General features: G+C 30.6%; 147 protein-coding genes, 5 tRNA genes and 1 riboswitch (1 of these 153 only partly in view). Of the genes, 63 read left to right on the top strand and 89 right to left on the bottom strand.

Annotated features, from left to right (window positions below):
- The first annotated feature begins 254 nt into the window (after nt 1-254).
- The 5 genes from J9309_RS13575 to J9309_RS13555 all read left to right on the top strand — a co-directional run bounded on the left by J9309_RS13575 (nt 255) and on the right by J9309_RS13555 (nt 4,638).
- Nucleotides 255-518 (top strand): hypothetical protein, encoded by a 264-nt coding sequence (locus J9309_RS13575; protein ID WP_230476421.1) that lies wholly within the window; start codon nt 255-257, stop codon nt 516-518.
- A gap of 57 nt (nt 519-575) precedes the next feature.
- A complete protein-coding gene (locus J9309_RS13570; protein WP_230476420.1) occupies nt 576-986 on the top strand; it encodes an acyl-CoA thioesterase in 411 nt (136 codons plus the stop codon).
- A gap of 51 nt (nt 987-1,037) precedes the next feature.
- On the top strand, nt 1,038-1,568 hold the full coding sequence (locus J9309_RS13565) for an adenine phosphoribosyltransferase (RefSeq protein WP_230476419.1): 531 nt from the start codon (nt 1,038-1,040) through the stop codon (nt 1,566-1,568).
- A gap of 224 nt (nt 1,569-1,792) precedes the next feature.
- On the top strand, nt 1,793-3,955 hold the full coding sequence (locus J9309_RS13560; protein ID WP_230476418.1) for a S46 family peptidase: 2,163 nt from the start codon (nt 1,793-1,795) through the stop codon (nt 3,953-3,955).
- Nucleotides 3,956-4,077: 122 nt separating this feature from the next.
- Nucleotides 4,078-4,638 carry a biliverdin-producing heme oxygenase gene (locus J9309_RS13555; protein ID WP_230476417.1) on the top strand — a complete coding sequence of 187 codons (561 nt, stop codon included), beginning with the start codon at nt 4,078-4,080 and terminating at the stop codon, nt 4,636-4,638.
- Nucleotides 4,639-4,692: 54 nt separating this feature from the next.
- On the opposite strand, the gene J9309_RS13550 is transcribed toward J9309_RS13555, so the two are convergent.
- Nucleotides 4,693-5,355, bottom strand: a complete 663-nt coding sequence (locus J9309_RS13550; protein ID WP_230476416.1) for a hypothetical protein — start codon at nt 5,353-5,355, stop codon at nt 4,693-4,695.
- 395 nt (nt 5,356-5,750) lie between these two features.
- Here J9309_RS13550 and J9309_RS13545 point away from each other — a divergent pair, with 395 nt between their 5' ends.
- Nucleotides 5,751-6,200, top strand: coding sequence for a c-type cytochrome (locus tag J9309_RS13545; RefSeq protein ID WP_230476415.1), 450 nt, complete (start codon nt 5,751-5,753; stop codon nt 6,198-6,200).
- A gap of 138 nt (nt 6,201-6,338) precedes the next feature.
- Here J9309_RS13545 and aspS read toward each other — a convergent pair whose 3' ends face one another.
- On the bottom strand, nt 6,339-8,099 hold the full coding sequence (gene aspS / locus J9309_RS13540) for an aspartate--tRNA ligase (RefSeq protein ID WP_230476414.1): 1,761 nt from the start codon (nt 8,097-8,099) through the stop codon (nt 6,339-6,341).
- Nucleotides 8,100-8,225: 126 nt separating this feature from the next.
- Entirely contained in the window at nt 8,226-9,911 is a 1,686-nt protein-coding gene (locus J9309_RS13535; protein WP_230476413.1) for an amino acid permease, read from the bottom strand.
- Between the two features lie 136 nt (nt 9,912-10,047).
- On the opposite strand from J9309_RS13535, the gene J9309_RS13530 reads away from it, so the two are divergent.
- On the top strand, nt 10,048-11,079 hold the full coding sequence (locus J9309_RS13530; protein WP_230476412.1) for a M28 family metallopeptidase: 1,032 nt from the start codon (nt 10,048-10,050) through the stop codon (nt 11,077-11,079).
- A 58-nt stretch (nt 11,080-11,137) separates the two neighbouring features.
- On the opposite strand, the gene J9309_RS13525 is transcribed toward J9309_RS13530, so the two are convergent.
- Nucleotides 11,138-13,366: a T9SS type A sorting domain-containing protein gene (locus J9309_RS13525; protein ID WP_230476411.1), complete on the bottom strand. Its 2,229-nt coding sequence runs from the start codon at nt 13,364-13,366 to the stop codon at nt 11,138-11,140.
- Between the two features lie 86 nt (nt 13,367-13,452).
- On the opposite strand from J9309_RS13525, the gene J9309_RS13520 reads away from it, so the two are divergent.
- Complete coding sequence (locus tag J9309_RS13520) at nt 13,453-14,904, top strand: aminoacyl-histidine dipeptidase (protein WP_230476410.1); 1,452 nt, start codon at nt 13,453-13,455, stop codon at nt 14,902-14,904.
- Nucleotides 14,905-15,188: 284 nt separating this feature from the next.
- Here J9309_RS13520 and J9309_RS13515 read toward each other — a convergent pair whose 3' ends face one another.
- The 4 genes from J9309_RS13515 to J9309_RS13500 all read right to left on the bottom strand — a co-directional run bounded on the left by J9309_RS13515 (nt 15,189) and on the right by J9309_RS13500 (nt 18,640).
- Complete coding sequence (locus J9309_RS13515; protein ID WP_230476409.1) at nt 15,189-15,782, bottom strand: RNA polymerase sigma factor; 594 nt, start codon at nt 15,780-15,782, stop codon at nt 15,189-15,191.
- A gap of 195 nt (nt 15,783-15,977) precedes the next feature.
- A complete protein-coding gene (gap, locus tag J9309_RS13510; RefSeq protein ID WP_230476408.1) occupies nt 15,978-16,982 on the bottom strand; it encodes a type I glyceraldehyde-3-phosphate dehydrogenase in 1,005 nt (334 codons plus the stop codon).
- A 44-nt stretch (nt 16,983-17,026) separates the two neighbouring features.
- Nucleotides 17,027-18,013 (bottom strand): 6-phosphofructokinase, encoded by a 987-nt coding sequence (gene pfkA / locus J9309_RS13505; RefSeq protein ID WP_230476407.1) that lies wholly within the window; start codon nt 18,011-18,013, stop codon nt 17,027-17,029.
- A 60-nt stretch (nt 18,014-18,073) separates the two neighbouring features.
- On the bottom strand, nt 18,074-18,640 hold the full coding sequence (locus tag J9309_RS13500; protein ID WP_230476406.1) for a DUF4294 domain-containing protein: 567 nt from the start codon (nt 18,638-18,640) through the stop codon (nt 18,074-18,076).
- A gap of 135 nt (nt 18,641-18,775) precedes the next feature.
- Here J9309_RS13500 and J9309_RS13495 point away from each other — a divergent pair, with 135 nt between their 5' ends.
- From J9309_RS13495 to J9309_RS13480, 4 genes are all read left to right on the top strand, one after another.
- Complete coding sequence (locus J9309_RS13495; protein WP_230476405.1) at nt 18,776-19,867, top strand: M42 family metallopeptidase; 1,092 nt, start codon at nt 18,776-18,778, stop codon at nt 19,865-19,867.
- 133 nt (nt 19,868-20,000) lie between these two features.
- Nucleotides 20,001-20,621 carry an L-threonylcarbamoyladenylate synthase gene (locus J9309_RS13490; protein WP_230476404.1) on the top strand — a complete coding sequence of 207 codons (621 nt, stop codon included), beginning with the start codon at nt 20,001-20,003 and terminating at the stop codon, nt 20,619-20,621.
- Between the two features lie 24 nt (nt 20,622-20,645).
- Nucleotides 20,646-21,401: a peroxide stress protein YaaA gene (gene yaaA / locus J9309_RS13485; protein WP_230476403.1), complete on the top strand. Its 756-nt coding sequence runs from the start codon at nt 20,646-20,648 to the stop codon at nt 21,399-21,401.
- Between the two features lie 70 nt (nt 21,402-21,471).
- Nucleotides 21,472-23,769 (top strand): hypothetical protein, encoded by a 2,298-nt coding sequence (locus J9309_RS13480; RefSeq protein ID WP_230476402.1) that lies wholly within the window; start codon nt 21,472-21,474, stop codon nt 23,767-23,769.
- Here the strand turns inward: J9309_RS13480 and J9309_RS13475 are convergent.
- Entirely contained in the window at nt 23,766-24,956 is a 1,191-nt protein-coding gene (locus J9309_RS13475) for a Pycsar system effector family protein (RefSeq protein WP_317192136.1), read from the bottom strand. The two genes, J9309_RS13480 and J9309_RS13475, sit on opposite strands and share 4 nt — an antisense overlap.
- Before the next feature lie 24 nt (nt 24,957-24,980).
- Here J9309_RS13475 and J9309_RS13470 point away from each other — a divergent pair, with 24 nt between their 5' ends.
- Both J9309_RS13470 and J9309_RS13465 read left to right on the top strand, forming a co-directional pair.
- Nucleotides 24,981-28,697, top strand: a complete 3,717-nt coding sequence (locus J9309_RS13470) for a metallophosphoesterase (protein WP_230476401.1) — start codon at nt 24,981-24,983, stop codon at nt 28,695-28,697.
- A gap of 211 nt (nt 28,698-28,908) precedes the next feature.
- Nucleotides 28,909-33,813, top strand: a complete 4,905-nt coding sequence (locus tag J9309_RS13465; protein WP_230476400.1) for a T9SS type B sorting domain-containing protein — start codon at nt 28,909-28,911, stop codon at nt 33,811-33,813.
- A 114-nt stretch (nt 33,814-33,927) separates the two neighbouring features.
- On the opposite strand, the gene J9309_RS13460 is transcribed toward J9309_RS13465, so the two are convergent.
- Together J9309_RS13460 and J9309_RS13455 are read right to left on the bottom strand one after the other, a co-directional pair.
- Entirely contained in the window at nt 33,928-35,820 is a 1,893-nt protein-coding gene (locus J9309_RS13460) for an ABC-F family ATP-binding cassette domain-containing protein (protein ID WP_230476399.1), read from the bottom strand.
- Nucleotides 35,821-36,005: 185 nt separating this feature from the next.
- Nucleotides 36,006-36,698, bottom strand: coding sequence for a hypothetical protein (locus J9309_RS13455; protein ID WP_230476398.1), 693 nt, complete (start codon nt 36,696-36,698; stop codon nt 36,006-36,008).
- 96 nt (nt 36,699-36,794) lie between these two features.
- On the opposite strand from J9309_RS13455, the gene J9309_RS13450 reads away from it, so the two are divergent.
- Complete coding sequence (locus J9309_RS13450) at nt 36,795-37,598, top strand: hypothetical protein (RefSeq protein WP_230476397.1); 804 nt, start codon at nt 36,795-36,797, stop codon at nt 37,596-37,598.
- Nucleotides 37,599-37,631: 33 nt separating this feature from the next.
- Here the strand turns inward: J9309_RS13450 and J9309_RS13445 are convergent, their stop codons facing one another.
- The 6 genes from J9309_RS13445 to udk form a co-directional block, all read right to left on the bottom strand.
- Entirely contained in the window at nt 37,632-39,428 is a 1,797-nt protein-coding gene (locus J9309_RS13445; RefSeq protein WP_230476396.1) for an ABC transporter ATP-binding protein, read from the bottom strand.
- A gap of 36 nt (nt 39,429-39,464) precedes the next feature.
- Nucleotides 39,465-41,570, bottom strand: a complete 2,106-nt coding sequence (locus tag J9309_RS13440; protein ID WP_230476395.1) for an FUSC family protein — start codon at nt 41,568-41,570, stop codon at nt 39,465-39,467.
- 97 nt (nt 41,571-41,667) lie between these two features.
- On the bottom strand, nt 41,668-42,837 hold the full coding sequence (locus tag J9309_RS13435) for a class I SAM-dependent methyltransferase (protein ID WP_230476394.1): 1,170 nt from the start codon (nt 42,835-42,837) through the stop codon (nt 41,668-41,670).
- A 26-nt stretch (nt 42,838-42,863) separates the two neighbouring features.
- Nucleotides 42,864-44,141, bottom strand: coding sequence for a methylmalonyl-CoA mutase family protein (locus J9309_RS13430; RefSeq protein ID WP_230476393.1), 1,278 nt, complete (start codon nt 44,139-44,141; stop codon nt 42,864-42,866).
- Complete coding sequence (locus tag J9309_RS13425; RefSeq protein WP_230476392.1) at nt 44,134-44,511, bottom strand: FtsB family cell division protein; 378 nt, start codon at nt 44,509-44,511, stop codon at nt 44,134-44,136. Before J9309_RS13425 ends, J9309_RS13430 begins: the two co-directional genes overlap by 8 nt.
- A complete protein-coding gene (udk, locus tag J9309_RS13420; protein WP_394369285.1) occupies nt 44,508-45,164 on the bottom strand; it encodes a uridine kinase in 657 nt (218 codons plus the stop codon). The genes J9309_RS13425 and udk overlap by 4 nt, the downstream gene beginning before the upstream one ends.
- Nucleotides 45,165-45,488: 324 nt before the next feature.
- Here udk and J9309_RS13415 point away from each other — a divergent pair, with 324 nt between their 5' ends.
- Nucleotides 45,489-46,094 (top strand): DUF4126 domain-containing protein, encoded by a 606-nt coding sequence (locus J9309_RS13415; protein ID WP_230476391.1) that lies wholly within the window; start codon nt 45,489-45,491, stop codon nt 46,092-46,094.
- Here the strand turns inward: J9309_RS13415 and J9309_RS13410 are convergent.
- Together J9309_RS13410 and J9309_RS13405 are read right to left on the bottom strand one after the other, a co-directional pair.
- Nucleotides 46,091-46,954 carry an acyl-CoA thioesterase gene (locus J9309_RS13410; RefSeq protein ID WP_230476390.1) on the bottom strand — a complete coding sequence of 288 codons (864 nt, stop codon included), beginning with the start codon at nt 46,952-46,954 and terminating at the stop codon, nt 46,091-46,093. The genes J9309_RS13415 and J9309_RS13410 overlap by 4 nt on opposite strands.
- A gap of 3 nt (nt 46,955-46,957) precedes the next feature.
- On the bottom strand, nt 46,958-47,920 hold the full coding sequence (locus J9309_RS13405) for an NAD(P)H-dependent flavin oxidoreductase (protein WP_230476389.1): 963 nt from the start codon (nt 47,918-47,920) through the stop codon (nt 46,958-46,960).
- A 123-nt stretch (nt 47,921-48,043) separates the two neighbouring features.
- On the opposite strand from J9309_RS13405, the gene J9309_RS13400 reads away from it, so the two are divergent.
- From J9309_RS13400 to J9309_RS13390, 3 genes are all read left to right on the top strand, one after another.
- Nucleotides 48,044-49,450 carry an MATE family efflux transporter gene (locus tag J9309_RS13400; RefSeq protein ID WP_230476388.1) on the top strand — a complete coding sequence of 469 codons (1,407 nt, stop codon included), beginning with the start codon at nt 48,044-48,046 and terminating at the stop codon, nt 49,448-49,450.
- Nucleotides 49,451-49,461: 11 nt separating this feature from the next.
- Nucleotides 49,462-49,698 carry a hypothetical protein gene (locus J9309_RS13395; RefSeq protein ID WP_230476387.1) on the top strand — a complete coding sequence of 79 codons (237 nt, stop codon included), beginning with the start codon at nt 49,462-49,464 and terminating at the stop codon, nt 49,696-49,698.
- Between the two features lie 125 nt (nt 49,699-49,823).
- Nucleotides 49,824-51,599, top strand: coding sequence for an AMP-dependent synthetase/ligase (locus J9309_RS13390; RefSeq protein WP_230476386.1), 1,776 nt, complete (start codon nt 49,824-49,826; stop codon nt 51,597-51,599).
- A 49-nt stretch (nt 51,600-51,648) separates the two neighbouring features.
- Here the strand turns inward: J9309_RS13390 and J9309_RS13385 are convergent, their stop codons facing one another.
- Both J9309_RS13385 and J9309_RS13380 read right to left on the bottom strand, forming a co-directional pair.
- Nucleotides 51,649-52,215: a hypothetical protein gene (locus J9309_RS13385; protein ID WP_230476385.1), complete on the bottom strand. Its 567-nt coding sequence runs from the start codon at nt 52,213-52,215 to the stop codon at nt 51,649-51,651.
- 76 nt (nt 52,216-52,291) lie between these two features.
- Complete coding sequence (locus J9309_RS13380; RefSeq protein WP_230476384.1) at nt 52,292-52,987, bottom strand: zinc metallopeptidase; 696 nt, start codon at nt 52,985-52,987, stop codon at nt 52,292-52,294.
- Nucleotides 52,988-53,308: 321 nt separating this feature from the next.
- Between J9309_RS13380 and J9309_RS13375 the strand changes: the two genes are divergently transcribed.
- The 8 genes from J9309_RS13375 to J9309_RS13340 all read left to right on the top strand — a co-directional run bounded on the left by J9309_RS13375 (nt 53,309) and on the right by J9309_RS13340 (nt 60,417).
- On the top strand, nt 53,309-54,430 hold the full coding sequence (locus tag J9309_RS13375; RefSeq protein ID WP_230476383.1) for a GNAT family N-acetyltransferase: 1,122 nt from the start codon (nt 53,309-53,311) through the stop codon (nt 54,428-54,430).
- 2 nt (nt 54,431-54,432) lie between these two features.
- Complete coding sequence (locus J9309_RS13370; RefSeq protein ID WP_230476382.1) at nt 54,433-55,590, top strand: M14 family zinc carboxypeptidase; 1,158 nt, start codon at nt 54,433-54,435, stop codon at nt 55,588-55,590.
- Nucleotides 55,591-55,621: 31 nt separating this feature from the next.
- Nucleotides 55,622-56,179 carry a TlpA family protein disulfide reductase gene (locus J9309_RS13365; protein WP_230476381.1) on the top strand — a complete coding sequence of 186 codons (558 nt, stop codon included), beginning with the start codon at nt 55,622-55,624 and terminating at the stop codon, nt 56,177-56,179.
- A complete protein-coding gene (locus tag J9309_RS13360) occupies nt 56,176-56,787 on the top strand; it encodes a DUF4230 domain-containing protein (RefSeq protein ID WP_230476380.1) in 612 nt (203 codons plus the stop codon). Before J9309_RS13365 ends, J9309_RS13360 begins: the two co-directional genes overlap by 4 nt.
- 106 nt (nt 56,788-56,893) lie before the next feature.
- On the top strand, nt 56,894-57,922 hold the full coding sequence (lpxK, locus tag J9309_RS13355; RefSeq protein WP_230476379.1) for a tetraacyldisaccharide 4'-kinase: 1,029 nt from the start codon (nt 56,894-56,896) through the stop codon (nt 57,920-57,922).
- On the top strand, nt 57,906-58,718 hold the full coding sequence (locus J9309_RS13350; protein ID WP_230476378.1) for a purine-nucleoside phosphorylase: 813 nt from the start codon (nt 57,906-57,908) through the stop codon (nt 58,716-58,718). The genes lpxK and J9309_RS13350 overlap by 17 nt, the downstream gene beginning before the upstream one ends.
- A 69-nt stretch (nt 58,719-58,787) precedes the next feature.
- A complete protein-coding gene (locus tag J9309_RS13345; RefSeq protein WP_230476377.1) occupies nt 58,788-59,246 on the top strand; it encodes an SRPBCC family protein in 459 nt (152 codons plus the stop codon).
- A 76-nt stretch (nt 59,247-59,322) separates the two neighbouring features.
- Nucleotides 59,323-60,417 carry an alkene reductase gene (locus tag J9309_RS13340; RefSeq protein ID WP_230477879.1) on the top strand — a complete coding sequence of 365 codons (1,095 nt, stop codon included), beginning with the start codon at nt 59,323-59,325 and terminating at the stop codon, nt 60,415-60,417.
- Nucleotides 60,418-60,548: 131 nt separating this feature from the next.
- Here J9309_RS13340 and J9309_RS13335 read toward each other — a convergent pair whose 3' ends face one another.
- Nucleotides 60,549-60,989, bottom strand: coding sequence for a hypothetical protein (locus tag J9309_RS13335; protein ID WP_230476376.1), 441 nt, complete (start codon nt 60,987-60,989; stop codon nt 60,549-60,551).
- A 149-nt stretch (nt 60,990-61,138) separates the two neighbouring features.
- Nucleotides 61,139-62,080, bottom strand: a complete 942-nt coding sequence (locus tag J9309_RS13330; protein ID WP_230476375.1) for an MBL fold metallo-hydrolase — start codon at nt 62,078-62,080, stop codon at nt 61,139-61,141.
- Nucleotides 62,081-62,191: 111 nt separating this feature from the next.
- Here J9309_RS13330 and J9309_RS13325 point away from each other — a divergent pair, with 111 nt between their 5' ends.
- Nucleotides 62,192-65,071: a S9 family peptidase gene (locus J9309_RS13325; protein WP_230476374.1), complete on the top strand. Its 2,880-nt coding sequence runs from the start codon at nt 62,192-62,194 to the stop codon at nt 65,069-65,071.
- A gap of 62 nt (nt 65,072-65,133) precedes the next feature.
- On the opposite strand, the gene J9309_RS13320 is transcribed toward J9309_RS13325, so the two are convergent.
- The 3 genes from J9309_RS13320 to J9309_RS13310 all read right to left on the bottom strand — a co-directional run bounded on the left by J9309_RS13320 (nt 65,134) and on the right by J9309_RS13310 (nt 71,082).
- Nucleotides 65,134-66,273 carry an efflux RND transporter periplasmic adaptor subunit gene (locus tag J9309_RS13320; RefSeq protein ID WP_230476373.1) on the bottom strand — a complete coding sequence of 380 codons (1,140 nt, stop codon included), beginning with the start codon at nt 66,271-66,273 and terminating at the stop codon, nt 65,134-65,136.
- The gene (locus J9309_RS13315) at nt 66,273-70,601 is read right to left on the bottom strand and encodes a CusA/CzcA family heavy metal efflux RND transporter (RefSeq protein WP_230476372.1); all 4,329 of its coding nucleotides are present in this window, start codon (nt 70,599-70,601) and stop codon (nt 66,273-66,275) included. The genes J9309_RS13320 and J9309_RS13315 overlap by 1 nt, the downstream gene beginning before the upstream one ends.
- 100 nt (nt 70,602-70,701) lie before the next feature.
- Nucleotides 70,702-71,082 carry a hypothetical protein gene (locus tag J9309_RS13310; RefSeq protein WP_230476371.1) on the bottom strand — a complete coding sequence of 127 codons (381 nt, stop codon included), beginning with the start codon at nt 71,080-71,082 and terminating at the stop codon, nt 70,702-70,704.
- Between the two features lie 223 nt (nt 71,083-71,305).
- Nucleotides 71,306-71,489, top strand: a riboswitch (cobalamin riboswitch).
- 68 nt (nt 71,490-71,557) lie between these two features.
- Between J9309_RS13310 and J9309_RS13305 the strand changes: the two genes are divergently transcribed.
- From J9309_RS13305 to J9309_RS13280, 6 genes are all read left to right on the top strand, one after another.
- Complete coding sequence (locus tag J9309_RS13305; protein ID WP_230476370.1) at nt 71,558-72,658, top strand: T9SS type A sorting domain-containing protein; 1,101 nt, start codon at nt 71,558-71,560, stop codon at nt 72,656-72,658.
- Between the two features lie 320 nt (nt 72,659-72,978).
- A complete protein-coding gene (gene cobT / locus J9309_RS13300; RefSeq protein WP_230476369.1) occupies nt 72,979-74,004 on the top strand; it encodes a nicotinate-nucleotide--dimethylbenzimidazole phosphoribosyltransferase in 1,026 nt (341 codons plus the stop codon).
- Between the two features lie 2 nt (nt 74,005-74,006).
- Complete coding sequence (locus J9309_RS13295) at nt 74,007-74,798, top strand: adenosylcobinamide-GDP ribazoletransferase (RefSeq protein WP_230476368.1); 792 nt, start codon at nt 74,007-74,009, stop codon at nt 74,796-74,798.
- Complete coding sequence (gene cobC / locus J9309_RS13290; RefSeq protein ID WP_230476367.1) at nt 74,780-75,331, top strand: alpha-ribazole phosphatase family protein; 552 nt, start codon at nt 74,780-74,782, stop codon at nt 75,329-75,331. Before J9309_RS13295 ends, cobC begins: the two co-directional genes overlap by 19 nt.
- A 126-nt stretch (nt 75,332-75,457) precedes the next feature.
- On the top strand, nt 75,458-75,988 hold the full coding sequence (locus J9309_RS13285; RefSeq protein WP_230476366.1) for a YqiA/YcfP family alpha/beta fold hydrolase: 531 nt from the start codon (nt 75,458-75,460) through the stop codon (nt 75,986-75,988).
- Nucleotides 75,989-76,102: 114 nt separating this feature from the next.
- Nucleotides 76,103-77,338: a porin gene (locus J9309_RS13280; RefSeq protein ID WP_230476365.1), complete on the top strand. Its 1,236-nt coding sequence runs from the start codon at nt 76,103-76,105 to the stop codon at nt 77,336-77,338.
- 50 nt (nt 77,339-77,388) lie between these two features.
- On the opposite strand, the gene J9309_RS13275 is transcribed toward J9309_RS13280, so the two are convergent.
- From J9309_RS13275 to J9309_RS13230, 10 genes are all read right to left on the bottom strand, one after another.
- Complete coding sequence (locus tag J9309_RS13275; protein WP_230476364.1) at nt 77,389-78,435, bottom strand: acyltransferase family protein; 1,047 nt, start codon at nt 78,433-78,435, stop codon at nt 77,389-77,391.
- Entirely contained in the window at nt 78,435-79,040 is a 606-nt protein-coding gene (locus J9309_RS13270; RefSeq protein ID WP_230476363.1) for an IMPACT family protein, read from the bottom strand. The genes J9309_RS13275 and J9309_RS13270 overlap by 1 nt, the downstream gene beginning before the upstream one ends.
- Nucleotides 79,033-80,076, bottom strand: a complete 1,044-nt coding sequence (ribD, locus tag J9309_RS13265) for a bifunctional diaminohydroxyphosphoribosylaminopyrimidine deaminase/5-amino-6-(5-phosphoribosylamino)uracil reductase RibD (protein WP_230476362.1) — start codon at nt 80,074-80,076, stop codon at nt 79,033-79,035. Before ribD ends, J9309_RS13270 begins: the two co-directional genes overlap by 8 nt.
- Nucleotides 80,077-80,091: 15 nt before the next feature.
- Entirely contained in the window at nt 80,092-81,933 is a 1,842-nt protein-coding gene (locus J9309_RS13260) for a DUF349 domain-containing protein (protein ID WP_230476361.1), read from the bottom strand.
- Nucleotides 81,934-82,003: 70 nt separating this feature from the next.
- Nucleotides 82,004-82,738, bottom strand: a complete 735-nt coding sequence (locus J9309_RS13255) for a shikimate dehydrogenase family protein (protein ID WP_230476360.1) — start codon at nt 82,736-82,738, stop codon at nt 82,004-82,006.
- Nucleotide 82,739: 1 nt separating this feature from the next.
- The gene (locus tag J9309_RS13250) at nt 82,740-83,408 is read right to left on the bottom strand and encodes a DedA family protein (RefSeq protein ID WP_230476359.1); all 669 of its coding nucleotides are present in this window, start codon (nt 83,406-83,408) and stop codon (nt 82,740-82,742) included.
- A gap of 10 nt (nt 83,409-83,418) precedes the next feature.
- Nucleotides 83,419-84,732, bottom strand: a complete 1,314-nt coding sequence (gene murA, locus J9309_RS13245; protein ID WP_230476358.1) for a UDP-N-acetylglucosamine 1-carboxyvinyltransferase — start codon at nt 84,730-84,732, stop codon at nt 83,419-83,421.
- Between the two features lie 23 nt (nt 84,733-84,755).
- The gene (locus J9309_RS13240; protein ID WP_230476357.1) at nt 84,756-85,505 is read right to left on the bottom strand and encodes a DUF4290 domain-containing protein; all 750 of its coding nucleotides are present in this window, start codon (nt 85,503-85,505) and stop codon (nt 84,756-84,758) included.
- A 97-nt stretch (nt 85,506-85,602) separates the two neighbouring features.
- A complete protein-coding gene (locus tag J9309_RS13235; RefSeq protein ID WP_230476356.1) occupies nt 85,603-87,273 on the bottom strand; it encodes a PNGase F N-terminal domain-containing protein in 1,671 nt (556 codons plus the stop codon).
- 79 nt (nt 87,274-87,352) lie between these two features.
- Nucleotides 87,353-88,519: an acyl-CoA dehydrogenase family protein gene (locus J9309_RS13230; protein ID WP_230476355.1), complete on the bottom strand. Its 1,167-nt coding sequence runs from the start codon at nt 88,517-88,519 to the stop codon at nt 87,353-87,355.
- 136 nt (nt 88,520-88,655) lie between these two features.
- Here J9309_RS13230 and amaB point away from each other — a divergent pair, with 136 nt between their 5' ends.
- The 4 genes from amaB to J9309_RS13210 all read left to right on the top strand — a co-directional run bounded on the left by amaB (nt 88,656) and on the right by J9309_RS13210 (nt 93,210).
- Nucleotides 88,656-90,185, top strand: coding sequence for an L-piperidine-6-carboxylate dehydrogenase (gene amaB, locus J9309_RS13225; protein WP_230476354.1), 1,530 nt, complete (start codon nt 88,656-88,658; stop codon nt 90,183-90,185).
- A 10-nt stretch (nt 90,186-90,195) separates the two neighbouring features.
- Nucleotides 90,196-91,503: an L-lysine 6-transaminase gene (gene lat / locus J9309_RS13220; protein WP_230476353.1), complete on the top strand. Its 1,308-nt coding sequence runs from the start codon at nt 90,196-90,198 to the stop codon at nt 91,501-91,503.
- Nucleotides 91,504-91,623: 120 nt separating this feature from the next.
- Nucleotides 91,624-92,406 carry an HAD family hydrolase gene (locus J9309_RS13215; protein WP_230476352.1) on the top strand — a complete coding sequence of 261 codons (783 nt, stop codon included), beginning with the start codon at nt 91,624-91,626 and terminating at the stop codon, nt 92,404-92,406.
- A gap of 69 nt (nt 92,407-92,475) precedes the next feature.
- Nucleotides 92,476-93,210, top strand: a complete 735-nt coding sequence (locus J9309_RS13210; RefSeq protein WP_230476351.1) for a GLPGLI family protein — start codon at nt 92,476-92,478, stop codon at nt 93,208-93,210.
- A gap of 51 nt (nt 93,211-93,261) precedes the next feature.
- On the opposite strand, the gene J9309_RS13205 is transcribed toward J9309_RS13210, so the two are convergent.
- The 15 genes from J9309_RS13205 to J9309_RS13135 all read right to left on the bottom strand — a co-directional run bounded on the left by J9309_RS13205 (nt 93,262) and on the right by J9309_RS13135 (nt 104,304).
- The gene (locus J9309_RS13205) at nt 93,262-93,510 is read right to left on the bottom strand and encodes a DUF6952 family protein (protein WP_121934226.1); all 249 of its coding nucleotides are present in this window, start codon (nt 93,508-93,510) and stop codon (nt 93,262-93,264) included.
- The gene (locus J9309_RS13200; RefSeq protein ID WP_230476350.1) at nt 93,491-93,808 is read right to left on the bottom strand and encodes a thioredoxin family protein; all 318 of its coding nucleotides are present in this window, start codon (nt 93,806-93,808) and stop codon (nt 93,491-93,493) included. Before J9309_RS13200 ends, J9309_RS13205 begins: the two co-directional genes overlap by 20 nt.
- A 169-nt stretch (nt 93,809-93,977) precedes the next feature.
- Nucleotides 93,978-94,604: a peroxiredoxin gene (locus J9309_RS13195; RefSeq protein WP_230476349.1), complete on the bottom strand. Its 627-nt coding sequence runs from the start codon at nt 94,602-94,604 to the stop codon at nt 93,978-93,980.
- Between the two features lie 391 nt (nt 94,605-94,995).
- A complete protein-coding gene (locus J9309_RS13190) occupies nt 94,996-95,544 on the bottom strand; it encodes an NADPH-dependent FMN reductase (protein WP_230476348.1) in 549 nt (182 codons plus the stop codon).
- A 74-nt stretch (nt 95,545-95,618) separates the two neighbouring features.
- A complete protein-coding gene (locus J9309_RS13185; RefSeq protein WP_230476347.1) occupies nt 95,619-96,146 on the bottom strand; it encodes an NADPH-dependent FMN reductase in 528 nt (175 codons plus the stop codon).
- Between the two features lie 86 nt (nt 96,147-96,232).
- The gene (locus tag J9309_RS13180; protein WP_230476346.1) at nt 96,233-96,859 is read right to left on the bottom strand and encodes a hypothetical protein; all 627 of its coding nucleotides are present in this window, start codon (nt 96,857-96,859) and stop codon (nt 96,233-96,235) included.
- A complete protein-coding gene (locus J9309_RS13175) occupies nt 96,859-97,785 on the bottom strand; it encodes an SRPBCC family protein (protein WP_230476345.1) in 927 nt (308 codons plus the stop codon). The genes J9309_RS13180 and J9309_RS13175 overlap by 1 nt, the downstream gene beginning before the upstream one ends.
- A 136-nt stretch (nt 97,786-97,921) precedes the next feature.
- The gene (locus J9309_RS13170; protein ID WP_230476344.1) at nt 97,922-98,623 is read right to left on the bottom strand and encodes a formyltransferase family protein; all 702 of its coding nucleotides are present in this window, start codon (nt 98,621-98,623) and stop codon (nt 97,922-97,924) included.
- An 11-nt stretch (nt 98,624-98,634) separates the two neighbouring features.
- Nucleotides 98,635-99,492, bottom strand: coding sequence for a BadF/BadG/BcrA/BcrD ATPase family protein (locus J9309_RS13165; RefSeq protein ID WP_230476343.1), 858 nt, complete (start codon nt 99,490-99,492; stop codon nt 98,635-98,637).
- Nucleotides 99,493-99,588: 96 nt separating this feature from the next.
- Nucleotides 99,589-100,032: a DUF4625 domain-containing protein gene (locus tag J9309_RS13160; RefSeq protein ID WP_230476342.1), complete on the bottom strand. Its 444-nt coding sequence runs from the start codon at nt 100,030-100,032 to the stop codon at nt 99,589-99,591.
- 59 nt (nt 100,033-100,091) lie between these two features.
- Entirely contained in the window at nt 100,092-100,409 is a 318-nt protein-coding gene (locus tag J9309_RS13155) for a hypothetical protein (RefSeq protein ID WP_230476341.1), read from the bottom strand.
- A 2-nt stretch (nt 100,410-100,411) separates the two neighbouring features.
- A complete protein-coding gene (locus J9309_RS13150) occupies nt 100,412-102,796 on the bottom strand; it encodes a TonB-dependent receptor (RefSeq protein ID WP_230476340.1) in 2,385 nt (794 codons plus the stop codon).
- Nucleotides 102,797-102,838: 42 nt separating this feature from the next.
- Nucleotides 102,839-103,108 (bottom strand): hypothetical protein, encoded by a 270-nt coding sequence (locus tag J9309_RS13145; protein WP_230476339.1) that lies wholly within the window; start codon nt 103,106-103,108, stop codon nt 102,839-102,841.
- Nucleotides 103,109-103,171: 63 nt separating this feature from the next.
- Nucleotides 103,172-103,804, bottom strand: coding sequence for a hypothetical protein (locus tag J9309_RS13140; RefSeq protein ID WP_230476338.1), 633 nt, complete (start codon nt 103,802-103,804; stop codon nt 103,172-103,174).
- Nucleotides 103,804-104,304 carry an RNA polymerase sigma factor gene (locus J9309_RS13135; protein ID WP_230476337.1) on the bottom strand — a complete coding sequence of 167 codons (501 nt, stop codon included), beginning with the start codon at nt 104,302-104,304 and terminating at the stop codon, nt 103,804-103,806. Before J9309_RS13135 ends, J9309_RS13140 begins: the two co-directional genes overlap by 1 nt.
- Before the next feature lie 329 nt (nt 104,305-104,633).
- On the opposite strand from J9309_RS13135, the gene J9309_RS13130 reads away from it, so the two are divergent.
- From J9309_RS13130 to J9309_RS13120, 3 genes are all read left to right on the top strand, one after another.
- Complete coding sequence (locus tag J9309_RS13130) at nt 104,634-105,317, top strand: succinate dehydrogenase cytochrome b subunit (protein WP_230476336.1); 684 nt, start codon at nt 104,634-104,636, stop codon at nt 105,315-105,317.
- A 12-nt stretch (nt 105,318-105,329) separates the two neighbouring features.
- Nucleotides 105,330-107,342 carry a fumarate reductase/succinate dehydrogenase flavoprotein subunit gene (locus tag J9309_RS13125; protein WP_230476335.1) on the top strand — a complete coding sequence of 671 codons (2,013 nt, stop codon included), beginning with the start codon at nt 105,330-105,332 and terminating at the stop codon, nt 107,340-107,342.
- 62 nt (nt 107,343-107,404) lie between these two features.
- Nucleotides 107,405-108,181 (top strand): succinate dehydrogenase/fumarate reductase iron-sulfur subunit, encoded by a 777-nt coding sequence (locus tag J9309_RS13120; RefSeq protein WP_230476334.1) that lies wholly within the window; start codon nt 107,405-107,407, stop codon nt 108,179-108,181.
- Between the two features lie 1,054 nt (nt 108,182-109,235).
- On the opposite strand, the gene htpG is transcribed toward J9309_RS13120, so the two are convergent.
- Nucleotides 109,236-111,113: a molecular chaperone HtpG gene (htpG, locus tag J9309_RS13115; RefSeq protein ID WP_230476333.1), complete on the bottom strand. Its 1,878-nt coding sequence runs from the start codon at nt 111,111-111,113 to the stop codon at nt 109,236-109,238.
- Nucleotides 111,114-111,344: 231 nt separating this feature from the next.
- On the opposite strand from htpG, the gene J9309_RS13110 reads away from it, so the two are divergent.
- From J9309_RS13110 to J9309_RS13085, 6 genes are all read left to right on the top strand, one after another.
- Nucleotides 111,345-111,908, top strand: coding sequence for a hypothetical protein (locus J9309_RS13110; RefSeq protein ID WP_230476332.1), 564 nt, complete (start codon nt 111,345-111,347; stop codon nt 111,906-111,908).
- Between the two features lie 108 nt (nt 111,909-112,016).
- A complete protein-coding gene (locus J9309_RS13105) occupies nt 112,017-112,157 on the top strand; it encodes a hypothetical protein (RefSeq protein ID WP_230476331.1) in 141 nt (46 codons plus the stop codon).
- Nucleotides 112,158-112,169: 12 nt separating this feature from the next.
- Nucleotides 112,170-112,628 carry a leucine-rich repeat domain-containing protein gene (locus J9309_RS13100; protein ID WP_230476330.1) on the top strand — a complete coding sequence of 153 codons (459 nt, stop codon included), beginning with the start codon at nt 112,170-112,172 and terminating at the stop codon, nt 112,626-112,628.
- Between the two features lie 33 nt (nt 112,629-112,661).
- Nucleotides 112,662-112,997 carry a leucine-rich repeat domain-containing protein gene (locus tag J9309_RS13095; protein ID WP_449536174.1) on the top strand — a complete coding sequence of 112 codons (336 nt, stop codon included), beginning with the start codon at nt 112,662-112,664 and terminating at the stop codon, nt 112,995-112,997.
- A 47-nt stretch (nt 112,998-113,044) separates the two neighbouring features.
- Nucleotides 113,045-113,926, top strand: coding sequence for a DUF72 domain-containing protein (locus tag J9309_RS13090; RefSeq protein WP_230476328.1), 882 nt, complete (start codon nt 113,045-113,047; stop codon nt 113,924-113,926).
- Nucleotides 113,927-114,008: 82 nt separating this feature from the next.
- Nucleotides 114,009-115,475, top strand: coding sequence for a DUF6770 family protein (locus tag J9309_RS13085; protein WP_230476327.1), 1,467 nt, complete (start codon nt 114,009-114,011; stop codon nt 115,473-115,475).
- Nucleotides 115,476-115,488: 13 nt separating this feature from the next.
- Here the strand turns inward: J9309_RS13085 and J9309_RS13080 are convergent, their stop codons facing one another.
- Complete coding sequence (locus tag J9309_RS13080; RefSeq protein WP_230476326.1) at nt 115,489-116,757, bottom strand: M48 family metalloprotease; 1,269 nt, start codon at nt 116,755-116,757, stop codon at nt 115,489-115,491.
- A 138-nt stretch (nt 116,758-116,895) separates the two neighbouring features.
- Between J9309_RS13080 and J9309_RS13075 the strand changes: the two genes are divergently transcribed.
- Nucleotides 116,896-117,867, top strand: a complete 972-nt coding sequence (locus tag J9309_RS13075; RefSeq protein WP_230476325.1) for an N-acetylornithine carbamoyltransferase — start codon at nt 116,896-116,898, stop codon at nt 117,865-117,867.
- Between the two features lie 484 nt (nt 117,868-118,351).
- The gene (locus tag J9309_RS13070) at nt 118,352-119,146 is read left to right on the top strand and encodes an alpha/beta fold hydrolase (RefSeq protein WP_230476324.1); all 795 of its coding nucleotides are present in this window, start codon (nt 118,352-118,354) and stop codon (nt 119,144-119,146) included.
- A gap of 32 nt (nt 119,147-119,178) precedes the next feature.
- On the opposite strand, the gene J9309_RS13065 is transcribed toward J9309_RS13070, so the two are convergent.
- The 8 genes from J9309_RS13065 to J9309_RS13030 all read right to left on the bottom strand — a co-directional run bounded on the left by J9309_RS13065 (nt 119,179) and on the right by J9309_RS13030 (nt 125,809).
- Complete coding sequence (locus J9309_RS13065) at nt 119,179-120,150, bottom strand: EamA family transporter (RefSeq protein WP_230476323.1); 972 nt, start codon at nt 120,148-120,150, stop codon at nt 119,179-119,181.
- Nucleotides 120,151-120,245: 95 nt separating this feature from the next.
- Nucleotides 120,246-120,866, bottom strand: a complete 621-nt coding sequence (locus tag J9309_RS13060) for a deoxynucleoside kinase (RefSeq protein WP_230476322.1) — start codon at nt 120,864-120,866, stop codon at nt 120,246-120,248.
- 7 nt (nt 120,867-120,873) lie between these two features.
- The gene (locus tag J9309_RS13055) at nt 120,874-121,665 is read right to left on the bottom strand and encodes a hypothetical protein (protein WP_230476321.1); all 792 of its coding nucleotides are present in this window, start codon (nt 121,663-121,665) and stop codon (nt 120,874-120,876) included.
- A complete protein-coding gene (locus J9309_RS13050) occupies nt 121,640-122,413 on the bottom strand; it encodes a sulfite exporter TauE/SafE family protein (RefSeq protein ID WP_230476320.1) in 774 nt (257 codons plus the stop codon). Before J9309_RS13050 ends, J9309_RS13055 begins: the two co-directional genes overlap by 26 nt.
- An 81-nt stretch (nt 122,414-122,494) precedes the next feature.
- Entirely contained in the window at nt 122,495-123,811 is a 1,317-nt protein-coding gene (locus J9309_RS13045; RefSeq protein ID WP_230476319.1) for a YCF48-related protein, read from the bottom strand.
- Nucleotides 123,812-123,886: 75 nt separating this feature from the next.
- Nucleotides 123,887-124,294 (bottom strand): hypothetical protein, encoded by a 408-nt coding sequence (locus J9309_RS13040; RefSeq protein ID WP_230476318.1) that lies wholly within the window; start codon nt 124,292-124,294, stop codon nt 123,887-123,889.
- Between the two features lie 158 nt (nt 124,295-124,452).
- Nucleotides 124,453-125,295 (bottom strand): aldo/keto reductase, encoded by an 843-nt coding sequence (locus tag J9309_RS13035; protein WP_230476317.1) that lies wholly within the window; start codon nt 125,293-125,295, stop codon nt 124,453-124,455.
- A 58-nt stretch (nt 125,296-125,353) separates the two neighbouring features.
- Nucleotides 125,354-125,809 (bottom strand): DUF1569 domain-containing protein, encoded by a 456-nt coding sequence (locus J9309_RS13030; RefSeq protein WP_230476316.1) that lies wholly within the window; start codon nt 125,807-125,809, stop codon nt 125,354-125,356.
- Between the two features lie 321 nt (nt 125,810-126,130).
- On the opposite strand from J9309_RS13030, the gene J9309_RS13025 reads away from it, so the two are divergent.
- Complete coding sequence (locus tag J9309_RS13025) at nt 126,131-126,772, top strand: 2OG-Fe(II) oxygenase (RefSeq protein WP_230476315.1); 642 nt, start codon at nt 126,131-126,133, stop codon at nt 126,770-126,772.
- Nucleotides 126,773-126,811: 39 nt separating this feature from the next.
- On the opposite strand, the gene J9309_RS13020 is transcribed toward J9309_RS13025, so the two are convergent.
- Together J9309_RS13020 and J9309_RS13015 are read right to left on the bottom strand one after the other, a co-directional pair.
- The gene (locus J9309_RS13020) at nt 126,812-130,285 is read right to left on the bottom strand and encodes a pyruvate carboxylase (protein ID WP_230476314.1); all 3,474 of its coding nucleotides are present in this window, start codon (nt 130,283-130,285) and stop codon (nt 126,812-126,814) included.
- 229 nt (nt 130,286-130,514) lie between these two features.
- Nucleotides 130,515-130,823, bottom strand: coding sequence for a winged helix-turn-helix transcriptional regulator (locus J9309_RS13015; RefSeq protein ID WP_230476313.1), 309 nt, complete (start codon nt 130,821-130,823; stop codon nt 130,515-130,517).
- Between the two features lie 152 nt (nt 130,824-130,975).
- On the opposite strand from J9309_RS13015, the gene J9309_RS13010 reads away from it, so the two are divergent.
- The 5 genes from J9309_RS13010 to J9309_RS12990 are packed head-to-tail and all read left to right on the top strand — an operon-like array spanning nt 130,976 to nt 133,735.
- Nucleotides 130,976-131,224: a Rossmann-fold NAD(P)-binding domain-containing protein gene (locus J9309_RS13010; protein ID WP_230476312.1), complete on the top strand. Its 249-nt coding sequence runs from the start codon at nt 130,976-130,978 to the stop codon at nt 131,222-131,224.
- A 29-nt stretch (nt 131,225-131,253) separates the two neighbouring features.
- Nucleotides 131,254-131,841, top strand: a complete 588-nt coding sequence (locus J9309_RS13005) for a DUF1731 domain-containing protein (RefSeq protein WP_230476311.1) — start codon at nt 131,254-131,256, stop codon at nt 131,839-131,841.
- 12 nt (nt 131,842-131,853) lie between these two features.
- Nucleotides 131,854-132,726 carry a pirin family protein gene (locus tag J9309_RS13000; protein WP_230476310.1) on the top strand — a complete coding sequence of 291 codons (873 nt, stop codon included), beginning with the start codon at nt 131,854-131,856 and terminating at the stop codon, nt 132,724-132,726.
- A gap of 53 nt (nt 132,727-132,779) precedes the next feature.
- The gene (locus J9309_RS12995) at nt 132,780-133,292 is read left to right on the top strand and encodes a GNAT family N-acetyltransferase (protein WP_230476309.1); all 513 of its coding nucleotides are present in this window, start codon (nt 132,780-132,782) and stop codon (nt 133,290-133,292) included.
- Between the two features lie 23 nt (nt 133,293-133,315).
- Complete coding sequence (locus J9309_RS12990; RefSeq protein WP_230476308.1) at nt 133,316-133,735, top strand: OsmC family protein; 420 nt, start codon at nt 133,316-133,318, stop codon at nt 133,733-133,735.
- A gap of 49 nt (nt 133,736-133,784) precedes the next feature.
- Here J9309_RS12990 and J9309_RS12985 read toward each other — a convergent pair whose 3' ends face one another.
- The 12 genes from J9309_RS12985 to ccsA form a co-directional block, all read right to left on the bottom strand.
- A complete protein-coding gene (locus J9309_RS12985) occupies nt 133,785-135,425 on the bottom strand; it encodes a dipeptidyl-peptidase 3 family protein (RefSeq protein WP_230476307.1) in 1,641 nt (546 codons plus the stop codon).
- Nucleotides 135,426-135,487: 62 nt separating this feature from the next.
- The gene (gene tamL, locus J9309_RS12980; RefSeq protein ID WP_230476306.1) at nt 135,488-137,833 is read right to left on the bottom strand and encodes a translocation and assembly module lipoprotein TamL; all 2,346 of its coding nucleotides are present in this window, start codon (nt 137,831-137,833) and stop codon (nt 135,488-135,490) included.
- On the bottom strand, nt 137,830-143,064 hold the full coding sequence (locus J9309_RS12975) for a translocation/assembly module TamB domain-containing protein (RefSeq protein WP_394369303.1): 5,235 nt from the start codon (nt 143,062-143,064) through the stop codon (nt 137,830-137,832). The genes tamL and J9309_RS12975 overlap by 4 nt, the downstream gene beginning before the upstream one ends.
- A gap of 156 nt (nt 143,065-143,220) precedes the next feature.
- Nucleotides 143,221-143,296, bottom strand: a tRNA-His gene (locus tag J9309_RS12970).
- A 47-nt stretch (nt 143,297-143,343) separates the two neighbouring features.
- Nucleotides 143,344-143,419, bottom strand: a tRNA-His gene (locus tag J9309_RS12965).
- Between the two features lie 47 nt (nt 143,420-143,466).
- Nucleotides 143,467-143,542: transfer RNA gene (locus J9309_RS12960), tRNA-His, on the bottom strand.
- A 47-nt stretch (nt 143,543-143,589) separates the two neighbouring features.
- Nucleotides 143,590-143,665 (bottom strand) — tRNA-His (locus tag J9309_RS12955).
- Nucleotides 143,666-143,713: 48 nt separating this feature from the next.
- Nucleotides 143,714-143,789, bottom strand: a tRNA-His gene (locus J9309_RS12950).
- 117 nt (nt 143,790-143,906) lie between these two features.
- Complete coding sequence (gene bshB1 / locus J9309_RS12945) at nt 143,907-144,608, bottom strand: bacillithiol biosynthesis deacetylase BshB1 (RefSeq protein WP_230476304.1); 702 nt, start codon at nt 144,606-144,608, stop codon at nt 143,907-143,909.
- Nucleotides 144,609-144,611: 3 nt separating this feature from the next.
- Nucleotides 144,612-145,196 (bottom strand): glutathione peroxidase, encoded by a 585-nt coding sequence (locus J9309_RS12940; protein ID WP_230476303.1) that lies wholly within the window; start codon nt 145,194-145,196, stop codon nt 144,612-144,614.
- 112 nt (nt 145,197-145,308) lie between these two features.
- Entirely contained in the window at nt 145,309-145,473 is a 165-nt protein-coding gene (locus J9309_RS12935; protein ID WP_230476302.1) for a hypothetical protein, read from the bottom strand.
- A gap of 130 nt (nt 145,474-145,603) precedes the next feature.
- On the bottom strand, nt 145,604-148,891 hold the full coding sequence (gene ccsA, locus J9309_RS12930) for a cytochrome c biogenesis protein (RefSeq protein ID WP_230476301.1): 3,288 nt from the start codon (nt 148,889-148,891) through the stop codon (nt 145,604-145,606).
- Nucleotides 148,892-149,210: 319 nt separating this feature from the next.
- Between ccsA and J9309_RS12925 the strand changes: the two genes are divergently transcribed.
- On the top strand, nt 149,211-149,633 hold the full coding sequence (locus J9309_RS12925; protein WP_230476300.1) for a CC0125/CC1285 family lipoprotein: 423 nt from the start codon (nt 149,211-149,213) through the stop codon (nt 149,631-149,633).
- A gap of 55 nt (nt 149,634-149,688) precedes the next feature.
- Here J9309_RS12925 and J9309_RS12920 read toward each other — a convergent pair whose 3' ends face one another.
- Nucleotides 149,689-151,719, bottom strand: coding sequence for a M3 family metallopeptidase (locus tag J9309_RS12920; RefSeq protein ID WP_230476299.1), 2,031 nt, complete (start codon nt 151,717-151,719; stop codon nt 149,689-149,691).
- A 99-nt stretch (nt 151,720-151,818) separates the two neighbouring features.
- On the opposite strand from J9309_RS12920, the gene J9309_RS12915 reads away from it, so the two are divergent.
- The 4 genes from J9309_RS12915 to J9309_RS12900 all read left to right on the top strand — a co-directional run bounded on the left by J9309_RS12915 (nt 151,819) and on the right by J9309_RS12900 (nt 155,371).
- Entirely contained in the window at nt 151,819-152,436 is a 618-nt protein-coding gene (locus J9309_RS12915) for a methylated-DNA--[protein]-cysteine S-methyltransferase (RefSeq protein ID WP_230476298.1), read from the top strand.
- 1 nt (nt 152,437) lies between these two features.
- Entirely contained in the window at nt 152,438-153,364 is a 927-nt protein-coding gene (locus J9309_RS12910) for a 2-hydroxyacid dehydrogenase (RefSeq protein ID WP_230476297.1), read from the top strand.
- On the top strand, nt 153,365-154,258 hold the full coding sequence (locus tag J9309_RS12905) for a helix-turn-helix domain-containing protein (RefSeq protein WP_230476296.1): 894 nt from the start codon (nt 153,365-153,367) through the stop codon (nt 154,256-154,258).
- A gap of 120 nt (nt 154,259-154,378) precedes the next feature.
- Complete coding sequence (locus tag J9309_RS12900) at nt 154,379-155,371, top strand: beta-ketoacyl-ACP synthase III (RefSeq protein WP_230476295.1); 993 nt, start codon at nt 154,379-154,381, stop codon at nt 155,369-155,371.
- 274 nt (nt 155,372-155,645) lie between these two features.
- Here the strand turns inward: J9309_RS12900 and J9309_RS12895 are convergent, their stop codons facing one another.
- Complete coding sequence (locus tag J9309_RS12895) at nt 155,646-156,413, bottom strand: M15 family metallopeptidase (protein ID WP_230476294.1); 768 nt, start codon at nt 156,411-156,413, stop codon at nt 155,646-155,648.
- Between the two features lie 51 nt (nt 156,414-156,464).
- On the opposite strand from J9309_RS12895, the gene J9309_RS12890 reads away from it, so the two are divergent.
- Nucleotides 156,465-157,748, top strand: a complete 1,284-nt coding sequence (locus J9309_RS12890) for a hemolysin family protein (RefSeq protein ID WP_230476293.1) — start codon at nt 156,465-156,467, stop codon at nt 157,746-157,748.
- Between the two features lie 34 nt (nt 157,749-157,782).
- On the opposite strand, the gene J9309_RS12885 is transcribed toward J9309_RS12890, so the two are convergent.
- From J9309_RS12885 to pepT, 7 genes are all read right to left on the bottom strand, one after another.
- Entirely contained in the window at nt 157,783-159,039 is a 1,257-nt protein-coding gene (locus J9309_RS12885; RefSeq protein ID WP_230476292.1) for a hypothetical protein, read from the bottom strand.
- Nucleotides 159,039-159,485, bottom strand: coding sequence for a hypothetical protein (locus J9309_RS12880; RefSeq protein ID WP_230476291.1), 447 nt, complete (start codon nt 159,483-159,485; stop codon nt 159,039-159,041). Before J9309_RS12880 ends, J9309_RS12885 begins: the two co-directional genes overlap by 1 nt.
- 722 nt (nt 159,486-160,207) lie before the next feature.
- Nucleotides 160,208-160,702: a hypothetical protein gene (locus tag J9309_RS12875; protein ID WP_230476290.1), complete on the bottom strand. Its 495-nt coding sequence runs from the start codon at nt 160,700-160,702 to the stop codon at nt 160,208-160,210.
- Nucleotides 160,703-160,720: 18 nt separating this feature from the next.
- Nucleotides 160,721-161,101 carry a hypothetical protein gene (locus J9309_RS12870; protein WP_230476289.1) on the bottom strand — a complete coding sequence of 127 codons (381 nt, stop codon included), beginning with the start codon at nt 161,099-161,101 and terminating at the stop codon, nt 160,721-160,723.
- Nucleotides 161,102-161,117: 16 nt separating this feature from the next.
- The gene (locus J9309_RS12865) at nt 161,118-161,345 is read right to left on the bottom strand and encodes a hypothetical protein (protein WP_230476288.1); all 228 of its coding nucleotides are present in this window, start codon (nt 161,343-161,345) and stop codon (nt 161,118-161,120) included.
- Nucleotides 161,346-161,500: 155 nt separating this feature from the next.
- Nucleotides 161,501-162,172 (bottom strand): head GIN domain-containing protein, encoded by a 672-nt coding sequence (locus J9309_RS12860; RefSeq protein ID WP_230476287.1) that lies wholly within the window; start codon nt 162,170-162,172, stop codon nt 161,501-161,503.
- A gap of 91 nt (nt 162,173-162,263) precedes the next feature.
- Nucleotides 162,264-163,505, bottom strand: a complete 1,242-nt coding sequence (gene pepT, locus J9309_RS12855) for a peptidase T (RefSeq protein ID WP_230476286.1) — start codon at nt 163,503-163,505, stop codon at nt 162,264-162,266.
- Nucleotides 163,506-163,569: 64 nt separating this feature from the next.
- On the opposite strand from pepT, the gene J9309_RS12850 reads away from it, so the two are divergent.
- A complete protein-coding gene (locus tag J9309_RS12850) occupies nt 163,570-164,436 on the top strand; it encodes a beta/alpha barrel domain-containing protein (RefSeq protein ID WP_230476285.1) in 867 nt (288 codons plus the stop codon).
- 119 nt (nt 164,437-164,555) lie between these two features.
- Complete coding sequence (locus tag J9309_RS12845) at nt 164,556-165,917, top strand: peptidylprolyl isomerase (protein ID WP_230476284.1); 1,362 nt, start codon at nt 164,556-164,558, stop codon at nt 165,915-165,917.
- An 83-nt stretch (nt 165,918-166,000) separates the two neighbouring features.
- Here the strand turns inward: J9309_RS12845 and J9309_RS12840 are convergent, their stop codons facing one another.
- The 5 genes from J9309_RS12840 to porX all read right to left on the bottom strand — a co-directional run.
- A complete protein-coding gene (locus J9309_RS12840) occupies nt 166,001-166,537 on the bottom strand; it encodes a lipocalin family protein (protein WP_230476283.1) in 537 nt (178 codons plus the stop codon).
- 288 nt (nt 166,538-166,825) lie between these two features.
- Entirely contained in the window at nt 166,826-167,200 is a 375-nt protein-coding gene (locus tag J9309_RS12835) for a hypothetical protein (protein WP_230476282.1), read from the bottom strand.
- Entirely contained in the window at nt 167,197-168,402 is a 1,206-nt protein-coding gene (locus J9309_RS12830) for an alanine dehydrogenase (protein ID WP_230476281.1), read from the bottom strand. The genes J9309_RS12835 and J9309_RS12830 overlap by 4 nt, the downstream gene beginning before the upstream one ends.
- A gap of 13 nt (nt 168,403-168,415) precedes the next feature.
- Nucleotides 168,416-168,820 carry a tRNA (adenosine(37)-N6)-threonylcarbamoyltransferase complex ATPase subunit type 1 TsaE gene (gene tsaE, locus J9309_RS12825; protein ID WP_230476280.1) on the bottom strand — a complete coding sequence of 135 codons (405 nt, stop codon included), beginning with the start codon at nt 168,818-168,820 and terminating at the stop codon, nt 168,416-168,418.
- A gap of 1 nt (nt 168,821) precedes the next feature.
- Nucleotides 168,822-169,991, bottom strand: partial view of a T9SS response regulator signal transducer PorX gene (gene porX, locus J9309_RS12820; RefSeq protein WP_230476279.1) — the 3' portion only. The gene runs 384 nt beyond the window's last position; 1,170 of the gene's 1,554 nt are visible here — the last part of the coding sequence; the start codon falls outside the window, past its right edge; its stop codon occupies nt 168,822-168,824.

Below are 169,991 nucleotides of genomic sequence, written 5' to 3'. Positions count from 1 at the left end.
ACTTAAGTCCAAAAATTAATAATTTTAAAAGTTAAAGAGTTGAAACTCAGTAGGGTGAAAAACCAACCGATTGATTACAAAAATGTGAACAAATTTTTAATAAAAAAAACACTTTAGGTATTGATATATTAGAAAATAGTTTGTATTATTTTAATGTCAATAGACATAATAAGATAAATAATTATTGACATAAATTATTTATGCAAAATTATCAAATATTTGCTTGTGAAATTTACTTGAAATAAATTTGCAATATGACACTTACACAAGAACAATTAGACCTAGCAACAACTAAGATTGAATCTCATTTAAAAGATATTGGGATTTTAAATCAATTTACTCTGAAGCAAATCGTAGAATCGGATGAAAATAAAGCTATACGTATTTTTATTTACGAAATTGCAAATCCAACATTTTCTACATCTGTTTCTATTGTTTATGATTTTAATAAAGAATTAAATCAACAAGATTCTTCTCCATCATTTAGCTGGATGGATTATAAAAAAATTACTGAATAGACTATTTCTTTATTTATTAAACAGAAATAGTCTTTTTTATTATATTAAATCTTTACCATGAAAATATTTCGTGTTCAACACCGTGTGACTTATGCAAAGACTGATCAGATGGGAGTGGTGTACCATGGAAATTATGCCGAATTTTATGAAATAGGGCGAGCAGAAATGTTACGTGAAGCTGGATATCCATACGCAGCTTTAGAAAAGCAAGGAATTCAAATGCCAATTTTAGATTTACATTGTAAATTTATTGGAAGCGCATTGTATGATGAATTAATTACGATAGAAGCAATCGTTTACGAACGTTTAAATGGCGTTCGTATTAAAGTAGATTATAAAATTTACAACGAACAAGATAAATTAATTAACGAAGGTTATACCACTTTATGCTGTATTGATGCAGTAACAAAACGTCCTGTTAGAATTCCTAATGAAATGTGGGAAAGTTTAGGTTTTTATGAAGAATAATTTCAGACTTTTTTAATTAACTTTGGACTTTAACAAAACATAGTAAAAATTATGTCAACTCTTAAAGAGCGTATAGATAAAACTATCGCTAATGTAGCAGATTTTCCAAAACCAGGAATTCAATACAAAGACATTACACCCTTATTTTTAGATTCAGAATTATCGAATGAGATTGTTGATGCTTTTGTAGAAAAAGCAAAAGGTAAAATTGATGCAGTTTGTGGAATAGAAAGTAGAGGATTTTTGTACGGAATACAGATTGCACAAAAGTTAGGCGTACCGTTTATCTTAGTTCGTAAAGCTGGTAAATTACCGCCTCCAACAGTTTCTCAATCTTATGATTTAGAATATGGGCAAGCTACAATTGAAGTGAATGAAACTTATATCAAAGATGGTATGCGTATTTTAGTTCATGATGATGTTTTAGCTACTGGAGGAACTGCTGAAGCATGTGCTAAGTTGGTAGAAAAATGTGGAGGTAAAGTGACACAATTTTCTTTTATCGTGAATTTAGAATTTTTAAACGGTATAGATAAATTAATTCCTTTTACGGAAGATATCGTTGCTCTTACAGCTTACTAAATATTTAATAATTGAAACAAAAGGCTTATTCGACTGAATAAGCCTTTTTTTATTGTTCTTACTTAACATAAAATTTAAATTGAAGAGGAATTAAATGGTTGAAAGATTGGTAATAATTTATAGATTATTTATTCAAATCCGTAGAAAATGACTGAATTTAACCTGAATGTTAGGTGAAATATTTTATCTAATGTATTTTAGTAGCGAATTAAGTATAAGAAAAAATGAAAAAACTATTACTATCAACACTTGTTGCTGTATTGTTTTTCCCTATGAAGTTAAAAGCTGACGAGGGAATGTGGTTTTTAATGTTCATCGAACGTTTAAATCACCGTGATATGCAAAAACAAGGGTTACAATTAACAGCTGAAGAAATTTACAGCATTAATAATAATTCTTTAAAAGATGCGATTGTTCAATTTGGAGGTGGATGTACTGCCGAAATTATTTCTGACCAAGGTTTAGTTTTAACTAATCACCATTGTGGTTATGGAAATATTGCACAATTATCAACTCCAGAAAATGATCATTTAACAAACGGATTTTGGGCAAAAAATAAATCTGAAGAGTTAAAACCAGATAACTTAAAAGTTCGTTTCTTCGTTCGTATGGACGATGTATCAAAACGTATTTTAGGTACAGTAAATGATAAAATGTCTGAAGCTGATCGTGAAAAAGCGATCAATAAAGAAATTGCAAAAATTGAAAAAGAAAACAGCGAAAACGGAAAATATGTAGTTTCTGTTCGTTCATTTTTCCAAGGTAACGAATACTACTACTTCGTTTATCAAGATTATCAAGATGTTCGTTTAGTAGGTACGCCTCCAGATATGATTGGTCGTTTCGGTGGAGATACTGATAACTGGGAATGGCCTCGTCACACAGGAGATTTCGCAATGTTCCGTGTTTACGCAGATAAAAATGGAAATCCTGCAGATTATTCAACATCTAATGTTCCATTAAAACCAAAGCATCATTTACCTATTTCTTTAAAAGGATATAAGTTAAATGATTTTGCGATGATTTTAGGTTACCCAGGTCGTACAAATCGTTGGATGCCAGCTCAAGGTGTTGCTCAAAACATTGATTATGCTTACCCAGCTTGGGTAGAGGCTTCTAAAGTTGGTATGGACCAAATTAAAAAGCATCAAAATTTAAATCAAAAAGTAAATATTGATTACGCTTCTAAATTTGCTGGTTTAGCAAATTATTGGAAAAATCGTGACGGAATGATTGTCGCTTTAAAAGAGCATCAAACAGTTGCGAAAAAAGCTAAATTAGAAGCTAAATTTAATAAATGGGCAAATAAAAAAGCTAATAAAGCTGAATATGGAGATGTAATCAAAAACTTAAATGATTACTACGCTAAAACTAATTTAGATGCTCGTCACAATAATTATTTAGCAATTTTAATGCGTTCAGCTGCTTTAGCAACTGCTCCTTATCGTTTAGGTAAATCAATTGAAAATTACGCGGCTGCGAATGAAGCAAAACGCGCTGAAATGTTGCCTCAAATTGAAGCGATGATTGAAGCAATCTATGGTAAAATGAATTTACCATTAGAAAAAGATGTATTAGCTACTCAATTAAATTTATATGCATCTAAAGGTGCTGAAGCTGGTTTAGCTACACATGTTGCTGAGTTAGCAAAATCAAACGGAAACAACTTTAATGCTTATGTAGAGCAAGCAGTTTCTCGTTCTTTCTTTGCTGATGCTGCACAGGTTAAAAACTTTTTAATTTCTCCTGATGTTGAAGTTTTAAAGAAAGATCCCTTATATGTTTTATCTTCTTCTTTAGTAGAGCGTCAAGCTTTAAAAACAGACGAACAAAAACAATTAGATGAGGTTTACGCTAAAAATTTCCGTTTATTAGTAAAAGGATTACGTGAGTCTAAAATCGGAGATATTTTATATCCAGATGCAAACTCAACGTTACGTTTAACTTACGGTTCTATTCAAGCTTTACCAAAAAGTTTAAATCCAAATCGTCAACCTGATGCTCCTGCAAATTACTACACGACAATGGAAGGTTTAGTTGCGAAGCAAAAAACAGGAGATCCTGAATTTGATAATCCATCACGTTTATTAGAATTAGCTGCTGCTAAAGATTATGGACGTTATGCTGATGAAAATGGTTATATGCCAATTAACTTCTTATCAAATAACGATATTACAGGTGGTAATTCTGGTTCGCCAGTTTTAAATGGTAAAGGTGAATTAATTGGTTTAGCTTTCGATGGAAATATCGAAGCAATGGCTGGTGACGTTATCTTTGATCCTAAATTACAACGTACAATTTCTGTTGATATTCGTTACGTTTTATGGGTAGTTGATAAATACGCTGGTGCGACTAATATTATCGATGAATTAACGATTGTAGAATAATACAATTCTTTTTTATAAATAGAAAACCTTCAGTTTTACTGAAGGTTTTTTTTATGAAATTATTTGAGATTAGAATTTAATTAATGAAGTATATTTAATGCTTTAAAAATATGAATTGAATTATGATGGTTACTGATATATTAAAAAAAGAAACGAAACAATTTCACGATGAGATTGAACAAAAGTTAGAATCAAATAAATTATTTGATGGAACTTTTACTCAAACTAATTACTATAAAATGCTATTGGTTAATCATCAATTTATCAAAGCATACGAAAACGAGATTTTTTCATATTTAAATGACGCTGATAAAGATTTATTAAACAGAATCAATTTTAATAAATTAGATTTAATTGAAAAAGATTTACAAGAATTACAATTGACTCCGAATGAAGTAGGAGTTATTAATCAGTTAAGTAATCGTGCAGAAGCTCTTGGGGCTTTATACGTGATAGAAGGTTCTATGCTGGGCGGTATGGTGATTGCTAAACAATTGAAGAGATACCCTGAACTTGAAACTGCAAGTTTTAATTATTTTGGACATTATGGCCAAGATATTGGACCAATTTGGAAAGAATTTATCAATTATATGAATAATCAATTAATAGATGAAAATGAACAAAATAATGCCTTGCAAGGTGCAATTAAAGCATATCAATATTTAATTGCGAAAGCAAGTTAGTATATTGATTCAATAAAAAAAGCCAACTCTTTTAGAGTTGGCTTTTTTTATTAATTATAATATTGGTTTCCAAATGTCTTTTGAAATTTTTTGATTAGGAGTAGAAGCTTCAATCATCATAAAAATTACCTCATTCTCATCTTTATTTTGCATTTCAACTAATTTTCTAATTGCAAAACCTGTAGGCTCTGCTAAAGAAGTTACATCCAATCTCCATTGCGATTGATCATAAGAAAAACCTAAATATAAAGCAATGTTTTTATTATCCTGTAAAAACTGACCATATGCAATATCTCCATTTATTTCAATATCACCAATTCCCATTTTTTCAACACGATTGTTGTTGATGATATCATTTTCTAAAGCATAAATTAATAAATCTTTGCCGTTCATTTTTATTAATTGATCTTTCGGAACGCGATGTTTTACCGTTAAAACCATTAAACGATCTAAAATATCTAATTGATTTAATTGTGCTTCATCTGCACGTAAACTCGTATTTAAGATTTCATCATAATAACTAAAAGAGCTTTTATCTAATTGTAATATTGCAGATTTTACATCGTTTTTTACAATTGCATTCTTATATGTAGTAAATACGTTTACGATTTCTTTTTTAGCCTTTTCAACGTCGATTTTTGGTTCCTCAGTTTCTTGAGCAAACACAGAAATTGTCGTAGCAAATAAGAATAATGTAGTTGATATAAATTTTTTCATTCTAAGTTTTAATAATAGATATATAACAGATAATTTTATGAAATAGTATCGAATGTTTTAAACATTCATTAATTAAAAATAAATGTCGGTTTTTTAATTTAATTTCAGGTAAATATATATCTTCTTTCAATTTCATTTACCATAAATGTGCAATTATTTTATTTTCTGGAATTGATAAATCTTTAAGTTAATTTCGAAATTGAATTTTCTGTTTAAAATTGCTGAAAATTGAAAATTTATAATCCTATATGATATTCAATATCCATTGATTTTGATCGATTATTACATTTTTTGGGTTAAAAACTTATCTTTATTTAAAACAATTTCAAATTTTGATTAAAATTAATATTATATCGAAATTTAGTTTAACTTGTGAGCTATAATAAAACATAAACGTGAAAAAGATAGGATTTTTAGCAGTAGTTCTAGTAGTAGTTGCAAGTTGTGCTTCTGTAACAAAAGGTAAAATTGACCAAGGTAAAAACGTTGGAAAGGTTGAATCTCAATGGGCAAACTTGAAAGTATTACCCCAAGATATTTCTGAAGATGAATTAAAAGGTTTAATGCGTGAATATAATGCTGCTTTAGGAGTTAAATGTAACCATTGTCATGCGCCGAATGCAGAGGGGAAAATGGATTTTGCATCGGATGCAAAAAAGGAAAAAGATTACGCACGTCATATGATTACAATGACAGGAGAAATTAATAAAAAACATTTTGATTACGATCCTGCAGATAAACAAAAAGTTACATGTTTTACTTGTCACCAAGGAAATATAACACCAAAAAAATCTTCTGCAGAAGTTTTACCAAAATCTCCAGTGACTCCAAGTTCAGTGAAATAATTTTTTAAGCTATATAAATCCATTCAATTTGAGTGGATTTTTTTATGTTTTTCCACTACGAAAATCTCAATTTATCATAGATTTAAAATAAAAAAGCCACTCTATTGAGTGGCTTTTCCTGTGAATTATATTTTAGATTTATTCTTTTCCTGTAAAAGTAGAAGCAATAAATAATTCTTGTTTTTGTGCATCATCGATAGGAGATGGAGCATCAATCATCACATCACGACCTGAATTGTTTTTAGGGAATGCGATGTAATCACGAATCGTTTCAGAACCATCTAAAATTGATACAAAACGGTCAAATCCGAAAGCTAAACCTCCGTGAGGTGGCGCTCCATATTTGAAAGCGTTCATTAAGAATCCAAACTGAGCTTCTGCTTGTTCTGGCGTGAATCCTAATAATTCGAACATTCTAGCCTGAATTTCTTTATCGAAAATACGAATAGATCCTCCACCGATTTCGTTTCCATTTAAAACTAAATCATAAGCATTTGCACGAACTTCACCTGGATTTGTTGCAATTAATTCCATATCTTCTGGTTTAGGAGAAGTGAATGGATGGTGCATTGCATGATATCTTTCAGATTCTTCATCCCATTCTAATAATGGGAAATCTACAACCCATAACGGAGCAAAAACTTCAGGATTACGTAAACCTAAACGTTCTGCAATTTCCATACGTAAAGCAGATAATTGTGCACGAACTTTGTTTGTGTTACCTGACATCACTAACATTAAGTCACCTGGTTTTGCGTTCATACGCTCAGCCCAAGCTGCTAAATCTTCTTGAGAATAGAATTTATCTACAGATGATTTAAAAGTTCCGTCTTCGTTGTAACGAGCCCAAACTAAACCAGTAGCACCGATTTGTGGACGTTGTACCCATTCGATTAATTTATCGATGTCTTTACGCGTGTAAGAATTACATCCTTCAGCAGCAATACCAACGATTAATTCTTGCTCGTCGAAGATTTTGAAATCTTTACCTTTTGCTAAATCTGTAATTTCTCCGAATTCCATTCCGAAACGGATATCTGGTTTATCATTTCCGTAACGACGCATTGCATCAGCAAATGTAATACGAGGGAATTGATCAAATTCTAAACCTTTAAACGTTAATAATAAGTGTTTTGCTAACCCTTCAAAAACGTTCATAATATCTTCTTGTTCAACAAACGACATTTCACAGTCGATTTGTGTAAACTCTGGTTGACGGTCTGCACGTAAATCTTCGTCACGGAAACATTTTACAATTTGGAAGTAGCGGTCTAAACCACCTACCATTAATAATTGTTTGAAAGTTTGTGGCGATTGTGGTAACGCGTAAAATTCTCCTGGATTCATACGAGATGGAACCACGAAATCACGCGCACCTTCTGGTGTAGATTTAATTAAAACTGGCGTTTCAACTTCTACGAAATCTTGTGCATCTAAATATTTACGTACTTCTTGAGCAACTTTTGAACGGAAGATTAATTTATCTTTAACAGGGTTACGACGAATATCTAAGTAACGATATTTCATACGGATATCTTCACCACCATCTGTATTATCATCGATTGTAAATGGAGGTAAAGCAGATTCATTTAAAATGGTAATGTTTTCCGCTAAAATTTCGATATTTCCTGTAGGAATGTTAGGGTTTTTAGAAGCTCTTTCGATAACTGTACCAGTTACTTGAATTACGAACTCACGTCCTAAAGAACGAGCAGTTTCAAATAATTCTTTCGAAGAACGTTCTTCATCTAAGATAATTTGCGTGATTCCGTAACGGTCACGTAAATCAATCCACATCATAAAACCTTTATCACGTAACGTTGAAACCCATCCGCTTAACGTAACTTTTTCATTAATGTTGGCTTGTGTTAATTCTCCACAAGTATGTGATCTAAACATCTGTCGTAAAATTTATAGTGCAAATGTAAAGTTTTGACGTGAAATAAAGAAGTTTATCTACTATTTTGAATGGATTAAATGAATAAAAAAAGCGATTCAAATATTGAATCGCTTTTATAAAATATATTAAGAATTTTGTTGTCTTAATTTACTGTGTTTATGACCGTACATAAAATAAATTCCAAGTCCGATAGCTAACCAAATCACGAAAATAATCCAGTTACTTGCGCCTAATTCGCTCATTAAATATAAGTTAATCATAATTCCGATTACAGGTAATAAAGAAAAATTATGTTTAAAACTTAAAATACTCATGACTAAGAATACAATCCAGAATATAACGACTAATGATTTGTGCGCGATTAAATCCATAGATCCTAATGTTTTCCATTGTTCTAATGAATCCTGACCGTAAATAAAAGTTAATACGATTCCAGCAATAAATGCTAATGGAACAATAAATTTACCGTTGATATATGGTACTTTAAATTTTGATTTCTCAGATAATCCTGTTTTATCCATGTATAAAACTCCACCGCAAACTACGATAAATGCGAAGAAAGTTCCTACAGATGTTAAATCGACAAAGAAGTCCATTTTTAAGAATAATGCGGGAATTGCAACAACAAATCCTGTTACGATAGTTGCATAAGAAGGCGTTTTATATTTTGGGTGAACAGTTGCAAATTTTTTAGGAATTAAACCATCACGAGACATCGTCATCCAAATACGAGGTTGAGCTAATTGGAAAACTAATAATGCACTGGTAATAGCTACTACTGAAGTAACAGAAATGATTCCGGCCATATGATCAAAACCTACATATTGGAAAACGTAAGCCAAAGGATCTTTTACATTTAACTCAGAATAATTAACCATACCCGTTAAAACCAGCGTAATAGAAACGTAAAGTACAGCACAAATGATTAGACAAGCGATCATTGCTCGAGGTAAATCACGTTGTGGATTTTTACATTCTTCTGCAGTTGTTGAGATCGAATCGAAACCAATGAACGCAAAAAATACAGCAGCAACACCACTCATAACGCCACCTAAACCATTTGGTGCAAAAGGAGTCCAATTATCAGGTTTTACGAAGAAAGCACCACCAACAATAACAGCCAAAATAATTCCTATTTTAACAATAACCATAAAGTTACTTGCTCTTTTAGATTCTTTAATTCCAATATAAACAAGCATAGTTACTAATACAGTGATTATTCCTGCTGGTAAATCAAAAATTATAGGAAATCCACCAATATTTGGAGCAGTATTGTAGGCTTCTAATGCAATTTTCTCAACATTAGATAATTTATCTATACCCAAATCTAAAGATTTCTGATAAGCTTCTGTTGCGTATTGTGGAGCCATTGTTAACCATTTTGGTATAATTATACCAAAACCTTCGCACATGGAAACAAAATATTGAGACCAAGAAATTGCGACAACCATATTAGAAACTGCATATTCTAGCACTAAAGCCCAACCAATTATCCAAGCAAATAATTCTCCGAAAGCGACATACGCATACGTGTATGCAGAGCCGGAAACAGGAACTGTACTTGCAAATTGTGCATAAGATAATGCTGTGAAAACACAGGCGAAAGCAACAAAAACGAATAATAATGATATCGCAGGTCCACCATTAAAAGCAGCTAATCCAATTGTACTGAAAATACCAGCACCAACGATTGCAGCGATACCAAGGCTTACCAAATCAGTAACACCTAATGTTTTATGTAACGAAGAGTTGTTTTTTTCTGAATCAGCCAAAATATTTTCAACTGATTTTTTTCTAAATAATTGAGACATAAGTTATGTTAAAACTGGACAAATATATAAACAAGAAAAATAAAAAAAATGTATAAATATGGTTTATTTATTTACCTTTTTAGACTTTTATTAAGATTTCTTTATATTTTTATCCAAAGAATATTAATTAGAACGCATGAAACAATTTTTAATTGCATTAGCAACAGTAGCTTTGTTTACAGGAACTTCTTGTACGACACAAAATTGGACTACTGAAAAATACGAAAAGGTATTACCTAAGTTTGTAGATAAGGTTTCTGAAGCTGAGTTGAAAAAACAGCTTTATATTATTGCAGGACCAGAAATGGAAGGGCGTAATGCAGGAACAGAAGGTGAGGTGAGAGCAGGAAACTATATCTCTAATTATTATAAAGAATTAGGAATTAACGGACCTAAAGGTAATTATTTTCAGATTATTCCACCCGCAACATTTAAACGTGTAGCAGGAGAAATGCGAAATGTTATGGGATTCATCGAAGGTTCGGAGAAACCTGAAGAAATTGTTGTTATTTCAGCACACTATGACCATGATGGTATTAAAGATGGAAAATTATATCCAGGTGCTGATGATGATGGTTCTGGTACTGTAGCAGTAATGGAAATCGGTCGTGTTTTTCGTGAAGCTGAAAAGAAAGGTATTAGACCAAAACGTTCTATTTTATTATTACACGTTTCTGGAGAAGAAAAAGGTTTATTAGGTTCAAAATACTATTCAGATAATCCAATATTTCCTTTAGCAAACACAATTGCGAATGTAAATATTGATATGATTGGTCGTGTAGACAAAGAACACAATGAAGAAACAAGAGATTTCGTATACGTTATCGGTTCTGAGATGTTATCTTCAGATTTACACAAAGCCGTTTTAGCTGCTAATGAAGGTATAGGAATTAATTTAGACATGCGTTATAATACGCCAGATGATCCAAACCGTTTCTATTACCGTTCAGATCACTACAATTTTGCTAAACATGGTATTCCATCTGTTTTCTTCTTTAACGGAGTGCATGATGATTATCACCGTCCAACAGATACGCCAGATAAAATCGAATATGATTTATTAACACGTAGAACGAAGTTAGCTTTCAATACAATTTGGAAATTAGCAAACGCTGAAAATAGACCAGTAGTAGATAAGGAATCTCCGATGCCTACAACAGGAAGATAATATAAATATAAAAGCCCTTCATTTCAGAAGGGCTTTTTTTATGTTGTTAGAATTTGAACTATTTTACGATTATTTTTTTCGTGATAGTTTTTCCATTTTCTGTTTTAATGTAGATTACAAAGTTTCCTTTACCGTATTGTTTTAAATTCACTTTTTGATTTCCAGTTCCACTACCTTGTTTAACTTTTTGTCCTAAAGCTGAATAAATTTCATACGTGTATTTACCTAAATTTGCATTTACTTCTAAATTGATAATATTATCAGTTGGATTTGGATAAATAGCAACTTCATTAGTAGTTAAATTACTTAAACCTAAAGTTCCACTAACTCTAAAGTTTACGACAACTTCATCCGAGAATTCTGCTCCAGACGAAATCACTTCTCCCGTAGGCAATGTTAATGCATAAGATCCATTACCATAATCACAACAAATACCATCACCAAAACTATCTTCTAAAACAAATCTGTAACAATCTTCAGCTAAGTTTTCGAAATCGATTGTGTATGTAGTATTATTAGTTAAATTTTCACCTGACTGAACGATTTGATTTTGAGAATTATATAAATACCAAGCATTCTCATTTGCATAATTATCAGTAGTTAAATTTAAAGTTACTTTATTCGTTTGTAAAGTTTCTAACACAGAAAAATTAGCTGTTGAAATATTATTATAAACATTTTGATCTCCATCAACTAATAATTCAGATTGAAAAGTATGATCACCAGCTTCAAAAGTTCTGTTTTCTAAATAAACCGTAGTCGTTTGTCCACTATTTAAAGGAGTATCAAAAGAAATTACCGATTCAGTCTCATCATTAAATTTGTATTTTAATTGATAATTTTGAATGATTTCTGTACCTGAATTTTTAATTTCAATAGACGGAGAAATATTTCCGTCACAATCAGCAACAGCAGTTATTGAATTTATTTTAATATCATTTTGAAGTAATTCTTTAACAAAATGATCAGTTGTCATTTCTTGAGAATTTCTAGGATCTAACCAATCTTTTAAACGAGTATTTGGAGATCCACCACCTTCCCACGAAGTATCAATACGTCCATATATATCATATTGATTATTTGGCGAAGTTCCACTACAAGCTGCATAACCACCATAAAGCTGTCCAATGATTCGACCATTATGATCAAATAATCCTGAACCTGAAGATCCACCTTCGGTAACACCTAAATCCCATGCAGGAATTTCCCAAGCAGCAATACCACTTCTATTTTTTTTCAGAGGAGATGAATAGTATTGAGCTATTTTCATAATATCTCCATCAGGATGATGTAAACCAGTTGCATTATTCGGAATATTTCCTGATCTGTCCCATCCAGACCAAACCAATTCCCAATCGACTGGAATTTCACTAGTTAATTCTAGTAACATCATATCAGTTCCTGCATTTCGTGCTTTAATTTCAGCACCACTTAAACTGAAAATTCTCGGACCATCTCCACTTGGAGCAGAAGTTGCACAATCAGGATTTTCACTGATCCATTTAAATCTAAATGTCCAAGCTGGTGTAGATGAAGTATAACAGTGATTAGCAGTTAAAAAATATGGAGTTCCATCTAACGCCGTGTTGTTTACTAAAGTTCCTGTACACCACTCCGTAGTACCACTTAAAATAAGAGCCACCGATTTTTTTTGTTGTTCCCAATCATCACCTGCGGCACAATTTACATCTACGTTACAATTCCCTGAAGTGTTTAATCCTTTAATAGGATTTTGAATATTGTTTACCGTACGATAGCCATGTACAACTTCTGCAATTTCAAAAGTTGATAAACCAGCTTCATTAGCAGGTTCGTAAAATTCAATTGTGATTGAAGAACCATCTATTGGCCAAGTTGCAACTTGTTTTTCTTTCGTGTTTTCGTTAGAAGTATAGTAACCTAAAAATTGTCCTTCTTCATTATGTAAATAAAGTTTTGCGTTTTTAGATAATCTATAGTTTTTTAATAAAAAGTTTAATGTTTTGGCATGATCTGAAGTTATTTTTAACCTCCAAATTCTATCTCCATTAGGTAGATTTACCCATTTTCCGTGTGTAGTTGGACTATAATTAACTATAAAATTTTTACCAAATCTAAACGGTTTAGTAATTTTTTGGTCATTGATTTCATCTTCAGCTTTTAACGCTTCAATATCAAATTGAGGCATTTCTATAACTGGAATATTATTGTTTAATCGATGAGTTTGACTAAATATTTCACCTTGTTCGGTAATCTGAGCAAATGATAATGAACTAAATAAAATAAGAGGTAGAAATAATTTCTTCATAAAAATCAGTGTTAATTGTAAATTATTTATCAATTTACTTATAATAATTAATTCTTTCTTAATTTTGGGATAAATATTTATTTATAATGTCTGATATATTAGCATTGGAACCTAAAGCGTTATGGAAAAATTTCGCAGCATTAAATGCAGTTCCAAGACCTTCTAAGAAAGAAGAAAAAGTACGTGAATTTATTATCAAATTTGGTGAAGATTTAGGATTAAAAGTTGAAACTGATGAAGTTGGAAACGTACTTATTAAAAAAGCAGCATACCCAGGTATGGAAGATCGCAAAACTATTGTGATGCAATCTCACTTGGATATGGTTTGTCAAAAAAATAATGATGTAGAATTCGATTTCGATACTCAAGGAATTGAAATGTACATTGAAGATTACAAATTTGTTACTGCAAATGGAACAACTTTAGGTGCAGATAACGGGATTGGTGTTGCAACTATCATGGCAATATTAGAATCTAAAAATATTCCTCATCCAGCAATTGAAGCATTCTTTACGATTGACGAAGAAACAGGAATGACAGGTGCTTTAGGCTTGAAAGCTGGTTTCTTATCAGGATCAATTTTATTGAATTTAGATACTGAAGAGGATGATGAATTAGATATCGGATGTGCTGGTGGTATTGATGTTACTGCTAAGAAAACATATGTTGCAGAAGCAGTTGAGGGAACATCTTTTAAATTAGATTTAAAAGGTTTACAAGGTGGTCACTCAGGAATTCAAATCCATGAAGGTTTAGGAAATTCAAATAAGTTAATTGCACGTATTTTAACAGTTGCAATAGCTAATGGCGCACAAATTGCACACATGGAAGGTGGTAGTTTACGAAACGCAATTCCTCGCGAATCTTGGGTTAAATTTGTAATGCCTAGTTCTAACGTTGATACTTTTAAAAATGCTTATGAAACTTTAAGAGCTGAAATTTTAGAAGAATATGCTACGATTGAGCCAAATATGGTGATTACTTTAGAGGAAACTGATGCGTTAAATTCTGCGATGTCTTTCGTTGATTCTAAAATATTTGTTCAGTCTATTATGGCGGCTTTCAATGGAGTTTACAGAATGAGTCCTGATGTTGAAGGGCTTGTAGAAACTTCAAATAATGTTGCTAGAGTAGAGGTGATAGAAGGAAATGTGAAAGTTTTATGCTTAACAAGATCTTCGGTAGAATCTAATAAAATGGCTTTAGCTGAAACGTTAAAAGCTGGTTTTGAATTAGCTGGTTTTGAGGTAACTTTTTCAGGTGCATATCCAGGTTGGAAAGCAAATCCAAATTCTGAGATATTAGAAATCATGAAAGAAATTTACGTGAAACAAAACGGTGAACAACCAAAGGTTGTTGCTTGTCATGCAGGGTTAGAATGTGGAATTATCGGAACAAATTATCCTGGATTGGATATGATTTCATTTGGACCAAACATTTCAGGTGCTCACTCTCCAGACGAAAAAGTAGAAATTATTTCAGTGCAAAAATATTGGAAATATTTATTAGAAGTTTTAGAAAATATTCCATCTAATTGAATAGATTATGGTTGTTCTAATTCCAAAAATATTTAGAATAGGATGAATCATTAACATAAAAAAATCCGAAGCTTTTGCTTCGGATTTTTTTGTTAAAAACAATATGTTTAATTTAAAAATACAAGAAACTTATCTTTAAACAAGTTTGATTGTAAAGTATTTATACTTTTTGAGTATAATAAGATTTTATCTATAGTTGATTGTCTAGGTTCTAAAATTGGTTTACCTTCTTTCATTTTAATCAATCATTTTTTTTAAAAACGCTAAATGATTTGAATTATTATTTAGTCAACTGTTAAAATAATATTATTGTTTTCTATAACTTTTCTTAAATTGATTAATGCGTAACGCATTCTTCCTAATGCAGTGTTGATGCTAACGTCAGTTTCTTCTGCGATTTCTTTAAAGCTTAAATCTTTAAAAATTCTTAATTCTAAGACTTCTCTTTGATCATCAGGTAATTGATTTACTAATTTTTTTAAATCACAATCAATTTGATCTTTTATAATTTTTGTTTCTGAACATTCGTCCATTACTCCAATATAATCAAAGATATTATAGTCTTCATTGTAGCTAGAAGATTCGTGTATAACGTTAAAACGTTTATTTAATCTGAAATAGTCAATTGTAAGGTTGTGAGCAATTCGCATAACCCAAGGTAAAAATTTACCTTCGTCGTTGTATTTGCCACCTTTCAAAGTTAAAATTACTTTTACGAAAGTGTCTTGGAAGATATCTTCAGTAACCTCTCTGTCTAATACTTTAGAGTAAATAAAACTATAAATTCTACCTTTATATTTCTCTATTAACGTTTGTAACGCTTCTTCGTTCCCATTTTGGTACGAAGAAATAAGTAGAGAATCGTCCTCGTAATTCATAAGAGTTTAATTATGTCGTTGTGTTATTTTTAATAAAAAGTAGAATGTTTAACCTATAGGCGGATGTTTTATTTTGTTACTGAATCAAATATAGAATTATTTATTAAAGAAAATAAAATTTTAACATAAAAAAATACTAAAAAAGCTCTTCTAGTGAAGAGCTTTGAATAAAATTTATGATTATTTATCAATTAATTAAATTTTAGATGAATGTTCTAATAAATCAACAACCTTATTAGAATATCCCATTTCGTTATCGTACCAAGCTACTAACTTCACGAAAGTAGGCGATAACATGATACCTGCTCCAGCATCAAAAATACATGTACGAATGTCTCCGACAAAATCTTGAGAAACAACAGCGTCTTCAGTGTAACCAACAATTCCTTTTAAAGAACCATTAGCAGCATCTTTCATAACTTTTTTAATCTCGTCGTAGTTCGTTTCTTTTTCTAAACGAACAGTTAAATCGACAACTGAAACATCAACCGTAGGAATACGGAATGACATACCTGTTAATTTTCCATTTAATTCAGGAATTACTTTTCCAACCGCTTTTGCTGCACCTGTAGAAGAAGGAATGATATTATTCATTGCGCTACGACCACCTCTCCAATCTTTACTTGATGGACCATCAACTGTTTTTTGAGTTGCAGTAGTTGCATGCACAGTTGTCATTAAACCTTCTGCAATTCCGAAGTTTTCATGAATAACTTTTGCTAATGGAGCTAAACAGTTTGTTGTACAAGATGCGTTAGATATAATTGTATCTTCAGCAGTTAATTTATCTTCATTCACACCCATAACGAACATTGGTGTATCGTCTTTAGATGGTCCTGTTAAAATCACCTTTTTAGCACCAGCTTCGATATGTTTTCCTGCAGTTTCTTTTGTCATGAAAATTCCTGTTGCTTCAATAATATATTCAGCACCAACTTCATTCCATTTTAAATTAGCAGGATCTTTTTCTGAAGTAATACGGATTTTTTGACCGTTTACAATTAGTGTATTTCCTTCAACAGAAATTTCTCCTTTAAAAGCACCATGTACAGAATCATACTTTAACATATATGCTAAATAATCAGCATCTACCAAGTCATTGATTCCTACAACTTCAAAATTTTCTCTTTCTGATAACACACGGAAAACTAATCTTCCGATACGTCCGAATCCGTTGATTCCAACTTTAATTTTTGACATAATTTAATATATTTTTTCCCTTTTTTAAAATTAATAATTTTGAATTAAATCGAAAGTATATTAGATACTTTAATTAATTCTTCGTCAATCTCGTTGTGTTTTTTAATTGCTTCTTCAATAGGAGTAAAGACAACTTTGTTTGAACGAATTCCAGCCATTAAATTTGTTTTATTTTCCAATAAACCTTCAACAGCTGCTATTCCTAATCGAGATGCTAATACACGATCTTGACAAGATGGAGATCCACCACGTTGTATATGTCCTAAAACTGTCACGCGAATGTCATATTCAGGATGTCTTTTCTGAACTTGTTTTGCAATTTCAAAAACGCTACCTAATTGTTCTCCTTCAGCAACAACCACGATACTTGATCTTTTTCCTGTTTCTTCTGATCTTTCCAAAGATTCACATAAATCCTCCACACTATCTTTTTGCTCCGGAATTAAAATATCTTGCGCACCTGAAGCTATTCCACTATTTAAAGCTATAAATCCAGCATCGCGTCCCATTACTTCTACAAAAAATACACGATTATGCGATGTTGCTGTATCTCTTAATTTATCGATCGCTTCAATAACTGTGTTTAATGCAGTGTCATAACCTATGGTGTAATCTGTCCCGAAAATATCATTATCAATAGTACCTGGAACCCCAATAAATGGAACATTGAATTCTTGGTGAAAAATATTAGCTCCAGTAAAAGAACCATCACCACCAATTACAACTAAGGCATCTATTTCATTTTTCTTTAAATTATCGTAAGCTTTTTGACGACCTTCTTTTGTTCTAAATTCGTCAGAACGTGCAGTTTTTAGAAAAGTTCCACCTTGGTTGATTATATTTTTAACATCACGAGGACCTAATTCGATTACATCATCCTGAATTAAACCTTCGTAACCTTGCATAATTCCAATAGAAGAAATATCGTAATATTTACAAGCTCTAACTACTGCTCTAATCGCAGCATTCATACCTGGTGCATCTCCTCCTGAAGTTAATACACCAATTTTTTTAATAGTAGTTTTTGTCACAGTTTTCCTTTTATTATTTCAAATATAATGATAAAGTTTTTACCTTTTATGAGGTATTTATTATTCATTATCATCATAAATTGGCTGTAGAATGCCGTCTGCAATATCTTTTTGGAGTATAACAATTATATAAAGATCTTCTCTTGTTCGATTAGGATCAAAGGTTTGTTTTAGATCAATATCATATGCACCACCAGCAGTGTTGTATAGGAATGCAGACACACCACCACGAAGTTCTTTGATGATATCGTAGGTAGTTTTATTAGTCTCTTTATGAATTAATTTGGTAAGAATTTGACCACGAGAAATACTCATATTTTTTAGTTGAGCCTCGAATTGATCTCCTAAAGTTTTTTGACGCTGTTTGATGAATTTTCTTTTGTCACGTCTACGATCCATTGTATTTACGGTATCCATAACTGCGTTATATTCCCTTACAGCAGTGCGTACATATGGCCATACATCTCTTACACGTTTGCGTAACCAGAAATAATATTTTTTCTCTAAATCTGATTTTAGTTGAACAGAGTAAAATTGTGAATCATGTAATTGTATAGTATCAGCGATTACTAAATTTCCATCAATAATCGTATCGTTTTTTATCTCTTTATTAGGAGAGACTCCCATATCTAACCCAAAAATTTGCGCATCAACAACATTAAATCCTATCAAAATTAGGAGTATATTGAAATAAACCTTCATACCTATTTAGCTTCAAAAATTGTTCCTAAAGTAGTATATTTGTTTGAAATATAAATAAACATGGCAATAAATAATTTATTCGATCAACAATCATTAGATTTTTTAACAAAATATTTAAACACAGCTTCACCAACTGGTTTTGAATCTGAAGGACAAAAAATTTGGATTGATTATATAAAACCTTATGTAGACGAAATTAGAACTGATAATTATGGTACTGCTTATGGAGTTATCAATCCTGATGCACCTTACAAAGTTGTAATCGAAGCACATGCAGATGAAATTTCTTGGTTTGTGAATTATATTTCTGAAGATGGTTTAATTTATGTTGTACGAAATGGTGGTTCAGATCATATGATTGCACCATCTAAAGTGGTAAATATCCATACTAAAAAAGGAATCGTAAAAGGAGTTTTTGGTTGGCCAGCAATTCATTTACGTCAAGGTGGAAAAGAAGAAGCACCAACTCAAGATAAAATTTGGATTGATTGTGGGTGTACCTCAAAAGATGAAGTTTTAGAATTAGGAATTCATGTTGGATGCGTAATTACTTATCCAGATGAATTTTTTACATTAAATGACCGTTATTTTGTTTGTCGTGCGATTGATAACAGAATGGGAGGATTTATGATTGCTGAAGTTGCTCGTAAATTATTCGAAAATAAAGATCAAATAGATTACGGTTTATATATCGTGAATGCAGTGCAAGAAGAAGTGGGTTTACGCGGTGCTGAAATGGTAACGCAAACAATAAAACCAGACGTTGCAATTATTACAGACGTTACGCATGATACAACGACTCCAATGATTACGAAATCTAAAGAAGGTGAACAGAAATGTGGTGATGGCCCAGTTGTTTACTATGCTCCAGCGGTACAAAATAACTTGAGAGAATTAATTATCGATGCGGCAGAAAATAATAATATTCCTTTCCAAAGAGCAGCTGCATCTCGTGTTACAGGAACAGATACAGACGCATTTGCTTATAGCAATGGTGGTGTTCCATCTGCATTAATTTCGTTGCCGTTACGTTACATGCATACAACAGTAGAAATGGTTCATCAATCTGATGTTAAGAATGTGATTGAATTGATTTATCAATCAGTTAAAGAGATTAAAAACGGACAAAGTTTTAAATATCACAATTACTAAAATATAATATATCTTAAAAGCTACCTATTAGGTAGCTTTTTTTATCAATTTTGATTATCAATTAATCAATAACTTAAATTAGTGCAACGATTGGCTAAAACATTATTTTGTATCTTTGAGAAAACAATCGACTATGGCAGATTATATCCGAATTCATCCAGAAAATCCTCAAGAAAAAGCTATCGATCAAGTAGTAAAAATATTACGAGATGGAGGTTTAATTATTTATCCATCTGATACCGTTTACGGTTTAGGATGTGATATTACAAATCAAAAAGCGATGGAAAAATTAGCCCGTTTAAAAGGTGTTAAGTTGGATAAAGCTCATTTTTCGATTATTTGTAACGATTTGAGTCATTTATCAAATTTTACTTTACCAATTGATAACGGAACGTTTAAAATTTTGAAACGTGCGTTACCTGGTCCATTCACTTTCGTAATGAATGCTTCTAAAAATTTACCATCAGCTTATAAAGGGAAAAAGACTGTAGGAATACGTGTTCCAGATCATTTAGTTCCTCGTATGATTGTAGAAAAATTAGGAAATCCAATCGCATCAACTTCGATTTACGATGAAGATGAAATTATTGAATATACTACTGATCCTGAATTAATTCACGAAAAATGGGATAATTTAGTGGATGCTATTGTTGATTCTGGTTACGGAGATAATATAGCTTCAACAGTTGTTGATATGACTGATGGAGTAGAGGTTATTCGTGAAGGAAAAGGAGATATTGAAGATTATTTATAAAATATAAAAACATTAAAATACGATATGAAGATTTTACTTTCACCTGCTAAAATGATGAGTTTAGAAACCAAAGCGAATTGGAAAGAGACAACTCCTCAATTTTTAGATCATTCACAAGAAATTATGAATGTTATGAAAGAAATGAATGCAACAGATTTAGAAAGTTTGATGAAAATTTCTAAAGACATTGCTGCAATGAATGTAGAACGTAATCTAGCTTGGAATATTAAACCTTCGTCAAAACAATCTCTTGCTGCAGCTTTGGCTTTTAAAGGTGAGGTTTATCGTGCATTGGATGCTGAAACGCTTTCGGAAGGTGCTCAGAATTATATGAGTAAAAATGTTTTTCTACTTTCTGGTTTATACGGAATGTTGCGTCCAACGGACAAAGTCATGTTATATCGTTTAGAAATGGGTTCTAAATTAGATGTTAATGGTTCTAAAAATCTTTATGGGTTTTGGAAAGACATTTTGACTCCTTTTTTCAATTCTAAACTTAGAAAAGACGAATTTATTTTAAATTTAGCAAGTAACGAATATGCTAAAGTTTTAGATAAAAAAGCGTTGAAAGTTCCTATGATTGAAGTTGAATTCCAAGATTATAAAGACGGGAAATTAAAGAAAATCATGATGTATTTTAAACATGCCCGTGGAGCAATGGCGCGTTATTGTGCTGAAAATAATGTACAAACGTTAGATGAGGTGAAGGCATTTAATGTAGATGGTTATCGTTTCGATGAGAATTTATCTAACGAAAATTTATTAATTTTTACACGTTAAAAACTCAATAATATAATTCAATAAAAAAGACTGCTTTACGGCAGTCTTTTCTTATTTTAGTTATCAAATTATGATTAGAGAGAATTTTCAATTACCATTTAAAATCAAGTTTTCAATTGGTCGAATTATTGATGAGTTAGAATCGTCAGAAGTTAATTTTGATGACTTCAAAACAATTGTAGATCATATAAAAACAATTGCTCCAGAGTTAATTGAAGGGGTAGAATCTATTCAAGAATTTGAATCAAAATTGAATATCATAGCGCCAATTATTGAAAGTATAATGCCTAAATATTTAATGAGAAACACATTGAAAGCTTTGAGTTTTCCGTTAATTGATAAATTTTACTTCCCAAGCGATGATTTAAAAGCGATTATTCAAGATCAAGGAACTACCTTTAAATTGTTTTTTAATGACTATACTGAAGAAAATTTTTATAAAATATGTTGTTGTTTTATACTTTCTAAATATTATAAAGTTAACATAGAATTAGATCATACAAATTTATTGGAAATCGATAATGGAAAAGGTTTTCTAACGTATTTGACTGTGTTGTATAGTTTTGAATATCTAGAAATTTTTCCACAAAATTCTACCTACGATTTATCAGAAGAACAAATTGATGTGTTGCTAAATAATTACGAAAATACCGAGTTGTGGTATAAATATTTTCCAATTAACTCCTGGGTAATTAAAGGAATTGTTTTAGCTACGATGTTTGATAATACTCCGCATATTGCACTTTCTAATCTAAAAACAAGACTTTTAACTTACAGAGAAACATCTGAGCAGATTAATCAAGATGTAATCAATTCTTTTAAATCAATATTCAGGTTATCTGATTTAGAAATTGGATTTTCTTCATTTAATTCGGAAGTCAATGCAATCATCGATTTTCAGATGCCGATCATGACTAAAAGTTTGGTTTTAAATGATTCGAAAATTTTATATATCGGCAATTTATTTTGTAATGCAAATTCTACTAATCATGATGATTATTTTGTGATTTCTAATGCAGAATCCTACTTAAAAAATAATCCCGATGATCTTTTAGCGAAAAATTTAATGGCCAATGGTTTTAATAGTATTATCATGTATCCTCTACGAAAAAATGGAGAATTTTTAGGGATTTTAGAAATCGTATCTTCAAAAGTAGGAGCTTTTAATCGTATCAATGCCAATCAAATTCGTGAGATACTTCCGTTGATAGAAGATTCACTTTTTAGATATTATAATGAATTTGATCATCAAGTAAATTCTTTTATCCAAACCGAATATACTTCATTGCATCCAAGTGTCGAATGGAAATTTAAGAAGCGAGCAAAAGAAGTTATTTTAAATCCAGATTCTTTTCAAAAGAATTTTAAAATTAAGTTTCAAGATGTGTATCCGATGTATGGAGAAATTGACGTTCGCGGTTCATCATTTCTACGCAACCAATGTATGAAGATTGATTATACGAATCAGCTAAATTTTTTAATTAAAATTTGTGATGAATTATTTCAACGATCAAAAGATTCAAAGTTTTTAGATTTTATTGTTCAACTTAAAGATTTTCTAAAGAGAATTGAACATGTCGATAAAATTTACTTTGAACGAGAAATTTTTGAATTTATTACAATGAAAATTCATGCTGAAATTCCGAAATATACCAAAGAAAATGACCAATCAATTATAGCTGAATATCTTGGGAAATTAGATCCAATTACGGGATTATATTATATAGAACGTAAGAAATTTGATCATTCTATTTTTAGGTTAAATGAAGTTTTATCATCTAAATTAGATACTTACCAAATTGAAGCACAATCTATTTTTCCACATTATTACGAACGTTTCAAAACAGATGGAATTGATTTTAATTTATATGTAGGGAAATCCATCGATTTGAAAAAAGATTTCTCGTATCAAGAGGTTAAAGCCATTCGATTTTGGCAATTACAAGCTATGATTGCGATGGAACAACAATACAATTTGTTAAGACCAAATTTAGAAATCGATTTGCAAGTTGCATCGTTAATTTTAGCTACAAATTTGAGTTTGGATATTGTTTTTAAAATGGACGAAAAGCGCTTTGATGTTGATGGATATAATAATGCGAAATACGAAATTATAAAGAAAAGAATCAATAAAGCGTTTATTAAAGATTCTAACGAACGAATTAATATTCCAGGAAAATTATGTGTGATTTATACAGATGATTATTTAAAAAATGAATATTCAATTTACATCAAAGAACTCATTAAAAAAGGATATTTAATTGATGAAATTGAATATTTGGAAGTTGGCGATATGCAAGGAATTGGCGGTTTATTGGCAATTCGTGTTCCAATAAATTATGATAATTTAATTGTGAAATTCGATTAATAATTCATAAATAAAGCAATTCCAAAAGCTAAAACAGAAAGTATTGTTCCGATCATAAAAATCGTATAAGTAATGCTTAATAAACGATACTTTCTTTCTAAAACTTTTCCTAAATAAAATAAATCTCTGGTCAAAGAATTGTATACATAATCACGATCTTTCATCAATTCATTCATTGCTTCTTCATAAGTATCAAGCGACATTTGGTAGAAGTTTCCAAAGAATAAAAGATTTACTTTTCTCTTCTTTAAATCGTCTGCTGTAAAATTTTCGTACGTAACATTAGGTTTCGTAGAAAGTATAGCAAAGATGATAGAAGTAACACTTGCAATTAATAAAACACAAGAAGGTATAATTAAATATTCATTTTTTGGCGCTGATAATTTAGGAATTAAGGTAGATAAAGCAATCGAAATAATAATTGCATTGACAGATAATAAAATATTTGCTTTAGAATCTGCAATATCACTTAATCTGGTGTGATTGTTCAATGTAACTCTGAAAAGTGTATCGACACCACGATCCATTTGTTGGATTTTGTCGTATTTCTTCTTTTTTAATTCGTATTTATTAATGGATTCACCAACCAATTCAATTTCGTTTATTTTACTTTGAATTGCAATCAAGTTAATATCCTTTTGATTTTGCCACAATTCTTTAGCTGCATCAGTATAATAACGATGTTGATTAATAAAAAAATCTCGATTTTCTTGGTGCCAATCATTATCTGAAAATTCTTTGTTATGAACTTTTTTAATTTCTATTCGTAACAATTCAGCGAATTTATTGTATTCAGAATGTCCTAAATGGAAAGAATCAGCATCTCTCATTATTGATTCAGAAATGTTTTGTGGTTCGTTGTTTAAATTGGTAACTAAGATTAAACTTTCAATTTCATTAATACTTTCTTCAGAAAATAAATTTTCAGTTAAATAACGTTTTGCAATCTCAACACTATATTTTTCGTGTTCATTGACAGAAACGGTATAACCTGTGTCGTGTAACCATGCAGCTATTATGATATTTTGTGTTTGTTTTTCGTCTAAATCATATTTATTTATCAAAGATTTTGCAGCTTCAACAACCATTGTCGTATGCATAAAATTATGATAAGTGTAATTAAAAGAAAGGTTATCTTTGAATAATTTAAAAACGTAATTTTCTACTTTTTGTAGCTGATTAATCATGGTACAAATTTTATTTTTAAAAGTATGAAAAATCTCCTAAGCCTAAATAATATAAATAAAAATACTCCTCTTTATCTCTTATTGGGATCTACTTTAATACTTGCTTCGTGTGCAACAAACAAAGTGCAGTTTGGTAAAAATTTGAAGGATAACCCGATTGAAAATGTAAAAGGAAAAAAAATACAATCTTTTTACTTAATTGGTGATGCGGGTAATTTAGATTTACCCGAAAATCAGAACAATTTTAATATATTAAAAAACGATTTAATTAAAGCAGATTCAGCTTCGTATTTAATTTTCTTAGGAGATAATATTTATCCTAATGGATTAAATCCAAATAAAGATTCTGAAGAAAATGTTTTAGGTCGTAAAAAGTTAGATGTACAATTAGAATTAGCTAAAAACTTTAAAGGTAAAACTCTGTTCGTACCAGGAAATCATGATTGGTACAGTGGTTTGGATGGATTAAAAGCCCAAGAAAAATATTTAAAAGATAATTTTAAACAAAAAAAATTATTCTTACCCAAAGATGGTTGCGGAATTGATAAGATCAAAGTCAACGATTCTATTGGTATTATCACTTTAGATTCTCAATGGTATTTAGAAGATTGGGATCAACATCCTGGAATCAATGAAAAGTGTGATATTAAAACTAAAGAAGCATTTTTTGATGAATTCGAGTCGCAACTTAATAAATTCCAAAATAGAACAACGCTTTTAGTAGTTCATCATCCATTGGTAACAAATGGTTCACATGGAGGTAAATATAGTTTTAAACAACAATTATTTCCTTTTGATAATAATGTGCCATTACCAGTTGTTGGTAGTTTCCTTAATTTGATTCGCGCCACATCAGGTTTAAGTCCACAAGATGTACAAAACTCTATTTATAGAAATTATGCTTCACGCATTAATACTTTGTTGCAAGACAGAGAAAATGTTGTCGTAGTATCAGGTCATGATCATAATTTACAATATGTTCAGCAAAATAATTTAAGACAAATTATTAGCGGTTCAGCTTCTAAAGCACAGGCAGCAAAAGCAGTTGGTAAAAATGATTTTTCCTTAGGGAAAAAGGGTTATGCAATTTTAGATGCTTATGATAATGGAGCAACTCAGATACGTTTTTTTGAATTTAAAGAAAACGATTCTAAATTAATTTTATCAAAGAAAGTAAATCCAGAAAAGAAAGTTTATGTTGATCCAGGACATGAAAATTCTTTCGAAGGTATTACCAAAGCTTCAGTCTATACGAAAGACATGACGAAAAAAAATGACATCTATAAATTCTTTTTTGGTCGTCATTTTCGTAGTATTTATAGTAAAGAAATAGCTGTTGAATCTGCTAATCTTAATAATATTTATGGTGGTTTAACTCCAATCAGAATGGGAGGAGGACATCAAACAAATTCTTTGCGTTTAGCTGATAAAGAGAACAGAGAGTATAATATGCGTGCCGTTAAAAAAAGTGCAACAAGGTTTATACAATCTGTCGCTTTCAAAAATGAATATGTGGTAGATGAATTTGAAAATACATTTACTGAAAAGTTTTTGATGGATTTTTATACCACTACAAATCCATATTATCCATTGGTTATTCCTCCAATGCAAGAAAAACTAGGAATTTTACACGCACAACCCAAATTATATTATATCCCAAAACAAACTGCACTTAAAGAGTATAATGAACGTTTTGGGGATGAACTTTATATGATAGAGGAACGTCCGATGGTAGAACATCGAGATAAAAATCGTTTTGGATCTCCAAATGATATCATCAGTACGGATGATATGTTAGCGAACATACAAAAAAGTAAAAATATATATGTAGACAAAGATTCATATATGAAAGCTCGACTTTTTGATATGTTAATTGGCGATTGGGACAGACATTCAGATCAATGGCGTTGGGCAGAATTTCAAAAAGGTGAAGATCTTGTTTACTATCCAGTTCCTCGTGATAGAGATCAGGCATTTCCTCGTTACGACGGTTTATTTTTTAAAGCAATAATGGGAATTCCCCCTCTTAGACATATGCAAGATTTTAAGGATGATATAAAAAGTGTAAAATGGTTTAATCGTGAACCATATCCGCTTGATTTATCAATTTTAGAAGCATCTGATTTAGAAGCATGGAAGGTTCAAGCCAAATTTATTCAAGATAATTTAATCGAAGAAGTTATTAGAAAATCTTTCGAAAATCTTCCAAACGAAGTTAAGAATGAATATGACAATGAGGTAATTGAAAATATTATAGCTCGAAAAAATAAATTACAAGATTTCGCCGAGCAATATCACAAAGTCTTATCAAAAATTGTTATTTTAAAAGGAACAAATGAGAAAGATGAAGTTATTGTAACTCGCTTACCAAAGGGTAAAACGCAAGTGAAAATATTTTCTGGTGATGATAAAAAATTGATATTAGATCATGTTTTTGATAAACAATTAACGAAGGAGATTCGAATTTATGGTTTAAATGATACCGATAAATTTATTGTAGAAGGTAAGCCAACGAATCCGATTAAAGTTCGTTTAATTGGCGGAATTGATGATGATATTTATGAAGTTAAAAAGTATAGAAACGTTAATGTTTACGATTATAAAAATGGAAATTCGACTGAAGCTTCCTCTTTTTTAACTCAAAAGAAATTAGTGAACGATTACGAGATAAATACCTATGATTATAAAATGCCAATGTATAATGTTTTTACAATGTTGCCTAATATTGGATACAATCCTGATGATGGATTAAAAATAGGTTTATCACCGACTTATACATTCAATGGTTTTGATCGTAAACCATTTTCATCTCGTCATACTTTAAAGTTAAATTACTTTTTTGCAACAGAAGGTATAGAGGCAAATTATAAAGGAACATTTATTAAAGCATTTGGAAAATGGAATTTAGACATTAATGGTCGATACACTTCGCCAGCGTTCAGTACTAATTTCTTCGGTTTAGGTAACAATACTCCTAATCATCAGAAACAATTAGGTATGAATTATAACCGAGTTCGTCAACAGAGTTACGAATTAGGACCATCTTTATATAAAATCTTCAGAAATGAAGGCCGAATGGATTTATTCGCGAATTATAAATTTATAAAAGTAGAAGATAATCATGATCGTATCGTGGCTGTTTCTCCAGATGTTAGTAATGAGGTTTTTAGAGGACAAAATTTTACTGAAATCGGTGCAAATTATTTATTCAGAAATTACGATAACGAATCTTTACCAACTTTAGGTATGACATTTTTGGCTCATGCAAAATGGGTTACAAATAACGAAAAGTTAGAAAATAATTTTATTTTTTCTGAAGTTAATCTTGGATTTACACATAAACTTTCTGCAAATGGTAGATTGACAGTTGCTTCCATGTTAAAAGGTAAAGCTATTTTTGGTAATGGATATGAATTTTATCAGGGTGCAATCTTAGGAGGCGATCAAGATTTACGTGGTTACCGTAATGGTAGATTTGTAGGAGATAGAACACTTTTACATACTTCTGATATCCGAATGGATTTACTTAAAATCAAAGCAGGTGTGCCTATGAGATTAGGTTTATATGCTGGTTTTGACTACGGTAGAGCTTGGTATGATGAGGAAGTAAACAATAAATGGCACTCTTCATATGGAAGTGGAATTTGGTTAAACGGAGCTCAAATGATTACGGCTCGTGTTTCATATTTTAAAGGATCTGACCCAGGTCGAATTGTATTTGGTTTAAATTTTGGTTTTTAGCTAAAAAAGTGTTAAAATTGTTAATAATAAATAAACGTATTGTTCGTTTATTTATCACACTAATAATTAACACACTAATATGATAAAATTACTCTACTTTAGGGTGGTGCTTATACTTCTTACTTGTATAAGCACTATTCCTGTATTTAGTCAAGACACGGGGAACCCTTTCTCTATCAGTGTCTGTTCTGCAGAAGAAATTACCGGTATTGTGATTCAGCCTGTACCAGGTATTAATGTACGATCTACATGTTCTACAGGATATACGGATAGAATACAATTTCGTGTCGTGAAAATTAGAAGGGCAGGTACTTTCACCTTTCAAATTACTCCAGAAGATCCAGGTGTAGATTATGATTTCTTATCTTGGAAATTATCTCCAGGACATGCTAATTATAATGATTTTAACGTAGAAAACGTTGAGACAATTCCACTTGCTACTTATAATCGTCTACCTCCAGCAGATAGAGGAAATAGAAATACAGCTGGCCAAGGTAGAACAGTAGGTCTTAGACTTAATGCACCAACATTATGCCGTGGAGTAGAAGGTGATGGATTAGAAAGACACTATGATACAGAGGTTGGAGACATCATTATCATAGGTATTGATAACTTTGGAAATGGTGATGGGTCAGGAATGGGATTTGGTGGTACATCTGAATTAGACTGTGCTGTTAAAGAGTACGAGTGTATTGATGAAGTAACAAATTTAGCTACTTTCGATTTAGATAGTTATGTTGATGAATTACGTACTCCTAATACGAATTACAATTATCATTTTTATGAAACTGAACAACACGCTAATACAAACTTACCTGAAAATAGATTAACTGAGCATATTTTACAATTACCTTATTCAGAGACAGGGAAAGATGTTTTCTTAACTTTTGAATTACCTAATGGAAATTTAGATATTGTTAAGTTGACGCTTATCGGGTTAAAACCATTAAGATTAGAGGAAGATATTATTTATGGATGTTTTGCTGGAGAAAATCCACAAACAGGTGTTGCTTTAGGAACATTTAATCTTGCGGAAGCTATTCCACAACAATTTTTAGATGATCAATTAGTAAGCATTAAATTCTATAGATCTTTAGCGCAAGCTGAAGCAAATGGAACTGCTGGGTTAATTGCAAGAAATCAGTGGGCAAATCATAATGGTATTAATGGTACATATTACGTTCGTCTAGAGTATGATTTAGGTGAAGGAAATTTAAAATGTACTAAAATTTTACCAGTTCGTTTAGAAATTGTTCGTGTTGAACTTTTACAAACAGAAAAAGATTTAGACGTATGTTATGGTGATATCATCAACTTAACTGAATACGAATCTTATTTTGCTGCGGAAGGTTCAAACTATGATTTTAAATATTATGTAGGAAATACATTAATTACAAATCCTTCTAGCTACGAAGTTATGGATTCAGGTAGAATTCGTGTCGTAGTAGGAAAAGGAAGTTGTACTTCAGAAGCATTTATAGATATCAATGTATTAGAGACTCCAATTGTTGAGTTTTACGACACTTTTACTGTTTGTGATTCTGATTTTAATGGAAGTTACGAGATTGATTTAGACGATATCAGAACTTACTTAGGAAATAACATCGGTGAGTATGATTTTACATTTTACTTATCTGAAGATGACGCGAACAACCAAACAAATCCAGTAGACGGAGGAATTGTTCAAGTGCCAATCGGTCAATCTTTATGGGTAAGAGCTAGTAACGATGGTAGATGTTTTAGTATTGGTGAAGTTCCAGTTCAAATGGGAGAAGCTATTACTTTTACAGAACCTACAGCTGCAATCGAAGAATGTATCAATCCAGAAGGAACTACATTTAATTTATCAAATGTATTGCCGCAGTTGGCTTTACCAACAGGTGTTACTGTAAAATATTTCCCAACGAGAGAAGATGCTATTGCATTAACTAATGAAATTACAAATCCAACAACTTGGACAACGACAGAAACATCAGGAACTTTATATCTTCATTTATCAGAAGAAGGTAAATGTGATGCTATTGTTCCATTCCAATTCATAGCAATTGATTTACCAACGATAGAAGTTGTTGAAGAAGTTGTATTCTGTGAGGGAGAAACATTCTCTTTAGATTTATCAGCTTATGCAAATTATACTTTCACAATTTCTGGAAATGTAGTTGAGGTTAGTGATAAGGTTTATCAATTTTCTGAAGCGGGAACTTACACAATTACAGTTACTACCGCTTCAGGTTGTACAAATATTTACAACTTCGTTGTAACAATTGTTCCAGTACCAACATTCACTCCATTTGATGCGATCCAAGTTTGTGATGATAATTTTGATGGTCAATATGAAATCAATTTATCACAAATCAGAACATTAGCTCAAGCTAACGTTGGTAATGCTTATACAATTAAATTATATGCAACAGAAGCTGACGCAAATGCGGATACGAATGAATTAACTGGAGATGTTTTCATAGTTACTACTTTACCATCAAAAGTTTGGATCAGAGCTAATTCACAAGGTGAATGTTTTGGAGTTTCTTCAATTGATGTAATCGCAGGACAAGAAGTTGCTTATACAGCTACTAACCAAGTTTTAGAAGTTTGTGAAGTAGAAGGTTCTACAACAGTTGAATTAAACTTAACTTCTATGGCTCCGTTATTTAACGTAGCGAATGGAGTTGTGATTAAATATTTCACTTCTTTAGAAGATGCACAAGCAAATACAAATGTAATTGCAAATCCAGCAGCATACACAACTGCTGAAACAGCAGGAATAATTTATGTTCGATTCGAACAAGAAGGATTCTGTGCAGCAATTACATCATTCAATTTTGTAGTAAATCCATTACCAGTGGTTGATGTTGTTCCATCAGTTACAATTTGTGAAGGTGAAGTTTATATTTTAGATTTATCTTCTTACACAAATTATACTTTTACAGTTTCTGGAAACGCAGTAGAAATTAGAAATAAAGTTTATCAATTATCTGAAACTGGAAATTATACAATTACAGTTACAACTGCATCTGGATGTGAAAGAGAGTATGTATTAGAATTAAATGTTACGACAAAACCAGTTTTCACAGCAATTAATTCTATTGAATTATGTGATGACAATTTTGATGGACAATTTGTTGCTGATTTAGTTCAATTAAGAGCTATTGCACAAGCAAATGTTGGTAACCAATTCGAGATTAAATTATATGCAACAGAAGCTGATGCAAATGCAGGTACAAATGAATTAACTGGAGATGAGTATATCTTTACAAATTTACCAGGTAAAATTTGGATTAGAGCAAATGCAATAGGTGAGTGTTTCACAATAACATCTGTAGATTACATTGCAAATGATGCAGTGGTATTTACACCAACATCACAAACATTAGAAGTATGTGAAGTTGAAGGTGGAACGGTGTTGAATTTAACGTCTATGGCATCATTCTTTAATGTTGCAAATGGTGTTACGATTAAATACTTCACTTCATTAGAAGATGCACAAGCGAATACAAATGCAATTGCAAACCCAGCGGCATTTACACCAGCTGATAATGCAGGAATTATTTATGTTCGTTTTGAGCAAAATGGATTCTGTCCAGCAATCACATCGTTCAATTATTTAATTAACGAGTTACCAGAAATTACAATCGATGCGGCTGTTGAAATCTGTGAAGGAGAAACTTATGTATTAGATTTATCTGCTTACACAGCCTATACAATCACAGTGACAGGAGGAACGGTAAATATTATTAGACCAAATGTTTTTGAATTATCATCAACAGCTACTTATACAATCAATGTTGTAACTGCTTCTGGATGTACTAAAGTGTACACAATTGATGTTACAGTTAATCCGCTTCCAGTATTTACAAATGTTAATACATACAATGTTTGTGATACAAATGTAGATGGTGATTACGAATTAGATTTAGTTGCATTATCTGGTGTAGTTTTAGAAAATTATTCAGGAATTACTTTAGGATTCTACGCGACTGAAGCTGATTTATTAGCAGGTAGAAATGAAATTACATCTGATGTATATTTAACACGTTTACCAGCTCAAATTTGGGTAAAAGCAACTACTGCTGCAGGATGTTTTGTTCACAAAGCAATTACGCTTGTAGAAGGAAATGCAATTAATATTGCACCAGCAAATAGACCATTAGAAATTTGTGAAGGTCCAAATGGAGTGAATGAATTTGATTTAACTTTAATTAGACCACAGTTTAATGTTCCAAGTGGATATATTTTATCTTACTTCCCAACATTAGCTGACTTACAAAATGGAACTAATGAAATCTTAAATCCAACGGTTTGGACTACATCTACAAGAAGAGGAACGATCTTCGTGAAATTTGAAGCAGCTGGATTATGTCCAGGATATTCAACTTTCGAATATGTTGTAAATGAAAATCCAGCGATTGAATTAGAAGACAAATACTACATCTGTGAAGACGAAGAATTTGTATTAGATTTATCTCGTTACTCTAATTATACAATTACTTTAACTGGTGAAAATGTGGTAAACTTAGGAAATAGAAAATTTAGATTATCTACATTCGGTATGTACACTGTAAACGTTACAAACGCTTCAGGATGTACAACAGAATATACTTTTGAATTAGCTAATTTCCCACCACCAGTTGTTTCTGAAATTATCGTTGCAGCTAATACAATTACTGTTAATGTAGTTCGTGATCCTAGCTATACTCCAGGATTATTACAATACTCTTTAGATGGTATCAATTACCAAACGTCTAACGTATTAGATATTCCACAAAGAGGTAGAAGCTATGACATCTACGTTAAAGTAGGAAATTGTGTTTACATGATTCAAACAGTAGAGGTAATTGATATTCCTACATTCTTCTCACCAAATAACGATGGTATGAATGATGTTTGGAGAATTAAACCGATCTTGTTAAGTCAAAATGTGGATGTAAAAATCTTCGATCGTTTTGGTAAAATTCTTTACGAACAAAACGATAACCAAGACATCAAATGGGATGGTAAAGTAAATGGTAAACCATTACCAACTACAGATTACTGGTTCACAATTGATATTGTTGGTGACGGAGTTGTACAAGCAATTAAATTTACAGGAAGCATAACTTTAAAAAATAAAGAATAAGCAATCCTAATATGAAAAAAGGTCGGTTTAAAAACCGACCTTTTTTATGCAAAATTGTAAATGAAAAAAACCTCATCCATTGGATGAGGTTTTTTTTATAGTTAGTTCTTCAGATTATTCTTCAGATAATTCTAACCAACGAAATTCTTTTTCTTCAATTTCGTCTACTATTTTTTGTAATTCTTCGCCAATAGTTGCAATCTTATCATAAGCTAAATTTGGATCAGAAAGTAAGTTTGTTAACTCTTCTTTTTTAGCTTCTAATACTGGTAAATCTTTATTGATTTGCTCCAATTCTCGTTGCTCTTTGTAAGATAATTTACGAGGTTTATTATCGCTAATTTTTGGTTTTTCAGTCACCTTTTCAGCAATGATAATTTCTTCTTCAATTTTCTTTTCTGTCGTCTCAGGCTTGTTTTTATTTTCGATATGGAATTCGGTGTAAGTTCCCATGTAGCGAGATATTTTACCTTCTCCTTCAAAAATCATTAATTCATCAACCACCTTATCCATAAAATAACGGTCGTGAGAAACCACTAATAAACAACCTTGGTATTCTTCTAAGAAACTTTCTAATACGGTTAAAGTAGGTAAGTCTAAATCATTTGTTGGCTCATCTAAAATCAAGAAATTAGGATTTTTATACAGAATTGCCAATAATTGTAAACGTTTCTTTTCGCCACCACTTAATTTAGAAATATAAGTATGTTGTGTTTCTGGCGAAAACAAGAACATCTCTAAAAATTGTTCAGCACGCATTTCTTTCCCATTAGAAAGTGGAAAGAAATCTGCAATATCTTTTACGAATTCTATTACACGAACATCATCTTTAAATTGAATTCCTTCTTGTTTAAAATGTCCAATATTTAACGTGTCACCACGTTCGATATTTCCTGAATCAGGAGTTTCAATTCCTTCTAACATTTTAAGAAATGTTGTTTTTCCAACTCCATTTTTTCCAACTAAACCAATTTTACCACCACGGGCAAAAATATAAGAGAAATTGTCTAAAATTTTCTTTTGTCCAAAAGCCTTTGAAACATTTTCCATCTCGATGATTTTCTGACCTAAACGAGTCATCACCATCTCTAATTTTACTTTTTGATCTACTATTTTATGCTTTGCAGCTTTTTCAGTATCATAAAAAGCATCAATTCTCGATTTAGATTTTGTTGTTCGTGCTTTTGGCTGACGACGCATCCACTCAATTTCCTTACGGTATAAGTTTTTTGCTTTATCTATAGATGCGTTTTGATTGTCGATACGTAACGCTTTATTGGTAATATAAGTTTCGTAATTTCCTGAATGTACGTACAATGTTTTGTCTTCCATTTCCAAGATTTTTGTACAAATAGCATCTAAGAAATATCGGTCGTGCGTTACTAAAATCAACGTTTTGTTTTCCTTATTCAAGAAATATTCTAACCATTCAACCATCTCAATATCTAAATGGTTGGTTGGCTCATCTAAGATTAAAAGTACATAACCTTTTTCAAAACTTAAATCAATTAAAAATTTAGCTAAAGAAATACGTTTACGTTGACCACCAGAAAGTTTACCAATGTTTTGATCTAAGAAATCAATTTTTAATTTGGATAAGATTTCTTTAATTACTGGTTCTACTTTCCAAGCATCTAAAACGTCCATTTTAGCCATTAAATCAATCAATTCTGGGTTAGATGGATCATTTTCCAACATCATATCGTATTGACGAACAACATCTAAAACTTCGTTTGAATGATTAAATATATATTCTTCAGCTTTTAAATTTGGATCGAAATCATCACTTTGATCTAACATTAATATTTTAACCCCTTTTCCTGGGCGAACTTCACCAGAATCAGGTGTTTCTAATCCTGCTAAGATTTTTAATAATGTCGATTTTCCACTTCCGTTTTTTGCAACGAATGCAATTTGGTCGCCTTCGTTAACGTGGAAGTTTACATCGTGAAATAAAGTTCGGATTCCGTATGATTTTGTTAGATTTTCAACTGTAAGAAAATTCATGATAATTGCTTAATATTTAATTCAAAGTAGTTTAATTCTTACTTTAAATGTTAGAATAGCCAAAGATAATACAAAGCAATTTGAAAAGTTGTTTTTAAATTAGTGAAATAAAAAATCCTGAAACTATTTATAATTTCAGGACTTCCAATTTTATAGGTCATAATGAATGACCGCATAGTTCAATGTTAATATTTTTTATCGATAATATCCATTGTATTTTCAATCGATTGCTTCATTATTTGTGCCAAATAATCTGAAGTTAAGGTTTCATAAGAATCTTCGATGTATTTTGTGCCAGCTATTGATTCTGAGAATTTTAAAATTTCGTGTTTAGAATTTAATATATAAATGTAAACATAAGTTTTAGCGACATATTGGTTATGATCTTCTTCGTTGTAATCAAAGCCATTTTTTACATTGATTAAAATTAAATCATCTTGTTCGAAATTATTTTTTAAATCTTTAAAATCGATAAGATTCTTTACATTTTGCTTGTTGATTGTTTCGTCAGGAAAATCAATATTTTTAAAATTATCAATTATGGTAAAAGTGTATTTGTTGTCGTCTAAAATTTTAATTGTGTTGGTTTTAACCACATCATATACATCAAAATTCTTTTTGAGGTTTTGAATTTTATGAATTAGATTTTTAGTTTTTTCAGAATGATCTTTTTGTAAAGATTCAGATTGAAAAAAAGTTAACGAATCGATTTGAATTATAACTCCAGGATTATTCACTGGAACATCTATGGCATATTCATACGACAATTCTGTGTCTGCATTTAATGACTTATTTTCAAGAGTAACTTCTTGTTTTTCTTTTTTACATCCATTAAATAATAAAGATGTAAAACCTATTATTATAAAAAATCTTAACATATACAACCAACTTACTGTATTAAAGTTAGTTAAAAAAATGTTTAAATTATAATTATAATTTTGAAATATTAAATTTATTTACTCCAATAAATTTTAATGAAGTATTTGATTGCACTATTATTTTTAGCATTTTTTTCTTGTAATACCACAGATAAAAAATTGAATGAAGCTCTACAAGGAACTTGGATAATGTTTGATAATCCAGACTATTATAAAGATAAGGAAATGGAAGAACCATTGCCAGAACCTTTGCCTCATTTTAGAAATCCAGTTTACAGTTTCGAAGGAGATTCTATTTATAATTCGAATTCGTATTTTTATTATGATGGTGAGAAAGATTCAATAGAATATTTTGGAGATTATTCTACGTTTGAAATTAAAAATTCAATTATTTATTATGAATATCCAAAGAATAATAAAATGGAGCCTATCTTGAAGATAAATAAGGTAACTAAAGACACGATTTTTTCTGAAGGATATTTATTAGTTCGCCAAAAAGTTAATACCAATCTTTTGGACTATGATGAGATTCGATTTTCTGAGACTAATTATAATGGAGCTACAGTTCGAGTGAAATTTTCATTAAAGAAGAACGGTTCAATTGAATATAAAAAATTTCGATACGATGATTTAATAAGAAATGAGAAAGCACAAGTAAATAAAGCTTATCTAAAATTAATTCTGCAAAAAGTTGATGCAATAGATTTTACATTACCAAAAAAAGTAAAAAATGAATTCATAATCTGTGGTAAATCAACTAATAAAATAGAATTTTATAAAAATAATAAACTGGTACACAAAGATGATTTGGATGATGAAATTTCTCCAACTTACTATGATTTAATTAATCGTTTATCTACAATTAATCATTATTTAGAAAATATAAAGCCTATCAAATAGGAAAACGCAACTCGATTGAGTTGTGTTTTTTTATTAATAATTTTCTTCATCATCGTCCATAGTTTTGGCAATTTTTTCAATATTTAAGCTTTTTGCCATCGCATCAAAAATTTCTTTGTAGGTACCATTCATTTTATAAACTTCATCATGCGTACCGTCTTCTACAACTTCGCCTTGTTTCATCACATACGTATAATCGGCATCAATAATTTGGGAAATACTGTGAGAAATAATAATAACTGTACGACCTTTTTTAATTGCATCTAAACTATTTTTTATCTGTTCCGTTGCAATTGCATCCAAACTCGCAGTAGGTTCATCTAAAAAGATAATTGGTGGATTTTTCAGGAACATTCTTGCGATTGCAATACGTTGTTGTTGACCACCCGAAAGCAATAATGCTTTGGATTGATAACCTTCTGGAAGTAATAAAATCTGATCATGTATATACGCTTTTCTTGCTGCATCAATAATTTCTTCTTCAGTTGCATCAATATTTCCGTAGCGTATATTTTCTTCAATACTACCGTTGAAAATATGATTTTTTTGTAGAACTAAACCAATATTTTCTCTTAAATATTTTGTGTCATATTCTTCAATATCGACTCCATCTAAATAAATTTTACCTTTGTTTGGAACATAAAATTTATCTAATAAATTGATCACAGTACTTTTTCCAGCGCCCGATAATCCTACCAATGCAGTAATTTTATTAGGCTGAATAGTCATATTAATATTTTTTAAGGCGTGTAATCCGTTGGGATAATAAAAATCTACATTTTCAATTTTAAATTCACCTTTTAATTCTGTTGGAATATATTTTCCTGATGTTTCAGTTTCTTCCTTAGCATTTATAATACTAAAAAAACTTTCAGAATAAATCATAGCGTCATTCATTTCATCATAAATTCGGTGTAATTGACGGATAGGAGCAGACACATTATTAAATAATAATATATGAAACATAATTGCACCAATTGTCATTTGATCATCTAAAACCAAATATGCTGTAAGAATGATGATAAGTACGACACCAATTTGTTCTATAAAGGTTTTGATTCCGTCATAAAAAAAACTTGTTTTACGAGTTTGTAATTGATTTTCGGTTAATTGATGCTGAATGTCTAATTGTTTTTTTGCTTCAATATTTTCACGATTGAACGATTTTATCACCGTTATAGAATCTATAATTCCGATAATTCCTTGCGATTTTTGTTCACGATAATTACGCAAATTTCTTCGCCAATCGCCTAATTTAACCGCTTGTCTTTGCGTAATCCAAAAATAAATTGGTATAATACAAAGTCCGACTAAACCAACGTAAACGTTAGCATTAAACATTAAAAATAAGGCAACGATAGAATTTGCAAAAAGTGGTAAAATATCGATAAAGAAATTCTGAACCAATCGAGTTAAACTTTCAATTCCACGATCAATTCTAGTTTGTAGTTTTCCAGATTGATTATCTTGATTCGTGTAAAAAGCCATACGATAAGTCAAGATTTTCTCGATAATGGCTTGTGCTAAATCCCTTGAAACATAAATGCGAAGTTTTTCTCCGAAATATTTTTGACCAAATGTGATAAAGAGATTTAAAATTTCTTTAACCAATAAAACGATTGAAATAAAGGTTAAAATTTTAAATCCGGCTTCTAATCCTTTTCCGGCTTCAACTAATTCGTTGACAGAATCTACCGTGTATTGTAAGATTAAAGCGTTTACCTGCGCAGCAAATGAACCTATAAGTGTTAAGGTTAAAGTGGCTATTACAAGTCTTTTATAGGGCCAAACGTATGGTTTTAGATTTTTAAATAATTCAGCTAAATTCATAAAGTAAAGTCTGTTATGTAATTTAGCGAAAAATTTTTACCAATTCATTTTTTGAGAAACTTTTCTTAAATCAAATACAATTTCTTCTATCAATTCTAAAATTTCCATAATTAAATCTGGTTCTCTACCTTCAATTTCGTGGTATAAAATTGGCATTTGAAAATCATTTAATAAATCATTTGGATGATATGAAGTTTTATGTTCACCAAAAATCACAATGACTGCAAGTAAATCATTTAAAATTTTAATCATTAAATCAATATGTTCTGTTTTAACGTGTAAATTTTTCTTACGCTGCATTAATTCCAATAAACCTAATGTGTAAGAAACAAAGGAATGATTAAAAATGGTAAATCGGTTTAATTCTTTCGCATTAATGTTCGATTTTTTTGGTTCAGAAATTACACGCTGAAATATGGATGTAACGTTTGCCATATTGACATAGACATTTTTTCGAGCTAATTTATAATCCGTCATATTCATATCACGACGAATAACATAAGAAAAAATTCGAAATAAAAATTCGTAATTAGAAATTAATGCTTTTTGAAAAGTTTGATGTATGTTTTTACTTTCCCACGAAGGAAATATCAGATAACTTGAAACAAAAGCCAAAGAGCCTCCAATCAACGTATCCATCAAACGTTCACCAATTATATCAAATGTATTATATTCGGTTAAAAAGCTAAACGAAATAAGAATATAAGCGGTAAGAAAGAGCGTTCCGATTACGTAAATATGTCGTAAATAAGTATATGCAAAAATCATCAAGATCAGCATAATAACGAATTTAATTTGAAGATTTGTAATAAAATAAACTACAAAAATCCCGATTAATCCTCCAAAAATAGTTCCTAAAAGTCGCTGATAATTTCGTTTTTTAGTTACACTAAAACCAGGTTTCATAATTACGAGAATCGTTAACAGAATCCAATAACTATGTTCTGAATTTGATACTAAAAATGTGGTTAAAAAACCAATTATCATGACAATACTTAAGCGCAAAGCATGTCTAAAAATTGAGGATTTAAAATTTAAATGATCTCTTAATTTTTTTAGTGTATATTCCTTCGGAGAGGTAAAATGCTCTAAATGTTCGTAAGGATTCTTTTTAATTTCTTTTACATTTTTTTCATGAAAAAAACGATGAATGAAACCAATTTTCTGAACAATATGCTTTAAGTTTAAATAAACGTTGTTTAAAACAATTTTATCCTCATCATCATATAAATCAATTTGTTCTTTTAATTTAAAAAGTTCTTTTTCAAAATCAAATTTCGATTTAGGAATTCTTGATGTATTGATGTGAAAAGCTATAGATTTTAATTCCAAAGAAGTTTTGTTACAAATACGATTTATTTGCCTATAAACTTCATCTTGTCCGAACTTTTCGTGCATTTTTTCATACTCGAAATGTGTTGCATTAAAACTCTCGAAAATATCATTTAAATCCGAAAAAGTAAATACTAAAGATCGACCAATTACCGTAGTATCTTTTACTAATTTTTTATTGTTGTAAACTAATTCTCGAACTAAATCTTGTTTCTCATTAATCAAGATTTGTTCTTCTAAAAGTTCTTGTGTAGTTTTCTCAAAATCTAATGTTGTTTCATAGTATTTTCCTTTAATTCGATTATACTCAGCTACATGATTCATACAATCTGCTAAAGCTTGTTGAGCCATTTTATAGGGTCTGAACTGAGAAATTGACAAACTAATAAACAAATACCATAATCCACCAGCCAAAATCATTAATGAATTTTCTATCGGTGAAAAATTTCCGCCAGCAGTAGAATTAGAAAGTGACATGACATAGCAAAGCATCACCGACATTCCTAAATTTGTCGCACGTTGACCATATACGGTTAGCATCGACATAGAGAATGTGATAATTGGTAAAATACCAAAAATAAGCCAAGTGATATCAGATAAAGTTTTAGTAGCGAATGATATAATAAATGTGCAAATGATAGAAAGAATCATGAAGTTTCGTCTATCTTTCATGATGCCTGGAATATCACAAATATGTGTCAAAATTACTCCTAAAGAGATGTTGACTCCAATATCTATTCTTCCAAAAAAACCTAAAATTAAAGGAGGTAAAATAATAGAAAATGCAGTTTTCAGACCGTCTGAAAACATTTCACTATTTATAAAATTCTCTATTTTAATTTTGTATTGCAATGGTATTGACTTATGATTGTTAACTACAAAAATAATTAGATTTTAAATTAGAACTTTAGATTTTTGTAGTTTTTAAGATATGAATTCCTTCAATACTTTGTGTAAAAATTAATGTAATATTTCCGCCGTCGTTAATTTTAAATTTTTTCTTAATAACGTCTATAGAATCTGGATAATTTTTAACTAAAAGATTCGCTTTTGATTTGGTAATTTCTTTCTTTGGATTTTTGATAATTTCTTGAATTTCAAAAATACGACCTGGGAAATTTTCAATCAATTCATCCGAAGTATATAAATGTGTGTTTTGATGCAGTTTTAAAACATCAAATTTTGAACAAATATTCTTAAAAGCTCCAGCTTTTAAAATGGAAACATTTGGCTCGTAAATATATTTTTTTAATCCTCCGAAGGAAGCGTACGATATAGCTTCATCTTCAAAATTGTATGAAAATTCATCTTGATTAGATTCTAAATTAACACATACAATTTTTGGGTTAGATGTAACTAAATCTTTTTCTAATAAAATCAAGAAATCTTTCACTTCATTTTTAAGCGCAACAATATGAATTTCTTTAATAGAAGGAATTTGCTGTATGGTTAAAGATAAATCCAATAAAGGAGAAAGTTTGACCATAATTTGATTACTTTTCTCGAAGAAAATAGGAATATATTCTAAGATATTTGGTTCTAAATCTTCTAAAATAAATTTTCGGCCCGAATCATTTCTACGCGCTGGATCTAAATAAATTACATCAAATTTCTCATTTGGATTTTGTTCAAAATAATCTTCGAAAGTTCCATTATAACATTTGATATTTCGGTTTAAAACAGAAACGTTATGAGATACGATTTGACTTAAATCTGAATTTTTTTCAATGTGAATTACATTTTCAAATGAATTTGAAAAAGCAATAGAATCTATTCCTAAACCTGCAGTTAAATCAATTAATTTTTTACCGCTAACCAACGAAGCTTTATAATTAGCAGTTGCTTCCGAACTAGCTTGTTCCAAATTTACAGAAGGAGGAAAGTAGATTCCTTTCGTTTGATAAAAGGTAGGAAATTTATGTTTTGCTACTTGTAGTCCTTTTAGTTGTTGCGCAACTTCAGCAGAAGTAACCTCATCAAAAGGCGATTTTTTTAAACCAATCGATCGTATATCTTCTTTTTCTATTAAAAGTAAAAACTCCTGAAATTCAGGAGTTAATATAGTATTGTTAATCATTAAAATCGCCTTTAAATCAGATTTTATTATGAATTTTTTTCAATTTTTTCAGCTAAACGACTTGGTACAATTGGTACAAATAAGGCTGGTTTTACAATTTTTGCCTTCTTATTAACTTCTAACTTTTCTTCAGGATTTTTGTATTTGTTCACCCCGATTAAGTTAATTTCGTTTGCATCAAATTCTTTTTGTTCTTTCTTGGCACTAGAATAAATGAAATCTTGAATTGTTTCATTTTCTAAAGCTTTTGTAAATCCTCCAACGTTTTGAATTGTTTTGAATAATTCTAACGCGTTTTCGGCCATTTGATTTGTTAAATTTTCTATATAATAAGAACCCGCAACAGGATCTGTAAATTGATCTAAGTTCGACTCTTTTTGTAATAATAGTTGTTGTTTAGCAGCTAATTCCAAACCAAAATCTGTTGTTTCGTATAAAGCATCATACGATTGGATGTTGATAACATCACTTCCTCCTAAAATAGCCGCATTTGCTTCTACAGTTGAACGAATTACATTATTGTAAAGATCTAATTTTGATTTATTTCTAGTTGAATTAGTTGTATAAATAACCGCTTCACTTTCAGTATTATACTGGTCTAAAATTAATTTCCAAAGGAAACGAAAGGCACGAAGTTTAGCAATTTCGAAGAAATAATTACTTCCAACAGCAAAACGAAAATACATTTTGTCAGCAATTTCAGAACCGAAAGTTTCTAAATATTCTACGGCATGAGACAACGTGATTGCTAATTGTTGCACATGAGTCGCACCAGTATTTTGGTAAACTTCACCTTGTATTGCAATCGCTTTAGTAAAATGTGGATTTGCAATCGCTTTTTTAACTAATTCGAAAGCTTCTTCCTTTGTGTCAGTTTGCCAAAGTCCATTTTGAGCGTAATATCCAAAAATATCTAGGTTTAAATATTTTAAGTTTTTTAGATCGTCTAAACCATCAATCGCGTTTGTTTCATCTAAATTGATAAATAAATCTAAATAATTAGGAATATTTTTATTTGCTTTTAGTTGATTGTATTGAATTTCATAACCATATAAAAAAGTAAAATCTTGGTTTTCATTTTCTGTATAATTAGAAATGATTTTCCAATCTGAATTTTTACGTGGTAATGGTTGAATTTCTGAATAATTAATGTCAGTTTTCGTGTAAACTGGTTTTACATTAATTTGATCGTTAGTACCCCAAACCAAAGTTTCGTTATACTCTAATCCTTTTAATTCAACTTGTACTTTATTTTTCCATTCTTTTTCAGAAACGGCGTTAAAGTTATCAAATAAATTACTCATTTGTTGTGTTTTGTGGTTTTTTACGGACTTCTTGTTGAATGATAAAAATATCTTCGTTGTCTTTCTTTAAAAAGAATTTCTCACGAGCGATACGTTCAATTTCAGCAGGATTGTCTTGTAGAAGTTTTAATTTTGCATTTTCGTTTTTTAGATGTTGTTCAAAATATTTTTGATCCGCCTCTAATTCACGAATTTGCTTATCTAATTCCTTATGTGTAATTAATGAATTTTGATCGAAAAAAGCCATCCAAATAATAAAACATACACTCGCTATAACATATGGATTAATCACATATTTTAGCCATTTGATGTAAGATTTATATTTTTCAAATTTCTTTGAAGATGTAATTTTTTCGTCTAATTTTTTCATTTTTTAGATGTGTTCAGTTTTTCTTTAATTACTGATGATAAAATTTTAACCGCAACAGAATGTCCTTTTTTCATGTTAGGAATAATTATATCAGCGTAATTTTTAGATGGTTCAATAAATTGTTGATGCATTGGTTTTAATGTCTCTTGGTAACGCGTTAAAACCTCATCTAAATCACGTCCTCTTTCTTGGATATCACGACGAGCACGACGAATTAATCTTTCATCAGAATCTGCGTGTACAAAAATTGTAACGTCGAATAATTCACGTAATTCAGCATCTGTTAAAACTAAAATTCCTTCCACTATAATTACAGATTGCGGGTGTGTTAAAATAGTTTCTCCTGTACGTGTGTGTGTAATAAATGAATATACAGGTTGTTCGATTGTTTCTCCGTTTTTTAGCGCGCGAACATGTTGTTTTAATAAATCAAAATCAATAGATCTTGGGTGATCGAAGTTAATTTTAGCTCGCTCCTCTAAAGGCATATCGTGATTATCTCTGTAATAATTATCTTGAGAGATTACAATAACGCTTTCTGTATCTAAGTCGCGTAAAATATTATTAACTACTGTTGTTTTCCCTGAACCAGTTCCTCCTGCAATTCCTATAACTAACATTTTTGAACGTGTATTTTTGTTATTATTTTCCATTTTATTTACTGGCAAGATTTGATTTTAATAAATATCATCTAAAGATAAAAAAATATCAATTATGAAACCAATTAAATCAATTTTCTTACAGTCTTATTTGGAATGAAGTCAAAATTTTGACAATTTAAAATTCAGAGTTTTGAAAGATTTTACAGCGTGTTTGTAAATCTAAATATAGAATCGTTAGGTATAGGTTTTTACGACTGAATTTTAAATATTCGATTTTAAAATCAAACCGTCTGCAAAGGAAAAGAAAATTTAACGGATAAAAAATAGAATTTTATCATATATTTATATTATAAAACCACACAAAATAAAATTACTATGGATTTCTTTTCAGGAAGTACTTTATTATCCCTTTTTTTGGGAGTAGGATTGGCAGCCGCCTCGGGCTTTAGAGTTTTTCTACCTTTATTTATTTTAAGCCTTGCGACGAAGTTATTGGGGAATCATATTGAAATTGATCAAGATTTACAATGGGTTGGTAGCTGGCCAGCTTTAATTACTTTAGGTGTAGCAATGGTGATAGAAATTGGTGCTTATTACCTTCCGTTAATTGATAATATGTTAGATACAATTTCGGTGCCCTTAGCTGCTGTTGCCGGAACTTTTGCAGTTGGCGCAACATTAGCTGATATGAATGAAGTTGCAACTTGGGCATTAGCTATAATAGCTGGTGGAGGAACTGCTGCAGCAATTAGTACAACTACGGCAACTGCCAGAGCAATTAGTACAACAACAACTGGAGGTATAGGTAATTTCTTGGTAAATACTGGTGAAACAATTGGATCGTTATTTTTAAGTATTATAGCGATTGTAATTGCACCTTTGGCATTTATCATCGCTATAATACTAGTTATAACTGTTATCAGAGTTTGGAAACGTATTAAAAAACGATCTGAAGTGTTATTAGAAAATCAAAATGCTTAAGCTTGTTTTGGACGCATTAATCCTTCTTGCGTAATACTACAAATCAGTTCACCAGAACGATTAAAAATAGAACCTTTATTGAATCCTCTTGTGTTAGATGCGCTTGGGGATTCTACATTTATAAGAATCCAATCTTTTAAGTCGGTATTTCTATGGAACCAAATAGAATGGTCTAAACTTGCAATTTGTGTATTACCTAAATGTGCTTTTGATGCATGTGGTAATAAAGAAGTTGATAAAACATTGTAATCTGAACAATAAGCTAATAAAACATGAATTGTCGGAATGGATAAATCCATATCAGCATCGTTGAATTTGATCCACGTATTACTTACAGGTTCATAATCAATTTTTTCAAAAGGATTTTGAATCACAGTAGGTTTAAATTCTAAAGGTCGTTCAGCTGCAATAAAATTATGAATTGCTTTGGGTAAAAGAGTTCCAAATTGATTCAGAATATCAGTCCAACTAACTAATTCTTCAGGAGTTTTAACTACAGGCATTTCTATTTGATGCTCGTATCCTTCTTGCTCAGTTTGGAAAGAACATGCCATCATAAAAATTGCTTCGCCTTCTTGTCTTGCGGTTACTGAACGTGTTGTGAAACTTCCACCATCACGTAGAATCGTCACTTCATACTCAATCGGAGTATCCAAATCTCCAGGTAATATAAAGTAAGAATGTAATGAGTGACAAAAACGATCATCAGGAACAGTTTGGTAAGCAGCGTACAAAGCTTGGCTTACAACTTGTCCACCAAATACATTTGGGCTACCCATGTATGCACTTCTTCCTTCAAATACATTTTCACTAATTTTTTTAAGTGTTATTAAGTTGATTAGTTCAGTAGTTGTATTCATTTATTAATATTTCAATTTATCTAATTCTTCTTTATTTTTTAGAAGAACTGCTTTGTATTCAGCTTTAATTTGACCTATTAATTCTTTCGTAGTAGGAATATCATGGATTCCAGAAACACCGTGTCCTGCTGACCAAATATTCTTCCATGCTTTTTGTCCATTATCATTTAATTTAGAAAAATCTTCTTCTTTAACTTCCGTCATATCCACACCGGCTAATACTAAACTTTTCGTTAAAAAATTTGCATTAACACCAGAAACATGCGGTGTATAGATAATATCTTCTAACGTAGAATCAACAATCATTTTTTTATAAGCATCATCTGCATTTCCTTCTTTTGTGGCTATAAAACGAGTTCCCATGTAAGCAAATTCAGCTCCCATTGCTAAAGCCGCAGCAACATCATTCCCAGTGTTTAAACAACCTGCTAAAATAATAGGTCCATTATATACAGATTTTATATCGGCTATTAATGCAAAAGGATTAGATGTACCTGCATGTCCACCTGCGCCGGCTGCAACTGCAATAATACCATCAACACCTGCTTCAGCTGCTTTTTCAGCATGTCGTTTTTTAATCACATCATGAAAAACTAATCCTCCATAAGCGTGCACCGCATTTACAATGTCTTTAACAGCACCTAATGATGTAATAATTAAAGGCACTTTATATTTTGCACATAATTCTAAATCAGGTTGAATACGAGGATTCGTGTGATTTACAATTATATTAACTCCAAAAGGAGCGGCTTTTTTACCAGTTTCTACTTCGAATTTATTCAATTCTGTAGTAATCTCTATCAACATGTTTTCAAAATCCTCGGATGTTCTTCCGTTTAACGATGGAAAAGTTCCGCAGATTCCATTTTTACAAGCTTCGATTACAAGTTCTGTTCTAGAAACTAAAAACATAGGAGAAGAAATTACTGGAATTTCTAGACTTTGTTTAAACTCATTAATAGTCATAATGAAATGTTTTTTGTGGTTATTTGACTTGCAATTTAAAAAAAACTAGGAATATTATGCATGAATAATTAATTTATTCAGAAAAGTATAATCCCTTAAATTATCTTTGTATAAATTTAATACGTGACTCTTAAAGAACATTTACAACGCAATATAAAATTAGCTTTTCCTGTGATGATAACGCAGGCAGGGCAGATTTCGGTTAATATTATCGATACTATTATGGTCGGAGGATTGGGTGGTAAATTTGATAATGTTAAGGATGAGAGTATTAGTAAAGTTGCTTTAGCGGCTACGTCTTTAGGAAATTCATTATTTTTTGCTGTTTTAGTATTTGCTTTCGGATTTAGTTTTGCACTTTCTCCTTTGATTGCTGCTGAAGATTCGAAAGGTGACAAAAAAAATGCAGCAAATTATTTTACTCATAGTTTGATTATGAATGTGACTCTTGCATTTTTGTTATTCCTATTAATAACATTTGCTCAGCCACTTTTACACTTTATGAAACAACCAACTGATGTAATTGAGGCCTGTATTCCTTATCTAAATATTATGACTTTCTCAATGATTCCATTGATGATTTTTCAATCATTTAGACAATTATCAGAAGGTTTATCTCTCACAATTCCAGTTACAATCGCTACTATTTTAGGAAATGTAGTTAACATACTTTTAAATTATGGTTGGATTTATGGTAATTTGGGGTTCCCTCGTTTAGAAGTTGAAGGTGCAGCGTGGGGAACATTTGTTGCACGTGTTGTAATGATGATTTTCTTACTGGTTGTATTATTTAATTTCAAAAAAACTAGAGAAGTCTTAAAATTGGTTTCTTTTAAGAATATTCAAAAGAAATATTTCAGAAAAATATCCAATATTGGAATACCAACCGCATTAACCTCATTTTTTGAAATGAGTGCTTTTTCGTTAGCTGCTTTTATTTGTGGATATACATTTACAGATTCTATTGCGGATCAAGAGTTAGCAAAAGTTAATTTAGCTGCGCATCAAATTGCAATTAATTTAGCATCAACAACTTTTATGATGTGTACAGGTTTGGGTGTTGCTGCGACCGTTCGTATCGGAAATCAATTAGGTTTAAAAGACTATAAAACATTGCGAGAAGCCGGCTGGTCTTGTATTATTTTGGTGCTTGGATTTATGTTCGTTTGCGGTATCGCGTTTATTTTGTTACGTTATCAATTACCTACAATATATGTTGAAAATACTGAAGTAATCAACTTAGCGGCACAATTATTAATAATAGCCTCTTTGTTCCAATTATCAGATGGATTACAATTAGTAGTTTTAGGAGCATTAAGAGGAATGACAGATGTACGAATTCCTTCAATTTTAACCTTTGTAGCGTATTGGTTAATTGCAATTCCAATAGGTACAATTTTAGCAATAGTATTCGAGATGCGTGCTTTTGGAATGTGGATTGGTTTAGGATTAGGACTTACTGCATCAGCAATTATGTTGGTTTATCGTTTTCATCAACAAACAAAAAAATTAATATTAGAAAATTCATAAAATTATATACAATGGAATTACCACAGTTTTTAATCGCAGACAATTCAGATTTTCCAGATAAAATCTTTATTTTACATACAGAGTATCCTCGTTTTTTATTAGACGTTGAGACAGACGAAGTAGAATGGTTTGAAGATTTATCAGAGGAAGAAGAAGGAGAAGGCTTTGATACAGAAGTAGCTAATTTAATAGAGTTGGCTTTAGATTTTTATGATAAAGAAATGGCTGAATTAGAAGGAGATGAATAAAATCTTCTTAAAATAATCTTAGGATTTGCTATTGGTGTATTAAATACGTTATTTATTAGTACGAAGTATTGTTTTTTTTAAAAAATGTTTTATTTTGGCATTAACAAAAAAACGAGAAAATACCAATGGAAATTAAAAGACTTTTCGACTTCCCTTATTATCAGCTAGAGAAGGCACCTCGAGAGGATGCATTAGTTACAAAAGTGAACGGTGAGTGGGTTAAAACATCTACGGCATCGTACATTGCACAAGCTAATGCATTCAGTCGAGGGTTATTTAAACTAGGAATCAAACCTCAAGATAAAATTGCGATTGTAACTTCTAATAATCGCACAGAATGGAACATTGTTGATATAGGTGTACAACAAGTAGGAGCAATATCAGTTCCTATGTATCCCACACTTTCGCCTGAAGATTTTGAATATATTTTAAATAATTCTGAATCAAAGTTTTGTATCGTTTCTGATCAAGATCTTTTCAATCGCTTGTCATCAGTAAAAGATAAAGTTCAATCTTTGGTCGCTATTTATACATTTGATCAAGTAGAAGGAGCTGCAAATTGGAAAGAAATTTTGGATTTAGGACAAGATGATTCAACACAGCATGAAGTTGATAGTGTTAAAAATTTAATCAAACCTTCTGATGTCGTTACGTTAATTTATACTTCAGGAACAACAGGACGTCCAAAGGGTGTTATTTTAACGCACGAAAATATCGTAGAGAATACAAAACGTAGTTCTGAACGAGTTCCAGTTTTCCCAAATTTAGCGAGATCCCTATCTTTTTTACCAATTAATCACGTTTTCGAACGCATGGTTATTTATTTGTATCAATACATTGGAAACGGAATTTATTACGCTGAAAGTATTGAAAAATTAGGTGAAAATATGAAAGAGGTAAAACCACATGTAATGACAGTTGTGCCTCGTTTGGTTGAAAAAGTTTTCGATAAAATTTATACGACTGGTTCTACTGCAGGAGGATTAAAAACTAAGATCTTTATGTGGGCTTTAAGTCTTGTTGAAAATTATGATCCTTTTGCAAATCATGATGTATTTTTTAATATAAAACATTCGATAGCATCTAAAATTGTTTTCTCTAAATGGAGAGAAGGAGTAGGAGGTGAATTGGTTTGTATGGTATCTGGTTCTGCGCCATTAGCTCCAAGATTAAATCATTTATTCTGGGGAGCTGGTATTCCAATTTTAGAAGGTTATGGTTTAACTGAAACTTCGCCAGTTGTTTCTGTAAATAAAAATGAAAAAGGAATGTTTGGAATTGGAACCGTAGGAAAACCTTTACCAAATGTTGAAGTGAAAATTGCAGAAGATGGTGAAATTATGGTCAAAGGTCCTTCAATTTTTTCAGGTTATTATAAAGACGAAGAAAAAACAAAAGAAGCTTTTACCGAAGATGGATATTTTAAAACTGGAGATATTGGGGTTTTTGAAAATGGACTTTTAAAAATTACGGATAGAAAGAAAGAAATTTTCAAGACTTCTGGAGGAAAATATATTGCGCCTCAGGTGATTGAAAATAAATTTAAAGAATCTCGTTTTATAGAGCAGGTAATGGTGGTTGGTGATGGAGAAAAAATGCCATGTGCGATTATTAAACCAAACTTTGTAATTGCGAAAGATTTTTTATCTTCTAAAGGAATTAACGTCTCAATTTCGAATGAAGAACTGATAAAAGAACCTTTATTAATTAAGGAAATTCAATCAGAAATTGACACATTTAATTTAGGTTTCGGACACTGGGAACAAATTAAGAAATTTGAATTAGTTCCAGATGAATGGACTGTTGAAGAAGGTTTATTGACGCCTACACTTAAATTAAAACGTAAATTTGTTTTAGCTAAATATCAAGATGTTTACAATCGATTATATGATAAAAAATAAAAAAAAGCCTGAAAATATTTTCAGGCTTTTTTGTTTTATTGTACAAAGATTACTTTCCTGTCCAACCCCAAGGTGCTTGTGGTTTTTCAACTTCTTTTGTTAAATCAAATTCAACTGTAAATTTGTTATCAGATCCAGCTCTTTGTAAATTGTATGTGTATTTATTTTCATCTAATGTAATCCACCAAACGTTTGTCGATGCATAAGGAATACGTTGATGAGTTTCTAAATCAGCAGGAAACATTTGAAATTTCTCAAATCCTGGATTTGGATTAGTTCCACCATATTGTGTTACTTTATCTTCAGAACCATCTTTATGTCTGTGGTCGTGTTTCAATTTAATTACATCATTTTCATACGTTAAAACCCATGTTCTTGAATGATCGTCTCCTACATGAAATGGAATTTTAATTTCATTTGGTTTACATGAAATCACGTGCATTTTTAATTCTTTACCTGCAAAATCATCATTTTTTACATAATCAGCTAATTTTCCTTCGTAAGCTTTCCCACAATGTTTTTGTAAGTTGTTCCAAAATACCTTTGATGGAATTTCTTTTTCTTGTGCATTAATTGTTGCAGCAGCTAATAACAGCCCTAAACCTAATTTTCTCATGTTCTAAAAATAGGAAAAATAAAATAAAAAAAGAGTCTGAAAAATCAGACTCTTTTTACAGAATAAATTATAAAAATTATTCGTTATTTCTTCCACCTCCAACTGCCATTAAGACAAAGTAAATTAATTGAGTTAATGAACTAATGGCAGCAACTAAATACGTACGAGCAGCCCATTTTAACGAGTCTTTTGCTCCATCATATTCGTTTGGTAATAACATATTATGTTTTTGGAACCAAGCCAATGCACGGTTCGAAGCGTCGTATTCAACAGGTAAAGTAACTAACGCGAAAACTGTAGTAACTGCAAATAAAGCAATACCAATCCATAATAAAGTAGCATTACCAGAACCAGCCATTACAGCGATTCCTAACATTAAAATCCATTGATTTAAATTCGAAGCAATGTTTACCATAGGAACCATTTTCGAACGAAATTGTAACATATTATATCCAACAGCATGTTGTACAGCATGTCCTACCTCGTGTGCAGCAACTGCAGCAGCGGCAGCGTTACGTTCGTGGTAAACAACTTCTGATAAATTTACAGTTTTATTTGCTGGATTATAATGGTCTGTTAACTGACCTGGAGTCGAAATTACTTGTACGTCAGTAATTCCATTATCTGCAAGCATTTTTTCGGCGATTTCTCGTCCACTCATTCCGTTTGCTAAAAACGTTTTAGAGTATTTTGCGAATTTTCTTTTTAATTGTGAAGATACACCCATGCTGATAAGCATGAACAATCCGATTAGAATGTAATATCCACCCATTTTATAATATATAATTAATTTGTAATAATACTTAATCAAAAATTATTCCAACTGGAATAGCTATACAAAAATATAGAAATCCGTTTTGTTTAGCATAACCTAAATTATAATTATATTGAAAATTTACATCAAATTTTTCAATATAATTTAGTTTTCAGATGGTTAATTTTAGGACTTTTGATTAAAATTATCACTTAAATTTAATTGATATTATTTTTATACCTTGGAAATGAATCTGGTTTTTTCAATACTATAATTTTGACAATTATTTGTGAATTCCGTTTAGAATAAAAAAAACTGATTTCCGTACATTTGTCAACTATGAAAATTCAGGTTAAAGAAATTCAAAATAAAAAAGATTTGGATGCTTTTGTGAAGTTTCCAATGCAACTATATAAAAATAATCCATATTATGTTCCTCCAATCATCAGCGATGAGAAAAAATCGATGAGTAAAGAGCATAATCCTGTGTTTAAAGAGGCTGAAGCTAAATTTTTTCTTGCTTATAAAGAAGATCAAATTGTAGGTAGAATTGCAGCAATTATAAATAGGAAGGAAGTAAAGGAGCAAGGGAAAAATAAGATGCGTTTTGGTTGGTTTGATACTATTGATGATATTGAAGTGACAAAAGCATTATTAGTTGAAGTTGAGAAAATTGGTCGTGAAAATAAGCTAGAATATGTGGAAGGTCCTGTTGGATTTTCTAATTTAGATAAAGCCGGTTTATTGACGATGGGATTTGATAAATTAGCTACAATGGTTGGTTTATACAATGAAGCATATTATGCAGAACATTTTAAGCAATTAAATTTTGAAACTGCGAATGAATGGATCGAGTTTGCTTTACCAGCTCCTCAAATTTTACCTGAAAAAGTGGTGAAGTTTAATAAAATTATTCAAGAGCGTTACAAATTAAAAGAGCTTAAATTTAAAAAGACGAAAGAACTTTTACAGTATGTTGATGAAATGTTTGATTTGTTAGATAAAACATATTCTTCTTTAGATACTTACGTTCCGATTGCCGATTATCAAATTAAACATTATAAGGAAAAATATATTCCGTTTATTAACCCAGATTACGTAAATATTATCGTTGACGAAGACGATAAAATGGTCGCTTTTGCAATTACGATGCCTTCTTATTCTAAAGCATTGCAGAAAGCGAACGGGAAATTATTTCCATTTGGTTGGTGGCATTTATTACAGGCTAACAGAAAAAATGATTCTGCCGCGTTTTATTTAATTGGTATCGATCCAAAATATCAAGGTAAAGGTGTTACAGCATTGATTTTTAAAGCAATGTATGAAACATTTAAACGAAACAATATTAAATATTTAGAAACTAATCCTGAATTAGTTGAAAATGAAAATATCCAAGTGCTTTGGAAAGCCTATGATCCAGTAAATCATAAAAGACGTAAAACATTTAAAAAAGCACTATAACTATGTTTGATATTAATCAACTTGAAAAATTATACCCTTCTTTTAGACAAGAAGGTTTTGATAGAAAATGGCTTAATTACGAAGCTCTAAATCAATATTTTGATAAAGTAAATTATGAAAAACTAGAAATTGGGAAATCTTTTTTAGGAAATTCAATTTATAAATTATCATTTGGTCGAGGTTCAAAGCGTATTTTGATTTGGTCTCAAATGCACGGAAATGAATCTTCTGGAACGCGAGCGATGTTTGATGTTTTAAATTTTTTACAAACCAATCATTCCTTAGCGAACAACATTTTGGATAATGTTTCTTTTGATTTTATCCCGATGTTAAATCCAGATGGTGCAAATATAAATATTCGTCGCAACGCTGTTGGAATAGATATAAATCGTGATTTTTTAGCTCAACAATCTACTGAAATTCATGTTTTGTTGAATCAGATTGAAATTGGTAATTACGATATATTGTTCAATTTACACGATCAACGTACAATTTTTAATGTTGGTGCTACCAAAGAGCCGGCAACTTTGTCCTTTTTAGCGCCATCATACAATCTTGAAGAAGATGTAAACGAGGTTCGACAAAAAACAATGGGTATAATTCAAGCGATGAACACTGAGTTGCAAAAAGTAATTCCAGGAAAAGTTGGGCGATATACATCCGAGTTCTATCCGATGTCTACGGGCGATAATTTCACTAAAATGGGTTATCCATGTGTTCTTTTCGAGGCTGGTCATTATCCAAATGATTATCAAAGAAATGAAGCACGAAAATATAATGCGTTAGCTATTTTAGCTGGTTTACATGCGATTGCTAATCAAACTGAATTTGATTTTGATCAATACGAATTTATTCCGCAAAATGGTCAAAAATTTTTAGATATTGTATTACGTAACGTCAAGGTTACCAACGGCGATAAAGTTTCAATTTTAGATCTTGGAATTTATTACGAAGATGTTTATGATCCAATTTTAAATGATGTTGTAGAAGTAGGATCGATTATCGAATTGGGAGATTTAAGAAAATTCTTTGGTCACATCGATATTGATGCAAAAGAAGCTGAATTTGTTAGCGAAACAAATCAATTTCCGCAACTTAATCAAAAAGCAACATTTCAGGTTGGAGAATATAAATTAGTTAACGGTCGAATTCTTCAATAAAAACAGTATATTTAGGACAAGAAATTACATAATGAAAAAAATATTTCAACTCGCTTTTGTCACCATTTTTGTTTTTACGCTTACAGCATGTCAACAACAAAAAGTATTAAATAGACAGATTAAAACAGAATCTGGTGAACGATTTTTAACTGGTGAATTTGATAGAGAAGCACTAAATCAAAAGCATTACGCATCTTGGTTTAATGAAGAATATAATACTTACGAAGTTGAGGAATCTAAGTTAAAAAATATTAAAAAATTAGATGTTAAATTTTTACGAATAGAAGTTTTTGTAGGAACTTGGTGTAGTGATTCTCAACGAGAATTACCTCGTTTTTATAAAATTTTAGAAAGTGTAAAATTCCCTATCGAAAGTCGATTAAAAGTTTATGGTGTTGATCATAAAAAGAAAAGTTTTTACGGCGAGGAAATTGGGAAAGATATTACGCATGTTCCTACAATTATCGTCTATAAAAATGGAAAAGAAATTGGTCGTATTGTAGAAGGTCCAGTTTCGGGTTATTTAGAAGAAGATTTTGAAAAAATTGTTAACGGAACACCTTTAACACCTAATTACGCTGAAGAGTGAAAAAAGTAGGATTATTTTCGATTATAGCTTTTGTACTTGGAATTATAATCACGTTTTTTGGAATCAAATCCTGTGAAAAAAAATCTTATACAGAAGATTCAAGAGTCATTGCATATCAAATCAATAAGATGAATAAAATGGTTGTTGCAGAACAATCGTTGTCAGAAATTTATACCCATACTTCGAAGAAATCGTTACCAGGATTAGAAAGTCTTTATTCTGCTGATAAAAAAGTTACAATGCTCGTCAATGGAAAGGTGCAAGCAAGTTATGATTTATCTAAAATGGAAGTAGAATTAGATTCTATAAACAAGAAAATAGTAATTAAATCTATTCCGCCGGTTGATCTTAAAGTTTATCCAGATGTTGATTTTTATGACATGGACCAAAGTGTTTTTAATAAGTTTGAAAAGAATGAATTAAACGAAATTAAAAAACGTGGAATTGCAAAAATGGAAGAAAAAATTGATCGAAATAAATTAAAATCTGAAGCTCATCAACAATTAATTCAGAATTTAACAGATATATATCAAATAGCTAAAATTTATGGTTGGGAAATTGAAGATAATACAATTTATGCCACAGAATTAAAACAGTTATTCTATTAAAATTTAATCCATCCTGCGGGGTGGATTTTTTATTTTTAAAAATTTAATAGAATCTTTTTTCTAATCAATTATTAAAGTTTTATTTTCGCTTAATATTAAAAATATTATGAATTGGCGTAGACTTTTACTACCTTTTTCTGGAATTTACTGGGGAATAACTTCTATCAGAAATGTCTTTTATAACTTAGGTTTGATGCGTACAACCACTTTTGATTTACCTATTATTAATGTAGGAAATTTATCAGTTGGTGGTACAGGAAAATCTCCTCACGTAATGTATCTGATTGATCTTTTAAAAGATGAAAAAATGACTTGTACGTTGAGTAGAGGTTACGGTCGCAAAACTTCAGGTTTTCGTATTGCGAATTACGATTCTAAAGTTTTTGATATTGGGGATGAACCAATGCAATTTTTTAGAAGATTCAAAAACAAAATTTTAATCTCAGTTTGTGAAAGTAGAGTTTTGGGCGTACAGAATTTAATGAAACATTATTATCCAGAAATTATTATTTTGGATGATGCTTTTCAGCACAGACAAATAAAAGCTGGATTCAATATACTTTTAACAGATTACAATCAACCCTATTTTGAAGATTTTTTATTGCCTGGTGGTGATTTAAGAGAGAGTGGGGCCGGAGCAAAACGTGCTGATATAATTATTGTTACAAAATGTCCAGATTCAATTCCGAACGAACGTTTCAAAGTTTTTCAAGAAAAAATTAAATTAAGAGGTAATCAACAATTGTTTTTTTCTCGTATTATTTATGATAACCAATTGATTGGGGCTACACATAATTTGGAACAAACTGAGTGGTTTAAAAAGAACGTTATTTTAGTAACAGGAATAGCGAATCCAACAAGTTTAGTAAATTTTGCAGAATCAAACTTTAAAGATGTATTGCATTTAAAGTATCCAGACCATCATAATTTTAAAGATGTAGAAATTGACTATATTCGCAAACGATTTGATGAAACAGAAGGAGAGAAAATAATTTTAACAACCGAGAAAGATTATATGAGGTTGCTGGAAGAAGGTTCGTTAAAAAATAATCTTTTCTATTTGCCAATTCGGATCGAATTAAACGATAAAGAGAAATTTAATCAAACTATTTTAGAGTATGTTAGAACGCATTAATGAAGCTGTAAAATACATCAACAATATTATTCCTACAACACCAGAATTCGTAATTGTTTTAGGTTCTGGATTAGGTAAATTAGAAGATGAGGTAGAAGATCCGATTGTAATCAATTACCAAGATATTCCTGGATTTCCACAAGTTACTGTAGAAGGACACAAAGGTCACTTAGTATTTGGAAAAATTTTAGGTAAAAATGTATTAATGATGGCTGGTCGTTTTCATTACTACGAAGGATACTCGATGCAGGAAGTTACTTTCCCAATGCGAGTTTTCAAAGGGTTAGGAATCGATAAAGTAATTTTATCAAATGCTTCGGGAGGTGTTAATCCAAGTTTCAAAGTAGGTGATGTGATGATTTTAAAAGATCACATTAACATGATGCCAGAACACCCATTACGTGGTAAAAATATGGACGAATTAGGACCTCGTTTCGTAGATATGTCACAAGCTTATGACAAAGAAATGTTAAATGCTGCGGTAGAATTCGCTGCTCAAAACGATATATTAGTTCATACAGGTGTTTATGTAGGTTTACAAGGACCAACTTTCGAAACACCTTCAGAGTATGGATTAGTTCGTTACATTGGTGGTGATGCTGTCGGAATGTCAACTGTACCAGAAGTAATCGTTGCTAAACACATGAGCATGCGTGTTTTCTGTGTTTCTGTTATTACAGATTTAGGTGGTCCAGAAATTGCTTTCCCAGTTTCTCACGAAGAAGTTTTAAACGCGGCAAACACTGCGATGCCAAATGTGATTAAAATTGTAAAAAGCGTTATTGAAACGTGTTAATCATAACAATAATTTAAAAGAATCGTCTTAGTTTACTAAGGCGATTTTTTTTTTGATTATTTTTAAGCTATGAAACATCATTTAAAATACGAACAATATATCAACGCTTCGATGGATGAGGTTTGGGCTTTTTTCTCAGACGCTAAAAACTTAACCGTTTTAACGCCAGATCATATGAAAATGAAAGTTAGAACCAATCTTCCGGACACAAAATTGTTTGAAGGTATGCGCATTGCTTATACTGTTTCTCCATTATTTGGAATACCAGTTTTTTGGGAAACTGAAATTGTTGAAGTTTCTAATCATTCACATTTTGTAGATATTCAACTCAAAGGACCTTTTAAATCTTGGAAACATACACATACTTTTTTACGTCAAGGTGATGGAGTTTTAATGGTGGATGAAATTGAATATGAGTTACCTTTCGGGGTTATTGGTAATTTATTTCATGAATCTCTTGTTCTAAAAAACTTAGAAGAACTATTCATTTATAGAAAAGATATTTGTCAGAAAATATTTTTAAAATAATGATTTATTTATTGATCTAAATCAAGATTTCGATCTGTACTACATTATATATTTGTTTTAAAATTTGAATAAAATGATGGAAGATCAAATATTATTTAGTCAATACAATTTAAAAGATATAACATTAGCAAACCGAATAGTAATGGCACCTATGACAAGATCTCGTTCGGATAACGATGAGAAGGTTGCAACTGAATTAACTGCGGAATACTACGCTCAAAGAGCAACTGCTGGTCTTATTATTTCTGAAGGTACATTCGTTAGTCCACAAGGAATAGGATATATTAATGTTCCTTCAATTTATACTCCACAACAAGTGGAAGCTTGGAAAATTGTTACAAATGCTGTTCACGAAAAAGGTGGTAAAATCTTTGCTCAAATTTGGCACGTTGGTGCAATTTCTCATCCTAATTTATTAAATGGTAAATTGCCAATGGCACCATCAGCTGTAAATCCTAATACACAAGCGTTTACAGGTAATGGTTTTGAAGATACTGTGACGCCAAAAGCGATGACTAAAGAAGACATTCAGCAAACCATTCAAGATTTCAAAAAAGCTGCTGAAAATGCTTTAGAAGCTGGTTTTGACGGAGTTGAATTACATGCAGCGAATGGTTATTTATTCCACCAATTTTTTAGTAAAACTACCAATTTACGTACAGACGAATACGGTGGATCAATAGAAAATAGAGCACGATTTTTATTTGAAACTTTAGATGCTTTAAAAGAAGTAATTTCTTATAATAAAGTAGGAGTTCGTCTTAACCCGACTTTGCATAAAGTTTTAGGTGCAACGATGGATGAAGAATCAATTCCAACATTTGAATATATTGTGAATAAATTAAACGATTATGATTTAGCTTATTTACATCTAACAGAACCATTTGCACCAATTGACGATTTGCCATTTGCGATTAAAGAGGTTGCGAAACATTTTAGACCATTATACAAAGGAACATTAATGATTAATAAATCATTTGATAAAGAAAAAGCCATTAAAGTACTAGAAGATGGTGATGCAGATTTAGTATCTTTCGGAGTTCCGTTTATTGCGAATCCTGATTTAGTTGAACGTTTCAAACAAAACGCTGAATTAAATGAAGCAGTTTCTTCAACTTTCTATACGCCAGGACCAAAAGGTTATACTGATTATCCTTTTTTAAATCAATAATTCTAAAATAAAAAACCCCTTAAGAATAAAATCTTGAGGGGTTTTATTTTTTAAAATATTGGCGATACTTTCATAAATCGTTTGTATTAGAATCTTCATGATTTATTAATATATCGCCAAAAAGTGTGTAATTATTGGGAAATTTCTTCTTTCGATTTTAAATTATCTTCTGTGTCTTCGTATTCGTAATGGGTTAGCACACCATTTTTGAATATTAAGTGCAAATACTCTTCATATAAAGACCCATTCAATGTTTCATTCCATTTTAAGATTTTACCTTGTGGAACTCTTATTGTACCAGAATACCAATTAGCAAAAACTTCATCTTGTAAAGGAAACAAATAATTCATATCAACTTCATCAAATCCTTCCAAATAACCTCTAAAATTAATTAGATATAATTCGTTATCTCTTAATTCCCACTTTCCGTAGTAGCCTCTCCAACACGTTGGCGACGGAGGTGTAAAATAGGGTGGGTTATTAAATGTGATAAAATATTGGTGTAAAGGTTGCTCATCTATAAAATGTTGTTCACCTTCCATCAGGAAGACTTCTCCAATTTGTGGCGTCATTTATCTTGTGGTTTAACCCAAATATATAAAAGCAACTACCTATTATTGAAATTTAAAAACTACTTTTTTGATGAATATTTAAAAATTGACTGCTTATAATAAAATCTTATTAAATTATTATGACTTAATTTAATAAAATAATAATTATATTATTTTATAATGATTCGTTCTCCTTGTTGTGGATAGATAAAATTTAGACCTAAATCATTCAATTCATTCAATTCTTTTTTGATGATTTTTTCGTTATCGCCTTTAGGTTTTATATGCGTCACAATTATATTTAAACCTTTCATTTGTTTCTTCCCAACATAAATGGCCAATTTATGCATTTCTTCCATAAATAATTTTGGGGTTAAATGACCAAATAATAAATGATCGGGTTGTGTGCTCGGAAAAGAAACTTCTAACATGATCGTTTTTAATTTTCCAGATTTAATCTCTGGTGCGATATCTTTCCAAACCTCTTCAAGATGATTCGTTTGTTCGATTCTATCCGCTCCGGTATCGCCAAAATAGATTAATGATTGTGTTTTAGTTGCAACTTTTATAGCAGCACTTTTCCAAGGATTAACATGACTTAGCTCGTAAATTTTAGCTTTCAAATTAGTTCCTTCAACTGAAAATGTATCTAGATGCTTATATTTTTGATAGTGATATTTATTAATGATAGGAGCTTCACCTTCACTACCAAAATTAGCCCAAGCAGCATTTGTAAAGTAATTTTGCTTTAAAACATCAATCATTTCAGCTGTTCCATAAATTGGTTTTTTACTGTCTTCTGGCGAATTAATAATCATTCCACCTAAATGATCCAAATGTCCATGCGAAATAAAATATCCTTTGATGTATTCTTTTAAAACGGTTGAAATATCTGTTGTAAACGTTTCTTTTTCAATTGCTTTTTTAATTCCAGAATAAATAGTTCCACCATCCATCGAAATGTATTGGTTTGTCTTGGTTTCAGCAACTAAATATGACGAAAGGTTGCTTTCATCTGATCCGCCATAAACTCCAAGTGGAACAATTTCTAATGATTGTCCATATCCGATAATGTGTCCAAAAAATAAAGCACCAATCAAATACTTTTTCATAATCTATATTTTCATCAAAAATACTTACTAATTAAGGATAACTGTACAATTTAATAGGTGTTATTAAACTTTTATTGATTATTTTGGTCTAATACTGAAATAAAACAACACATGATACAAAATCTACTTGCAAAAAAAAGTACAGTAATTTCTTATTCTCAAGAAATTATTCGCAGAAAAGCGATTGCTTTAGCAGCCATAACTTTATTATCCACACAAGTTGATGCACAGAAAAAACCTTTAGATCACACAGTTTATGATGAATGGCAATCAATTGGATATTCGATTTTATCAAATAACGGAAATTGGGTTGCTTACCAAGTGAAGACACAAGAAAGTGATAATACATTAGGAATTTTTGGAATTCCAACTCAAAAAAACTTTGAATTTCACCGCGGGGATCAAGTAAAATTTACTTCTGATTCTAATTTTGCCATTTTTAATATAAAGCCTTTTTATAAAGATTTGAAAGAAGTTCGAATCAAAAAGAAGAAAGAACATGAAATAGCAAAAGATTCGATCGGAATCATCAATTTATCTACTCAAAAGGTTGAAAAATTACCGAACCTAAAATCATTTAAAGTTCCTGAAAAAGGAGGTTCATTTGTTGCATATTTAACGCATAAAGAAGAGGCTAAAAAGGATACAACAAAAGGAAAAGATAAAAAACCAGCACCTAAAAAGGATGCAAAAAAAGATCAACCATTAGATTTGATTCTTAGAAATTTAGCGACTGGAAAAAAGGAAACTTTTAAAAACGTTGTAGATTATGATTTTAGTGAAAACGGAAAACAATTAATTTTTTCGACTAAACCAGAAAAGAAAGATTCTACAGATAAAACACAACACGGAGTTTACCTTGTAAATACAGCAAATTTTGCTAAACAATTATTAGTTGAGGGAATTGGCGAATATAAACAATTTTCTTTTGATGAAAATGCGACTCAAGTTTCGTTTTTTGGATCAAAAGAAGATGAAAAAGTTAAGACTAAAACATATCAACATTACTTTGCTAAATTGCCATTAACAGGAAAAATTGATTCTGTTAAAATTGATAATATGCCAACTAATTGGGTGCTTTCTGAACACAGAAAACCTAATTTTAGTAAAGATGGTAAAAAATTATTTTTAGGAATTGCTCCAAAACCAATTGAAAAGGATACAACTTTAATTGCAGAAGATCATGCTAAAGTAGACATTTGGCACTGGAATGAAGATCACATCCAACCAATGCAGTTAAAGAATCTTGATCGTGAGAAAAAACGTTCGTATTTGGTATCATTAGATACTACAAATCCTACAAAGATGGTTCAGTTAGCAGATGCATCAATGAACCAAGTAGAATTGGTAGCTAAGGGTAATGCAAATTTCGCAATTGGATCATCAGATAATCACTATCGAGTTTCATCGCAATGGGATGCTTCTGGACGTAAAGATTATTATATTGTAGATGTAAATACGGGTCATCGTATGCCAATTGTTAATGGTTTAGTTGGTCGTTTATCAGCTTCACCTTCAGGGAAATATATTGTGTATTACAACAGAGAAAATCATTTATGGTATTCATATAATCCAATTACAAAGGAAACAGAAGTTTTAAATCAAAAGTTAAAAGTTTCTTTTAAAGATGAGGAAAATGATATGCCAACGGAAGCGAGAGAATACGGTATTGTATATTTTACAAATAACGATGAAACAGTTTTAATTAAAGATCGTTATGATATTTGGGAATTTGATTTAACTGGCAAAAAGAAACCAAGAAATATAACTAATGGATATGGTCGTAAGAATGATATTACATTTGATATTAAAAAATTGAATGAAGATATTAAAACGTTAGATCGTAAGCAAGATGTTTATTTAACAGCTTTTAATAACAAAACAAAAGCTTCAGGAGTTTTTAAAGGAAACATCGAAAAAGCTAAAAATCCTGAATTAGTAAAAATGTCAAATATGTATGCGGCTCAGAATATGAAAAAAGCCAAAGATGCTGATGTTTTTATTTATTCGAAAGAAACGGTTAAAGATCCTGCTGATGTTTATGTTTCAAAAGATTTCATCAACGAAACGAAAATTACAGACATCAATCCACAACAAGCAGATTATATTTGGGAAACATCTGAATTGGTAGAATGGAAAACATATTCTGGGAAAAAGGCGACAGGAGTTTTATATAAACCTGAAAACTTTGATGAGAATAAAAAATATCCAATGATTGTTTATTTCTACGAAAAAGTTTCTGACGGATTAAATCGTTACCAAGAACCTGCACCAACACGTTCTCGTTTAAATCATTCATACTTTGTAAGTAACGGATATTTAGTATTTACGCCAGATATTTCTTACGAAGATGGTTATCCAGGTAAATCAGCCGAAGATTATATTAATTCGGGAGTTGAAGCTTTAAAGAAAAATAAATGGGTTGCTGGAGATAAAATCGGTATTCAAGGTCAAAGTTGGGGTGGTTATCAAGTAGCACATTTAATTACGCGCACTAATATGTATGCAGCAGCTTGGGCTGGGGCACCGGTTTGGAATATGACTTCTGCTTATGGTGGTATTCGTTGGCAAACAGGAATGTCGCGTCAGTTCCAGTACGAGCGTACGCAAAGTAGAATTGGTAAGAATTTATGGGAAGCAAAAGATTTATACATCGAAAATTCTCCTTTATTTTTCACACCAAATGTAAATACGCCAGTTGCAATCATGCATAATGATAATGATGGTGCTGTGCCTTGGTACCAAGGAATTGAAATGTTTATGTCTTTACGTCGTTTAGGTAAACCTGCTTGGTTATTAAATTATAATAATGATGAACATAATTTGATGAATCGTGCAAATCGTAATGATATTCAAAAACGTCAACAACAATTTTTTGATCATTATTTAAAAGGCGCTCCTGCTCCAAAATGGATGACAACAGGTGTTCCTGCAACAATGAAAGGAATTGATTGGGGCTTTGATGTTGAAGAAACCAAAACTATAGATTAATATAAAAATAGCCCGCTGAAAGCGGGCTATTTTATTTATGTCTCTTTAAAATTATATAGAAATTATTCTTCTTCCGCACTGCTATTTTTCATCGCTGTTATAAGGTTGTAAGCACCTTTTGTAATATAAACTTTGCCTGAATTAGCTGGTGATTTAATCTCAATCATTTTATTTGCAGACGTACCAATTGTAACTGGAATTAATTTGAATTGATTTTTATTCTGACGTTCAAAAACGAAATCTTTACCTTCGTAATGTACAACCGCATCTTCTGGTAAAACATTTGCCTTTAAAGAAGTTATTTCTAATTCAACATTAAAATACATATTCGCAGTTAATTGGATTCCATTTGGATTCGTAATACGCGCAAATACATCTACAGTTCCATCTTCATTCACTTGATTTGAAATCGATGAAATTTGAGCCGTTAATTGTTGCTCTGGATTGGCATTCGTATAAGCTTTTAAATATTGACCAATTTGTACGCTGACTAAATCTTTCTCAAAAACTTTTACGTTTAATAAAGAGGTATTTGGATTAATGATTTCCAGCATTGCATCGGCTGGAGAAACATATTGACCCGAATTAGCAAATACCTCGCTTACCATTCCACTAATTGGCGCATATACGTTTATTGTTCTACGAATACTTGACAATGAAACAGATGAAGGATTGATGTTCATTAATTTTAATTTCTCTTCTAACGCACGTTTTTTAACTAACAAAGTTTGTTGCGTCGCTTTTGCTTGTTGCATCATTTTATCACTTGCAGCTTTTTCTGCATTCAAATCTTTTTGGCGTGTATAATCTGCACTAGCTTGCTCTAACAACGCTTTTGTCGTTAAATAATCCTCTTGCATTTGGATATATTGCGGATCTTCTAAAACTACAACCACTTGTCCTTTTTGCACATAATTTCCAGGAATCAACGCAATTCTTTTCACATATCCTCCGAATGGATTGGTAATTGAAACTGTGTATTGCGGTGTAACTTCTGTCTTCGCATTTAAACGGATTGTCGTCGGTAAATTCTGATTTTGTAAGGATGCTGTATCAATTAGAAAATTCTTTAATTGCGCATCCGTTAATTTTAAAATCGAAGTTTCTGTTGCAGCTTGTTCGATTTCTACCTTATTTTTTTCTTCTTTATTACAGCTCATCAAAGCAATTGATGAACAAAGTATTACGATATGTTTTTTCATTATTGTGCAGTAAAATAAGTCATTGCGGCATTTGCCTGATCACGTAAGTTTTTGGCTTCTAAAAATTTTGTTTTCACATCGATGATTTGATTATTCAAAATTACCCAATCCAAAAAGTTAATTTCTCCTTCTAATAATTGATGATTAATAGTTTTCTGTAAATCATGCGATGCTGGAATTTGCGTTTGTTCAAAATCAGAAACAATTTCATCATACGCATTGATTTGATTTCTTACCACATCTAAATCTTGTTGCATTTTTGCTTGTTGTAACGAATAATTTTGTTTCGCGATATTCACTTTAATTTTTGACGCTTCGATGGATGAATTAATCCCACGATTAAAAATTGGTAATCCTACTCCAATTTGGAAAGAATTGTAACGATTTTGATCTAAATCTGAGAAGCTTTGGTTGGAATATCCAACTGAAAAAGTTGGAATTTTCTTCGATTTTTCAACTTCAGTTTCTAATGTTGAAGTTTGAATCGTTTCTTCTGCTAATTTTAGAATAGGATGATGAGTTGAAATAGTATTCAAGTTCATATCATACCAATTAATATCCGATTGAATTGGATAAATTTTAGAAGTCGTATTCGCTAAATATTGAATTTTACGAGATGAATTTTCTAATTCCACATCAATTAATTTAATTTGATTTTGAATCGATTTTAATTGAATAATAGCAGTCGAAACTTCACTTCGGTTCGATTCTCCTTTCTTTAAACGTAAATTTGCTTTATCTAAAAATTGCTGATAAATTGATTCGTTTTCTTTCAATAATTCACGTTGAGATTCATAATTCTGCATCAACACATACACATTCGCCAAACGTTGTTTAACTTCAATTTTCGTTAATTTTTCATTCGTTTTTGAAACATTAATCATTTGTTCATTTAATGCTTTCTGACGTTTAAAAACCACAGGAAATTGAAAATTTTGAGCAACTGTAATTTTATTATCAAATTGATTCGAATTCACTTGACCAAATTCAGCAGAAATATCTAACGGATCTAACGAACGATTCGCAAAGACATTTTTTTCGTGATACAATGAATTTAATTCCGCTTGTTTAACTTCTAAATTATTCACTTCCGCTAATTTCACAACTTCTTCAAAAGACATTCTTTCTTGTGCGTGAGCAGTAGTTCCTAAAAATGCAAAAGCAATTATTAGAGCTGTAGAAATCGCTTTTTTGTTTCTACGTTTCTTTTTAAATTGAATATGTTCGAACATGACATATAAGATTGGTAAGACAAATAAGGTTAAAAATGTGGCTCCTAATAAACCACCAATTACAACTGTTGCTAATGGACGTTGAACTTCGGCTCCAGAACCATTACTTATCGCCATAGGTAAGAAACCTAACGAGGCAACTGCAGCAGTCATTAAAACAGGACGTAAACGAGTTCTTGTACCCATGACAACGATTCGAGTTGTATTTTTGATTCCGTGATCTCGTAAACGATTGTATTCAGAAATTAAAACGATTCCGTTTAAAACCGCAATTCCAAAAAGAGCGATAAATCCAACACCCGCACTGATACTAAAAGGCATATCACGCGCAGCTAAAAATAAAACTCCACCAATTGACGATAATGGAATAGCCGTATAGATTAATAAACTTTCTTTGATGGATTTGAAAGCAAAGTATAATAAAACGAAAATTAAAACTAAAGCTACTGGAACCGCGATTCCTAAACGAGCTTTCGCTTGATTTAAGTTTTCGAATGCACCGCCGTAGGTTGTGTAATAACCAGTTGGTAATTTAACTTTTGCATCTACTTTTTGTTGTACTTCTTTTACTACGCTTTCAATATCTCGACCTTTTACATTAAATCCAATCACGATTCGACGTTTCGCATCTTCGCGCTGAATTTGATTCGGCGTATTTTTATAATCTACTTTCGCTAATTGACTCAAAGGAATTTGTGTTCCAGATGGCATAGGAATTAATAAGTTTCGAATGTCTTCGATATTTGCTCGTTTATCTTGTGCTAATCGAACCACTAAATCAAAACGTTTTTCTCCTTCGAAAACTTGACCAGTTGATTGACCAGCAAAAGCCATATTCACGATTCGATTAGCTTCTCCGATAGACAATCCATATTGAGCAATTAGCGCACGATTAAATTCGATAACAACTTGCGGAATCCCATTTACAGGTTCGATGTATAAATTATCTGTTCCTTCAACCGAATTGATGATTTTACCAATTTTTTGCGCATTTTCGACTAATTTATCTAAATCTTCTCCGAAAATTTTAATTACCACATCTTGTTTTGCACCTGTCATTAACTCATTAAAACGCATTTGAACTGGGAATTGGAAACTCACTGATAAACCAGGAATTTCTTCCAATTCTTTTTGCATTTTTTCCGATAATTCAGGGAAAGTTGTTGCAGAAGTCCATTCTTTTTTTGGTTTCAGAACGATTATCATGTCTCCAGCATCCATTGGCATTGGCTCGGTCGGAATTTCACCACTACCAATTTTTGTTACCACCATTTCAACTTCAGGGAAACGTTCTTTCAGTATTTTGGCTGCTTTCGTTGTATATTCAATGGTTGTAGAAATATTACTTCCTGGTAAAATACGTGCTTCAACGGCAAAATCTCCTTCCTCTAAAGCTGGAATAAATTCTCCACCTAAACGTGACATAACAAAGACAGCAACAGCAAATAAGGAAATAACAATAGTTAAAATAATCGTTCTTATTTTTAAAGCTTTGATTAAATATTTTTGATGAAATACCTCAATTTTTGCCATTACGCGATCTGAAAGATTTGGTTTTTCTTTCTTTTTACGGCTTAATAAAATACTCGACATCATCGGTACATAAGTCAAGGATAAAATAAATGCACCAACTAATGCAAAAGCAACGGTTTGCGCCATTGGTTTGAACATTTTTCCTTCGATACCTTGTAAACTAAATATTGGTAAATAAACAATTAAGATAATAATCTGGCCAAAAACAGCAGAATTCACCATTTTCTTAGCGGATTCTCCAACCGTTTGATCCATCTCTTTTTGAGATAATTTATTTTTCAATCCAAACTTTTTACTATGAGCGAGTTGATGCATAACAGCTTCAACAATAATTACTGCACCATCTACAATTAATCCAAAGTCTAAAGCACCCATACTCATCAAATTTCCTCCAACTCCAAACAAGTTCATCATGATGATGGCAAATAGTAATGAAAGCGGAATAACAGTGGCTACTATAATTCCAGCTCTTGCATTTCCTAAGAAAATTACTAAGATGAAAACTACAATTAATGCACCTTCTAATAAGTTGGTTTGAACTGTTGAAATGGTATTATCTACCATTTTTTTACGGTCTAAAAAAGGTTCTATGACAATTCCTTCGGGTAAAGTTTTCTTAATTTCTTCGATTCTCTTCTGTACATTCTTAACAACTTCTTGCGCATTTGCACCTTTTAGCATCATTACGATTGCACCAGAAACTTCTCCTTTATCGTTATACGTCATTGCACCATATCGTGTTGCGAAACCTGTTTTAACTTCGGCTACATCACGCATTAAGATTGGTGTTCCACTTCCTGATTGTTTAACGACAATATTTTCAATATCCTTGATAGAACCAATTAATCCTTCGGAACGAATAAATAATGAAGTTGGACCTTTTTCGATATAAGCTCCACCTGTATTTTGATTATTCGCGCTTAACGCTTCGAAAACATCATTAATAGTTAAGTTAAACGCTTGTAATTGTTGTGGATTAATTCCGATTTCGAATTGTTTTAATTTTCCACCAAAACTACTGACATCAGCAACTCCAGGAACACCTAATAATTGACGACGAACGATCCAATCTTGAATGGTGCGTAATTCGGTTTCGTCGTATTGATCTTCATATCCATCAGCGGGACGAACTACATATTGATAAATTTCTCCCAAACCTGTTGAAATCGGTCCCATTTGTGGTTCGCCAATTCCTTCTGGAATTTCGCTTTTAACTTGAGCTAACCGTTCGCTTACTTGCTGTCGTGCCCAAAAAACATCCGTATCGTCATCGAAAACTATGGTAACTAAAGATAAACCGAAACGTGAAAAACTACGAATTTCTGAAATTCCAGCAATGTTCGAATTGGCTTGTTCGATAGGAAATGTAACCAAACGTTCGATATCTTCTGCTCCAAAAGAAGGAGCAACTGTAATAATTTGAACCTGATTTGAGGTAATATCAGGTTGTGCATCCATAGGTAATTTAGTCGCTTCGAAAATCCCAAAAATTAACAAAGCAAGCGTAAATAAACCTACGATGAATTTATTCTTGATTGAAAAATCAATGATTTTATTTAACATCGTAAAATTGTATAAATGAGAATATTAGCTAGATGAAAAAATTCAAATAGCATAATGCATTTACGTTCTAATAAGACAGTAAATGGAAAATTTATAAAATTTACGCTTGTTTTGGCGGTTGCCAGATAGAATTTAAGTAATGCGAATAGAGATTACTTTCATCATAAAAGACGAAAATAGTTTCTATTTTATTTTTATGAATGAAAGGAGGAGTAAAAGTGAAATTTGGAATTTCTGCCAAATCAATGTTTGCAATTTCAACATTCATAAATGGCAATTTTTGATCCGTAGCCCAATCTTCATCTACCTCATGTCCACCGTAATGGTGAATCAGAAAGTTTTTCATTTCATTAAAGAAATCTCCACCTTTATCATGTTCGATAAAATGTGTTATGAAAACAGGTAACTTATAAAACTGTGATAATTGTGTTGCAGTTGTTAAGTATAAAAATGTAAATATGTAGATAATCCATGTTTTCACTTCACAAAACTAACGATTATTAACATAAATACGCAAATCATTTTAATAATTTGGAAGAAACAGAAATTAAGTGTGAAGATTTAATGATAATATTTAATCTTGTAAGTTTTAAAATTTAAATAAATATAACAGCTTATTATTTAATACGGTCAGCATTAATTGAAACCACAAAAAAATATTTAGAAATAAAGACATAACTCAATAAAATGTAAAAGAAAAGAATATATTTGCCGTCGATTTTGGTTAGACAATTATTGTCTATGAAAAGGGAATCGTGTGTGAATCACGAGCTGTACCCGCAACTGTAAGCTATCAAACTTATTAATTATATCACCCACTGGAAGTCGATCTGGGAAGGGAATTAATAAGATGCAAGTCAGGAGACCTGCCATTATTCATCAACTTTTTATCATACGTTCTGCATCAGCTTTTCGTACGCTAAAGTTTCGGGAGTTAAACTTTAAATTATTATTATATGAAAAGAATTACATTGTTATTCTTATTTTTTTCCATTTGTAGCTTTGCTCAATTTACTACGAATGATGTAAAATTCTATGTGGGCGAAGGAGATCGAACGGCTTACTTCATTGCTGATTTCAAGGACGGAACTGATGATCGTTCATATGTCTGGGGAATAAGATTTGATCAAGATGAACCAATTAATGGTACAGAAATGTTACAGTTAATTGCTGATTATGAGCCAAACTTTACTTATGAACAATCAAGTGGATTTTTAGATCGAATTGCTTTTAATCACCATGATTCGTATGAACAAGAATATGACTATTGGAGTTTATGGTATTCGAGAGATGGACAAAATTGGAATATGGGAGGTTGGATGACATCTGATCTTATAGATGGTTATTGGTACGCGGCTACATATGGTTTTGGAATGAATGTTCCAGGTCCAGATGCTCCTGTAGCACCAATTCCAGCATATTCTTCACAATGGTTACAGCAAAATTATGTATCTTCTTGGATTGGTACTGGTACAAATAACAGTTTAGTTATTATCGATTTTGGAACTGATACGAATAATGTTGCTGATTCTTTTGTTGTTGGAATCAATTACAATGGAAATATTACAGTAGAACAAGCATTACAGTTAATTCAAGAGAACAATACGGATTTTACTTTTTCAATTACAAATGATCAAATTTCAGCTTTACAATTAGGTAATTATTCGCAAACAACTACACCTAATTTGTTTAAAGGTACAGATTTATCGAATTGGATTACTCAAGAAAATACATCAAGTTTTACATTAACCGATAACCAATGGTTAGGAATTAGTTTTGGTACAAGAAGACCATATATTCCGCAAGAAATGCAAAATTTAAATACGAACGATTTTACAACATCTACATTACAAGTTTATCCAAACCCAACATCAGATTATGTTATTGTAGATTCAAAGGAAACGATTAAAGAAATTAAAATTTATACAACAATAGGTACTTTAGTAAAAACGGCGAAGATATCTAAAATTCAATTAAATGATTTGCCTTCAGGAATTTACTATTTAGAAGTATCAACAAATCAAACAAAAGAAATTAAAAAATTGATTAAAAAATAATTTTACTTTTTATAATGACCTCAACAATTTTGTTGAGGTCTTTTTATTGAAAAAGCTTCAATTCTGAATCTTAATATTAAGATAATGTAGAGGTTTTCTAAAATTGAAAATAATTTATATTTTTACTTTTTTAGTATAGTGCAACAGAAAACCCATTAAAAAGTTTGTGGTAAGCACTTATTTTAACGCAATTTTAGCTATATAAATAAGTTGCAAAACTGAATAAAATTATACTGAAATTTCTCAAGTTCAATTAGGAAATTACGTTATTTCTTAAATAGAATTTCTTGCTTTAAATCAAAATAATTTATTAAAATAAAATGATACAAAATTCAACTACTACTACATTAAACGAACAATTACAACAAAAAATTGATTTAAAAACTAAACCTTTAGGAGCGTTAGGATTATTAGAAAAATTAGCTTTCCAAATTGGTATGGTTCAACAATCATTAACTCCTCAGTTAATTAATCCTACGATTTTATTGTTTGCTGGTGACCACGGTGTTGCAAAAGCAGGAGTTAGCGCATATCCACCAGAAGTTACTTTTCAAATGGTTATGAATATTGTTCAGGGTGGTGCTGCAGTAACGGTTTTTTGTAAACAAAATAAACTTGATTTTTTAACCATTGATGCAGGAGTAAATTATGATTTTGGAATCGTAGATGGATTAATTGACAATAAAATAAATTTCGGAACTAAAAATTTCATTGTCGAGAAAGCAATGACTCGAAATGAATTGGATTTGTGTTTAGAAAAATCTGCTCAAGTTGTAAATCAAGTTGCCGATAATGATTGTAATGTTATAGGTTTCGGTGAAATGGGAATTGGAAACACATCTTCTGCATCTATGATTATGCATCATATCACAAAAATCCCTTTAAAAGATTGTATTGGTAGAGGAACTGGTTTAGATGAAGAACAATTAAATAAAAAAATTGAACTGTTATCTGAAGCTAATGAATTTCATGGCGCTTTAAACGATCCAATGGAAATTCTTCAAACGTATGGTGGTTTTGAAGTTGCGCAGATATGTGGAGCAATGGTAGCTGCATACAAAAACAGGATGTTAATTTTGGTTGATGGATTTATTGCGACAAGTGCATTTTTAGTAGCTCAAGCTTTGTATCCAGAAATAAAAGATTATGCAGTTTTTTGTCATAACAGTAACGAAATTGGGCATCAAAAAATGTTGAATTATTTAGAAGTAAAACCTTTATTAAATTTAGAAATGAGAGTAGGAGAGGGAACAGGTTGTGCCTTGGCTTATCCAATTCTTGAAAACGCAGTTGCTTTTCTTAATGAAATGGCAAGTTTTGAAAGTGCTGGCGTTTCTAACAAATAATCATGAAAAGAGAACTAGAATTATTTTGGATCGCTTTAATATTTTATACTCGTATTCCAATTCCATTTAAAATTGAGTATACTGATGATAAACTAAATAAAGCTACACGATATTTTCCATTAATTGGGTATGTAGTAGGATTAGTATCCTTTATTGCATATTTTTTATTGCAATTTGTTTTGCCTTTAGAATTAAGTGTAATTGGATCATTAGTAGTTGGAATCTTAACAACCGGAGCATTTCATGAAGATGGTTTAGCCGATTTTTTTGATGGTTTTGGCGGTGGTTGGACAAAAGAAAAAATCCTTGATATTATGAAGGATAGCCGTGTGGGCACATACGGTATGGTTGCGACAATTATTCAATTAGCGATAAAATATTTTGGTTTAATTTATCTGATTCCAATTTTTACACAATTTGGTGTTTTAGCAATATTAATATTATTTATAGGCTATCATGCTTTTGCTCGATTGGCTGCGATTTCGTTAAGTTTCGTTTTGGATTATGTTCGTGATGATGAGAAAAGCAAAGCAAAGCCAATAGCTAAAAAACAAACTTCAACAGAATTATTTTGGGTATGTATATTCGGCCTAATTCCATTCCTTATCATCTGCTCTTATTCGATATATTTTATATTTTCTATCGTTCCTGTTTTTTTTATTTTACTGTATTTTAAAAACTTTTTATACAAATGGATTGGCGGTTATACAGGAGATTGTTTAGGAGCAGTAGAACAAATTTGTGAATCAATTTATTTAATAAGTTTATTAGCTATATGGAACTTTATATCATAAGACATACACCAGTAGATCTAGAGAAAGGCACTTGTTACGGACAAAGTGACGTAGAATTAATCAAGGATTTTATTGATTATAGTTCTTATTATAAAAATGAATTACCATCGACTTTCGACAAAATAATTAGTAGTCCTTTAAAAAGATGTACGCAGTTAGTTACCGAATTAGGTTTTAATAACTATGAAACGGACAAGCGATTGATGGAAATGAATTTTGGGGATTGGGAACTTAAGAAATGGGATGATATTCCGATGGAAGAATCAGAAAATTGGATGACAAATTTTGATTCAGTTTCAACTCCAAATGGAGAATCGATGCAGCAACTCTTTGATCGGGTGAATTCATTTTATCAAGAAATTAAAAACAGTCCTTATCAAAAAGTATTACTGGTAACTCATGCCGGACCAATTCGTTGTTTTTGGAAAATTATCTTGGCTATAGATTTAAAAAATACAATGAAAATTCCAGTAGATTTTGGTGAAGTTTTAGTTTTGGATACAACTTTTGAGACGATTAATCGAAAGAAATAATTTTATTCGAAATGTAATACAATACTAATCATTGTTATTTATCGATTTATTGTAATTATTTATCAAAGTGTCAAATGAATAAAATTTGAATTTTTATACATTTGCGGTCGCTTTAAATCGAAAATTATGATAGCTGAAGGTAGTAGAATATTTTATATCCACGGATTATACGGGTCAAGAAGTTCAAGAAAATTTGGATTTATTCAACAAAAATATCCAACAGCTATTTGCTTGGAATGGAAATTCAATGATAATTTAACTGAATTTTTGGAAAATACATTCCATATGTTAGAAACTGTGCAAGAGCCAATTACTTTGATTGGTAGTTCGGTTGGTGGAAATTTTGCATGGCAAATTCAACAAAAATTATTGAATGAAGGAATTAAATGTGATTTAATTTTAATCAATCCAATGGTTGAATTGATGTACAAATTCGAAGATAACTTCCCTAATCATTTAGTACAATATTTGAAGCCGATGAATTATTTTATCAATACGAAAGTGATTATTGGTTTACAAGATGAAATTTTAGATGCTCATCAAATTAAAGCCTTCTTTGAAATGTACGATTATAATAATCCTAACCGTATTGAAATAATTTTGGTGGAAGACGACCACAGAATCTCTAAATTTAATGATTTATTGGGTGATTTATAAATAGTTATGTACTTTAGTAATTATTGAATGACTTAAATTTTAAATGTAAACTTAACATTAAATTAAAGTTGATAAATCGTTAATTTACCTATTTTCGCAACACAAACAATAAACATGAAAAAATTACTTTTCTCACTTTTTTTTGTTCCATTCGCTTTTGTAGATGCTCAAACTGATTCTACAATTGTAAAACCAAAAAAAGAAATTAAAAAAGACGATTATAAAATTGATATGTCTCCTTATTACAGTTACGGAGATGGTTTAGGAATAACTTCTGCTGATAGTATTTACCAAGTAAATATTCGATTTAGAATGCAAAATCGTATAACGTATTTCAATAACGAGGACGAAGAAGATGCGATTGATGCACAAATTCGTCGTTTACGTTTACGTTTTGACGGTTATGTAGGTAATCCAAAATTTGAATATTCTATTCAATTATCATTTGCATCTGGAGATGTAGGGATTGCTGAAGAAGGAAAAAATACGAATATCATTCGTGATGCCATGATTTTTTACAAACCAAATAAACATTGGAGTTTTGGTTTTGGTCAAACAAAATTACCAGGGAATAGACAAAGAATTAACTCTTCTGGGGCACTTCAGTTAACAGATCGTTCGATTAATAATGCAGATTTTAATATTGATCGTGATTTTGGTTTACATGTTCAGCACAGTAAAAAGCAAAATGATAAGTTTTCTTATACCTTACGTGGAGCAATTTCTAGTGGTGAAGGGCGTAACTGGACACAATTTAACGATACTGGTTTAGCTTATACAGGTAAAGTAGAATTATTACCATTAGGTTCATTTAAAAATGATGGAACTAATTTCGAAGGTGATATTATGCGTGAAGAAAAACCAAAATTAATGGTTTCTGCAGCCTATTCATATAACAACAATGCGCATCGTACACAAGGGCAATTAGGAGACGAAATGTTTGGTACAGCCAATATTCAGTCATTGTTTTTAGATGCGATGTTAAAATATAACGGTTGGGCATTTATGTATGCTTACATGAACCGTAATTCTGATACAATTTTCTCTTATAATCCTGAAGATGCATCAGATTTTAGATATGTATTTGCTGGTCATGGACACGATTTTCAGACATCTTATACTTTCCCTAAAAATTATGAAGTAATTGGACGATATTCTAATCAAAAGGTAAAGAATGAAATTTTCCAATTTGCTCCAAATTCTAATCAATTTAGTTTAGGGTTAACAAAATATATTTGGGAACACGCTTTCAAATTACAAGCTGAGGTTACATATGAGAATTTAAAATTCTATGATCAATCTACTAAAGACAACTGGTACGCACGTTTACAAGTAGAAATAGGAATTTAAAAAAAAGATATAATAAAAAACGGGTTGAAATTAATTTCAACCCGTTTTTTTTATTTTGTAAAGATTTGTTTAATCTTTTTTGCTAATGGTTTTTCAAAATATTCAAAACATAAAATACTTAGAATAATTGCGATGGTAAAATAAACAAATATCTTAATGAAATCATATCCTTCAGGAACTAGATAATTTCCATATTTTATTACAATCATATGTAGCATATAAAAACCGAAACTAATTTCTCCCAAATAAACTAAGGTTTTATTTTGTAATAATTTTGAGATAAATCCTCTTTGTAATGCGAATACAAAAGTGATTAATACCATTGGAATCCAATAATAGATATTAAATCTAAATGGTCTAGGAACTTGATCATAATAGGTGAAAAATAGTACGAAAACTGCTAAAGCTCCAATTTCTATTAATGTTCCAACTGAAAATGAAATTTCTTTGTCTTTTACTTTTTTATAAATCTGGCACAAGATTATTCCTAAAATAAAATCTAAACTACGTACAATTGGATTGACATAATAAAAGCCTTTTTCCCAATCTTTATGACCGTTTACATAAGGTTCGAAATATATGATTAAAGGTATTGCAACGATAAATAATGTATATTTTAACCATTTGTATTTATGTAACCAAATAATGTATAAAGGAAACATTAAATAGAAGAAAAACTCTGTAGAAATACTCCAAGAAACGTTATTGATAGAAAAATTATAGTCCTTGATTGGTATATACGATTGCAACAATAAAAAATTTAGAATTGCTTTATCCCAACCAAAAATTCCATTCATTATAACAAGCGGAATCATCAATGCAAATGTGAGTAGATGCAAAGGATAAATCCTTGCCACACGTGCAATGTAGAAATTTTTGTAGGAGAATTTTGAGTTATCAATTATTTTATGTTCATAATTTAAAGCTAATACAAATCCGCTTAAAATAAAGAAAAATCCTACACCTACGTATCCTTCAAAAAACACAACGTTTTTTAGCCAATTGTACCAATGTAAATCTGTTTTTACAAAAGTTAAATGTGATAAGAATACAGCGAATGCGAAAAAGAATCGCAAAGAAGTTAAGCTGTTTAGCATTAGTCTATAATTTTTATTTCCATTTGATAATATTCGTCAAATTGTCGAATAAAATCATCTAATTTACTTTCTCTAACCGATATGGTGAACATACATTTATCAGTGAAATTTTTATCCTTTATTTCGCCATCCATACGCTCAACATTACGTTCTACAATTCCTTGCTGGTCGTAGTTGAAAATCATTTTAACCCTTTTTGTAACGAATTTCTCAACGATTTCGGCTTCCTCTAAAACAACTTGTGCAGCATATTTGTATGCTTTAACCAGTCCAGGAATTCCTAATTTTGTTCCGCCATAATATCGGACAGATACAATTAAAACATTGGTGATTTCGTTGGATAAAATTTGATTATAAATTGGTAAACCTGCTGATCCTCCAGGTTCGCCATCATCATTTGCTCTAAATTTTTTACCGTCAATTCCAATACTATAAGCATAGCAATGATGCGTTGCATCTGGCCATTTTTCGTATAATTGACCTAAATAAAATTCAACATCATCTTCAGAATCAACAGGAAATGCATAATTGATAAATTTGCTTCCAGATTCTTTAAAAATGATATCTTCTACAGGTTCTTTTATCGTTCTGAATGAATCAGTCATTTTCTTGATTTCTAATTACAGTAACGTAATCGTTTAATATTTTGTTTTGTTTTACCCTTTTACCGTAAACGATTGGAGCTTTTATACCTTCGTTCCAAAAAGTGTCTGAAGTTAATATTCTTGCTTCATCCCACAAATTTAAATCAATAAATTTTTGAATCGTATCACTACCACCTTCAACAATCAAACTTTGAAAATTATTTTGGTATAGATAATCTAAAATAGGAGGGATTATATTTTCATTAAAATCAATCTTTATAAGTTTTAGATTTTCTTGCTCAGAATCTTCAATGGCATTAAATATTACTGTTGGAACACTTTGGTCATACAAATGATAATTTCTAGGAATTGCTAAAAATTTATCAATAGACAATCTCAGTGGATTTTTTCCATGCCAGTATCTTGTATTTAATTGTGGATTATCAATTAAAGCAGTTTTTTTACCTACTAAAATTGCTTGTTCTTCTGTGCGCCATTGATGGACAATTTGTTTAGAAAAACGATTCGTTATCCATTTTTGTACATCATCATGCCCCATAAATCCATCTTGAGTTTGTGCCCATTTCAAAATAATGTATGGTCTTTTTTGTTGATGAAATGTAATAAAACGACGATTCAAATCGATGCATTCTTGTTCTAAAACACCAAGCGTTACATCAACTCCGTTTTCTAATAATTTTAGATACCCTTGTCCGTTTACTTCCGCAAATGGATCTAGCGTTCCTATTACAACTCGTTTAAAATTTTTGGCTATAACCAAATCGCAACAAGGCGGTGTTTTGCCGTAATGCGAACATGGTTCTAACGTAACATATAAAGTACTTTCACTTAAAAGTGATTGATTTTTAATACTATTCACAGCATTTACTTCAGCATGTGGTCCACCATATTTCGAAGTAAATCCTTCGCCTATAATTTTTCCGTTATGAACTATTATAGAACCAACAAACGGATTAGGATATGTAGATCCTAATCCGTTTTGAGCAATTTGAATACAACGAGCCATAAATTGCTCATCGATATTATTTTGTGACATTTATTTCTTGGTCATTTAAAATTCAACACTGTAAAGTGTTCTTAGTTTTACTTCTGCATCAGTCAATTTTGCACGTTTTTCTTCAATTTGTTTGTAAACATCTTTTAGCAAAGGACTGTTTGCATCTGCATTAGCAAAGAAACTTACGTTATTGTCTAATTGATTGATTTCTTTTTCTAAATCCTCAATTACCTTTTTAGTTTTACGAATTTCTTCATCTAAAGTTCTACTGTCTTTATTTGATATAATTTGATCAATTAAAGTTTGTAGTTTAAAATCTTGAATCTGATGTTGCGATAATTGTAACGATTTTAATTTTTCGTTGTACAATTTCGTAAATTCTTGGTTGATTTCAGTTTTATTACTTGGTAATTTTCCGATTTCGTTCCATTTAGAATTTAAACTTGTCAATAAATTTAAAGCTTCCTCTTTATTTTCAGGAAGTTGAATTGTTTTGAATTCATTTAATAAATCAGTTTTTAAAACTAAATTTTGTTCAAATTGTTCATTAAACTCATTCTGACGATTTTTATAGCGATCAAAAAATTGATTACAAGTTTCTTTAAATTCTTTCCAAATTTTGTCAGAGTTTTTGCGCGGAACATGCCCAATGTTTTTCCAGTCGTTTTGGATTTTTTTAATCACTTTAACACTGTTATTCCAATCACGACTATCCTTGTGTTCTTTAGCAATTTCTAATAAAGCTAATTTCTTTTTTAAATTGTCTTGCTGTTCGTTTTTCAGTGTTTTGTAGAAATCGTTCTTTATATGATTAAATTCGCGTGTAGCTTCTTTAAAAGCATCCCACGTTTTATTATTTTTATCTTTAGGAACACGACCAACAGTTAGGAAAGAATCTCTTAAATCATTAATTTCTTTAATAGCTTTTTGCAATTCTACGTGCGATTTTTTATTCGCAGTAGATGCTATTTCTTTTATTTTATTAATGATTTCAAGCTTCTTCTCGTAATTTGAATTTTGTTCATTTTTGATACGTTCGTTTAAAATAGCTTTACGATCATGTATTTTATTAGTCAATGATTTGAAAAGTTGCCATGTTTCCTCACGTTTTTCTTCGATTACAGGAACAGCTTCTTCTTTCCATAAACGGTGTAAATATTGTAGCTCGTTTAATGCTTTTTGTACATTTTCTTCAGCTACTAATTCTTCAGCACGTTTAATGATAGAATATCTAACTTCTAAATTATGTTGGTAATCCAAAGATTGTAATTCTTTGTTCATGTCCAAATATTTGTAGAAATTATCTAAATGAAAGAAATAATTTTTGAACACATTTTCAGCATTAGATGCTGGAATTCTACCTGCGTTATGCCACCTTGTTTTTAAATCACGGAATGATTTAAACATTTGAGTGTTGGATTCGTTTTGTTCAGTATAAAGTGCTTTTAACTCATCAATGATAGCTAAACGCTCAACAAGATTTGCTTTTTCTTGTTTTTCGTTTTCTTTATGATATATTGAAATTTGATGTTTATAATCATTGTAAACCATAGCAAATTTAGATTTATAACTGTTTTCGTATTTAAAATCTAAAACATCACCACCATCAGCAAGAAAAGCTTCTTTCTTTAGGTTTTCATCATGTTCAATTTTTTGACGAAAAACATCTTTGATTTGCTCAATGTGATTTCTGATTTGGTTTACAGGATATTTATTAAGAAGATTCTTAGCTTCATCAATCAATACATCAAATCCAAAAGATTCATAATCCTTCTTTTCAATTACAATATCTTGCTTTGAATCGTTATTTTCACTTAGTTTGTATGACTCGTTATTTTGGTCATTAGATAAGTTTGATGCTAAGTTTTGTCCGTCTGCCGGGTGCAGGTTATCCATTTCAATACTCATAAATAGAAAGTTTTGTTCCTAACAAATCTAATAAAACAAAACTATAAAATCAAGTGAATTACAATACTTTATTCCATATTTCCCAAGATTTTTCAGCTTGTTGTATCAGCATTTCAAATCCGTTTTTGATTGTTGCACCTTTGTCTAATCCATTTTGTATAAATTGAGTTACCTCTGGATTATAGATTAAATCATATAATAAATGATCTGATGTTAAAAATTCGTACGGAATATTTGGAGCTGACGTAATGTTAGGAAATGTCCCGATTGGCGAACAATTGATAATTAAATGATGAGTTTTAATAATAGCTTCATTTAAATCATCATAGGTAATTCTGTTGTATGATTTCTCTCTTGAAACAATCTGAAATTCTATTCCTAATTTATTTAAAACATAAATAATAGCCTTTGCAGCGCCTCCGTAGCCTAACACTAAAGCTTTTGTATGATTTGATTTTAAAAGAGGTTGTAAAGAAGTTTCAAATCCGAAACAATCCGTATTATGACCAATTTTTTTACCATCTTGAATTAAAACCGTATTCACAGCTCCAATTTCTTTTGCTTCTGGCGAAAGGTTGTCTAAATATGATATAATTTTCTGTTTATAAGGAATGGTTACATTAAAACCTTTTAAACCTTCAATTTCGAATACTTTTTCTACTTCTTGGATTTGCTGTAAATCAAAAACATCATAGGCAGAACCTACGATGTTTTCGTTTTTAAATTTATCAGCAAAATAACCTTTGGAAAAAGAGTAGGAGATGTTTCTCCCGATTAATCCAAATTGTTTCATGCTATTTATTTTTATTGAATTGTGCTTTAGCGATTCGTGTAATTAAAGGCATATTCGCCGCGATGATAATTCCGAAAATAAATTTTTCTAAATGATTTTGAACGATTTCAAATCCACCTAAAAAATATCCTAAAATTGAAATAACACCAACCCATAAAAATGTGCCAATAAAACTATATGTTAAAAATACACGATAGTTAAGATTTGTAGTTCCACATATAAAAGGAATTATTGTTCTTACTACAGGCATAAATCGAGCAATGATAATAGCCTTTTTACCGTTTTCGTTAAAGAATTCAGTTGCTTTTTCTAAATGTTTTTTCTTTAGGAAAAATGAATCTTCTTTGTTTAAAATCCAGTGACCAAATTTTTTGCCTACATAGTAGTTTACATTATCTCCAAGAACAGCAGCAAACATTAACAATGGAATGATATATTCTATATGTAAATGATTTTGTGCGTCGTTTGCAGCAATCATTCCGATTGAAAATATTAAAGCATCACCTGGAAGAAATGGCATTAAAAATGTCATGACAATTAAACCAGTTTCAGCAAAAATAATAGTGAATAAAATGACATAAATCCAATAACCATAGGCATCTATCATATTCATGATGACGCGGTCTGGACGTTGTACAAAATCACTAAAAAAATCAATAATTGATTGCATAATGCTAAAATTAAGCTGTTCTAATGATATCTGCTCCTAAAGCTCTTAAACGTGTGTCAATATCTTCGTATCCACGATCAATTTGATCAATATTATGAATTACTGTTGTACCTTTTGCAGATAAAGCAGCGATTAATAAAGACATACCTGCACGGATATCAGGAGAAGTTAATTGCGCACCTTTTAATGGATTTTCTTGATTTAGACCAATTACAGTTGCACGATGCGGATCGCATAAAATGATTTGAGCACCCATTTCGATTAATTTATCCACGAAAAATAAACGAGATTCGAACATTTTTTGGTGTACTAAAACACTTCCTTTTGCTTGTGTCGCAATGACTAAAATAATTGATAATAAATCAGGTGTAAATCCTGGCCAAGGTGCATCTGAGATTGTTAAGATAGAACCGTCAATAAAACGCTCAATTTCGTAATTCTCTTGAGCTGGCACAAAAATATCATCTCCACGACGCTCTAATTGAATTCCTAATTTTCTGAATACATTTGGAATTACACCTAAATTGTCCCAAGAAACATCTTTGATTGTAATTTCAGATTTTGTCATGGCAGCTAAACCAATCCAAGATCCAATCTCAATCATATCTGGTAAACAAGTGTGTTCTGTACCACCTAATTCTTCAACACCTTCGATAGTAACTAAATTAGAACCGATTCCAGTAATTTTAGCACCCATGCGGTTTAACATTTTACATAATTGTTGAATGTAAGGTTCACAAGCAGCGTTGTAAATTGTTGTCGTTCCTTTTGCTAAAACAGCAGCCATAATAATGTTTGCAGTTCCAGTTACAGAAGCTTCGTCAAGTAACATGTAGGCACCTTGTAATCCGTTTTCGTCAACTTCTACACCGTAGAAATCTTCGTCTGGATTGAAACGATATTTTGCACCTAAAGCAAAGAAACCTTCGAAATGTGTATCTAAACGGCGACGACCAATTTTATCTCCTCCTGGTTTTGGCATAAATGCTTCTCCGAAACGAGCTAATAAAGGTCCCATTAACATGATAGATCCACGTAATGAAGCACCGTCTTTTTTAAATTCATTTGATTTTAAATAATCTAAACGTAAATCATCAGATTGGAAAGTGTAATCACCTTTTCCGTTTTTCTGAGTTTTTACACCTAAATCTCCAAGAATTTCGATTAAACGATTAACGTCACGAATATCTGGAATGTTTTTTATTCTAACTTGTTCACTTGTTAATAAAACAGCACATAAAATTTGTAAAACTTCATTTTTAGCACCTTGAGGTGTAATTTCACCTTTTAATTTCTTTCCTCCCTTTATTTGAAATGTTGCCATTGTAAGTGATAATAATATATTAATTAACCTTTATTGTTGTTATTTCTAACACCTTGGTTACGGTTATTATTTCTATTTTGATTGTTGTTGTTCGAATTATTGTTTTGACGATTTTGGTTATTTTGTCTGTTGTTGTTCTGGTTGTTGGTATTTTGATTATTCGAACGATGTTGGTAATTAGAATGTGTACGTTGTTGGTAGTTATTCTGATTATTATTTTGTTGTCTTTCTGGTTGAACTAAATTTTCGTCCACATCTCTTAAATCAATTTTCCCATCAGAAAGTTCATATAAATGTTCAAAAATTACGTTATCATCAACAGTTTCTTTGTTCCATTTCAGATAGCATTTTTTCATGTGGTTTGCAATCGCAAAATATAATCCCTCACTTTTTTCTCCTTCTTCCCAAGTCACTGCAACATTGATCATTTTACGAATGTTATTCCCGTAGTAACGATATTTGTAAATAGATTTTGGATATTCTACTTTATTAGGTTTGCTATAAACAGTATCGTGTTTGGTAGGAATGGGATAGGGCGATTTTACATCTAATTTAAAATCAGACATAATAAATAATTGATCCCATAATTTATGTTGAAAATCTGGAACATCACGAAGATGAGGATTTAATTCTCCCATTACTTCGATAATAATTTCAGCGAATTCGTTTCTTTCTTGTTCGTCTTGAATCGTTAAACAATGATTAACCATTTCTTGGATGTGACGTCCATATTCTGGAATAATTAATTGTGAACGTAGTGTATTATATTCCATAGAATTTTTCTACAATTTTAAGTCTACAAACTTACTAATTTTAATTTGAAAAAAGTGTACGTTATCCATGTATAGCAACGTATTTAACCCAATTTTATCATTCTCCTAATAAAACTCCTGAAACCGCCCATGAACTGAAGCTTCCGCCTTCAGGTTCGCCTTGTGGAATTTTAATTTGGATTGTGTGTTTACCAGCTTTTAAATCACCAAGTTCAATGATATATGGGTTGGTAACTGTTCCTGGACACCAGTTAGATCGGCTGTAATCTGATGATGATAAACCGTTGTCAAAATTACCTGACGCAGGATTATATAAACGGTATGAGCCACAATCTTGTCTCCAAGGTGCTAAAGAAAACACTTTTTTATCATCTATGAAAATAGAATTTACTTTTGGTACAAATTCATCTCCATTTTCCCAACCTCCATGGCCAGTTGTAGTGTATCTTAGTTTCGCATTTTTCCAATCTTCTTTTAATTCGAATTCAAAGTACAATCCTTGATCTGAATTAAATAAAGTTGGATATTCTTGTCCAGCCATTTCCATTACGTTAGTCGTATTGAATAATGAAAGGATTTTGTTGTTAGAAATCAGCTGTTTATTTGAATCGTGAATCGTGATGTTAGCATCAATTTTATGTCCACCTTTGTCATAATTTCCAATATAAAAACCGATGTAAACTTCTTTATCGTTTAATAAATCATAATATTCAGATATATCTTGTCGGAAGGTTACGAAATTATGCCACTCTTTATCTTTCAGAAGGATGTGGTTGTATTTATCAATCCCGAAAGGAGTAAAGAAACGCATCAATTCAATGATTGGTTCGTAATTTTCAGTTAAAACAATACCTTGGTATTTTTTACCATTTCCGTTTTCGTAAATAGGTAAAGTATTAATTCCGCTTTTTAATCCATCTAAAAAAGATTGTTTTTTATGAATTGGAATTATAAAAGCAGAACCAATCCTGTCGTAAGCATCTCCGTTTGATCTTTGTTTAATATCCAAAAAGATTTGTGAAGACTTTCTAATGCCAGGAATCTTTATTTTTCTAACTGCAATTGTTCCATGTGCAAATCTTAAAATACTATCGTTTGACGTAATATCATTACCGAAATTAATTTCTTGATTTTCGATTAAAGGAATTGTTGTGAATTTACTTTTCCACACCAAATCTTTGTAAGTAAGTGCATCAATCGTTGGTAAATCAATTTCTGTTTGGTATTTTTCTGTCGGATCGCTCTTTATTTTTTCGATTTTAGAAGCTCGGATTGTGTAATTATTATTGCGAGTATATTCCAGTACAAAGCCTAATTTTAAACCTAAACTTAATGGAGATGCATTAATATTTAAATTATCTACATACCAAAGATCTATGGTGTTTGAATTAATGATAATCTGAGCATGTTTCGCCTTTAATCCTAATATTTTTTTTGTACCAATTAATCGCTTGAACTCATGTTTTTTCAGTGAAAGAGAATCAATGGTTTTTATCGTTTTGCTGCTATCTAGCTGAATTATAGAATAAATATTATTCGGTTCATCATTGGAATAATAGGTGATTTCATTTGGAAAAAAACGATATTCATCGAAAGAATTACTTGTCCCTATCACAGTATTATTTTTGTTTGCTAATACAATTGTAGGATTCGATTCTGATATTTTTTTATCATGTGTAAATTTCTCGTAGGATATTTTATAAGTTTCCTGAGCTGAGACAACAAATGCAAAAAAAGTTAAAAATATAATTGAGAGGATTTTATACATCAGTAAAATAAAAAAGGTTTACACAAATTGTATTTATGTAAACCTAAAAATTTATATGGATAAAATCAAATTTTATTGACTATACAAATGCATTAATTCCTGTAACATCAGCTCCAGTGATTAATAAATGCACATCGTGTGTTCCTTCGTAAGTAATTACAGATTCTAAGTTTGCGGCATGACGCATATTTGGGAAATCTCCAATAATTCCCATTGCACCTATTATTTGGCGAGATTCTCTAGCGATATCAATAGCCATTTTTACGTTGTTACGTTTTGCCATAGAAATTTGTTCAGGAGTCGCTTTGTCTTCATTTTTTAATGTTCCTAAACGCCAAACTAATAATTGCGCTTTTGTAATATCTGTAATAAATTCTGCTAATTTCTTTTGTTGTAATTGATAAGAAGCAATTGGTTTCCCGAATTGTGTACGCTCTAAACTGTATTTTAAAGCCGTTTCATAACAATCAATTGCAGCTCCGATTACACCCCAAGAAATTCCGTATCTAGCCGAGTTTAAACAAGATAATGGACCTCTTAAACTTTTAACTCCTGGTAAAATGTTTTCTTCTTTAATTAAGATATTATCAAAAACTAATTCTCCTGTTTTCGATGCACGTAAAGACCATTTGTTCATTGTTTCAGGTGTAGAAAGTCCTTCCATTGCTCTTTCAACAATAACTCCTCTAATTTTACCTTCATCATCTTTAGCCCAAACAACTGCAATATCACAAACTGGTGCATTTGTAATCCACATTTTCGCTCCATTTAAACGATAATGTTCACCATCTTTTGTTAATCGAGTTTCCATTCCGCCTGGGTTTGATCCATGGTTTGGCTCAGTTAAACCAAAAGATCCGATAAATTCACCAGAAGCTAATTTTGGTAAGAATTTTCTTTTTTGTTCTTCCGAACCATAGCTGTAAATAGGGTACATTACTAATGAAGATTGTACAGAAGCAGCAGATCTTACAGCTGAATCTCCACGCTCTAATTCTTGCATGATTATACCGTAAGACATTTGATCTAATCCAGCTCCACCGTATTCTTCTGGAATATATGGACCTAAAGCACCAATAGCACCCAATTTTTTCATTAAATCAGGAACATCTTTATGTTCGTGTGCGCATTCGTCAATAATAGGTTTAATTTCTTTATCGACGAAATCACGTACCGATTGTCTAATAATTAAATGCTCCTCAGTTAAAAGGTCATCTATTTTAAAGTAATCTGTTGTTGTATTCATTTTGTGCAGTTATAGTTGTGTAAATCTAAATAATATTCATAATAATTTGTAATAAAATGAATAAAATTTTGTTATAAACTTAATAATACCCTAAATTTATTAAATCAAAATCACAATCACATAAAAATATTAGCTAATGATAGGTAATGAGAAAACTACACTAGGAATTAATGAAGTAAATTTTGGAACATCAACTGGACAAGAATGGTTTGGTGTTGGAAATTTAATTACATCTTATTCGCCAGTTGATGGAAATGAGATAGGAAAAGTAAAAGCCACAACAAAAGAAGAATACGAGACTGTTATTACAAAAGCACAAGCAGCCTTTAAAGAATGGCGTATGATTCCTGCACCTAAAAGAGGTGAAATTGTAAGACAATTAGGCGATAAATTACGTCAAAACAAGGAAGATTTAGGTAAGTTAGTTTCTTACGAGATGGGGAAATCTTTACAAGAAGGATACGGAGAAGTTCAGGAAATGATTGATATCTGTGATTTTGCGGTTGGATTATCTCGTCAGTTATACGGTTCTACAATTCACTCTGAAAGACCTTTACATCGTATGTACGACCAATATCATCCATTAGGAATTGTTGGTGTTATTACAGCGTTTAACTTTCCAGTAGCTGTTTGGGCTTGGAATACATGTTTAGCAATGGTTTGCGGTGATGTTGTTGTTTGGAAACCAAGTGAAAAAACTCCAATTTGTGCAATCGCATGTCAGAATATTTTAGCAGAAGTTTTAAAAGAAAATAATTTACCAGAAGGAATCTCTAATGTAATTTCAGGAGAAAAAGAAGTTGGTGAATGGCTAGCAAGTGACGAAAGAGTTCCTTTAATATCTGCTACGGGATCTACTCGTATGGGGAAAGAAGTGAACGAGGTTGTTGCAAGACGTTTAGGTAAAACTTTATTAGAATTAGGTGGTAACAATGCAATTATCGTTACACCAGATGCTGATTTAAAAATTACTTTAACAGCAGCAGTATTTGGTGCAGTTGGTACAGCTGGACAACGTTGTACGACAACAAGACGTTTAATTGTACATGAATCTATTTACGATCAAGTTAAAGTAATTCTGAAAAATGCTTACGATCAATTAAAAATAGGAAATCCATTAGATGCATCAAATCACATCGGACCATTAATTGACCAAGATGCGGTAAGAAATTATTTAGTTGCTCTTGAGAAAATTAAAGAACAAGGAGGTGAATTTTTAGTACCTGGTGGTGTTTTAGAAACAGAAGAATATAATTCTGGATGTTATGTAAAACCGGTTATTGCTGAATCAACGAATGATTTAGAAATTGTTCAAACTGAAACTTTTGCACCTATTTTATATTTAATTAAATATTCTGGTGATGTTTTAGACGCAATCGAAATTCAAAATGGTGTAAAACAAGGTTTATCATCTGCAATTATGACTACAAATTTACGTGAAGCAGAATTATTCCTTTCTCATCAAGGTTCAGATTGTGGAATCGCGAATGTAAATATTGGTACTTCTGGTGCTGAAATTGGTGGAGCCTTTGGTGGTGAAAAAGAAACTGGTGGAGGTAGAGAATCAGGTTCAGATGCATGGAAAGTATATATGCGTCGTCAAACAAATACAATCAACTACTCAACAGAAGTTCCATTAGCACAAGGAATTCAATTTAACTTATAATTAATAGAATATGAATACAACTACTATAAACGAAACTGTACACGAAAGATTAGCAAAACATATTTTAGCTGATGGTTATCCAATTGTGATGGACGTAGAGAAATCTCATGGTTCTTATATCGTTGATCAAAATGGAGATAAATATTTAGATATGTTTTCAATGTTTGCTTCAACAGCAGTTGGATACAATCATCCACATTTGGTTGCACATCAAGATTTTTTAGGTAAAAATGCGATCAATAAACCAGCAATGTCTGATATTTATACAAAAGACTATGCAGATTTTATTGATACATTTGCTCGTGTTGCAATGCCAAAGGAACTACAATATTGTTTCTTTATTTCAGGTGGATCTTTAGCTGTCGAAAACGCTTTAAAAGCAGCTTTTGATTGGAAAACTAAAGTAAATTTTTCGAAAGGAATTGAAACTGAAGCTGGACAGGTTATCCACTTTAAACAAGCATTCCACGGAAGATCTGGTTATACTTTATCTCTAACAAACACAAAAGATCCTCGTAAATACGAATATTTCCCAAAATTTGATTGGCCTCGTATCGAGAATCCAAAAATTATCTTCCCAGAAACAGACGAAAACTTCGCGCAAACAAAACAAACAGAAGAATTAGCAATTAGTCAAATTAAACAAGCATTAGAAGAACGCAAAAATCAAATTGCTTGTATTATAATTGAGACAATACAAGGTGAAGGAGGAGATAATTATTTTCGACCTGAGTTTTTACAAATGTTAAGAGATATTTGTGATCAAGAAGAAATTCTTTTAATTTTTGATGAGGTACAAACAGGAATGGGAATGACTGGTAAAATGTGGGCTTTTCAGCATTACAATGTAATTCCAGATATTATTTCTTTCGGTAAGAAAACGCAAGTTTGTGGAATCTTAGCAAATAAAGAAAAATTAGACGTCGTTCCGAATAACGTATTTAAAGAATCAAGCCGTATAAACTCAACATTTGGTGGGAATTACATCGATATGTTACGTTTCAAATTGATTTTAGAAGTAATCGAAAATGAAAATTTAGTAGAAAATGCTAATGAAAAAGGAGCGTATATCATTGAACGTTTAAATGATATTGAAAAACATACGAACAAAATAAAAAACATTAGAGGTAAAGGTTTATTTATTGCTTTCGATTTTGATAACGATCAATCAAGAACTGATTTCCTTACAAAATGTTTTAACGATAAATTGATATTATTACCATGTGGAGAAACTTCAGTACGTTTTAGACCACATCTTAATGTATCTTTTAAAGATGTAAACTTAGCTTTAGATATTATTAAAAAAGCATTAGTTTAATAATCTAAATAATAAAATTAAGAGGTGAAACAGATAAAGTTTCACCTTTTTTTATCACATAATTTTAAGCGATTCAATTTTAAATTATAATTTTATACGAGTAATAAATTACTATTTTTTATGCCAATAAATTCTTTTTTCTTCGATTTTGATGGAACTCTACAAGGTTTTGCCAATCACACGATAAGCGACTCTACTAAAGAAGCTTTAAAACTTTTAAAGTCAAAAAAACACAAAATATTTTTAGCTACAGGTCGTAATTTAACAGACATTCCTGAAAGTTTATTTTCATTAAATTTTGATGGCTATATCAATAACAATGGCGGAATGTGTTCTGATGAAAATCGTATTCCTTTCCATATAGAATACATCTCAAAAATTGATGTGGAAGCTTTGTTAAAGTATGATGAAATCAATCCATTTGCATTTTCATTCATGACAGAAAAAGGTTTTACAATCAATCGTGTAAATGAATACGTTGAAAAATCATTTGAATTTTTTGGTATGAATGTTCCTAAATTAATGGATACAAAAGACATTGAGCTGGATAAAATTATGCAGATGAATTTTTTTGTAGATGAAGAACAAGAGCAAAAACTAATGAAAGAAGTGATGTTGAATAGTGAATCATCACGTTGGATGCCTTATTTTGCTGATGTAAATCCGAAAGGAATTAATAAAATGAAAGGAATTGAAAGAATGGCAAAACAATATAATTTAGATCTTTCTAAAACGATGGCGTTTGGTGATGGTGGTAATGATATTCCGATGATTCATGGTTGTAAAATTGGCGTAGCTATGGGAAATTCTAAAGAAAATGTGCAACAGGCGGCTGATTTTGTTACAACTTCGGCTGATGAAGACGGAATTTGGAATGCCTTAAAACATTACGGAATAATTTAGAATATTAATAAAAGTATAATTCTTAGCGGGTTATACTTTTTTTTTATATATTTTTATTAAAACATAAATATGAAAAAACTACTATCTGTTGCATTATTATCTGCTTCATTATTTTTAACAGCACAAGAAAAAGTTGTTGTTGAATATGAATTTTATAACGTTTTTGATCTTTCGAAAGAAACTAATCCTAAAATGTTAGAAATTTATAAAAATAGTAATGAGCAAAAATCTTTCTACGAATTGGTTACCACTGTAGACGAGTCGCTATATAAAAAAATAGAGCGTGTTGATAATTCACAATCAAAAAAAGGTACTTCGATTTCATTTGGTGGAGTAGGAAATGATTTCTATAAAAATTTTTCTGAAAATATATCTTTAACGTTTATGGATTATAATGGAAAGAAATTAATCATCAAAGATTCTTTAAAAGTTCAACCTTGGATTATACAAAAAGATAAATCTACTTATTTAGGTTATGATGTAAAAAAAGCAACATACCAAGAAAAGTCTAATACTTATACCGCTTGGTTTGCACCAAAATTAGCAATTAAAAACGGTCCGATAGAATATGCAGGTTTACCAGGATTAATATTGAAATTAGAAATTGTAAATATTGATAAAAAAGGAGGAGAAAATAAGCGTATTTATAATGCAACGAATATTAAAATAGATTCTAAAGCAAAAATTGAAAGACCAACTAAAGGTCAAATCGTATCTCAAAAAGAATTTGATCAAATCATTGAGGAAGATAATAAAAAGTTCGATGAAATGTACAACAACAAAGTCGAAACAAAGATTGATTAATAAAAAAAGCCAACTTTTTAGTTGGCTTTTTATATTATATGTAAAGTGAAATTATTTATCAATAGATCCCATCACACGTTGCATAAAAGTATTTGCAGCAGTACGCTCGTCCATACCTTCATCCATCATTTGTTTCATTTCGATAGCTCCACAAATGTTAGAAATCATTTCTCCGATAACCTCTTGCTCTGGTTCTTTAACCGCAGGAGAATCAGCGTATGCTTCTAAAACTTCCAAAGCAGTTTCCATAGCTTCTACAGAAACAGTTTTTGCTAAATTCTTAAATACCGGCAGCTTCATTGATTAATTCTTTTACAGCATCAATTTTAGATGCAGTTACTTGTCCTACATTAACTCCTCCTTTAAATACAGCGAAAGTTGGTAAGTTTGGAACTTCAGCTAATTGTCTTGATTCTGGTAATTTTTCAGCATCAACGTATAAAAATTCTGCTTGTCCTTCGTATTCAGCAGCTAATTTTTTGAATTTTGGTTTTACTAAACGACAGTTTCCACACCATCCTGCACCGTATTGTACGATTACTATATTATTTTCAGCAACTACTTGTGCTAAGTTATCTTGTTCTAATTCTGCAAACATTTTATTATTTTTTAAATGTTAAAAAAAGGGTATAAAAAAGGCTGTCTAAGGTATGAACTTAGTGATTTTATATTGAAAATGAATTCTTTAAAATCTCCTGTCAATCAATTTAGACAGCCTCTTCGTGAATTTTGGAAATCCTAAAAGATCGCCAAACTATTTTTTAATCTTAGTTGTTAGATAAGTAAGTAGCAACACCGTCTTTAGTAGCGTTCATTGCTTCTTTACCTTCTTCCCAGTTAGCTGGACAAACTTCACCGTATTTCTCTACATGTAAAATAGCGTCTAATAAACGTACATACTCGTCGATGTTACGTCCTAATGGTAAATCGTTGATTGTTTCGTGACGAACAACACCATTTTTGTCGATGATGAAAGTACCACGGTAAGCAACTGGAGCTCCTTCGAATTTTAATGAATCGTTTTCTTCGTTGTAAACGTACTCACCAGCTAATACACCGTAGTCCATAGCGATAGTTTTTGCTAAGTCAGCTACGATTGGGTAAGTAACACCTTCGATACCACCATTATCTTTAGCTGTGTTTAACCATGCTAAGTGAGTTTCTTCAGAATCAACTGAAGCAGCGATAACTACTGCATCTCTTTTTTCAAATTCAGCTAATTTAGCTTGGAAAGCGTGTAATTCAGTTGGACAAACGAAAGTAAAATCTTTTGGGTAGAAGAATAAAACAATATTTTTCTCTCCGATTGGCATTGAAAAGTTTTCAACGATTTCGTCTCCATCGATTACTGCAGGCGCTGTAAATAAAGGCGCTTTTTTTCCTACTAATGACATAATTGTAATGTTTTTATATTTATTAAATATTCTTTCTTAAAAGTAAAAGTGTGTTTTGTTACTTTTTCTACTGCAAATGTAGGCGTGGAAAAGTGTTTGGCAAACGTTTCTTAATTTCTATTTTAGATAAATCAATAAATTATTTTTATAATCGTGATATTTTATATCTAATAAATTGATATGTAATGCAATAATATATATTGGTGTTTATTACAGATCAATAAAAATTAAGTCTTTTACTTTATAGGACTAAATTACATCATGTTTCATAAAATTAATATGACAAACGTTAGATTCATCTTAATTATAATGATTAAGATTTGTTTTGTAGGGAAAAAAAATAACCTTCAAAATTTTGAAGGTTATTTGGTATAATATTTAAAAACTGAAATTATAATGCTTCAACTCCAGATAAAGCACATTCAAATGCTTTAATATTTTCGTCAATTTTAGCTTTTAATTCATCGTGAATAATTTCACCATCCTTAAAGTGATCGTTAAATGATGGGAAAGTAGAATTAGCAACAACATGTCCGCTTGCGAAATGTGTGAAATATTTTAAACCAACTTCCATCACATTTCCACCACCGTAACCACCTGGTGAAGTTGATAATAATAAGATTTTTTTGTCTTTTAAGAATGGCATTTCAATGCGAGAAACCCAGTCTAAAATGTTTTTTAATGCAACTGCAAAGTTTCCATTATGCTCTGCTAAAGAAATAATTACACCATCAGCTTCTTTAATTTCTTGGTAAAAAGCTTGTGCTTCAGCTGGAAAACCATTTTCTAATTGACGATCAATAGAATAAATAGGCATTTCGTAATCATTTAAATCTAAAGTTTTGATTTCGTGACCTTCAATTTGATTTACTACGTAATTTACTAATTCTTTATTGATTGAATTTTTGCTAGTAGAACCTGCAAATGCTATTATTTTCATTATTTATATTTTAACTTGTCTAATTTTAAGCAAAAATAAAAATGTTTTTATCTAATACGGATTGATGTATGTTATTATTTTAAAACTTTTTCTTGAAATGAGTTCATTTTAGTTTTCAATTCTTGATCTAAAGTTTCATCAGTGATTTTACCTTCTTTAAAATTTTCATTGAATTTAGGTAAAGCAAATTCTTCTAAAACAGTTCCACCAAATTTTTCAACTAATTTTATTCCAGCCTCTAACGCGTTTCTTCCACCGTAACCACCAGGAGAAGTACTCATGGCGAATATTTTTTTATCGGTCATGAATTTTGGATTAATTCTCGAACACCAATCCATATAACTTTTAAAAACGGCTGTTATAGATGCATTATGTTCAGAAAATGAGATTAATAAAATGCTAGAATCCTGTATTGCGCTATAAAATTTATTGACATCAATAGAAAATCCTTCTTTTTTTTCAATATCAATGTCGTAGGTTGGAATATTATAATCGTTAAAATCTAATATTTGAGCGTTTCCATAAAGCTGTACAGCGTATGTTACAAGTTGTTTGTTAATTGAAGTAGAACTGTTGCTTCCAGCAAATGCGATTGTATTCATAGGTTTTCTTTTCAATTTACGGAAATTATCTTTTGCATGCTTATTCTTAACTCAATTTTATAATTTTAAATAAAAAGCGCATCAACTTATAAGTTGATACGCTTTATTGGATATTCTTCTAAGAATTGTTGTATATCCTCGTATTTTATGATATGTAAAGCTTCAGTTACATTGAGTAAAGAGATTTTTTCATTTTGATAATAATGAATCAATTCATCTTTTACTTTTAATAATTCTTTTTCGGTTGTTTTCTGAAATTGCACATTGATATTTTGACCTGAAAAAAGTTTTATTTCTAAAAAGTTACTTACTCCTAAAGAATAACTACTTTTATTTTGTCGCATAACAAACGGTCGTTGATTTCTTTTGCTATCAAAAGCATGAATTGTTATTTTTTGGATGTCATTCAAATCAATAATTTCATTATTAATTACTATATATTCTTTCTGAAATTTAAGTTTTTTTTCTAACTCATCTGAACTTAAGTCACCATCCATTCTAATTAAGCTGTAGTAATATATGCCTACAATAGCGATTGTTATCCAAAGTCCATTTAAAAGTATTGGTCTGTATTTTACTTCTTCAGGTAGGTCAATTAGCTCATTCAATATAAACAAACAGAAAACAAATCCTAAAAAAGCCAATGGTTTTAAGTTTATATCCGTTAATAATGATTCTTTTTTTGGGGTATAGATAGAAAATTCGTGAGCCATTATTTTTCAGCTTCTTTTTTAATGTGCGTTAAAACTCGGTTATGAATTAAATGAATAATTTCGTCGCTCCAAATACGCCAATAAAATTCTGGATAAATTTTATGTGTATACCAAGTTGTTCCGGTTAATTCTGTTGTGTTTTCGTCAATCTTTTTTAATCTAAATTCACCATTTTTAGACACAAAATAGTCGTGTAAATGTGCTGCGTCAAAATCCCAATACGAAATTTCTTTCATTGGTTCAGGTTGTTCAAGTACATCAAAAGCAAGATGAGTAGGAGCGTTCCATGTAGTAATTGGTTCTACAAAACTACCTGTGGTAAAATTACAATACCTAATTGCGCCAACACCTTCACCTTCTATTGTAGCATTTATAGGATAAGCAATCCCAGCTTTAAATAAAAGTTCAGTTGGTTCATCTAATTGCGGAAATACAACTACATTTTCCCAAACAGTTTCTATAGGAGCATTAATAATAATAGAAGTTTTAACCTCTGATAAACTTGGTGTTTTCTCTCTTTCAGAAAAAGAAAATCCTAAAATAGCTGTAGTAAAAAAGATAATAACAGCGTTCGTATTTTTAATTCTATCTACATAAGTATGCGCAATTGCGGCACCAATAAATACAAAAAGTAAGAGAATTGGACTAGCCATAACAATACAGATTAAACCTTCAATACCAACAAGCAAAATAGCCAAAGAAATGACAAGGATATTTATAAAAGCAGAAAAAACGGATTTTGATAATGTATAGATTTCTGGTCGTTTCTTCTTGAATAAAATTGTTGTAATCGCGCCTATAAAAAAAGGTAAAATTAGAAAAATTGCTATTCCGTAAGATTCTATAAATTTTACGCCGATTGTTAATAAAATTGCTCCAATTATAATTGGGATATAGTAATAAGAATGTGTAGAAAGTAATTTCATTAGTGTTAATTGAGCTATAAAATTAATTAAATAATCTTATCATATCATGCTAAACTTGATATTTAAATTCGTGAAAATACAAAAAGCTATCCTTAAAAAGAATAGCTTTTTGTATGATGTTATATTAATTTATAGATTAATCTATTTGGAATTGCTCTTTGTATTGATCGAAAGAACTCATTAAATTTTCTTCAATCGCTTTTGGCATTCTGCGAGTTGCTTCAAATTCAGTAGTTGAAAGCGAAGGGAAGTCGTTTAATGTTGGAATAACTTCAATTGAATTCACTAACATTTCAATTTCAATTTCGTACTGACGCTGCGCAACCGAATGAAATGTATCGTTACTATATACAGGAACTAATTGTTGTTCTATTAAAAATCCTGCATCAGCTTCAGTATCTACAAAATGTGTCGTAACTCCAATTTCTACTCCTTTAACAATAGCCCATTTTAATGAATCTAATCCACGAGTTTTAGGTAAAAAACCGGGATGAGTATTGATTATTTTATGCGTTTCTACCAATTCGTCAGGTAATAAACCAGCTCCTGCAATTATTACAAAATTGGCTTTAACATTTAATAATTGTTGGTTTAATGTATCAGCTGTTGTGGTTTCAAATTGATAGCCAAAATTTTTAGAATATACATCTATATCTACACTTATCGCTTTACTTGGTCGATGTTGGTAAATTGGTTTAAAAGGATTTTCGCGCTGAACGAATGGTAAGGCATAGACTTTTACATTTTCATAGCCTTTTGCTTTTAATCCATGTAAAACATCTTGAGTTTTACGATGAGGTGTATTGTAAGTTATAACAGCAATTTGTGGTTGAGACATTCGTGATGTGATTAAGCGTTAATTAAATAGTTTTTATGATATTCAACTAAATTATCAATCGGTTTACGAATGATATGTCCAACTGTTAAGTGATATTGTGCTGCAACTGAACGGATGATTGGCTCGTATATATGTGCAATAGATCCGATGAAGTTTAACTCAGAATTTCGAGCTTCTTCGTAAGGTAATATTTGATATTCTATAAAACCAGTCATTGCATCATAAATGATTTTTTGGATGAATGGATCGTCTTTATGTTCAACAACAAATTTATTGAAAGAAGCTAAATATGCATTTGCAAATTTGTTCTGATAAACGTTTTTATTTAATTCTTCTACATTTAATTTGTAATAATCATCAAAAGCTTTAGCTAAATGCGGAGGCATTTTTTTTGTGAAATATGCTCTTAAAACACGTTTACCCAAATCGTTTCCAGAACCTTCATCACCCAAAATATAAGCTAAAGATTTAGTTTCTTCTCGCATTACTTTTCCATCAAAGTAACAAGAATTAGAACCTGTTCCTAAGATACAAACCATTGCAGGTTTTCCCATGTAAGTAGCGTAACAAGCTGCTAATAAATCGTGATCTACAACAAATTCTGCATTTGTAAATAAACCATTTAAACCGATTCGCACAATTTCTCGGTTTGCTTCAGTTGAAGTTCCAGCACCGTAAAAATATACTTGTTTTACATTTGTTGCAATATTTGCTAATTCTTCGTTTTTAGCAATTTCAGTAGTTATGTCTACGCTTGTAACGAAATAGGGATTAAAACCAATTGTATTAGTTCTGAAAACTTCTTGTTGTTCATTATCTAAAACAACCCAATCTGTTTTAGTAGAACCACTATCTGCAATAATTATCATTGTATTTTATTTGATGACTGCTAAAATAACAAATCTTTCATTTTTATAACCAAAAAAGGCTCGGAAATTCCGAGCCTTTGTCATAATTTATATCGATTAATGGTGGTGATCTTCTCCTACAACGATTTCGATGTATGATTCTGTTTCGTTACCAGCCTTGTCAATTACCATAATCCCTAAATGGTAATGACCTTCAGTAATATCACCAGCTGGAATTTGAATTGTTTTGTTTAAAACATATTCTTTATTTCCTTCGATAACTCCAGTATCAGAAAAATCCCAATTTGTTGTCGTTGATCTGTGTTCATGTCCATCACCATCTGAATGAATATTGATTTTGTACGATCCTAATTCAACATTATCAGATAAAATTGCTTGAACTTCTATTGTCGAACCTAATTCGTATGATTGGTGATCTGTTGGTTTTCCTAATACGATTTTTGGTTTTTCAGTATCTAATTTATCATCGTCAGAAGAGCATGATGATAATAATAAAATAGGAGTTGCAGCTAATATTATTGTTTTGAAAAATGAATTCATTGTTTTAATTTTTAATGTATTGTAATTGATTTAATTTTAAATAAAGGTTTGTTGGTTTTCTAAGCTAAATTAGAATTTGGCGGACCTTTATTATTAATATCAAACAAGAATTTTGATTGATAATTCTTTAAATAATTTACATTAATGTGGTAGTAGAAATCGAGCCAAATTGGTTTTTCAATTTCTAATGTAAAATCATGAATTATATACGTTTGATTCAGAATAAAATCATCACATTGATGAGGAATTTTTATTATACCAGAATCTTGATTTACAGTATGATCAATTAAAACAAAATGAAGTGCATTAGTAATCGGTAGCAATAAAATAACGCTACTAAAAAAAACTAAAATCCTTTGTTTGATCTTTTGTTTCATTATTATTTACCGAATGGAATACTTAACATTACTTGAATATTTCTTGCTTGTTCGGGTAATTGTAAAGCGCGGTAAAAGCTTGTATGATTGTAATATTTTTTGTTCAATAAATTAGAACCTTGTACAGTTAAAGTTGCTTTAAAATTATTGATTAAAATGTTAGTTTTTATACCTGCGCCCAGTAAGAAATAGTCTTTTGTAACGTCTTCGTTTTGTGCAATGTTACTTTGTTCGAAAGCATAACGTCCAGAAACATTAAATTCGAAATCATCAAAAATTGAAATCGGTTGATCAATTCGATAATTTACTTTAGAAAATAATGTATTTGGTGGTGTAAAAGGTAAGAAATTACCTAATTCATTATCTTCTGTTAACTGACGATTGTAAACATATTCATAAATAACTTGTGCATCCAAATTATCTGTGAAACGCTTTTGTACATTGACTTCAAAACCTGTAAGTAAAGCTTTGCTTTGTGTGTATTGGTAAATTTGACCTCCGTGTGGTAATATTGAAAATTGCCCAGAAGGTTTCAAAAATATATAGTTGCTAAAATAATAAGCATACGGACTTACGGCAATATCCCAATTATTTTTATGGTAAGTTGCTTTAAAATCAAATGCGTATCCTTTTTCTGAATCTAATGTTGAATCTCCGCGTTCGTGTCTAAATGATCCATGATGAATTCCGTTAGATCCTAATTCAATTGCAGTTGGTAAGCGGAAATTAGTTCCAATGTTTAAATTAAAATCCCAAAAATCATTAGGCTGAAACGTAGCACCAATCATTCCATTCCAATTCGAAAATGAACGTGAAATATCTTGGCTTCTTTCTGCATAAAAATTAGAAATTGCAGGTGCGTAATCTTTTCCGATCAAATAATCATATAATGTTTCATCAAAATAACCTTTTGAATCAAAATCAGCATAGTCAAAACGTATTCCAGCAGTTACTTTCCACGTTTTAGCTCTTTGGTATTCTTCAATTAAATATCCACTGTAAATATTTCTATCATATTGTGGCAAAAGATAATTGTAACCAGCAATTCGGTTTACCTGTATTTGCGATTGACCACCAATAATGGTTTTAAAATTTTGATTGTGTGTATGTTCAAATTTTATTTGCGAATCATAGGTTGCTAATTTAAAATCTAATTCTAAATCAGGATTAACTAAGGGTGCTTGTTGATTGCTATAATGTGTATGGAATGCACTAATTTCTTGACGATGATTATTTTGATATCCAAAGTTGAATTTGATTAAATTCTTAGCATCAATTTTAAATTCATTTTCGTTAATAACTTTGAAATGATTCACTTTTTGATGCGGAAAATCAACGTTTCTGTAATTTCCATCGTGTAAAAGTCTATCCAATGAAGGAACTCCATGCGAACCTGGGAAAAATCCTATTTTTTGATTTACATTAGAAACCGTTAAAATACTTCGGAACTGTTGATCAATATAACCAATTTGACCTTGAACATTCATTTCTTTACCAGCTGTATTTTTTACACGATTATTGTAAATCGGCATCCAACGATCCAGGTATCTAATTTTATCTGTTGTTGTTCTGTAATCAGCAAAGTCACTATAAGTACCTTTTAATTTATAAAAGAATTTATCGCCACGAGTTTGATGATTGATAGAAGTGATGTAATTATCATTTACTGATTGATACATTAAACCTAGATTCGTTTTCGAACTATTTTTAGCAGGAACTTGATTGTTTTTAATACGAATAACTCCGGCAATAGCTTCGTTTCCATATTCCAATGTTGCAGGTCCTTTAATTACCTCAACTTCTTCAATATTTAACGCATCAATTTCTAAACCATGATCAGCTCCCCATTGTTGTCCTTCTTGTTTTATTCCATTTTCTGAAACTAATAATCGATTAAATCCTAATCCTCTGATTATTGGTTTAGAAGCTGCAGATCCAATTCCAGAAGCATTCACGCCAGCCATATTTTCTAAAGATTTAGCCAAAGAACCAGCATAATTTTCTCGCACATATTTTTGATCAACATGTTCAGAGTTTCCAGTTGTAAAATCGTGTTTATGCGCAATCACATCAACCTGATTTAATGAATAACTATGATCATGCATCAATACAAATTGTAAATTAAGTGATTGATTTATGATAATTTCTTTTTGAATAGGAGAGTACCCTTGTTCATTAATAAACAATTCATATTTTCCATTAACTAAGTTTGTTACATAGAATTTTCCTGAAGCATCTGTTTGATGAGCTTCATTATTAAATTCGACTGTTACAAATGGAATTGGTTTTTGATTTTGATCAATAACTTGACCTAAAATAGTATGTTGAGCGTTTGCATTACTACACATAATTGCAGCAATTACAGCACTTTTTAAATAAAATGACATAACGTCTTGATTTTGATATAAAACAATGAATTAAAATTGAAGTTATATCAAAAAGGGTGGAGCTCTAAGACTAAAAAATGGATTCGCAACTTTGTATTGTTGCGGTGTTATGAATAAATAGGAAATGGTATGCTTTGGAGCATCAAACCAAGTGAAATTTTTTTGTTCTGAATCAGGAAGTAATGATTTTACATCAATGTGGCATAATTGACATTTATGATCATTGATGTGAACCAATTCTGATTGAGCATCATCATGAGAAGAAAAAATATGGCCAATAATATGAATAGACTGATTTACAGAAATCAGCATACATAATAGTAGGACGATATATTTAATTCTTTTTAACATGGTAGTTACAAAAATAAAGTATTCTTATTTAATATCTTTTAATTCGTATAAGTTTTTAGATAATTTTCTTAAAAACAACCAATAAATAACACCATAATAGATGGTTGTGATAATTAATATTAGCACAATTGCGATACCCACAGCTATATAACCAACTGTATCTGCTTTGTTTATATCGTAATTGCTTCCAATTTTATCGATGTAAATATTTTTACCAAGTTCAAAATAATAAGGTGTTGAAATTGATATTAGAGCAATGACTTGAAAGAAAATGAAAAAATTCACGATTTTTCGATACCTAATAATGTGATTCATTAGATTTTTTACCGAATCGTTAATTTTAATTTTCTGATAAGTATTGTAACTATAAATTAAAAACAATAACGTAAAAAGAATTGTGCAAGCAGATCCAATAATATAATTTCTGTAAAAAAATGAATTTTCGAATGATAAACTTTCACCAGTTATTAGTTTACCTTTTGCAATAGATATTAACGTAAATAAAACAACTAACGTTAATTCAGTCAATGTAAATTTAAAAAACCAATGAATTGTTGAAGTAGATTTTTTCTTCAACATGTTAAATATTTTATCTCGATCGTATTTTTTTTCGTCTGGAATTGATTTCCATGCGGATTTTAAGTCATCTAACTCCATTATTGTTCCATTTTTGTAATTAATTCTTTTAATCTAGTTTTTGCTCTATTCATTTTTACGCGTGCATTTACTTCTGAAATTCCTAACGTATCAGCAATTTCTTTGTAAGGTAAATCTTCTAAATAGAGGAGGACTAAAGCTCTTTCAACATCATTTAACATTTTGATAGCTGCATAAAGTAACTGGAGTCTCTCTTCGGTTTCTATGTCAGCATCTTCAGATTTGATATTAAAAAGTTGATTTTCAAGCGTTGAAACTTCTATTGTTCGATTCTTTTTTCGAATTAATACAATAGCTGTATTTAGACTAACACGATACATCCATGTGGAAAATTTTGAATTTCCTTTGAAACTATCAAATGATCGCCAAAGTTGAAGTACAATTTCCTGAAATAAATCCTCGTGCGAAAATTCATCATCTGTATAAATACGACAGATTTTGTGAATTATCCCTTGATTATTCTCTATTAATTCAGTGAATTTGTTGGCTTTTTCCGACAATTTATTATTCTTTTACGCAATAAGTAGTTTAAAGATACGAAATGTTACAAAAAAAATAATCTCCACATCCGAAGACGTGGAGATTTTCCTAACTAACTTAAACCTATGAAAAAGCTACGGCTTTATCAGAGACAAATTTACTAAAATTTATATATATACAATAAGAAATCATGTTTTTTTTCGTGAAGATTTAAAATTAATTTAATATCTTAATAAGAATCGTTCTAAACTAATGTAAACACGGCTTTAAATGATATATTTCATTGTGAATAGAGTGATAGGTTGATTAAATTTGTGCAAATATCTAAAAATATAAAACGTATTGCTTTATGGCAAATGAATCATTACTAAAATCATCTATTGGTAAGAAGTTCGCTATGGCTTTGTCAGCCTTATTCTTAATAGTGTTCTTATTACAGCATTTAGTGATAAACTTATTATCTATGGTTTATCCAGATGGGTTCAATGAAGTTTCGGCTTTCATGAGTGCTAACCCAATTGTACAATTTGTTATGCAACCAATTTTATTAATAGGTGTGGTTTACCACTTTATTATGGGGTTTGTATTAGAAATTCAAAACAAAAAAGCTCGTGGTCCTGTAGCATATGCTAAGTACAACGGTGCTGCTAACTCAACTTGGATGTCAAGAAATATGATTATTTCAGGTGGTGTTATCTTATTATTCTTATTAGTTCACTTATGGCAATTCTGGGTTCCAACAATCAACGCTCACTACGTTAATGTTGATCCTAATTTTGGTCAAGGTAACTACTTTATGGATCACGTAAACCACGTATTTACTTCTGCTGTAACATTAGTATTATATGTAGTGGCTTTCGTATTCTTATCATTACACTTACAACATGGTTTTGCTTCTGCTTTCCAATCTATTGGAGCGCGTCACCCAAAATATACTCCATGTTTAGTTGCTTTCGGAAAATGGTATTCAATTTTAGTTCCTGCTTTATTTATCGTAATTGCAGTTTACCATTTTGTTAATAACTTATCATAATATCAATAGAAAATGAGTATTTTAAATTCTAAAATTCCAACAGGAGATATCGCAAATCAATGGAGCGAGCACAAAGCTCACTTAAATTTAGTAGCTCCAAATAACCGTGATAAAATTGATGTTATTGTAGTTGGTACAGGTTTAGCTGGAGGTTCAGCTGCTGCTACTTTAGCAGAGTTAGGATACAAAGTTAAAGCATTTTGTTACCAAGATTCACCTCGTCGTGCACACTCTATTGCTGCACAAGGTGGTGTAAATGCTGCTAAAAATTATAAAGGAGATAATGACTCTATCTACCGTTTATTCTACGATACTATTAAAGGTGGTGATTACCGTGCTCGTGAGTCTAACGTTTATCGTTTAGCTGAGGTTTCTGGTAATATTATCGACCAATGTGTTATGCAAGGGGTTCCTTTTGCACGTGAATACGGTGGTTTATTAGATAACCGTTCTTTTGGTGGGGTACAGGTTTCTCGTACTTTCTATGCAAAAGGACAAACAGGTCAACAATTATTATTAGGTGCATATTCAGCAATGAATCACCAAATCCACTTAGGTAAAATCGAGATGTACAACCGTCACGAAATGTTGGATATTGTACTTGTTGATGGTAAAGCTCGTGGAATTATCGCTCGTAACATGGTTACTGGTGAAGTTGAAAGACATTCAGCTCACGCAGTAGTTATTGCTACAGGTGGTTACGGTAACGTTTACTTCTTATCATCTAACGCGATGGGATCAAACGTAACTTCAGCTTGGAAAATTCACAAAAAAGGTGCTTTATTCGCGAACCCATGTTACGTTCAAATTCACCCAACTTGTATTCCAATCCACGGAACAAATCAATCAAAATTAACTTTAATGTCAGAATCTTTACGTAACTCAGGACGTATCTGGGTTCCTAAAAAGAAAGAAGATGCTGAAGCTATCCGTGCAGGAAAGTTAAAAGCTGTTGATATTAAAGAAGAAGATAGAGATTACTATTTAGAGCGTCGTTACCCTGCATTCGGTAACTTAGTTCCTCGTGACGTTGCTTCTCGTGCTGCGAAAGAGCGTTGTGATGCTGGTTACGGAATTGAAGCGAATGAAACAGGTGAAGGAGTTTACTTAGACTTTACTGACGAAATCAAGAAAAAAGGTAAAGAGGTTGCTTTTGCTAACGGTGAGTCTAACCCATCTGAAGCTCGTATCGAAGAATTAGGTAAAAAATGGATTGAGGAGAAATACGGTAACTTATTCCAAATGTACTGGAAAATTACTGATGAGAATCCTTACGAAAATCCAATGCGTATTTATCCAGCGATTCACTACACAATGGGTGGTGTATGGGTAGATTACAACTTAATGTCTACAATTCCTGGATGTTTCGTAGCTGGAGAAGCTAACTTCTCTGATCACGGAGCTAACCGTTTAGGTGCATCTGCATTAATGCAAGGTTTAGCTGATGGTTACTTTGTATTACCTTACACAATCGCTGATTACTTATCTGCTGATATCCGTACAGGTAAAATCCCTACAAATACTCCTGAGTTTGATGAAGCTGAGAAATCTGTTAAAGATCAATTAAATTTCTTCATTAACAATAAAGGTACGAAGTCTGTAGATCACTTCCACAAACGTTTAGGTATGATTATGTGGAATAAAGTTGGTATGGCTCGTAACAAACAAGGTTTAAATGAAGCGATTGCTGAAATTGCTACTTTACGTGAAGAATTCTACAGAGATGTAATGGTTCCAGGTTCTGCTGACGAATTAAATACTGAGTTAGAAAAAGCTATGCGTGTTGCTGACTTCTTAGAGTTAGGTCAATTAATGGCAATTGATGCATTACACCGTAACGAATCTTGTGGTGGACACTTCCGTGAGGATTTCCAAACTGAAGAAGGTGAGGCTATGCGTGATGACGAAAACTTCGCTTACGTTGCTGCTTGGGAATACAAAGGTGCTGACATCAACCAAGAGGTGTTACACAAGGAAATGTTAGAATTCAAATTTATTGAGTTAAAAGCTCGTAGTTATAAATAATAAAATCATTTGGTTGAGCTCGTCTAAGAGCTCAACTGAATGTCAAAATATCTTAAAATAATATGGCATCATCAAAAACAATCAGTATAACACTGAAAATTTGGCGTCAAAAAAACGCTAATGCTCAAGGGAACATGGAAACATATTCTCTAAAAGATGTTTCGACTGATTCTTCATTCTTAGAAATGCTTGATTTATTAAACGAGCAATTAATCGGAGAAGGAAAAGAACCAGTTGCTTTTGACCACGATTGTCGTGAAGGTATCTGTGGTATGTGTTCTTTATTCATTAATGGACAAGCACACGGACCAGACTCAGGAACTACAACATGTCAGTTACACATGCGTATGTTTAAAGATGGAGAGACTATTTACATCGAACCATGGAGATCTGCTGCATTCCCTGTAATCAAAGATTTAATTGTTGACCGTTCTTCTTTTGACCGTATCCAACAAGCTGGTGCTTACATTTCTGTAAATACTTCTGGACGTACAGTTGATGCTAATGCAATTCCAGTTAATAAAAAAGCTGCTGATGAAGCGTTTGATGCTGCAACATGTATCGGATGTGGAGCTTGTGTTGCAACTTGTAAAAATGGATCTGCGATGTTATTCGTAGGTGCTAAAGTTTCTCAATTTGCATTATTACCACAAGGACAAGTTGAAGCTTCTCGTCGTGCACAAAAAATGGTTGCACAAATGGACTTAGAAGGTTTTGGTAACTGTACTAATACAGGAGCTTGTGAGGTAGAATGTCCTAAAGGAATTTCTTTAGACAATATCGCGCGTATGAACCGTGAGTTCTTATCTGCGAAAATTGCTTCTCCTGAATCAGTTTAATAAATTGTAAAAATTTATTTATATATAAAAAGGTGTAGATTATTCTACACCTTTTTTTTGTTTCATAAAAAAAGGATTTCAATCCATTGGATTGAAATCCTTAACAAAATTAGCGTACTTTTTTAAGGTACTATTTGTTGATGTTCAAATTATATAATCGAATTGCTTTTAATAAAAAATAATATATTAATACTAAATAATTAAGACGTCTGAATGAATTATCTTTTTACATTCACACAATTTTCAATGTTTATAACATTGTATTTATGCGGCTTTTATTATTTTTCACAATTCTAGTTTGAACCTAAATAAAGGATTTCAATTATTATTAATTGAAATCCTTATCAAAAAAATAAAACATTATATTATGATTTATTCTTTTGAATATGGTTTCTTTTAAAATAGATTGATTTAAAAACATTAAATCTTTTGATAATAAAATTTTAATGATTTACATACATCAAGATGTAATATGTCAAGTTAATTAAATCAATCACGCTTGAAAAAGAACGAATCAATTCAAAAGGATTTCAATTGCTTGAAATCCTTTTCCAAACATTAGTTAATAAATGAATGACTACACTAATATTTGTTAAGTTCTAATATTTAAAAGTATTGTAGCAATTTGTAATCTAATTATTATATAAAGTTATATAATATAAAAAATTATAATTAATGAATATGATCTTGAATCAAGATTGTATTAACACTACAATAAATGAACTTCTGGTTTAAAAAGGATGTCAATTGCTTAACATCCTTCCCGAAATTTGATAATGAAAATAATTTCATTTAACGAAATCATCTTATTAAGTTAAATCTCGAATTGTAAGAATAAAATTAATACTAGAAATGTTCTTTATTAAAACCTCAATAATTTTAAAATCGAGAACGATTAACTTTATTTCTTGTAGTAAAATTAATGACAAATATCATGTTAAGCAAATTTAAAAAGCTATATTTTAAAAGTTTAACACTTCAATAAATGTTTTTAGTTATAAAAAAATCTCAACCAATTTTGGCTGAGATCCTTTAATTATAATGGTTTCTAAACTTATTTTAATTTATTAAAAGATTTATTGATAAAATTTGTCAATTCTTTACCTTTTAACAATCCTTGAGAAAGTTTTGCTAAATCTAATGCATGAGAAATAATTTCATTTCTTTCTTCTTGATTTTCATTAGCTAAAATTTGTGTAGCTAAATCTGAATTAGAATTTACTACAACATTGTACATTTCTGGGAAGTTACCCATACCAAACATTCCAGCTCCACCAGTCGCCTGCATATCTTTCATACGACGCATAAATTCTGATTGCGTAATAATAAATGGTGCGTCAGTAGCTGATAAATCTTCTAATTGTACAGTATATGATTGGTTGTTAATCCCTTCATTAATTTGAGTTTTTAATTTCTCTTTATCTTCATCAGATAATTTTGAAATTTTAACTTCGTCTTTATCAATTAAGTTATTGATATGATCCGCATCTACACGTGCAAATGAAACATTTTCTTTTGTTCCTTCTAATTTCTGAATTAAATGCGCAGCAATAGGTGAATCTAAGAAAATAACTTCATATCCTTTTTCGTTTGCAATTTGGATATATTGATCTTGTGAATCTTTATCTGTTGCATATAAAATAACAGTTTTATTGTTCTTATCTGTTTGATTGCCTTTAATCTTTTCGATTAATTCATTCCAAGTATAATAAGTATTATTTGTAGTAGGATATAAAGCGAACTTGTCAGATTTTTCGAAGAATTTATCTTCGGTTACCATTCCATATTCAATTACGACTTTAATATCGTTCCATTTTTGTTCGTATTCTTCACGGTTTTGAGTAATTAAAGCACCCATTTTATCCGCAACTTTTTTAGTGATGTGTGCTGAAATTTTCTTAACAGCTCCATCAGCTTGTAAATAAGAACGAGAAACATTTAAAGGAATATCCGGAGAATCTATAACTCCACGCAATAACATTAAGAAATCTGGAACAATCCCTTTAACTTCGTCCGTAACAAATACTTGGTTTTGATATAATTGAATTTTATCTTTATCGATATTAATGTTATTTCCTAATTTCGGGAAGAATAAAATTCCTGTTAAATTAAATGGATAATCAACATTTAAATGGATGTGGAATAATGGATCTTCGAATTGCATTGGATACAACTCACGATAAAATTTTTGATAATCTTCATCAACTAAATCTGAAGGAGTTTTTGTCCAAGCTGGTGTAGGATTATTGATGATATTATCTACTTCAATTTCTTCTGGTTTTGCATCTTCTGCAGCACCTTCAGGTAATGGTAAAGTTTCTTTACGCGTTCCAAATTTAATCGGAACAGGCATAAATTTATTGTATTTTGATAAAAGTTCACGGATTTTCCACTCATCTAAAAATTCTTTAGAATCTTCAGCAATGTGTAATATAATTTCAGTTCCTCGATCGGTTTTATCTGCTACATCTAAAGTAAATTCTGGCGAACCATCGCAAGTCCAATGAGCTGCTGGTTCATCTTTGTAAGATTTTGTAATAATTTCTACTTTATCAGCCACCATAAAAGCAGAGTAGAAACCTAACCCGAAATGTCCAATGATTCCGTCAGCATCTTTGTGTTGATTAATAAATTCTTCTGCTCCAGAAAAAGCAACTTGATTGATGTATTTTTCAACCTCTTCAGCAGTCATACCTAAACCTTGGTCGATAATATGTAAAGTTGAATTTTCTTTGTTGATTTTTACCTCAATTTTAGGATCACCATATTCAACTTTGGCTTCACCAATATTTGTTAAATGCTTTAATTTTAACGTAGCATCAGTTGCATTAGAAACTAATTCGCGTAAAAAGATTTCGTGATCAGAGTATAAGAATTTCTTGATTAATGGAAAAATATTTTCCACTGATACATTAATGCTTCCTTTGTTCATTATATTTTGTTTTTTTATTAATTAAGATGTAAAATCATTTTCAAAACCAATACCATTCAGTGTTTACTGACATTTTGTCCAATTATAGTCATATCAAATATTAAAAATGAAGGCTTAAATTGTTGACTATTTTATTTACTCATTGAAAAAAAAAATGAATTGATGAATATATCTTTTTTATGATGTTGTTATTATAAAAACTTTATTTATTTTAAATTCAATTAAATAAGTATGGATAACAAGGAAAGTATAGAAAAAATTTCAGAATACGATTTAGTTCTTTTGGTTGATCGTTTAGAAGAAATTGAGCAAAGATTTTTAAAATTAGTAGGAGTCGCCGCGCTAGTACTTTGTATTCCACTATTTATTCCAATTTCTATTTTAAGCATCTTTTCAAGAAAAGCGAGAAATATGACATTTGATTCTCAATTTTTATTTTTTGAATTAGGGCCTTTTAATGTTTTATATTTTCTTGTAATTCCTGCGCTTATTATCTTGGGATTATGTTATTATTTTCTGTTCAGAATTCCTCAATTTAAAAAAGATATTAAAGAACAAGAAAAATTGGTCGGAATAATTAAGGTAAAGGAAATAAAGCGATTAGACGAAGGTTTAATAAAAGAATTAATGGGATCTAGCGATCATAAAGTAGTTTATCATCATAATAATTATGATGAGATTGATATGTTATTTTTAGCGCAAAGAAATCCCGAATATTTCAACTTAAAAGGTTGTAAAGTTGAAGTTTCTAAAAATGCTAAAATTTCATTAAAGCGTGAAGATTTTTACGATTAAAATAATTTTATTCAAATAGTTATATTTAAAATTAAACCTTGCTGGAGTTTATTTTCAGTGAGGTTTTTTATTGACACAATTTATAAATTAACATTAATAATGATAAAAATGAAAAAAACGTTGCTACTATTTTCAATGTTAGCTTTTTCTAATTTCGTGACAGCGCAAACGGATAGTTGGAATGCTGATCCTGATCAAAATCCTAAACAAAAAAAAGAAGCTGAAGTAATTGAGATGATTAAAGATTGAGGCGTTAATCTAATGAAAATAGATCAAATACCATTTGATTTAATTAGTAAACATAACGAGAATATTAGAGTTTTAATTGTAACAAATTCACCGGATTTAACTTCTATACCTGCCAAGATAAATACATTAAAAAATCTTAAAAAATTTTATATTTCAGGCACTCAGGTGAAAGATTTACCAGAAGATCTTTTTAAGATTGATGGATTAGAATCTTTTGAATATAATATGAATCAAACCGAGAAAATTCCTTCTGCAATTGGAAATCTTACTTCGCTAAAAAAGTTAAATTTATCCCTATTGCCAATTACAACTTTACCAGTTGAAATAGGAAAATTAACCAACTTAGAATCGTTAGAAATCACCAATAATAAAGGTGGGAAACATATAGCAAATAAAAGTTATAATTTGGTTGGAATTAAACATTTACCAAAAGAAATTGGTAATCTTACAAAATTGAACAAATTATATTAATACGAAAATGGGTTTGAAAATTTACCAAAAGAGATTGGGAAGTTAGAGAACTTAGTGTATTTAATGCTTTTTGATAATGAAATTAAAGAAATTCCTAAAGAAATAGGAAATCTAAAGAATCTGAAAAATTTAGTTTTAAATGATAATCCAATCGAATCACTACCAAATACGATTGGAGATTTAACAAATCTGAATATTCTAAATCTAAATCGTACAAAATTGAAATCGCTTCCGGAAAGTTTAGGTAATTTAAAGAATCTTAAAATGCTTGACATTGTAGATACACCAATTTCAGAAGAAGAATTAAGAAATCTAAAAAAGAAGTTACCTGATACTAGAATTTATAACGGAAAGGATATTACGTTATAATTTCTGTTGAATTTAAAGTTCCGTAACTTTAACCAAATTTAATCAGTATGAAGTTCGGAAAAGTAGAAGATGTTTCAAAAGTAGATTTTACATTACCACCGATCCATCCAGATACGTTTGAAGTTTTAAAACGTTTTCCATTAGATGATGATTTTGAAGTTTACGTTGGTGGCGCTCGATGGGCAAAACAAGAATTAAAAGGTTTTTTTCCACCTAAAACGAAAGATGAATTAATGTACTATTCAACTCAATTTAACTCAATTGAAATGAATGGTACATTTTATCGTTCCCCAACAAAAGAGCAGGTTATAACTTGGAAAAATAAAACTCCGGATGATTTTAGATTTTTTCCGAAAGTACCACAAAGTATTTCTCATTACAGCCGCTTGTTAAATGTAAAAGAAAAATTATGGACATTTTTAGATTCCATTACATTATTCGAAGAAAAATTGGGAATTGCTTTTTTGCAAATGCACGACAATTACAAGCCGAAAGATTTTGATCGTTTGGCAGAATTTATACAAAATTTTCCGAAAGGTTATCCTTTAGCTTTAGAGATTAGAAATGAAGAATGGTTTCAGAATCAAACTATTTTTAATCAATATGTGCAATTATTAGAAGAAAATTTTATCACAAATATCATCGTAGATACGCCAGGTAGACGAGATATGTTGCATATGCGATTAACGACGCCGCATTTATTTGTACGATTTGTAAGTGCATATCATCAGCTTGATTATCAACGTTTGGATGATTGGATTTTGATTATTAAAAATTTAAAAGCAAACGGATTACAAAGCGTTAATTTTTTTATTCATCAAGGTTTACAAGGGCAAGAAGAATTGTATGCGACCTATTTTGTAGAACAACTGAATAAAGAATTAGGTTTAGAGATTCGAGTTCCTAAAGTTTATCGAGAAAATTTTTAATTTAAATATCTTATTTATCTTTATACCATTATTATAAATTTCGATGAATAAAATACTCTTTACCTTCCTATTATTGTTTTCAATGATAGTTTATGGACAAATTCAAGATTTGTCTCAGCTTTCAACTGGACAACACGAAACATCTGCCATTTTAAATGATCATAATCAAAAAGTAATTGGTTACGCTTTTATTTACAATAAAGGTTTGGTTGATGATGACAAAAAGCAACAGTTTGAATATGTGATTTTAGATAAAAATCTAAATAAAATTACAAACGGAAATTACAATGTTCCTTATCATAAAATCTTTATTCCTAAAGTAAGTTCTATCGTTTTTAATAATCAAAACTTATATATTACAACAACTTTTAGAGAGAATAAATATGCTATTACGACAGGTCAATTAGTTACTTCTGTTGATTTAAAAAACAACAATTTTAAAAATCAATTATATTCTAACGGATCTATATATCAAAATGATGAAATAGATTTTGATTATCTTTCAAAACTTGATTATGCATCAACATATAGTTTTGCAAATTTTCTATTTGTAAATAATGTTAAGGATAAAATACATTTTGTATCTTCTCAAATAAACAAATTAGATCAAAATATTGCGCCGCTAAATTATGTAACTTTTTATGATCAAGACTTTAATAAGAAATACGAATATTATTTAGATGGAGAGAAAAGGAAGGAATATTATTCGTTTTTAACAAAATCGATTTACGGTGATAAAACAGTTATTTGGCAACGAAAAAGTACGTATAATAACGGAATCAAACTTGGTATAGATCGTTTACTAACGTATGATATAAATTCAGGCGAATTATTAAATAATATCCTTTACAATTCTAAATCTTTAAATGCACAAGAATATTTTGATCCAAATATTGAGTTTGTAGATGATAGAATGTTAGTTATTGGAGAAATTAAATCAACTCCAGATCAATATATAGGTAAATATCAATCAAAACCATCATTGGGAATTAAAAGAAATATTTACAATGAAAAGGGAGAAGTCATCCTAGAAAACAAAGTATATTATCAAGATGTTTTTGCGGATCTTAAATTTAAAAACGGAAGAGATAATAAAGGTTTTAAATTTTTGATTACAGAATTTTTTAACTTCAGTGATTTGTCATTTTCTATATTATTAGCGAAAGAGAAAGGAGATGGAAGTTTCGTACTAACTAAAACTACAGATTTTATAGTCGTTAATTTTGATAAAGATGGAAAATATAAAAATCACATCTTATTAGAAAAATCCAAAGAATATTACGACAGTTATTTGTTTTCACAAGAAAATAAAGAGGAAAACGAAGTTCTATTCTTCTACCAAGAAAATGTAAAGGAAGCTGGAAAAAAGAATTATTATTTAGTGGTGAATAAACTAAAAGACGGAAAATTAACGCAAGTTAAAATGCCTTTTAAAACCGATTCATCCTATTTAAGATTTTCCAAAGCAGAATATGGAAGTATTTTAATAACAGAATACAATAAAGATGATAAGGAAACATCAATTCGATTAGAAAAAATAAACATATAAAACAAAAAGCAGCTTATTCAGCTGTTTTTTTTGTATAATATTCTCCGATTATTTTTAAATCATTTGTACTTAAATTCCATAAAAAGTTCAAAAATTTGTGGTAATCTGCATCTTCATCATTGGCATCCGCAATTGTTACATATTTATTAAACTCATGTTTCAAACGGGCTTCATGTAATTTTGTAAATGCAATTCCTATATTTTTATCCAAATCATTTCGTTCTGATTTATTTTGCTTTTCATTGAATAATAGATAAAGTGCATCGCCGAAACTATCATTCAAAAACATTGTATTATAAAAATCTTCAACTACTTTATTTTTCAATTGAATAAATTCAACAGAAGGTTTTACAACATCAGTTTTTATATTTTCAACTTTAAATTTTTTGGCAATCCATTGCTTTCTTTCGTTTGTATTTGGATGAGTTTTAACTGAATCTTGGTCTACGTGTTCTGTAAACGTTAAACCAGCAAACAATTCTTCTTTTTCTAATTTCAGCCATTTTGGGTTTATCGAAATTCCTGCAGATGAAAATAGATTATAATAAGTACTATCTTTTAAAATTATTGTATTTTTTGTGTTGTATTGATCTAATCGATTCAACATTTCCAAATATTCAGATTTTGGAAAATTTGCGTTACTATAAAACACAAAACCCAAACTATCTGCAGCAATTTCTTTTATACGAGATTGATTAGCTAAATCGTATTTTTTCTGAATAATCTCATCCTGAGATTTAATTAGACGTATGAATTCTTGTTTCTTAATCGATTTGATTTCTTTTTTAAAATCAATTAAAAATGAAGCTTCTTGTTTAATTTCCTCAATCGAATGATTTAAATAATTATGAGCCATTTCATGTCCTAAAACTGCAGCAATTTGATATTCATTTTCTGCCAAATTAAATAATCCGTAGTACAGCATATAATAATCAAAACCAAATGAAGATGCGTTTGGAATGTTATTTTTAACGATAAAAAAGTTAGGATTATTTAGCTGATAAGAAATATTTGCGCGAGTAATTTCTGAAAAAATTTTTTGAATGAAATTCGTAAAATTCTTATCTACAATAAATTGATCTTTCGTAAAACCTTTCTCAATACTATATTCTAATGATTTAAAATTCCGATCATATATTTCACGTTCAATTTTGTTGTCAAAATTTCGGTGCTTGTTTTGGATTAATTTTAAGTCTTTCAGACTGTTTTCTTTTGAGGTATTTTGAGCAAAAGAAATTGTAGAAAAAATAATTAATAGTGTAAATAGTAGAGCTTTTTTCATATTATAATTAAAAACCGTATGTGTTTCAGACTTGTATTAATTTGCTGGAAAGATAAAAAATATATATTCAAAATTCAGTAATCATCATTAGTTTAAAGTAACTTTGTCGTACAAAATAAAACATAAGAATTTTCAGATATGAAACAATTCACGTCAGTTAATGATGTAGAAAACATCGACGAATTATTAAAAACAGCCTTAGAAATTAAAGCTAATCCATTCGCTCAACAAGAAGTAGGTAAAAACAAAACTGTCGGTTTAATTTTCTTTAATCCAAGTTTACGTACACGTTTAAGTTCTATCAAAGCGGCTTATAACTTAGGTGCTAACGCTTGGGTATTAAATGCAGGTGCAGATTCTTGGACATTAGAAATGGGAGATGGAACCGTGATGGATGGAGATTCTCAAGAGCATATTACAGAAGCAATTCAAGTTATGAGTGCTTATTGTGATGTTTTAGGTGTTCGTACATTCCCAAAATTAGTTGATCGTGACGAAGATTACCAAGAATTGATGTTTAATAAAGTTAAATCATTATCATCAGTTCCTGTCGTTTCATTAGAAAGTGCAACTTTACACCCTTTACAATCTTTTGCAGATTTAATTACAATTGCAGAAAAAACAGGCTATACACCAGGTGTAAAACCAGAGAAAAAAGTAAAAGTTGTTATGACTTGGGCTCCACATCCGCGCCGTTTACCACAAGCTGTTCCAAATTCGTTTGCAGAATGGTTTTCTAAAGTAGATTGGGTAGATTTTACAGTTGTTCACCCAAAAGGTTTAGAATTGGATCCAAAATTTACAGAAGGTGCAACAATTATGTATGACCAAGATGAAGCATTAAAAGATGCAGATTTTGTTTATGCGAAAAACTGGTCTTCTTACGAAAACTACGGTCAAGCAAATGAAGGGGATAAAGATTGGCAAGTGACAATGGAAAAAATGAATTTAACGAACAACGGAAAATTCATGCATTGTTTACCAGTTCGTCGTAATGTTGTTGTTTCTGACGAAGTTTTAGATTCTGATGTTTCAATTGTAATCGATGAAGCTACAAATCGTATCTATTCTGCTCAAACCGTTTTCCACGAAATTTTAAAGAATAAATAATCAATTTTGATAAATGATATAAATGCTGATTGTTACAATCAGCATTTTTTTGTTTAAAATTTTAAGAAATCTAATTAACATATATTGTTCTATTTTTTTGAAGTATTTAGAAATAATTTCTATTGATATAGGATTGATCAAAGAATATTGTTCTGAATAAGTTCAATTTTAAAGGATAAAAAAGTTTAAAAAAGGTATATTTTCTTGATTTTTAATGTTAAAAATTCGTTTAAAAACCGAATTTGCTTGAACTTTTAAAAATATTATACCTACATTTGAAAAAGAAAGTATAGAAAAAGTGAAATTTAATTCGTTATATATGACAATTTGTAAGCAGGTGTGGATTATTAATCCAGGCGTGGATATCTCATATATATAAATTTGAAATTTATTTTTTATGATATTTTATATCCCCGTCAGAGTTTATCTAACGGGGATTTTTTATGAATAAAAATCAAAGTGAAACAACCTTAAAATTAAAATAATGCAAACATTAAATCAGATCACAATCCCAGTATGGCCATTAGAGGATAATACAATTGTAAATAATGTATCGGTAACTTATCGTCAGTATGGTTTACCAATCGGAACGGCACCTGTAATTTTGATCAATCACTCGTTAAACGGTGATTCGGATTGTATGTTTCATTGGGATGGAGTAATTGGGCAAAACAAAGCGATTGATTTGGCTGAATATACAGTAATTTGTATTGATATTCCTGGAAATGAAGTTGCCAAAGAAATTAAATATGACCATTTACCATTCGATAAAATTACAGGTAGAGATGTTGCTGTATTGTTTTGGTTAACTTTATTCGAGTTAGAAATTGAAGAATTATTCGCAGTAATTGGTGCCGATTTAGGTGGCGGAATTTCTTGGGAAATGACAACTATTTTTCCTAAACGTGTTTCAAACTTAATCCCAATTGCTAGTTCACCAGTAACTGAAGATTGGTTAGTGAAAGAGCCTATTGCGAAAAACGAATATATTAAATCTATCTTTTATAGCATTGATATTAGCCGAAACAGACATCATGTATTGGAAGTTGCACAATTAATTCAATCTAATATCCACGTGATTTATGTGAAAAATGATTCTAATTACAATAAAAAAGAATTGAGAAGATTTTATACAAAACTTAATGAAGTGAAGAAAAATGTAAAGTTTTATGAGTTAGATGAGATTGAGGATACAATTTATTTAAAACAAAATATAGAAGAAGTAGACAAAGTGGTAGACGGAATTTTAGAAAAAGAATATATTAATAATGTAGCATAAAAAAAGCCTCGCGATTGCGAGGCTTTTTTTATTTATTGTATTTCTTTTCTTTTAAATACTTGATCAAAATTCATGTAAATAATAGCAGTCAGAATTAAAATAATTCCAGCCCATTGTATAAATAAAACTTGTTCACTTAATAAAATAAATGCCATCATTACAGAAACTGGAAGTTCTACCGAAGATATAATACTTCCTAATCCTAATCCAGTTTTTGGGAAACCTAAATTTAATAAAATAGGAGGTAAGACTGTTCCAAATAAAGCAAGTGCAAATCCCCATTTAAAGAATATTGAAAAATCGAACGATTTGTCAACAATAAAATCATCTCCTAAAATTGCTTTATAATTCATAAATTCTGGAAGATAATGAGGACCTAATTGTGTGAAAAAACAAAATATTGTAACCAAAACTCCACCTCCTAAAACCATATACAACGTTTTTTTGTAAGGTGGTAAATAGTTTGCAATTCCGTTCGCTGTAAACATGGTTGTTGTGAATGAACATGCGGCTAAAAATCCCCAGAAAATTCCTTTCCAATCCAAATCAACATCTTGTCCAATAAGATTAGTTGCCATAGCTGTTCCGACCAAAACAATTACCATAGCAATTAATTTTTTTGACGACGGAAATGTTTTAGTAATTATGGTTTCAACCAAAATACTAATCCAAACCGTTTGCATCAATAATACAATTGCAATTGAAACATTAATGTATTGTACAGCGATGTAGTAAAACAGACTCGTTAATCCTAACGAGCTACCAGCTATTAATAGTTTAATTCTATCGTTACCTTGGAATGGTACATTGTTTTTTCCATTAATGTACATTATTCCGTTGATTACCAATAAAATTAAAATACCTAAAATAAATTGAGATGCTGTGACTTCTGCTGTTGAATATCCTTCACCGTAGGCTAATTTCACGAAAGTAGCGAGCATGCCGTAAAAACTTGCTCCTAATCCCACGAATAATACGCCTTTTAAAAGGTCTTTATTCTGCATAATAATATAGTATATAAATAGTTAAATAGTTTCCCAAAAAAAAGCTTGCTTCCGAAGAAGCAAGCTGTCAAAGGTATGATAATAAATGTAATTTTTTAGCCTTTAAATAATCCGTTTATTTCTGCATCAATTCTGTTAAAAATATAGCCTAAATCTTCTTTATTTTCAACGAAATCTAAATCATCAACATCTATAATTAAGATTTTTCCTTCTGTATAGTTAGAAGTCCATTTATCATATTTTTCATTTAATCTGCTTAAATAATCAATACTGATAGAGTTTTCATAATCACGTCCACGTTTTTGGATTTGTTTTACCAAAGTTGGAATAGATGCCTTTAAATAAATTAATAAATCTGGCGCTTCAACGAATGAAGTCATCAAATTAAAAACACGTAAATAATTGTTATAGTCACGAGTTGACAACAATCCCATATCGTTCAAGTTACTTGCGAAAATGTGTGCATCTTCGTAAATCGTACGATCCTGAATAATGTCTTTACCACTTTCTCTAATTTCTTTTACTTGATTAAAACGGCTACCTAAGAAATAAATCTGTAAGTTAAAAGCCCATTTTTCCATATCATTGTAGAAATCATCAAGATAAGGGTTGTGTTCAACATCTTCAAATTGGGGTGTCCAATTATATTGCTTAGCTAAAAGATTTGTAAGAGTAGTTTTACCTGCTCCAATATTTCCGGCGATGGCGATATGCATTTTTCTATTAATTTATTCGGGTGTAAATATACAACCCCTTATTCTTTATCACAAAAAGTTGATCGTCGCTCATAGTAAAATCTTTTACATTAAAAAAATTATCAACGGTCGAAATCTCATGGTTTACCAAATTGATAGTTGTTAAGCTATTATCATCTAAAAGATGAATATAATCTCTTGAAAAACAATATTTTTCGTGTGTGTTTAATAGAATAGTATTCTTTGAGTTACCAAAAAAATCAAATTCATAAATCCAATTTTGACTTTTAAGAAAGATTCTATTTTTGGTTTGATAAATTTCTTCAATAGTTGTGTCACCTTCTTTGAAGAATAACATATTTGATTTATTTATCATCGATTTTAATTGATAATTCCACTGAATTAAACGGAGTTCGATTGGATCAAAATACCACAACGTTTGACTATCTGATACAGAGATTGCGGAAGGGAAAATATTGTATTTGTTTAAATTAATACGATCCTGAATCGGATTTAGATTGTCATCTAATATTTGTAATTCTTGATAGTTATAAACCAAGAACGTTTTTAAACTAAGGTTGGAGTCAATTTTGGTTACAATTTTATTTAAAGGATAACTTTTAATCGATTTATCCTTTTTGATTTTTATTAATTCTTTTTCATTTAAAATTAGATGAATATCGCCCAAAGCATTTGATGTGATTTTCGAAATATTTGCCGTTTCGAAAAAAATAGAATCAGTTATTTTATATTGTGCTTGGACGAATTGGAACGAAATTAACGTAAGAATTAAACTATATTTTAGAGCTAAAGATTTCATAACCAAATCGACAAATTGATAATAATATTACAAAGATAAATATATAACGAATAAACGTATTTCCTTTTGCGATTGCAAATTTAGCACCTAAAAATCCACCAATTCCATTAGAAATTGCCATCGGAATTGCAATCGCCCAAATTATTTTACCTGAAATTAAAAATAAACATATCGAACCAAAATTTGTAGCAAGATTTACAAGTTTGGCTGTAGCAGATGCTTGTAGAAAATCCATTCGGATTAAAGTTACGAAAGCAACTATAAAAAAAGTTCCGGTTGCAGGTCCAATAAATCCATCATACATTCCAATCACAAATGCAATCAAAATACCTTTAATAATACTTTCCTTCTTTTCGATTTTACCAGCTTTGGCTTGACCAAAATCTTTCTTGAAAATAGTGTAGATAAAAAGTGCAATTAATACCACAAAAAGCAAGGGTTTCATAAAATCATTATCCACTAACAATAATAATCTTGAACCTAAAAAGGCTGCAACGAAAGCTACAATTGCCATAATTGCAAAGAGTTTCCATTGAATCTTTATTTTTTTTAAGTATTGAGAAGTTGCTATTGCAGTACCTGTAAACGCAGGAATTTTTAAGGAACCAATTATGGTAGCTACTGGATAATGAGGTAATAATGCGAGTGATAAAGGTGTTTGGATTAATCCGCCACCGCCAACTATAGAATCTACAAATCCGGCAAAAAAAGCAACGGAGCAGAGTAGAAGAATAAGGTCAAATTCCAAAATGATAAAATTTGAACAAAAGTAAAAAAGAAAAGGACAAAGTTTTCACTTTGTCCTTTTTATATATTAAATAAATTTGAATTATTTAACTACAAATTTAACTGTTCCTAAAGAACCATCAGCGTAAGCTACACGAGCGTAGTAAACTCCTGATTTTAATTGAGAAACATTAACTTCTTTTTTAGTTGAAGTTAAAATTGATTTTGCAGACATATCACCAACTACAACATCTTTGATGTCTTTGTTAGTTACGATGTTTAAAACTCCGTTAGAAACAACCGCTTTTAATTCTGCTTTAACAACATTTGTTTCAGTTGTACTTAAAGAACATCCAGGAACTGGTTCTGCTAATTTTAATATACCACCTGTACCTGCTGCGTCAGATGTAAATTGTCCAACCCAAATATTACTACAATCATAAGCAGCAATTTGACCTCTTTGATCATCAGCATCGATAGAAACCCATGTATTACCACCATCGTTAGTGTAAGAAGATCCAATTCCTAAAGGTGAAGTTGTACTAATACCTGTTGTAATATAATTTGCATTAGATCCAGGAATGTATTTAATATCACCGTTGTAGTATCCTGTAGTTTCTTTAATATCCCAGTTAGCACCTGCGTCTTCTGTAAACCATAAGAAACCAATGTTATCTACTAATAAACCGTAAGATTCACTTGAGAATGACATAGAAGCATTAGAATTTTCTCCTGAGAAATCATCAACTGGACCACCTACGTAAGAATTCCATGTTGCTCCAAAATCTGTTGTATGTAAAATACGACCTGTATTAGAAGTTAACCATAAGCTATTTCCGAAACCAATTTTACCACCAACATAACCGTATTCGTCAGCGATTAAAGGAGTTGGAGCAGTAGATAATACAGACCAAGTGTTACCACCATCAGTCGTTTTATACATTTCGTATTTATTATTAACTGGATCTCCAATAACTAATCCTGTTTGAGCGTTAAAGAAATGAACGATGTTACCAAAAGATGCATTTCCGAAAACTCCTGTAATTTTAGACCAGTTTGTACCTCCATTTGTAGTTTTGTATAAACCGTTTGCTGCACCACTACCAGAAGCTGGAGCTGTAACAACGAAAGCATTTTGACCATCTACACCGTGGATATCTGAAATTAAAGCATTTGATGGAGCTGATATTGCTTTTGAAGCCCAAGTTTGACCACCATTAGTAGTAACAGTTGCAAAACGAGGGTAAGTTCCATTTCCAGAACCATCACGTACTGTAGACCATAATGTATTAGCATCTACAATAGAAATAACTTGTGGAGCTGCGTACTGTAAAGGAACATTAATATTTTGTGTTTCATATTGTCCAAATGCAAACGAAGCGAAAGCTACCGTAAGTAACGAAAGTAATTTTTTATTCATAATAGAGTTAATTTATTTAGGCTAATGTAGTTAAAAATCAATATATATATAAAAGATTTTTTTAAAAATCTTTTATTAAAATGATTTTCTGTACAATTCTATTTCATTATTTCTGTGTAAATAGATAAGTTTAGCGTCAGATACTCGTTTAAAAATAAATTGCTCTCGTGTCGTAGAAGACGAAATTGTGAAGTAATATGAATTATCAGAAACTTCTTCTTCAACTCTCATCTGAATTTGCCCTGAAGAATTTGATGTATTTATAATATCATTATAATTTGTTTCTTCAGAACTTGTGATATAGACGTTGTGATAATCAAATTTTAATTCCAATGTATCATTTTGTAGTGATGTGCTCCATTTTCCATGAATCCAATTTGGTGGATTAAAATGAGATTTGTTTGTGTAGTTATCATCATCACTTGTACAACCCATTATAGTAAACATAAAAGAGATTACTATGAAGAATTTAAAAATTTTCATAATGTAAGTTAATTGGTTAGGTTCGGCTAAATTATGAAATTAAATTGAATTTAAACAATTATAACTCAAAATAAGTATTTATAAACAAGTAGATTACGTTAAGTTTTGTTTATAAAAATTAAACGCTTCTTAGTAATAAGAAGCGTTTAGAGATATTTTTAGAAATTAATATTTCCGGGATTCAAGCCAGAAAATCCAGTTTCATCTAAATTAGATAATTGTTCAATTTCTTCTTGTGATAATTCAAAATCAACCAATAAATTATTTTCAATATTTGTTGGGTTTTCCGATTTTGGTAGAGGTAATACGCCTTGCTGAATTGCAAATTTTATACAAACTTGTCCAACCGAAACATTATGCTTTTCAGCAATTAATTTTAAAGTTTCGTCTTGTAGAATTCTTCCAGAACCTAACGGAGACCAAGCTTGAACTAAAATATTATTATTCTTACATAATTCTACAACTTCTGGTTGTGTAAATCCAGGATGGAATTCAATTTGGTTCACTGCAGGAACAACAGTTGCATTTTCTAGTAAAGCTTCCAAATGATTGACCATAAAATTACTTACACCAATTGCTTTTACTTTACCTTCTTTTTGCAAATCTTCTAAGGCTTTCCACGATTCTTCATTTATTTTTTGCCAATCCTCAGGAAACTGAGTTTCATTTGCAGGCCAATGCAAAAGATATAAGTCAATGTATTCTAAACCTAATTTATCAAGCGAAATTTGAAATGCTTTTTTTGCATTTTCATATCCTCGCATATCGTTCCACAATTTTGTTGTAACAAAAAGATTTTCGCGCGCAATTCCACTGTCTTTAATTGCTTTTCCAACACTCACTTCATTCCCATAAACTGCAGCAGTATCAATATGTGTGTAGCCTTTTTCCAAAGCTGTTTTCACAGCTTGATAGGCATTTTCTCCTTCATCAATTTGCCAAGTTCCAAATCCTATTGCTGGGATTTCGTTTGAATTATTTAAAACAAAATTTTTTATCATGATAAGATTTTCTCTTTTTATTTAACGTTGATTAGTAAAACAAATGTTTCAATTATATTTAAATCAATTCAAATTGCTTGAAATGATGTGTAAAGTGTTTATTGTGAAAAATTTTCCAATCTTCATAACCAATTTCATCAACTACAGGATTCATCATTAATATACCTGGATTTGACTGAAAATATTCGTGAAATTTTTCTATTTCACTTTGTAGCTTTTCAATTGCAGCATCCATCGTTGGATAACGTAAGTCTAATAAACCTTCCATTCCGCCAGCTTTTATCCCTCTTTCCATTTCAATATCTGGATTCAAAACGACTTCTTTATATTTCGGAATCATTTCTTTGGGTGTGCGACACGGAATAATAAAACCACCGTTTGACATTTTCATCGAAACTATTAAATGTTCAACCATGTGTTGTGGCGTCATAATTCCCCAAACCGGCTGTTTATCTAATGGTAATGATTTTAATAAATTAATAATTTCTGATGTTTGATCAATATTAGCTTTCATTTTATTCTGATTATAGTGTTTAATAACGTTCTTAAAAATAACAAGAATTTATTTATTTCGGAATAATTCAGGATTTTTCGGTCTGAATATTTCATAAAATAAAAACTTTCTAGATTTGATTTTACGGTTTAGGATATAATTTACATTATGATATTATTAAAAATTACATGTATTAATTGTTTGTTTTACATGAATGAGTTTAAAAAGTTTAATATAATTTAATAAAAATATTTTTTTCAATTTAATAGTAAATTTTATGATTTGGATGATTTCATTTTTCTCAATATAATTTAATTTTACTGAAGTTTTTTATAACAATTAATGGAAGAATTTACATTAAACCCAATTTACGAAAAGATAATTGATGATATATCAGAAAATAAATTTTCTATTTCGGATAATTTTTTTTCAACTGAGGAAACAACATTACTACGTAATTACGTAATCGAACAAAATACAGAAGACGGTTTTCATCAAGCTGCAATCGGGAATTCTCAAAATGAAAAGATTGTGAAATCAATTCGTGGTGATAAAATTAAATGGATTGACGAAGCGAATAAAAATGACGTTGAGGAAGTATTTTTTAAAAAAGTAAACGATTTTATTTCATATTTAAATCGTACGTGCTATATGGGAATTGAGGAAAGTGAGTTTCATTACGCTGCCTATACAGAAGGGACTTTTTACCAACGTCATGTAGATGCTTTTAAAAATGATGATCGTAGAACTTTATCAATGGTTTTTTATTTGAACGACGAGGATTGGAAGGATGAATATGGTGGACAGTTAGCATTATATTTACCAAACGAAGATGGGTCTGAACGTGAATTAAATATCCTGCCAGTTGCGGGAAGAATGGCAATTTTTGATAGTAAAACCATTCCACACGAAGTAAAAAAAGTAAAGCAAACGCGTTATAGTATTACTGGTTGGTTGAAAACAAGAGCCAAAAATGGATTTTAAATAAAAAAAGACCTCAATTTTGAGGTCTTTTTTATTGTTTTATAAATCTTCTAATTCGATAACTAAATCGTTTTGATCTACTAAAGTTCCGACAGATAAAACCACTCGTTTTACTTTAGCAACTTTTGGAGAAGAAATAGTACTTTCCATCTTCATAGCTTCAACGAAGAATAGAGGAGAACCACTTTCTACAATATCGCCTTCTTTCACTAAAATCTGTGATAAACTACCTTGTAAAGGAGCACCAATTTCATTTTCAGGATTAGTTACTTTTGCGTGAACAGCTTTTGTAGAAGTTACATTTTTATCTTTTACTTTAACTGTCCTTTGACCTCCGTTTAGTTCGTATGTAATCGTTCTAATTCCTTCTTCATCAGGTTTTGAAACATATAATAATTTTACATGAATAACCTTTCCTTGACGTAATTTAATTTGAACTTCTTCTCCTTGTTTCATCGGATAGAAGAATGCAGGAGTAGGTAATTGTGAAACGTCTCCGTAGGTATTTTTATGATTATAATATTCGTCATAAACCTTAGGAAACATTTGGTATGATAAGAAATCTAATGAAGAACTATTTGGATATTTTTCATTAAATTCTTTTGTCGCTTGTTCTAAATCGACATCAGGTAAAATCTGAGCTTGAGGTTCGCCAATTTCTTTTTCATTTTTTAAGACAATTTGTCTTAATTTTTCAGGAAATCCACCGTAAGGTACACCTAAATCTCCATTGAAGAAACCAATTACAGATGCTGGAAAAGAATGATTTTTTGTTTCATCTAAAACATCTTCCGGAGTTAAATTATTGGCTGTCATAAATAACGCCATATCTCCAACAACTTTACTACTTGGAGTTACTTTTACAATGTCTCCAAATAAATTATTAACGTTCGAATAATTCTTTTTAATAGTAGATATTTTATCACCTAAACCAACTCCTTCAGCTTGTTGTCTTAAATTAGAATATTGCCCACCAGGAATTTCATTGTTATAAACTTCAGCTGTAGAAGATTTCAAATCAGACTCGAATGGATAATACATTTCTCGAACATTTTCCCAATAATTACTATGTTCATTTAATGCCTCAAGATTGATTGATTTATTTTCTCTTTCAGTACCTTGTAATAATGCAACCATCGAATTTAGATTTGGTTGCGCTGTTGTTCCACTAAATGATGCTAACGAACAATCAATACTATCGATACCAGCTTCTAAAGCTTTTAAATAAGTAGCAATTTGTGTTCCTGCCGTATCATGCGTATGAAGTGCAATTGGAATAGAAACGGCTTCTCGTAAAGCAGGAATTAAAACTTCTGCAGCTTGTGGTTTTAACAAACCAGCCATATCTTTTATAGCCAACATATGTGCGCCAGCATCCTCTAAACGCTTCGCTAAATCTGTATAATAAGATAAATTATACTTGTAATTTCCTTCGCGTAAAACATCTCCTGTATAACATAAAGATGGTTGAGCAATTGCTTGTGTATTTTTAGAAACAAATTCAATCGCAGGTAACATAGATTCTAAATTATTTAAAGAATCAAAAATTCTAAAAATATCAATTCCATTTTCAGCTGCTTCTTCTATAAATTTCTGAACAATATTTCTTGGATAAGCTGAATAACCAACAGCATTACTACCACGGAAAAGCATTTGTAATAATACATTTGGCATCGATTTTCTTAGTAGCTGTAATCGTTCCCAAGGACATTCGTGTAAAAAGCGTAGCGCAACATCAAATGTGGCTCCTCCCCAAACTTCAGCTGAAAATATTCCAGGATTGTTTTGTGCAAAACTTCCAGATGCAGCCAAAATATCTTTGGTACGAACACGAGTTGCAACTAAAGATTGATGTGCATCACGGTAAGTAGTATCTGTAAAATAAATTTGTTTATCGTTACGGATTTGTTTCAAGAATTCTTCGCGACCTAATTCATTTAATAAATCTTTTGAACCTTTAGGATAAGGTTTTAATGAATCAAATGTTGGGATAATTGGTTTTCTAAATTCTTTATTTGGATCATAAATTTTTACATCCGGATGTTGATTGATTTTGATGTCGGCTAAATATTTTAATACTTTAGTCGAACTATCTCTCATTTTTTTGATTTTAAACAATTCAGGATGATCACCGATAAAGTTTACGGTACATTCACCTTTTCTGAAAATTTCATGTCCTAAAACCTTTTCTAAAAATAAGATATTGGTTGCTACACCACGAACTCTAAATTCAGATAATGCACGTAATAAACGTTGCGTAGTTCCTGATAAAGTTCGTCCGCTTGCAGTAACTTTCACGATCATAGAATCGAAGAAAGGTGAGATTTTCATGCCTTGGTAAGCGCTTCCCTCATCTAATCTGATTCCGAAACCTGCTGCATTTCGATAAGCGATTAAAGTTCCATAATCTGGTTTAAAATCTTGCTCCGGATCTTCAGTCGTAATACGACATTGAATTGCAAAACCATTTATTTTTAAATCTTCTTGTGATTTGATATGAATTCGAGGATCATCCAACGTTACACCTTGCGCAATTAGTAATTGGCTACGAACAATATCGATTCCTGTAATTTCTTCTGTAACCGTATGCTCAACTTGAATTCTTGGGTTAACTTCTATAAAATAAACATCATTGTTTTGGTCAACTAAAAATTCAACTGTTCCTGCATTATTGTAGTTTACTGCTTTTGCAATTTTTAAAGCATATTCATAAACTGCATCTTTCGATTTTTGAGGTAAATTGGGAGCTGGAGCAATTTCAACAACTTTTTGAAAACGTCTTTGTACCGAACAATCTCTTTCAAATAAGTGGACAATATTACCGTGATTATCTGCTAATAATTGTACTTCGATATGCTTGGGTTGATCGATAAATTTTTCAATAAAAATTGTACCATCACCAAAAGCTTTAAACGCTTCATTTGAAGCTTCGTTAAATGCTTGTTTTACATCTTCAATTTGTCTTACAACTCGCATTCCACGTCCACCGCCACCAGCAGCAGCTTTTAAGATAATTGGAAAACCGATTTTTGCAGCGATTTCATCAATTTTATCAATATCATTTGCAGATAAAATTGCATCTTCTATGACTGGAACATTAATAGATTTCGCAATATTCTTGGCCGCAATTTTATCACCTAATTGTTCCATAACTTCAGGTTGTGGACCAACGAATATTATTCCTTCTTCACGGCAACGTTTTGCAAAAGTTACATTCTCACTCAAGAAACCATAACCTGGATGTATGGCATCTACATCATTTTCTTTTGCAACTCTAATGATTTCTTCTACATCTAAATAAGGTTTTAAAGGCTGATCATCTGATCCAATTTGATAAGATTCATCTGCTTTAAATCGATGCATAGAAAAACGATCTTCATGAGTGTAAATTGCAACAGTTCTGATTCGCATTTCAGAGGCTGCACGTAATACACGTATTGCAATTTCACCTCTATTAGCTACCATTAATTTTTTAATGACAACTTCAGTTTCGTTAAATAGTTTTTGTGACATTTTTTTTGTTTGTGCTTTAAAAATAGAGCTTAAAAAAATTTAATGCAAGAACTGAAGAATGTTTCTTTAATAAATAAATAAGTTGTATTATTATTTAATATAGACTAAATCGTTTATCTTTATATAAATCAATTATTTATTGTTTTTATGGTGTTGAGTTAAAATTTTAGAAAAATTAAAATTTATTTATAAGTTTTAATGTTTTAGTATTTAAGAATTTCAAAATATATCATTCTGAAATTATTTTAATTCGATGATTTTGTCCCCAATTTACAAGTACATCAATTATTTCATTGGTTGATTTTCCATATTCAGTAATTGAATAAGAAACCGATATAGGTTTTGTTTTTTGCTCTTGTCTTATCACTAATTTATTAGCTTCTAAATCTTTCAATTCTTTAGATAGAACTTTTGCAGATATACCTTCAATATCACGTTCAATTTTATTAAATGTATTCATATCATTTTCACGCATCATCAAATAATGAATTATCAAAAGTTTCCATTTGCCTCCTAAAATTTCTAGAGTATCAGTCATTGCAAGTATATCAGCTGTACATGGAGCAGGATCTGTTAATGGATTTTTATCATTTGGTATATTTTAGGTTACTGGTTACCTCTAGGTAACTCATAGTTAAGATACTATTTATCGGTTATAAATTTGTAGTAATCAAAGAAATAAATCACAAGATGATGAAAAATACAGTTTTAATTACGGGGGCAAATAGTTTTATTGCAAAACATATCATTCCATTATTGGAAGGAAAATATAATTTAAAATTTTTAACACGAAATCCAAAACTTGAGAATGAGTATCTGTGGGATGTAGCTAATGAAATGATGGATGAAAATGCATTAGACGATGTAGATTACATTATTCATTTAGCTGGTGCAAAATTAAATGACGGAACACCATTAACTGATGAACAAAAAAAATAATTTATGATACTAGGATTGGTGCAGCAAATTTGATCAGAGAAAAATTAATTGCGAGAAATCAAACAATTAAAGGCTTTGTGTCAGCTTCAGCAATTGGATACTATGGTTTTCATGATGATACGCTTGAAATTGATGAAAATGGAAAAAAAGGAATTGGGTTTGCAGCTGATTTAAGTGATGATTGGGAAAAAGCAGCAGATTTATTCAAAACGAACGGAGTTGCGACAAACGTTGCTAAAATAAGAGTTTCATTGGTGTTAGGTAAGGAAAACGGAATTTTTCCATTATATGTTTCAATGCTAAAACAAAACAAATTGGAAGCTTTGGAAAATAATATACAATCGGTTCCATGGAATCATGTGGAAGATATGGCCGGAATATTCGCTTTTGCAGTCAAACATAATTTAGATGGAGTTTATAATTCTGTTGCACCGCAAGCAGTTTCTCAGTTTAATATTTACCAAGCAATTTTAAATGAATTGAATTCAGGTGAAAATCAAATTTTACAACCATTTCATGGTAAACATTTAGTAGCAAAAAAAATTCAAGAAGCCGGTTATCAATTCAAATTTCCATCAATTGAATCGGCAGTTAAAGATATTCTATCAAAATTATAAAATCACAAGAAAATGAAAACAAGAAATATTGAAAAAATAATGCATCCAGGAACTTTTAATTGGGTAGGAGACGCATTTTATACAACCTCTTTTATTGTAGGAGAAATAGCAAGAAGAAGAATGGATCCTTTTTTTGCCTTAGGTTATAATGCTGATATCGAATTTGAAGCTGAAGAAATTCCGAGAGGAGTAGGAGCTCATCCTCATAAAGGTTTTGAAACAGTTACTTTAGCTTATAAAGGAAAAATTGCGCACAAAGATAGTCGTGGAAATCACGGTGTAATTGGCGAAGGCGATGTGCAATGGATGACTGCCGGAGCTGGAATTATACATCAAGAATACCACGAAGAAGAATGGTCGAAACAAGGCGGTTTGTTTCAAATGGTTCAGATTTGGATGAATTTACCAGCAAAAGATCGCGAAACAACACCTCATTATCAAGATTTATTGTATAAAGAAATGACTAAAGTTGTATTGGAGGATGAGGTTAGTTACATTAACGTAATTGCCGGAGATTATAAAGGAAACAAAGGAAAAGCTACAACTTATTCGCCTATAAATATGTATAACGCATATTTGAAAAAAGGCGTTAAAGCTGATTTTCAATTTCCGAATCATTACAATACTGCAATCTTAATTATAGAAGGAAGTGTTAAAGTAAATAGGAATGAAATTTTGGATAAAGATACTTTTGCGATGTTTGAAAATGAAAACGGGGATACGTTTATTTTAGAAGCTTTAACTGATGATGCATTGGTTTTAGTTTTAAGTGGTGAACCTTTAAATGAACCGATTGCGCATTACGGTCCTTTTGTAATGAATACACAAGAACAATTAGTAAAAGCCTTTGATGAATTTAAAGCTGGTAAATTTGGAACATTATAATTTATATTAATAACAGTGTAATAAGCACTGTTATTTTTTTATAACTTTAATGTATGAATTTTACGATTAGAATAGCTACAACAAATGATATCGATACCATCTGGAAATTATTACAGCAAGGAATAGAAAAGCGCAAAAATGAAGGCAGTAATCAATGGCAAGATGGTTACCCAAATCCTGAGGTTGTTGCAAACGATATTAAGAACAGCTATGGTTTAGTTATTAATAATGACCAAAATGAAATTGTTGGGTATATCGCCATGATAGATGAAATTGAACCTGCTTATGAAGATTTAATTGGGAATTGGAAATCAGAAAAAGGAAGTAAATATATGGTGTTGCATCGTTTAATTGTTGATCAAAATAATCCAATTAAAGGATTAGCAACTTGGATTATGAAAGAAGTTGAAAATTTAGTTTTAGCTAAAGAAATTCGAACAATAAAAGTTGATACAAATTTTGATAATGAAGGAATGCTTCGTGTTTTCGAAAAATTAAATTATCACTATTGTGGAAAGGTATATTTTAGAGGGAGTGAACGATTAGCTTTTGAAAAAATTATTTAATTTTACGATATAAATAAATAACTATGCAAGTTAAATTACAACGTGTAAATCAGGCGTCGCATTACGAAGCTACGGCACCTTCTTCGGAAGTAAAAGTTCATATTGATGGTCCAGCTTCTATTGGTGGAGAAGGAAAAGGCTCAAGTCCAATGGAAATGGTTTTGATGGCTTTGGGTGGTTGTAGTGTTTTTGATTTAGGTGAGATTTTAAAGAAACAACGTCAAGAAATTGAAGATATTCAGGTAGATGTTGTCGGAAATAGAAGAGAGGAAGCACCAAGAATTTATACAGATATTCATATTACATTTACTTTAAAAGGTAATATTGATATTGAAAAAGCAAATAAAGCTGCCGAATTAGCTGTAAAAAAATATTGCAGTGTTCACGATATGTTAGCTGCTGGCGGAGTTGAAATAACTTACGAAATCAAGATAATTTCATAAAAAAAAGCGAACCAATTGGTTCGCTTTTTTTATGAATTTCAATAATATATTATAAGCCTAAAACTTCTAATCCTTGTTTGAATTTAATATCAACAGGAACGTTAGAAGCATTTATTCTATCTAAATCTTTTTGTAAATCAGACCCAATTTTTCCTTTAGTTGCCATTAAGTTTTTTACACCTTCATAATCTCCGTTTCCTTGTAACGTTAAGATTAATTCAGAAAGGCCATTCATAGCTTGTTCCATTTTGGCTACGTTTACTTTATAACGTCCATTTGGCAATTTCTCGAAGGCACCTTTTTCAGCAAAATAATTAAAACAAACCATATTCGCTTGTCCGTGAGCTGAACTTGCACCGAATCTTACCGAACGGAAAATTCCAGCTAAAAATGTCACGAAATAATCTTCTTGAGATCCTTCTAATTCACCTTTTTTCAATAATTGATTTACCATATATAAACCAAGAATATCAGCTTTACCTTCTTCTAATCCAGATTGAGTTTCTTTTAACGCTTCACGAACTGAACCTTTACCATTAATTGTGTTTTTAATTCCTAATCCGTGTGCAACTTCATGAAACATCACATTCGAGAAAAATGCATCAAACTTAATATTCTTTTGTTGTGATTCGTCAATTAAAACATTTGCAATCGGAACCAAAATTTGATCAAATTTTGCTTGCATTGCATTTTTTAATTGCAAGCGACGCGTACCTTTTTCCAATTGTACACGTTCATCATTTGGTAAATTAATTGCGATAGTTTTTCCACCAGCGTTGCAATCACCAGCATAATAAATCACGTCATACGCATTCAAATCTGAATCAGTTCCTGGTTTCTCCGCTTTATATTTTGCATTAACTGGTAAATTTTCTTGTAATTCCGGTAAATACTGAACGAATTTTGCCAACTTCTTAGACCATTCAACATCTTTCACTAAAACGTAAGAAGAATACGAAGCTTTGTATCCAAATAATTGATCTTCGTAAGTTTCAATCGGACCAACAACGATGTCCAAATTTGAATTTTTCATATCCATCCAAGCTAAATCACTAGCATAGAAATCATCATTCAATAAAGCAGCGGCACGTAATTGTAAATATTTTTTAAGTCCTGGATCTTCAGCTAATTCGGATGCTTTTACTAAGTAACCAGCAGCATTTTGCAATTGATTTTTGTAATTTACATGATAAGGAACTGTATATAATTTTCCATCACGATTACGTTTTACTAATGTGTAATTTGACTTCCCATCAGGTAAATTAGCCGCTTCAAATTCTACTTTCGTCATATCCGTAGGATAAAACATTGCACCAGCTGGTTTTGAACCAAATCCAGGAACAAAAGGTTTTTCATTGTCTAAACGATCCCAAGGTCCGTAATTGATTTTAACATAATCAAGCATTTCACCTTTTGTCGCATCTGTAATATCTATTTTTGCACCATAAGCTTGTTGCCAAAATAGATCATCCATTATATCAGCAGCTTTTATCATTAATCGAATAATGTCTTTTTCATTAGTAGATAAATGCGATAAATCTGTCTTTAAAGTATATTCAGCGTAATATTGAGGTTTAAAATCGTTTATTTTTGTTTCCACTTCAGCAGAATTTTGAGTCTTATTTTGAGTTGAGCATGATGCTAAAATTGAAGTTAAAGCAATCGCACTCAATACAAATGATTTTTTCATTTCAACTAGTTTTTGTATCTCTAAAAATAAGAATTTTAAATGAGATTTAATAGAATTGAAATCTAGAAAGGATAACCTATTGCTATATTTAGAATTAGATTATCTTTTCGCCAATCTTTATCTGAAAAATCAATTTTATCAAAAGTCCAACGATCGTTTTTCTCGTAATATGGAACTCGTAATGGCATCGCAAAATCGAAACGTAGAATTAATAAACTAAAATCAAGACGAACACCTAAACCTGTACCAATAGCGATTTCATTTATAAAATCTTTGGAAAATTTTCCACCTGGTAATGTTGGTTCTTCGTTTACTGTCCAAATATTACCAGCATCAACAAAAAATCCTAAGTTTAAAAATTTAAACAAATTCATTCGATATTCTGCATTCAATTCTAACTTAATATCACCCGCTTGGTCAAAGTAAAAATTTGCATTTTGATTGCGCGGATCGTAAGAACCTGGACCAAGAGTTCTTGCTCTAAACGCTCGGATACTATTGCTTCCTCCAACAAAAAATTGTTTTGAAAATGGAACAAATTCTGAGTTTCCGTACGGTAAAGCAATTCCTCCGATAAAGCGTGTTGCGATAGATGTTTTGCGATTAAATTTGTGGAAAAATCTAAAATCGTGTTCCATCTTTGCATATTGGCTGAAAGGAATGTTGAAGATTTCTTTCTGATTGCCTTTTTCAATATTCGCACCCGAAATTAAACCAGTTAAATTTGCTGATAAATCAACCATACCACGATAATAAATGGTGTTTTTTCGAGGCAACATGGTTGTTGTGTAAGTGTAAGAATATCTTGGTCCGAAAATTAATTGTTTATCTACCACTCGTTTTAATTGCGGATTGATAATATTCCCAAATTCATCATAAATCTGATTATAATATTCGTCCGAAACATTATCGGGTTTTACCAACGTAACTTCTAAAACTTTTAAATCGTGATCTTTTCTCGCGTTCTCTTTCCATTGATATCCAAAGGAAGTATTAAAATTATGTAAAGCATAAAGGCGAGTTCTGTTAAGATATTCGTACGCCAAAGTAACGTTTGTACGCGGAATGTACGCACCGGAAGTATGAAACCTAAAAGGAGCAATAATTCGAGGAATTGAAAATTCTACATTTGTCCCCATACGGAAAATGTTATTGGCGTCTTTTGGTCCACCTAATTGCATATCGAACGCACCAAAAATTGTAGCTTTTAATTGTTCAGCACCACGAAGTAAATTACGATGTGTCCAATTTAAATTAATTTCACCACCACCATAATTTGCTGAATTTGTACGCCCTAATAATTCCAATCGAAGTGATTGAAATTCGCGAGGTGTAAGCATATAATACGCATCAAATTTATTATTAATAGAATCTGAAATTATAAATTGATTGTTTACAAATTTGAAAACTCCAAGATTAACCAATCGATTCAGAGTCAAATTGTGATCGGTGCGATTATATAATTCTCCTTTTTTGAATTGTAAGGCACGTTCAAAAATTTTAGGTTTGAATTTTTTATACGGATCAATCATATAAAAATTATCTTCCTGATTTAAAGTCAAAGAGTCTTTTTCTAACGGAATTTGATAAATATTTTTTTTCAAATCAGTTATATTGTAATCAGGAAACACAAAAATATTATCTATTGTGTATTGTTGTTTCGCAATAGTTGGCGTATTTTCTTTTAATTGAACAGATAATTCAACCTGATTTTGAGTAGAAATACTGTCGGCTTTCAAAATAATATTATCAGGATGAAAGTAGTAAAATCCTTTTTCTTTTAAACGTTCATCAATACGTTCACGTTCAGAAATTATCGTATTTAAGTTGTATGGTCTACCTTTTCTTAGAAGTGATCTTCTTTGTGTATTGGTAATCTCTTTGTTAATGGTTTGCAATGTATCAGTTGGAAAATTAACCTTATTGATAAAATATCTCGCTTTTGGTTGAACGACATAATTTACCGAAGCTTTTTTGTTTTTTACAATTGTATCATCTTTAGCGATTGCATTAAAATAGCCAACATTAGAAGCGTAACTCGTCAGAATCTCATTATTGAATTCAGTATCAACTTGGCTCATTAAAACAGGTGCTTCACCAATTTTATATTTTAACCAATGGCGTAAACCTTTTTCATTTTTCGGTTCACTTGTGATATTGTATATGTAAAGTTGAGGTCGTAATCCTAAAAAACTTGAATTTGGTTTTGGAATAATTCGACTTTCTAATTCAGTTTTTAATTGAGATTTTTCTTTTTTAGATAACGAATCGCCAACAATTTCTATATCAGCACCAACATATAATTTTTCGTCTTCTTGCAGAAATTGAGTATTGCTACATGAGGAAATTGCAAAAAATGAAATTACACCTAATAAAGTTTTGTTTACTATTTCTATTGATTTTTTCATGGTTGGATTTTCATTTGTTTTTTGATGGCTTCGTTTTTCTTTTTCTTCTCAAAAATTTCTCTGAATTTATCGTAGTCCAAAGTAATAATAAAACCTACACCTGTTTCGATAATTTGCCCTTGTAATGCGACTTGATATTCGTTTTTGCGATAAGCCCTAAGCATGTAACGCCCATTTTTAGATAACGAATATTCTAAGTTTATATCTCCAGCAATATTGGTCATGTTTTCGTTGGCTCTTGCATCGCCTTCAAGCCCGAAATTACTTCCGATAGAAACTTTTAAACGATCGTTCAATAATCTCTTGCTAACTTCTACATTTAGATCCGTTCTTGTGTTTTTTTCACCAGTTGAATAATCTTCTTGAGAATTTAATCCAAGATTAATATCAACGCCTTGTATTAAATCTGCAGCTAAATTATTTAATTGATCAGAAAGTATGCTGCTCACACTTTGTCGAGCCATTGTTTCCGCCGAAACTCCAGATTGACTTTGGAATGGATTATTCCCCACAAAACGATTCAGTATCAATAAAGCGAAAACTTGTTTGTTCATTTCAGCTTCATCATTTCTTAATTGATTTAGCTTAGCTTTTGTATTTTCAATAACTGTTGTTGCAACAGAATTATTAGTTTCATCTAAAGTAATGTCAAACGAAATTTCAGGCTTTTCTAATTCGCCTCCAATTTTAAGTTCGGTATTAAAAGGAATTCGTTGTCTATACATGTTTACTTCCGCAGATGATAAACCCGTAAGTTGCTGTTCTACTAAATCGATTGGAGCAGTTTGAGTTCGATATACTGCTGTTAAATTTAAATTAGCAGACATCGGTTCGCCTGTCCATGTAATTGTAGAACCTTTTGTAATATCAAATTTGCGTTTAATCATACTAACAGACATTTCGTAAGTACCTTTTTCTACTTCATAAATCCCTGTTAATGATAATCTTCCTGACGGATCCATTCCGCCAGTTAGCTGCGCTTCTCCTTGTAATTCTACATAATCTCCATTTATCGGATCGATTATGATTGTTGATTTAGCTTCAGGATCAATGTCAATATTCACGCTTAAATTAACACCTTTAATATTTGTTTCCTTTGGAAGTGTTTCAATTTCTGTTTCTTGTATAATTTTGGTTGCATTAGGATCAATAAACTCAACAATACCTTCATGACTTTGCAGAGAAGTTGTGCTTTTTGGCATTACAAATGTAAAATCAGATTGATCTGTAATTAAAATATCTCCTGTAACAACAGGCAAATCTAAATTACCACGAATTGCTAAATCAGTATTAATGGCTAATGTTCCGTATGTCATTGCCTGAGCTGATTTTTCGGAATTTATTACTTTAAAATCTCTTGCTCTTAGGTCAATATTAAAATCAAAATCCTGATAATTTGTAGTTAAAATTTGTCCATCCAAGCGAAGCGAATTACCGTCTTTATCATTTATTTTGAATTGATCGAATTCTATTCCTCGTTTTGTGAAGTTTAGATTATCTGTAATATTTCTGAAATTCACACCGTATTCAGGAACCGAAAAACCAACTTGATTAAATCCGATTAAACCTTCTATTGATGGATTATCTAACGATCCTTTCAGATTTAAATTTCCATTTAAAAAACCTTCAATATCATCTACCATTCCATTGGTAAAACCTTTGATCGTTTTCAACTCAAATCGATTCATATTGAATCGAAAATCTAATAAACTTTGCGCTAAATTATACTCGCCAATTAAACGGACATCATTATCATTTCCAGTCAATAAAGCATCTGCAGAAATAATATCCGAAGTTTTGTTTTTTACATTTATTGCAAGATTACCAACGGGATTATTATAGGCCTTTAAATCTGTTACATCTAAATCAGCTGTAAAAGTCATATCAGCCATTAAATTATTTAATTGCGCCGTTCCGTTAATAGTTCCAGAAGCTGGCAATTCGTCAATTTTAATTAATTCAGTTATCGTTTCAATTTTAAAATTATTAATCGCAACATTTAGTGGACTTGTAGGAGAATCGGTTTCAGAATTTAGTTCAATTGAACTTTCGTTATTCGAAATTTTAAAATTATTTGCAACAATGCCTTTATCTGAAATTTTGATTTGATTATCCTCAGAAATTTGCCAAGCATCATAGTTTAAGATTAACCCATTTGGATTTAAACTTGCGATAATAATGTCATCATCTAATTGAACATTTCCTGCAACATAAAATTTGTCTTGACCTGTTTCATCTTTAGACGATGCGTTTAAGTTGATTTTATTATTGTAAATATCACCGTTAAGATCAATATTATTTAGTTTAAAACTTTCATTACCAACTTCATCTAAATTCAGTTTATAATTCAGCGTTTCATTTGGGTTAGAAAGTGAAATTTTGGCATTTTTAAGGAAATTATTACCATAAATTAAATTTTCTACATCTCCGTCTAAATTGATTTTTTTAGTTTGAGCGTTAAAATCTCCAGTAATATTTAAAGTAGAAAATTCTTTTAAATCTGGTAGAAATTTCTGAACTAATTTATCATTATTGATATTTGCATTTAGTGTAAAATATTGATTTGGATCAAATTTGGAGATTTTTTTAGAATCTTGAAATTCATAATATTGATTGATTGTAGAAACTAGGGCAGGAGCAATTTCTAAAAGATTAAATTTACCTTTTATTTCAGCATTGATAACTTTAGATTCTAATGTAATTTGATTTTGATTCTCGGAAGAAATTGCATTTAACTTCATTTCATCAATAGCTAACTTTTCAGTTTCATCCGTAACACTTAAATTTTTTAAACTTAAATATCCATTTGGATTTTCAAAATCTAAGTTATCAAAAGCACCATCTATTTCGCCAGAAATTGAAAGAGCTTCGTCATAGAAATTCAATGCTTTTATATTTAAATTGCCGATATTTCCGTTAAGTTTTACATTTTTCAAATCCTTTTTAAAATCACCAGAAGCAGTTAAATTAAGATTAGCATTAGGATCATCCGAAACCGCATTTACATCGAAAATTCCATTGTTGATTTTACCTTTTAATGCAAGATTTTGATAATTATATTGGTTAAATTTTGCTTGTTTTATTTTACCGTTTATACTTGTGTTGGCGCGTGCTAAATCAAAACTTTGTCCATTGATCGATACATTTCCTGTTATTTTCCCAACTTGTTGATTGCTAATTAAGGTTCCAACGTCCAAGCGATCAAATTGTGCATTTAAATTGTATTTTTCAGCATTTGTTTTTCTTATATCAATTAGTCCTTTTACAGAAGCGTTTCCTAAAGTTGAGGTTAGGTATAAATCTGGTTGAATCACTTTTAAGGTTCCTTTTGCTTTTCCTTTTAAAGTTAGTTGAGAAGGAATTCGGATGTTATTTGGAATGGTATTTTTTGGAACAATTTTATAAATCGTTTTTGAGGAAGTTGAAAAGTTTTTAATCGATAAATCATAGGCTAATTGATCCATGTTCATTGCATTTTGAACACGACCAGAAGCATTTATTTTTAAATCATCCAATCCTGAAACTGACAGATTTTTAATTGTTAAATCATTTACACGTCCGTACAATTCGGTATCTACGGCCAGCGTTGCATTTTGATATTCTTTAAATGGTGTAGTTTGGCGCAAACTTGGAACAAGAAATAAAATGTCAGCGAAACTGATTTTTGAACGATTCAAATCAGCATTGATAGTAACATTTCCAATATTGTTGGTTAACTCATTTATGTTACGATAATTCAGAATTACTTCATCTCGAATTATTGTTCTTGGAGTTTGTAAGTACAAATCTTTTAAATACGCTTGGTTTGTACCGTATAAAAAGTTGGTGCGTAATTGTTGAACATGTAACCCTTTGCGCTCTTTTAATTCGGCACTTTTTACTTTTCCACTAAACTGTCCATTTAGCATTTGGAAATCACGCAAATCAACTGCTAATTTGTTCAATGTTAAATGATTATAATCTAAACCAGCAGTTTTTGCAGCAGCCGTATTATTGTAATTAATTTTAACGTTGTCCAGAATTCCTTTCCCAAGTTTTAATTCCATTGGAGCAGAACTTGAAGAATTATTTGAAGCAGAATTTGAGGTTTGTAAATGCAGTTTTGCATCTAAATTTGTATTGGAAAGTAAAACTTCGTCAATATCGAATTTGTTTTTTTCTAAATCAACTGCATTAATTTTAGCATTCAGCTTTTCAAGTGCTAGTTTTGCATAAGTTTTTGAGCGTTCATCGCCATAATCAATAGTAATATCTTCTAAATTGATACGATTCAACGCAATTTTTAATGGAGTAGAAGTGGTGTTCGAAGAAGTTTCAGATTCTTTTATATCTTGAATTAATTTCTGAATAAATTTTAGTTTTAAACCATTAAGATTAATATCACCAACTGCAAAATTGTTGTCTTCTATGTCTAATTTTTTGATTGAAGTATTAAATTCCTTGAATTGAAGATGAGCATACATCTTTGTTTGATCATCTCCATAATAAATATCAAAGTTTTTTAAATCAATTTCACCTAATGCCAATTGCATAGGTTTTTGCTGATTCAACGAATCAACTTTTTGCTCGACTTTTGCAGCGACTTCTTGAACTAAATCTTGTTTCAAACGTAATTTTAAACCATCTAAAGAAATTTTATCAATCGCGTAGCTATTTTGTTGCAAATCGAATTTTTTAACACGAGTATCAAATGCGTTAACAAACACATTTATATTATTTCCAGCCTGCTGATCAATGAATGACACACCAACATTTTGGAGTTTGATTTTATCTAACGAAATAATAAAAGGCTTAGAAGTTGTTTCCTCTTCTTCCTTTGTTACAAAAGCATTTATTATATAATCGAAATTAAAACTACCGTCTTTTTTACGAACAACATTTGCTCTAGCAGTATTTAGTTCTATGGAAGTAAGATCCGCTTTATTATCAATTAATTGTAAAATATCTAACCCGACATCTAATTTTTTTGCGAAAAGCAACGTATCCACATCTTCACCTTGTAAATAAAGATTTTCCATCACCAAACTATTAGGAAAGTCGATGTAAACACGTTCTAGTTCTACTTTGGTTTTAATTTTATCTTCAAGATAAACTACTAATCGGTCTTTAATGAAGTTTTGAACGGCAGGAATTTTTAAACTAAAAATGGTCGCAATCAGAAGTACTATAATAGTGAGTAGTGTGATTGCGGAATATTTAAAGAGTTTTTTATAATTAATTTTCAAGAGTATAGCGGTTTTAATATCAATTAGGGATTAACGCAATGATAATACCAAAGTGTTAAAATTGAATAAATTGATGATTAAAATTAGGAAAATATAAGGAATGGAAATGTTAAATATAGAGCAAAAAAAATCTCAATTCTTAATAAGAATTGAGATTTAATAGGGTGAATGATGGGTCTCGAACCCACGACCTCCGGAACCACAATCCGGCGCTCTAACCAACTGAGCTACAATCACCAAGTTAATGAATTTTGATTTTGAAACTTAAATTCTAAAGTTTGTTTAGGGTGAATGATGGGTCTCGAACCCACGACCTCCGGAACCACAATCCGGCGCTCTAACCAACTGAGCTACAATCACCAAGTTAATGAATTTTGATTTTAAAACTTAAATTCTAAAGTTTGTTTAGGGTGAATGATGGGTCTCGAACCCACGACCTCCGGAACCACAATCCGGCGCTCTAACCAACTGAGCTACAATCACCAAGTTATTGAATTTTGATTTTAAAACTTAAATTCTAAAGTTTGTTTAGGGTGAATGATGGGTCTCGAACCCACGACCTCCGGAACCACAATCCGGCGCTCTAACCAACTGAGCTACAATCACCAAGTTATTGAATTTTGATTTTGAAACTTAAATTCTAAAAGTTTATTTAGGGTGAATGATGGGTCTCGAACCCACGACCTCCGGAACCACAATCCGGCGCTCTAACCAACTGAGCTACAATCACCATTTTAAAAGAAATTACACTGTTTATTAGTGTTTCAATTGGATTGCAAATATAGTGTTGAATTCGATATTTCCAAACAATTTTTAGAAAAAAAACACTGAAAATTTCAGTGTTTTTTCTAAAGTAAAGAATCTAAATTATTTACAGCTATATAACTTCTTGAAATAAATCCTTCAGCAGCTTCTGTACCTATTAATCTTCCTAAATCCATAGCTCTATAACGAATGGAATCAGTAAAGTTTTTTGTTGCAATAGGAGTAACTGGTTCTGTAGAATTAGGATCGAAAAATTGAGTTTTATATGCTAAACACGAATCCACTTTTTGATCTAAAAAACCTGTGATATCTACTACAAAATTTGGTTCTAAAGGAAGCCATTGAATGTAGTGGAAGTGCTTTTTCGGACGCCAAGCTGGTAATCCATTTTCAATTTTTGGTAATCCAGATAAAAAGATTGCAGTATTAACAATGTCAGAACCTTTTGCATGATCTGGATGACGATCTGAAGGCGCATTACTCAAAATAACATCTGGTTGATATTTGCGGATGATCTCAATGATTTTTAATTGATTTTCTTTGTTGTTTTGGAAAAATCCATCACCTAAATCAAGATTCTCTCGAACAGAAATTCCTAATATTTCTGCTGCTTCTCGAGCTTCTTCTTTACGAGTTAAATCAGTTCCACGAGTACCAAGTTCGCCTTTGGTTAAATCAACAATACCAACTTTTTTACCTAGGCTAATTTCTTTTGCTAAAGTTCCACCACAACCTAATTCAACATCATCAGGATGTGCGCCAATAGCTAAAATATCTAATTTCATGTTTTATTTTTTTTCTATCCAATCAATAATTCTGGAATCGTCTGGAGTCACATTTGAAGGATATGAAGTTTCTAAAGTTCCGTCTTCGTTAATTAAAAATTTTGTAAAGTTCCATTTAACTTCGTAATCAGATTTTCCGTTGATTTGTTTTTGAGTTAAAAATTTGAAAATATCATTTTGATTTGATCCGATAACGTCACTTTTGTCCATTAAAGGAAAAGTAACACCAAAATTCAATTTACAAAAACTTGCAATTTCATCGTTATTCTGATATTCTTGTCCACCAAAATTATCAGAAGGGAAACCAATAACGACTAATCCGTCATTTTTATATGTTTGATAGATTTTTTCTAAAGCATCGTATTGATTAGTATAACCACATTTAGATGCAGTATTTAAAATAATGATTTTTTTACCTTTTAAATCTTGAAAAGAAAATTGATTCCCATCAATGTCTTCAAATTTATAATCATAAATTGTTTTCATTATTTTAGATGATTGAGTTGAATTATTTTTTTTAATTGACTTATTGTCTTGCGCATTACAAGATGTGAAAACACTTAATAATGCTATAAAAATGTATTTCATATTTGTTTTTTGTTATACAAATTTACAGAATACGATTTTAGAAAGTATTAAAAAAATGCAAATTATTCAATTAATTATGTAGGTAAGTTTAGAGAGTAATGATTTATTAGAACTAGAAAACTTTTTCTATGAAATTTATTATACCACCGCTTAAGTAAATCATAAAAACTAACAATAATACTGCGATAAAAGTCAATGTAATTACAAGAAATTTATTTTCTAATTCATCTTTGGTTTTAGCAGATTTTAATCTCTTAAAATCATTATACTTTGCCATGAATTAATTGGTTTAGGTTTAATCAAATATAAAGTTTATTTAAGGCGAAATCGTTTATTATTCGACTAATCTAAATAAAAAAAAGGTCTAGAATTAATCTAGACCTTTTTTAAATAATATATCTTTTTTATTATTTTTTTGACATGTATTTTGGTAAAAACTTTGATATTAAAGTTAAAAATAACATAAATCCTAATGCATAATAAATCCAATCTGGAATCGGAACTGGATCACCCGCTGCGTAAGAGTGTAATCCTGACAAATAATAGTTAACTCCAAAATAAGTCATTACGATTGCCCAAATTGCCCACATAGAAGCAACATTGAAAGCCCAGAAACCTCTTAAACCAGGAACTAAACGCATGTGTAATACGATTGCGTAAACTATTACAGAAATAAATGCCCAAGTTTCTTTTGGATCCCAAGACCAATAACGACCCCATGATTCATTTGCCCACATACCACCTAAGAATGTACCAATCGTTAATAAGTAGATACCGATAGTTAATGACATCTCAGATACATAAGACATTTCTTTTATAGAAGTTTCCATCTTTTTATTCTGTCTGAATAACATAATGATTAAAGCGAAAATACCTAAAACAGCACTTAAACCAAAGAAACCATAAGATGATACAATAATAGCAACGTGTACAATTAACCAATAAGATTTAAGTACAGGAACTAACGGTGTAATTTGTGGGTCTAACATAGAACCTCCGTGTGCAAATCCCATCATAATTACAGCAACCATTGCACCTGTTGCAGGAATAAATGCGTTACGATTTTTATGTAATACTAAACCAGCTAATACACCAATCCAAGAGATAAAAATAATTGCTTCGTAACCATTAGACCAAGGAGCGTGACCAGTAATATACCAACGAATTCCTAAACCTACGGCTTGTGTAACGAATATAATAAACGTTAATCCTAAGAAGAAGTTAGTTAAATATTTTAGTACTTTATTTTCTTTGAATAATTGAATAAATGCTAGAATTACTAAGAATGTTGCTACAATTGAGTAAGCAATCATAATGTAAAAGAATACATTTACTTTATTATAGAAAATTTCTAAATCAATTTTAGTTTCAGATGGAACAACGTTTTTCCCCCATTTTTGTTGGTATTGATCGATATAATCAACTGCGTTATCAGCCGCTGTAAAATCATTAGATTTAATTCCTTCAGAAACCATATTCATGTAAACAGAAACCATTCCTAAAGCTAACGTATCAATCTCAACTGGGTTATCATTTGTTTGATAAATCCAAGAAGTCCAACGTTCTGAAGGATCATTCTGTACTGGAATAATTTTTAATTGATAACCTTTTGCAGTATTATCTAAAATGTTGAAACGCTCCGTAACAGCAATTACTTCTTCGTCAAATTTAGAACGTTCTGCAGGTTTGCGAGAAAACGCTTCGTTGTATAATTTATCTAATTTAAAACGTGTAGTTGTAGGATCAACCAAATTCATTAAAGAGGTATAACCATCTTCATTAGCATTTGTTAATTTTTTTAATTGGTTTCCACCTTTATCTCCAATTTTGATAATTGGTGCATTTGCCCAATAAGCTGGATCCATTTGTATTCCGATAAACCATTGATCAGCACTTAAACCATGGTATTTATCCTTTTTGTAAATTTTACGTAAAATCTCTAAAGCATGAGTGTTAACAGGTTTAATACGACCTTCAATATCCTGAATTAGTAAACGTCCGAATTTATCTGCGTGTTCCGCAGGTATTTTCATGTTCTTTACTAACTCAGCAGGGTCAGACATTTCTGTTGAGATTTTAGCAATATGTTCAGGCGAGTGAACCGCTGTTGTTTGTTCTTGTTTTGCTTCGTTTTCGTGCCCTTCACCAGGTGCATGTCCATGACCTGCATGTGGATCAACTTCTTGACCAAAAGCAAAAATTGAAAAGAAGAATGGAATTAATATTAAAGTCTTTTTCTTGTGTAAATTCTTTAATAATTCGTTTAATTGTAAGAAACGAGTTCCTTTCCAGAAAAGTGATACAAACATACCTCCAAATAATAAAAAATATCCTAAATAAGTAATGTTAGTTCCCCACCAATCTTGGTTTACAGATAAAACAGTTCCGTTTTCTGTAGGGAAGTAACTTGCTTGGAAGAATCTGTAACCTTTATAATCCATTACGTTATTCATGTAAATGTGTTGAGGCGTTTCTTTCCCTTCGTCGATAACTGTAATTTTAGATTCGAATGAAGATGGATTTGATGATCCAGGATAACGATCTAAAATGAAATCATCTAAACGAATACTGAATGGAGTTTTTACCACACGAGATCCGTAACCTAATGAAATATTCATTCCATCAATTTCTAAATCTGCAGTATAGTTTTGTTGTCCTTGTCCACCAACAATTGTTACTGTATCACGTTTATCCCCAACAATTACCTCAGCACGAATTGCACCTGGTAATTCTTTTTGTTCAGGATTGTGTTTGTTTCCTTGGCTGTAAACAACTTCACCGTTAAATGATGGATTTGGAATAACGAATTGTGCATTTAAAATTGTGTATAAAGAACGTAATTTTAAAGGTTCTTGAACATTAAAACCAATTTTTCCAGCTCCTTCTTTAAATTTTTCCATATCAGTGATTTGTCCAATTTGCTGACCAGCCATTTGAACATATTCACCTTCGAAAGGAGATTTAATTGTTAAGTTTTCACCTTCTCCCATAATTTGAACTGTACCGTCCATCGGGCGATTAAATGAAACTAATGTACCACCTAAAGATTTAATTTCACCAGATTTGATATAAACTGATTGACGTCCACCTTCACCTAAAGTAACTAATTCTAAAATTGGTTTACCTGATGGTTTGCGAACAATTGTATCTAAAGCGTGAGGAATATAATCGAACGTACGTAACGTGATTAATTTATTTTTAAATTGATATTGACCTTCGAACTGGCGATATAATAAAGAGTTTGTACTGTCTTTACGGTCAAAATATGTCATTTCATAATTATGATTGTCGTATGCTAACCTTTGGTCGTTATCATCTACAATCAATTTAAAATAATTCTTATACGAAACAATTTCGTTTGTAGTTTCACCTTCAGGAATTGGCATATTACCTTCAAAACTTAGGTAACGAGTTACACCACCTCCAATAAAAATGAATAAGAAAGCAACGTGGAATACCAATAAAGACCATTTTTCACGTCTCCAAAGTTGGTATCGTTTAATGTTAGCAATAAATAAAATTATTAACCAAACCATTAAAACCTCAAACCATGTAGCTTCATAAATTACAGCTTTTGCAGTAGCTGTATCATAATCATTCTCTACAAAAGTTGCGACTGCCATTGCGACTGCGTAAATCAGTAACAAAACAGACATTGTACGGGTAGAAAATAAATATTTTTCTAATTTGTTCATGCTAAAAAATTGATTTACAAAAATAGTCGAGTTGATGAGATAAAACACGAAATATTCAATGATTTTTGTTACGATTGGCTCGTTAAGATAATGTTAATGAAATTATCTTTTTAAAATTCAAATTCATTGATAATCAAATGAATTGTTTTATGTTTCAAATAATATAAGTTTACTTCTATGAATAAAGATTAAGATTTTATTTAGAAATGAATTTTTAACCTTTAAATTTTCTACTAAATTGATTAATAATAAATTGTTAAGGTATGGTATTTGTTTAGGAGGATTAAACCAAATAAATTATTATTTAAAATTTAATTTTATGAAAAAAATATTATTACTAGCGTCATTTATAACAATATCTTTTTTAGGTGTAAGTTGTACTTCAAACAAATCTGTTTATCAAGAAACTACAGAAGTTGTAACAGATAATTTTGCTTCGGGATATTTTGATAAACACATCAAAGGGAATGAGTACGAAGTTGCTTATAGAGGGTTAGATATGAACCAGAAAAAAGTTTTTGATCTATCGATGTTAAGAGCTGCAGAGATGACAAAACAAAAAGGATTTAAAAATTTTGTGGTTTTAAGTAAAGTTTCAGAATCTAATAAAGTTGGTAAACAACAAATTAAAACTAATACTTTAAAAATCGCGATGTATAACGATGTTCCTGCGAAATATGGTACATATTATAATGCTGCTGACGAATATACTCGTTTGGCAAATAAATATAAAATCAAATAATTTCAATTTCAAGTTTAATAAAAAGCCCAAGATTTATCTTGGGCTTTTTTATTATTTAGTTAACTAATCCAGCGCGTTTTAATAGTGCTTCTGGTGATGGTTTTTTTCCTCTAAATTCTTCGTATAATTCCATCGGATCTTTAGTTCCGCCAGAAGAAATTAATTTGTAATATTTCTGAGCAGTTTCTTCATTAAAGATTCCAGTTTCTTGGAAATAAGCAAATGCATCAGCATCTAAAACTTCAGCCCATTTATATGAATAATATCCAGATGAATAACCTCCTTGGAAAATGTGTGAAAATGAAGGACTCATCACATTATTTTCGATAGTTGGATACAACTCTGTCGGATCAAAAGCTTGTTTTTCAAATTCTTGGACATCTGTAATTTCTGTAGGATTATTAGCATGATAAGCCATATCTAACAACCCAAAACTTAACTGACGAACTGTTTGATAACCATCCATATAGTTAGATGCATTTTTAACTTTATCAATCAATTCTTGTGGAATAATTTCGCCTGTTTCGTAATGTTTTGCAAATAATTCTAAAGCTTCTGGCTCGTAACAGAAATTCTCATAAAACTGAGATGGTAATTCTACAAAATCCCAATATACATTAGTACCAGCTAAACTTTCGTAAATGGTATTCGCTAACATTCCGTGTAATGCATGTCCAAATTCATGAAACAACGTCGTAACTTCCTGAAAAGTTAATAACGATGGTTTATCTTTAGTTGGTTTTGTGAAATTACACACGATAGAAATATGTGGTCGAACAGAATTTCCATTTACATTAGATGCTTCTCGGAAACTAGTCATCCAAGCACCTGGACGTTTTCCAGCTCTTGGAAAATAATCAGCATATAATAAACTTAAGAAATTTCCATCTTTATCAAGAATTTCATAAGTTGTAACTTCTTCGTGGTATTTATCAATGGTATCAATTTTATTAAAAGTAATACCAAATAATTTTGTTGCGATATCAAAAGCTCCTTTTTCTACATTTTCTAACTGAAAATATGGTTTCAACTCTTCTTCTGAAAGATTAAATTTTTCTTGTTTTAATTTTTCAGCATAATAAGCATGATCCCAACGTTGTAAAGTTTCAATTGCGTCAATTTTTTTAGCAAAGTCAGCTAATTCATTAATTTCTTTTTTCGCAAATGGTTTAGCTTTTACCAATAAATCATTTAAAAAATCAACAACAGTTTCAGGAGTTTTAGCCATACGTTCTTCTAAAACGTAATCTGCGTGCGTTTTATATCCTAAAAGATTGGCACGATCAAAACGTAATTTTGCAATCTTTTTAATGTTTTCTTCGTTATTGTATTCGTTCGCTTGAAAAGCTTTTCTACCACTTGCTTTAAATAATTCTTCTCTTAAAGATCTATTTTCTGCATATTGTAAAAATGGAATATAACTTGGAGCTTGTAATGTAAAAATCCAGCCCTCTTTTCCTTTTGCTTCAGCTTCAGTTTTAGCTTGTTCAATGGCATAATCAGGTAATCCTTTTAAATCTTCTTCATTAGTAATTAAAAGTTCGTAATTATTAGTTTCAGCTAATACATTCTGTCCAAATTGTAATGTTAAGCTCGATAATTCTTTATCAATTTCTCTTAGTTTTAATTTGTCATCATCGCTAAGATTAGCACCGTTACGAGAAAAACCTTTGTATTTTTTTTCTAATAAATAAGCTTGTTCAGAGTTTAGATTTAACGAATCTTTTTGATCATAAACGACTTTAATTCTTTTAAATAAATCTAAATTTAATCGAATATCATTTCCAAATTCGGATAATAATGGTGAAATATCCTGAGCGATTTTCTGAATCTCGTCATTAGTTTCAGCAGAATTTAGATTGAAAAAGATAGATGAAATACGACCTAATTTTTGACCAGATAATTCCATCGCTTCAATTGTATTTTCAAAAGTCGGAGCTTCAGGATTATTAATAATAGCATCAATTTCTTCTTTGGCTTCCTTTATTGCTTGTTCAAAAGCAGGTTGATAATGTTCTATTTTGATTTTAGAAAATGGAGCACTTTCGTATAAAGTATCAAATTTTTCTAATAATGGATTATGCATGAGATCTGTATTGTATTTTGTGTAAATTTATCAAATTAAATACCAAGATAAGTAAATCTGACAAAGGGTCACAGAATAATTTAAATCGTAAGAAGGGGAATGATGCAAGAGTTAAATTCAAAATTTTTAATTAGTAGAATTGTTGATTCTGAGGATTTGAAAACTAATTTCAAAATCAATTTTAATCAATTGGTTATGAAGGATTATTATAAACATCGATCTGAAAATTTTATTTCATATCAATTTTATAAGACAAGATTTGGTAGAATAATTATAGGAAGTACAGAATCTGGAATTTGTTATTTACATTTTATAAATGATGAAATTTTGGCTGAACAAAATTTTAAATCATTTTTCTCAGATTGTAATATTTCCAAACAAGAGAGTGCTCAGCACCAAATAGCCCTACAAATTATTGAACATAATGTTTGGCCTGAAATGTTAAATTTACAAGTCAAAGGAACAGATTTTCAATACAAAGTTTGGCGTGGATTAACTAAAATTCAAAAAGGTCAAATCACAACTTATAGTCAATTAGCAAAAAATCTTGGGATTGATGGTGCTTCTCGTGCCGTAGGATCTGCAATTGGTTCAAATGAAATTGCATTTTTAATTCCTTGTCATCGTGTCATTCAAAAAACTGGAAAATTAGCTGGATTTAGATGGGGTGATGATTTAAAAGTTCAATTATTAAACAAAGAATTATTAGAAGAGTAAAATGAGTGTCGCCATATTATTTAATCAAAAATCTACGGAAGAATGGTTTTTGAAATTAAAGGAATCAATGCCAAATGTAAAAATTGAAGTTTATCCCGATATTGAATATTATAACGAAATTGAATTTCTTGTTACTTGGAAACCACATGTGAATTATGTAAATGAATTTCCAAATTTAAAAGTTGTTCAGTCGGTTGGGGCAGGAGTTGATAATTTGTTACATACTGTTTTAGATGACGATGTCTTGGTTGCTCGCATTGTAGATTCTAGTTTAAAACAAGATATGTACGAGCATGTTTTAGCTTGTATCATGGCTTCGATGAAAAATATTATACCTTATTATAAGGAGCAAAAATTGAAAAATTGGTCGTCTAAAAAATATCTTACAATTTCAGAATCTACGGTTGCAATATTAGGTTTAGGAGAAATTGGAAGTTTTGTTGCTGAAAAATTAGTTGCTTTAGGATTTCAAGTAAAAGGTTGGTCAAATTCTGAGAAAAATTTAGATAAAATTCAATCCTTTGTCGGAATTAATCAATTAGATGAAGCTATTTCAAACAGTGATTTTATTGTTAATATTTTACCGCTAACAGATTTAACACAAAATATTTTAAATCAATCTTTCTTTAATAAATTGTCAGATAATACTACAATTATCAATGTCGGTAGAGGTGCACATTTAGTTGAAGAAGATTTAATTGCAGCAATAGATTCAGGAAAAGTTAAAGAAGCATATTTAGATGTTTTTCGTGAAGAACCTTTAGATAAAAATCATCTCTTCTGGGAAAATCTCTCGATTTACGTAACGCCTCATATTGCAAGTATTACAAATCCAAATACAGCCATCAATCAAGTTGTAGAAAATATTAATCGATTTTTAGAGGATAAAGAACTTTTAAATGTAGTTGATTTAAAAAGAGGATATTAGATGAAAGACGTAATTTTACAATATTCTATTCGTGATTTAATTGATCAAGGTCCAAAGAATTTAAGTCACAAAAAAGTAACGATGTTCGATTTGAAGGCAAGTTGGCATTCTCGTTATTTATCAAAAGAAACTGCTTATAAATTTTCTTCATTAGGTATCATTCATATTTATAAAGGAACGTGTGATATAACGGTTAATTTAGAGAAAAAAAAGATTAAGCAAGACGACATAATGGTGGTTTTGCCAGGTCAGATTTTCGAAATTATTCAATATTCTGATGATTTTGAAGTTAAGGCAGTTTTCGTTGATTCTGAAATGATTGTTGAAGCTGGTTATCATATTAAATCTCAAAATTTAATTGAATTTTTATCTCCACAATATCCTAAAATCATTTCGCTAGACCGTAAAACTGCAAGAGATGTAAAATATAATTTTGCTAAGATTTATAAGTATATATTCAAGAATGATAATGTTTTTTCTAACGAATTGGTAATTCATCATCTTTCTATATTAATGTACGAAATCGGAAATTTTTATCATCATATGGTAAGTTCATCAGAAGAGTTAAAGCCTAATAGGAAAGAAGAATTAGCCAAACAATTTATTTTATTGGTGGGTACGCACTTTAAAGAACATCGTGAAGTACAATTTTATGCCGATAAATTATACGTTTCGAGAAAGCACTTAACAAAAGTGATTTCAGAAGTTTTAAAGAAATCTCCTAAAATGATAATTTCTGATGCAGTTATATTAGAAACTAAAGTTTTATTGAAAAATCCAAATTTTACCATTTCCGAAGTTGCTAACTTACTTAATTTTCTAGATTTATCCATTTTTAATAAGTTTTTTAAAAAAAATACAGGCTTATCTCCAACTGAATTCAAAAACACTTAATGCGTCTTTTTGACAAATAATAGAGTTTAATAAACAATTCTTAATCCTAAACATTTTAGAACTTTGTGATATAAATAATAAAGGAGATTAAAATAGTTTCTCCTGTTTTTAGATTTAAAAATGAAATTTACTGCCACAAAAAATATTTTTGCAAATATTACAGCTATAGGAGGTTTTGTGCCTGAAGGAAAAAGAACTAATGATGATTTAGCTTTAATTTGTGATACATCTGATGAATGGATTACTAAGCGAACAGGAATTAGAGAACGTCGTATTTTAGAAAATGGTTTAGCGACTTCTGATATGGCCGTTGAAGCTATATTAAACCTTTTTGACAACTACGAAAAAGATTTATCTAAGGTTGATGCATTAATTGTCGCAACTTCTACTCCAGATATGTTAATGCCTGCTACTGCAAATATCGTTTGCGAAAAATTAAAATTACATGACGTTTGGGCTTTTGACTTAAATGCTGCTTGTTCAGGGTTTTTATATGCTTTAAATGTTGGTTCAGGATTAATTGAATCTGGTCGTTACAAAAATGTCTTGATTGTAGGTGCAGATAATATTAGTGCCTTTGTAGATGTGAATGACCGATCTACAAATATATTATTTGGTGACGGTGCTGCGGCAGTTTTACTAGAATCTGATGAGGAATTTGGTGTAATGGATTCTTTACTTAAAAGTAATGGAGAAGGACGAGAGTTTTTACATATTGAAGGTGGTGGATCTCTTTTCCCAGCTTCAATTGAAACGATGGATAAGCATTTCATTAAACAAGATGGTAAAATTGTTTTTAAGAAAGCAGTTACAGCTATGAGCGAAACTTGTCTTGAATTATTAGAAAAAAATAATTTAACAACTGACGACGTAAAATGGTTGGTGCCTCATCAAGCCAATAAAAGAATAATTGATGCTGTTGGAAGTGCTATTAATATAGAAGACCATAAAACAATGGTTAATATAGAGGAATATGGTAATACAATAGCTGCAACTATACCACTATGTATGTGGGAAAATATTTCAAAATTTAAAAAAGGTGATTTCGTTTTATTAACTGCTTTTGGAGCAGGTTTCTCTTGGGGAGCTTCTTTAATAAAATGGGGACTTTAAATAGTTTTTTTGTGAAGGGGCAATAGTAATATTGCTCTTTTTTTATGGAACAAATGAATAGATTTGAACTTAAAGAACAAGAAATAAATTCGCGTCAAAACATAAGCAAACAAAAGAGGTTATTGGATTACAATTAGGTTCTGAAAGTTTATAGGTGATGAATGATGAAACTTGAAAGTGTCATTTACACCGACAATTAAAGTTAAATTTCCGCGAATCAATTTAAAATGCAGAACAATTGTAACTGAAACAATAAAATCGCCAAATGGCGATTTTATTTATTTAATTCAGGATTGATATCCAGTATATTTTCAGTTCTATATTTTTCTACAAATTCATCTGTAAAAAATTCACTTCCCATCAATTTATTTTCCTGTAAAAGCTTTTTTATATCTAATTTTTTATATTCCTCCATCATTCGATCAGAGATTGGTTTATAAGTAAAATGCCAAGGTTCATATTTAAAACCTTTACGTTCTAAACTTTTAGTATAAACTAAATAGAACCCATATTTATGCGCATTTTCATCTAACCAAAGTTTAAATTTTCGCATAGAGCCACCTTCATTAAAATGTTTTTCATGTAATGGATCAGCAGGAATTCCCTTTGTCATATCAATAATATCAATATCAGTTCCCCAATGATGTCTTGAAGTTCCAGGAATTGTAGAATATTCAATTATCTTCTCAATATTTTTGATGTTAGAAAGTCCTTTTGCTTTATTTGCTTTAAATTTTCGTTCCCAGATTACATTCTGATATTTGTAACTTCTATAACTTGAAATTACGCAGATATCAAAACCAGCTTTTTTTGCATCAGCTTTCATTTTTTCTAATTGTACAGCTACTTCAGGTAAAACTTTATAATCTTTTCCTTGTGTTAAATTAGGGTTAGATTTCCCAATTAAGTCAGCTGTAGAAAAGACTTGAGTTTCTTCCTTATTTTGTTCAATTATAGTTGATTGTGCATGAGCTTGAAATGCAAAAAGAGTAAAAGAGGCTAAGAATAGTTTTGTTATCGATTGTTTAGGTGATTTAAACATGTTTTAATATTAAAATTATACTTAATTTTATACAAATTTAGACATTATTAAGTGGAAATAATTATTTTAATCATCCTTATTCTTTTAAATGGAGTTTTTTCTATGTCGGAGATGGCTTTAGTCTCTGCAAGAAAATTTAAGTTAGAAAATGAGAAAAAGAAAGGTAGTTCAGGTGCTCGTACTGCTTTAGAATTGGCAGATAAACCTGATACATTTCTATCTACAGTTCAAATCGGAATTACATTAATCGGAATTTTGTTAGGGGTTTTCTCTGGAGATACTTTAACAAAAGATTTAGCAAATTTATTAGCTCAAATTCCGTTAATTGCTCCTTACGCTAATTCTTCTGCCTCCGTTTTAATGATTATTTTGATTACTTATTTTTCAATTGTATTTGGTGAATTATTACCAAAAAGATTGGGTATGACGTTCCCAGAATCAATTGCTAAAATGATGGCTAAGCCGATGAGTATTTTGTCTAAAATATCATCACCATTTGTTTGGTTATTAAGCTTTACGAACAATATTTTATTGAAGATTTTAGGGATAAAAGACAATACAGAAGTTGTTTCGGAAGAAGAAATTAAGTCTATAATTAAAGAAAGTACCGAAGGAGGAGAAATTCAAGAAAAAGAACACGAAATAGTTGAACGAGTTTTTGAATTAGGTGATAGACGTGTAAATACATTAGCAACTCATCGATCAGAAATTGTTTATTTAAATATTACCGACACTTTTGATGAAGTGAGAACTAAACTTAAAAAGAATAAACATTCGGGTTATCCAATTGTAAAGAATGATAATTTAGATGAAGTAGTAGGGGTAATTCATTTAAAGGATTTTTTTGGTACAACAAAAGAAGAATTTCAGTTAAAGAAATATCTGCGTAAAGCGATCTTTGTTAATGAAAATTCATTTTGTTATCCTTTATTAGAACGTCTTCAAAATTCACATTCTCAGCTCGCAATTATGATTGATGAATATGGAACAACTGCAGGTATCGTTACGATAAATGATATTATGGATGAGCTAATTGGTGAATCGCCAGAAAATGAAGAAGAAGATTACGAGGTGGTTGAACGTGAAGATGGAACTTGGTTAATTGATGGTCAATTTTCTATTTATGAATTTGAGCGTTATTTTAATGTCGATGTTAATGACGATGTTGAAAATTTATATGTAACAGTTTCAGGTTTGTTCTTTAGCCAAACGGAAGAAATGCCAAAAGTTGGAGATAAGTTTCAGGTAGATGATTTAGTGCTTGAGATTATTGATAAAGATGGAAATCGAATTGATAAAATTTTAGCTTATCGCATACCAGAAGATATAGAATAAAAAAAAGTCGCTCATAAGAGCGACTTTTTTGGTTTTATCTAATTCTTTCTATTAATAAAAAACTTTTTCCAACTTTTTTTCCATCAATTATTTTGTCTGGAATTATTGTAAATGGTCTATTTCTTGGAGTAGGGTTAAATAATAAATCTAATGTTCTTTTTTCAGGATCATCATCTTCTAATACTATAAATTCAGTATATAATATACTTGTTAATGCATCACTGCCATAAGTAGATTCTGAATAGTTTGCTAATGATAGCTCATTGTTTCCTATCGCTAATTTTAAAATAGCAGTACCTGGAGTATATGCTACGTTAGTCTCAGATTCTATAGGTGATGGTGTAAATGCTGTTGTGTAATGTCCTACTAAACGAACTTGAATTTTAAATGTTCCCTTTGGTAATATTATACGTTCAGTTATTCTAGCGTTTGTTCCTGTACCTGCTGTTAAAGTAACTTCTTCTTTTAGTTGATCTTCTGATACTCCTTTTATTGTATTTATAAAATTTGTATTACAAATATTAATATTATTTTGTATACATGCTGGTGATATACTTGTATTTCCAAAATCTAAGCGTAAACTCCCTTGTGTTGGATTGTCAACAGTTCCAACTGTAAAACCTTTAATGGGTACACGCATAATTTGCCCATTTAAATTTTCAACATCATTTTTATAGATATTTCCGTCTACATCAATTACTAGTGTACTAGTAATTTCTGTTTCTTGTACTTCTTTTAGGTTAGTAAATTTGATATAGTCTGTATTATTATCAAAAGTAGCTGCATTTATATCTATACGTTTTTCTGGGTTATTGATATTAATTCCTAAAAAACCATTGTCTGTTATACTTACGTTTGAATTTTCATTTTTATCATTTCCAAATGAATCTGTGGCTAAATCTAATCGATTAGCATTTGGATTATTAACCCATGCATCATCAGTAAAATCACTTACAAATTTTTCCCAAATCAATCTCTCACTAAAATAATAAAATCCTTTTTCTATTACATTAATAACTTGTTGTAAACTTGGGCCAGAGATCGGACCAGAAATATCATTAATATACACTTTTATACCAATGTTTTGATTTGTATAAACTGTATTTTCTTTTGCTGCTAATTCTTTTTTTGATAAAGCAGGGATTAAAAATCCATCAGTAGATAGATTGTTACTATTCGCTCTAATATCCAAAGTTGATTTTGGATTTTCTGTGTTAATACCTATCTGTGCATTTACTTTGACACCAATAAGTATAATAATAATTAGTAAATAATTATAAATATTTTTCATTATTTAATTCTTTGAAAAAGGATTACACTTCTAAATGAATATTGATTACTTAAAGTTACATAATGTCTAACTCTAAAATTGTGTGGGCTATAATTCGAAACTTCAAATTTTATTTTCGAAGGTTCCGTAAGTTCTAAGAAATCACTCTTTATAAAACCAGTATAATTTTGATTTACACTATTTCCACCTGCACTATATCCAATTCTTGAGTTAGAACCATAATAATGTATAGAATATTTATTATCGTTAACATAAGTAGTTAGTGAAATTCCATTTTTAGGATCTTCTTTGCTAAAATAACCGATTAATCTAACTTCGTATTTATATAATCCAGCAGGTAATGTAAATTCAGTATTATTATTTCTTATAAATCCAGGTATTAAACTAATAAAATTTGAAGTTAAGTTTGGAGCTAAACCAGGATTTGTAGAAAAATCAAGTATCAATTTCTCATTTGATGGAATTTCAATCCTCGCATTTACTGGTAGCCTTAATATCTTTCCTTCAATGTTTTCTTCATCACGTCGACTTACTAATCCATTTTCGTCTATTTGTAATGTACTTGTAACGGTATTTGAAAGAGGGAAAGCTAAATTCTCTAATTTTATAAAATCAGGTTGATTATCAGAATTTAAGGCATTAATTTCTAATCGTTTTGTAGGGTTTGTGGTATTAATACCAAAATTACCATCATCAGTAATAACGATCTCACTACCTAATGAACGACTTTCATTTTTAGAAGTTGTCCCTAATTCTACACGAGTTTGTGATGGATTATTTACCCAAGCATCATCTGAAGAATCTATACCTAAACCAAAAATTGGTTCCCATAGATTTTGTGCATTTAAAAAATAATATCCAGTAGAATTGATGTTTACTACCTTAGAAGTACTTGGCCCAGTAATATTATCTGAAACTTCAGTTATATAAACTAAAACACCTTCTTGTTCTGAAGATTGATAGGTATTTGTAGCTTTTAATGCTAATTCAGCTTTTGTTAATTTTGGAATTAAAATTCCATCAGCTTCAGAAATTACATTTGTGTTGTCTTGTAATCTACTTTCTTTTACATGCTATGTTGATAAAGGAAAATCTGTGTTAATACCAACCTGTCCATAAGAAAAAATACTACTAAAGCATATTGTAATAAGTGTGTATAAATTTTTCATTATTTTAATCGCTGTATTAAGATTAAACTTCCATAAATTCTGTTGTTAGTATCATTTATATAATCTACTACGGTAAAAGAATTTACATTATTTTTAATAACAAAATCAATTTCGGCTTGTTCTTTTAATTCTATTAAATCCATAACAGTAAATCCGTTAAAATTGGATCCATTATTATTAAGATCTGTATTAGAACCATAGTCTTGAGATGAATTTTCTAATCCATTAACCAATGTTTTGACCTCTACTGAATTTCTTACATCTGCACTATTAAAATAACCTACAATTTTAACTTCTAATCTATAAATTCCAGCAGGTAACACAATACCAGTATTTGTTGATTGTGGAATGAATGGTGGAGTAATAGTATTAATTGAATTTGAAGCGGAATTAGGATCTGTATCAATTAATATTGATTTTGTTTCACCGGCACTAATTGTTTCTATTTTTTTGATAGGGAAACGTTGTATTTTTCCTGCGTTATTATCATCCAATTTAATTCCAACAAATCCTTAACTATCTATCACTAGAGAGCGATTTGTGAAATTTTCTGTTTTTAAATTAGATACTCGTAAGGCATCGGATTCATTTTCTCCATTAGCTAAATTTACTTCTAACCGTTTAGTAGGATTTGTAATGTTAATACCAACATTTCCATTATCAGTAATCACAACTTCAGATCCATTAGGACGTGTAATGCCTTTAGAAGTTGTTGCTAATTCAACACGTTTCATTGTAGGATTATTAATCCAAGCGTCATTAGATTTATCTAATCCTTTTTTAGCAATTGGTATCCATTTATTATCACTTGATAAATAATAAAATCCAATTGAATTAATTTGATCAACCATTTCTGTACTAGGTCCAGTAATAGTTCCACTGATATTATTCACATATACAATTAAACCTTCATTTTGAAGTTGTATTGAATGCAGTAGTTTGTTTTAGGGCTAATTCACTTTTGCTTATTTTTGGAATCAATATTCCATCATTCGAATTAACATCATTTTTGTTGTTAGTGGCGTCTCGATTCTCTTTAACATGTAAGGTGCCCAAAGGTAAATCGGTTCCAATCCCTACTTGCGCATACGAAGTTATGCTAGCAAATAGTGTAATATAAAATAAGTGTTTAATCATATAATGTATTGTTTTTAATTAGGTAACGACGTAAATCAAAAACTAAGCCATAATACAACAAGCTAAAAAGGATTAATGTTTTATTAATTTTAGGCATAAAAAAAGTTCAAACAATTTAACATTGTTTGAACTTTAAAAAAATATTTTAAAATGTGTTAGTCTTTGAAATTTATAGTACCTCCCACAATATTTTTCTTGTTTTTAACTTTTGGATTTCCGTATATATCGATTGAACCACCAGCTCTTGTTTTTGCATCTACTGATTCAGAAACATTAGCTTCAATTATTCCACCAGCATTAGTAGTTAATGAAGCATTTTCAGCATCTAAAGTTTTACCATAAAATTTACCTCCTGAATTTGCATTAATAGTTAATGCATCAACATTTCCTTTCAAAATTAATTCTGAACCAGAATTTATTTTAGCATCAATTTTCTTAGCATCAACATCTAATTTTATAGACGAACCTTCGTTCGATGATAATTTTAAAATACTAGACTTTAATTTATCCTCCGAAAAGATTGATGAGCCTTGGCTTGCTTGTATATCGTAAAGATTTTTGAAGTAAACTTTAACTTTTACCTTAGATCCTTGTAAAATATTAACAGGATTCATTCTAATCTTTAAATCACCGTTTTTATTTACAACTTCAACTTCATTTTCAAGTTCTCCAGAAACTTCAACTTTATTCGTATTTGATTTAACTAACTCAACAGGAATACGATCGTAAATTTTTAATGAGTTATAATCTCCTACGTTTTTTTCGATTTGACCAAATGCAATATTAGCTGAAAGTAAAGTTAAGGCAGTAATGAATATGTTTTTCATAAAAATAGTTTTCAAATTTTGGATTGATTGATTACAAATTTCAATCCAAAATAAGAAAACTATCTATTTTTTTATAATTATTTGTGAATGCTTATTTACTAGACTCAGCAGTTAATTCAGCAATTCTTACAATAACTTCAGTAGCTTTTAACATTGATTCTACTGGAACGTACTCGTAAGGTCCGTGGAAATTGTGTCCACCAGCAAAGATGTTAGGACAAGGCAATCCCATGAAAGACAAACGTGCACCATCAGTTCCACCACGAATAGGTTTGATATTTGGAGTGATTCCACAATCTTTTAAAGCTTGTTCTGCGATTTCAACAGATTGGAATTTTTCCTGAACTTTTTCAATCATATTGAAATATTGATCTTCAACCGTTGCTACAACAACTTCATGGTTAAAACGCTCTTGGATATCTTCAGCAATTTGTAAGAATAATGCTTTACGCGCTTCATATTGCTCCATATCGTGATCACGGATAATGTAAACTAATTTAGCTTCAGTAACAGAACCTGACATTTTAGCTAAGTGGAAGAAACCTTCACGCTTATCCGTTAATTCTGGAACTTCGTCGTTTGGTAATTGAGATGCAAACTCCATTGCTAAATTTGCAGCATTAATCATTTTATTTTTAGCGTAACCTGGGTGTACAGATTTACCTTTAAATGTAACGATAGCAGATGCAGCATTAAAGTTTTCATACTCTAATTCTCCAATTTCAGAACCATCCATTGTGTAACCCCATTCAGCACCAAATTTCTCAACATTAAAGAAATCTGCACCACGACCAACTTCTTCGTCAGGAGTAAATCCTACAGCGATGCGACCATGTTTAATTTCTGGATGAGCAACTAAATATTCAGCAGCAGTTACGATTTCAGCAATCCCTGCTTTATCATCAGCACCTAATAAAGTAGTCCCATCAGTTGTAATGATAGTTTGACCTTTGTATTGTAATATTTCAGGAAATTCAGAAGGTGATAAAACCATGTTTTCATTTAACTTGATATCTCCACCATCGTAATTTTTCCATATCTGAGGTTTTACATTTTCAGCAGTAAAATCAGGAGAAGTATCCATATGAGATACAAAACCAATAGTAGGTACTTCGTGGTCTACTGTAGAAGGTACATATCCGAAAACATATCCGTTTTCGTCAATTGAAACGTCTTCTAATCCAATTAATTTTAATTCTTCAACTAAGTATTTAGCTAAATCCCATTGGCGATCTGTACTTGGGAATTTTTCTACAAAAGCTTCACTTTCTGTATAAATACTAACATATTTTAAAAAGCGATTCACAAGCTTTTCTCTCCATTCTGTTTGCATTGCGTTTTAATTTTTGTCAAAATTAGTAAATTATATACCTTTAATGCGCAAATAAACCATAAAAATGAGCGAACGAACTTTTAAAATAATAGAATGCCCTCGTGATGCGATGCAAGGGCGAAAAGAATTTATCCCAACGACTCAAAAAATCGATTATATTAATCGTTTATTGACAGTTGGATTTGAAGCTTTAGATTGTGGGAGTTTCGTCTCACCGAAAAGTATTCCGCAATTAGCCGATACACAAGAAGTGTTAGATAATATCGAATTAGGTGATACAAAATCTAAATTATCTGTAATTGTTGCAAATTCGAGTGGAGCTAAAAAAGGAGCTGAGCATGAAAAAGTTGATATTTTAGGTTTTCCTTTTTCAATTTCAGAAAAATTTCAGAATTATAACACAAATAAAAGTAGAGAAGAAGCATACACATTAGCAAAAGAAATAAAAGCGATTGCTGAGGCGAATAATAAAGAATTACTAATCTATTTTTCAATGGCTTTTGGAAATCCGTACGGTGAAGAATTTTCTACAGATTTAGTAAAAGATTGGACTAAAAGATTTGCTGATATTGGAATTAAAATGATCAATCTTTCTGATACAATTGGTGTTGCTGAAAAAGAAGTGATTAAAGATTTATATGAAACTTTAATTCCGCAATACAATGAAATTGAATTTGGTGCGCATTTTCATACCGAATATGATACTTGGAATGTGAAAGTGGATACTGCCTACGAATACGGTTGTAGAAGATTTGATGGAGCTATAAAAGGTTTGGGTGGTTGTCCGATGTCTAAAAGTGATATGGTAGGAAATATGCCAACTGAAAAATTGATCAGTTTTGCAAATCAACACAAAGAAAAACATGGATTAAATCTTTTCGATTTTGAAGCGTCTTGGAACGTTTCTTTGAAAACTTTTGGTCTAATTTAGATCCATATTTCAAAATAAAACTTTATTCTTTTGTTAAAGGATGTATAAATAGCTAAGACTTTAACAAAAAAAGTTAAATTTGCTATGCGTTAACCAACGTATACATAGTTATAAAATTAATGAAATCAAAGTATATGAACTTTAAAGCATGTATGATGTTGTTTCTAACAACATGTATTACTGTTAATACTTTCGCACAATCAGCGAAATCTACGAAATTGGATGGAATTGCCGCTGTAATTGGTGATCAAATTGTATTAGAATCAGATGTAGAAAGAGATTACATTTTATCAAAGCAACAAGGTTTACAAGTTGCTGATAAATGTGAATTTTTGAATGACATCTTAATGGAGAAAATGTTAATTGATCGTGCGAAACAGGATACTTTAATTGCTGTAAGTCAAGACGAGGTAACTCGTTCTTTAAACGCTCAGATTGAAGATTTCAAGCAAAGAGGTGGAGGCGAAGAAAATGTATTAAAATTCTTTGGTTTTCGCACGATGGCTGAAATGAAAAACGAAATGAAATATATTGTAGAAGATAATATATTTTCGCGACGTAAAAGAGAAATGTTAGTTACAGGCTTAGATGCAACTCCTGAAGAAGTTCGTGTATTTTTCGAGAAAAATAAAAATGAATTACCTGATGTAAAAGAAGAAATTACTTTAAGTCATATCATTTTATATCCTGAAGTTTCCGAAGAAAATGAACAAAAAATTATTGATGAATTAAAAGGAATCAAACAAGAAATTGAAGAAGGAGCATCTTTTGCAACCAAAGCAATTTTATATTCAGAAGATCCAGGTTCTGCAAATAACGGTGGTCAATATTTAAAAGTAACTCGTGGAAAAATGGTTAAAGAGTTTGATGCTGTTGCATTTAACTTAGAAGAAGGTGAAATTTCTGATCCATTTAAAACAGAATTTGGTTACCATATTATTAAATTAGACAAACGTCGTGGACAAGAATTGGATTTACGTCATATTTTAATTACGTTGAAACCAACGGAAGATGAAATGGCTAAAACAACTGAAAAGTTAGATTCAATTCGTGTTTTAATCAACGAAGGTAAAATGACTTTTAAAGATGCAGCAATTCGTTTTTCTGAAGATAAATTTACTAAATACAACGAAGGAAATTTAATGAGCCCTCAAACAGGTGAAGATCGTTTCGAGAAAATTAATTTACCTCTAAATGAGTTTTCAGCTATTACAGGTGTTGCGGAAGGAGAATTAACAAATGTTTTTGTTGATGATTACCAAAATAAAAAAGTTGTTCGTTTAATGCGTGTAAATCGTATTTATCCAGAGCATAAAGTAAATTACGAAGACGATTATTACAGAATTAAGCAATTTGCAATTCGTTACAAAGAGCAAGATGTATTAGTTAATTGGGTGAAGAAACAAGTTCCAGATTCTTTCATTAAGATTGGAGAAGATTACAAAAGTTGTAAGTTTCCAATTAACTGGGAAAATAAATAATATTTTAGATATTAAAAAAAGCCACTCAATTAGAGTGGCTTTTTTTTTGAGAAATAATCACATCTTATGAATGATTATTTAAATTATATTTTATCATGGCTTGGCCAAACCAATTGATCAATTTCGTATCCTAATGATTCAGCTTTATTTAAAAAACGAGTTTTTATATCATCTGGAATCTGCTTCTCTCTTGACAATATCCAAAGATAATCTGTATTTTTTCCTGCTATCATAGCATATTTATAATCATCATCCAAATCAATGATATTATATGGAGAACTTAATGGACCAAAGAAAGAAACCTTTAATTTTCCATAACCTTGCTTTACTTGTGTAGCAACGCCTTTAGATTTTTTCCACTCTTTCTTCTTTTCATCGTATCCACGATTAATAACTTGAATAGTTCCGTCTTCGTTTAATAAATATCTTGCTGTAGTATTTGATTTATCTTTTTCCCAATAAAAATCCATACGAGCTATTTCGTACCATAGACCTAAGTATTTTTCAATATCAAAATTAGGTACAACTTCAAAAGCTAAATTTTTATTTGTGCGACTTTTTACAAAATAAGCTGCAGCGCCTAATGCTATACCTGCAAGTGCCATATTTTTATATTTCATATCGTAATAGATTTACAGATTATATTATCAATTATCTTTCCAAAACTACAAGTATTTTAATTCTTAGCTACTATAATAAAAGGACAAATTAAATTGATTTTGAGATTTTATATTTAAATATAATCTAATATTTTAAAAGTGAGAAAGTAAATATTAAACGATTATTCCTAAATTCAAAGGAGTATTTATTAAATTAATTTAGAATTTACGATTATGTATGTACTACAAATAGATCAGAATTAATACAATATTAAAAAAGCGTTACTTCTTATGAAGTAACGCTTACTATTATTTTTTTGTAATCGATATTAATTTTGATGTTTCTCTACAAACCTCGAATATCATTTGATAATCTTTAGCATCATCTTTGTAATCTGCTATATAAGTACGGCATGGAACACCATCTTTATTTGATTTGTCGAAATCAATTTTACTCTTCTTAAATAATTTCTTTTGTAAAAAATTTGAATCTAATTTTTCATTCTCAAAAAAAGTAGCCGCTTCATTAGAAAGTTTTAAATTCTTAGCTGTAGCTTCTTCTAATACACGTGCATTAGGGAAATAATTACATGAAAATGCTCTAGGACCAAATGCCATTGCGACAAAAACTAATCCAATAGAAACACCCATCAAATACTTAATTAATCGTTGTGTAAACGTCATACTATCAATAAATTTATATCATGAAAGGGTAGATCGAACCAATCACTTAAACTCTTTTTTACAACCCTTCCGTGGTACAAATATACACCATTTCTTACAGTTTTGTCTGTTTTTACTACAGTAGAAAATCCACCTTCATTTGCAATCATCAATAAATAGGATAAGAAAAAGTTACTTAATGCCTTTGATGAGGTTCTTGAAACACGTGAGGTTATATTCGAAACCGCATAATGTATTACATCATGTTTTGTAAAAGTAGGATGATCGTGGGTTGTTATTTCAGATGTTTCGAAACATCCACCTTGATCAATACTTATATCAATAATTACTGCTCCTGGTTTCATTTTTTCTACCATAGATTCTGTAACAACACAAGGTGTTCTTGAATCTCCACGCAAGCAGCCAATGGCTAAATCGCATCGCATCAATGCTTTACTTAGTTCTTTTGGGTCTATTGTAGAAGTAGGAACGCGTTGTCCTATGTTTTGTTGTAATCTTCTTAATCTGGATAATGAATTATCAAATACACGAACTGAAGCGCCTAAACCGATAGCTGTTCTTGTTGCGTTTTCAGAAACTGTTCCTGCACCAAGTATAACAACTTCTGTTGGTCGTACACCTGTAACACCTCCCATCAATATACCATTTCCACCGTTGACTGAAGACATCAATTCAGATCCAACTAAAATAGCTGTTGTTCCTGCAATTTCACTTAAAAGTCTAAGTACAGGTAATTGATTTTGTTCATCTTTGATAAACTCAAAACCAACAGATGTAATTCTTTTTTTAGATAATTCAGTAAAATATTCTCTCGTCAAAGAATTTGATGGAACACTTGAAACTAGGAATGTGTTAGGTTTAATCCATTCAATTTCTTCTGGAGATAAAGGACCAACTTTTAAAATAACAGGTTTTTCAAAAATAGCTTTAGCACTGTAAAGGATTTCAGCACCAGCTTCAGAATATTCTCGATCACTATAATTTGCACCTTCACCAGCACCAGTTTCTATCGAAATTTTATGACCATTATTAACTAAAACTTCAACAGCATCAGGCGTTAAACAAATGCGTTTTTCTTGGTTATTTGTTTCTTTTGGAATTCCGATACTAAAACTTTCTCTACGGCGTGGAATTTCTAAACATTCAGGTTGAGGAATTAATTCTTCATGTGAAAATGGCGTAAAAATTGGTTGATCTTCCATGTAAAATTTACTATTAGATTAATGTTAAATAACGAATTCCATCACGGTTTTCTATTGTGATGACGTGATGCTCTTCTGGAATTAAATTTTCTACACGAGAAGGCCATTCCATCAAACAATAAGCGTTTGAATAAAAATAATCTTCAATCCCAAAATCTAAAGCTTCTTCTTCATCATTTAATCTATAAAAATCAAAATGATATACTTTTCCATTATTCGTATCATATTCATTTACGATCGAGAAAGTTGGGCTAGAAATTTCGTCATTTGTTCCCAAAAGATGTACAAATTCCTTGATAAAAGTTGTTTTTCCAGCGCCCATTTCACCTTCAAAACAAATTAATTTGTACTGCAATTGATTTATAATTTGTTGTGCAACCGCAGAGATTTCCTCTAAACCATTAATTGTATATTCCATTTTATTTTTTTGGCGTTAAAACAACAAGAGGAATTATAATTTCTTCTAAAGAAATTCCACCGTGTTGGTACGTGTCCTTGTAATAATTTACAAAATGATTGTAATTTTTAGGGTACGTTAAAAATAAGTTTTCTTTTGCAAAGATATATTTAGAAGTAACATTAACCTTAGGTAACATAAATTTTTCTGGTTGATCGATGGCAAAAACATCTTTAGGATCATATTGTAATTGTTTACCTAGTTTGTAGCGTAGGTTTGTACTAGATTCTTTATCACCAATAACTTTTGTTGGTTCTTTTACGAAAATAGTTCCGTGATCTGTCGTTACAACAATTTTAATTCCTTCTTGTGCAGATTTCTTCACGATATCCATTAAATATGAATTTTCGAACCAATGTTTTGTGATTGATCGATAAGTTTTGTCGTCACGAATTATTTCACCTACAATTCGGTTGTCTGTTTTAGCGTGCGAAAGAATATCAATAAAATTATAGACGATTACATTTAAATCATTGTTTTTATAATTGTTAAACTCATCTGCAATTTTCTTTTCAAAATCTGAATTTAAAATTTTAAAATAATTCATTGAGATATTTCCTAAACCAAGTTTTTTTAATTGATCAGCCAGGAATTCTTTTTCGTGCATATTCTTATTACCTTCTTCAGTGTCATTTAACCAAATTTCTGGATATTTCTTTTCGATGTCTAAAGGCATCAATCCAGAAAAAAGTGCGTTACGCGCGTATTGTGTAGCCGAAGGTAAGATACTGTAATAAAGATTTTCTTTTTCTTGATTGTAATATTTATTAAAAATAGGTTCAATCGTTTTCCATTGGTCGTAACGTAAATTATCAATTACGATCAATAAAACTTTTTCATCTCTAGAAATATGAGGTTTTACTAATTTCTTAAAAACATTGTATGAAAGTACAGGCGCATCATCTTCGTCGAATAACCAATCTTGGTAATTACGCTCGATAAATTTAAAAAAAGCTGCGTTTGCATCCTTTTTTTGATTTTCAATAATATCAACTAAGCCTGTATCTTCGATGTTTTCTAATTCTAATTCCCAATAAACAAGTTTTTTATAAATTTCTTGCCAATCTTCGTAATCGCGAGCATTCATCATATCCATGGCAATGTTTCTAAATTCTTGTTGGTAATTGATAAC

This window comes from Faecalibacter bovis (genome assembly GCF_017948305.1).
Taxonomy (GTDB): Bacteria; Bacteroidota; Bacteroidia; order Flavobacteriales; family Weeksellaceae; genus Empedobacter; species Empedobacter bovis.
The sequence above is the reverse complement of the archived record's forward strand: the minus strand, read 5'-3'. Positions and strand labels throughout refer to the sequence as shown.

What these genes read in the sequence shown, in the direction of transcription:
- J9309_RS13450 (WP_230476397.1), top strand. Translation starts at nt 36,795, where the DNA reads ATGAAGTATTTGATTGCACTATTATTTTTAGCATTTTTTTCTTGTAAT.
- htpG (WP_230476333.1), bottom strand. Translation starts at nt 111,113, where the DNA reads ATGAACAAAGGAAGCATTAATGTATCAGTGGAAAATATTTTTCCATTA.
- J9309_RS13390 (WP_230476386.1), top strand. Translation starts at nt 49,824, where the DNA reads ATGGAAATTAAAAGACTTTTCGACTTCCCTTATTATCAGCTAGAGAAG.
- J9309_RS13230 (WP_230476355.1), bottom strand. Translation starts at nt 88,519, where the DNA reads ATGAATACAACAACAGATTACTTTAAAATAGATGACCTTTTAACTGAG.
- J9309_RS13395 (WP_230476387.1), top strand. Translation starts at nt 49,462, where the DNA reads ATGGAATTACCACAGTTTTTAATCGCAGACAATTCAGATTTTCCAGAT.
- J9309_RS13210 (WP_230476351.1), top strand. Translation starts at nt 92,476, where the DNA reads ATGAAAAAACTACTATCTGTTGCATTATTATCTGCTTCATTATTTTTA.
- J9309_RS12830 (WP_230476281.1), bottom strand. Translation starts at nt 168,402, where the DNA reads ATGGAAGATCAACCAATTTTTACGCCATTTTCACATGAAGAATTAATT.
- J9309_RS12845 (WP_230476284.1), top strand. Translation starts at nt 164,556, where the DNA reads ATGAAATCAAAGTATATGAACTTTAAAGCATGTATGATGTTGTTTCTA.
- J9309_RS13435 (WP_230476394.1), bottom strand. Translation starts at nt 42,837, where the DNA reads ATGATTAACAATACTATATTAACTCCTGAATTTCAGGAGTTTTTACTT.
- bshB1 (WP_230476304.1), bottom strand. Translation starts at nt 144,608, where the DNA reads ATGAAATTAGATATTTTAGCTATTGGCGCACATCCTGATGATGTTGAA.
- udk (WP_394369285.1), bottom strand. Translation starts at nt 45,164, where the DNA reads ATGGAAAATAATAACAAAAATACACGTTCAAAAATGTTAGTTATAGGA.
- J9309_RS13410 (WP_230476390.1), bottom strand. Translation starts at nt 46,954, where the DNA reads ATGAATACAACTACTGAACTAATCAACTTAATAACACTTAAAAAAATT.
- J9309_RS13085 (WP_230476327.1), top strand. Translation starts at nt 114,009, where the DNA reads ATGATAGTTTATGGACAAATTCAAGATTTGTCTCAGCTTTCAACTGGA.
- J9309_RS13120 (WP_230476334.1), top strand. Translation starts at nt 107,405, where the DNA reads ATGGCATCATCAAAAACAATCAGTATAACACTGAAAATTTGGCGTCAA.
- J9309_RS13270 (WP_230476363.1), bottom strand. Translation starts at nt 79,040, where the DNA reads ATGACTGATTCATTCAGAACGATAAAAGAACCTGTAGAAGATATCATT.
- J9309_RS13045 (WP_230476319.1), bottom strand. Translation starts at nt 123,811, where the DNA reads ATGAATAAAAAATTACTTTCGTTACTTACGGTAGCTTTCGCTTCGTTT.
- J9309_RS12915 (WP_230476298.1), top strand. Translation starts at nt 151,819, where the DNA reads ATGATGCAAGAGTTAAATTCAAAATTTTTAATTAGTAGAATTGTTGAT.
- J9309_RS13415 (WP_230476391.1), top strand. Translation starts at nt 45,489, where the DNA reads ATGGATTTCTTTTCAGGAAGTACTTTATTATCCCTTTTTTTGGGAGTA.
- J9309_RS13335 (WP_230476376.1), bottom strand. Translation starts at nt 60,989, where the DNA reads ATGACGCCACAAATTGGAGAAGTCTTCCTGATGGAAGGTGAACAACAT.
- J9309_RS13280 (WP_230476365.1), top strand. Translation starts at nt 76,103, where the DNA reads ATGAAAAAATTACTTTTCTCACTTTTTTTTGTTCCATTCGCTTTTGTA.
- J9309_RS12935 (WP_230476302.1), bottom strand. Translation starts at nt 145,473, where the DNA reads ATGGCAAAGTATAATGATTTTAAGAGATTAAAATCTGCTAAAACCAAA.
- J9309_RS13110 (WP_230476332.1), top strand. Translation starts at nt 111,345, where the DNA reads ATGGATAACAAGGAAAGTATAGAAAAAATTTCAGAATACGATTTAGTT.
- J9309_RS13150 (WP_230476340.1), bottom strand. Translation starts at nt 102,796, where the DNA reads ATGTCATTTTATTTAAAAAGTGCTGTAATTGCTGCAATTATGTGTAGT.
- J9309_RS13500 (WP_230476406.1), bottom strand. Translation starts at nt 18,640, where the DNA reads ATGGGAGTCTCTCCTAATAAAGAGATAAAAAACGATACGATTATTGAT.
- J9309_RS13295 (WP_230476368.1), top strand. Translation starts at nt 74,007, where the DNA reads ATGAAAAGAGAACTAGAATTATTTTGGATCGCTTTAATATTTTATACT.
- J9309_RS12895 (WP_230476294.1), bottom strand. Translation starts at nt 156,413, where the DNA reads ATGTTTAAATCACCTAAACAATCGATAACAAAACTATTCTTAGCCTCT.
- J9309_RS13520 (WP_230476410.1), top strand. Translation starts at nt 13,453, where the DNA reads ATGTCTGATATATTAGCATTGGAACCTAAAGCGTTATGGAAAAATTTC.
- J9309_RS12905 (WP_230476296.1), top strand. Translation starts at nt 153,365, where the DNA reads ATGAAAGACGTAATTTTACAATATTCTATTCGTGATTTAATTGATCAA.
- lpxK (WP_230476379.1), top strand. Translation starts at nt 56,894, where the DNA reads ATGAATTGGCGTAGACTTTTACTACCTTTTTCTGGAATTTACTGGGGA.
- ccsA (WP_230476301.1), bottom strand. Translation starts at nt 148,891, where the DNA reads ATGAACAAATTAGAAAAATATTTATTTTCTACCCGTACAATGTCTGTT.
- J9309_RS13125 (WP_230476335.1), top strand. Translation starts at nt 105,330, where the DNA reads ATGAGTATTTTAAATTCTAAAATTCCAACAGGAGATATCGCAAATCAA.
- J9309_RS13320 (WP_230476373.1), bottom strand. Translation starts at nt 66,273, where the DNA reads ATGAAAAAACATATCGTAATACTTTGTTCATCAATTGCTTTGATGAGC.
- J9309_RS13345 (WP_230476377.1), top strand. Translation starts at nt 58,788, where the DNA reads ATGAAACATCATTTAAAATACGAACAATATATCAACGCTTCGATGGAT.
- J9309_RS12860 (WP_230476287.1), bottom strand. Translation starts at nt 162,172, where the DNA reads ATGAAAAACATATTCATTACTGCCTTAACTTTACTTTCAGCTAATATT.
- J9309_RS13285 (WP_230476366.1), top strand. Translation starts at nt 75,458, where the DNA reads ATGATAGCTGAAGGTAGTAGAATATTTTATATCCACGGATTATACGGG.
- J9309_RS13560 (WP_230476418.1), top strand. Translation starts at nt 1,793, where the DNA reads ATGAAAAAACTATTACTATCAACACTTGTTGCTGTATTGTTTTTCCCT.
- J9309_RS13565 (WP_230476419.1), top strand. Translation starts at nt 1,038, where the DNA reads ATGTCAACTCTTAAAGAGCGTATAGATAAAACTATCGCTAATGTAGCA.
- ribD (WP_230476362.1), bottom strand. Translation starts at nt 80,076, where the DNA reads ATGTCACAAAATAATATCGATGAGCAATTTATGGCTCGTTGTATTCAA.
- J9309_RS13325 (WP_230476374.1), top strand. Translation starts at nt 62,192, where the DNA reads ATGATACAAAATCTACTTGCAAAAAAAAGTACAGTAATTTCTTATTCT.
- J9309_RS13575 (WP_230476421.1), top strand. Translation starts at nt 255, where the DNA reads ATGACACTTACACAAGAACAATTAGACCTAGCAACAACTAAGATTGAA.
- J9309_RS13160 (WP_230476342.1), bottom strand. Translation starts at nt 100,032, where the DNA reads ATGAATTCATTTTTCAAAACAATAATATTAGCTGCAACTCCTATTTTA.
- J9309_RS13020 (WP_230476314.1), bottom strand. Translation starts at nt 130,285, where the DNA reads ATGTCACAAAAACTATTTAACGAAACTGAAGTTGTCATTAAAAAATTA.
- J9309_RS12865 (WP_230476288.1), bottom strand. Translation starts at nt 161,345, where the DNA reads ATGATTAAACACTTATTTTATATTACACTATTTGCTAGCATAACTTCG.
- J9309_RS13365 (WP_230476381.1), top strand. Translation starts at nt 55,622, where the DNA reads ATGAAAAAAATATTTCAACTCGCTTTTGTCACCATTTTTGTTTTTACG.
- J9309_RS12840 (WP_230476283.1), bottom strand. Translation starts at nt 166,537, where the DNA reads ATGAAATATAAAAATATGGCACTTGCAGGTATAGCATTAGGCGCTGCA.
- J9309_RS12995 (WP_230476309.1), top strand. Translation starts at nt 132,780, where the DNA reads ATGAATTTTACGATTAGAATAGCTACAACAAATGATATCGATACCATC.
- J9309_RS12985 (WP_230476307.1), bottom strand. Translation starts at nt 135,425, where the DNA reads ATGAAAAAATCATTTGTATTGAGTGCGATTGCTTTAACTTCAATTTTA.
- gap (WP_230476408.1), bottom strand. Translation starts at nt 16,982, where the DNA reads ATGTCAAAAATTAAAGTTGGAATCAACGGATTCGGACGTATCGGAAGA.
- J9309_RS13090 (WP_230476328.1), top strand. Translation starts at nt 113,045, where the DNA reads ATGAAGTTCGGAAAAGTAGAAGATGTTTCAAAAGTAGATTTTACATTA.
- aspS (WP_230476414.1), bottom strand. Translation starts at nt 8,099, where the DNA reads ATGTTTAGATCACATACTTGTGGAGAATTAACACAAGCCAACATTAAT.
- J9309_RS13470 (WP_230476401.1), top strand. Translation starts at nt 24,981, where the DNA reads ATGAAAAATCTCCTAAGCCTAAATAATATAAATAAAAATACTCCTCTT.
- J9309_RS13200 (WP_230476350.1), bottom strand. Translation starts at nt 93,808, where the DNA reads ATGTTTGCAGAATTAGAACAAGATAACTTAGCACAAGTAGTTGCTGAA.
- pepT (WP_230476286.1), bottom strand. Translation starts at nt 163,505, where the DNA reads ATGCAAACAGAATGGAGAGAAAAGCTTGTGAATCGCTTTTTAAAATAT.
- J9309_RS13185 (WP_230476347.1), bottom strand. Translation starts at nt 96,146, where the DNA reads ATGAATACAATCGCATTTGCTGGAAGCAACAGTTCTACTTCAATTAAC.
- J9309_RS13180 (WP_230476346.1), bottom strand. Translation starts at nt 96,859, where the DNA reads ATGGCTCACGAATTTTCTATCTATACCCCAAAAAAAGAATCATTATTA.
- J9309_RS13535 (WP_230476413.1), bottom strand. Translation starts at nt 9,911, where the DNA reads ATGTCTCAATTATTTAGAAAAAAATCAGTTGAAAATATTTTGGCTGAT.
- J9309_RS13145 (WP_230476339.1), bottom strand. Translation starts at nt 103,108, where the DNA reads ATGCTGATTTCTGTAAATCAGTCTATTCATATTATTGGCCATATTTTT.
- J9309_RS13060 (WP_230476322.1), bottom strand. Translation starts at nt 120,866, where the DNA reads ATGCATATCGCCATCGCCGGAAATATTGGAGCAGGTAAAACTACTCTT.
- J9309_RS12920 (WP_230476299.1), bottom strand. Translation starts at nt 151,719, where the DNA reads ATGCATAATCCATTATTAGAAAAATTTGATACTTTATACGAAAGTGCT.
- J9309_RS12990 (WP_230476308.1), top strand. Translation starts at nt 133,316, where the DNA reads ATGCAAGTTAAATTACAACGTGTAAATCAGGCGTCGCATTACGAAGCT.
- J9309_RS13130 (WP_230476336.1), top strand. Translation starts at nt 104,634, where the DNA reads ATGGCAAATGAATCATTACTAAAATCATCTATTGGTAAGAAGTTCGCT.
- J9309_RS13530 (WP_230476412.1), top strand. Translation starts at nt 10,048, where the DNA reads ATGAAACAATTTTTAATTGCATTAGCAACAGTAGCTTTGTTTACAGGA.
- J9309_RS13215 (WP_230476352.1), top strand. Translation starts at nt 91,624, where the DNA reads ATGCCAATAAATTCTTTTTTCTTCGATTTTGATGGAACTCTACAAGGT.
- cobC (WP_230476367.1), top strand. Translation starts at nt 74,780, where the DNA reads ATGGAACTTTATATCATAAGACATACACCAGTAGATCTAGAGAAAGGC.
- J9309_RS13405 (WP_230476389.1), bottom strand. Translation starts at nt 47,920, where the DNA reads ATGACTATTAATGAGTTTAAACAAAGTCTAGAAATTCCAGTAATTTCT.
- J9309_RS13035 (WP_230476317.1), bottom strand. Translation starts at nt 125,295, where the DNA reads ATGATAAAAAATTTTGTTTTAAATAATTCAAACGAAATCCCAGCAATA.
- J9309_RS13445 (WP_230476396.1), bottom strand. Translation starts at nt 39,428, where the DNA reads ATGAATTTAGCTGAATTATTTAAAAATCTAAAACCATACGTTTGGCCC.
- J9309_RS13375 (WP_230476383.1), top strand. Translation starts at nt 53,309, where the DNA reads ATGAAAATTCAGGTTAAAGAAATTCAAAATAAAAAAGATTTGGATGCT.
- J9309_RS13495 (WP_230476405.1), top strand. Translation starts at nt 18,776, where the DNA reads ATGGCAATAAATAATTTATTCGATCAACAATCATTAGATTTTTTAACA.
- J9309_RS13040 (WP_230476318.1), bottom strand. Translation starts at nt 124,294, where the DNA reads ATGAAAATTTTTAAATTCTTCATAGTAATCTCTTTTATGTTTACTATA.
- J9309_RS13100 (WP_230476330.1), top strand. Translation starts at nt 112,170, where the DNA reads ATGAAAATAGATCAAATACCATTTGATTTAATTAGTAAACATAACGAG.
- J9309_RS13105 (WP_230476331.1), top strand. Translation starts at nt 112,017, where the DNA reads ATGAAAAAAACGTTGCTACTATTTTCAATGTTAGCTTTTTCTAATTTC.
- J9309_RS13350 (WP_230476378.1), top strand. Translation starts at nt 57,906, where the DNA reads ATGTTAGAACGCATTAATGAAGCTGTAAAATACATCAACAATATTATT.
- J9309_RS13490 (WP_230476404.1), top strand. Translation starts at nt 20,001, where the DNA reads ATGGCAGATTATATCCGAATTCATCCAGAAAATCCTCAAGAAAAAGCT.
- J9309_RS13065 (WP_230476323.1), bottom strand. Translation starts at nt 120,150, where the DNA reads ATGCAGAATAAAGACCTTTTAAAAGGCGTATTATTCGTGGGATTAGGA.
- J9309_RS13370 (WP_230476382.1), top strand. Translation starts at nt 54,433, where the DNA reads ATGTTTGATATTAATCAACTTGAAAAATTATACCCTTCTTTTAGACAA.
- J9309_RS13515 (WP_230476409.1), bottom strand. Translation starts at nt 15,782, where the DNA reads ATGAATTACGAGGACGATTCTCTACTTATTTCTTCGTACCAAAATGGG.
- J9309_RS13340 (WP_230477879.1), top strand. Translation starts at nt 59,323, where the DNA reads ATGGAAGATCAAATATTATTTAGTCAATACAATTTAAAAGATATAACA.
- J9309_RS13260 (WP_230476361.1), bottom strand. Translation starts at nt 81,933, where the DNA reads ATGGATAACCTGCACCCGGCAGACGGACAAAACTTAGCATCAAACTTA.
- J9309_RS12940 (WP_230476303.1), bottom strand. Translation starts at nt 145,196, where the DNA reads ATGAAATACATTTTTATAGCATTATTAAGTGTTTTCACATCTTGTAAT.
- J9309_RS13025 (WP_230476315.1), top strand. Translation starts at nt 126,131, where the DNA reads ATGGAAGAATTTACATTAAACCCAATTTACGAAAAGATAATTGATGAT.
- J9309_RS13250 (WP_230476359.1), bottom strand. Translation starts at nt 83,408, where the DNA reads ATGCAATCAATTATTGATTTTTTTAGTGATTTTGTACAACGTCCAGAC.
- J9309_RS13000 (WP_230476310.1), top strand. Translation starts at nt 131,854, where the DNA reads ATGAAAACAAGAAATATTGAAAAAATAATGCATCCAGGAACTTTTAAT.
- amaB (WP_230476354.1), top strand. Translation starts at nt 88,656, where the DNA reads ATGATAGGTAATGAGAAAACTACACTAGGAATTAATGAAGTAAATTTT.
- J9309_RS13255 (WP_230476360.1), bottom strand. Translation starts at nt 82,738, where the DNA reads ATGAAACAATTTGGATTAATCGGGAGAAACATCTCCTACTCTTTTTCC.
- J9309_RS13240 (WP_230476357.1), bottom strand. Translation starts at nt 85,505, where the DNA reads ATGGAATATAATACACTACGTTCACAATTAATTATTCCAGAATATGGA.
- tamL (WP_230476306.1), bottom strand. Translation starts at nt 137,833, where the DNA reads ATGAAAAAATCAATAGAAATAGTAAACAAAACTTTATTAGGTGTAATT.
- J9309_RS13570 (WP_230476420.1), top strand. Translation starts at nt 576, where the DNA reads ATGAAAATATTTCGTGTTCAACACCGTGTGACTTATGCAAAGACTGAT.
- J9309_RS13430 (WP_230476393.1), bottom strand. Translation starts at nt 44,141, where the DNA reads ATGAGTAATTTATTTGATAACTTTAACGCCGTTTCTGAAAAAGAATGG.
- J9309_RS13030 (WP_230476316.1), bottom strand. Translation starts at nt 125,809, where the DNA reads ATGAAAGCTAATATTGATCAAACATCAGAAATTATTAATTTATTAAAA.
- J9309_RS13155 (WP_230476341.1), bottom strand. Translation starts at nt 100,409, where the DNA reads ATGAAACAAAAGATCAAACAAAGGATTTTAGTTTTTTTTAGTAGCGTT.
- J9309_RS13015 (WP_230476313.1), bottom strand. Translation starts at nt 130,823, where the DNA reads ATGACTGATACTCTAGAAATTTTAGGAGGCAAATGGAAACTTTTGATA.
- J9309_RS13525 (WP_230476411.1), bottom strand. Translation starts at nt 13,366, where the DNA reads ATGAAGAAATTATTTCTACCTCTTATTTTATTTAGTTCATTATCATTT.
- J9309_RS13475 (WP_317192136.1), bottom strand. Translation starts at nt 24,956, where the DNA reads ATGATTAATCAGCTACAAAAAGTAGAAAATTACGTTTTTAAATTATTC.
- J9309_RS13010 (WP_230476312.1), top strand. Translation starts at nt 130,976, where the DNA reads ATGATGAAAAATACAGTTTTAATTACGGGGGCAAATAGTTTTATTGCA.
- J9309_RS13190 (WP_230476348.1), bottom strand. Translation starts at nt 95,544, where the DNA reads ATGAAAATAATAGCATTTGCAGGTTCTACTAGCAAAAATTCAATCAAT.
- J9309_RS12910 (WP_230476297.1), top strand. Translation starts at nt 152,438, where the DNA reads ATGAGTGTCGCCATATTATTTAATCAAAAATCTACGGAAGAATGGTTT.
- lat (WP_230476353.1), top strand. Translation starts at nt 90,196, where the DNA reads ATGAATACAACTACTATAAACGAAACTGTACACGAAAGATTAGCAAAA.
- J9309_RS13330 (WP_230476375.1), bottom strand. Translation starts at nt 62,080, where the DNA reads ATGAAAAAGTATTTGATTGGTGCTTTATTTTTTGGACACATTATCGGA.
- J9309_RS13080 (WP_230476326.1), bottom strand. Translation starts at nt 116,757, where the DNA reads ATGAAAAAAGCTCTACTATTTACACTATTAATTATTTTTTCTACAATT.
- J9309_RS13055 (WP_230476321.1), bottom strand. Translation starts at nt 121,665, where the DNA reads ATGAAATCTTTAGCTCTAAAATATAGTTTAATTCTTACGTTAATTTCG.
- J9309_RS13275 (WP_230476364.1), bottom strand. Translation starts at nt 78,435, where the DNA reads ATGCTAAACAGCTTAACTTCTTTGCGATTCTTTTTCGCATTCGCTGTA.
- J9309_RS12925 (WP_230476300.1), top strand. Translation starts at nt 149,211, where the DNA reads ATGAAAAAAATATTATTACTAGCGTCATTTATAACAATATCTTTTTTA.
- yaaA (WP_230476403.1), top strand. Translation starts at nt 20,646, where the DNA reads ATGAAGATTTTACTTTCACCTGCTAAAATGATGAGTTTAGAAACCAAA.
- J9309_RS13165 (WP_230476343.1), bottom strand. Translation starts at nt 99,492, where the DNA reads ATGATAATTATTGCAGATAGTGGTTCTACTAAAACAGATTGGGTTGTT.
- J9309_RS13195 (WP_230476349.1), bottom strand. Translation starts at nt 94,604, where the DNA reads ATGTCATTAGTAGGAAAAAAAGCGCCTTTATTTACAGCGCCTGCAGTA.
- J9309_RS13170 (WP_230476344.1), bottom strand. Translation starts at nt 98,623, where the DNA reads ATGTCTCAACCACAAATTGCTGTTATAACTTACAATACACCTCATCGT.
- J9309_RS13480 (WP_230476402.1), top strand. Translation starts at nt 21,472, where the DNA reads ATGATTAGAGAGAATTTTCAATTACCATTTAAAATCAAGTTTTCAATT.
- J9309_RS12900 (WP_230476295.1), top strand. Translation starts at nt 154,379, where the DNA reads ATGAAATTTACTGCCACAAAAAATATTTTTGCAAATATTACAGCTATA.
- J9309_RS13550 (WP_230476416.1), bottom strand. Translation starts at nt 5,355, where the DNA reads ATGAAAAAATTTATATCAACTACATTATTCTTATTTGCTACGACAATT.
- J9309_RS13460 (WP_230476399.1), bottom strand. Translation starts at nt 35,820, where the DNA reads ATGAATTTTCTTACAGTTGAAAATCTAACAAAATCATACGGAATCCGA.
- J9309_RS13380 (WP_230476384.1), bottom strand. Translation starts at nt 52,987, where the DNA reads ATGGGTGGATATTACATTCTAATCGGATTGTTCATGCTTATCAGCATG.
- J9309_RS13140 (WP_230476338.1), bottom strand. Translation starts at nt 103,804, where the DNA reads ATGGAGTTAGATGACTTAAAATCCGCATGGAAATCAATTCCAGACGAA.
- tsaE (WP_230476280.1), bottom strand. Translation starts at nt 168,820, where the DNA reads ATGGAATATACAATTAATGGTTTAGAGGAAATCTCTGCGGTTGCACAA.
- J9309_RS13440 (WP_230476395.1), bottom strand. Translation starts at nt 41,570, where the DNA reads ATGTTTTCAGACGGTCTGAAAACTGCATTTTCTATTATTTTACCTCCT.
- J9309_RS13555 (WP_230476417.1), top strand. Translation starts at nt 4,078, where the DNA reads ATGATGGTTACTGATATATTAAAAAAAGAAACGAAACAATTTCACGAT.
- J9309_RS13425 (WP_230476392.1), bottom strand. Translation starts at nt 44,511, where the DNA reads ATGAAAAAATTAGACGAAAAAATTACATCTTCAAAGAAATTTGAAAAA.
- J9309_RS12850 (WP_230476285.1), top strand. Translation starts at nt 163,570, where the DNA reads ATGAGCGAACGAACTTTTAAAATAATAGAATGCCCTCGTGATGCGATG.
- J9309_RS13235 (WP_230476356.1), bottom strand. Translation starts at nt 87,273, where the DNA reads ATGTATAAAATCCTCTCAATTATATTTTTAACTTTTTTTGCATTTGTT.
- J9309_RS13075 (WP_230476325.1), top strand. Translation starts at nt 116,896, where the DNA reads ATGAAACAATTCACGTCAGTTAATGATGTAGAAAACATCGACGAATTA.
- J9309_RS12835 (WP_230476282.1), bottom strand. Translation starts at nt 167,200, where the DNA reads ATGACGTTTACACAACGATTAATTAAGTATTTGATGGGTGTTTCTATT.
- J9309_RS13175 (WP_230476345.1), bottom strand. Translation starts at nt 97,785, where the DNA reads ATGAAATTACTTTCTACACATTCTTATTACTATATCCCAATTATAATT.
- J9309_RS13455 (WP_230476398.1), bottom strand. Translation starts at nt 36,698, where the DNA reads ATGTTAAGATTTTTTATAATAATAGGTTTTACATCTTTATTATTTAAT.
- cobT (WP_230476369.1), top strand. Translation starts at nt 72,979, where the DNA reads ATGATACAAAATTCAACTACTACTACATTAAACGAACAATTACAACAA.
- J9309_RS13315 (WP_230476372.1), bottom strand. Translation starts at nt 70,601, where the DNA reads ATGTTAAATAAAATCATTGATTTTTCAATCAAGAATAAATTCATCGTA.
- J9309_RS12885 (WP_230476292.1), bottom strand. Translation starts at nt 159,039, where the DNA reads ATGAAAAATATTTATAATTATTTACTAATTATTATTATACTTATTGGT.
- J9309_RS13385 (WP_230476385.1), bottom strand. Translation starts at nt 52,215, where the DNA reads ATGAGAAAATTAGGTTTAGGGCTGTTATTAGCTGCTGCAACAATTAAT.
- J9309_RS13305 (WP_230476370.1), top strand. Translation starts at nt 71,558, where the DNA reads ATGAAAAGAATTACATTGTTATTCTTATTTTTTTCCATTTGTAGCTTT.
- murA (WP_230476358.1), bottom strand. Translation starts at nt 84,732, where the DNA reads ATGGCAACATTTCAAATAAAGGGAGGAAAGAAATTAAAAGGTGAAATT.
- J9309_RS13205 (WP_121934226.1), bottom strand. Translation starts at nt 93,510, where the DNA reads ATGAAGCTGCCGGTATTTAAGAATTTAGCAAAAACTGTTTCTGTAGAA.
- J9309_RS13070 (WP_230476324.1), top strand. Translation starts at nt 118,352, where the DNA reads ATGCAAACATTAAATCAGATCACAATCCCAGTATGGCCATTAGAGGAT.